Origin of the sequence: Caulobacter sp. KR2-114 (assembly GCF_049446115.1) — a bacterium.
Classification (GTDB): Bacteria; Pseudomonadota; Alphaproteobacteria; order Caulobacterales; family Caulobacteraceae; genus Acaudatibacter.
In genome coordinates this window covers 53843-279033 of record NZ_JBMSEC010000005.1, presented here as the reverse complement: position 1 = coordinate 279033, position 225191 = coordinate 53843, and the positions used below count along the sequence as shown (strand labels likewise).

The window sequence follows — 225191 nt, the reverse complement described above, 5'->3', positions numbered from 1 at the left end:
GCCTTCTGATGGCCGCTTAGTCCTTACCGCAATACCTTGGTCCAAAAGCCGCTCGCCAATTTCGACGGCGCGCGCGGGCGAGCACTCCAAGAAGCGAAAGTGAGTGGGCGAGGTTAAGACCTTGGCATCCGGGAGAGAAGCCACGCAGCACTCAAGAGTGCGCGCTGAAAGCTGCATTTCCCTACGTGTAGTATCCGCCCATGCCCCGTCGCTCAAGGCGGCTTCGACGAGCAAAACATCCAAGGTCGACAATGGCCACTTGGTTATCTGCCGCGCTACATTGCCGGCAAATCTCCTATTGCGGGTCCAAAGGCCGCCCGCGCGGACGCCGCCGATGCCATAGAACTTGGTCGGGGAACGAAGGACTGCGACATTGAAAAGCTCGGTGCCTATCAAACTGTAGAGCGCGGGTTCCTCGCAGAAGTCGACGTATGACTCGTCGACAACAAGCGTACAATTTGATGAGTCCCGCGCGATCGCTTCCAGCTCTTCGCGCGTGAGCGCTAAGCCAGTCGGGTTGCACGGGTTTGAGATTACGAGAAATTCAGCGACCCTAGATAGTCGGCGGATCTGCTCACCTCGGTCGATAGCAACCCCTTCTGGGACACGGTGATAGGAGAAGGCGTCATGGATATCGGTGTAATCCACCGACGGCCTGCTTGTCACCGAGGCCGGTAGCACGCGCGATAACGCCCAAAGCAATTCCGTGATCCCGCGTGATGCAGTAATTTCGTCGGCCTCGACGCCCAAGTGCCGCGCGTATGTGGTGGTGAAGCCATCCACTGCGGCGAATGGATGCTTTAGCAAATCGGCTGGATTGGCCTCTCGAAGGTAAGCTCGAACTGCTGGGGGCGGACCATTGAGGTTCACACACGTGCTAAGGTCCAGCACTCCTGGAGCTAGGCTCCTGACGTCGCCGCCTTGCCGCACTTGGTGCAGGGTCATTGGACGCCAGCCAAGGGCGTCCCCCAGCTCCGCGTTGGTTCAACTCGTAGGGTACGGCACTCAACCTTGTTGCCGAGATAGCTCGCAATCTTATCGCGGGCCGTGCGAGCAGCAGCTTCGCCACCTCCCCCAGGCTCAAATAGCAGGCCAACGACCGTTCCGGTATGCCCGACGACAAACCCAAGCGGGCTCAACTCGTCTCGAACGCGGTAAAGTGCGTCAAAGATCTGATTTGGATTGTCCATCTGGTTTAGACGGGCCGACATCGTCGCCAGCTCAGCCCATTCGCCGGCACTGCGAGAGACTTTCTGGTCCAAGCACGCGGCTAGAATCTTTGTGTGTTGAGCGGAACTGCGCCTGGAGAGAACCACGCTCGACGTGTCCATACTTTCCGGCGGTAACACTGCTAGCACCGTGAACACTGGGATATCGGCCAGCCGGCCTAGGAGCTGGCCTGAGCGGTGGTTCACCGCGCAGACACCAGCGTACATGACGCCATCCGATGACTCTATCCCGGCTGCTATCGAGGCCAGGTCGAGTTCGGTAAAACTGCGGCCCAACGCGGTGTATGTTGCAGCGGCGGCGGCGACGATATCCGCAGTGCTTGATGCCATACCCTTCCCGATGGGAAGCGTGCGTTTCACAAGGGCTCGAGGCTCAAGCCCAACTACTCCGTGCTGCTCCAGCACGCGGTACACGGCCCGCCGCAGCTTTGGATATTCCGCCAACGCGCCTGGGCTTTCCACGCCTTCGCCCAGCCAAATGGTTACCTCAGAGTAGGCGTTGACGGGCAAGGTGACGTGGAATGGGCATCCGTCGGACGTGAAGCCCTGAACGAACTCGCCGCAAGTGCCTGGGCACCGAGCGACTCCATAGGCGGCGTAGCTTGTGGGCAACGACTTCACGAACTCCCTCAAGGTTGCACCGCTGCCGGCACCGTCCCCCGTAGCGAGCCGCAGCGATTAAATGTATTTTGGCCCAAACTCAAGTCTAGACGTTTCGGACTTGATCTGAGCAATCTGCCGCCGAGCGGCGCCGTACTGCCGCACGAGGGGTGAGGGTGATGCAGCGCCTGGATGTCGGATCAATCGTAAACGCAATCTCGGATCGCGACGTCCGCGGCATCCTTGAGCAGGAAGGGCTGCGTCAGGAGCGCACTATCTCCATGCTGGCCTCGGAGAATATGCTGCCGCTTGATGGCTTATTGGCTCAAGCATCGCCGATTGCGAATAAGACCGTCGAGGGCTTTCCCGGGCACCGCTATCACGCAGGAGCAGCCTGGGTAGACGCGCTTGAGCGACTGTGTATCGACAGGGGCAAGGAGCTCTTTGCGGCAGGCTACGCGAACGTGCAGCCTCACTCGGGTAGCCAGGCAAACCAAGTGGTTTTCAATGCACTGCTTGACCCGGGTGACCGGCTGCTCTCAATGCGCCTGTCGGATGGCGGGCACTTGAGCCACGGCGCTGCCATCAATCAAAGCGGCAAGCTGTACGATGTTAGTAGCTACGGCGTCGACCGTGAGACTGGCCTGATAGACTACGACGAATTTCAAAGGATTGCGCGAGAGCGGCGTCCGAAGCTCATAGTCGCGGGCGGATCTGCGTATCCTCGCATAATCGACTTTAAGGCGATGGCCGCGATTGCAGCCGAGACCGGCGCCCTGCTGCTGGTCGATATGGCCCACTTTGCCGGACAGGTGGCGGCAGGGCGCTACCCGAACCCGGTGCCGCTAGCCGACGTGGTGTCGACAACGACCTACAAGAGTCTGAGAGGACCGCGCGGCGGCATGATCCTGTCGCGCTCGAAGCGAGTCGGACGACTAGTGGATCGCTCGCTGTTTCCTGGCTTTCAGGGAACGCCGGCGATGCACCAGGTGGCAGCCAAAGCAATCTGCTTGGGCGAAGCGCGCCAACCAGCCTTCGGGGACTATATCGAACGTGCCCTTAGACTCGCAGCGATCTGCTGTTCTCGCCTTCAGGCTGATGGCTTCCGCCTCCTCACGGGGGGGACGGACACGACCATGGTCATGGTGGACTTGAGCAGGGAGCACTTCACGGGGCGAGCGGCGGCGGAGGCGCTGGAACGGTGCGGGATCATCGCAAACCAGAACGCGATCCCGGGTGACTTCAGGCCGCCGTTCGAAGGGTCCGGCCTACGGCTGTCGACCACAGCGATGGCGGCGAGGGGGTTCGATGCAGCAACCGCGGCGCCGGTTTTCGATGTGGTTTGCGGGGTGCTGGACAGCCTACGTCGCGACCGACCGATTGATGTGGCCGACGCTCTTCGGCGTATCGCTCGCTTGTGCGACGAGCACCCCGCTTACGCCGTCAACCGGCAACTGGAGGTCGCTTAGTGCGCCGTATGAACGACATCCCGGTTCAGGCAATCACGTTCGATCTTTGGGACACCATCATCCGCAACGATAGCGACGAACCGCATCGAGCGTTGAGGGGCCTTCAGCCTAAGCGACCAACGCGAATTGAAGCAATCTCTAGGGCCCTCGGCGGCGGCGATGGGGCCGACTTCGAGACGGTGGCGGCTGCCTTTGATGTGGTGAACGAGCAATTCACTCAAGCTTGGTTGAACGAGCACGTAACTTGGACAATGGCGGACCGCCTGGAGCGAATCCTAGAGCTTCTGCGCCGTAGCATGTCTGCGTCTAGCCAGGCTGAATTGGTGTCAAAGCTGGAGGGCGTGGAAGTTCACGTCCCAAGCGAGCCTATCGACGGAATCGCTGCCGTGTTGGAGGCTCTCGCTGCCAAGGTGCCACTCATAGTCATCTCGGATACTGGCATGACCCCGGGATGGGGCTTGAGAGCAATACTTGAGCATTGGGATTTGGCCCGTCACTTCTCGGGGTTTGTATTTTCGGACGAGATCGGGCGATGCAAGCCCAATCGAGCGGTATTCGAGGCGGCGGCCGCGATGGCGGGCCAAGACCTCAACGCGATGGTCCATATCGGAGATCGAGATCGAAATGATGTGAAGGGAGCGCAAGCCGTAGGGATGCGGGCGGTTCTCTTTACAGCGGTCCGTGACGCCGACAAAAGCAGCACGTCTGCAGATGCAGTCTGTGAAAGCGCGGAAGACCTAGCGCGACTGTTCGAGAAGATTGTGACCTCCGCGTGAGCGTAGCAATGGTCGAGAACGGGAAGCATAAGCCCGTGTACTCAACGCTCAGCGCGGCAAGTGTCGTAACGCAAATGGAGCGGGAATACGAATTGCACGGCCCTCTGGAGGCTACGCTTCTTCATAGGGGGTTTAGCGATACCTACCTTGTGTCAGCGAAGGCTGCGCGATACGTCGCGCGCGTTTCCCGGGCGAGGCGGCGCGATCTCCACGACGTCGGTTGGGAGGTAGAGCTGGTCGGTCAGCTGAAAGACGCCGGCGTGCCGGTGTGCGGGGTCTTGCCGACTAAGGCTGGGCGATGCGCTTCGCTGGTCGAGGCCGCCGAGGGAAATCGCCCGCTCGTGGTGTTTGAATGGCTCGGCGGCCTAGCCCCGATGCGCAACGAGGCTGATAGCAAAGCACAGGGGCGGACCCTCGCCTCGATCCATCGCGACGCGCGTCCGCCAGATTGCACCCCGAACTCGCATCGCTCTGACTCGTTGAGCCGGGTAGTCGGAAAAGCAAAGACGGCGATTGCAGCGCTTATTGGCGACAGCGATCAGCGAGTCTTTCTACTGGAATTTGGTGCTTGGCTAGAGCGAGAACTCTCCGAAATCGAGCCAACTCTTGAACTCGGCGTTCTCCATGGGGATTGTCACGGTGCCAACGCCCGGATCGATTCTATGGGTGTGGCGCACTTTTTCGATTTCGATGACGCCCGCCTCGGGCCGCTGATCTACGACCTAGCCGTATTTCGAAGCTACTGCGGGATCGCTCCGACGCTGGAACTGAGGGGCCTTTGGGGGCCGTTCCTTGAAGGCTACGCATCGGTTCGCATGGTCCCCGACCTATGGGCACTTCCGTACTGCGTCGCCGCTCGCCAGTTCTGGCTCTTCGGCGAGTATGCCCATGGTGCCAACGAAGGTGGGCGTGCTTGGGTCGAAGAGTGGCTGCCGCGACATTTGAAGTTTCTCGCAGCGTGGAGGGCGCGCGAATTGTCTGGCCAACGGAGCTGTGACCAATGAGCGCCACGCTAGCCGATCTTTTGTCACTTGGTCTGGCGTCTTCCCCGAACGCTGTCGCGCTTAGAGCATCGGACAAAAGCTGGACCTTCACCGAGCTAGACGGCTTTGCCAATGCAATCGCGTTGCGTCTCCGAACTCAGTACCGAGTCTCTCCTGGTGACCGAGTTGTTGTGCTTACGGAGAAGTCACCAGCGATTGTAGCGACCGCTCTGGCGGCTTGGCGATTGGGCGCGATATACGCGCCCGTTGACAGCGAAAATCCGGTAGACCGCCTTGGATATATCCTCGATCGGTTGGAGCCATCGGTCGTCGTCTCCAGCGCCCGAGTGCTCGCGCGCCCGGCGCTAGCCCGCTTTCGCGGAGCAAGCCTCGCGTACGAAAATCTTCCCAATGTGGATTCCGAGCGAGTTGAGCCGCGTGTGGAGCCGCACGACCTGGCAGCGATAGTCCACACTTCGGGATCGACCGGCATGCCTAAGGGGGTGATGCTATCGCATGCCAGTATAGTGAGCTATTTTCACAACCATAATAATTATCTACGGTTCCGGTTTGGCGATTGCACGCTAAATACAGCGCCGTTTCATTTTGATTTATCTCTGAACGATGCCGTCATGCCAATCTATTTCGGCGCGGCTGCAATGGTCGTGAGCGACGTACTGCTTCAGTCTCGATTTTTTAGCCTGGTCCAAAAAAATAGTATTACACACGTACTTGCAGCGTCGTCGATGCTGCGATTGGTATCGCGAAAGATTGAAGATGTTGATAAAATTGCTGGAAGTCACTTAAGACTGCTCGCGACCGGGGCGGAAGTCTGCCCCCCTAAACTAATCAACGAATGGCTCACAAGGGTGCCGGGCCTCCGGATTCTCTACGGGTACGGGCCCACGGAGTGTAACTCGTCTAGCCTCACACATGAGGTGACAAGCCCCGACCTGGGGAGAGTCCAGCCGTATCCGATAGGCAAGCCATTTGATGGTGTGTCAGCCCATTTGTTGGACGCGCGCGGGCACGCGATCGCCGATCAGGTTGCGACGGGCGTGCTCGCTCTTGGTGGTCCGCAACTGATGTGCGGCTATTGGCGGGATCCGGAAGCTACGGCCGCTGCGTTTGTCCAACTGCCGGATGGACCCCACTACGTCACCGGTGATCTTTGCCGGCGTGACGAGGCGGGCGACTACCACTTCCAGGGGCGGTCCGATACCCAAGTGAAGATTCGTGGCCGGAGAATGGATATCAACGAAGTCCGCGATGCACTTCATCGCATCGGGATCGTTCAGCACGCTGTTGTGGGCCTGGTCGGGAATGAAGACGATCCGCGTTTGGCCGCATTGCTGCAGCTAGACGAGCCCACTGAAGCTCATATCGCGGAGGTCCGCGGTGAGCTGGCCCGCTGGGCTCCACCATACATGACCCCGACGTATCTCTTCGCTGCAAGTCGGCTTCCAGCCACAGGAAGCGGAAAGCTCAACGAAGCGGAGGCGCTTCGACACGTGCGCATGAACGTAGAAGCGGATCCTTATCGACGCGACGCGGTCATCCACATTGCGGTTTCTGGAGCGTTCAATGGCTGACTTGGATAAGTCCCGAGCGAATGTGCGGGGCCTGGCAATCGCCTACCTTGTTGTGATTTTGGATGCGATTGGCTTCGCGATCCTCATTCCGGTGCTGCCGTTTGTAATGCTCCGCTTCGGGGCCGGGCCTGCAATGGTGACCCAACTCGTTGCAGTATACGGCTTCGCCGGGTTCTTTGGAAGTCCGGTCATTGGCTTCCTTAGTGATCGAATCGGTCGCCTTCGCGTAGTCCAACTTACGCTCCTCGCAAGTGCAATCGCTTACGCCGGCATGATTATTTCTTGGTCGCTTGCCGGAGTCTTGATCTTTCGGGCGATCACCGGCGCCTTCGTCGGGCGCGAAGCTGTTCTTCGCGCGCTCGTGACCGATGACGCGCCCGCTGAAAAACATGCACAGATTCTTGGAAACCTCACTGCCGCTGCTGCTCTTGGGTCCACGCTCGGCCCTCTCCTCGGCAGTGTCCCGGCTTGGCTGCTCGGCGCGGGGGATCACCATGCAGTGCTGCTAGGCACAATTGTGCTGCTGAACGTCGTTGCGTTCGTGGGCGCTTCGCTCGTCTTCGGGCGCGCTCACGCTGTCGGCGCGACTGTCATTGACGCGGGCCCAGCGTCGAGAGCGGATCGGCATCACGCGCTGAAGAAATTGGCTAAGCCTTTGGTTGTCCAAGTTTTGCTTTCCTATGCTTGGGGGGTGGTCCTATCAACAACGGCCCTTCTAGTTCACACGAAGTTCGGTTGGGCTGAAAAGGAAACGGGCTTACTCTTAGGTTTGGCAGCGGTGGCGATTGTTGCCGCGCGAATGTTCCTAATGCCGAGGCTCAACAAATGGCTTGGGTTGAGTGGAGCGAGCGCTGCTACATCCATCATTAGCGCCATTGCCCTAGTCGGCGTCGCGCTCGCTCGCGCGCCTTGGCTTTTCCTGCTGGCATACAGCACGCTAGTCCTCGCGCTCAATGTCGCGAATATGGCTCCGACCGTTATGATCACGATGGCAGTTCCTCGTGCAGAGCGTGGGTTCGCACTTGGGATCCGCCAGTCAATCTCTGCGGTCGCAACATTTGGTGGGGCGAGCGTAAACGGCCTGCTGTTCCAGTTTGTAGCCCCTTCTGCTCCTGGTCTGGCTGCGGCTGTGGCTGCCCTTGGGGCGGCGATCGCGTTGGGGGTATTCGGCAAGCGTGCCTCCCAGACGGCCGCCGCGACGAAGGCTGCGTAGGCAATGAGGCGCGACGAGTCTCTTAGCCTGGCCAGGCAGTGGGTTGCGGAAGCGGCCCCGGAAGACTTGGCTCGACGATCGCTTACCGGTGAACTCGACGGCTCATTGCTATTTACAACCGGTACATTGGATTCGCTGCGCTTTCTTGATGTGCTCGCTTCGCTTGAGGACAGCTTGGGAGCTGAGCTGCCGGACAGTGAGCTCACGCCCGAGAATTTCGACACGATAAGCGCTATTGCGGCTTTAGCTTATCGCTACGGCGCGAAGAAATCTCAAGAAGGTTGAGCATGGATATGACGTCGAATGTCGAAGAGCAGTTGAAGAATTCTGTCGCCGATACGCTAGTGCAATTTGGTCTCAGCGACGTTAATACCATCATCGTCGCGGCAACCGATATGCAGGGGAGGCTTGTTGGGAAGCGGCTCACCAGCAGCCATTTTAAAGAAGTTGGCCACACGGGCATCAACGCGTGCGACTACCTTCTAGCCGCCGACATTGAGATGACGCCGATACCTGGGTTTTCGGGCGCATCGTGGGATCGTGGTTACGGTGACATTGTTTTACGGCCTGATCTGTCGACGCTGCGTCCTGTGCCGTGGCTGGAAAAGACTGCCATTGTTCTTTGCGACATGGTTGACGAGGACGGCGATGACCTGCCGCAATCTCCTCGGACGGTTCTCAAGTGTCAGATCAACGCTCTTGAGGCCCTGGGCTATCGAGCCTTCGCCGGATCCGAGGTGGAGTTCTATCTCTTCGACGAGGACGACGGTGGAAATCTGCCGAGGCCCGTCGGCAAGTATAGCGAAGATTACCAGTTATACCCGACCTCTAGAGACGAGCCTTTGTTGGGCCGGGCAATGCGTATCTTAAATGAAATGCGCATTCCGGTTGAAGGCTGTAAAGGTGAGTGGGGTCCGGGGCAGGTTGAAGTAAATCTAGCGTTCGCGTCAGCGCTTGAGATGGCTGACCGGCATGTGCTCTACAAATTTGCGCTCAAGGACATTGCTCGCGCGCAAGGAAAGCGAGCAAGTTTCATGGCCAAATGGGCGGAGGACGCCGCCGGGAGCGGATTTCACGTACATCTCTCCCTAGAGGCGCTGCACTCGAAAGAGTCCGTATTCGCCAAGGCTCGCGAGGGCCGAGAAATGTCAGACGTGTTCAAGCAATTCTTGGCAGGCGAATTGGCGTTGGCGGCCCAATCGACGCTGTTCTTTGCGCCGAATATAAATTCCTATAAGCGCTTTCAAGCTGGGAGCTTTGCGCCGACTTCCATCGCTTGGGGAAGGGACAACCGAACAACCGGGTTTCGGGTGGTTGGACAAGGTGGTTCTCTTCGACTTGAGTGCAGAATACCAGGTGCGGATGCAAATCCTTACTTGACCTTCGCTGCACTAATTGGCGCGGGATTGTTCGGGGTGCGCCAATGCATGACTCTTGGGCCGCCTTGCGTGGGAAATTCTTACGAGAGCGCGAGCGTGAGGGTCCCGACTAGTCTCTCAGAAGCTGTGTCGCTGTGCGAAAAATCTCAGAACATGAGAGACATATTCACGAGCGACGTAATAGATCACTACGTGCACGCAGCGAATTGGGAGATCAAGCAGGCGTCGATCGCAGTAACCGATTGGGAAAGGCGTCGATATCTTGAGCGCGTGTAACGTGGATGGCGAGGCATTTACCTCAACGTCAAATAAATTGATGAAGAAGGAGATACGATGCGGCTCGAGATTTTGAATAGACCAGCAGCGAACGGCGTCGGTGGTGTTCTAAAAACAGCAGAGTTTTCCGGACAGGCTGTAAATATTGTTGGTGGCGCCGCGGTGTTTTCCCCGAAGCGCGCAATCAACATCACGGCGGAACGCCCGCTAGGCGTGGTCAAGGGAGATTTGGCGGGCTTGAGCGCTGCTATGCGAGCGGCCTTCTTCGATTTCTCCCAACTCTACTATGAGTTGCCAGCAGATCCCTATCTGCAAGATGGAGCTTCGTTTAGGCGGCGCTGCTTTAGCACCTACACGGTTACAGCCGATGTGGAAGAGTTGTCGGTGTCGCTGGATCCTCCAAGATCATATTTTCAGAGTGCCGAGATCAATCGCTATGCGGGCGGGATCTCGCGCGAGTTCGCGCCGATACCTGAGCGTTACGCTAACAATGAGTTTTTAGTCGCGGCAATTCGAAACAGCTTCCAGCTACTACCCGTGGAGATGAGGTCGTCGCACTCTGCGTGGGAGGCGGGGGTGCATCCTACGCGAATTGTGAGTGATGAAACACAGGTCGGATATGCGGCGCCCGAAGGTATACACCAAGATGGTCATTCATTTGCGACAATTATTCTAATCGCCCGAAACAACGTAGTCGGTGGGTCGTCCATCTTCGCGGATCTAGACAAAAGAATATTTTGGGATCGGCCGCTTCTGGATCCGCTGGATACAGTGATCTGGGAAGATAAATACTGTTTTCATGACGTGTCAGCAGTAGATATGGAGGATAAGAGTTGCGGCGCGTATCGGGACGTATTGGGGATTTCGTGGAACCCAAGTAGGCGCGGATAGCGCTGCCTGGATGTCCCATGGTGCGATGCTCGGCGGCAACGCAAAGTGTCGCTGTGGCCGCCGAGCGTCGTGAAGTTTATTCGAATCGGAGATTCTGTGACGGCCCGCAAGGTCTTCATGCTTTGCCTCTGTGCAATGGGCTCGATTGCGAGCGGGATGCCTGCTCGGTGCTTGGCCGAGACCCTGGGTGATGCGATCGCCCTGGCGTACCAGACCAATCCCACCTTGCAGGCCCAGCGCGCCAGCCAGCGGGCCCTGGACGAGACCTATGTGCAGGCGCGGACGGGCTTTCGGCCGACGGCCCAGGCCCAGGCCCAGATCAGCCGCCAGGTCACCAACCAGTTCGGCTCGTTCGACAACAATGTCGCCGGGGTCAGCCTCAGCGTCGACCAGCCGCTCTATACGGGCGGGCGCGTCTCCAGCCAGGTGTCGGCGGCCGAGGCCGACGTGATGGCGGGGCGCGAGACCCTGCGCCGCAGCGAGATCCAGATCCTGCAGCAGGTGGTGGGCGCCTATGTGGACGTGCGTCGCGACCAGCAGCGGCTGGCGATCAGCCAGGAGAACGTCGCGGTCCTGCAGCGGCAGCTGGAAGAATCCAAGGCCCGCTTCGACGCCGGCGAGGTGACCCGCACCGACGTCGCCCAGACCGAGGCGCGCCTGGCCGCGGCCCAGGCGTCGCTGGCGTCGTCCCAGGCGCAGCTGGCGATCAGCCGGTCCGGCTATGCCTCGATCGTCGGCCAGAACCCCCGCCAGCTCGCGCCCGAGCCACCGATCGCCAAGCTGATCCCGCCGACGGTGGACCAGGCTTTCGACGTCGCCGAGGGCGACAATCCGCTGATGCGCCAACAGGACTATACCGAACAGGGCAGCGCCGCCCGGGTGGCCGAGGCCAAGGCGCAGACCCGGCCCAGCGTCGACCTGCGCGGCACCTTCGGCTACGGCGGCCTGGGCTTCGGCACGGCCAGCCCCTTCGCCGACTATTCGCACAATATCCAGGGCTCGGCGGTGGTGACCATGCCGCTCTTCACCGGCGGCCAGACCCAGTCGCAGATCCGCCAGGCGGCCGAGCGCAACAACGCCGACCGGATCAACATCGAGGCCGCGCGCCGCCAGGTGCTGCTGGACGTCTCCCAGGCCTGGAACCAGCTCCTGGGCTCACGCGCCAACGTGCTTTCCAACGAGGAGCAGGTGAGGGCGGCCGGGGTGGCCTACGAGGGCATCAAGCAGGAAGAATCGGTGGGCCTGCGCACCACGCTCGATGTGCTGAACCAGGAACAGGAGCTGCGGAACGCAGAGCTGTCGCTGGTCAACGCCCGGCACGACGAATACGTCGCCGGCGCGGCGGTGCTGTCGGCCATGGGTGTGCTGAACGTGCGCGTGTTCGCCGCCGACGCGGCGCCCTACGACCCCAAGGCCAACTTCGACAAGGTGCGCCACAGCTTCGGCTGGACGCCCTGGGAGCCGGCGGTGGAGGCCCTGGATCACGTGGCCGCGCCGCGGGTGATCGAGCGGCCGGCGCCGTCGGCCCTAGGGCAGGTGATTCCCAGCGCGGCCGCCCCGGCTCAGGGCGCGGCGTCGGAGGAGAAGCCGTAGACTTGAGGGTGAGCTAGATACGGCCATCAGTAAGGAGGACGGTGGGGCCTTCGCAGCGGGGCCGGGCATGGCGCATGGCTTCGGCGAGGTGGCCGCGCGGCGGTGCGCGGACGAGCTGGTGCTCAAGCCAGACCTTGAGGGCGGCCGCAAGCGGGCGCGAGGCCCCCCGCCTGATGGCCTTGCGCAGGGCCGGCCGACTGGCGGCGCACCAGCGCGTCGACGGAATGCAGCTCGGCGATCCGGCGCAGCGCCTCGGCGGCGATTGGCGAGGTGATAGCTTGGCGGAGCTCGTAGCAATTGCGCCGGTTGTGCGCCGAGCGGGAGGCCAGGCGGATATCGCCGGCCGCGGTCGGTCGCTCGAAGCCGGTATAGCCGTCGACCTCCAGCACGCCATTTCGCGACGGCAGACGCGCCGCCAGTCTCTCACCGCGCCGGTCGGGTGCGAACAAGTAGACAGCCTCCGGAGGCTCGGGCCACCCCCGGGGCGGTCGTCGCGGGCGTAGACCCAGAGCCGGCCCCTCTTAGTGCGGCCACGGCCGCGATCGAGCGTCGGGCCGTCTCCCGCTTGCGGACGTATGCGCGCATGGCATCCGCATCGCTGGCGGGCGGCGCAAACACCACCGGCCCGCCGGCTATCTCTGCCGCCACTGCGTCGTTGGGTATGGTCAACGGGCCCGCGCCGGCTGGAACGGCTCCGGATGGCCTGGGCCCATCACCGACGAGCCGGACAGCGGCTAGGCGCACGCGCTGACCATGCCGTGGCGGCCGGCCACCACGATGATGGTGCCGCCGGTTCGACCGTCCACCGCGGTCGCGTAGGGCGCGGTCTCGGCCATTGCGCCAGTGCTTGTGCGACCGCCCCCACATGGACGCGCGTTCGGATGAACCAGCGCGCCAGTCTACGCCCAGCGGCTCCACGTCGAGCGGCGCCGCCACTCCGGCGGCGCCTTGGCGGGCGCAAAGGCTAATGTCGCAGGGCGTCAGCGTCGCCGATCCTCCGCAGCCAGGCGCCGAACGGTCTCTGTATGAGCTGATGCTCACGACAGTATGCCGAGCGCGACGGGCCGCTCAGCCGCCACGCCCCGATATGGACCGACGACTAGGTTCGCAGGCCTTTGTTCTAGTAGCGTTTCGACGGCATCGACCACCTCCCGGGTTGCCCGAGACGCCGACACCGTTCACCGCGCCAGATGAGAACAAGAGTTCAACAGCCAATCGCTCACGACTCTGAATTGCGAGGGCAAGATAAAGGGCCACGGCGCCAAACGCTCTGTCGACCCGAAAAAGCGTGTCTGCACATGGGTTTAGTCGAAGCGGAGCGGCGCCGCTACTTTTGAGGTGTGGCGCCGTGAGGATGCGCAATCCCTTATGGCGTAAGGAATTGAACGGCGCCCCGTAGTGGCGCGGCGTGCAATGGCGTAGGCGCGCCCGAGCGACTCGGCGCGCCGCCGATTGCACTACGAATGGATAGTGAGGCGCCTAGCTTTTCTTGCCGCGGGTCTTGGGTTTTGACGTCGGTTCGGCGCTGCGCTTCTTGGAGCCGAGGCCGGCGGCCTTCGCCAGTTCGGATCGCCTGGCGGCGTAGGCAGGCGCCGTCGTCGGGTAGTCCTTCGGCAGGCCCCACTTAGCCTTGTACTGCTCGACGGTCATGGCCCTGGTGGTCAGGTGGCGTTTGAGGGCTTGGTAGGTCTTGCCGTCCTCGAAGGAGACGATGCCCGCGGCGGTGACGCTCCTGCGGATCTGGGCCGGGGTCAGCTTCGTCGCCTGCTCTACGGCGTCTTGTTGGCCATCAGGGTTGGCGAGGGAGGCGTGGACCTCACGGATGAAGGCCGGCAGGTCGTCCACGGCGATCCTATTGCCTTCGACGTAGGCGGCGACGATGTCAGCCGTCAGAGCAATGAGTCTTGGATCTTCGGCCATCGTGGTAGCTCCCAGGTGTCCCTGATCCTTGTCTACAGGACCGCGTTCTGAGGGAAAGGCCACGGTGTCCCTTCAGGTTGGGGCCAGACAGCGCTCAGGCGGTCAAGGGCGGCTTCGCCGTCGCTGCGCGATGTCTGGCCGCCCCCAGGGTCGGCCAGCCTCCCTGGACCGCTTGAGCGCTGCCTGGCAAGGGCTTGGCATGCGCCTTAAGGCGCAGCCTGCCAGGGGGCAGGCGCTCGCCAACGGGAGTGGAAGGGCTAGGCGCGCAGACGCACGCCCGGGCCGCCGGTCGCGTCGGCGCTGATGAAGATGATGCCACCTTCCTCAAGGACCTGTTGAACGCGGTCCAGCGTTCGCGAATGCATACTGCCCTTGTCGGTCTCGAAGCGATGGATGGTTGAAGGCGCCACGTCGGCCAATGCGGCGAGTTGCCGGACGCCCATGCCAAGTGCGGTCCGGGCGAGTTTGATCTGCATAGGCGTGATCATCGATACCTCGTATTCAGATCACCGCACTACGTCTTGACATGATCGGAGCGGTGTGCGCACTATCCCGCACACTGTCCCAATTGACCACTGACCACCAGCTTGGTCAGCGCGCAAAGGCGCGCGGAGGTGCGATTGCATGCCTGTTTCCAAACCGGGGCGAAGCCGTGGAATTGCCCGCCGGACCCTCTTCGCGTCCCTGGCGATAGCCGCAACAACTGCACCCGCCGCCCAAGGGGCGGTGCTGGCCGAGTGCGCAGCTTGGCTTGCTCTGGAACTTGAGATTGATCGCCTCGCCGTGCGGTGGGCCGCACTCGAAGCTTTCGCAGCGCGGAATTCGCAATGGTTCAGCCTCACCCCTGAACAGCGCCTTGCGCTTCCGGGCGCGGCAGAAATGGCCGCGATCGACACCACGCTCGAAAGACTGTCCTCAGAGCGCGAGCGCCAGTTGGAGGCGCTGCATCGCCTGCGGTCGCGCACCCTGCACGACGTTGCGAGCAGGCTCGCCGTAGCGGCTCGGCTCATGCAGCACGAGGAGCATCCAGCCCAGCCGTTGGTCGACAAGTCTCTCCGGGAACTGGCGAGATTGAAGTGTCCGGGGTGCGGGATGCGATATCTTCCAGCTGATCTGGCGGCCCGCTAGTTTGAGAGCGTCTTCCGCTCTTGGCGCATTTCAGCCGCGGGCAGCGAGCGATGCCAGGGTAGACGGCCGCGGGATTGCGCCCTTCCATTTCAAGGCGCATCAGAACGTGCGGGCGCGTCGCCGATTTGTGACGCGCCTAGCCGTCGCCTGCGCTGTGCGTTTCCATGCCAGCTTGGCCCCCCGTCTCCCATAACTACCGACGCGCTTTGAGCGCATTTCCATGTGCGGGATGACATGCTGCCTTCCGGCAGCGCGGCAGCCCCTGGTCATTGGGTCCACCTTCCCGAACGCTAAGAACATCAATCGACGTCGAACGTCATTTCGTTGGTCTGCGTTTCGAGCGAGGGCATAGGCCTCAACGTGTCCAGGGCGGCCGATGGGACTGCGACCGCGGACGCCTGCAGTAGGCTCTGGAGGCCTCTCCGCCGCCTTGTCTCCCACTACGCCACACGCGTTGCATCGCAATAAGTGGCACGGGATGACGTGCCGCCCTTCGGCGGCGCGGCCCGGGACTGGTTGGCTCTGATCCCGATCCCGTCGAACGAGACTACGTCAATCGACCTTGAAGGTCATTCCGGGTCACAGCGTTTCGCGCGGGGGATGGATCTTCGCGTCGCCAGAAGGGGCCGATGGCGGAGCTGGCGCTTCAGCTTTTTGGTAGACGTCCAGCCCTATTCGGCCGCGGTTGTGTGCGCTCCCGGCGTGGCGTTGAAGTCGGTCCCGTCCAGCCACATGCGATGCAGGATCACGGCTATCTTTCGGGCGACAGCGACAACCACCTTGCCCGGCCTCATGCGCTTCCTGAGGCTGGCGGACCAACGATGGAGCGCGCTTTCTTCCGACGCTCGAATGTGTGAGGCCGCCATGAAGAGCAGGCTGCGGACCATGCCGTCCCCCCATTTCGAGATGCGGCCCTTTCTCACGGTCTCGCCGGACTGGCGAACGCGTGGCGTCAGACCAAAGTGGACGGCCACGCTGCGGGACCTGACAAAGCGGCGGGGGTCGTCGACGCTTGAGCGGAAGGCCAGGGCGGTCTGCTTTCCGACGCCGGGTACGGTCATCAGGCGCCGGCAGACGGGATCGGCCTGCGCGGCTGTGTTGATCTGCCGTTCAAGCACCTTGATCTGTTCGACGATGGCGTCCCTCGCCAGAAGCAGGGGCTCGACGGCGATCCAGCGGGCGTGACTGGACTCGCCTAGCGCCCGGACTCGGGCAGCGAAGCTTTGGTTGATGTAACGCGGCAGCTTCAGGCCGAGGCTTCGCAACAGAGCGCGGATCACGGTGTCGAGGTCGACCCGCTTCACCATCAGGGTTCGGCGCGCCACCAGCAGGGCGCGCTGGTCCTGGCTCTCACGGGACCTCGTATGAACCCCTTTGTAGGCGCCGACGCGCATCAGCTCTGCAATCCCCTGGGCGTCATTGCGGTCGGTCTTATGCCGCTGTGCGGACAGGACTGAGTGGGCGTGACGTGGATCGATCTGCAGCACGGGCAGCTTGGCTTTGATGAGGCCAGCGTAGAGCCAGGAGGCCATGTCGCCGGCCTCCATGCCGATGCGGCGATACCGCCATCCGCGGCCGCGGAGGAAGGCTACAAGGGCGAGGGGCGTGGTCTCGACCTCTGCACGCGCCACGACGGCGCCGTCGGCGTCCATCACGCAGACGGCGGTAGACTTTTTGCTGACATCCATTCCGACGAAATAGGCCATGGCGATCTCTCCTCTGCTGGCGCCATGGCGAGCATTGGTGAGCTGGTCTGCGTCAGGCTTGCGGCGAAGCCGTCCCACGAGTGCGTGAAGGCGTCAGCAATGCCGCTCGTCATCCTCCCGGGTGAAAGGTCAGCCTGCCGATCCCGAAGACCCGGATGACGAGGCGGGTGGCGCGGTGCCTTTGGGATGGCGGCGTCTTGTCGACATCAGGCGGAGCCGGAAAATGGACATCGGAAAGTGGGACCGTTGAGGCGGCGGCGGCGAAGATCGGCTTGGGGCTCATGGTACCGATGTGGGCGGCAACTGCACCGGCGGGAGGGGCGCCTAAGTTGCCGCTAAGGGCGGTGAATTTCCGCGCTAGCCCGAACGTCTGCTAGTGGCGCATCCATGACTTAGGCCGAGGTCTGGCGGCCATGCCCAGACGACTATTCGGGCGGCAACTTCCGCGATCTATAGCCAAGTTTAGCTGAGAGGACGGAAGCGTGGCTGCTTCCGATGTTGCTTCCGAGCCACGATTCTTAACGAAAAACTGCTCGAAAATGCGCTTTCGGCTGCTTCCGCAATGCTTCCGGGGCCCCATCGTTGAGCTGCGGGGGGTGAGCTAAGTTATTGAAATCGCTGGCGCACCCGACACGATTCGAACGTGTGACCTTTGCCTTCGGAGGGCAACGCTCTATCCAGCTGAGCTACGGGTGCATTGAGACGCCGGCGGAGCGGGGTTTCTAGACGAAGGCGGGGCCGGGCGCAAACGGTGTTGCGGGCGGCGGTCCGCCCGGGCGCCCGGTCAGGCGATGGCCAGGTAGGCGAAGCGGGCGATGAACAGGGCGGCGAGGGCGAACAGCAGCGCGTCCTCGCGCCCGGCCTTGCCGCGCAGCAGCTTCAGCGCCGCGAAGGCGGTGATGCCGAAGGCCAGGCCGTTGGCGATCGAGAAGGTCAGCGGGATGGTGATCAGGGTCAGGAACGCCGGGATGGCGACGCCGGGGTCCTCCCAGTCCACCTGGCCCAGCGGCGCCATCATCATCGCGCCCACCAGGATCAGGGCCGGGGCGGTGGCGGCGGTGGGGATCGCCTGCACCCAGGGGGCGACGAACAGGGTGGCCAGGAACAGAAGGCCGGTGACCACCGCGGTCAGGCCGGTGCGCCCGCCCTCGGCCACGCCCGAGGCGCTCTCGATGTAGCTGACCACGGTGGAGGTGCCGGCCAGGGCGCCGACCATGGTGGCGATGGAATCGGCGGTCAGCACCCGGTTCAGCCGCGGGATCTGGCCGTCGTCGTCCACCAGGCCGGCGCGCTTGGTCACCGCCACCTGGGTGCCGACGTTGTCGAACAGGTCGACGAACAGGAACACGAACAGGATCTCCAGCAGGCCGGCGGTGAAGCCCTTGCCGCCGCCGATCCCCAGCGCGCCCTTCACGTCCAGCTGGAACGCCGTCGCGGTCATGCCCGCCAGGGAATAGGGCTGGGGCGTGAAGTGGGCGAGGCCGATGATCCAGCCGGCCGCGGTGGCGACCAGGATGCCGATCAGGATCGCGCCCTTCACCCGCCAGGCCAGCAGGGCGGCGGTGATCACCAGGGTCAGCAGGGCCAGCAGGGCCGCGGGGCTGTGCAGGTCGCCGAGGGTGACGGCGGTGGCCGGGCTGGTGGCGACGATGCCGGCGTCCTTCAGGCCGATGAAGGCGATGAACAGGCCGACGCCCGCGGCCACCGCTGCGAACAGCGGCCGCGGGATCGCCTTGACGATCAGCTGGCGCACCCCGGCGACCGTGAGCAGCAGGAACACGGCCCCTGAGATGAACACGCAGCCCAGCGCCGTCTGCCAGGGCACGCCCATCTGCTTGACCACAGTGTAGGTGAAGTAGGCGTTCAGCCCCATGCCGGGGGCCAGCGCGATCGGATAGTTGGCCAGCAGGCCCATCAGCAGGCAGCCGACGCCCGCCGCCAGGCAGGTGGCCGCCGCCACGGCGGGGCCGGGCAGGCCGGCGTCGCCGAGGATCGCCGGGTTGACCAGCACGATATAGGCCATGGTCAGGAAGGTGGTGATCCCGGCCAGCACCTCGGTGCGCACGCTGGTCCCGTGGGCGGTCAGGCCGAAGAGGCGCTCTAGCAAAGGCGATGGTCCCCCGTTGAGGCGGCGATTGACACCCGATCGGGCGCCGGCCGGCAAGAGGCGTCTCGCCCGCAGGGCGCCGGTTGCCAGCTTCGCCGTTCCGCCGCACAGCTCGGCGCCCGATCTGAGGAGAGCGCATGCGGCCCCCCGTCCTGATGCTGATCATCGCCGTCCTGGTCGCGCCCCTGGCGGCCCGGGCCCAGACGCCGGCGGCCGATCCGACGCCGCGCATCGTGGTGATGTCGGCCTTCCCGCCGGAGATGACCCAGCTGCGCGCGGCGACCACCGATGCGCGCGAGGTGCGCGTGGCGGGCGTCAGCTTCGTCACCGGCACCCTGGAGGGCCGGCCGGTGGTGCTGGTGCTCAGCGGCATGTCGATGGTCAACGCCGCCATGACCACGCAGATGGCGCTGGACCATTTCCCCGTGCGGGCGATCGTGTTCTCCGGCATCGCCGGGGGCATCGACCCCGGGCTGTCGGTGGGCGACGTGGTGGCGCCGGACGCCTGGGCGGAATACCTCGACGGCGACTTCCTGCGGGCCGGCTCGGACGGCAGGTTCGCCGCCACGCGCGGGCATGTGCCCGCCTACGGCATGCTGGCGCCGCGGCCGGTGACGGTGGTCGCTCCCGACGGGACGGCGCGGCCGATGGACTGGCTGCCGGCCGACCCGGCGCTGCTGGCCGTGGCCCGGTCGATGCCCCGGGCCGAGCTGAAGCGCTGCGCCGAGGACGCGGCCGGCGGGGCCCACTGCCTGGGCGCGCCGCCGCGGCTGGTGGTCGGCGGCCACGGCCTGTCCGGACCGGTGTTCATGGACAACGCCGACTACCGCGCCGACGCCTTCGCCACCTTCCACGCCCAGGTGCTGGACATGGAGAGCGCGGCCGTCGCGCACGTGGCTTACGCCAACGCCACCCCGTTCATCGCCTTCCGCAGCCTGTCCGACCTCGCCGGCGGCGGGGCGGAGGACCAGGTGCGGGTATTCATGCGCCTGGCCTCGGACAATTCGGCCACCGTGGTGCGCGGCTTCCTGCGGGCGCTGCCGGCGCGGTAGCGGGGGCGGCGCGGCCCCTCACCTTCCCACGCCCTGACGGGCGCGGGCCTCTTCCTCTCCCTGCAGGGAGAGGAAGAAACAACGCGGCCCCACAGGCGAATTTCCTCTCCATCGAGGGAGAGGAAGGGGCCCGATCGCGCAGCGAGCGGGAAGGTGAGGGGCCGCGCCGCCCCGTCAGTAGTCGCCGTAGTCCTGGTCGGCGGCCGACAGCAGGACGCGGATCATCAGGCGCATCACCTCCACCGTGGTGGCGTAGGCCACATAGGCCGGCGCGGTGCGCGAGCGGATGCGCAGCCAGCGGCCGAACGGGCCGGCCTCGTCCAGGCGCGGGACGTCCAGGAACTGGTCGGTATCGCGCAGGGCGCCTTCGGCGGTGATCTGGTTGGCCCAGCCGGCGATGGCGTCGGCGAAGCTCTCGAAGCGCCAGAAGCCGTATTCGGCGTCGTCGGGCTCCTCGGGACGGAACACCGCCACCTCGTCCTCGGCCAGCGTCCACAGGGCGGACTGCTGCTCCAGCAGCAGCTCCAGGGCGCGCAGGACCTCCGGTGACTGGCTCATGAGGGGCTCTTCACGGCGGCGCTCAGTCCGCCGCCGCGGTCTCGGCCCGGCCGTAGGTCATGGCCACGAACACGTCCTCCAGGTCCGGGTCCTCGGTGCGCAGGTCCTTGATGTGCACGCCGGCGGCGCGGACCGCGGACAGCACCTGTTCCACGCCCGCCTCGGCGGTCTTGAAGTCCACCGCCAGGTCGCCGCCCGGCCGCAGCTTGGCCTGGTAGGGCGCCAGGTTCGGGGCCTCCAGCAGCGGCTGCTCGGGCGTCACCACCACGGTGCGGCTGTCCAGCCGGCGCAGCAGCTGGCTGGTGGGCTCGCACGTCACCACCTGGCCGCGGTTGACGATGGCGATGGTGTCGCAGAGCTGCTCGGCCTCCTCCAGATAGTGGGTGGTCAGCACGATGGTCACGCCCTGGCGGTTCAGCTCGCTGACATAGGCCCAGAGCTGGCGGCGCAGCTCGACGTCGACCCCGGCGGTGGGCTCGTCCAGGATCAGCACCGGCGGGCGGTGCACCATGGCCTTGGCCACCATCAGGCGCCGCTTCATGCCCCCCGACAGCTGGCGCACATAGGCGCTGGCCTTGTCGGCCAGGCCCAGGGCGGCCAGCAGCTCGTCGGAGTGACGTTCTTTGGCCGGCACGCCGTAGAGACCGGCCTGCACCTCCAGCGACTCGCGCGGGGTGAAGAACGGGTCGGCGGCGATCTCCTGCGGCACCACGCCGATGGCGGCGCGGGCGTCGCGGGTCTGGGTGTCGATGTCGCGGCCCCAGATCTTCACCTGGCCGCGGGTCTTCTTGGTCAGGCCCGACAGGATGTTGATGAAGGTCGACTTGCCGGCGCCGTTCGGACCCAGCAGGCCGAAGATCGAGCCGCGGGGAATCTTCAGGTCGATGCCCTTCAGGGCGTCCATCGCCGGCGCGGTCTTGCTGGCCGGATAGGTCTTGTAGAGGCCGGTCGCCTCGATGGCGTAGTCGGGCAGGTCCATGCGGGTCCGATCTCGGAAGGGTCTCGGGTGGTCTCGGGCAGGCAAACGGCCGCGGTCGCGTCGATTGACGCCGCGCGGGCCTGTCGCATACCTAGGGCGCATGCGCGGCCGCGCCAAGGCCGCCCGTCGATCTCCTGGGGAAATACCATGGCCGATGCGCCGAAGGCCGAAGACAAGCCCGCCTCGCCGGGCGCCGCGACCACCCTTCCGGCCCCGGAAGTGATCACCGTGCGCTCCCGGCGCGTGGCCTGCGACGGCGTCGGCGGCGCGCTCGGCCATCCGCGGGTCTGGCTGGAGATGGGCGAGGCCGATTTCGTCGAGTGCCTGTACTGCGACCGCCGCTTCGTCCTGGCGCACGGTGTCGAAGGCGAGGAAAGCGAACGCCTGGCCCCCGGCGTGTACGAAGGCTCGCACGGACACTGAGGCCTCGCATCCCTTCTGGGGATGATCTGATGTCTGAGATAGATAGGGTCGCCGCCGACTTCGGCTGGCGCTTTGCCGCCCTGGACTGTCGCCTCGGCCTGCAGGTCGTCGCCCTGGACAGCGGCCGGACGCTGACGTGGAACGCCGATGCACGCTTCGCCATGGCCTCGGTGTTCAAGGTACTGGTGGCGCTGGAGCTGTTCACCCACGTCGAGGCGGGGACACTGAACGCCGCCGAGGCGTTGACGATCACGCCGGCGATGGCGACGGCCGGCCCAACGCGCCTGTCGAGTCTCACCCATCCGGTGACGCTTTCGCTCGCGGAACTGTGCCGCCAGATGCTTTCGATCAGCGACAACACCGCTGGCGACGTGCTGCTGGCCAAGGTCGGAACGGAGCGGGTGAACGCGCGGGCGAGGGCGGCCGGTTGCCGCGATACCGTCGTGCGCGGGACCTTCCAGGCGATGCTGGACGAGGTGGCCGGCGAGCTTGGCTTTGCCGACTACGCCCAGCTGGTCCTGGCCCGCGAGGGGGCGCTGGGCCCAGAGGCGTGTCGCCGCGCCGGCCTGGAGCATTGGGGCTTCGACACCTGTTCCGGGCTCGATCCGGCGCGCGCCGCGCACACCACCGCGGCCGACATGGCCGGATTGATGGTCGGCGTCTGGCGCGGCGAGGCGGCGACACCGGCGGCGTGCGCGCGGCTGCGCAACGGCATGGCCGCCCAGATGACGACGCGCGTGCGCCCGGCGCTGGCCGGCGCCCAGGCCTTCGCGTCCAAGACCGGCAGCCTGTTCGGCCGCATCCGTCACGAGGTCGGGCTGGTCGACGACGCCGACGGGCGGTCGTTCGCTTTCGCGGTCCTGACCCAGGCCGAGGTTCCGGTTGCCGGCGGCGAGCGGATCGAGGCGCAGATGGGGACGGCCCTGGCGGCGGCGCTTGCGGCGCTGGGGGCGCGACTGACGTAGAGGTTGCGACACACTTGCATTAAGTCGGATGGGCCGAGGACAGGCGGACGGAGGCGAGGCGATGGGCGAGGGCGACAGGACCGAAGCGCTGGAGGCTCTGCTGGCGCCGTTCACGCCGGACAGGCCGGGGCTGGCGTTGCTGGTGACCCGGGGCGGTCGACCGGTGTTCGAGCGCTATCTCGGCGCGGCCGACTTGGAGCACGGCTCGCCGGTCACCGCCAGGACGCCGTTCCACGTCGCCAGCGTCTCCAAGCAGTTCACGGCCCTCGCGGCGCTGCTGGAAGCGCGCGGGGGCCGGCTGGACTTGGCGGGGGACATCCGCAAACATCTGCCGGAGTTGCCCGACTACGGCGCGGTGATCACGGCCCACGACCTGATCCATCACACCAGCGGCCTGCGCGACCAGTGGGAACTGATGAGCCTGGCCGGCTCGCCCCCCGGCGGGGTGATCCTGCACAGCGCCATCCTGGACATCGCCGCCGCGCAGAGGGGGCTGAACTTCCCGCCCGGCAGCGACTTCCGCTACTGCAACACCGGCTATTCCCTACTGGCCGAGATCGTGCAGCGAACCTCCGGAAAGCGGTTCGCCCAGTATCTGGACGAGGCGGTGTTCGCGCCGCTGGGGATGACCTCGACCTGCGTCTACAGCGACGGCGTGCGGCTGCTGCCGGGCCGGGCGATCAGCTATGCGCAGGCGAAGACTGGCGAGATCCGTCATCTGCGCCTGAACTACAGCAACCACGGCGCCACCAGCGTGCAGAGCACGGCGCGCGACCTGGCGCTGTGGGCGGCGGAGCTGCTGCATCCTCGCCACTTCGACGCCGCGCTGATCGCCACCCTGGCCGCGCCGGGGCGTCTGCGTGACGGCGCGCCGCTGAACTACGGCTTCGGCCTGATGCGCCAGACCATCGGTGGACGGCCGACCATCGGTCACGGCGGCGCGGATGCCGCGTACCGGGCGCAGTTCCTGACCTATCCCGACAACGACGCCAGCGTGATCGTGCTGTCGAACGGCCAAGCCGATGTCGGCGCCATCGGCCGGGTGCTGGCCGACGCCGTGCTGCCGCCGGTTCCCGGGGCGACCACAGGCGACGCGCCGCCGCCGGCGAGTCTCGACCGGCTGGTGGGCTACTACGTCGGCGAGTGGGGGCGGGGCGTTACACTGGAGGCGCCGGACGGCCGACTGACCGGCGTGTTCGGCGACATGCGCGCCGAGGCGCGCTTCCACCCGGACGGCGCGTTCTGGTTCTTCGATCCGGAGGAGAGGTTCTCCGCCTCGCCGGATGGCGACCTGGTGGTGGCGCAGAGCGTCGGTGGCCTGCCGCTGAGGCTGCGTCGGGCCAAGCGCGTGCGCCCCGGCGACGCGGCGCTCGCGGCCTTGGCCGGGCTCTATCGCAGCGACGAGATCGACATCACCTATCGGCTGGCGCCGGACGGGGAGGGTGGCCTTGCCGTCTCGTGCCTGCGTTTTCGGTCCATGCGGATGGCGCCAGCCGACGTGGACGCCTTCGACGGACCGATGGCGCGCCTGACCCTGGTGCGCGACGGAACCGGCGCGGTGACGGGGTTCACCATCGGCACGGGCCGCATTCGCGCCCTGCCGTTCCACCGCATCGCCTGAGCGGGCCGCCGCTCACACCTCCACGATCTCGGCCCGCGCGGCGCCGTCCTCGATGATCAGCCGGGCGAATGTGCCTCTGGCGCCGTCGTCCTTGCCCTCGGGCAGGGTGAGGTGCCGGGATCGATGGTCAGGCGACCGGCGAAGTCGGTGATCTCCGCGCGATGGGTCGAGGCGCACAGGAGGACATCGAGCGGGCCGTCGAACAGATCCTCCTCGGCCTCCGCGTCGTCCGCCGACGGGACGAAGGGGTCCCTGCTGTCCGCCAGGCCGGCGGCGACGGGGTCGAACACGCAGCCGATGATCAGCCCCTGTTCCTCGAGCGTAAGGGTCAGGGTGGCGACGGCGTCGCTGGGCTCGTCGTCCTGGCCACGGACCCCGGCCACCGGAGCGATCGCCCCCAGTTCGGCGATGGCCGAGGCCTCGCCCATGTCGCCCAGGGTGATGATGCGGTCGGCGTCGGCCAGTTTCTCCAGCGCGCCCTGCGGCCAGGAAATGCCGGCGGCGGGGTGGATGTGGCAGTCGGCCAGGACGGCGATGACGGTGCGCTGAGGCATGGCTGAGGCCGTCCCTTTGCGGCGCTTGGCGGCGGATCGACGGCAACCTGCCATGCGCTGTCAGCACGGTCGACTGGCCGCGTGACCGGGCGGCCCGCAGCCCCTATCTTGGGGCCATGACCGACATCGCCGACTCTGCCGCGCCCCCCGCCGATGCGCCCGCCGCTGATATGCCTGCCGCCGACGTGCTGGACACCGCCGACCGCCCGCTGACCCAGGACGGCCCCGCCACGCGGCTCTATCTGGTGGACGGCTCGGGCTTCATCTTCCGCGCCTTCCACGCCCTGCCGCCGCTGACCCGCAAGTCGGACGGCCTGCCGGTGGGCGCGATCCAGGGCTTCTGCAACATGCTGTGGAAGCTGCTGGTGGACATGAGGTCGGGGGCGGACGCGCCGACCCACCTGGCGGTGGTGTTCGACCATTCCGAACAGACTTTCCGCAACAAGCTGTACGACAAGTACAAGGCGCACCGCCCGCCGCCGCCGGAAGACCTGGTGCCGCAGTTCCCGCTGGTGCGCGAGGCCACCCGCGCGTTCGGCGTGCCGGCGCTGGAGCTGCCCGGCTACGAGGCCGACGATATCATCGCCGCCTATGCCTGCCATGTGCGCGACCAGGGCGGCGAGGTGGTGATCGTCTCGTCCGACAAGGACCTGATGCAGCTGGTCGGCGACCGGGTGTCGATGCTCGACACCATGAAGAACCTGCGCATCGGCCGCGACCAGGTGTTCGAGAAGTTCGGCGTGCCGCCGGAAAAGGTGGTCGACGTGCAGGCCCTGTGCGGCGACAGCGTCGACAACGTCCCGGGCGCGCCCGGCATCGGCATCAAGACCGCCTCGGCCCTGATCACCGAGTACGGCGACCTCGACACGCTGCTGGCCCGCGCCGGCGAGATCAAGCAGCAGAAGCGCCGCGAGACCCTGATCGAGTTCGCCGACCAGATCCGCCTGTCGCGCCAGCTGGTGCAGCTGGACTGCGAGACGCCGCTGCCGGCGGCGCTGGACACCCTGGCGGTGGAGGCGCCCGATCCGGCGACGCTGACCGCCTTCCTGGAGGACATGGAGTTCCGCACCCTGGCCCGCCGCGTCGGCGACGGCTCGGGAACGCCGGCGCCGGGCGCCGCCGCGCCGCCCGTGTCCCTCGCCACGCCCCGGCCGCTGACCGCGCCGGTGCTGACGCCCCGCTATGGCCCGCAGCCCACCCGCGCCGAGGTGGCGCAGCCGATCGATCCCAACACCTATGTGTGCGTGCGCGACCTGGCGACGCTGGAGGCCTGGATCGCCCGCGCCTACGACACCGGCCTGGTGGCGTTCGACACCGAGACCGACGCCCTGTCGGCCTCCGACGCCAACCTGTGCGGCATCTCCCTGGCCGTGCAGCCCGGCGAGGCCTGCTACATCCCCCTGGGCCACGAGCACGAACAGGAGGGGGGGCTGGCGCTGGAGTCCACGGCGCGGCCCGAGCAGATCCCGCTGGAGGCGGCCATCGCCCGGCTGAAGCCGATGCTGGAGGACCCGTCGGTCCTGAAGGTGGGGCAGAACGCCAAGTACGACATCGGCGTGTTGGCCCGCTATGGCGTGACCGTCGCGCCGATCGACGACACCATGCTGATCTCCTATGCCCTGGAGGGCGGCGCGCACCCGCACGGCATGGACGACCTGTCGGCCCTGTGGCTGGGGCACCAGCCGATCCCGTTCAAGCAGGTCGCCGGCACGGGCAAGGCGCAGAAGAGCTTCAAGCACGTGGCCCTGGAGCCGGCCACGGCCTATGCGGCCGAGGACGCCGACGTCACCTTGCGCCTCTACCACATCCTGCGCCCGCGCCTGGCGCGCGAGGGGCTGCTGACCGTCTACGAGACGCTGGAGCGGCCGATGCCGGCGGTGCTGGCGCAGATGGAGGCCAGCGGGGTCAAGATCGACACCGAGCGGCTGCGGCTGCTGTCCAACGACTTCTCCATGCGCATGGCGGACCTGGAGGCGCAGGCCCAGACGTTGGCCGGCCGGCCGTTCAACCTGGGCAGCCCGCGGCAGATCGGCGACGTGCTGTTCGGCGAACTTGGTCTTCCGGGCGGCAAGAAGACGGCGACAGGCGTGTGGTCCACCGACGCCAGCGTGCTGGAGGACCTGGCGGCCCAGGGCCACGCCCTGCCGCGCACCCTGCTGGACTGGCGCCAGCTGTCGAAGCTGAAGGGCACCTATACCGACAACCTGGGCCAGGCCGTCAGCGCGCGGACCGGGCGGGTGCACACCTCCTACGCCCTGGCCTCCACCACCACCGGCCGGCTGTCGTCGAACGACCCCAACCTGCAGAACATCCCGATCCGCACCGAGGAGGGGCGCAAGATCCGCCGCGCCTTCATCGCCGAGCCGGGCAATGTGCTGATCAGCGCCGACTACAGCCAGATCGAGCTGCGGCTGGTGGCGCACATCGGCGACATCCCGCAGCTGAAGAAGGCCTTCCTCGAGGGGCTGGACATCCACGCCTCCACCGCCTCGGAGATGTTCGGCGTGCCGATCGAGGGCATGCCGGCCGAGACCCGCCGCCGCGCCAAGGCGATCAACTTCGGCATCATCTACGGCATCTCCGCCTTCGGCCTGGCCAACCAGCTGGGCATCGGCCGCGACGAGGCGGGCAGCTACATCAACACCTATTTCGAGCGCTTCCCGGGCATCCGCGACTACATGGATCGGATGCGCGCCCAGGTGCGCCGCGACGGCTTCGTCACCACGGTGTTCGGCCGCAAGGTCAACATCCCGATGGTGACCTCCAAGTCCGTCGGCGAGCGGCAGTTCGCCGAGCGCGCGGCGATCAACGCGCCGATCCAGGGGGCTGCGGCCGACGTCATGCGCCGGGCGATGATCCGCATGCCGGGCGCGCTGCAGGCCGCGGGCCTCAGCGCCCGGATGCTGCTGCAGGTGCACGACGAACTGGTGTTCGAGGCGCCGCAGGCCGAGGCCGATGCGGTCTGCCGCGTCGCCCGAGAGGTGATGGAGCACGCCGCCGAGCCGGTGGTGCAGTTCTCCGTCCCCCTGGTCGTCGAGGCCCGCGCCGCCGACAACTGGGACGACGCCCACTGAGCATTCTTCGATGGCCGCCGCGGCCCCTCACCTTCCCAACCGCTCCGCGGTCGGGCCCCTTCCTCTCCCTCGAGGGAGAGGAAAAGGTGTTGCGGCGTCCAGAGAGACTCCTCTCCCTGCAGGGAGAGGAAGGGGCCCGCGCCCGCCAGGGCGTGGGAAGGTGAGGGGCCGCGCAGTTCGCGCAGGCGGCCTCAATCCGTCGCGGGGTGATCCGGGGGGAGTTGCGCTATCCTGCCGCCCGAAACCCTGACCGGGGCGCGGCCGTGAAGACCTCCGTTTCCATCCAGTACCTGCGCGCCATCGCCGCCGTCGGGGTGGCGGCCTATCACGCGTGCCAGTGGCGCAGCGGCGGCTTCGAGGTCGGGCGCGCCGGGGTGGACCTGTTCTTCGTCATCTCCGGCTTCATCATGTGGCGCATCACCGCCGGGCGCGAGACGGCGCTGGCCAGCTTCGTGTGGCGGCGGTTCACGCGGGTGGCGCCCACCTACTGGGTGCTGACCCTGGCCATGGCGGGCGTGGCGCTGGCGTGGCCGAACTTCCTGCCCAACGTGCACGCCGGCTGGCGTCACGTGCTGCTGTCGATGGCCTTCATCACCCACCTGGACCCCAAGGGCCTGCCGTTCCCGGTGCTGCCCGCCGGCTGGACGCTGAACTACGAGGCGGTGTTCTACCTGCTGTTCGCCGCGGGGCTGTGGCTGCGCGAGCAATCGCGCATCCTGTTCGTCACCGCCGCGCTGACGGCGGTCGCGGTGCTGGGCCTGCTCGATCCCCCACTCTACGCCCTGGGCGCCAACGCCATGATGCTGGAGTTCGCCGCCGGGCTGTGGCTGGGCCGGCTGGCGCAGCGCGGGCTCCTGCCGGGACCGAAGGTGGGGATGCTGCTGGCCGCCGGGGGGGTGATCGCCTTCGCCGCCAGCAACACCGCCGGCGTGGCCGACAGCCTGCTGCGCCCGCTGCTCTGGGGCCTGCCGGCCGCGGCCCTGGTGCTGGGGGCCCTGGCGCTGGAGGCGGCCGGACGCACGCCGCGCCTGCCGTGGCTGAAACGGCTGGGCGATGCCTCCTATTCCATCTACCTCGGCCACGCGCCGGCGACGGCGGTGGTGGCGCATACCCTGGGAACCGACCGGCCGTGGCTGTTCATTCCGGCCGCGCTGGCGGCGTCGATCCTGGCCGGCCTGGCGGGGCGGGCGCTGCTCGAGAAGCCGCTGCTGCGGCTGTTGCGCGGAGCGGCCGGGGCCGGCGAGCTCAGGCCGGTTCCTGGATGGCAGGCGGCTCCGGGAACGGATTGAGCCGCCGTAGCCAGGCGTAGGCCGGCCGCTCGACGAGGTGGTGCGCGCCGATCGCGGCGACCAGGATCGCCGGGAACACCCCCGCCAGCGCCAGCCAGGCCATCGCCCCGTGCGGCGCGCCGAACAGCAGGCGCCAGACGTGGAAGAAGGCGATGTCCACCGGCAGGTAGACCAGCATCAGGGCGTAGGCGAGGCCCCCAAGGTAGCGCCAGGCCGGCCCGGCGATCAGCGGGCGACCCTGCCGGGCGCGCTCGGCCAGGCCCAGGGCCAGCAGGCCGAACGCCGGGAAGATGAAGGGGTCGGCCAGCCGCAGGATCGACGCCGCAGCGATCCAGGCCGCCGACAGGGGAACCATCAGCCGTGCGGCGGTCACGCTCAGGCCCCGCTCCTGGCCGAAGCGGCACAGGCCCGCGCCGAACAGGAAGGCCGGCACCGTCTGCAGCGCGCCGATCTGGGCGGTCATGTCGCTGAACAGGATGTGCCGCGCCTGGCAGAGATCGAAGGCGCAGGCGAACAGCACCACCGGCGCGGCCGCGGCCATCCATGGCCAGCGCCAGGCCCGCACGATCACCGCCGTCACCGGGAACACGATCGCGGCGAACCATTCGGCGGAGACCAGCCAGGACGGAAAGTTCCAGCTGACCGTCGGCAGAACGCCCCAGGCCTGGGTCAGGGTCAGGTTGGCGGGGATGGCGGCCGGATCGAACACCTGGGCGTCGATCGGCGTCCCCTCGCGGGCCGCGGCCAGCGCCAGCAGGCCCATGGCCGCCAGCGTCGCGACCTGCAGCGGCCAGACGCGGATCAGCTTGCGCCACAACAGCGACATCTGCCGCAGCCGCCCGTCCTCGCGCAGGCGCGTCCAGGTGTGGAAGGCGATGAAGCCGGCGGTGACGAAGAACAGCTCGGCTCCGAGATAGCCCTTGGCGACCAGGCCATGGCGGGCGCCCAGCGCCAGGCCGAGGTGCTCGCGAAACTGGTTCAGGACGATCCAGGCGACGGCGATCGCCTGCAGCGAGCGCAGGGGCCAGAGGGTGTCTGTCTGCAGCTTTTCCGGCATCTGGTCAGGCTTCACGTCCATAAGGTGTGCCATTTTCGGACACTCCAGGGCCCACGGGGCAAACGGCGGGCCAGGTCCGTCCCCGATATTGAGCATCTCTATCGCCGCAATTGGCGCAATCGATTGGACGGCCGGCGGGCGGGGCGCCTAAGGGAGGGGCCGAGTGTGCGGCAGGCCGCCGCACGCCAACCGATCAGCCCCGAGGGAACGAACATGTCGCTCGCCAACAGCAAGACCCTGGAGAACCTGAAGGAGGCCTTCGCCGGCGAAAGCCAGGCGAACCGCCGCTACCTGTACTTCGCGCAGAAGGCCGACGTGGAAGGCTACAACGACGTGGCCGCCGTGTTCCGTTCCACCGCCGAGGGCGAGACCGGCCACGCCCACGGTCACCTGGAATTCATGGAAGGCGTGGGCGACCCCGCCACCGGCCTGCCGATCGGCGAAACCTCGCTGAACCTCAAGGCCGCCATCGCCGGCGAGACGCACGAGTACACCGACATGTACCCGGGCATGGCCCGCACCGCGCGCGAGGAAGGCCACGACGAGATCGCCGACTGGTTCGAGACCCTGGCCAAGGCCGAGAAGTCCCACGCCGGCCGCTTCCAGCGCGCCCTGGAAAGCCTGGACTAACTGAGAGACACGGCCCTTTAGGCTTCCCCAAGCGTTCTGAAGGTCCGTCGGCGGGTCGCGTCTCAAGGCGCGGCCCGTCCACCTTTGCAGATCTGGATCGCCGGAGCCCGGCTGGAGCCCCCTCCACCGCTTCGCGGTCCCCCTCCCCCAAGCGGGGAGGAGAACGGTTCTCTTCCCCCTCTGGGGGAAGTACCGCCGAAGGCGGGGATGGGGGCTCCCGCGGAGAGCCGGCTGTCCGGCGCAGGACAGGCACGCCATGACCGACACGCCCCCCACCAAGACCGAAGGCCGCCGCGAGGGCAGCCTGGATGCGCCGTTCCGTCATCCGCTGGCCTGGCGCGACCCGGAATTCTACGACGCCGGCAAGATCGAGCATGAGATGGAGCGGGTGTTCGACATCTGCCACGGCTGCCGGCGGTGCTTCAATCTGTGCGACAGCTTCCCCAAGCTGTTCGACATGGTCGACGAGAGCCCGACGGGCGAGGTCGATGGGGTGCCGAAGTCGGCCTACGGCGAGGTCGTCGAGGCCTGCACCCTGTGCGACATGTGCTTCCTGACCAAGTGCCCCTATGTGCCGCCGCACGAGTGGAACGTGGACTTCCCGCACCTGATGCTGCGCCACCGCGCGGCCGAGCGGAAGAAGCACGGCGGCGACTTCGTGCGCGAGCAGCTGGGCGAGACCGACCGCAACGGCAAGCTGGCCCGGCCCGTCGCCGGCCTCGCCAACTGGGCGACCGATGTGCACAACCAGCCCATCCGGGCGCTAATGGAGGCCACGGTCGGCATCGACAAGACCGCCGAGCTGCCCAAGTATCACACGCGCACCGCCTCGGACCGGCTGAAGGCGCCGCTGGCGGCCGACCCCGCCGGCCCGGCCTTCGGCGCGCGCAAGGCGGCGATCTACGCCACCTGCTTCGTCGACTACAACGAGCCGGACACCGCCGTGGCCGCCCGCGCCGTGCTGGCCAAGCTGGGGGTGGAAACCAGGCTCGCCTATCCGCAATGCTGCGGCATGCCCCAGCTGGAGGCCGGCGACATCGCCGAGGTGGCCCGGCGCGCCGAGCATGTGACGCGCGAGCTTCTGCCGCTGGTGGACCAGGGCTACGACGTGGTGGCGCTGACCGCCAGCTGCGCCCTGATGATGAAGTTCGAGTGGCCGCTGATCCTGCCGGAGAACGCGGACGTCAAGCGCCTGGCCGCCGCCACGCGCGACATCAGCGAGTACGTGGTCGAGATCGCCAAGGCGCACGGCCTGGCCGAGGGTCTGAAGACCATCGACGGCGGCGTCACCGTGCACCACGCCTGCCACGCCCGGGCCCAGAACATGGGCGCCAAGTCGGCGGAGATGCTGCGCCTGATCCCGGGGGTGAAGATCGACGTGGTCGAGCGCTGCTCGGGGCACGGCGGCACCTTCGGGGTGATGAAGGAGACCCGGCCGATGGCGGTCAAGGTGGGCAAGCCCGCCGCCCGCCAGGTGGCCCAGAAGGGCAACGACACCCTGTGCTCCGACTGCCCGCTGGCCTGCAAGCACCTGGGCCAGCTGGTCGCCGCCGACCTGAAGGAGGGGCAGAAGCCGCCCCGCCAGGCGCACCCGATCGAGATCCTGGCCGAAGCCTACGGCCTCGTCTGAGTCTTACAGAAAGCCGGTTCCCATGCCCGCCTCCCAGCGCCGCGTCACCCCCGAGGACATCATCCCGGACGCCGAGTTCCGCACCCAGCGCAAGGACCGCCGCGCCGCCCTGCTGCCGAAGAAGAAGCTGCGCCGGGTGGACCTGGGCCCCTACTGCACCGCCTACTTCGAGACCTACGAGACGATGCTGTTCCAGATCCAGGAGATGCTCCTGATCGAGGGCGGCGGGCCGGCGCAGCTGGTGGACGAGATGGCGGCCTACAATCCGCTGATCCCGCAGGGCGGCGAGCTGGTGGCGACGGTGATGTTCGAGATCGACGATCCCCTGCGCCGGGCCAACATCCTGGCGCGGCTGGGCGGGGTGGAGGACCACTTCTTCATCCAGATCGGCGACAGCCGCAGCCAGGCGCGCCAGGAAGGCGACATCGAGCGCACCCGCGAGGACGGCAAGACCTCCTCGGTGCACTTCCTGCGCTTCCCGATCACCCCGGAACAGGCGGCGGCGTTCCGCGACCCGAAGGTCACGGTGATGCTGGGCGCCGACCACCCCCTCTACGACCACCGCGCCATCCTCAGCGACGCCACCCGCGCCGAACTGGCGGGGGATCTGGACTGATCCCCTAGATCGGATCACCAACAATCTGTCATCCCGGAATTCGCGCAGCGAATATCCGGGACCGCGGCAGGCGCCGCTGCTTGCCACAACTGAACGGTCAGCGCGTCCGGCGGTCCCGGATAAGGCGCTGGCGCGCCTTTCCGGGATGACAGTGTGGGGTGGGGGCAGAGGGACCCTTACTTCGCCTCCGCCGCGGCCTGGATCTTGTCCATGGTGCGCAGCTCGAAGTCGCTGGCGTCGTGGCGTTCGGGGAGCTGGGCCGCAGGGTCGCCCCAGGCGCAGTTGACCATGCGGCCGCGCTTCACCGCCGGACGGGCGGCGATGGCGTCGGTCCAGCGCTGTACGTTCGTGTAGCTGGCCACGTCCAGGAACTCGCCCGCGCCGTAGAGCGCGCCCTTGGCCAGGGCGCCGTACCAGGCCCACACGGCCATGTCGGCGATGGTGTAGTCGTCGCCGGCCAGATAGGGCGCCTCGGCCAGGCGGCGGTCCAGCACGTCCATCTGGCGCTTCACCTCCATGGCGAAGCGGTCGATGGCGTATTCGATCTTCATCGGCGCATAGGCGTAGAAGTGGCCGAAGCCGCCGCCCAGGTAGGGGGCGCTGCCCATCTGCCAGAACAGCCACGACAGGCATTCGGCGCGCGCCGGCCCGTCCTTGGGCAGGAAGGCGCCGAACTTCTCGGCCAGGTGCATCAGGATGGCGGCGCTCTCGAACACCCGGATCGGCTCGGGACCGCTGCGGTCCAGCAGGGCCGGGATCTTGGAGTTGGGGTTCACGGCCACGAAGCCGCTGGAGAACTGGTCGCCCTCGTTGATGCGGATCAGCCAGGCGTCGTACTCGGCGCCCGCGTGGCCGGCGGCGAGCAGCTCCTCCAGCATCACCGTGACCTTCACCCCGTTGGGCGTGGCCAGGGAATAGAGCTGCAGCGGATGCTTGCCGACCGGCAGGTCCTTGTCGTGGGTGGGGCCGGCGATCGGCCGGTTGATGTTGGCGAAGCGTCCGCCGTTCTCCTTGTTCCAGGTCCAGACCTTGGGCGGGGTGTAGGCGGGCGTGTCGGTCATCCGGAGGCTCCCAGGTTCGGCGGCGCCTCTCGCGGGCCGCTCCAGACCATTTGGCGGAGCCTGCGCCGTTTTTCCAGAGCGGTCGGTATGCAATCGCAACCATTGACGGCAAACGCCCGCGCCGGTCTGTTGCCGCATTCTGCGGAGACCCCGATGCCGACCGTCCTGCCCGCCCTGCCGACCCAGCCCGCCGACACGCCCTGGCCGACCGAGGCGTGGCCTACCGGCCCGCTGCCGCCGGGCGCCGACGCGGCCCGGATCCACGCCATGCTGGGCCATGCCTTTCAGGCCGAGCCGCCGGCCGATCTCGGCGAGACCCAGGCGGTGGTGGTGATCCACAGGGGCCGGCTGGTGACCGAGCGCTATGGCCCGCGGCATGGACCGGAGGCCACCACCTGGTCCTGGTCGATGGCCAAGAGCATCACCCACGCCCTGGTGGGCCTGGCGGTGAAGGACGGTGTGCTGGATGTCCACGCGCCGGCCCCCGTCCCCGAATGGCGGGCAGCGGGCGATCCGCGGGCGGCGATCACCCTGGATCTGCTGCTGCGGATGTCCTCGGGCCTGGCGTTCCGCGAGGAATACAAGCCCGAGCACCCCTCGGACGTGATCGAGATGCTGTGGGGCCGCGGCAAGGACGACACCGCCGCCTTCGCCGCCGGCTTTCCCCTGGCGCACCCGCCGGGGAGCCATTTCTACTATTCCAGCGGCACGACCAACATCGTCAGCCGCTGCCTGGCCGACGCCCTCGGCCGTCACGGCGGCGAGTTCCAGGCCTTCATGGAAGAACGGCTGTTCGATCCCCTGGGGATCACCAGCGCCACGCCCAAGTTCGACGCCGCGGGGACCTTCATCGGCTCGTCGTTCTGCTTCTGCACCCCGCGCGACTTCGCCCGCTTCGGCCTGCTCTACCTGCGCGACGGGGTGTGGGAGGGGCGCCGGCTGCTGCCCGAGGGCTGGGTGGACTATGCCCGGACGGCCACCTTCCAGCAGCCGGACTGCCCGGACGGGCCGTACGGCGCCCACTGGTGGCTGGACCTGGCGGGGCCCGGCAGCTTCTCGGCCAACGGCCACGACGGCCAGTTCATCATCTGCTGCCCGGACCGCGACCTGATCGTCGTGCGCAACGGCGTGACGCCCAGCGAACAGGGGCCGGTGCTCAAGGCGTGGCTCAGGGACCTGGCGGCGGCGTTCGCGGCCGAGGGCTGACCGCAAGGCGCGGAACCCCTCACCCTCCCAAGCTCAGCGCTGTGCGCAGACCTTGGGCCCCTCCCTCTCCCTATGGGAGAGGGGTCTGAAGCGCCGCCGCGGGGGTCATAAACACCTCTCCCAGAGGGAGAGGGAGGGGCCCATGGCGCAGCCATGGGAGGGTGAGGGGTTCCGTCGCCGGCAGGCCTACATCGCCGCGCGCCACTCCGGGGCGCAGAGGAAGCGGCCGGCCAGGCTGCCGTCGCGCAGGTAGATGCGGATCTCGGCGGTTTCGCCGGCGTCGCTGAGGCGCGCGCCCAGGCGCCGGGCGGCGTCCTCGGCCTTGGCGCCGCTGGTGAAGAGCTGGGCGTTGTCGACGGAGGCATGGCGCAGGGCCCAGCCGCCTTCCACGGGTTCGACGTCGATCACTTCCACCATGGCGCTCCTCACACTTACTCGCCCCCGAACAAGCCGGGCCCGAAAGCCGGCCCCGAAAAACTCGCCTCTGAACGCCCCGCCGGAATCCCTAGTTCCGATGGGTGACAGGCGTATGGCGCGGTCTGTCGAAAGCCCGACACAGTCATCACGAAGCCGTCATGACCTTTGCCGGCGGCACACGTCTTGCGCGATCGGACCCAGACCTGACCCAAAATGGCACGGGCTTCCCAGGGGTCTGGGCCCGTGTTTTAACGAAGCGTTAATCATTGGGAACGCCGCCATGCTGCTTTCGCTGTTCGCCCTGACCCTGGCCACCGCCGCGCCTGCCGCGGCCCAGTCGCATGGGGCGAACGACGCCGCCGAGGCCGCCGGCGTGGCCGTGGTGTTCCTGAACTGCGGCGTGGGCCAGACGACGCTCACCGACTGCAAGGTGGTCAACGAGGGTCCCGTGGACGCCGCCGCCGCCGCGCAGGCGGTGAAGCTGGCCGAGGCCATGGAAGTCCCCGCCGCCCTGGCCGAACACAATCCCGGCCGCATCATGCTGAAGCTGAACGTCCAACCGCAGTAGCGCCGCCGTGAGCGACGCCGGCGCCCCCCGGGACCCCTTGTCCGCGCACCGCGAACGACTGGATCGTGACGGCTTCCCCATCGTCGAAGGGGCCATCTCGCCCGACCTGATCGATGCGCTGAACGACGCCCTGGAGCGGCTCGAGCGAGACCTGGGCGCACAGCCGGCCGGCAACCGCTTCGAAGGCGCCCATACCGTGCGGCTCTACAACCTGTTGAAGTACGGCGAGCCGTTCACCCTGGTCCCGGTCCATCCGGCCGTGCTGCCGATCGTCGAGGCGGTGCTGGGCGACGGGCCGCTGATCTCCTCGCTGTCGTCGATCGCCATCGACCCCGGGGAGATCGCCCAGCCGATCCACGCCGACGACCAGGTGATCCCGCTGGAGAAGCCGCACCGGCCGATCATCTGCAACTCGATGTGGGCGCTGACCGACTTCACCGAGGCCAACGGCGCCACGCGGCTGGTCCCCGGCAGCCACCGGCGGCCGAACCCGGAATACGGCGGCGCCTACGAGACCATCGCCGCGGAGATGCCCAAGGGCTCGGTGCTGATCTGGGACGGGGCGCTGTGGCATGGCGGCGGCGCCAACCGCAGCGGCAGGCGGCGCACCGGCATCGCCATGAACTACTGCGCGGGCTTCATCCGCCAGCAGGAGAACCAGCAGCTGGGCCTCGACCCGGAGCAGGTGCGCCGCTTCGCCCCGCGGCTGCGCGAACTGGTCGGCTACGGCGTCTACCGCGGCCTGATCGGCCACGTGGAAAAGCAGAGCCCCGACCAGATCCTGACCGGCCAGGGCGACTTCCGCTCGATCTGGGACCGCTGAGGCCGCGCGGCGAAACAACCCAAACCGCTGCGCCAGCTATTGTCCTTGCGCGGCATATGCGCTTCCCCTTGCCTAGCCGCCATCAGACAAGCGGCGCGGGCGGGAGCGGAACATGCGGGGCTGGACCTATCGGCTGGCGGGGTGGCTGGCGGCGGCGATGCTGGCCGGATCGACGGCCCTGGCGGGGCCGCTGGCGCACGCCGCCATGCATCGCGGCGCGGCTTCGCGGGCGCTGTCGGCCGGTGCGGTCGCCTCGCCGGACATCTATGGCGCCCTCGCCGCACAACAGGTGCTGAAACAGGGGGGCAACGCCGTCGACGCGGCGGTGGCCACCGCCTTCGCTCTCGCGGTCACCTATCCGGAGGCCGGCAACCTCGGCGGCGGCGGCTTCATGACCGTGTACATGGACGGCAAGCCGTACTTCCTCGACTATCGCGAGACCGCCCCCGCGGCCGCCAGCGCCGGCATGTACCTGACCGCCTCGGGCGAGCCGGACCCGCGCGCCAGCCTGGTGGGCAACCTGGCCTCCGGCGTTCCGGGCACGGTCCGCGGCCTGGCCGAGGCGCACAGGCGGTTCGGCAAGCTCAGCTGGAAGCAGGATCTGACCCCCGCCATCGCCTATGCCCGCGACGGCTTCATGGTCACGCCGCAGCTGATCGGCATCATCGATGGGGCGAAGGCCGAACGCGACGGGACCAACTTCGCCGCCTGGGCGACGCAGCTGAAGGCTGGACTGAAGTTCCGCCAGCCCGACCTCGCGGCCACCCTGCAGCGCATCGCCGACCAGGGGCCGGACGGCTTCTACAAAGGCCCCACCGCCGACCGCATCGTCGCGCAGATGGCCCGCGGGCCGGTCAAGGGCCTGATCACCCACGCCGACCTGGAAGGCTACAAGGCGGCCTGGCGCGAACCGGTGCAGGGCGACTGGCATGGCTTCACCCTGATCACGGCCCCGCCGCCCAGCTCCGGGGGCATCGCCCTGCTGCAGATGCTCAACATGAAGGCCGACGCGGCGCCGCTGTTCCAGGGCCAGGCGCTCAACAGCGCGCAGTACGTCCACCTCGTGGCCGAGATCGAGAAGCGCGTGTTCGCCGACCGCGCCGTCTACCTCGGCGACCCCGACAGCGTGAAGGTCCCCGTCGCCGCCCTGACCGATCCGGCCTATGTCGCCCGCCGCGCCCGCGAGATCGACCCGGCGAAGCCCTCGGCCACCGACGCGGTGCAGCCGGGGCTGGAGAAGCCGCAGACCACCCACTTCTCGGTGGTCGACCGCTGGGGCAACGCCGTCTCCAACACCTACACCCTGAACGGCTGGTTCGGCTCCGGCGTGGTGGTGGAAGGCGCCGGCTTTCTGCTCAACGACGAGATGGACGACTTCTCGGCCAAGCCCGGCGCGCCCAACCAGTACGGGGTGATCGGCGGCTCGGCCAACGCCATCGCGCCGGGCAAGCGGCCGCTGTCGTCGATGACCCCCACCATCCTGCTGAAGGACGGGCGCGTGGCCATGGTGATCGGCACGCCCGGCGGCTCGCGCATCTTCACCTCGGTGTTCCAGGTGCTGGTCAACGCCTACGACTTCCACCTGCCGCTCAAGGCGGCCGTGGACGCGCCGCGCTACCACCACCAGCTGCTGCCGGTGAACACCATCTATGCCGAGCCCTACGGGCCCTGGCCGGCGCCGCTGGCGGCCCAGCTGAAGGCGCGCGGCTACACCCTGGTCGACCAGGACTACAACGGCGACATCGAGGCCATCGAGGTGAACGGGCGAACCCCGGTGGTCGCGCCCGACCCCCGGGCCCGCGGCGCCGGCCTGGTGGTTCCCTAGCCAGACCCGCCGCGCTCTGCGCTTGACCGGCGGCCCGGGCTGGTCCAGCACGCCCCGGATTTTGAACATTCGGGATGGGATTGATGCGCAACCTCTTCAACATCGAGGGCAAGGTGGCCGTGGTCACCGGCGGCAGCCGCGGGATCGGCGAGATGATCGCCCGCGGCTACGTCGAGAACGGGGCCAAGGTCTATGTGTCCTCGCGCAAGGCCGAGGTCTGCGACCGTGTCGCCGAGGAGCTGTCGGCCTACGGAACCTGCATCTCCCTGCCGGCCGACCTGTCGAAGATGGACGGCATAGTGGCGCTGGCCGCGGCCATCGCCGAGCGCGAGCCGAAGCTCGACATCCTGGTCAACAACGCCGGCGCCACCTGGGGCGCGCCGATCGACGAGTATCCGGAGGACGGCTGGGACAAGACCGTCGACCTGAACACCAAGTCGATCTTCTTCCTGACCCAGAAGCTGCTGCCGCAGCTGCGCGCCGCCGCCACCTGGGAGCATCCGGCGCGGGTGATCAACATCGCCTCGGTGAACGGCATCGAGCCGCCGGGCCTGGAGACCTACGCCTATTCCACCTCCAAGGCCGGCTGCATCATGCTGACCCGGCACCTGGCCAAGCGGCTGGCGGGCGACAACATCCTGGTCAACGCCATCGCCCCCGGGCCCTTCCAGAGCCACATGATGGCCGCCACCCTGGCCCGCGCCGGCGACGCCATCGCCAAGGCCAACCCGCGCGGCCGCATCGGCACGCCGGAAGACATCGCCGGCGTCGCCATCTTCCTGGCGAGCCGCGCCAGCGCCTACACCACGGGCGCCGTGGTGCCCTGCGACGGGGGTTCGGCGGAGGTCTAGGGGCCTGCGAACGCGCCGGCCTACTTCTTCCGCGGAATGAACAGCTTCGCGCCTTCGCCCACCTTGTAGACCTCGGAAAAGTTGCCCTGGTTCACCGCCACGCTCAGGCGGCCGCGACTGTCGATATAGAACAGCGGCTTGCCCTCGGGCACGTCGCTGAAGGTGTGCTCGAAGGGGAAGGCATAGGCCTTGCCGGCCAGGGTCACCGGCACGGTGTCGCCGATCGCGTAGCCGAGCTTGGCGAAGGTCTCGGCCGGCAGGTTCAGCACCAGGTTGCCGTACGGCCCGTCCAGGCCGATCACCTCGGCCTCGATGCCCTTGTCGCTCAGGGCGGCGCTGTGCAGGTCGAGCCGCACCAGCTGGCTCACCTCCAGCGCGGGCCCGGCGGTGGTCCAGTCGTCCCCGCGGGCCAGGTGGGCGGCGGTGGGCGAGAAGATGTCGCGGCCGTGGAAGGTGGACGAGCGCTTCTCGCCGATCATCCAGGCGACGTTGGTGATCTCGTGCGCGGCCTCGATGCCGTCGCGGTCGGCCACCAGGGTCAGCACCCCGTTGTCGGGAACGACGAAGTACTGGCCGACCTTGGAGCGGGCGATGATCGCCTTGCGCGTGGAGCCGACGCCCGGGTCGACCACGACGACGAACACCGCGTCCTTGGGGAAATACGGCGCCGTGCCGGCCAGGAAGCGGGCGGCCTCGGCGATGTTGTACGGCTCGACCGTGTGGGTGATATCGATGATCCGCACACCGGGCGCGACGCCGTCCATCACCGCTTTGCAGATCGCCACCGCGTCGTCCTTGGTGTCGAAGTCGGTCATGAAGCCGATCAGCTTCAGCGGCGCGCCCTGTGCACGGGCCAGCGCCGGCAGGCCGGCGGCCAGGCTGGCGGTGGTCAGGGCGGCGGCGGTCAGCAGGAACTGGCGCTTGTCCATCGGCGATCCTTCGTTGGAACCTTTGCCGGCCGATCCTTGTCGAATTCGCCGCGCCGCGCCAGCCGCCCCGGCCGCCCCCAGGCCCCGCGAAGCCGCGGCGCCCCTGCAGCGATCACCCCCGCTTGTTGTCCCGATCACCCTCTGGCGGGGGTGGCCCGGCCGCCGCACCCTGGGGACATCGAACAACGGAGCCCTGCCATGAAGAAGTATCTGATCGAACGCGACATCCCCGGGGTCGACAAGATGACCGCCGACCAGCTCAAGGGCGCCGCCGCCACCTCCAACGCCGCCCTGGCGCAGCTCGGCCCCAAGGTGCAGTGGGTGCAGTCCTTCGTGGCCGCCGACAAGACCTTCTGCCTGTACCTGGCCGAGGACGAGGCGGCGATCCACGAGCACGCGCGCCTGTCGGGCTTTCCGGCGAACAAGGTGACCGAGCTGACCGGCGGCATCGATCCGACCACGGCGGGCTGAGCCTGGAAGTGGGAGGGCGGTCGTGAGACCCTTCGGGCCCACGGAGGCGCCCCGCATGCTGGACGTGACGGTTGTGCTGCTGGACGACGGCCTGTCGTCCACGGCGATCATGCCGGTGGAGGTGTTCCACTCGGCCGGCGCGCTTTGGAATGACCTGCACGACCGCCCGGCGCAGCCGGCGTTCCGCGTGCGCACGGTGTCGGTCGATGGCGCGTCCGTGCGCAGCCCCTATGGCCTGGATATCCGGCCGCAAGGTGCGATCGCCGACGTCGAGCGCACCGACATCGTCATCATCCCGACCTCCGGCCTCGAGCTGGACCTGAAGATGGTGGAGAACAGCGCCCTGCTGCCCTGGCTGAGGCGTCACCACGCCCAGGGCGCCTATGTCGCCGGGGTGTGCATGGGGGCGGCCTACCTGGCCGAGGCCGGCCTGCTGGACGGGCGCATCGCCACCACCCACTGGGCCGTGGCCGATCGCCTGGCCGCCCGCTATCCGAAGGTGCAATGGCGGCCGGAGATGTTCGTCACCGAGGACCAGCGGCTGCTGTGCAGTGGCGGGGTGTGCGGCTCGATCGACGTCAGCCTGTACCTGGTCGAGAAGCTGTGCGGCCACGAGGTGGCGGTGCAGTGCGCCAAGGCGCTCGTGGCGCCGATGCCGCGCATCCACCAGTCCGGCTACGCCATGCTGCCGGTCGGCCAGCCGCACGACGACGACCGCATCCGCCGGGTGGAAGGGTTCCTGCGAACCCACTTCAGCGACGACATCTCCACGCGCGCCCTGGCCGACCGCGCCGGCCTGGGCGAGCGGACCTTCGTGCGCCACTTCAAGGCCGCCACCGGCCGCCAGCCCGCGGCCTATCTGCAGGCGCTGCGCATCGAGGCGGCCAAGGCGATGCTGGAGCGCGACGGCCGGCCGATCCAGTCGATCAGCGCCGAGGTCGGCTACGACGACGTGGCCTTCTTCCGCAGCCTGTTCAAGCGCTCCACCGGCATGACCCCGGCGGAATACCGCGCACACTTCGCGCCGATGAGCGTGCGAGGCCAGCCCTCGATCGAGAGCTCCCCGGAAACGGCCTGAGACCCCAGGCGGTCCGGCCCGCGCCTTGCAGCCTATGGCTGTGTGCGTTCCACGTTGGGACGAGTGCCGGAGTAGAGTATGTCGCAATGGGCGAGTGAAGTGGCGGGGTCCCCGCGGCCGATGGAGCGGCGTGTGGAGCGCCGCCTGAGAGTGTTCCTCGGCGGCAAGCTCGCGTTCGTCGAGACCGGCGTCTCCGCCGATTGCCGGATCCGCAATCTCTCGCGGTCGGGCGCGGCGGTGGACCTGCTCGAGGCGACCGCCATGCCCCGCGGGCCGGTGCTGATCATCACCAAGCATGCCCGGGCGCACATGACCGACACCGCCTGGACCTGCGGACGGCGGGCCGGCCTGCGCCTGACCCGAGCTTGGGACCTTGTGGAGCCGGGCGCCGCGCCAGCCTGGATGCGGCGTCTGTGGCTCGACCTGGCGCCGCGCTAAGCATGTTAGGCGAAAGTGCGCGCGGCTCGCCGCTCGAACACGCTATAAACTTTTGAAGATAGAGCTTTTTTCAACGGGCAGACGAGCCCATCTGACCCTGAGAGGCTCTAGGCTTCGCCCCAGCGGCCCTGGCCGGCGGCGATGTGGTAATCGCCGGTGACCGACAGCACGATCCAGTCGCCGGGCATGGCCTGCAGGCGGCCGGAGGGGGTGTCCACCTCCACCGCGCCGGGCTGATCCATGCGCCGGCCCTGAGGACCCAGCCAGGTCATCAGGATCCGCCAGCTGTTGGCGTCATGCGCAGGCGGCACGCGAAGCGCCGCGCCATGATCGAATCGGGGTGAAGCCGCCGTCCTCATTCGCCCTGAGTTGAGGTGCGTCGGTGACCAGGACCTTAACCGCCGCTGCGACCGGGCGTCGTTGCGTCGGGGCGACGGCCTAGCGGTAGAACAGGTGGGCGCCGATCTGGGTCACCATCTGGCGGTGATGCGTCCAGGCGGGGCGGACGTAGGCGGCGTGGAAGTACAGGGCGCCCGGGGCCACCTGCGGCGTCGACTGCTGCTCGGCGAGGCGGGCGACGGCCAGGGCGGTCTGCCAGCGCTTGTCGCCGCTCACCGCATAGCGGGCGGTGGAGAAGAACTGGCCGCGCTGGTTGACCACGGCGCAGAACGACTTGGGGAAGCGGCCGGACTGGCTGCGGTTGCGGATCACCTGACCGACGGCCAGCTGGCCCTTCAGCGGCTGGTTGGCCGCCTCGTGATGGATGGCCTTGGCCATGCACTCCAGCTCGGTATCCACCGGGGCGTCGCGATGCGTCATGGCGGCGCGGACCAGCAGATCGAGGGAGGTGGGGGTCGCCTGGGCCCCATCCGCGGCGGCGGTGGGCTTAAGGTCGGTCACGGACGCGTCGGGCGCCTTGAACACTGCGGTGGTGACTGCGGCGCCCGAGACCGTCTCGCTCAGGGCGGAGGTCGGAGCCAGCGCGTCGGCCAGCAGTTGGTTTGATGCGGCGATCGCCGTGACGGCGATCAGACCCGCGGCGGCGGCCCGAACGGACAGAAACAAACACGACCCCAAGGGGTGCGCCTCGCCAGCCTGTACGCGGCGGTCCACTTGGCCCGCCAGCTGGCACTCACGTCTAGTCGCCTTCTCGTTCTTCCGGACGTCCGCACCGCGACCTGGCGCGACGCCGGGAGGAGATGATGCCGGGCGTTAACTGTCGCCCACCCCTCGGTTCGACGCCGCTCCTAACCGTTGGAAAGCATCAGGGCAAGAGAAAAACCGTCACAAGCGCAATTCATGGTCACGCTTCGTCCTATGCGGGAGCATCTCTCCGCACGCCGATGGTCTATATCGGCGCGGTCCCGGTCATATGCCCTGAACACTTGTCAAACAGGTCTTCAAGGGGCCGCCTATTGTTGTGCGGGTGATTGCTAATCAGGTTTAAACGACCTGAATGTTGTTGAGAGAAGTCAAACGCCTTCCTTGAGCAAGGCTTGGGTGCTGGCGAGGTCCTGCACCACGTGACCCAGCGATTTGTAAATGGTCACCTCGTCAGCCGACTGCCGGCCGGGGATCTCGCCGGCCAGCACCTGGCCGATTTCGCCGACCACATGCTCGTCGCCGACCAGCCCGGCGGCCTTGGCGTTGAGGAATTCCGCGCCCTGAGCCAGCACGCTCTCGCGGCTGTCGGCGATGAACCGTGCGCGGACCACCAGGGCGTTGTCGATCTCGCTGGGGCCGGCGAACCCGGAGCCGACGACATTGATGTGCGCGCCGTCACGCACCCAGGCGCCCAGCAGCACCGGCTCGCGGGCGGCGGTCACCGTACAGACGATGTCGGCCGCGGCGACGGCCGCCTCGGCGCTGGCGGCGGCGGTGAAGGGAACGCCCAGTTCGGCTTGCATCCGCGCGGCGAAGGCGGCGGCGCGGTCGGCCGAGCGTCCCCAGACGGTAACGGCCTCGATCGGCCGCACCTGGCGGATGGCGCGGGCGTGCGTGGCCGCCTGTTCGCCATAGCCCAGGATCGCCAGCCGCGTGGCGTCCGGGCGGGCCAGGGCGTCCGTGGCCACGGCGCTGGCCGCGGCGGTGCGGATGGCGGTAATGGCGCCGGCGTCGGCGACGCAGGTGGGCGCCCCGCTCTCGGGGTCGAACAGGATCACCACCCCCTGGTGCGAGGGCAGGCCGCGGTCGAAATTCTCCGGATAGACGCTGATCAGCTTGGCCCCGTAGGCGGCGTCCTCGCCCAGCGCCCCCGGCATGATGCCGAACAGCCGCGTGCCGGCCAGCGGGATGATCGAGCGCAGCAACTGGCGGGTGCGGCCGGCCGACAGGGCGATCATCGCCTCCCGCACGATCGGGATGCAGACCTCATAGGTCAGCCGACGGTCCACTTCCGCATGGTCGATGAAGCGCATGCCGATCTCCTTCTGGGCGGGTGCGACCCTGCCCCGACGGGCCGGGTGCGTCCACCTTGGCGCGCCGGCGACAGTTTCCGGCCGGCTGGCGCAAGCGCGTCGGCTTTCCAAGGTCCTAGACCCTGGCCCGCGCCGGGCAAGGCGCGCCTGGAGCACCGCCATGAGCCTGATCGCCGACGCCGACCTGCACGCCCTGCTGGACGCCCTTCACGCCCGCAGCGAAGGCCAGGAGGGCGCCATCGGCGCCTATCTCGCCCGCCGCGCCGCCGCCGACGAGCTGGACTGGAAGGGCCTCGACGAGGGCGCGCACCGCTTCATGGCCGACAAGCTGGTGGCGCTGGATCGCGACAAGGCCGAGTTCTGCTACGGCCTGTGCCGGGCGATGAACGCGCGCCGGATCGTCGAGATCGGCACGTCCTTCGGCGTCTCCACCCTTTACCTGGCCGCCGCGGCGCGCGACAACGCCGCCGCGGGTGGACAGGGGCCCGCGCCCCTGGTGATCGGCACGGAGCACGAGCCGGACAAGGCCGCCGCCGCCCGGGCGAACTTCCGCGCCGCAGGGCTGGACGGGCTGATCGACCTGCGGGTCGGCGACCTTCGCGAGACGCTGAAGAGTCTCGCCGGCCCGATCGACTTCGTGCTGATGGACATCTGGACCGAGATGGCCCGCCCGGCCCTGGAGCTGGTTTCGCCGCACCTGCGCGACGGCGCCGTGATCATCGCCGACAACACCCTCGACTACCGCGAGCCCTACGGCGCCTATTTCGCCTTCATCGCCGATCCGGCCAACCGCCTGCGCACGATGACGCTGCCGTTCCAAGGGGGGCTTGAGATGACCGTGCGGTGCGGGTGAGGGCTTCGTCTTCACTTCTCCTTCCCCTCACCGTCACCCTCGGGCGTCAGTCCCGAGGGTGCATCGTGAGAACGCGTGGCGCGCTTCGGGGGGCGCGCCACGGCAGACGGTTGCCGCTCGAGCAATGCTCCGCTGCCGCTTGCGACTTTCTTGCACGTCTTCATGGATCCTCGGGACTGCCGCCTGGGGATGACGGTCAGGAGGGGAAGCGGCGTGACGACACCTACTCTTATATATGAGTTAACTCACCTAAGGGGTAGGCAAGGGGCCTGTCCGGCGCCATAGAAGCGCGACCTTTCGGCCAGGACAGCGCCCCACGCCATGCCAACCGCCAGACTCGACCTGCGCCACCGCGACGCCCTGTTCGACGCCCTGGAGACCGGCCCGTTCGACGTGGCGGTGATCGGCGGCGGCATCACCGGCGCGGGCGTGGCGCGCGACGCCGCCAAGCGCGGCCTGAGGGTGGCGCTGATCGAACAGCGCGACTTCGGCGCCGGGACCTCCAGCCGCTCGTCGAAGATGATCCACGGCGGCCTGCGCTACCTGCCCATGGGCGATCTGGCGCTCGTGCGTGAAGCGGCGTCCGAGCGCAAGGCGGTGCAGGCGATCGCCCCGCACCTGGCGCGCGAGACCCCGTTCGTGATCCCGGCCAAGACCGCCGCGGTGATCGCCAAGCTGCGCGCGGGCCTGTGGACCTTCGAGAAGCTGGGCGGCGTGCCCAAGAGCCGCAAGCACGAGGTGTGGTCGCAGAAGGACGTCGTCGCCCGGGAGCCGGCCCTGCGCGCCGACGACCTGGCCGGGGCGGTAGTCTATCCGGAGTATCTCACCGACGACGCCCGCCTGACCCTGGCCAACGTCCGCGACGCCGCCGCCCACGGCGCCCTGGTGCTGAATTACGCCCGCGCCGACGCCCTGGTGCTGGAGAACGGCCAGGCTGTCGGCATCGCGGTGACGGACGCGTTGCCGGGCGCGGCTGGCGACCCTGCCCGCAAGGCGCGCCTGACGGCCCGGGTGATCGTCAACGCCGCCGGCCCCTGGGTCGACGCCATTCGCGCCCTGGAGGACGCCGGCGCCGCACCGCGGCTGAAGCTGACCAAGGGGGTGCACCTGGTGGTCTCCCGCGAGCGGCTGCCGGTGGACCGCACCATCATCCTGCCCGCCGCCGACAAGCGCAGCGTGTTCGCCGTGCCGCGGGGCGAAACCACCTATATCGGCACCACCGACACCTTCTATCCGCAGCTCGACCTGTGGCCGGCGATCACCGCCCAGGACGCCGACTACCTGCTGGACGCCGTCGCCCTGCGCGCTGCGGGCCTGCGCCTGACCCACGCCGACATCCTCTCGGCCTGGTCGGGCGTGCGCCCGCTGGTGGCCGAGGAGGGCAAGTCCGCCTCGGAGATTTCGCGCAAGGACGAGCTGTGGACCGGCCCGGCCGGGGTGCTGGCGATCGCCGGCGGCAAGCTGACGGCCTATCGCAAGATGGCCGAGCGGGTGGTCGACCGCATCGAGGAGACCCTCGGCCGCAAGCCCAGCCCCTGCCGCACCGACTCAGATCCGCTGCCTGGCGGCGACGTGGACGTGGACCGGGCGACCGCGTCGCTGATCGACCACGGGCTGGAACCGCCGGCCGCACGGCGGCTGGTGGACCTGTACGGCTCGGAGGCGCCGGCCGTGGCGCTGCATGGCGGCGACGTGGCCGCCGAGGCGCGCCATGCGGTCGAGGCCGAGGGCGCGCTGACGCTGGAGGACTACTGGGTGCGCCGCGGCGCGAGGGCCTGGTTCGACCCGGCCCCCGAGCGGCTCGCGCAGGCCGCCGCCGCCATGGCCCCCTTGCTGGGCTGGTCGCCGCAAGAGGCCGAGCGCCAGATCGCAGCGTGTCAGGCGATCTGGGACCAGAATATGAGCGCGTTGCGATAGCCCCCTCCCCCTCGCGGGGAGGGGGTTGGGGGCGGGGGCGCCAGCGCGGTCCGTCGAGACTGGTGCGACACCCCCATCCCCGACCCTTCCCCACAAGGGGCAAGGGAGAAACAGAGAAGGACCGACCTTGACCACCACCACCGTCACCGAGGCCCTCGAAAGGGTCCTCCCCAAGGGCGTCGTCGTGACCGATCCGGCGATCCTGGACGCCCGCCGGCACGACTACTGGATGGTGAGCCACGTGCGCGACCTGGCCGGGACGCCCGCGCCGCGCCCGGCCGCGGTGGTGCGGCCGACGAGCGTCGCCGACGTGCAGGCCCTGTTGCGCTTCGCCAACGCCGAGCGCATCGCGGTGATGCCGTTCGGCCTGGGCAGCGGCGTGGTCGGGGGCACGATCGCCTCGCAACACGCCATCCTGCTGGACATGGGCGCCATGACCGCGGTGCGCTCGATCGATGCGGAGAACCTGCTGGCGAGTTTCGACGCGGGCCGGAACGGGCTGGAGGCCGAAGAGGCGGTCGCCGCGCAGGGCCTGACCATCGGCCACTGGCCGCAGTCGGTGGCGATCAGCACCGTCGGCGGCTGGGTCGCCACCCGCGCCTCGGGCCAGTTCTCCACGGCCTACGGCAACATCGAGGACATCATCCATTCGATCGAGGCGGTGCTGCCGAACGGCGACCTGGTGGTGCTGGGCAAGGGGCCGCGCGCCGCCGCCGGCCCGGACCTGCGCCACATCCTGATGGGCTCGGAAGGGACCCTGGGCGTGATCACCGGCGTCACCTTCTCGCTGCGCCGGGCGGCGGAGAAGCGGGCGCTGAGCTGCTTCGAGGCGCCGGACATGCGCGCCGGCATCGCCCTGCAGCGCGAGATCGTCCAGCGCGGCTGGCGCCCGCCGGTGATGCGCCAATACGACGAGCGCGAGAGCCGGCGCATGGATCAGCGGCTGACCCAGTGCGCGATCCTGATGGTGCACGAGGGCCCGGCCGCCCTGGTGGACGCCGAGGTCGCCGCCGTCGCCGCGCTGGCCGCCGAGGCCCACATCCCGGCCGCGCCCAGCGACGTCGTCGAGCACTGGCTGGGGCACCGCAACAACGTGCCCGGCTGGGACTCGATCCTGTCGCGCAACATCGTCGCCGATACGGTGGAAGTCTCGGCCGACTGGACGAAGATCGCCGGCGTCTACGACGACGCGGTGGCTGCGCTGAAGCAGGTTCCCGGCTGCATGGCCGCCTCGGCGCACTCCTCGCACGTCTACCGCAGCGGCCTGAATCTGTACTTCACCTTCGCCGTGCAGACCGCCGGGCCGCACGAGATGGAGGCGACGTACATGGAGTGCTGGCGGCGCATCATGCAGGCCACCCATGACAACGGCGGCAGCCTCTCGCACCACCACGGCATCGGCCGGGTGCGCCGTGGCTGGCTGGAGACCGAGCTGGGCGCCGAGGGCGCCGCCCTGCTGCGGCGGATCAAGGCCGCGGTCGACCCGAACGGAATCATGAACCCGGGCGCGCTGATCCCCGATGCCTGAGCTGCTGCTCAGCCTGGACGTCGGCACCACGTCGCTGCGCGCCGGCCTGTTCACCCCCGCCGGGGACCTGGTGGGGATGGCGGCCACGCGGCTGAGCGTGCGCGCGCCGGCGCCGGGTCTGCTGGAGCAGGACGCCGAGGCGATCTGGCGGACGGCCCGGCGCGCCGTCGACCGGGTGCTGCAGTCCGTCGGGCGCAAGCCGGCCGACCTGGCCGCCATCGGCGTCACCAGCCAGCGCACCAGCGCCGTGCTCTGGAACCGCCGCACCGGCCGCGCAGCCTCCCCCCTGGTGCTGTGGAGCGACCTGCGCGGCGTCGAGGCGGCCAAGGCCCTGCGCCAGGCCGGCTTCATGAGCGCCCCGCAGCAGGCCGCGGCCAAGCTTCAGGCCATGGTCGCCGCCAACGGCGCCCCGGCCAGCGAACTGGCCTGGGGCAACGTCGACAGCTGGCTGATCCACCGCCTCAGCGGCGGCGCCGTGCACGCCACCGACCGCAGCCAGGCCTGGCCGACGGCCTATCTCGACCTCGGCACGATGGGCTGGAACGCCGCCCTGATCGCGCACCAGGGCCTGGACGACCTGGCCTTCCCGGCCCTGGTCGACACCTGGGGGGTGATGGGCCACGCGGCCGGGCGGGTGCTGGGCGCCGAGGTCCCGATCGCCGCCGACGTCGCCGACCAGCAGAGCGCGCTGATCGCCCATGGCGGCCAGGCCAAGGTCACCTACGGCACCTCCGCCGCCCTCGATGTGGGCACCGGGCCGCAGCTGGTGTTCCAGAGCCCGCAGATCCCCCCGTTCGTGCTGTCATCCGTACACGGAGAGACCAGCTTCTGCCTGGAGGGCATGGTCTATTCCGCCGGCTCGGCGCTGGACTGGCTGCGGGCCGCTGCGCGCCTGGGCGGCCACGCCCGGTTCGAGGCGATGGCGGCCTCGGCGGCGGACACCGGCGGGGCCTGGTTCCTGCCGGCGCACCAGGGCCTGGGCGCGCCCTATGGCGACGCGTCCCGTCGCGGCGGCCTCGGCGGCCTGACCCTCGCCACCTCGCCGGCGCAGATCGCGCGGGCCGGGCTGGAGGGCCTAGCCTTCCGCGTGCGCGAGGTGCTGGACGCCGTGGGGCCAATGCTGCCGGCCGGCCCGCCCGAGACCCTGGGCGTCGACGGCGGCCTCAGCGCCAACGACACCTTCCTGCAGATCCAGGCCGACCTGCTGGGCCGGCCGATCCGCCGCCACGCCCTGCGCGAGGCCACCGCGGCCGGCGCGGCCCTGTGCGCCGCGCGCGGGGTCGGCCTGCTCGGCCCCGCCGAGGGCGGCGGCTTCACCCGCTATGACCGCAGCTTCGAGCCGGCGATCGGCGCCGACGCCTCGGCCGAACGTCTCGCCGCCTGGCAGGCCGCCGCGCACGGCCGGGCCTGAGACCCGCCTCAACCGAAACCACACGCAACCAGGAGCGTACCCCATGGATCTGCAGCTGAAGGACAGGGTGGTGTTCATCGCCGGCGCCAGCCGCGGCATCGGCCTGTCCATCGCCGAAACCCTGCTGGCCGCGGGCGCCAAGGTGGCGATGACCGCCCGCGGGGCCGGGGCGCTGGAAGCCGAGCGGGCGCGCCTGGCGGCGATCCACGGCGACGGCCGGATCTGGGCCCAGGCCGGCGACATGCGCGACACCGCGGTGATCGACGCGGCCGTGGCCGGGGCCGAGGCGGCGCTGGGGCCGGTGTGGGGCGCGGTGGCCAACGTCGGCCTGCACCCCAGCCCGCCCGGCTTCGAAGTTCCCGACGACGTCTGGGATTCCGCCATGAGCCAAAACCTGGACTCCGCCTTCCGCTTCGGCCGCGCCGTGCTGCGCGGCATGACCGCGCGCGGCGAGGGCTCGCTGGTGCTGATCAGCTCGATCGCCGGCCTGGCGGCGCTGGGCTCGCCGCTGACCTACGGGACCGCCAAGGCGGCCATGGCGCACATGGGCAAGGAGATGGCCCGCATCGCCGGCCCCGCCAACGTGCGGGTCAACACCATCGCCCCCGGCAACATCATCTTCCCCGGCGGCGACTGGGCGGAACGCACCACCGAGGGTCATCCCGACAGGACCATGTGGCTGCGCTGGATCGACCGCGAGGTGCCGCTCAAGCGCTTCGGCCGCCCCGAGGAGATCGCCGTGGCGGTGGCGTTCGCGCTCAGCCCCCTGGCCAGCTTCCTCACCGGCGCCGTGATCCCGGTGGATGGCGGGCAGACGCGTTAGTGTGTTCACGGCTTCCATCCTTGCCCCTCTTTCCCCGTCACCCCGGCCGCAGCGCAGCGGAGATCCGGGGTGACGGGGAGGGGGTGTCAGAACCCCAGCTCGCTCATCGCCACGACCCGCTTCTCACGGGCGCTGATCTCGGCGGCGACGCCCATGGCCACGGCGCGCAGGCCGTCGTCGGCGGTGACCAGCACCGGGCCCTCGCCCCGCGCCGCGGCCAGGAAGGCCTGCAGCTGGTAGAAGGTCGCGCCATGGTGGCTGCCCGCCTTCAGCGCCTTGCCGTCCACGGGAATGACGATGGTCTGCACCTGCTTGGGCTTGCCGACGCCGGTGCGCGGCGAGAACACCAGGGCCCCCTCGGGGATCTTCACCTCCAGCCGGGCGGCGTCGCCGACGGCGGCGATCTCCTCCTGGTTCTTGGCCCCCTCGGCGAACATGCACAGGTCCAGCATCGCCCGCCGGCCGTCCCGGAAGTCGACGATGGTGTAGCTGTTGTCGATGATGTCCGGCGTCTGGCCGTCGTAGCGCTCGTCCAGGTGGTTCACGTCCATCGCGCCGGAACAGTAGACCCGCTCCGGCTCCGACCCGACGATCAGCCGCATCAGGTCGAAGAAGTGGCAGCACTTCTCCACCATGGTCCCGCCGGTGTTGCGCGAGAAGCGGTTCCAGTCGCCGACCTTGCGCAAGAACGGGAAGCGGTGCTCGCGGATCGACAGCATCTGCAGGCGCCCGACGCGGCCGCCGCGCAGCTCCTCGAGGAACTTCGCCGCCGGCGGCATGAAGCGATATTCCATGCCGGTCCAGAACGGCGCCGCCCGCGCCGCCGCGGCCTCGGCCGCCCAGCGGGCGTCTTCCAGGGTCGTGCACAGCGGCTTCTCGCAGAGGATCGCCAGGCCGCTGCCCATCAGCGGCTCCAGCACCTGGCGATGGGTGAAGTTGGGGCTGGCGATGATCACCGCGTCCAGCGCCAGGCTGCCGGCGGCGACGGCTTCGGCCAGGTCGTCCACGCCCTGGAAGATCGCCGGCTCGGCCTCCTGGTCGCCGACCGCCTCCAGCGCCTTGTTGATCGACACCACCACCGGGTCGGCCAGCGCCGCCACCTCGGCGCCCGGCAGCAGGCGCAGGTTGCGGATGTGCTCGCGGGCCATCATCCCCGCGCCGATGATGCCGATCCGAACCCTGGAGACCATCTGTTGATCCTTGATAAGCACCGCGAGGGAGCCCGCGCATGACGGCGATCACCTTCTCGTCCGCCCCCCGCCCCCTGGGCAAGAGCGGATTGACCGTCTCGCCGATCGCCTGGGGCATGTGGCGCTTCCGGGGCGACGACGTCGCCGCCGCGCAACGCCGCGTCGAGGCCGCCCTGGAGGCCGGCTTCACCCTGCTGGACACCGCCGACGTCTACGGCCTGGACAACGCCGAGCCGTTCGGCGCCGCCGAGGCCCTGCTGGGCCGCGTGCTGAAGGCCTCGCCCGGCCTGCGCGAGCGCTTCGTGCTGGGCGGCAAGGCCGGCATCTGGCCGGGCGTTCCCTACGATTCCAGCCAGACCTACCTGACCGCTGCGGTCGAGGCCTCGCTGAAGCGGATGAACGTCGAGCGCATGGACCTGTTCCAGATCCACCGCCCGGACGTGCTGACCCACCCGGCGGACCTCGCCCGCACGCTGGAGCGCTTGCGCGACGCCGGCAAGATCGGTGCGGTCGGGGTGTCCAACTTCACCGCCGCCCAGACCGCGGCCCTGGCCGCGCACCTGCCGTTCCCGCTGGCGTCCACCCAGGTCGAGTTCTCCCCCGTGGCCATCGAGCCCCTGGAGGGCGGCCTGCTGGACCAGGCGATGGAGCGCGATCTTGGCGTGCTGGCCTGGTCGCCGCTCGGCGGTGGCCGGCTGGGTGACGGGGCGACGCCGGATGGCCGCGCCGGCGCCGTCGCCGCGGTGCTGGACGTCCTGGCCCGGCGCGAGGGCGTCTCCCGCGCGGTGATCGCCTACGCCTGGATCCTGGCGCATCCGGCGCGGCCGATCCCGATCGTCGGAACCCAGGACCCCGCCCGCATCGCCGAGGCCGCCCGCGCCCTGACCGTGCAGCTCAGCCGCGCCGACTGGTACGGCGTGCTCACCGCCGCCCGCGGCGCGCCGCTGCCCTAGGGTCTCACCTTAAGTCCTCACTGAAATACCGAAAGCCTCTGCCGTGACCGCCCTGCCTCCCACCGCCCTGCCGCCCTGCGAAGTCTCCTGGTTCTCCGCCCTGTGCGACGACGACTACGAGTTCCTCGGCGTGCCCGACGCGGGCCTCGCCTCCAGCTTCGAGCACTGCCGCGACATCGTCCTGGCGGCCGAGGCGGGAGGCTTCGACAACGTGCTGCTGCCCTCCGGCTACGGCCTCGGCATCGACACCCTGGCGTTCGCCGGCGGCATCGCCCCGATGCTGAAGCGCCTGCGGCTGCTGACGGCGATCCGCTGCGGCGAAATGTGGCCGCCGCAGCTGGCGCGCCAGCTGATCACCCTCGACCAGATGCTGGGCGGGCGGCTGACGGTGAACATCATCTCCAGCGACATGCCCGGAGAGACTCTGGCCAGCGGCCCGCGCTACCGCCGCACGGTCGAGCTGATGCACCTGCTCCGTACCCTGATGAACGGCCAGCCCGTGGACCATGCGGGCGAGTTCTACACGCTGAAGATCGACCCGCCGCGCATCCGCACCGTCAGCGGCAGGGCCCCTCTGTTCTACTTCGGCGGCCTGTCGGAGGACGCCCGCGAGGCGGCGGCCCAGGGGGCGGACGTCTACCTGATGTGGCCGGACAAGATCGAGGCGGTGAAGGCCATCGTGGAGGACATGCGCCGGCGGGCGACCGCCCGGGGTCGAACCCTTCGCTTCGGCTACCGCGCCCACGTGGTGGTGCGCGAGACCGAGGCCGCCGCCCGCACCGCCGCCGAGCGGCTGCTCTCGCGGCTGGACGCCGACGCCGGCGCGGCGATCCGGGCGAAGTCGCTGGACAGCGCCTCGGTGGGCGTGCGCCGCCAGGCCGAGCTGCGCGAGGCCGCCGCGGGCGATGGCTACGCCGAGGCCAACCTGTGGACCGGCATCGGCCGCGCCCGCTCCGGCGCCGGCGCCGCCATCGTCGGCGACCCCGACCAGGTGCTGGCCAAGCTCAACGCCTACCGCGCGCTGGGCATCGAGGCCTTCATCCTGTCCGGCTACCCGCACCAGGCCGAATGCGACCTGTTCGCCCGCCACGTGCTGCCAAGGCTGGACCACGGGGCGCTGGTCTAGGGGCTGGCGGGGAGGGCGGAACCCCTCACCCTCCTACGCCAGCCGCTTCGCGCCTGCCGCGGGCCCCTCCCTCTCCCTATGGGAGAGGTGGACTGGTGTGAGGCTAAGCTTCTGATCAAGCTAAAAGTCACCTCTCCCGTAGGGAGAGGAAGGGGCCCGCGCCCGTCAGGGCGTGGGAAGGTGAGGGGTTCAGGCGTCGCCGCGCGGACCCACCCGCCCCTTCAGCGTGAACGCCGCCCCGTCCCGGCCATGGTTTAGGGGCTGGCGGGGAGGTCGGAACCCCTCACCCTCCCACGCCAGCCGCTTCGCGCCTGCCGCGGGCCCCTCCCTCTCCCTATGGGAGAGGTGGACTGGTGTGGGGCTAACCTTCTGATCAGGCTAAAAATCACCTCTCCCGTAGGGAGAGGAAGGGGCCCGCGCTCGTCAGGGCGTGGGAAGGTGAGGGGTTCAGGCGTCGCCGCGCGGACCCACCCGCCCCTTCAGCGTAAACGCCGCCCCGTCCCGGCCATGGTCTAGGGGCTGGCGGGGAGGGCGGAACCCCTCACCCTCCCACGCCAGCCGCTTCGCGCCTGCCGCGGGCCCCTCCCTCTCCCTATGGGAGAGGTGGACTGGTGTGAGGCTAAGCTTCTGATCAGGCCTAAAAATCACCTCTCCCGTAGGGAGAGGAAGGGGCCCGCGCCCGTCAGGGCGTGGGAAGGTGAGGGGTTCAGGCGTCGCCGCGCGGACCCACCCGCCCCTTCAGCGTGAACGCCGCCCCGTCCCGGCCATGGTTTAGGGGCTGGCGGGGAGGTCGGAACCCCTCACCCTCCCACGCCAGCCGCTTCGCGCCTGCCGCGGGCCCCTCCCTCTCCCTATGGGAGAGGTGGACTGGTGTGAGGCTAAGCTTCTGATCAGGCCTAAAAATCACCTCTCCCGTAGGGAGAGGAAGGGGCCCGCGCCCGTCAGGGCGTGGGAAGGTGAGGGGTTCAGGCGTCGCCGCGCGGACCCACCCGCCCCTTCAGCGTGAACGCCGCCCCGTCCGGGCCGTCCTGGAACCAGGCGTCGACGCCGTAGGCCTCGGCCAGCACCGCGGGCGAGAGGGCCTCGCGCGGGGGACCGTCGGCCAGGACGGCGCCGTCCTTCAGCACCACCACCCGGTCGGCGACCCGGGCGGCGAGGCCGAGATCGTGCAGGGTGAGGATCGCGCCGCGGGTCGGGTCGTCGGCGACGAAGGCGCGCAGCAGGGCGCAGGCGTCCAGCTGGTGCCCGGGGTCCAGGCCGGCCAGGGGCTCGTCGGCGACCAGCCAGCGGGGCGCGCCGGCCAGCACCCGGGCGATCAGGGCGCGGGCGCGCTCGCCGCCCGACAGGCTGGTGACGTCGCGGCCGGCGAAGGCGGTCATCTGCGTCGCCGCCAGGGCCGCCGCGACGGCGGCGCGGTCCTCGGCGGTCAGGCCGGCGCCGCCGATGTGGGGAATGCGTCCCAGGCCGACCAGGGCCTCGACCTCCAGCGCCCAGGCGATCTCGGGGCTTTGCGGCAGGAAGCCGATCCGCCGGGCGCGCTCGCGGGGGGGCAGGTCCAGCACCGGCGCGCCGGCCAGGCGCACGCCGCCCCGCTCGGGCCGGCGCAGGCCGACCAGGGCCGCCAGCAGGGTGGACTTGCCCGCGCCGTTGGGACCGACGACGGCGGTCACCTCGCCGGGGCGCAGCGCCAGGTCGATCCCCGCCAGGATCGTCCGCCCGCCCAGGGTGACGCCGATCCCCTCGGCGACCAGGGCGTTCACGCCAGCCTCCGGCGCATGGACACCAGCATCATCAGGAAGAACGGCCCGCCCAGGGCGGCCATGGCGACGCCCAGCTTGACCTCGGCCGCCGAGGGGGTCAGCCGCACCAGGATGTCGGCCGCCAGCACCAGGGCCGCGCCGCCGAGGGCGCTGGGCAGCAGCAGGGCGGCGGGCCGCTGGCCGACCCAGGGACGCAGCAGGTGCGGCACGACCAGGCCGACGAAGCTCACCACCCCGGTCACCGCGACGCTCGCCCCGCAGGCCAGGCCGACGCCCACCGCCAGCAGCACCCGCGTGCGGCCCAGGTCGACGCCCAGCGAGCGCGCGCCGGTCTCGCCGAGGGTCAGGGCGTCCAGGGCGCGGCCGAGCGCCAGCAGCATGGCGCAGCCGGCCAGGATCGGTCCGGCGGCGATGCTCACGTCGGTCATCGAGCGGTCGGCCAGCGAGCCCATCAGCCAGTCGATGATCTCCTGGGCGGCCCAGGCGTTGGGCGCCAGGTTCAGCGCCAGGGCCACGCCGGCGCTGGCCACGGTGTTGAGGATCACCCCCGCCAGCACGAAGGTCGCCATGCCGCCGGAGGTCCCGGCCAGCGCCAGCAGCGCCGCCACCCCGGCCATCGCCCCCGCCATCCCGGCCGCGGCCATCACCCAGGGCGCGGCGGCGGTCAGGCCCAGGTAGAGGGTCATCACCGCGCCGAACGCGGCCATGGCCGAGACGCCCAGCACGCCCGGGTCGGCCAGGGGGTTGCGGGTATAGCCCTGCAGCGCCGCCCCGGAGAGGCCGAGTGCGGCGCCCACCAGCACGCCCAGCACGGTGCGCGGGATGCGCAGCTGGAAGACGATCGCCCAGCGTGGGTCGTCGGCCCCGGCGGTCCAGGCGGCGAACGGGGCCCAGACCTTGCCGGCCATCAGCGAAGCGGCGGCCAGTAGCGCGACGAGCCCCGCCAGGGCGATGGCCACGCCTAGGCTGCGGCGGCTCACGCGCGCATCTCCGCGGCCCGCCGCGCCGCCGCAAGGGCGGCCACGGTCTCTATCAGCACCGGCCCGCCGCAATAGGCCAGCCGTTCGGGGAAGGTGACGCGGGTCATGCGGCCGGCCAGGCTCCTCAGCGCCGGGTGGCTCGACACCCGGTCGGCCCAGGTGGGGGCGTTCGGGGCCGGCTGGCCGGCCAGCAGCAGCTGCGGCGGGTCGGCCAGCAGCCGCTCCAGGGACACGTTGCCCCAGCGGGACACGCCATAGCGCGCGGCGGCGTTGACCAGGCCCGCGCGGCCCATCACTTCGTCCATCAGCGTCCCCTTGCCGGCGGCCAGCCCGTTGGGCTGGAACAGCAGGGCGCTGACCGGACGCTCCCCGGGCCTCGGCGCAGCCGCGGCGATGGCCGCGTCGATCTGCCGGACCAGGGCCTCGCCCCGGTCCGGATGGCCGGCGGCGGCGGCGACCTGGCGCACCTGCTCCAGCGAGCCGGCCAAGGTGTCGGGCACGTCGAAGCGCTGGCTGCGCACGCCCATCCGCTCCAGCGCCGCCTGCACCTGGCGGTCGGCGTGCACCGAGCCCAGCACCACGTCGGGGCGCAGCACCGCCACCTCCTCGGCCGTGCCCCAGGTGGACGGCAGGGTGCGGGCGATGGCCAGGATCGAGGACCCGTCCGGGTCGCGGGAATAATGGCTCAGCGCGGCGATCTGCGCCCGGTCCGCGACCCGCACCAGGATGGCGTCGAGGCACGGGTTCAGGGAGACGACGCGGGGCAGGTGCGGGGCGGCGCCGGTCAGCGCGAGGCCGGCGGCGGCCAGGGCTATCCGCCGGGTCACGGTTCTCTTCCCCCCTTGGGGGAAATCCCGGCGAAGCTGGGGAAGGGGGCTCCAGCTTGACGCCGAAGGCCGGCGCTCCGCTGGAGCCCCCTCCACCGTTCCGCGGTCCCCCTCCCCCATGGGGGGAGGAGAGGGAGATGCGGGAGCTTCGCTCACCTCAGAACCGCGCCCGCACGCCGACGAAGGCGCCGCGGCCTTCGGAGCCGTACTGGTAGGCGGTCTCGTAGTGCTCATCGGCCAGGTTCTCGATGCGCCCGTAGACCTCCAGCTTGTCGGTCAGCGGATAGGCGGCCCGCAAGTCCATCACCGTAGAGCCGTGCAGCGCCCGTATATTGCCGACGTCGTCGAAGCTGCGGCTGGCGTAGCGGATGGCGAAGGCGGTGGTCAGCCGGAACGGCCAGACGTAGCTGATCGTGGCGTTGGCGGCGTTGCGCGGCCGCCGGGCCAGGTCCTTGCCGGTCAGCTGGTTCGTGGCGTCGGTGTGGGTGTAGTTGGCGCTGAGCGTCAGGCCGTCGGCCAACGTGGCCGAACCCTGCAGCTCCACCCCCTGCGAGAGGGCGCGGTTGATGTTGAAATAGGCCCCGAACGGGCGCGAGGCGCAGAACGGCCCGGGGGTCGTGCAGCTGGCGAAGTCGATCAGGTTGCGGCTGGAGAGCCGGAACCAGGTCGCGCTCAGCACCAGCTTGCCGCCCAGCAGCCGCTGTTCGACGCCCGCGTCGGCGCTGTTGGAGGTCTCCGGCCGCAGGGCCGGGTTCCCGAAATCGCCATACAGCTGGTAGAGCGACGGCGTCTTGAAGCCCTGGGTCCAGCTGGCGCGCAGCACCGTCGTCCCACCGTTCAGCGACCAGGCGCCGGCCACCTGGCCGGTGGTGTGGCCGCCATAGGCGCTGTGGCTGTCGTAGCGGGCGCCGCCGGTCAGGGTCAGCCCCTTGATCACCTCGCCCTGCACCTGGCCGTAGCCGCTGTCGATGGTGAAGGCGGCCGCCGTCGGGCCGGAGAAGAACGCCGGCGAGCCGGTGTAGAAGCTGGTGCGCTCGTGCTGGGCGCCGAACACCGCCACATAGCCGGGTCGGATCTGCGCCGTGCCCTGGTACTCGACCCGGGTGTCGGCCCCGTCGCCGTAGAAGGTCTGCGGCGTCGGGGCGTCGGCGGGATCGTACGACCGGCGGCGGGTGCTGGCGTACTCGAACGCCAGGCGGTTCTTCAGCCGGCCGTCGAAGGCGGCGACGTTCAGCCCCGTGTAGTCGACGAACTCGGTGACCTCTCCGTACTCGCTGTCGTCGCCGAAGCTGAAGCTCGGGGTCGAGAAGCCGTCGAAGGCGGTCTTGGCGTGGGTGTAGTAGGCCCGCAGGTCCAGCTGCACGTCCTGGGTCACGTCCAGCCTGGCGCGGCCGGAGAAGGCGCCGGCGTTGAAGCCGTCCGGCTCCTTGCCGCCCAAGGCGCTGTCGAAGGCCGAGATCCCGGCGGTGGAATAGTAGCCCCCCGCCACGCGGAAGCTGAAGGCGTCCAGCTTTCCGCCGACGCCGCCGCGATAGTACTGGGTGCTGCGCGAACCACCCTCGGCCGACAGGTCGCCGGACAGGCCCGCCGCGGGGTCGGTGGTGATCACATTGACCACCCCGCCGATCGCCTGACTGCCCCACAGGGTCGACTGCGAGCCGCGCAGGATCTCCACCCGCGCGATGTCGCCCACCAGCAGATTGGAGAAGTCGAAGCCGGCGCCTGGCGACGACGGGTCGTTCAGCTGCACCCCGTCGATCAGCACCAGGGTCTGCTCGGCCTGGGCGCCGCGCAGGCCGAGCGACGTGGTCTGGCCCGGGCCGCCGTTGCGCACCAGGCTGACCCCCGGGGTCTGCTGCAGGATGTCGGACAGGGCCACCGCCTGGCTTTGCCGCAGGGTCTCGGTATCCAGCACCGTCACCGACTGGCCGATGCGGGACAGGGGTTCGGGGTTGCGGTTGGCCACCACCACCAGGGTGTCGACGGTGGCGTCGCCGGTGTTGGGATTGCCGGCGTCCAGGGCGGCGGCGTCCGCGGCCAGGCCCGTGGCGGGCGCGGCGGTCAGGGCCAGGGCGGCGGCCCCGGCGCAATACGAGGTCAGGCAGGTCAGTGGTCTCATCGGGTTGATCCCCTCCAGTCGCAACGATCCAGGACCGTCGCGCGGGACCGCCGGACGTGCGTGGAAGGGCGCGCCGCGGCGGACCGCGCGCGGCGGCCAGCTCAGACGTCGCCGCTCGGGGATTCCCCGTTCGCTCGGCGCACCCCGGCCGGACGAAGGACGACCGCGACGGGCAGGTCTCCTGGCTCGCGGGTCAGCACCGGATTGCGTCGCCTTCCCAGGCCCGAGGGCCCAGTGGCTGTTGACGCGCGGCTCGCCGCTTACAGTTGCGGGGGCAGCCCGGGTCTCTCACCCGAGTTCCCTTTTGATCCCCTTGCGGGGAACCTGTCGCAGGCCGGGGGTTAGGCGCTCGTGCGGTGAAGGTCAATGCGGGGTGACCTCAGGGAATGCGGACAAGGCGGCCGGCCGATGGCTGCACCAACGGGCTGGCGCCTGAACCCCTCACCCTCCCAAGCTCAGCGCCGCCGCGCTGACCTCGGGCCCCTCCCTCTCCCTATTGGAGAGGTGTTTTGTTCCGTGTAATCAAAGGGGTAATCCGCGGCGTCGCCGCCGACCTTCACCTCTCCCAAAGGGAGAGGGAGGGGCCCATGGCGCAGCCATGGGAAGGTGAGGGGTTACGCGCTCTAAACGCTCAGAGCCGGTCCTGCGGCGCGGGCTGCAGGGGGGCGTCCCGGGGGGTGACGAGCTTGGCGAAGCGGGGCGACAGCCAGCGCTCCACGTCGTCGACGAACTCGTAGACCACGGGCACCAGCACCAGCGACAGGGCGGTGGAGGTGATCAGGCCGCCGATCACCGCCACGGCCATCGGCTGGCGGAATTCCGAGCCTTCGCCCAGGCTGAGCGCGGTGGGCAGCATGCCCGAGGCCATGGCCAGGGTGGTCATGATGATCGGCCGGGCCCGCTCGCGACAGGCCTCGATCAGGCTGTCGCGCTGGGAGTGGCCCTCGCGCTCGCGCTCGATGGCGTACTCCACCAGCAGGATCGAGTTCTTGGCCGCCAGGCCCATCAGCATCAGGAAGCCGATCAGCGACGGGATCGCCAGCATCGAGTGCCAGAGCAGCAGCGCCAGGAAGGCGCCGCCGATGGCGGTGGGCAGGGCCGCCAGGATCACCACCGGCTTGAAGAAGCTGCGGAACAGCAGGACCATCACCGCGTAGACCAGGCCGACGGCCGAGGCGATGGCGGCGATGAAGCCGCCGAACAGCTGGCCGATCGCCTGTTCCTGGCCCTGCGAGGCCGGGGCGATGCCCGCCGGCAGGTGCTGCAGGATCGGCAGCCGGTTGACCTTCTGCAGCACGTCGCCCAGCTGCGCGCCGCCGGAAAGGTCGGCGGTGGTGGTGATGTTGCGCTTGCGATCGAAGCGGCTGATCTGCGCCGCGCCGGCCTCGAAATAGACGTCCGCCACGGTGTCGAGCGTGGTCCAGCCGCCCGAGGCGGTCGGCAGGCGCAGGTTCTTGATGGTGGCCAGGTCGGCGCGGTCCTGCACCGGCAGGCGCACCCGGATCGGGATCCGCCGCTCGCCGTCGTTCATCTTCGGCACGTTGGAATCGGCGTCGCCGACCGTGGCCACCCGTGCGGCCGAGGCGATGGTGTTGACGCTGACCCCCAGGCGCGCCGCCTCGTCGGGCCGGGGCTTGATCACCACCTCCGGTCCGGTGGGCGGGGTGGTGAAGCGCGGCTCGGCCACACCCGGGATCGAGCGCATCTCGCGCTGCAGCTCCAGGGCGGTGGATTCCAGGCCCTCGCCGGTCTCGCTGGTGAGGATGATCGACACCCCCGCCGCGCCGAAGCCGGAGTTGTCGAAGGTGATCCGCGCATCCGGGATCTGGCGCAGGGCGGGGCGGATGCGGTCGCGGATCTGGCCGACCCGCGCGTCGCGGTGGGGCTTGAGGATGGCCGTGACCGAGCCCTTGGTGATGCCCGCCGCGCCGCCGCCGAAGCCGCCCCCGGGACCGCCGCCGCCGCCGCCCGCGCCCACGGTGGAATACACCGCCTCGGTCTCCGGCTGCTTGGCCAGCTCCTTGTCCACCGCGTCGATCACCTGGCGCATGTCGGCGATGGTCGAGCCTGGCGGGGCGTCCACCACCACGGTGTAGTAGTTGGGGTTGCCCTCCGGCTGCACGCCCTTGGGCAGGGGCGCGAACAGGGCCATTGAGGCGAAGAACAGCAGGGTGGCGATGCCCAGCGTCACCCAGCGGTGGTCCAGCGCCCAGGTCAGGGTGTTCATGTAGAACGCCGGCAGGGGCTTGCGCGGATGCGGCTCCTTGGGCGTCAGGAAATAGGCCGCCATCAGCGGCGTCAGCAGGCGCGCGACCACCAGCGAGAACAGCACGGCCACCGAGACCGTCAGGCCGAACTCGCGGAAGAACTGGCCCGGGATGCCGGGCATGAACGACACCGGGAAGAACACCGCCGCCAGGGCGAAGGTGGTGGCCACCACGGCCAGGCCGATCTGGTCGGCCCCCTCGATCGCCGCCTGGTACGGGCGCATGCCCAGCTGGGTGCGCTTCTCGATGTTCTCGATCTCGACGATGGCGTCGTCGACCAGGATGCCGATCACCAGGGTCAGGCCCAGCAGGGTCACCATGTTCAGCGAGAAGCCGAACATGTGCATGAAGGCGAACGTCGGGATCAGCGACACCGGCATGGCCACGGCGGTGACCGCGGTGGCGCGCCAGTCGCGCAGGAACAGGAACACCACCCCGGCGGCCAGCAGCATGCCTTCCAGCAGGGTCTCCACCGTCGCCGAGAAGCCGGCGCGGGTGGAATCCACGCGCGACAGGATCTTGGTGATGTGCACGTCGGGGTACTGCGGGGCGGTGGCCTTGTGGCCGAAGCTGGCCTTGGTCCCGAACTGCAGGTCGTGCAGCGCCGCGTCGACCTGGTCCTCGACCGCCACGTCGCTGGAATCCTTGGTCTTGGAGACCTGGAAGCCCACCACCGGCTTGCCGTTCAAGAGGGCGTAGCTGCGCACCTCCGACGAGCCGTCGCCCACGTCGGCCACGTCGGACAGCCGCACGAAGCGCCCGCCGGAGGCCGGGATGGTCAGGTTGCGGATGTCGCCGGCATTGGCCGGGCCGCCCAGCACCCGCAGGGTCTGCTCGCGGTCCCCAACGCTGACCCGCCCGCCGGGGGCGTCGATGCTGACGGCGTTGAGGGCGGTGTTGATCTGGTCGGCGGTGACGCCCAGGGCCGCCATGCGGTCGGGGTCGACGATGACGTTGACCTCGCGGTCCACGCCGCCCACCCGGCTGACCTGGGCGACGCCCGGACGGGCCTGCAGCACGCGGGTCAGGGTGTTGTCGATGAACCACGACAGGTCCTGCTCGCTCATGTTCGGCGCGACCACGGCGTAGGAGATGATCGGCTGGTCGTCGATCTCCAGGCGCTGGACGATGGGCGGGTCGACGTCGCGCGGCAGCTCGGCGCGGGTCTGGTCGACCTTGGAGCGCACGTCGTCGGTGGCCTTCTGCAGGTCCTGGCCCAGCTCGAACTGGATGACGGTGGTGCTCTCGCCCTGGTTCACCGACGAGGCGATGGTGACGACGTTGGAGAGACCCGACAGGGCGTTCTCGATCGGCCGGGCGACCTGGGTCTCCATTTCCGCCGGCGCGGCGCCGCTGCGGGTGACGGTGACGGAGACCGCCGGGAACTCCACGTTCGGAAAGTTCTTCACCGGCAGCTGGAAGTACGAGAACAGGCCGGCCACCACCAGGGCGATGAACAGCACCGCCACCGGCGTCGGGTTGCGGATGGCCCAGGCGGAAATCCGCAGTTCGGACGTGCCGCCTTTCTCGCTCATCGCGCGCCCGCCGCGGCGGGCTTCACATAGTCGCCGGGGGTCAGCTGGGCCGAGGCCTTGGCCACCACCTTGGTTCCGGCGGCCGGACCGGTCAGCAGCTCCACCCAGCCCTCGCCGTGCTGGCCGGTGGTGACCGGCACGCGCACGACCTTGTTGTCGGATCCGACCACCATCACCGCCGCGCCGTCGGCGTCGAAGCGGACCGCCGTTTCCGGCACCGCCAGGCTGGGATGGGTGATGCCCGAGAAGCTGGCCTTGGCGAAGCCGCCGCTGCGCACCCGCGGGTCGACCGGCAGGGCGATGCGCACCCGGCCGAGCTTGGTGTTGGTGTCCACGCGCGGGCTGACGATGCGGATGGTCCCGTGCACCACCGTGCCGTCGGCCAGGGTGACGGCGGCCGGCACGCCCGGCTGCAGCTTGCCCAGCGCCGCCTCGGCGACGTCGGCGGCCAGCTCGACCTGGCCATCCTTGGCGATGCGGAACCAGGCGGTGGTCCCGACGCCGGACAGGTCGCCCTGGCGCACGGTGCGCTCGATCACCAGGCCGGAATAGGGCGCGCGCACCACCATGTGCGCCTCGCGTTCCCTGATGGCGGCCGCGGCGGCCTCCTGGGCCGCGGCGGCGGCGCGGGCGCTCTTGGCCGAGAAGCGGCGGGCGTCGATCTGTTCCTGCGACAGCAGCCCCTCGGCGTCACTGCCGCGAACGCGGGCGGCCTCGGCGTCGGCGCGGTCGGCGGCGGCGCGCTGCTGCGCGGCCAGGGCCACCTGCTGGTCGACCTGGGCCTTGAGCAGGCTGTCGTCCATCGTCGCCATCGGCTGGCCGGCCTTGACCCAGTCGCCCTCGTCCACCAGCACCCGGGCCACGCGATAGCCGGTGACGTCGGGCTGGATGGCGGTGTCCTCGCGCGGGATCAGCACGCCCGAAGCGGTCAGGCCGCCCTCGATGGCGCGGGTCTCCACCGTCGCCAGGCTGACCGTGCGCGCCGTGGCGGCCGGGTTGACGATCGGCGGGGCCTTCTTGCCGCAGGCGGAAAGACTCAGCGCCAGGCCGGCCGCGCCGGCGATCAGGACGAGGTTCTTCGCGATTGGGGACTTCAAGGATGGCATGGCGGTGTTCAAGGCGCCCCCCCGGCGCTTGGCGCGGCGTAGGCCCATCCGCCGCCCAGGGCCTTATAGGTCTGCACAGTGCGTCGCAACGCCTGCACCTGTTCGGCGGTCAGGGCCGAGCGCGTGGAGCGCCAGGACTGCTCGGCGCTGAGCGCGGTCTGCAGGTCGTCCAGCCCCTGGGCGTAGCGGGTGCGCGCGGCGTCGTAGGCCCGGTGCGCGCGCGTCTCGCCGTCCTTCAGCACCGCCACGCGGCGATTGTCGGCCCCCAGGCGCACCAGGGCGCTCTCGGCCTCGCCGAACGCGGTCTGCACCGCCTTCTCGTAGGCGATCACCGCCTGTTGGGTGCGGGCGTCCTGGGTCTTCATGTCGGCCAGCAGCCGCGGCACGTCGAGCACCGGCTGCGAGACGCCCACGCCATAGGCCCAGAAGCTGGTGTTGGTGGTCTGCTGCTGCGGCTTCAGCGTCGCCGGCGGGATGAAGGTCACGCCCGGCGAGACGATGTGCGACAGCCCGGCCGTCGGCTGGAAGGTGAAGGTGGGGAACAGCGCCCGGTGGGCGATCTTGTCCCGCCCGGCGGCCGAGCGCACCCGCGCCTCGGCCTCGCGGATGTCGGGGCGACGCTGCAGCAGGTCGCCGGGAATGGCGTCCGGCGTGGCCGGCACGGCGCCCGGATCGGTGGTCGGGGTCACGGCGCTGACCGGATCGATCCCACGGCCCACCAGCACCAGCAGGGTGCGCTGGTTGGCGTGCAGCTCGGCTTCCAGGCTCTGGGCGTTGGAGACCGCCTGCGCCAGGTCGCCGGCCACCCGGTCGGCGTCGGAGGCCGCGCCCAGGCCGATCTTCGCCTTGCGCGTGGCGATGTCCTGCAGCTGCTGCTGGATGCGCACGGTCTCGCGCGCGTCGGCCAGCTGGATGGCCAGGCCCCGGGTCTGGAAATAGGTGTCGGCCACATTGGCGGCCAGCGCCGCGCGCGAGCCTTCGACGTTGAACCGGCTGGCGGCCAGATCGGCATTGGCCACCTTGCGCGCCAGCTGCAGGCGGCCGAACAGGTCGATCTCCCACGAGACGTTGAAGTTCAGCGTCTCGCTGATGGTCTTGCCGCCCACCGGGATCAGGTTGTTGGAGCCGCCGTCCAGGTCATAGACCTGCTTGGAATTGGCGTTCCCCTGCGCCTCGGTCTGCGGCAGCGTCTGGGCCACCAGGCTGTTGCGGGTGGAGCGGGCCTCGAGCAGCTTGGCGGTCGCGGTGCGGGCGTCCGGGCTCAGGCGGAAGGCGTCGTCTTCCAGGGCGTTCAGCTGCGGGTCGCCGAACAGCAGCCACCACTTGTCGAGGGCTTCCACGCTCAGCGGCTGCTGGCCGCGCGGGGCGTCGAATGCCGGGGGCAGGCGGGTGTCGGCGGTGCGCGCGCCGCCGGTCGAACAGGCCGAGAGCGCCGCGGCCGAGAGCGCGATCGCGGAGCCGGCGCATAGCCTCGCGAACGCCCGCCCGCGCCCTCGCGCCGGCGCGGCGAGCTGGCGAGCCTGGCTCATCCCCCGCTGCAACCTCAACTGGCTATCCCCTTGCGTCCCCGGTTGTTCCCCGTTGAACGACGCACTCCCCTCTTAGACGTATTGATCAAGGATTGCAGCACCGCCGGCGCCGCGTTGTTTCGTCACCATGCCTCACATCCTATTCGCCGATTCCGGCGGAAATGGCGAGCTTGCGCATGGATATTCCTTGGTTAGGGTGCCCGCCGGTCAACCGTTGCGTTCAGGGTCTCGCCTATGAGCAAGCTTTTCGCCGCCGCCAGCCTGGCGGCGCTTTTGATTGTCCCGTCAGTTTGCGCCGTCCCGGCCTGGGCCGCCGAGCCCGACATTTCCGCCGCGCGCCTGTCTGAGCACGTGCGGGTGATCAGTTCCGACGCCTACGAGGGCCGCGGCCCGGCCACCCCGGCCGAGGTCAAGACCGTCGACTACCTGGTGGGCCAGATGAAGGCCGAGGGGCTGCAGCCCGGCGGCGATCCCGACCCCAAGGCCCCCGGCGGGCGCCGCTGGACCCAGGACGTGCCCCTGGCCCGCTTCGAGGTCACCGGACCGATCGCGCTCAGCCTCACCGCGGGCGGCCAGACCCGGACCCTGACCCAGACCCAGGAGATCGTCGTCCAGACCCTGGTCCCCACCGCGCACGTGGCGATCAAGGACGCGCCGCTGGTGTTCGTCGGCTACGGGGTCAAGGCGCCGGAGCGCAACTGGGACGACTTCAAGGGCGTCGACCTGCACGGCAAGATCGCCGTGGTGCTGATCAACGACCCGGACTTCGAGGCCGATCTCGGCGGCCGCTTCGACGGCAGGTCGATGACCTACTACGGCCGCTGGACCTACAAGTACGAGGAGGCCGCGCGCCAGGGGGCGGTCGGCATGCTGATCGTGCACGAGGACAAGCCGGCGGCCTACGGCTGGAACACAGTCAAGAACTCCAACGCCAACGCCCAGTTCGACATCGTCCGCGACGATCCCTCCAAGGCGCACCCGCTGCTGCAGGGCTGGATCCAGCGCGACCTGGCGGTGGACCTGTTCGCCAAGTCCGGCCTCGACTTCGAGGCCCTGAAGAAGGCCGCGCAGCGCGAGGACTTCCACCCCGTCGAGCTGAAGGGCGCCCGCTTCTCGGCCGACTACGCGGTCAATTCCAGCCAGATCGTCAGCCATAACGTGCTGGGCATCCTGCCGGGGACCAAGCGCCCGGACGAGACGGTGATCTACACCGCCCACTGGGACCACCTGGGCGTCGGCACGCCGGACGCCAAGGGTGACCGCATCTACAATGGCGCCGTCGACAACGGCACCGGCGTCGCCGCGGTGCTGGAGCTCGGCCGGGCCTACGCCGCCGCCCCGCGCACCGACCGCTCGGTGCTGTTCCTGCTGGTGACGGCGGAGGAGAAGGGGCTGCTGGGTTCGGCCTACTACGCCACCCACCCGCTGTATCCGGCGGCGAAGACGGTGGCGGACCTGAACATGGACGCGCTGTCCACCGACGGGGCGGCGCGCGACTTCTCGGTGTCCGGCGACGGCAAGGTGAGCCTGCTGGACGACCTGATCGCGGTAGGCAAGGCGCACGGGCGCGCCTTCGTCCCCGACCCGACGCCGGAAGCCGGCCACTTCTACCGTTCCGACCACTTCTCGTTCGCCAAGGTGGGCGTACCGGCGATCAGCTTCCACTCCGGCGAGGATCTGGTGAACGGCGGCGTCACCGCCGGCCGCGCCTGGGCTACGGAGTACACCGCCCACCGCTATCACCAGCCGGCCGACGAATGGAGCGCCGACTGGGATCTCTCCGGACAGGTTCAGGACATCACCCTGCTATACGACCTGGGACGCGACCTCGCGACGTCGGACCGCTGGCCCGACTGGAAGCCGGGGTCGGAATTCAAGGCCCTGCGCGACGCCACCTCCGCGGAACGGAAATAGCGGCCGAGCGCACATAGCGAAGAGGATCTCATGGCGGGCGACATCCGGATCGGCATCGGCGGCTGGACCTTCGAGCCCTGGCGCGGGGTGTTCTACCCGCCGACGCTGAAGCAGAAGGACGAGCTGAACTACGCCTCGCGCCAGCTGACGGCGATCGAGATCAACGGCACCTACTATTCCAGCTTCAAGCCCGACAGCTGGAAGAAGTGGCGCGACGAGACGCCGGACGGCTTCGTCTTCACCATCAAGGGCTCGCGCTTCACCACCAACCGGCGCGAGCTGGCCGGGGCGGGGGAGTCGCTGGAGAAGTTCTTCGGCCAGGGCATCGAGCACCTGGGCGACCGGCTGGGGCCGATCTTCTGGCAGTTCGCCAACAGTAAGAAGTTCGATCCGGCTGACTTTGAGGGTTTCCTGAAGCTGCTGCCGCGGAGCCTGGGCGGGCGGCCGCTGCGCCACGCCGTCGAGGTGCGCCACGACAGCTTCTGCACCCCCGCCTTCCCGGCCCTGCTGCGCGAGCACGGCGTGGCCGTGGTCTATGCCAAGCACAACACCTATCCGGAGATCGCCGACCTGACGGCGGACTTCGCCTACGCCCGCCTGCAGACCGGCAGCGACGCGTGCGAGACCGCCTACGAGCCCCCGGCGCTCGACGCCTGGGCCAAGGTGCTGAAGACCTGGGCCGCCGGCGGGGCCCCCGCCGACCTGCCAGTGGTCGATCCCGCGCACAAGCCCGCCGAAACCCCGCGCGACGTCTTTGCCTTCATCATCCACGAGGGCAAGGTCAGGGCCCCGGCGGGCGCCATGGCGTTGATCGAGCGGGTGAAATAGGGGCCCTTGCTTCGCCCTCCCCTTCATGGGGAGGGACAGCCCGCGAAGCGGGCAGGGTGGGGAACGCCCACCGCAACAACGTACTCATCGGGGTTCGCGAGCGCCGCGGACTCCCCCACCCTGATCGCTGCGCGATCTGTCCCTCCCCGCTTCGGGGGAGGGCGGATTCCGGAGTCGACATTCGGCCGCATCGGCGCATTATGCGTACCAACGCTCCGCATTCACGACGGGGCGGATTTTGGGAAACGCAAGGGAACGCCATGGGCAAGCTCAGTGACCGGTATCCTTTCCCCGCGCCGGAAGGCTCGAACTGGAAGGTGCCGCAGGACTTCGACGTCGACTTCAACTGGGACTACGACGACGGCCGCGCGACCATGATCGGTCTCTACCGCAAGGGGGTGGAGATGCAGTGGAACGCCGAGACGCGGATCGACTGGACCCAGGAGCTGGATGAGGAGAACCCCGAACAGCTGCCCGAGGCGATGCTGCCGATCAGCGGCATGGCGCAGTACGAATCCATGTCGGCGAAGGAAAAGGCCAAGGTCCGCCGCCACTTCCAGGGCTGGCAGATCAGCCAGTTCATGCAGGGCGAACAGGGCGCGCTGATCTGCACCGCCAAGATCGTCACCCAGGTGCCGGACCTGGATTCCAAGTTCTACGCCTCGACCCAGGTGATCGACGAGGCGCGCCACGTCGAGAGCTACAAGCGCCTCCTGGAAAAGTTCGGCGTCGCCTATCCGATGACGCCGCCGCTGCAGGAGCTGATTGACCAGGTGCTGCGCGACAGCCGCTGGGACATGACCTACCTGGGCATGCAGGTGGTGATCGAGGGCCTGGCCCTGGCCGCCTTCCAGCAGATCCGCGACAACGCCCAGAACCCGCTGGCCGCCGCCGTCAACGCCTACGTCATGCAGGACGAGAGCCGGCACGTCGCCTTCGGCCGCCTGGCGCTGCGCGACTACTACCCGCAGCTGACCCAGAAGGAGCGGGACGAGCGCGAGGAGTTCCTGCTGGAGGCCTGCTACCTGATGCGCGACCGCTTCGACGCGGTGGAGGTGTGGAAGACCCTGGGCCTCGATCCGGCCAAGTGCGCCGAGCACATGTACGACAGTGGCTTCATGGAGATGTTCCGCTCGTCGCTGTTCACCCGCATCGTGCCGATCGTGAAGGACATCGGCCTGTGGGGCACGACGATCACCAGCGGCTATGAGAAGATGGGCATCATCGGCTATGCCCAGACCGATGTTCAGGCCCTGCAGGATTCGGACGAGACCATCGCCCGCGAGTTCGACGCCCGTCGGGCCTATGTCGAAAGCGTCGCCGGCCGCGCCAAGGCGCTGGAGACGGCTTAAGCATTCTCTTCCCCCGTTGGGGGAAGTCCCGGCAAAGCCGGGGAAGGGGGCTCCAGCGGAGAGCCGACGGTTCATGTCCGGCTGGAGCCCCCTCCACCCCCTCCGGGGGTCCCCCTCCCCCAATGGGGGAGGAGAATTCATATGAAGATGCGCGACCTGGAGCGGCGCACCGGGGTCGGGCGCGAGACGATCCGCTATTACATCCGCTTCGGCCTGCTGCCCGAGCCGGTGCGGCCCAAGCGCAACGTCGCCGACTACACCGACGAGCACGTACGCCGGCTGGAGGTGATCAAGCGCCTGCAGCAGGAACGCTACCTGCCGCTCAGCTTCATCAAGACCGTGCTCGATCGCCCCACCGCCGGCGAGATCGCCGCCCTGCCGGGGCTGGAGGTGCTGCTGGCCACCAGCCTGGGGGTCGAGGACGCCGGCGAGACCATTGCCCCGGACGAGGCCGCCGCCGCCGCCGGCCTGGAGCCGGACGAGCTGCAGATCCTGATCCGCGACGGCGTGGTGGTTGAGCGCGGCGCGGGCGGCCTGTCGCCGCTGGACCTGGCCATCGCCAAGGCCTGGGGCAAGGTGAAGGCGTCGGGCTACGGCCCCGAGAACGGCTTCTACGCCGACGACGCGCGAATCTACGTCGAGACCCTGGCCCCCATGGCCCGGCGCGAGATCGACCGCTTCTACGGCCGTCTCTCCGGCGCCGGCACCCTGCAGGACGCCGCCCGCCTCGGTCAGGCCGGCATCGAACAGATCAATGAGCTGATCTCGCTGATCCGCACCCGCCTGCTGCTCGACCTGGTGGCGGAGATGAACGCGCGGGCCGGGCGGTAGAGTGTCGTCGGGGGTGGAACCCCTCACCCTCCCATGGCTGCGCCATGGGCCCCTCCCTCTCCCTATGGGAGAGGTGTTTTTTGCAAGATAGCAATCTCCCTTCACCTCTCCCATAGGGAGAGGGAGGGGCCCAATCGCGGTCAGCGATTGGGAAGGTGAGGGGTTCAGGCCTCCCCTCAGAACGTCTCGCCGACCATCGCCTCGCTCTTGGCCCACAGCGCCTTGGCGCGGTCGGGGTCCAGGGCGTAGGGCTTCACGCCGTCGCGGATCTCCTGGCGGGGCTCCGGCTTGGCCACGTGGCAGTCCTCGCAGTAGTGGCCGCCCACCGCGTCCGCCGCGCCGACGAAGCCGGCCCAGCACGAGGTCGCCGCCCCCTGCGGGATGGTCTTCCAGCTGAACGCCGGCGCGCCCGCGGCGGCGTTGGCGGCATTGACCTGCGCCAGCATCGCCTCGCGCATCTCGTCGGTCATGTGCCGGCCGAGTTCGGTCATGATGCCGCCCGGATGCACCGCGGTGGCGCGCACGCCCCGGGCCTTGTGCCGCCGGTCGAACTCGACGGCGAACAGCACATTGGCGGTCTTCGAGCGGCCGTAGGCGCCGAACGGGGTGTACTCGGTGTGCTCGAAGTTCGGATCGTCCAGGTCGACATCGCTGAACCGGTGCCCGGCCGACGACAGGTTCACCAGCCGCCCGCCGTCCTTGATCAGCCCGGCGATGCGGTTCACCAGCACGAAGTGGCCCAGGTGGTTGGTGCCGAACTGGGTCTCGAAGCCGTCGGCAGTGGTCCCCTTGGGCGTGGCCATCACCCCGGCGTTGCAGATCACCACGTCGAACGGGCGCCCGTCGGCGTTCAGCCTGTCGGCGCAGGCGCGCACGCTGGCCAGCGACGCCAGGTCCAGCTGGACCAGCTCAAGCGACCCGCCGTTCTTCGCCTGGGTCCGCACCTCTGCGGTGGCGGCCTGCGCCTTGTCCAGGTCGCGGGCGGCGCCCACCACCTGCGCCCCGTGGGCGGCCAGGGCGCGGGCCGTCTCGACGCCCAGGCCGGCCGAGACGCCGGTCACCAGCACGCGCCGGCCGCTGAGGTCCACGCCGTCCAGCACCTCGTCGGTGGTGGAGGTCGCGCCGAAGGTCTTGCTCATGTCGGTCTCCCTTGAAGACGCCACAGGGACGTCAGGTGGCCCCGCGCGCGATGCGGCGGGACGGGGTCACGTGGATCGGATGACGCCCGCCTTGTCACAAAAGCGCAGGGGGACTAAACCGGAGGGCGTCTCCGTTTCATATACGGAGGCATCCTCCGTTTAGCAAGTGACGATCCTCCAATTTGCCATGGCCCAGGCGCCAAACCCTTCCGAGACGTCCCCCACCGGGACGCCCCCAGCCGGGACCGGGGGCCGCAGGCCGCGCGCCGACAGCCAGCGCAACCGCGAGCGCCTGCTGGCCGCCGCGAAGGCCGCGTTCGCCGAGGTCAGCACCGACGTCGCCCTGGAAGAGGTCGCGCGCCGCGCCGGGGTCGGTATTGGCACCCTCTACCGTCACTTTCCCAATCGCGACGCGGTGGTCGAGGCCGTCTACCGCCGCGAGGTGCAGCAGCTGGCCGACGCCGCCGCGCGCCTGGCCGCCGAGGCGCCGCCGTTCGAGGCGCTGCAGGGCTGGCTGAACGTGTTCGTCGACTACATCGCCACCAAGAAGCTGATGGCCCAGGCCCTGGCCCCTGTCGTGGGCGCCAAGCCGGAGGTCTACGCCGCCGCAGGCCCGGTGATCACCGTCGCCGTCACCGGCCTGCTGGAGCGCGCCCGCACCGCCGGCGCGATCCGCGGTGACATCACCCCCGACGACCTGATCCGGGCGCTGATCGGCTTCACCTACGGCTCGGAGGGCCCAGGCTGGAAGGCCAGCGCCCTGCGCCTGATCGACATCTTCCTGCAGGGCCTGCGCGCGCCGGCCACCGCCCGGGACTGAGCCGCCATGGGGGCCGCCCGCAGCTGGTGCGTCGGCGGCGAAGGGTGCGACAGCGTCTATCTGCGGCTGGACCGCTAGCGGCGCGCGACGCGCGCCCTCCGCCGCGCCCGCACACCACCATACCCCTCTCGTCACCCCGGGCGGAGCGCAGCGCAGACCCGGGGCCAGCCGTCCCGCCACCCTAGTCGACACCCAGCCGGCGCGGCGCAGGCGGCGGCCAGCCTCCCGCGGCTAGGTGACTCCGCTTCGCTCCGGCCAGGGTGACGGGGGGAGGGAAAGGCGCCCGCCGCTTGACGTCCCCGGCGTAACCGGCGCGCACTTGCTCGCAACAATAGGGAGGGACGCCATGACGCTCGACGACCTGATGTACCGGCCCGGCCTGATGCAGGGCCAGCGGATCCTGGTGACCGGCGGCGGCACCGGGCTCGGCCGGGAGATGGCCGAGGGGCTGATGATGCTGGGGGCCGACGTCTATATCTGCGGCCGGCGCGGCGGGGTGCTGGAGGAGACGGCCAAGGCGCTGATGGACGCCCACCCGGCCAGCGCCGGCGCGGGCAAGGTGACGCCGATCGCCTGCGACATCCGCGTGCCCGAGGCGATCGCCGAGATGATGGACACCATCTGGGCCGACGGGCCGCTCACCGGCCTGATCAACAACGCCGCCGGCAACTTCATCAGCCGGACGGAAGACCTGTCGACCCGCGGCTTCGACGCCATCGCCAACATCGTCTTCCGCGGCTCGTTCTTCGTCACCCTGGAGGCCGGCAAGCGCTGGCTGAAGCAAGGGCGCAAGGGGGCGGTGGTGTCGATCCTGACTACCTGGGTGTGGTCGGGCGGCCCGTTCACCGTGCCCTCGGCGATGTCCAAGGCCGGCCTCAATGTGATGACCCAGTCGCTGGCCGCGGAGTGGGGCAACCGCGGCGTGCGCTTCAACGCCATCGCGCCCGGACCCTTCCCCACAGAGGGCGCCTGGGCGCGGCTCAGCCCCGGCCAGCCTGCGGACGGCTCCAACCGCGAGGTCACCGGCAGCCCGCTGGGACGGATGGGAGAGATGCGCGAGCTGGCCAATCTGGCGGTCTATCTGCTGCACCCGCTGTCGGAGTACGTGAACGGCCAGACGATCGCCATCGACGGCGGCGGCTGGAACGCCGGCGGCGGCGGGTTCTCGTCCCTGCGCGCCTGGGGCGACGCCGAATGGGAGGCCGCCCGCGCCTCGATCCAGGGCGCCAACGCCCAGGACCGCGCCAGGCGCACCGTCTGAGCATGCGGGCGGCGATCATGGTTAATCCGGCCTTAAGCCGAAGCAGGCCTAGCTTGCGCCATGCGTCGCCGTCTTGTTTTCAGCCTCGCCGTCCTGGCCGGCCTGTCGGCCGTGCTCGCCGCGCCCGCGGGGGCCAAGACGGTGGTCGTCACCCAGCCCAAGCTGCGGAGCGTCCAGAGCCTGGCCCCGGCCAAGGCCGCCGCGGCGCCGGCAAGCCCGACCGCTCCGCCCCCGGGCCTGTGGATCCAGGCCGACGCCGACGCCACCCAGTGCCGAACGGCCTGCGCCCAGCAGCGCTACATGTGCGACGCCAATTCGGGCTCCGACGACTGCGCCGCCACCTGGGGCCAGTGCGTCGCCGGCTGTTCCAGCCCCAACATCTCCAGCGCGCTGAACCCGATCCCGCCGGCGAACTGAACTCGCCGTTCTCTTCCCCTCATGGGGGAAGTCCCGGCAAAGCCGGGGATGGGGGCTCCAGCGGAGAACAGCCGCTTCAGCGCCCGGCTGGAGCCCCCTCCACCACTTCGTGGTCCCCCTCCCCCAATGGGGGAGGAGACGGACCGTGCGATCCCCGAGGCCCTGAATGACCGACCAGACCCTGCCTTTCTGCTGCATCATCGGCGCCGGACCGTCCGGCATCTCCATGGCCAAGCGGCTGAAGGACCACGGCATTCCGTTCGACCTGTTCGACGCTTCCGACGACGTGGGCGGCAACTGGTACTTCAAGAACCCCAACGGCATGTCGGCCTGCTACGAGAGCCTGCACATCGACACCTCGAAGTGGCGGCTGGCCTACGAGGACTTCCCGGTCCCGGCCGACTGGCCGGACTTCCCGCACCACGCCCAGCTGCTGCAGTACCTGCGCGACTACGCGCGCCACTTCGGCCTCTATCCGCTGATCACCTTCAACACCAAGGTCGAGACCGCCGAGCGTGGCCCGGACGGGTTGTGGCGAGTGGGCCTGTCCACCGGCGAGACGCGCACCTACGACGTGCTGTTCGTCGCCAACGGCCACCACTGGGACGCGCGGATCCCCGACTATCCGGGCGAGTTCGACGGCCCGGCCTTCCACTCGCACGCCTATCGCACCCCGTTCGACCCGGTGGACATGCGCGGCAAGAACGTCGTCGTGGTCGGCATGGGCAACTCGGCGATGGACATCGCCTCGGAGCTGGCCCAGCGGCCGATCGCGAAAAACCTGTGGGTCTCGGCCCGGCGCGGGGTCTGGGTGCTGCCCAAGTACATGAACGGCAAGCCGGCCGACAAAGCCTCGATGCCGCACTGGATGCCCCGCGCGCTGGGCCAGCGCATGGCGCGCAACGTGATCAAGAAGACCCTGGGTCGGATGGAGGACTACGGCCTGCCCAAGCCCGACCACGAGCCGCTGGAGGCGCACCCTTCGGTGTCCGGCGAATTCCTGACCCGCGCCGGCTGCGGCGACATCAAGTTCAAGCCGGCGATCAAGGCGCTGGAAGGCAAGGCCGTCCGCTTCGCCGACGACAGCGTCGAGCAGGTCGACGCGATCATCTTCGCCACCGGCTACAAGATCAGCTTCCCGTTCTTCGCCGATCCGGCCCTGAAGCCGGACGCCGAGCACCGCTTCCCGCTGTTCAAGCGGATGATCAAGACCGGGGTCGACAACCTGTTCTTCCTCGGCCTCGCCCAGCCGCTGCCGACGCTGGTCAACTTCGCCGAGCAGCAATCCAAGCTCGCCGCCGCCTACCTGCTGGGCCAGTACGCCCCGCCGCCGGCCGCAGAGATGGACCAGGTGACGGCCCGGGACGAGGCCTTCTACCTCGGCGGCTACTACGCCTCGGCCCGCCACACCATCCAGGTCGACTTCAACCACTACGTCGCCGACCTGGCCAAGGAGGTGAAGAAGGGCCACGCCCGCGCCGCGAAGAGGGGGTTCCGGCGGCCGATCCCGGCGAAGGCGAGGGCGGTGGCGGAGGCGTAGCGGGGCCATTGTCGTACGACGGAACCCCTCACCCTCCCCATCGCTGCGCGATCGGGCCCCTCCCTCTCCCGATGGGAGAGGGGGTGATCGGCGTTTTCGGAGCCTTATCTTGCCGATCACCCGGATCAAGTTCACCTCTCCCACAGGGAGAGGGAGGGGCCCGCGGTCGGCGCGCAGCGGCGAGCGTGGGAAGGTGAGGGGTTACGGGTGAGGGGTCACGAGGGTGCATGACCAGGACGCCCAGGCCGTCATCGCGGCCCTGGACCTCTCGCCGCATCCCGAGGGCGGCTGGTACCGCGAGACCTGGCGGGCGCCGGCGGCGCAGGGCGAGCGGGCCGCCGCCAGCTCGATCCTGTTCCTGCTGGAGCCGGGCCAGCGCTCGCACTGGCACCGGGTGGATGCGTCGGAGCTGTGGCTGCACCACGCCGGCGGGGCGCTGATCCTCAGCCTCGCGGGCGAGGACGGCGCGATCGCCCAGACCCGCCTCGGCCCCGATTTCGCTGCGGGCGAGGCGCTGCAGGCGGTGGTGGAGGCCGGCCTGTGGCAGGCGGCCCAGGCGCTGGACCGCTGGGTGCTGGTCGCCTGCGTGGTGGCCCCGGCGTTCCACTTCGCCGGCTTCGATTTGGCGCCGCCGGACTGGACGCCGTAGGCGGCGGCGTGGCCCTCACCTTCCCAACCGCTCCGCGGCCGGCCCCTGCCTCTCCCTGCAGGGAGTGGAAATTTCCCAGTGAAATCCGGGACTTCAATTCCTCTCCCTTGAGGGAGAGGAAGGGGCCCGCGCCCGCCAGGGCGTGGGAAGGTGAGGGGCCGCGCTGGCTGCGGAGCTAGCCCGTCGGCCGTTCCCCGATGATCGACAAGCGGTGGCCGGCGCGGTCGAGCGGGTAGTAGTCCCAGATCGCCTGGTGCTGGGTGCAGCGGTTGTCCCAGAACACCAGGGTGTTGGGCGTCCAGCGCACGCGGCAGGCCAGGGCGGGCTGGGTCTCGACGTGACGGTACAGCATCTCCAGCAGCGCTCTCGAACCGGGTCAGTTCGTTGATGTGCGAGGTGAAGCCGCGGTTGACGTAGAGCTGTCGAACCTGGGCGCGGTGGGCCTCGTGGCGCGCGAGCAGCCGACCCTGCGCGAGGCCCTGGCCGTATTCGTCGGCTACATCTGGGCGCACAATCAGGCCCGCGCCGTGCCGGGCGCCGATCCCGAAGCCGGCCGGCGGCTGCAGCGCTATGTCGAGCTGGAGGCGGGCGCCGCGGGCGCCGGCCCGGCGGCGGTGGCGCGCGACCTGGCCATGGTGCTGCTGCCTTCGGGGACGGCGTCGGTCGAGCGCGTCGCCGCCCTGATGGGCGTCTCGCGCCGCACCCTTTGCCGACGACTGGCCGAAGCCGGGACCAGCTTCGAGCGGCTGCTCGACGACGCCCGCGCGGAACTGGCCGCGGCCTACGCCGCTGCCGGCCGCCTCTGGACCGAGATCGCCGGCCTGGTCGGCAATTCCAGCCTCAGCGCTCTGTCGCGGGCGCGGCGGCGGTGGGCGGCATCGTCGTCGAGCTAGACTGTCCTGCGGCGACGACTTTTTCGTTCCCAAAGGCGCGCATCCTGTGCGTCAGTCGCTGCGGGCGGAGGCCGATTCAGGTGGCGACGACGAGCGCAGGCATGGTTGCAGAGGGCCGGGCGCCGGGGCTGGACCTGCTGCGCGCCGCGGCGATCGGCTGGGTCATGCTGTACCACGCCTCGATGTTTGGCCTGGCTCCTGCTGGGATTGGCGTCGTCAAGTTCGGCTGGATGGGCGTCGACCTGTTCTTCGCTCTCAGCGGCTTCCTGATCGCCGGACAGTTGCTGCGGCCGTGGACGCGAGGCGAGCGGCCGGCCTACGCCCGGTTCGTCGTGCGCCGCCTCATGCGCACCCTGCCGGCCTACCTGGCGGTGCTGGCGTTCTACGAACTTGTACCCGCGTTGCGCGAGCGGGACGGGATGCCGGCTTTGTGGCGGTTCCTGACCTTCACCCAGAACCTCGGCCTGACCCCGGGCGCCTTTTCCCACGCCTGGTCGCTATGCGTGGAGGAGCAGTTCTATCTCGTCCTGCCTCTAGCGGTGGCCTTCCTGGCGCCCTGGGCGAGCGGCCGTAGGGTGACCGTGCTGCTGGTCGCCTTGGGGGGGCTCGGCATGGGGCTCAGGGCTTGGTCGTGGCTGCACCTGGTCGTCGATCCGCCGTTCCGGCCGGACGCCACGCCGCACGGCCTGCGCTACATGACCTGGATCTACTACCCGACCTGGACGCGGCTGGACGACCTGCTGGCGGGCGTAGCCGCCGCCGCCGTGCAGACCTTCCGCCCCGTCCTCTGGCGACGCCTCGTCTGCCAAGGCGATCGGCTGCTGCTTGCCGCCGCCGCGGTCATCGTCGCCGCCGCCCTGCTGTTCGAGGACCAGATCGGCGGCTTGGCGGCCGCAACGGCGGGCTACCCGCTGATCGCGCTCGGCATGGGGGTGCTGGTGATCGGGGCCAGCAAGCCTGGCGGCCTCGCGACCCGGCTGGGCGGGGGGCCGGTGCGCGCGCTCGCGGCGGGGGCTTACAGCCTATATCTCAGCCACAAGCTGGTTTTCCACGCGGTGACCTTGGCTGCAGAGCGTTGGCCGTGGCTGGCGCCGCTCGCCTTGCCGTTGGCGCTCGCTGCCGCCCTTGTCGTGGGCGCGGCTCTCTACTGGAGCGTGGAGCGGCCGTTCCTGCGGCTGCGCGAACGCCTGGGGGGCATGCGGGCCGGGCGGCTCGCGCCGGCTCTGGGCTAGATCCGTCCCGCGATCAGCGCGATCAGCATCGCTGCGGGGACCAGCGCCGCCTGGGCGGCCAGGGTTCCGGCCACCCGCGTGCCGGACAGCCACACCACCGTGCGGCGGAAGGCCGCCTCGCTGATGCGGCCTTCGACCACGTCGTCGGTCATCACCGACAGGTGCGGGTCGATGAACACGAACAGCAGGGGGTGGCGACGCCGCTGATCACCGAGGCGAGGCTGGCGGCGGTGACGCGATAGGCCGGCTCCAGGGCGCCGGCGTAGAGGCTGGCGAACACGGCGACGGTGGCCAGCGCCTGGACGCCCACGTTCAGCCCGATCACCGGCGCCGACAGGGCCCGCTCGCGCTTCAAATCCTTCAGGTGCGTGGCGGCGGGCAGGGTCACCGCGCCGCGGGCGTAGGCGCGGCCCTCCCGTCCCAACCCGTGCAGCAGCAGCTTCGGGATCGAGCGGTGCGCCTGGAAGTGCAGCACCGCGCGGCTGAACAGCCGCTGGAAGGTCGGCACCGCCAGCGCCCCGACCACCGTCGCCGCCGTCGCCGAGGCCAGCAGCCAGCGGAAGTCGGCCAGCAGGTGCGCCGCCCCGCCGCCGTGCAGCGCCAGCTCGATGCGCTTGGCCAGGAACGGCCCCTGGAACGAGTTCGAGGTGCGCGAGACCAGCGCCAGCACGTTGAACAGGGCGAACGACACCGCGATCCGCCGCGTGCGCACCCCGGCGATGCGCACGGCATAGGCCAGGGTCCCGATCAGGTGGATGACGAAGGTCAGGGCGCACAGCGCCGCCAGTTGCGCATCCATGATCGGCCTCCCCGCGTGGGGCGAAGCTAGCGGCTGAACCGCCGGATGCAACGCCGTTCCCCGTCACTGCGCCGGGCAGCCCCCTCCTACCCCCGGCAGAACGCCGCCAGGTCGCGCGCGGTGTCGCGGCTGATGTCGGGGCAGCAGGAGGCGAAGATCTCGGTGCCGTGGATGGTGCCCATCACCTGGCGGCCGCGGGCGGGCACGCCGGCGCGCAGCAGCAGGCGGTAGAACTCCAGCCCCTCGTCGCGCAGCGGGTCGCACTCGTTGACGCTGATCACCGTCGGCGGAAAGCCGCGCACGTCGTCCTCGCGCGCGAAGGCCGGCCAGGCCAGCGGGTTCTTGGCCTCGAAGGCCTCGATGCCATAGCCCATGGCCCCGCGATTGTTGTGCAGGTCCAGCAGCAGGCCGTTGTTCTCGCTCGACGACGGATAGCGCGCCTGCGGCCACTGGCCGGCGATGTAGGGGCATAGGGCGTAGAGGCCCTTGATCAGGCCCAGATCGCCGTCGCGCTTCAGCTTCAGCCCGGTCGCCAGGGTCAGGTTGCCGCCGCCGCTCTCGCCGGCCACGACGATGCGGTTCGGGTCGATGTTCAGCGCCGCGGCGTTGGCCTTCACCCACTTCAGGCCGGACACGCAGTCGTTCAGCCCGGCCGGGAACGGCTCGACCTGCGGCGCCGAGGAGGCGCGCAGGCAGTTGCGGAAGTCGACCATGGCCACCGCCACGCCCTGGGCGGCGATGATCTTGCCCCAGGCCCGGTACATGCCGTCGAAGGCCGACATCGTCGCCATGCCGCCGCCGTGGATGTAATAGACGCACGGCAGGGTCTCGCCGGTGTCCGGCCGGATGTACTGGATCAGAACCTCGTTGCCGTCCGGCTGCGAGGTGAAGCGCTCGGTGCGGATCGCCAGGCCGGCCGACGGGGCGACGGCCTCGGTGTCCACCGCGTCCAGCATCATCTTGCTCATCGCCGCGCGGGCGGTGGCCTCCGGCGTCGCCTCCTCGGCCAGCATCGCCGCCCGGCTGGCCACGTCGCCCGGGGTGGTCATCTCCGGCATGGCGCCGAAGATCGCCTTGATGCGGGGATCGATACGCGGATCGGCAACCATCTTCGAGGCCATGGGTCGTTTCCTGTGTCTGCTTTTGCGGCCCGAGCTATAGCGCAAATCCACCGGGCGGTAGCCAGCGGCCTCATCGCCTCGCTCCGCCCTCCTCCCGTCGTCACCCAGGGCGGCGCGCTACCGCGGTGGATAGGTCGCCTGCACCAGGGCCGTCAGGTCCCCGTAGGTGTCGGTCGGAGGCTCGGCGCCGCAGGCGGCCGCCAGGGCGAGGGCGGTCAGCGGGTTGGCCGAGGCCGGGCGGGCCGGCGCGGGGCCGCCGCTCACCCCGTGCTCTGCCTGGGCGGAATAGTCGGCGAACGCCTCGACCCGCACCGTGCGTGCGCTGCAGTCGTAGGTGTTGTGGCTGAGCCGCACGGTCGGCGACAGCCCCGAGCTGGCCGAACGCGGCAGCAGGGTGATGGTCCAGGCGCTGACGCTCGCGCCCTCGCGCCGGCTTTGGCTCCAGTCGAGATACTGTATGGCGCCGTCGTTCCGGGCGACGACGCTCAGGCGCGGCGAGGCGTCCCAGGCGGGCAGCCCGACCGGCGGCGGCGTGGGAAGGCTGATCGGCGGCAGATCGCCTCCACGGCGGCGCATCTGCGCCTCCATGGTCCGGATCGCGGCGGCGATGGTGTGCTGCCCGCCGCCGTGCGGTGACGGCGCGGCGCAGGCCTGGGCGGCGATCCAGGTCACATGCTCGGACCAGGGAAACGCGCGCTGCCCGGTGGAGTCCTCGGCAACCGGCTGGGTGCTGCCGTCGGGGGCGACCTTTTCGGCGTCGCCCACCCTGGCCATCCAGCCCCAGTCGCAGTTCACGCTCCAGTGTTCCAGCCAGCCGTAGGTCTCCCCGCCGAACGCCGGGCCATACATCAGGCTGAGGGTGGATATCTGCGCGACGGCGCCCTGGCGCGTCAGGCTGTCGGCGTCCCAATAGTCGGCGCCCGGGCCGGGCACGGCGCCCGTGGCCACGACGTAGTTCGCCGCGGATGCGCTGGGCGCCACGGCGCCAACCGACAGCGCCAAGCCCACGACCATAGCGGCCCAGGCGACTCGAAACCCCATGGATCCCCCTCACTCAGGATTGCATTCGCATCTCAATCATCCGGCGAAGGCCGCCAGGCTGTCAACGCGCCGCCCCCGCTGCCGCAGTGCCGTTCACGCGGTTGTGTTCCGGTTTTGTTCTGAATGGGCGGGCCAGGATCGCGGAACCGCGCCTCGCACGCGCTCAATCGCCGTTCAGGACCTGCCCAGCCCATTGGATACGCTGAGCCCCTGCGGCGCCGGGAACGTGCTGTGCAGCTACAAGCGGTTCTTCCTGATGTCGCCGGAAGACTGCCTTCACGCCCTGGCCGCGGCGCCCGGCCGGCGCCGTTCGGGATCGCCAGGGCGCGGCTGCTGACCCGCGGCGCTTCCGTGCGGCGCTTCGTTCGGGTCGCCCATGCTGTCACGCGTGCGCGCCGCCGGTGCTAGTAAGCCGATCGTCCAGCCGGAGACCGCCTTGTCCGCCTCGCCCCCCGCCTATGCCGCCTACGCCGCGGCCCAGCCCTATTTCGACCTGGTGCGCGGCGCGCTGGGGGACCTGGTGCACGGCGCACATTTCTTCGACGCGGTGGCCGACGACATCGCCTACGAGGTGCTCTACGACTTCCCCGGCTGGCCGCGCCTGGTTCGCGGGCGCGAGGCGTTGATGGCGCAGTTCGCCGGCTATGCCGCCAACATGACGCTCTCAGCGGCCGACCATCTGGTGGTCCACAGGGCGGAGGGCGGCGTCGTGGTGCTGGAGTACGAGGTGCACGGAACGGTCGCCGCCACCGGGGCGCGCTACGACAACCGCTTCGCCTCGATCCTGACCGTCTCGGGGCGCCGCATCGTCCGCTGGCGTGACTACATGGACTCGCTGGCGGCCTGGAACACGATCACCGGGGGCCGCTGACCGGCGCGCGTCGCCCTCAGGCCGCCGCCCCGATCCCCAACGGCGCATCCCCCGCCAGGGTGGTGCGGTGCATCACCCGCCGGTGGCCGTCGTAGCCGCCCTCGGCGAAGTGCAGGGTGCTGCGGTTGTCCCACAGCAGCAGGGTGTCCGCCGCCCAGCGGTGGCGGAACACGAACCGCGCCTCGACGATGCGCTCGAACAGGAAGCGCAGGATGGCCAGGCCTTCCTCGCGGGTCATGCCCTCGATGCCGACGGTGTAGACCGGGTTGACGAACAGGGCGCGGCGGCCGCTGACCGGATGCACCACCACCAGCGGGTGGACCTGGGTGGCCTCGGCCGCCTCGCCGGTGACGATCTGCATCGCGCGCGCCTCGGTCTCGCGGGCGAACACCCCCTGCGTTCCGTAGGCCTGGCGGGCCGAATGCACCGCGCGCAGCGGCGCCAGCATCGCCTGCATGGCCGGCGACAGGCTGTCCCACGCCCGCCGGCAATCGGCGAACAAGGTGTCGCCCCCCACCAGCGGGACCTCCTGGCCGTGCAGGATCGTGCCGGCCGGCGGCCGTGCCTGGAAGCTCCAGTCGGAGTGCCAGCCGGCGCCGAAGTTCTTCGCCGTCTCGTCCGGCTCGCGGCGCAGCTCCAGCACGTTGGGGTGGCCGGGCATCGGCCTGATGAACGGGTCCTCGCCGAATGGCCCGAACTGCAGGGTCAACGCCTCCAGTTGCTCCAGCGACAGCGGCTGGCCGGGGAACGACAGCACCGCATGCTCGGCCCAGGCGGCCCGCACCTGCGCCAGGGTGGCGGGCGGCAGCGGGCGCGACAGGTCGAGGCCGGTGACCACGGCCCCGAACCCGCCCGCCTGCGGTGTGATCACCAGGGTGTCGTCGCCGTAGGCTATGGGATTCCTCCGCTTTCGGGCGACGTTAGCATTGCACCCTTGCCTTCCCTATGGCGCGGCTGGCGCCGGGCGGCGCCATGGCTTACCTGGGCGGCGACCTGGAGTGGAGTGAGCATGCGCGCGTCGATCCTTGCCGTCGTCGCCACCGTCGCGGCCCTTGCCGGCGCGCCCCTTGCCGGCGCGCCCCTGGGCGGCGACTTCGCCGTGGCGGCGGACTACCGGCCGGTGACCTGCGCGGCGGCCGCGCCCTACCAGGGCGGCGCCCTGCATTCGCCGCCCGCGCCCCTGCCCGCCGCGGCGGGGCTGCCGCTGGCCGGCGACCTGGACGCCGCCACCGCCGCGCGGCTGCAGGCCGCCTTCGACACCGCCTTCAAGGCGACCCGGGCGCACGCCATGACCGTCGCCGTCGGGGTCCCGGGCAAGGGCCTCTGGACCGCCCGCCATGAGGCGGGGGACCAGCCCCCGGTAGGCCGCCCGGTGTTCTACTGGGCCAGCGTCGGCAAGGAGGCCACCGCGGCGGTGGTGCTGCAGCTGGCGGACGAGGGCCGGATCAAGCTCTCCGACCCGATCTCCCGCTGGGTCCCGGGCGTCCCCAACGGCCAGGCCATCACCCTGGAGATGCTGCTGGCCCACACCAGCGGCCTCTTCAGCGCCAACGAGGACCTGCAGGTTCACCGCCAGAACCGCGCCCTGAGCGCCGACGAGGAACTGGCCGTGCTCAGGCGCCATGGCGCCATGGCCTGTCCGGGCGAGCGCTGGCGCTATTCCAACTCCGGCTACGACTTGCTCGGCCGGGTGGTCGAGCAGGTGGACGGCCGCCCCCTCGCCCCGTCCATCCAGGCCCGCCTCGTCACCCCCCTCGGCCTCACCGCCCTGCGCGCCCTCGGCCCCAAGGCGTCCACCGACGACGTCCAGCCCCCGGTCTCCGACACCGCCGGCGAGCCGGCCATCGACATCACTGCGCCCGGCGCCGCCGGCCCCCTGGCCGCCAGCGCCGCCGACATGGTCCGCTTCCAGCAGGCCCTGCTGACCCGCGACCAGCTGCTGCCCGCCGCCACCCGCGCGCAGATGCTCCAGCGGCCCTATCCGATGTTCCAGCCCGGCATGTTCTACGGCCTCGGCCTGATGCTGTTCGACGTCGGCGACGGCCCCGGCCGCCTCTACTGGATCGGCCACAGCGGCGGCGCCCCCGGCGTCAAGGCGGTGAGCCTCTACGCCCCCGCGCAGAACCTGTTCATCGCCGTGGCCCTGACCGGCGACGGGTCGGCGGAGGCGACCGCGAACTTGCTGATGAAGGCGGCGGCGGGGAGATGAGCCCCGCCCCGCGCGGAGCGGAGCGCAGACCGGGGCCAGCGGCGCCGTCGCTTACGGGCGACTGATCGGCCGGGCCGGGCGCCCGTATTGCGGGGACATGATACCCATTTCCCAAAGCGCCGCCTGCGGTCCGGCCTCCTGGGGCCTCGGCTTTCGACCCGGCCGGCCGGGGACGAGCTTTCGGCCCAGCACCCGCTCGAGCCGCTCGACGAACGCCGCGCTGCCGAGCGGACGCCCCGTCGTCTCCGCCGCCCTTATCGCCTGGCTGCCGGCCACGTCCTCCCCCTCGGCGACCAAGGCCGCGAAATCCCCGAACCGCTCCAGCAGCGGCCGCACCGTCACCAGGACGTCATCCGCGCCGGCGATGTGGGCGCGAGTGCTGGACCAGGCCCAGTCCCGCGCCCGCTGGACCAGCCGCGCGCGCACCGGATTGAGCGCCACATAGCGCGCCGCCGCCGCCAGATGATCCTCGTCCATCGGCACGGACGCGAAACGACTCTGGAACAGGTGGCCCGTCCATCCCGCCCGCGCATTGATGAAGCCGGTATAGCGCCGGTGCGCCTCGCCCACCGCCAACGCCAGGCCGCGCTCATCGGCGGGCGTGAGGATCAGGTGGACGTGGTTCGGCATCAGGCAATAGGCCCAGACCTCGACCCCGCGACGCCGGCACTCCTGGCCCAGCAGCGCGCAGTAGACCGCCTCGTCGCCCGCTTCGAAGAAGATCGGCTGACGCCGATTGCCCCGCTGGGTCACATGATGCGGGATGCCATGGACGACGACGCGGGCGAGGCGGGCCATGGGGGAGGGTTAGCACGGTGGGAACGTTTAGGGAGCAGGCGGGCGGAAATAGGTATCATGTCCCCGGAACTTCCCCATGACTGCCTGAAGCGCGTGACGGGTTCGCTCCCTCAGGCTGCGCCCGCCAAGTCGGCGTCGGTCACACCCAGCGGACGCATGGCGGCGCGCAGCCCGGTCTCGCACCGACCCCGCAAGATCAGCGCCTCCGCGCCGGAATCCCTCGACCGGGCGAGCTTGACGACGTCGTCGCCCCGCTTGAGCCCAGCGTCGAGGTCGTTCGCCGACATGATCCGGTAGAGGGCCGCCATGGCGCAGTCGCTGCTGGCCTTTCCCAGCGACAGGGCGATATCGTGACCCGCGCTGCGGGGCAGCGTCAGCCTGTACTCGCGGCCGTTAAGGTCGCAGCTGCGCTCCACCCCCTTGGCCGCCTGGTACTTGCTCACCGGATCGGCCCCCCCCAGCGCGACCATCTGGCCCGCCTGGGCGACGTCGCAGTCACGCATCAGCCCCTGCACCGCTCGGTAGAAGGCGATGGCGTCGGGCTTGGCGGTCGCCGTGGGCCTCGGGGGATACGACTCCACCCGCCTGTAGAGGTTGTGGCGATTCTGGACGTAGGCGTCACGCACGCAGTCCACCAAGCCGAACGCGGCCAGCGCCACTGCGCCCCACGACGTCACCGCCTTCAGTAGCGAGAACAGTCGCTTGAGGCCGCCATGTACCCGCTGCTGGCCGAACTGCTCATAGAGATGGTTGAGGGCGACGCCCGCGACCACAGCCGCCATAACGGTGCTGATGAAGGGGCCGACCCCACTCCGAAAGAAATCCATGCCGCCTTCTCGCTGGCCAGAAATCGTTTAGAGCAACCTTGACGCTTGCTTCCCCCGCCCGCAACTCCATGGAGGGCCGAGCTGGACGGCAGGGGCGAGGCCGCCGGCGGGCCGAGGCGGGCAGCGCGCCCACAGGCCGAGTTCAGCCGAGCGCGAGGATCGTGGGCAGCCAGAGCCCTCAGGTTGTGCGCTTCCGTTCCCGCAACGAAATCATCCACCAAAATCTCTCGTGGGAATAGAATTTGACACCATGTGCGTCAGTCCTCAGGACTAGAGCCAGATTGCGGGGTGCATCATGTGGGTAATCGATCTCCTTCGACTCACTCCGACAATGTTTAAGCAATCTTGGGATTTCTATATTGATCCCTATCGCTTCCTGCACGACCGCCGTTTCCGAACGCGCCCAACGGTGGTTCAGAGTTTCGCGATGTTTTCGGCGCTCGCGACAGCAATCATCGTCGCCTCCTACTATGCGCAGTCTGGCAGCCAACTTGGACTCATGCAGGGGAGCTACGCACCTCACCTCATACTGGTAAACGGTGCCCAGACGGCCACAACCCCTCATGTCCAGCACGTCGAGTTCTTAGGGGGGCGTGAGGGTTTCGCCTTCCGAGTCGGTGTGGAGGCTCGCTCTCTCTCGGCGGTGCCATGGGATCCGCCAAGTCCTCAGCCGTGCGCCGTCACAATTTTAGGCCGCCAAACACAGGCATGGATGAATGCGCCGCGGTCGCGGCTCCACTCTGATGCGACCATAAATTCGCTGACTCAGGCACCTATCGACGAACGCGATGCCAAGCGGCTTGATTCACTCCTTCGCAGCCAGATGAACACAATCTGTGGCGGGAAAAACTACGCATATGGCGTTGCGGAGCCAGATTTCTATTTGCTGGGATACTCCCGTGATCTGGAAAAACTGTTCCGTCAACGCATGGTCATAACACCATGGACCAGAAATTTTACGTTCGAACCGATGTCGCTTCTTCTAAACTTTGGTTTGTTGTCAATCGATCTCGCCGGCGTCGATCCAACTCAACGCTCGTCCACATTATACTTGATTTTCTGGTATGGCTTCCTATTGACAGGCGGGCTTGCCGCAGCCCTCTCATTTGCAGCGAGAGGCTCGATATTAGATATGGCGCGAGATGGCGCGAATATTGCCCTAATTTCGTCAACAATTCCAACGTGTCTATCACTTATATTCTTATTGTTGCAGTTGATGGTTGGCGATACTCACTGCAGAATAGGCACGATCGGCTCCAGCAGGGCCATGATATGCTCAGGCACCTGGCTAGTTACGCTATTTAGCGAAGTCCTCGCGGGCTTGATGGCCATTTCCCTCGCTCGATTGGCTTGGTACGCGGGACAAACTGGCCTTCCGCCTCGAAAGATCGCGAGGAGAAGTGTGATGTTTATTTTACTTCTACTGACGTTGTGGAGCTCCGTCCTGCCAGTTGTCGACACTGCAATGTTCTTATACGCTGAGAACATCGAACGTTTTTTTGGTTGAGCCCGTCTCTTGCGAAGTTGCCACAAATGAAGAAAAAGCGGCGTCCCTTCGGACGCCGCCTCTCTCAACCTCACTAAGTCAGCGCTGACGCCCGGCGCTTTACGCCCCGGACGCCCCGCCTCAGCCTCAGCCCTTACGCGTCGGCTTCTTCCTTGGCCTCTTCCTTCTTCGAGAGGTCTTCGCCGGTTTCCTGGTCGACGACCTTCATGGAGAGGCGGGTCTTGCCGCGGTCGTCGAAGCCGAGGAGCTTGACCTTTACGGTCTGGCCTTCGGTGAGGACGTCGGAGACCTTGTTGACGCGCTCGTTGGCGATCTGGCTGACGTGCACCAGGCCGTCCTTGGCGCCGAAGAAGTTCACGAAGGCGCCGAAGTCGACGATCTTGACCACCTTGCCGTCGTAGATCTGGCCGATCTCCGGCTCGGAGGCGATCGACTTGATCCAGTCGATGGCGGCCTTGATCTTGGCCCCGTCGGAGGCGGCGACCTTGACCGTGCCGTCGTCCTGGATGTCGACCTTGGCGCCGGTGGTGGCGACGATCTCGCGGATCACCTTGCCGCCGGTGCCGATCACTTCGCGGATCTTGTCGACCGGGATGCTCAGGGTCTCGATCTTGGGCGCGAACTCGCCCACGTCCTCGCGGGCGCCGTCGAGGGCCTTGGCCATCTCGCCCAGGATGTGGATGCGCCCGCCCTTGGCCTGTTCCAGGGCCTGCTTCATGATCGCCTCGGTGATGCCGGGGATCTTGATGTCCATCTGCAGGCTGGTGATGCCGTCGGCGGTGCCGGCCACCTTGAAGTCCATGTCGCCCAGGTGGTCCTCGTCGCCGAGGATGTCGCTGAGCACGGCGAAGCCGTCATCTTCCAGGATCAGGCCCATGGCGATGCCGCTGACGTGCTTCTTGAGCGGCACGCCGGCGTCCATCAGGGCGAGCGAGGAACCGCAAACCGTGGCCATCGAGGACGAGCCGTTGGACTCGGTGATCTCGCTGACCAGGCGCAGGGTGTAGGGGAACTCGTCCTTCTTCGGCAGCATCGGGCGCAGGGCGCGCCAGGCCAGCTTGCCGTGGCCGATCTCGCGGCGCCCGGGGGAGCCCATGCGGCCGGTCTCGCCCACCGAATAGGGGGGGAAGTTGTAGTGCAGCAGGAAGGATTCCTTGTAGGTGCCTTCCAGGGCGTCGATGAACTGCTCGTCGTCGCCGGTGCCCAGGGTGGCGACCACCAGGGCCTGGGTTTCGCCGCGGGTGAACAGGGCCGAGCCGTGGGTGCGCGGCAGCACCGACACTTCCGAGACGATCGGGCGGACCTTGTCGACCGTGCGGCCGTCGATGCGCAGGCCGGTTTCCAGGATCGAGCGGCGGACGACGTCGGCCTCGCATTCCTTGAACACGCCCGACAGCTTGGCCGGCAGGTAGCCCTGCGGGTTGGCGTCGGACTGGGCCAGGGCGGCCATGACCTTGGCCTTGGCCGCGCCCACCGCGTCGTGGCGCGCGCCCTTGGCGGTGATGGCGTAGGCGGCGCGGATGTCGGCGCCGACCAGATCCTTGACCTTGGCCTTCAGCGCGTCGGTGTCTTCCGGCGTGAAGTCGAAGGGTTCCTTGGCCGAGTGCTCGGCCAGCTCGATGATCGCCTGGATCACCGGCTTGAAGGCGTTGGAGGCGAACACCACGCCGCCCAGCACCTGCTCTTCGGTGAGTTCCTCGATCTCGGACTCGACCATCATCACCGCGTCGTCGGTGCCGGCGACCACCAGGTCCATCCGGTTGGCTTCGTCCTTCTGCTGGTCGGCGGTCGGATTGAGCACGTATTCGCCGTCGATGAAGCCGACGCGGGCGGCGCCGATCGGGCCCATGAACGGCACGCCGGAGATGGTCAGGGCCGCGGAGGCGGCGACCATGGCGACGATGTCCGGATCATTCTCCAGATCGTGGCTGAGCACGGTGACGACAACCTGCGTCTCGTGCTTGAAGCCCTTGACGAACAGCGGGCGGATCGGACGGTCGATCAGGCGGGAGACCAGGGTCTCCTTTTCCGACGGCCGGCCTTCGCGCTTGAAGAAGCCGCCCGGGATCTTGCCGGCGGCATAGGTGCGCTCCTGGTAGTTCACCGTGAGCGGGAAGAAGTCCAGGCCCGGCTTGGGGGCCTTGTCGAACACGACCGTGGCCAGGACGGTGGTCTCGCCATAGGTGGCGAGCACGGCGCCGTCGGCCTGACGGGCGATGCGGCCGGTCTCGAGGGTCAGCTTGCGGCCGCCCCATTCGATGGACTTGCGCTTGATATCGAACATGTGAGGTTTTGCTTTCTTATCGATCCCGAAGGCCCATTCCTTCAGGGGGCGGACAGGGGCGGTCTGGCTTTTGAGGGCGGTTCCGGAGGTCCTCTCCTGCGACAGGCGGATGAGGACTGCTGTGTGAGCCCTCGGCGTGTAAGCGGGCCACATGGCCCTTTGGAGTTCCCGCCGTCCGGCCTGTCACGGCGTGGGCGGGAAACGTCGTCTAGCGGCTTAATTGCACAAAACGCGCCCTCGCGCATCCACCGACCGCACGGGGCGAGCCAGGGGACGTCGAAAAGGCGCGTTGAGGCAGGTCAGCTTGGGGTCGTCGCCTAGCGGCGCAGGCCCAGCGTGCCGATGATGGCCGTGTAGCGGCTCTCGTCGGACTTCTTCAGGTGATCCAGAAGGCTCCGGCGCTGCGACACCAGCTTGAGCAGGCCACGGCGGGAGTGGTTGTCCTTCTTGTGGGTCTTGAAGTGTTCGGTGAGGTTCGAGATGCGTTCCGACAGGATCGCGACCTGGACCTCGGCGGACCCGGTGTCGCCGGCGGAGCGGGCGTGGGTCTCGATCAGTTCGTGCTTACGCTCGGGCGTAATCGACATCGGGTTTCTCCGGCTCAGGTGAGATGAAAGACCCGCGTGGGATTGAGCCGGCCCGCGCGCATCTCGCACAAGGCGACCAGTTTTCCTCCGTGCGTGGCGGAAACGGTTCGGGAAGCGGCGAGCCGCGCCTTCAGCGTTTCGACCTGGCGGGGGAGGAGAACGACCGATCGTCCCTGCGTCAGTCGGAAGGCGTCTTCGGCGGTCAGGGCCAGGGCCGGGATGTCGTCCAGCGCGGTCTCGACCGGAAGCAGGGCCTCCAGAGCGGCGCCCCTATGGCACAAGTCTTCCAGGGATTCCAGCGTAATCGCCCGATCCACGGTGAAGGCGCCCACGCGCAGACGTCGCAGGGCGCTGACGTGGCCGCACGCGCCGAGCGCCTCGGCGAGGTCGCGGGCCAGGGCGCGGACGTAGGTCCCCTTGCCGCAGTCGATCTCGATCTCGACGTGGTTGGGGTCGGAAGCGTCCCCCTCCCGGGCGGGGATGACCCGGGCGGCGTGGATGGTCACCTTGCGCGCGGCCAGCTCCACCTCGACGCCCTCGCGGGCCAGGTCATAGGCGCGCTCGCCGTCGACCTTGATCGCCGAGAACGCCGGCGGCACCTGCTCGATCTCGCCGACGAAGCGCGGCAGCACGGCCTCGACCTGCGCCACCGTCGGGCGCACGTCCGACGTGGCGGTGACGGCGCCCTCGCGGTCGAAGCTGGCGGTGGTCGTCCCCCAGGCGATGGTGAAGCGATAGGTCTTGTCGGCGTCCATCAGGAACGGGACGGTCTTGGTCGCCTCGCCCAGCGCCAGCGGCAGGATGCCGGTGGCCAGCGGGTCCAGCGTGCCGGCGTGGCCGGCCTTCTGGGCGTTGAACGCGCGGCGCACGCGGCTGACCGCGTGGGTCGAGGTCAGGTCCAGGGGCTTGTCCAGGCAGATCCAGCCGCTGACGGCGTCGCCCTTCCTGCGGCGGGCCATCAGGAGGCGTCTTCTTCGGCGTCGCTCTCGTCGTCGACCTCATCGTCGTCGCCGGCCACGTCGGCCAGGCGGCCGCCCTCGACGTCGCGGCGGATGCGCGGGTCGTCCAGCAGCCGGTTCATCGCCGTGGCGGCGTCGAAGCTCTCGTCGTGCAGGAACTTCAGGTCCGGGGTGAACTTCAGGGCGATGGCGTGGCCCAGCCGCCCGCGCAGGAACCGCGCGGCCTTGTTCAGCCCCTCCACCACCTGCGCCGCGTTGTCGCCGCCCAGCGGCTCGACGAAGCAGATCGCGTGCTTCAGGTCGGGGCTCATGCGCACCTCCGACACGGTGACCGAGGCGCCGTTCAGGGCCTCGATCTCCTCCTCGCGCAGGATCTCCACCAGGGCGTGGCGCACCAGCTCGCCCGCGCGGAGCTGACGTTGCGAGGGACCGGCGGCGGCGGGCCGGCGGTGATCGGGCTTTGTGTGTCGGGACATGGTCTTCATCTTCAGCCCCCGGCCGGCGGATCGAACACCGGGGCGCGGGAAAGCGCGGGCTTCTAGTCCCCAGGGGCGAGATTGGCAAGCGGCGGGACCTTCCCGCCGCTCCCCCGGCGTTCCGCCCCGCAGCGCCCTCCACCTCGTCACCCCGGCCGGAGCGAAGCGGAGAGCCGGGGGCCAGCCGCGCGGGCGCTCAGAAGACGGAGCTTGGTCGCCGCCCGCGCCGCGCTCCGCTGGAGTTCGTCTCGGCGCCTGCACCGCCGGCCCCGGCTCTCCGCTGCGCTCCGGCCGGGGTGACGAGAGAGGGGGCAAGAAAGAGATAGCGGCGCCGATTTTCCCGATGACTCTTCATGAACAAACCGGCAACATTTCGCATGTCCCAGCGGTTCCCCTATCCCGCCGTGTACATGCTGGCCAGCCGGCCATTCGGCGTTCTGTACGTGGGCGTGACCAACGATCTGCCGCGGCGGGTGTTCGAGCACCAGCAGGGGGTTCTGGCCGGCTTCAGCCGCGAGCACGGCTGCGGGCTGCTGGTCTGGTACGAACCGCACGCGATGATGATCGAGGCGATCCTGCGCGAGAAACGCATCAAGCGCTGGCGCCGCGCCTGGAAGTTCCAGCTGGTGGAACAGATGAACCCCGACTGGACCAACCTCGCCCTCACCCTGAACCAATAGCGCGCCGCGGTGGCGGGGCCCGGAGTTCCTCCCCGCAGCGCCCTCCACCTCGTCACCCCGGCCGGAGCGAAGCGGAGAGCCGGGGCCAGCCGTGCCATTCCTCAGAAGACGGGGGTTGGCCGCCGCCCGCGCCGTGCTGCGCTGGAGTTCGTCTCGGCGCCTGCACCGCCGGCCCCGGCTCTCCGCTGCGCTCCGGCCGGGGTGACGAGAGAGCGGGGAGGCTCTGCGCAGCACTCCGGCCGGCAGGACGAAGGATGGGGCGCATCGGCAGGCGAGCCCCCTTGCCTTGGGCGTTGGCGGCGGGGCAGGGTTCAGGCCAAGGTTGTTTCGGGTCGGGGGAGTTTCGGGTGTTGCGTATCCAGGCGGCCGTGGGCCTGTTGCTTGCCTTTGCGTGCCTGTCGGCCGCGCGCGCCGAGAGCCCGGCTGCCGCGCCGCCGGCGGCCCCGACCCCGGCCGCCAGTGGCCCGCTCAGCGTTGAGACCTTCTACGCCAAGGCGGCGCTGCACGACGCCGAGCTGTCGCCCAGCGGCCGCTACGTGGCGGCGCTGATCCGGCGCAGCGACGGCCAGGCGGTGCTGGTGCGCGACCTGCAGAGCGGCCAGTCGAGCCTCGCCAGCGTCAGCACCGACAAGGACCTCGATTACGACTGGGTGGTTTGGAAGGGCGACGACCGGCTGGTGCTGGGGGTGACCCTGAGCAAGGTGGAGCACTGGGGTGGCAAGGCCGACGCCGACATCAGCAAGCGCAAGTACTCCCTGGCCTTGATGGCGGTGGATCGCGAGGGCGGCCACGAGGTGATGCTGTTCCGCGACGACCCCCACACCTGGGGCCGGATGAACCACCGCTATTTCATGCGCCTGCAGGACCGTCTGCGCGGCGACCCGGACCACGTCCTGGCTCTGGCCCAGGACATCAGCGGCCGCGACGCCCTGTGGAAGGCCGACATCCATACCGGCGCCGCCGAAATCGTCGAGCCCAGCGCGCCGAACATCATCGGCTGGGTCACCAACGGCGAGGGGGCGGTGATCGGCCGCTACAGCGCAGGCTGGAACGGCAACATCATCTCGGCGCGGGGGCCGGGCGGCGACAAATGGGTGGAGGTGGCCCGCATCCACCCCAAGGACGTGGACGGCGAACTGGCCGACTTCGAGATCCTGGGGCCGTCGTCCGATCCTGCGGCGATGTACGTGGCGGTGAAGCCGAAGGATCCCGGCGACGGCTCGGCGCGCGCCGTTCGGCTCTACGACTTCCACAGCCGCACCCTGGGGCCGCCGCTGATCCGGGACGCCGGCTACGACGTCACCCGCATCCTGTACAAGGGCGGTTCGCTGGAGATGGCGGCGGCCTGCTACCAGGTCGACACGCTGGTCTGCAGCTTCAAGGACCCGCACGGCCAGGCGGTGTTCAACGCCATGAGCCGCTATTTCCACGGCGAGCGGAACATCGAACCGGTCTCCTATTCCGACGACGGCCACTGGTGGCTGCTGCGCGTCAGCGGGCCCGACGATCCCGGCGAGTTCGTGCTCTACGACGACCAGAAGCACTCCGTCGCCACCCTGGGCGCGGTGCGCCCCGACCTGCCGGCCGAGCGGCTGGGGCACATGGAACGCTTCGTGTTCAAGGCCCGCGACGGGATCCAGGTGCCGGGGTACCTCACTGTCCCCCCTGGGGCCGCCGCCGCCGGCGCTAAAGCCCCCCTGCCGATGGTGCTGTTGCCGCACGGCGGGCCGGAGGCGCGCGACGACTACGACTACGACACCATCGTCCAGTTCCTGGCGACGCGGGGCTATGCGGTGCTGCAGGTGAACTTCCGCGGTTCGGCCGGCTACGGCGTCGCCTGGGCCGACGCCGGTCACCGCCAGTGGAACGGTCGCATGCAGGACGACCTGGACGACGCCGTGGCGGCAGCGATCGCCACCGGTCGCATCGACCGCGCCCGCATCTGCGCCATGGGCATCAGCTACGGCGGCTACGCGGCGCTGATGGCCGGCGCGCGCCACCCCGAGCTCTACAAGTGCGTGGTCAGCTGGGCCGGGATCTCCGACCTGATCCGCAGCCTGAAATGGGAAAAGAACGAGAGCGGCTGGGAGCAGGAACACTCGCGCTATGGCCACTGGGTGACGCTGATGGGCGACCCAGACAAGGACCATGACGCCCTGGTGAAGGCCTCGCCGGTGACCTACGCCGCCAAATATGGCCCGCCGGTGCTGCTGCTGCACGGCATGGACGATGACATCGTCGATCCCGACCAGTCGCAGGTGATGGAGAGCGCCCTGAAGAAGGCCGGCAAGGACGTGCGCCTGATCTCCACCCCGTACGAGGGCCACCCGGCCTGGAGCGACGAACACATGCGGGCGGCCCTCACCGAGATCGCGACTTTCCTGAAGGCGCACATCGCCCCGGCGTCGTAAGCCGCCACGGTCCTGGCGCGCCCGCGCTCCCCGGCAACGTTCTCCCTGGGCGGAGTGACGAGGGGGCGGGGAGGGCGCGGCCCCTACCCCACGCCCGCCCGCAGCTTCAGGTCCAGCTTCAGTCCGGCCGGCAGGGTGTCGAGCACCGGGGTGGTGGGCAGGCCGGCGGCGTTGAGCATCTCGCCGGTCCAGTGGTTGCACAGGTGGAGCAGGCTGAAGGGCGCGCGGGCGGCGAAGAAGCCGCTCTGCGGTTCGCTGGCGCCAGGGGTGACGACGGGGGCGCCGTCCGCGCCGCGCGCGAGACTGGCGTCGATGGCGCCGGCCATGGCGGCCAGGCCCTGGGGCGACAGCCGGATCGGCTTCACCCCGTCGGACCAGATCCGGTCCGGCGTGGCGGCCAGGCCGTCGAAGCGCAGCACCGCCGGATTGCCCGGCACGAACAGCGAGCGCAGCCCGTCGAGCGCCCGGGCCGGGGACGTCCCCTGGGCGATATAGAAGCTGCGGTCGCCATAGCCCACCAGCACCCAGGGCCGCCCGGTCACCGCCGCCGCCGCGCGCCCGGACAGCCGTCCGGCCAGGGCCTGGGCCGGCAGCGCGATGTCGGTATGAAAGCCGTTGTCGACCAGATATACCGTCGCCGTCTGTCCCGCGGACGGCGGTGGATACAGCCTGGGATCGCCGCGCCGCGCCGTAACCACCGTGACGAGCAGCAAGGCAAGCGTCACCGTACCCGCCACAGGGGAAAGCCGCCGGCGTCTTTGTGGGCGCTGTGATGCCAATTCCACCCCCTCGGTTCTGTCCGGCGCCGGTCAGACGCCTTGCCGGGCCTGCCTTGTGGCCTGAGGCCTGTCGACCACGGCGGCCGGTAATGGCGCAGCCCGGGTCAAGATTGGGCTATCGCCGATCTCCGAAATAATGCAAACACACCCAGTGCGGGTGCACGGTTGCCAGAGATTCCTGGCTGCGTGAGTAAGGGTGGGCATGAACGGTTCCGTCCAGCCAAGAGTAGCGTCGATCGACGAGGCGGGCGAATTTCCGTTCGCCCCGACCGACTACGTGCTGCATCTGCTGGCGGCGATCGTGCTGTTCCGGGACGCCGCCCTGGACACAGAACTGAAGCCGCTGGGCCTGACCATCAGCCGCTTTCGCACCCTGTCGGTGCTGATCCGCTGCGGCGCGTGCACCATGACCGAGCTGTCCAACTACTCGACCGTCGACCGCACCACCCTGACGCGGATCGCCGACCACCTGGTGGCCGACGGCCTGGTGCGCCGGGCGGGAGCGGCCAAGGACCGCCGCCAGGTGCTGCTCGAGCTGACCGAAGAGGGCCGCGCGCGCCACGCCCAGGCCTTTGCGGTGATCGCCGACTGCAACCAGCGCATCGCCCGGGGGGTGCCGGAAGAGAGCCTGCGCGCCGTGACCCGGCTGCTGACCGGCATCATCCGTAACCAGACCGACAATCCCGCCACCCTGGCCAGTATCCTCGATTTCGCGCGGGACTAGGCATGGACCGCGCCCTGCCGCCCGCGCCCTACGCGCCCGATTCCAGAGGGGAGTTTCCTCTGACGCCTGTTGATTTCGTGATGCATCTGACCTCGTCCATGGCGCTGATGCGCGACAGCGCCCTGGACCAGGGGCTGAGGCCGCTCGGCCTGTCGACCAGCCGCTACCGGGTGCTGGGGGTGCTGGTGCGCTTTGGCCGGACACGAATGACCGACCTGGCCAACCTGACGGCGATGGACCGCACCAGCCTGACCCGGATCGCCGACCAGATGGTGCAGGCCGGTCTGGTCGCCCGCACCTCGACCCCCAAGGACCGCCGCCAGGTGTTCCTGGAGATCACCGAGACCGGCCGCGAGGCGCACCGCGACGCGGTGGCCGTGGTGCTGGGCTACAACGCCCGCCTGCTGCGCGGCATCCCCGAGCCGGTGCAGCGCGAGGCGGCCCGCACCCTGATGACCATGGCCGCCAACCTCGCCCCCAACCCCGGCGCCCGCGACGGCATCATCCACTACGCCGACCCCGCCAACGACCGGGAGTAAGGGGGCGGGGGGGCGAACCGGCAGGCCTCGCAACCCCTCACCCTCCCGTTGCTCCGCAACGGGCCCCTCCCTCTACCCACGGGAGAAGTGACTGTAAGTTGCGGACCTGTAAGCAAAAATCACCTCTCCCATAGGGAGAGGGAGGGGGCCGCGCCCGGTCAGGGCGTGGGAAGGTGAGGGGTTACGAGGGCGCCGCGAGGGCGCTTACTTCCAGATCGCCTTGCCCGAGCCGGGCAGGCCCATGGCCGCCCACTTGTCGCTCACCGCCTGCACCACGTCGTCGGACATGCGGATCTCGGTTCCCCACTCGCGCTTGGTCTCCGGCGGCCACTTGTTGGTGGCGTCGAGGCCGATCTTGGAGCCCAGGCCGCTCTCGGGCGAGGCGAAGTCCAGGTAGTCGATCGGGGTGTTCTCGATCACGGTGATGTCCCGGGCCGGGTCCATGCGGGTCGACAGCGCCCACATCACGTCCTTCCAGTCCCGCGCGTCGATGTCGTCGTCCACGACGATCACCCACTTGGTGTACATGAACTGGCGCAGGTAGCTCCAGACGCCCATCATCACCCGCTTGGCGTGCCCAGGGTAGGCCTTCTTCATCGACACCACCGCGATGCGGTAGCTGCAGCCCTCGGGCGGCAGCCAGAAGTCGGTGATCTCCGGGAACTGCTGGCGCAGGAGGGGAATGAACACCTCGTTCAGCGCTTCGCCCAGCACCGAGGGCTCATCCGGCGGGCGGCCGGTGTGGGTGGTCAGGTAGATCGGGCGCTTGCGCATGGTGATCGCGGTGATGCGGAACACCGGGAACGGCTCGACCGAGTTGTAATAGCCGGTGTGGTCGCCGTACGGCCCCTCATCGGCGTAGTCGTCCAGCAGCACCTCGCCTTCCAGCACGATCTCCGCCTCGGCCGGGACCAGCAGCGGCTGGGTCTTCGCCTTGACCAGCTCCACCTTGGCCCCGCGCAGCAGGCCGGCGAACTGGTATTCCGACAGGGTGTCCGGCACCGGGGTCACGGCCGCCAGGATGGTGCCCGGATCGGCGCCCAGGACGGCGCAGGCCGGCAGCGGCTCGCGCTTGCCGGCGGCCTTCCAGCGGCGGTGGTGCTGCGCACCGCCGCGGTGCGCCAGCCAGCGCATGATGGTGCGGTCCTTGCCCAGCACCTGCATGCGGTAGATGCCGAGGTTGAAGTCGTCGGAGCGCTCGGCCCCGGGGCCGCGGGTCACCACCAGCGGCCAGGTGATCAGCGGCGCCGGTTCGCCCGGCCAGCAGGTCTGGATCGGCAGGGCGTTCAGGTCGATGTCGTCGCCGGTCAGCACCACCTCCTGCACGGGGGCGTTCTTCACCGTCTTGGGCCGCATGCCCATCACCGTGCGCGCCAGCGGCAGCATGTCGAGGGCGTCCTTCATCCCCCGCGGTGGCTCGGGATTGCGCAGGAAGGCCAGCAGTTCCCCCACCGAGCGCAGGTCCGCGGCGGTGGCGCGCGCCTCCTCGCCCAGGGTCACGCCCATGGCCACCCGCTTGACCGTGCCGAACAGGTTGACCAGGCACGGCATCGGCGAGGGCTGGCCATCGGCGCGCACCGGGTTCTCGAACAGCACCGCCGGCCCGCCCTCGGCCAGCAGCCGCGTGCAGATCTCGGTCATCTCCAGCACGGTCGACACCGGCGTCTTCACCCGCACCAGCTCGCCCTCGGCTTCCAGGCGGGCGATGAAGTCGCGCAGGCTGCGATAGGCCATGAGGTCTCCGGGGTCTTCGGCGGGCGGAAGCTAGGCGGTGGGGGTGGCGAAGTACAGCGCCCCTCTTTCCACGCCGCGCAAGGGTTCGCTAAACTCTCGCCATGCCCCAGATCGACCTCGACGACCTCCCGCCGCGCGTCGCCAGGCTGCTGGCCGAGCTGGCCGCCGGCGAGGAGTTGGTGCTGGCGCAGGGCGGGCTGGTGGTCGCGCGCCTGACCGTCCAGGACAGCGCCCCCACGCCCCCCGCCGACGGCCTCGCCGCCCTGCCGCCCGAGGAGCAGATGGCCGAGGTGATGAGCCAGTTCAACGCCATGATCCACGACGAGTTCTGAGCGGCGACGCGTTCCGGGCGGCGAAGGGCGGAACCCCTCACCTTCCCATGGCTGCGCCATGGGCCCCTCCCTCTCCCTGTGGGAGAGGTGATTTTCTCCGTGCCGGCAATGATTTACGTTTCCTCTCCCAGAGGGAGAGGAAGGGGCCCGATCGCGAAGCGATTGGGAAGGTGAGGGGTTTCGCCCCCTACCCCTTCGCCGCGTCCCACGCCCGAACCGCCGTCTTTGGCGCCAGCTTGCGCCAGCGGCGTTCCAGGAAGGCGTGGAGCGAGCCGGGGTGCAGGGTGTCGATGCGCGCCAGCACGGCGGGATAGTCCTTGTAGTGGGCGGTGACGTGGAAGGTGGCCGGCTCGGCCTCGATCAGCATCTCGCGCTCGTCGAACGGGACCTCCATCAGCACCAGGCTCTGGTCCTCGCGGCGCAGGCGGGTGAACAACGTCTTGCCCACCAGGAAGGCCGGCTGGCCGTAGGAGGTCCCCTCCACCGCGCCCGGGAAGCCCAGCACGATCCGGCGCATCTCGTCCACCGTCATGGGAGCCTCCTTCAGTAGGCCAGCGCGATCCCGTCCTTGCGCATCTCGGTGGCGGCGGCATAGCGGCCGGGCCAGCGCTGGATGCACTGGTAGCCGCCCAGCGTGCCGTCCGAGGGGCCGAAGGTCCAGCCCAGGTCGGCCAGGCCCTGGCGGGTGGCGGCGGGCACGCCGCTCTCCAGGTGCACCACGCCATTGCCCTTGGCGGCCTCGCCGGTGGGTTCGCTGGAGCCGTCGTGACGCCAGCGCGGGGCGTCGCCGGCGGCGGTGATGTCCAGGCCGTGGTCGACCAGCGACTGGATGATCTGCGCCTGGCCCTGGGGCTGCATGTCGCCGCCCATCACCCCGAACGCCAGCCAGGGCGCGTCGCCCACCGTGGCGAAGCCGGGGATGATGGTCTGGAACGGCCGCTTGCCCGGCGCATAGACGTTGGGGTGGCCGTCAGCCAGGTGGAACAGCTCGCCGCGGTTCTGCAGCATGAAGCCCAGGCCGTCCGGCGCGAGCCCTGAGCCCATCAGCCGGAAGTTCGACTGGATCAGCGAGACCATCATGCCGTCGGCGTCGGCGGCGCAGAGGTAGGTGGTGTCGCCCTGCGACGGCGCCTGGCCGGGATGAGCGGGGGAGAGGATCCGGTCGGGCCGGATCAGCTTCGCCCGCTCGGCGGCGTAGTCCTTGGAGATCAGCCAGTCGATCGGCAGCTCGGCGAAGTGCGGGTCGGCGAAATAGCGGGCCCGGTCCTCGAACGCCAGGCGCTTGGCCTCGATCTGGTGGTGCAGGCTGGCGGTGGACTGAAAGCCCATCGCCCCCATGTCGAAGGTCTCCAGGATGTTGAGGATCTGCAGGGTCGAGAGGCCCTGGGTATTGGGCGGCAGCGACCAGACGTCGACGCCGCGATAGTTCGTCGAGCACGGCTCGACCCACTCGCTCTGGTGCGCGGCCAGGTCCGCCGCCGACAGCCAGCCGCCGATGCGCGCGGAATAGCGGCCGATGGTCTCGGCGATCTCGCCCTCGTAATAGGTTCGCCCGCCACCCTCGGCGATCAGCCGCAGGGTGCGCGCCAGGGCCGGGTTGGCGAACATCTCGCCCTCGGCCGGGGTGCGGCCGGTCGGCGCCCAGACCTTGAGGAAGTTCTCGGTCTCCTCGATGCCGGCGTCGGGATGGGTGAAGATCTGCCGCGCGACCCGCAGGTAGAAGGCCACGGTCTGCGCCACCGGGACGCCCGCCTCGGCCAGGGCGATGGCGGGGGCGAACAGGTCGGCCCACGGCAGGCGTCCATAGCGTTCGTGCAGCACCCGCCAGGCGTCCACCGCCCCGGGAACCGAGACGCTGACCGCGCCGTGCGAGCGGATCAGGCCACCCCGCGCACGGCGGCGGTGTTCCTCCAGGCTGAGCGACGCCGGCGAACGGCCCGAGCCGTTCAGGCCGATCACCTTGCCGACCTTCGGATCCCACAGCATGCAGAAGGCGTCGCCGCCGATGCCGCAGGCGATCGGCTCGAGGAATCCCAGGGCGATGTTGGCCGCGATCGCCGCGTCCACCGCCGAGCCGCCGGCCCGCAGCATGTCCAAGGCGATCAGGGTCGCCGTCGGATGCGCCGTGGCCGCCGCCCCGCTCGTCCCCCAGGCCGTCGACCGCGACGCCCACGCCGCCCCGTCGATGCGGTCGCCGCCGCGGATATCCGGGCGAATCAGGTCGGTGCGCGCAGCCGCTTCGGCGACGCCGGGCGGGGCAGGTTCGTACAGGCGGCGGTGGCGCATGGGGAGACTCTCTGGATCGCGGGGAGGGTGGGGAGCTTGGCCCAGCTTGTCGGCCCTGTCAGCACTCCGCTGGAGCCCCCTTCCCCGGCTTCGCCGGTACTTCCCCCAAAGGGGGAAGAGAGACAGCGCCTCGGCCCGCAGGATCCGTTCTCTTCCCCCACTGGGGGAAGTACCGCCGAAGGCCGGGATGGGGGCTCCAGCGGAGAACCGCCCCTCAGTCCTCGAAGGTCCAGACGCGGGTGCGCTTGACCGCCATGTCCTCCAGCTCACGGGTGGTGGGCACCTGGTATTCGGCGAGCATCTTCAGGCCGGTCTTGGGGAAATAGGTGCGGCCGGGGTCGCCGATCAGCACCCTGGCGCCGGCGTCGCGCGCCGCGCCCAGCCAGGCCATCACCGCCTCGGCCAGGGGCTTCTCGTAGCAGATGTCGCCGGCCAGGAAGACGTCGGCCCTGGGCGGCGGCGCGTCCAGCAGGTTGCGGTCGGTGAAGGCGACGGTGACGCCGTTGGCCTCGGCGTTGTCGGCGATGGCCGCCTCGCAGAACACGTCGATGTCGGCCGCCAGGGCGCTGGCGGCGCCGGCCTTCATCGCGGCGATGGCGACGATGCCCGAGCCGGAGGCGAAGTCGACCACTGCCTGGCCGGCGACGATCGCCGGGTTGTCGAGGAGATAGCGCGCCAGCGCCTGGCCGCCGGCCCAGGCAAAGGCCCAGAACGGCGGCGGCAGGCCGATCTCGGCCAGGGCCTCCTCGGTCAGCCGCCAGATCGGGGTGATCTCGTCGGCCAGGTACAGCGACAGCTCCGGCGCGTGCGGCGGCGCCTGCAGCCGGGTGTTGTCGCGCACGAACGCGCGGCGGCCTTCCAGGGTGGACTCGATCGGGGAAATGACGGCTCTCCGGCAGCGCGCCCCGCCTTGCCCTGGCCACACGGCAACATCAAGCTTGGCCGATGACGAACGCATGGAAACGGGCCCTGGCGTGGATCGCCGCCGCGGCGGGGGCGGCGATGCTGAGCGGCTGCGCGGCCATCGCCTGGGCCGGCTGCCAGGACGATCTGCGCCCGGCCGACGCGGCGGTGATCCTCGGCAACCGGGTCTATCCCGGCCAGCGCCCCTCGCCCGCCCTGGCCGCGCGGCTCGACGAGGGCCTGGCGATCTGGCGCGCGGGCAAGGTGCGGGCGCTGATCGTCTCCGGCGGGGTCGAGGCCGGCGGCGTGCTGGGCGGCGAGGGGGACGAAGCCCGGGTGATGCGGGCCTATCTGCTGGCGCGCGGGGTTCCGGGCTCCGCGATCATCGCCGACCCGTTCGGCGACAATACCGAGCTGACCGGGCGCAACACCGCCACGATCCTGCGGGCGCATGGCTGGCGCTCGGTGATCGCCGTCAGCCAGTTCTACCACGTGCCCCGCACCCGGCTGGCGCTGCGCCGCGCCGGCGTCACCGACGTCCGCGGCGCGCACGCCCGTTATCTGACCTGGGGGGACTTCATCGCCCTGCCGCGCGAGGTGGTGGCCTATCCGGTGTACTGGCTGGGGCGGCCGGCCTGGCTGTAGTTTCCCCGGCGGGACGTAACCCCTCACCTTCCCACGCGACTTGCTCGCGCAAGCCGCGCGGGCCCCTCCCTCTCCCTATGGGAGAGGTAAAGTAAGCCGTTGCCGACAAAGAGAAAATCACCTCTCTCATAGGGAGAGGGAGGGGCCCATGGCGCAGCCATGGGAGGGTGAGGGGTTCCGCCCCACCGGCCTTACGCCGCCTTCCCCGCCGCCTGCGAGAGCACGGTCACGTAGTTCGGCGCGGTGCGCATGCGGTCCAGCACGCCCTTGGCCCGCAGCAGCCGGTGGGCGCGGGGCAGGCTCCAGCAGGGCATGTGCATGAACATGTGATGTTCGCAGTGGTAGTTGACGTAGTAGGGCGCGATCAGCATGCGCTCGACCAGGTTCGCGCTGGTGGTGCGCGCGTGGCGCAGGGGGTCCGGCTCGTCCTTGGCCACCAGGGCGTGCTCGGCGATGTTGCGGAACCGGGTGATCAGCTGGAACCAGGTGGCGCGCGGCAGCAGCCACAGGGCGAACCAGGCCCACCAGTAGCCGAGCGCGCTGGTGACCGCGATCACCGCCAGGTTCAGGGCGAACCAGCGGCGCATGCGCCAGATCTCGCCGGCGACGATCGGCAGCACGGCCTGGCCGGGCTTGCGCGCCTTCAGCTTGGCCTGCATCACGCCGAAGCGCTGCTTGACCCAGGTCTGGCCGGTGAGGTCGCGCGCCACCTTGCGCCACAGGGACTGGCGGGTGATCGGGAACGGGGCCGACAGCACCAGGTCGGGGTCCTCGGCCTGCTGGGCGAACTTGTGGTGCTGCAGGTGGTACTTGCGGTAGCGCTCGACGCCCTCGGCGCACAGCCACTCGGCCACCCCGTCGTTGACCTTCAGGTTCGGGTGCAGGCAGCCATGGGCGGCGTCGTGCATCAGGATGCCGAGGCCCAGCTGGCGGCCGCCGATGATCATCGCCGCGGGGATGATGGTCACCGGCCAGAAGACGCCCAGCACGTGCGGGGACCAGATCACCGCCGCCCAGGTCAGGCCGATCACCGCCCAGCAGTGCGCCACCAGCGCCAGCCCCTTCCACGACGAGCGGGCGGCCAGCGGGGCCCATTCCTCGTCGGTGAAGAAGTCCTTGCGATTGACGCGGGCAGCGACGGACATGGGCCGATTATCTCACAGTTTCACTGCCGCCGCACGGCGCGCGCGCTCGACGATCACATGCTCCCGCCACGTAATGTAAAGCGTCGAGGCGATCACCACGGCGGCGCCCGCCAGGGTCAGCGGCTGGGGAACCTCGGCGAAGACGAAGAAGCCCACCGCCGCGGAGAACACCAGCCGGGTGTAGTCCATCGGCGCCATGGCCGCCGCGTCGCCAGCCTGCATGCCCTTGATGTAGCAGGCCTGGTTCACCGTCGCGACCACCCCCATCAGGCACAGCAGCAGCAGGTCCTTCGGCGTGGGCCAGCGCCAGGACAGCACGGCCAGGGGGATGGCCAGCAGGAAGCCCAGGGTCGCCGACCAGTAGAGCACGGTGGACGGCGGATGGTCGCGGGTCAGGGTCTTCATGCCGGTGATGGTGAAGGCGAAGATCAGCGACGAGGCCAGCATGCACAGCTGCGGCACGCCCAGGCCGCCGTGCCCCTCCGGGCGCACCATCAGCAGCACCCCGCCGAAGCCGACCACTGCCGCGAGGATGCGGTGGATGCCGATACTCTCGCGCAGCATGAACGCCGCCAGGGGCACCAGCCACAGGGTGCGGGTGAAGCTTAGCGCGTTGGCGTCGGCCAGCGGCATCTTCTGGAAGGCATAGAACTGCATGATCATGGCGACGGTGCCGGCCGCCGAGCGGAAGATCAGGATCCCTGGCCGGCTGGTGGCGTAGGCGCGCGCCGGATTCCTCAGGATCCACGGCGCCAGCACCACCAGCCCCGCCGCCTGGCGGTAGAAGGCCTGCAGCGAGGCTGGATAGTCGGCGCCCAGGAACTTGATCAGCGACGTCATGACGGTGAAGGTCACCGCCGACAGCAGCATCCACAGCGCGCCGCGAATATTGCCGGAAAGTCCGTGCCGCGCCGGCTCCGCAGCCTCGATCGCCTGATCAGCCATGCGCGGGCTTTAGGGCGGCGTTGCAGCGCTGTCACCCCGGCGGCGCTCCGGTGGAGCCCCCTACCCCCGCTTCGCGGGTACTTCCCCCAGAGGGGGAAGAGAAACAGCGCCCAAGCCCCGCTGATTCTCTTCCCCCCTTGGGGGAAGTACGGCCGAAGGCCGGGATGGGGGCTCCAGCGGAGAACCGGCGCTACGGAACGATCACGCTCTTGCCCACCACCTGGCGGTCGGCCAGGGAGTCGAAGGCCCCGCGCCAGTCGTCCAGGGGGTATTCCTTGAACACCCGCGGGCGGATCTTGCCCTCGCTGGCCAGGCTCCAGACCGCGGCGGCGTTCTCGCGGCCCTTTTCCGGGAACTGGCGGCCGTACTCGCCGGCGCGCACCCCCATCACCGAGAAGCCCTTGATCAGCGGCATGTTCACCGACACCGTCGGGATCCGCCCGGAGGTGAAGCCGATCACCAGCAGCCGCCCGTCGAAGGCGATGCAGCGGGTGCTTTCGTCGAACACGTCGCCGCCGACCGGGTCGTAGATCACGTCCGCCCCGCGCCTGCCGGTGATCTCCTTGACCTTTTCGCGGAAGCCGCCGGTGACGTTGACCACGGCGTCGGGGGCGTACTCGTCGGCGATCACCTTCAGCTTGGCGTCCGAGGCGGAGGCGGCGATCACCCGCGCGCCCAGCACCTTGGCCAGGTCGACGCAGGCCAGGCCCACGCCGCCGGCCGCGCCGTGCACCAGCACCCACTCGCCCGGCTGCACCTGGGCCCGGCGGGTCAGCGCCACCCAGGCGGTCAGATAGGCCGCACCATAGGACGCGGCCGCTGCGAAGCTCAGCCGCTCGGGCTTGGGCCGCAGGCCGGCCGCCGGGGTCACCGCGTATTCCGAGAAGCCGCCGATGCGCGCGCCGCCCACCACCTCGTCGCCGACCTTCCACTGGTCGACGCCTTCGCCCAGCTTCACGACCACGCCGGAGATCTCCAGCCCGGGGATGAACGGCAGCGGCGGCTTGTGCTGGTATTCGCCGCGGGTCTGCAGCAGGTCGGGAAAGTTCACCGCCGCCGCCCTGACCCGCACCAGCACCTCGCCGGGGCGCGGATCGGGGGTGGGGATGTCCTTCAGTTCGCAGCCGGCATAGTCCGGCTCCAGGCGTTCGACGACCAGCGCGCGCATGCAGTCCCTCAAGCAATCGATCCGAAGTATCCGCGGGGATAGCACCCGGACCCCACGGAAGGACCAGCTTTCGCGCTCTTGCCCCTGGCCGCCTCTCCCGTCACCCCGGCCGAAGCGAAGCGTAGAGCCGGGGCCAGCGGCGCCATCGCTCAGAAGAATGTGAGAATGGGCCCATGGATCAGCGCCCGGCTGGAGCTCGTCTCGGTGGCGGCGCGGCCGGCCCCGGATCGGCGGTCGCTACGCGTCCTTGTCCGGGGTGACGAAAGATGGGGGATGCGAGGGCGCCCCCTCAGCCCTCGACGCGCGGCACGGCGTTCACCCCGGCCAGCACCAGGCGCACGACGAATTCCACGGCGCCGTCGACGTCGATCGGGCGGCGCTCCAGCATCTTGTCGCCGATCTCGCGGGCGATGGCGATGCAGGCGCTGGCCAGGTAGTCGAGGTCGACCTTGGGGGCCAGGCCGCGGTCCATCACGTCGGCGAACACGGCCCGCACCTCCTCGAACACCGCCAGCATCTCCGGGGTGTTGCGCGCATGCGGCATCTGCTGTGGCTGCAGGTCGCGATAGATCGCCTCGTCCTCGGCGATGAAGTTGAAATAGGCCCCCACGGCGGCGCGCAGGTAGGACTCGAAGTCGGTGGCCTTCAGCGCCGCGGCGTGCAGGATTGGGCGGAAGCGCCGCGCGCCGTCGTCCGCCAGGGCGTCGAACACCTCCTCCTTGGAGCGGTAGTAGTTGTAGAAGGCGCCCACCGACAGGTTGGTGCGGCGGATGATGTCGCGCACCGTGGCGGCTTCGAACCCCATCTCGACGAACACCTCGCGGGCGGCCTCGAGGATGGCCTGGCGGTTGGCGACCTTGGTCTGTTCGCGCTTGCCCGGCGATAGATCGGCGACGTCTGACATTGTGACTCGAACTGTACCCCAAACCCGGCGGATCGCCGAAGGGGATCAGTCTACAGCCCCAATGTGGGTGTAAGCGCAAGTTTCGAAGCATCCGTTTCGGGAACGCGATCCTCGATCCCCGACCGGCCGCCGCGGACGGGGCAGTGAGCGCCCGATTGGGCGCCATGTCCCCGATCGAGCCCCCCTCACACCACCGCGGCGAGCCGGCTGGCCTGGTCGATGGCGCGCTTGGCGTCCAGTTCGGCGGCCTCGAAGGCGCCGCCGGCCAGGGTGGCGGGCACGCCGGCGGCGGTGAGCTGATCGTACAGGGTGCGCAGCGGCAGCTGGCCGGCGCAGACAATCACCGTGTCGACCTCGAACAGCTGCGGCTGGCCGCCGATCAGGGTGTGCAGGCCGTCGTCGTCGATCTTCACGTACTCGACGCCGTTGATCATCCGCACGCCGCGCCGCTGCAGGGTCAGGCGGTGGGTCCAGCCGGTGGTGCGGCCCAGCCCCTTGCCCACCGCGTCGGTCTTGCGCTGCAGCAGGGTCACCTCGCGGTCGGCGCGGGCGACGGCGGGGGTGACGCCGGTGACCCCGCCGCGCGGATGGTTCTTGAAGTCTATGCCCCACTCGGCGGCGAAGACGTCGATGTCCAGGGCGGCGCTGGTCCCGGCGTGGGTGATCAGTTCGGCGACGTCGAAGCCGATGCCGCCGGCGCCCATGATCGCCACCCGCCGGCCGATCGGCTTGCGGCCCAGGATCGCGTCGACGTAGCCGACCGCCTTGGGATGGTCGATGCCGGGCAGGTCGGGGGTGCGCGGCTGGATGCCGGTGGCCACCAGCACCTCGTCGAAACCCTCGGCCGCCAGGGCGGCGGCGTCGGCCGGCCGGCCCAGGCGCAGCTCGATGCCCAGAACCTCGATGCGGCGGCGGAAGTAGCGCAGGGTCTCGTCGAACTCCTCCTTGCCGGGGATCCGCCGGGCCAGGTTGAACTGGCCGCCGATCTCCGAAGCCTGGTCGATCAGGGTCACGCGGTGGCCGCGCTCGGCGGCGACGGTGGCGTAGGCCAGCCCCGCCGGCCCGGCGCCGACCACCGCCAGCCGCTTGCGGGCCCCCGCTGCGGCCGGGGGATAGTTGAGCTCGGTCTCGTGGCAGGCGCGCGGGTTGACCAGGCAGCTGACCATGCGGCCGGTGAAGGTGTGGTCCAGGCAGGCCTGGTTGCAGGCGATGCAGGTGTTGATCTCGTCCTCGCGGCCCTCGAGGGTCTTCTTCACCAGATCCGGGTCGGCCAGCATCGGCCGGGCCATGGACACCAGGTCGGCGTCGCCGCGGGCCAGCACGTCCTCGGCCACCTGGGGCATGTTGATGCGGTTCGAGGTGATCATCGGCACGCTCAGCGCAGCGCGCAGCCGGCCGGTGACGCCGGTGAAGGCGGCGCGTGGCACCATGGTGGCGATGGTCGGCACCTGCGCCTCGTGCCAGGTGAAGTGGGTGGAGATGATGTCCGCGCCGGCGTCCTCGATGGCCTTGCCCAGGGTCACCACCTCGTCCCAGGCCATGCCGCCCTCCAGCATGTCCATGGCGGCGATGCGGAAGATGACGATGAAGCCCGGCGACACCGCCTGGCGCACCCGCCGCACCACCTCGACCGGGAAGCGCATGCGGTTCTCGAACGGCCCGCCCCAGCGGTCGGTGCGCTGGTTGGTCTTCTCCACCAGGAAGGTCGACAGCAGATACCCGGCCGAACCGATAATCTCGACGCCGTCATAGCCCGCGGCCTGCGCCAACGCCGCGCAGTTGGCGAAGTCGGCCAGCTGTTTCTCGATGCCGGCCTCGTCCAGTTCGTTGGGAACGTAGCGGCCGATGCGCGAGCGGATCGGCGAGGGGGCGACGCAGGCGGGCGTGCCGGCCAGCGGGCCGGTGTGCAGGATCTGCAGGCAGATCTTCACGTCCGGGTCGGCGTCGTGCACCGCCTGGGTGATCACCCGGTGGCCCTCGGCCGCCTGCGGCGTGTCCAGCGCCCCGCCGCCGGCCTCGGCGTTGGGCGGCACGCCGCCGGTGATGATCATGCCGACCCCGCCGCGGGCCCGCTCGGCGAAGTACGCCGCCTGGCGCGCATAGCCGCCGGGAACGTCCTCCAGGCCGGTGTGCATCGACCCCATGATCACGCGGTTCTTCAGCCGCACCCCGCCCACCGCCAGCGGCGCGAACAGCCGCGGATAGCGCTCCACACCCGACATCCTCGATCCTCCCCGGGACTCGTTATGCTTACACCGTAAGCATCTACCGCCGGGGAAGACCAGGGGGGGTGGGTGAAGGGGTGGGGAAGAGGAACCGGAGCGGAGCGCCTAGCCCGCCGCCGCTCCCGCCGCCGGCGGCGCTTCGGCCAGGGCGGCTTCCAGGGCGGCGATCAGGCGGCGGACTTCGATGGGCTTGGGGACGAAGTCGTCCATGCCGGCGGCCAAGTACTCGTTCACCTGGTGGGTCATGGCGTTGGCGGTCAGGGCGATGATCGGGGTGCGCGGGCGGCCCTGGGCGGCTTCGCGCTCGCGGATGAAGCGCACGGCGGTGGGCCCGTCCATGCGCGGCATCTGCACGTCCATCAGGATCACGTCCCAGTCGGCCGATTCCCAGGCGGCCACGGCGTCGACCCCGTCGCCGACCACTTCGACATGCACGCCGATCTGCGACAGCAGGGTCTTGAGCACCAGCTGGTTGACCGGATTGTCTTCCGCCGCCAGCACCCGCACGCCGACCGGTTCGCCGGCGCGGACGGCGCCGCCGTTGCGCGTCCCGCCGCTTCGTCCGTCCGCCCGAGACCTGGCGGCGACGCGGGACAGGGGCAGGGTGGCGACGAAGGTCGAGCCGCGGCCCTCGGCGCTGCGCACGGCGATGGACCCGCCCATCAGCTCGGCGAGCTCGCGGCAGATCGCCAGCCCCAGGCCCGTGCCGCCGAAACGGCGGGTGGTGGAGGCGTCGGCCTGGGCGAACTTCTGGAACAGGGCCGCCTGCTGCTCGGCCGACATGCCGATGCCGGTATCGGCCACGGTCAGGGTCAGGGCGCCGCGGCGGCGGCCGACGGTGACGGCCACGCGGCCGGTCTCGGTGAACTTCAGCGCGTTGGAGATCAGGTTGTTCAGCAGCTGGCCCACGCGGGTGGCGTCGCCGCGATAGGCGCCCTGGGCGGCGCGGGTGACGGTCAGGTCGAAGGCCACGCCCTTCTGCGTGGCGACAGCGGTGAAGGCGGCGTGGGCGCGCTGGGCCACGGCGGCGACGTCGAACTCGGCCTCCTCCAGGTCCAGCTTGCCGGCTTCGATCTTGGACAGGTCCAGCACGTCGTTGAGCACCGCCAGCAGCGCCTCGCCCGACTGGCGGATGACGTCCAGCCGCTCGCGCTGCGCCGGCTCCATCGGCCCGGCGGCCATGGCCTGGGCCATGCCCAGCACCCCGTTCAGCGGGGTGCGGATCTCGTGGCTCATGGTGGCCAGGAAGGCGCTCTTGGCGCGGGTGGCCGCCTCGGCCTCGTCGCGAGCCTGGATCAGCGCCTGTTCGGTCTGCTTGCGCGCGGTGACGTCCTGCATGGCGCCGATGATCCGGCGGGGCGCCCCGTCGTCGCTGCGGATCGCCTGCATTACCTCGGCGATCCAGAACTCCTCGCCGCCGTCGCGCAGCACGCGGTATTCCACGTCGTAGGGCGCCTGGCCCTGGTGGAAGCGGGCCGAGGCCTCGGCCACCAGCGGCCGGTCGCGCGGGTCGACGAAGCGCAGGGTGTCGCCGCTGAACACCGCCTCGGCTACCGACTTGGCCTCGGCCTCGTCGTGACCGAACAGCACCTTGCCGGCGGTGACGATGGTGCGGCGCTTCAGGTCGACGTCGTAGACCTGCAAGGCGGTCATCTCGGTGGCCAGCTGCAGGCGCTGCTGGGTGCGCTCCAGGCTGCGGATCGCGTCGACCTGGTCGGTGACGTCGTGCGCGGCGCTGACCACGCCGGCGACCTCGCCGGTCTCGTCCCGCCAGGGGGTCATCTCCAGCGTCATCCAGCGTTGCGAACCGTCGGCGGAGATCACCCGCACGCGCGGGTCCCACACCCGTTCGCCCGCCAGGCAGCGTTCGAAATGGTCCTTGAAATAGGCGAAGGCGTCGGGCGCCACCTCCTGCAGCGGCCGGCCGACCGCCGCCTCGGGATCCTTCACGCCCAGCGTCTCCAGCCAGCGCGGCGTGGCGGTCAGCAGGCGGAACTCGCGATCGGTCATCACCGACTCGATCGGCACCGAGGCGACGAAGGCCGCCATCACCTTGCGGGCGGCCCGCAGCTCGCGGCCGCGCGCGGCGACCGCCTCGGTGGCGCGGGCGCGCTCGCACTCGTCGGCGATGCTGTCGGCCAGGTCCTGCAGCCGGCCGGCCAGGGTCTTGTCGTACGGACGACTGGCCGGGCCGCGCACGGTCAGCACCCCGATGGTGTCGCCGTCCGACAGGCGCACCGGCGCGCCGGCCCAGAAGCGGTTGTGCGGCTGTCCGGGAGGCATCGGCAGGGCCGGGTCGGGATCGCGGTCGGCGACCCAGATCGCCTTGCCCTTGTCGATCACGGCGTGCACGCCCTTCGCCGGCAGCTTCGTGCCGACCAGGCCGCCGCCGCTGCGCCAGACGCGCTCGCCGTCGACCAGCACCACGCTGGCCTCGGCGCCTGGGAACAGGGCTTCGGCGATGCGGGTGGCGCGATGGAACGCGGGCAGCGCCGGGCTCATCCCGAACGGCGGACTGCTCGCCTCTTCCACCATGCCCGCGCCTCCCCCACGCCCTGGTGGGTTAACCTGCGAGCGCTGAAATCTAGGTTAAGGCTGGGAACGGGGGGCAAGGGACGGCGCCGCGGCCGTCAGTCGGCGTCGCCCGCCTCCGCTTCCAGCCGCGCCACCAGGGCCGCCATCCAGGCCTTGCCGTCGGCCGGCACGTCGCCAAACAGCGCGCGCTCCAGCCCCACGGCGACGGCGGTGGCCGCCTCCAGGCGGGCGTGGCCGGCAGGCGTCAGGCGCAGCTCGTGGCGGCGGCGGTCGGCGGCGCTGACCTGGCGCTCCACCAGCCCCTGCTGCTGCAGCCCGTCCAGCACCCCGACCATCTTCGGCGCATAGATGCCCAGGCGGCGGCTGAGGTCCTGCTGCGACATGCCGTGGCCCTCCAGGATGCAGACCATGGCGTCATAGGCGAGCGGCGTCAGCGCCAGGGGCGCGAGGGCCGCCTCGGCGCGGGCGAACACCATCTCGCCCAGGCGGATGGCGTGCGCGCCGAAGCTGCGGCGCAGGGCGACCCCCGGGTGCTCCTCCCGCGCGGCCGGCCCCCCGGACGGATGAGCGCCCAAAGCGGCCCCGGCGTCTTCGGCGGGCGTTGGGGCGGGCGTCGCGGCGGGCGGCTTCTGGGCGGGGGACACCGGCGTCTTGTCTCCCCGCTTGACCGGAGGGTCAATCTGGGGAATCCATTGCGAGAAATAATCGTTTCAATGAATAACGATTATCGCATCCCTGGAAAACCCCTGGAGACCCGCCATGGCGTCGATCACCGAAACAGCCCCTCCCGCCCTCGGCCGCGCCGGCGTGGCCGCCGTCCCCGCGGCGCGCTGGCTGTGGCTGGCGATCGGCGCGGCCGCGGCGCTGCTGTCCACCGGCGGCCGGTGGGACATCGCCGTGGCCGCCTGGATCGCGCCGGTGTTCCTGCTGCGCTTCGCCCGCACGAGCGCCCCCGCCGTGGCGATCGCCGCCGTGGTGGCGGTCTCGGGGGCGCAGATCGCCGGCTACATGCTGGAGACCGCCGCCCCGTTCAACGCCATGACCACCGCCCTGTGCCTGGCGCTGGGCGCGATCTTCGCTGTCCCCTACCTCCTGGACCGGCTGCTGGCCCCGCGCCTGGGCGAGGCGGGTCGCGTGCTGCTGCTGCCGGCCGCGACGGCGATGACCGAGTTCGCCGCCGCCAGCCTGCTGCCGGTGGGGGCCAGCATCGGCGTCAAGGCGATCACCCAGAGCGAGACCCTGGCCCTGGCCCAGATCGTCTCGCTGCTGGGGCCCTATGCCATCGGCTTCCTGATCGCGCTGGCGGCCAGCGTGGCCAACCAGATCTGGGAGACTCCCTCGCGCCGTGTGGCGCTGCGGCTGGGCGGCGCCCTGGCGGCGGTGATGCTGGCGGTGCTGGGCTTCGGCGAGGCGCGGCTGACCTGGGCCGCCGCCCGACCGGCCGGTGAGACCGTCAAGGTGGCCGGCGTCGTGCCGCCCATGGCGCTGCGGGCGCCGGCCTGGAGCGGCGTGTCGATGGCCAGCTATCCGCCGTCGCCGGCGACCCTGGCGGCGGTGGCCACGCCGTCGATGCGCGCCGCCGACGCCGCCGCACGGGCCGCCCTGCTGGACGGCGCCCGGGCCGCCGCGGCCGCCGGGGCGCGGGTGATCCTGTGGTCGGAGACCGCCGCGCCGGCTCTGGAGGCCGACAAGGGCCCGTTCCTGCAGCAGGTCTCCGCCCTGGCGCGGCAGGCCGGGGTCTATGTCGACGCCGCCGTGGGCGTGCCTTACGCGCGCAACGAGACCTTCCTGATCGGCCCGGACGGCGGCCAGCTGTGGCACTACCGCAAGAACCACCCCGTCCCCGGCATGGAGCCTGTGGCCCCGTTCGCCAACGCCCCGCCGGTGGCGGACACGCCGTACGGGCGGCTCAGCAACGTGATCTGCTTCGACGGCGACTTCCCGGCACTGGCCCGCGTGCCGGCCGACATCCTGCTGCTGCCGGGCTGGGACTGGCCGGAAGAGGGCTACAACCACACCATGAAGGCCGCGCGGCTGCGGGCGATCGAGAACGGCTATTCCCTGGTGCGCGTCGACTACTGGGGCCTGTCGGGCGCGTTCGATCCGTTCGGCCGGGTGCTGGCGATGCAGGACACCGTGCCGGGCAAGGCCTACGCCATGCTGGTCGACGTGCCTGTGAAGGGGGTGACGACGGCCTACGCGCGGATCGGCGATGCGTTCGCCTGGCTGTGCGCCCTGGCGGTGCTGGCCCTGGCCACCCTGGCGCTGGCCCGGCCCCGGCGCGCGGGCGACTGAGGCCGGCGCGGCCCCTCACCTTCCCAACCGCGGCGCGATCGGGCCCCCAGGGCGTGGGGAGGGGAGGGGTAGCGTCGACGTTGGGGGCTGGGCCCCACAACCCTTGCCATACGCCTTCCACGCGTCCAGGCTCCGCTGAAGCACTCGGGAGGCGAGCATGTTGAAGAAGCTGGTGGCGGAGTTCGTGGGCACGGCCTGGCTGGTGCTGGGCGGGTGCGGGGCGGCCGTGCTGGCGGCGGCGTTCCCGCAGTTGGGCATCGGCTTCGTCGGCGTGTCCTTGGCGTTCGGCCTGACGGTGCTGACCATGGCCTACGCCATCGGCCACGTGTCGGGCTGCCACCTGAACCCGGCGGTGTCGGTGGGCCTGTGGGCGGGCGGGCGGTTCCCGGCGCGCGACCTACCCGGCTACATCGTCGCCCAGGTGCTGGGCGCGGTCGCCGGGGCGGGGGTTCTGTACCTGATCGCCAGCGGCAAGGCCGACTTCAGCCTGGCCGGCGGCTTCGCCAGCAACGGCTACGCCGATCACTCGCCCGGCGGCTACAGCCTGGTCGCCTGCCTGGCGTGCGAGGTGGCGATGACCTTCGCCTTCCTGTTCGTGATCATGGGGGTGACTCACGGCGACGCGCCCAAGGGCTTCGCGCCTCTGGCCATCGGCCTGTGCCTGACCCTGATCCACCTGATCAGCATCCCGGTGACCAACACCTCGGTGAACCCGGCGCGCAGCACCGGCCCGGCGATCTTCGCCGGCGGCTGGGCGCTGCAGCAGCTGTGGCTGTTCTGGCTTGCGCCGATCGTCGGCGGCGCCCTGGGCGGCGTGGCCTACCGCTGGCTCAGCCCCGCCACTCCGGCGCCGGTGGACGTCTCGGGGACCTGAGGGGGACGCTCAATCATCTCGTCACCCCGGGCAAGGCGCGAAGCGTCCCAGACCCGGGGCCGGCGGTTCCGGTTCCCAGACGAGGTCCAGCTGGACTCTGCGCAGCCGGCCCCGGCGCTCCGCTGCGCTGCGGGCGCGCGATCCCCAATCCCTGACGAGGCGCTTCCTCGTGGCTGTGGAATCGAGGGGATTGGGTATCATGTCCCCGAGACACCGCCACCCAAGCCCCCGTGGAGCCGGCATGAACTTCACCACCTGTCTTCTGGTCATGGCCGGCGGGGCGCTGGGCACCCTGGCGCGTTACGTCGTCTCGGTGCTGGCCCTGCCGATCAGCGGGCGCATGCCCTGGGGGACGATGATGATCAACGTCTCCGGCTCGTTCCTGATCGGCCTGTTCGGCACCCTGACCCTGGCCAGCGGCCGTTTCCCGGTGTCGGAGAACCTGCGGCTGTTCGTGATGATCGGCTTCTGCGGCGGCTACACCACCTTCTCGTCGTTCAGCCTGCAGACCCTGGACCTGCTGCGCGGCGGGGCGCTGGCCCGGGCGGCGCTGAACATGGGCGCCTCGGTGGCGCTGTGCGTGGCCGCGGTGGCGGTGGGCCACGCCCTGGCGGCGCATTTCAACGGCGGCGCCCGCCAGATCGCCCAGATCGCCATCGAGGAAGAGGCCTGAGCCGGTCGGCGGCGACGATGGGGGCCGGCGACGGGGGCCGGCAAAGGGGCGGCGGCGGCGACGCCGCTCAGACCAGCTCGGCCGCCGGCTCGAACATCACCGCCGGCGAGCGGTGCAGGGTCAGGCGCACCCTCAGGCCGCCCGGGGCGTAGTCCAGCCGCGCGGCGCCGTCGCGCCCGCCGACCCCGGCGCGCAGGATGCGCGAGCCGAAGCCCTGGCGCCGCGGCGGGGCCACCGGCGGGCCGCCGGACTCCGTCCACAGGATCTCGACAGCGTCGCCGATGATCTTCCAGGACACGGTCACCTGGCCGCCCGGCCGGGCGTGGGCGCCGTGCTTGGCCGCGTTGGTGGCGAGCTCGTTGAAGATGATCGCCAGGGTCATGGCCCGCTCAGGCAGCACCAGCACCGGCTCGGCGGCGCCTTGCAGGACCACCGGCCCGGCGGCCGCCTCCAGCGAGCGCTGCATGATCTGGCGCAGGTCGGTGGCCTGCCAGGCGTTGGCGTTGAGCAGGTCGTGCGCGCGGCCCAGGGCCGAGACCCGGGCCTGGAACGCGTCGCGGAACTCCACGGGGTCAGGCGTCCACTGCAGGGTCTGGTTGGCGATCGCCTGCACCGCGGCCAGGTTGTTCTTCACCCGGTGGTTCAACTCGGCGGTCAGGAAGGCCTGCCGCTCGCGGGCCGCCATCTGCTCGCCGATGTCGCGCACCGTGCCCACGGCCGAGACCGGCACGCCGTCCCTGAACAGGATCCGGCCGGTGCTTTCCACCCAGTGCTGGGCCCCGTCCGGGGCGATCATGCGGTGCTCGACCCGGTAGTAGCCGTCGTTCTCGCCAGCCTCGGCGGCGTCCTGCGCGGTCTGCACGCGCGGACGGTCGTCCGGGTGCAGCAGGTCCATGAAGGCCTCCAGGCTGCGCGGCTCGCCGGGCAGGCCGATCAGGGCTTCGGCGCGACCGTCCCAGACCAGCCGGTCGGTGACGATGTCGTACTCCCAGGCGCCCATGTTGGCCGCCTCCAGCGCCGCCTCGGCGCGGGCGCGGTGGCGGGCGGCCTCGGTCTCGGCGGTGCGCCGGGCGGTGATGTCGGCCGACAGGTAGGCCATGCGGCGCGGGCCGCCCTCAGGGGCCGGCGCCCTGGTGTGCACCGACAGGAACCGCCGCCGCTCGCCGCGGATGGTCAGCGAGAATTCCTCGCGCTGTGGTCCTTCGCGATTGACCTTGTCGAGGGCCTGCATGCGGCTGGCGATCAGTTCCGGCGTCGCGCCGAGCTCGCGGCCGGTCTTGCCGATCAGCGCGTCGTGGCTCAGCCGGAAGTGCTCGGCCAGCTTCTGGTTGGCGGCCACGTAGCGATAGTCGTCGCCGTCCTCCTCGACCACCCCGGCGAGAAAGCCGCCGATGTCGAACAGGGTGGCGAAGGTTTCCAGGTTGTCGGCCAGCCAGCGGGCCGGGCTGTCGGCGGTCGTCATCGCGGCGGTTCCGGCAATTGCGAGCCGGACTATAGGCCCAGCCTTCCACGCGGCCTAACGCTGTAACGTCGCACGGTCCCCGGTTGTGTCCATTCACCGGCCAGTTGTTCGCGGGCTCCCGTGGGGCGCGGCGCCGGCCCGATTGACGGACCGCACAGGGCGGGGAAACTGCGGGCGATGTGCAACAAGTTCGGCTTCAACGCCCCGCTCCACCGGCTGATCGAGCTGTTCGCCGCCCTCGACATCGACTTCGAGGCCGGAGGCCTGCCGAACTTTCCGGGCCTGGAGGAGATCAAGCCCACCGACCTGGCCCCGGTGGTGCGCCAGGCGGGCGAGGGGCGGGCGGCGCTGTCGCAGATGCGCTGGGGCTTCCCGCCGGGGCGGCCGAAGGCTGGACCGGTGATCAACTATCGCGCCGAGGGCCGCACCTTCGCCAGCGGCCGCTGCCTGGTCCCGGCGACTCACTTCTTCGAGTTCACGGGGGTGAAGTACCCCAAGACCCAGTGGCGCTTCACCGCCCCGGAGGCGGACGTGTTCGCCATGGCCGGCCTGTGGCGCGACGCCGGCGAGGCGGGCGAGCGCTTCACCCTCTTGACCATCGACGCCGGCCCCGACGTCGCCCCCTATCACGACCGCCAGATCGTGCCCCTGACGCCGGACCAGTGGAAGGCCTGGCTGGACCCCGCCGCCGACGCCCAGACCCTGCTCAAGGCCGCCCCCGCCGGCAGCCTGACCGCCGTCCGAGTGGTCAAGGGCGCCCCGCCGACGACCGCGCGGCTGTTCTAGGGTCTGGGGCGGGTGACGGAGGGGGCCTGCGGACGCCGCCGGCGCCTAGCCCCGCTTCCAGAACACGCCCTTGCGGGCGACGCAGCGGGCGGGGAGATCCTTTTCGCCGGCGGCGACGTAGCCCAGGCCGGTCATCAGCTCGGCGACCAGGCGCTGGGCCGTCGGCGCGGCGGCGGCGTTCAGGCGATACTCTTCGCCCAGCCGCTCGTGCAGCAGGCCGTCGATGCCGGCCATCGCCGGCAGGCCGTCCAGGGTGTTCTCGATCGCCGCCGATCGGGCCTCGGGCGAGGACACCACCTCACGCAGGCGCGCCATCAGCGGATCGTCGTCGGCCAGCGGCTCGGGCTCGGCGTAGGGCAGGCCCAGCAGCTCGATGGCCCGCGCCAGGTGGTTGCCCTCGGCCGAGTGCAGCGCCCTGGCGCGCTTCCACACGGCGTGGCGCTCGTTCTGGCTGCGCTCACGCAGCTTGCTGCGGGTCCACCCGCCGATGAAGATCTCTTCGTTCATGCTTCCCCGATTAAGGCGCCGGGCAGGCGTTTCTCAAGAGGGCGCCGCGTCTCAGGCGAAGCTGGCCGTGCGCGGACGCTTGCCGTCGGCCCCGCGCGCCGCCTAGTTTCGCGCCCATGGCCACTTTCCAATCGGGCGGGCTCGACCTCGCCTACGACGACATCCGGCCGGCGGGGGGAGAGCAGGGGACCGTGCTGCTGGTGCACGGCTTCGCCACCAGCCGCGCGGAGAACTGGCGGCGCCTGGGCTGGTACGCGGCCTTCGAGCGCAAGGGCTGGCGGGTGATCGCCTTCGACCATCGTGGCCACGGCGAGAGCGCCAAGCCGCACGATCCGCAGGCCTACGACCGCGACGCCATGGTCAGCGACATCTTCGCCCTGATGGACCACCTGGACCTCGGCCGCGCGGACCTGCTGGGCTATTCGATGGGCGCGCACCTGTCGCTGCGCGCGGCGCTGAACGAGCCGACCCGCGTCGGCAAGCTGGTGCTGGGCGGGGTGGGCGGCAGGATGCTGAACCCCACGCCGCCCAAGCCCGGGGCGATGAGCATGGCCCAGGCCATGCTGGCGCCGGACGCCGCGGCGATCACCGAGCCGACCCTGAAGGGCTTTCGCCTGTTCGCCGAACAGCAGGGCGAGGACCTGGCCGCGCTGGCCGCCTGCAGCCAGGGCCAGAGCGAGCCGGTGGGCCCGGCCGAGCTGTTCGGCCTGCAGCCGCAGACCCTGGTGGTGGCCGGCGCCCGCGACGAGCTGGCCGGCGATCCCCAGGACCTGGCGGACGCCATCCCCGGCGCCAAGGCCGTGCTGCTGCCCGGCTGCGACCACTTCAACGCCATCCCGCACGCCCTGTTCAAGGCCGCGGTGTTCGACTTCCTGGAAGGCTACGACGAGGACGACTTCCCGCCGTTCGAATAAGGCCCTCCCCCTTGTGGCGACTAGGGGATGCACACATCGTGGGTTTGATGACTCTGGTGTGAGTGGCGTGGGTTTTGAGTGATGTGATTCAGTGTCGTTGTCTTTGGATCGGGAGTGGACGTCGATGCTGGGTATGGAGTTTTGGCTGGGGTCGTTCGGTGACGAGCGCCTGGTAAAAAGGGGGGCCATCTGCTTGAGCGGATGGTGTCTTGCCAGAGTGTCTGTCTAAGGCGTCTTGCGGCGGGGGCTCGGTGCGGGGTCGTCGGCTTCGGGCGGTTCCTGGCGAACCGTCGGGTGTCGGTGAAGGCGGTGGTAGCGGGCTGGGGCGATGCGGTGTCGCAGGTGTGCGAGGGCCGTCATGTGCTGGCGATCCAGGACACCAGCGAGATCAACTTCAGCACGGCGGCGGGTCGTCGGCGCGGTCTTGGCGAGATCGGCCGGGGCGGCGGTCGGGGTGTGCTGCTGCATGCGATGATCGGCCTGGATGCCGGGACGGGCGGGGTTCTGGGCCTGGTCGCAGGGCGGGTGTGGACGCGGCGCGGCCGGGTCAAGGTCCACCACAACAAGCGGCTGCTGAAGCACAAGGAGTCCGAGCGCTGGGTGGCCACGGCGCTTGCGGCGCGCAAGGTTCTGGCCCGGGCGGCGATGGTCACCAGCATCAGCGATCGCGAGGGCGACCTCTACGCGGCCTGGGCGCAGGCTCCTCGGGACGGCTTCCACCTGCTGGCGCGGGCGATGAAGGATCGGCCGGTGGTGGGAGGCGCCAAGCTGTCGACGGCCGCGCTCAGCCCTGCCGGCCATGCGGACGTGGAGCTTCGCGCCCGGCCCGGCCGGCCCGCGCGCAAGGCGCATCTGAGGGCCCGCTTCGGCCGTGTGACCCTGAAGAAGCCGAAGTATCTGCGCGAGAAGGGCCTTAGCCCCCAGGTGGCCCTGAGCCTGGTCGAGGTGATCGAGACCGGCGTCCCCAAGGGCGCTCAGCCGATCGTCTGGCGACTGCTCACCACCCACCCGGTCGAAGACGCCGCCATGGCCTGGCGCGTCGTCGGCTGGTACCGTGAGCGCTGGACCATCGAGCAGTTCTTCCGCACGCTCAAACTCCAGGGGCTGCAGCTGGAGGACAGCCAGCTCGAAACCGCCAACCGGCTCATCAAGTTGACCGCCATCGCCGCCCGCGCCGCCGCCATCGTCATGCAACTGGTCGAGGGCCGAGACGGCTCCACCGGCCAGAGCGCCGACATCGTCTTCTCGCCCCCCGAGATCGAGGCCCTCGAAGCCCTCGTCCCAAAGCTCGAAGGCAAGACCGCCCTCCAGAAAAACCCCCACCCCCCGCGATCCCTCGCATGGGCCGCATGGGTCATCGGCAAACTCGGCGGATGGGACGGCTACCCCAAATCAAAGCCACCCGGCCCCATCACAATGCGACACGGCCTACAGCGCTTCCTCGCCATCGCAGAGGGATGGTCCCTCAGAGATGTGTGAATCGACTAGCTTGTGGCGAGGGACAGCCCGCGAAGCGGGCAGGGTGGGGGTCACCGGCCGGTGCACAGGCCAGTCTCGTGAGCCGGTTCGCGGCCTCTCACTTCCCCACCCTGATCGCTGCGCGAACTTTCCCTCCCCATGAAGGGGAGGGTTCCTAGGCCAGATTATACGCGCCGCCCTTCTCCAGCGACGTCTTGAACGCCGGGCGCTCGTGCAGGCGTTCCACCCAGGCCTTGAGGTTGGGCAGGGTTTCCAGGCGGCCGAAGGCGCGGGCGACCTCGCCGACGAAGCTCATCTGCACGTCAGCGCCGGAGAACTCGCCCATCAGGTAGTCCTTGCCGGCCAGGGCGGCGTCGACATAGCCCAGGTGGCGGGCGATCTCGCTGTCGATGCGCGGCATCAGCGGCGCGGCCGCCTCGCCCAGGCGCATGACGTACAGCAGCATCATCAGCGGCAGCATCGCCGAGCCCTCGGCGTAGTGCAGCCATTCCAGATAGGCCTCGTGCGCGGCCGTGCCGGGCGCGGGCTGCAGGCGGCCGGCGCCGTGCCGGCGGATGATGTAGTCGATGATCGCCCCGGATTCGGCGATCTTCAGGCCGTCCTCCTCGATCACCGGCGACTTGCCCAGTGGGTGCACCGCCTCGAGCTCCGGCGGCGCCAGGTTGGTGGTGGCGTCACGCTGGTAGAACCGGATCTCGTAGGGCGCGCCCAGCTCTTCCAGCAGCCAGAGGATGCGCTGGGAGCGGGAATTGTTCAGGTGATGGACGACGAGCATGGGCGTTTTCTCCACGATGATGGCGCCAGCTTGTCGCCGCTTCCGTCGCGGATGGGAAGTATTTAATTGTGCGCAATCGAATTGGCGGGGCGAGGGCGCCGCTTGCTAGCCGCGCGGGCGCAGGCCCTCGAACACCGTGCCGACCTGCTGGTCCATCAGGGCGGTGAGGCGGTCGGCGTCGGCGCCTTCCGAGGCCGCAAGCCGGTAGTTCCAGGCGTAGAGGCCCAGCAGCAGGTCGACGATGGCGCCGATGTCGGCGTCGGGGCGGACGTCGCCGCGGCCGATGCCTTCGGCCAGCCACTGCCCCATCAGGTCGCGAAACACCTGGTTGGCGCCGAACGGCCGGGCCGTGGGCTCCATGTCCCACCGATAGGCCACGGCGATGTGCGCCAGGAACAGCTTCACCCGCCGCGTTTCGAAGGCGTAGAGCACCGCGAACAGCGAGCGGCAGCGATCGGCCGTCGAGCCGCGCATCAGCGGGATGACCCGGCCGGTCTCCTCGTAGAGCTGCTCCAGCCGGTCCTGCATGACCTGGTTGAGGATGTCCGCCTTCGAGGTGAAGGTGGTGAAGACGCTGCCCACCGACACGCCCGCGCGATTGGCGATCGCGCGGACGGTAGCGTCCTCGAAGCCGATTTCGTTGAACAGGTCACTGGCGGCGTCGAGTACGCGTCGACGCGTCGCCAGTTTCTGCGCCTCGCGCACGCCCACGACTGATAAGCCCCTCTCTCACCGCGGCCTTGACCTGACCGTCGGCGGACTGTCGACGCCGGCCGGCGGCCCCCTCACCTTCGAAGCGGTCGCGCCGGCCAGTGACTTCAGCCGGCGGCCTTGGCCCCGGCCAGGATGATGCGGACCTGGTCAGCCAGGCGGGCGCGAAGCTCGCTCAGGCCCCAGCCCTCGAACGCCGCGTGGCGGAAGTTCGCGAGGTAGGAATCCCACAGCATTTGCGAGATCAGGGCCACATCCGTGTTGCGCGACAGTTCGCCACGCTCGATCGAGGAGGTCAGCACCTCGCCGATCAGCTCGGTGATCGGCCGACGGTTCAGGCGGCCGCGCACCTGCGCGCCCAGGTCCGGAGACCAGGAAACGCTCATGGTGGCCTGCAGCAGCGGCAGGTCGGCCAGGGTGAAGCGGTAGCCGGCGTCGAACATGGCGTTCAGCGCGTCCTCGGCGTTGGCGCCGACGGCCTCGTTGCGCATCACCTCGAACAGGTTGTCGCGATCGGCGCCGATGATCTCGTTGAACAGGTCCGACTTGTCGGTGAACGAGGCGAACACCGCGCCCGTGGACATGCCGGCGGCCGCCGCGATGTCGCGGATGGTGGCGCCCTCATAGCCCTTCTCGGTGAACAGCGACTTGGCCGAGGCGAGGATCTTCTCGCGCGTGCGCTGCTTGGCCAGGGCGCGCTGGGTGGGGCGGCGGACCTGGGCGAGGCCGGAGAGGGAGCGGAGCGGGAGATGGTTCATTGGGCGGCCTCCAGCCGGGCAAGGGCGGCGACGGCCCGGAGCTCGAATTCGCCGCAGTATTCTTCAACGACCGACTTCAAGAGGTCGGCATAGCGATTGGCGAGCATCCGGCTGTCCCGGGCGGCGTCGCGGAGGTCGGCCACGAGCTGACGCATCTCGGCGAGAGCGGCGTCGTGGTCGGCGGTGTCGGTTTCCGGCGCGAGGGGCCGGACAGACGCGGGCATTCTTGGTCCTTCAGATCGTGAGGTCCCCGCCGCCGGCGCGTCCAGGCGAAGACTTGGTCGAGCGTGTTCAACGAAATCCGTTCCGCGATACGGATGTCATGTGCGTTTACACGCGATATAGGGCTCCTGCATGGCATTCCAGCGTCGCAGCGCCAAAATGACGCACTTTTGAGCGGTCGATTCAAGGACGAGTCGGAGACCCGACCCGTTTCCAGGACACGTGTTCGCTGAGCGCGCTCACCTAATCCGGGTTGGCCGCGTGCTGCCAAAACTTTCAAGCGGGGTGAGTCGCAGCCGGTGGCGAGGCGCGGCGCGCAAGCGTATGCTCCGTTCATGGACATATTCGACTATCTGTTGCCGGCGGCGCTGATCGCCGTGACCCTCACCCTGGCGGTCGGCATCTTCGCCCTGTTCAAGGGCGGCGAGTTCGGGCGCAGCTATTCCAACAAGCTCATGCGCCTGCGCGTGCTGCTGCAGTTCTGCGCGGTGATGATCATCGTGGCCGCCTGGTGGTGGCGCACGCACGTGCACGGCTGATATCCTGGCGTCCGCATTGTCGGCGAGGCGGCCATGGTCACCCTGAACCGGATCTACACCCGCACCGGCGACGCCGGCTCGACCCGGCTGGCCTCCGGCGCGCCGGTGAGCAAGGCGTCGCTGCGGGTCGCCGCCTACGGCGATGTCGACGAGACCAACGCCACCCTGGGCCTCGTGCGGCTGCACACGGAGGGGCAGGCCCCGCTGGACCCGATCCTGGCGCGCATCCAGAACGACCTGTTCGACCTGGGCGCCGATTTGGCGACGCCGCCACGTGCGGCCGACGGAGAGGGCGAGCTGCGCATCGTCGCCTCGCAGGTCGACCGGCTGGAGCGCGAGATCGACGCCCTCAACGCCGAGCTGGCGGCTCTGACCTCGTTCGTACTGCCCGGCGGGACGCCGGCGGCCGCGCACCTGCACCTGGCCCGCACCGTCTGCCGCCGCGCCGAGCGCAGCGCCGTGGCCCTGGCGGCGGTCGAGAGCGTCAACGCCGAGGCCCTGCGCTATCTCAACCGGCTGTCGGACCTGCTGTTCGTCGCCGCCCGCCATGCCAACGGCAAGGGCGCCGGCGACGTGCTGTGGACTCCCGGCGCGACACGGTAGGGGCCGAGCCGGACCGTTGGGGCTACTTCTTCGCCGCCGTCGGCTTCGTGGCGCTGACCGCGGGGGGCTGGGCCTGGGCGGCGGGCTTCAGCTCGCGGCCGGTGAGGCGCCAGATCGGCAGCGGCGTCAGGCACTGGCGGTCCTTGGAATCCCACCAGGCGCCGCGCTGGTCGCATTCCTGCTGCGGCCAGACGAAGAACACGTGGTAGACGAGCGCCACGAGGCAGGCGATCAGGAATACGCCGCCGAACAGCATCGTGGTGCGGTTGATCATCCGAAACATGGGCCGCTTTTCGCAAGGCTGCGGAGCCTTGGCTAGCGTCCTTCCGCAGCGTCCGGCGGATGATCTCGGCATGACCTTGCGCCATCGGGCCGCTTGCATTGCGCGATGAAGGCGTTATTGCCCGTCCCGCGCCTATTTCGCGCGCGCGGCGCGCCGGATGGACTCCAGCCGAATAGCCGCGTCGAACATCCATTCCAGCTCGGAACGGGCGCCCGGTTACGGGTCCCGCCGGGCGACAGCCAAGGCGGTGAAGCCGATGAAGGTCCTAGTCCCGGTCAAGCGCGTGCTTGACTACAACGTCAAGCCGAGGGTGAAGCCCGACCAGTCGGGCATGGATCTCGCCAACCTGAAGATGGCGATGAACCCCTTCTGCGAGATCGCGGTGGAAGAGGCCGTGCGGCTGAAGGAAAAGGGCGTGGCCACCGAGGTGGTCGCCGTCTCCATCGGCCCGCAGCAGGCGCAGGAAACCATCCGCACCGCCCTGGCCATGGGCGCCGACCGCGGCATCCTGGTGCAGACCGACGCCGACGTTGAGCCGCTGGAAGTGGCCAAGCTGCTCAAGGCGGTGGTCGAGGCGGAAGCGCCGCAGCTGATCGTCATGGGCAAGCAGGCCATCGACGGCGACAACAACGCCGTGGGCCAGATGCTGTCGGCCCTGCTGGACTGGCCGCAGGCCACCTTCGCTTCCAAGATCGAAGTCGCCGGCGAGACCGTGAAGGTCACCCGCGAAGTCGACGGCGGCCTGCAGACCCTGGAGCTGGACCTGCCGGCCGTGGTCACCGCCGACCTGCGCCTCAACGAGCCGCGCTATGCGTCGCTGCCGAACATCATGAAGGCCAAGAAGAAGCCGATCGACGTCAAGGCGCCGGCCGACTACGGCGTCGACACCGCCGGGCGCCTGAAGGTGCTGAAGGTGGCCGAACCGGCCAAGCGCACCGCGGGTGTGAAGGTTGAAAACGCCGCCGAGCTGGTGGCCAAGCTGAAGACCGAAGCGGGGGTGCTCTGATGGCCGTTCTCGTCGTCGCCGATCACGACAATGCGTCGCTGAAGGACAACACCCACAAGACCGTCACCGCGGCCAAGGCCATCTCGGCCGACGTCGACGTGCTGGTCGCCGGCCAGGGCGTGGACGCCGTGGCCGCCGAGGCCGCCAAGATCGAAGGCGTGCGCAAGGTGCTGGTGGCCGAGAGCGACCAGCTGGGCAAGTCGATCGCCGAGGCCGAAGGCGCCCTGGTGACCGGCCTGATGGCCAACTACGACGCCGTCCTGGTTCCGGCCACCTCCGCGGGCAAGAACTTCGCCCCGCGCGTCGCCGCCAAGCTGGACGTCGCCCCGATCTCGGAAATCGTCGACGTGGTCGACGCCAACACCTTCGTGCGCCCGATCTACGCGGGCAACGCCCTGGAGACGGTGCAGAGCGCCGACGCCAAGAAGGTGATCACCGTCCGCGCCACGGCCTTCAAGGCCGCCGGCGAAGGCGGCTCGGCCGCGATCGAGAAGATCGACGCCGGTCCCGGCGCGCCGAAGACCCGGTTCGTCTCCGAAGAGATCGTCAAGTCGACCCGCCCGGAACTGGCGGCGGCGAAGATCGTCGTCTCCGGCGGCCGCGCCATGGGCTCGGCGGAAGAGTTCCAGCGGGTGATCGAGCCCCTGGCCGACAAGCTGGGCGCCGCCGTCGGCGCCAGCCGCGCGGCCGTGGACGCCGGCTACGCGCCGAACGACTACCAGGTCGGCCAGACCGGCAAGGTGGTCGCGCCGCAGCTGTACGTCGCCGTGGGCATCTCCGGCGCCATCCAGCACCTGGCCGGCATGAAGGACTCCAAGGTGATCGTGGCGATCAACAAGGACGCCGACGCGCCGATCTTCCAGGTCGCGGACTACGGCCTGGTGGCGGACTACAAGACCGCCGTGCCGGAGTTGATGGACGCCCTGACCGCCGCCGGCAAGTAAGCCGCCCGGCGCCTCCAGGCAGAAAGACAACGGCCCGCGCTCCGACCGGAGCGCGGGCCGCTTGCTGTTCGGGCGCCGCCGGCGCGGCCCCTCACCTTCCCACGCCCTGGCGGGCGCGGGCCCCTTCCTCTCCCTGCAGGGAGAGGAAATTTCCATAGGCCCCTGCAAATCCCTATTCCTCTCCCTTGAGGGAGAGGAAGGGGCCCGACCGCGGAGCGGTTGGGAAGGTGAGGGGCCACGCCGCCCTGCGTTAAGTCGCCGTCTTCGCCGCCGGGCTGGCCGCGGCTGGAGCCGGCGCGGGCTTGGGGGCCGGGCCCGGAGCGGGCTTGGCCGCCGCGGCGGGCCTGGCCACGTGGGGCGGCTTGGCCGGGGCCGCGCTGACGGCGGGCGCGGCGGAGTCGGCCGGCGCCGGGGCGGGCGGCGGGCCGGCGTCAGTGTGCACCTCGCCGCTGCCGGTCAACTCGCTCTTCACCCGGGCGGTGTGGCCGTACAGGGTGACGTCGCCGGAGCCGGAGATCTCGATATCGGCGGAGTCCTTGGGCGACAGCGAGGCCGAGCCGGAGCCGGAGATCTCCACGTGCGCGTCCTGCGCCGCCAAGCGGCCGAGGTTGGCCTTGCCGTGGCCGCTCATCTCGACGTCGACCTGGCCGGCCTTGCCCTGGGCGTCGGCGTCGGCGCGGCCGTCCATCTCCAGCTTCAGGCTGCCGCGGTCGTAGTTGCGGATCGACAGGTGGCTGTCGCCGTCCAGGCTGAAGCTCTCCACGTCCGGCGCGGTGAGGACGATCTGCAGCCGCGGGCCGCGGTCGGGGCCGTCGTAGTCGATGGCGCCGTGCGAGACGCTGACCTGGCCCACCGCGCCGCGCGGGCCGGTGACGGTCAGCTTCGCCGGGCCGGGGGCCTGGGTGTAGGTGACGTCGGCCGGGGCGTCGATCTCCAGCCGCGTGGCGCCGTCCCAGGCGAGGTCGCGGGTGGTGGTCGGCCCGCCGACGTCGTCGTCATCGTCGGTGTCGCCATGATGGCCGTCGAGGTCGACGTGGACGTGGGGCCCCAACTTCCAGCCGCCGTTGCGGACCATGTCGGAGCCGCCGATGGCCATGGCGATCGACAGGCACAGGATGCAGACGCCTATGCCCGCCGCCGTCGTCAGAAACAGTACCCGGATCATGACTTGCCCCTATGTCTTCTCTGGCCCGGTCTTTGCCGTTTTGCTCAGGCTTGAGGGTCGATGGCCGGCCGGATCAGCCGGTAATGAAGCCGCCCGTACCAGACGAGCGCATTGGTCAGGCCGATGCACACCAGCGTCAGCAGGGCGCCCGCGCCCACGCCGCCGGAGATCATGCCCAGACCCAGGAACACCGCCGCCACCGGCCCGCCGGGCGGATGCAGGAACGGTCCGCCGACCATCACCCCGGCGCCCACCACCACCAGGGCGATGACCACCACCAGCCAGCCGATCAGCACGCCCAGCACCGCCATGAACGGTCCGAACAGGATGAACAGGTCGATCGCGCCCAGGCCCAGCACGGCGAACACCGCTTGCAGGGCGTTGGAGGCGTTGCGCTGCTGCTCCCAGCGCTTGAGCCCGGCCTCGGCGCGCAGTTCGCGGGCCAGCCGGTCCGGATCGCCCAGGGCGGCGGCCACGTCCTCCTCCTTGCGCCCGGCCGCGGCGGCCTCGGCGAAGTGGGTGTCGTAGTCGGCGACGATGTCGGCGATCACCGCCGGCGGCAGGTCGCGCAGGCCGGCGCGCAGGCGCACGATGAAGGCGTCGCGGGTCATGCGCGGTCTCCCAGGCTGGCGGCGTCTTGCGAGGGGGCGGCATCGCCCGCGGGCGGCGCTCCCAGGTTGGCGGCGTCTCCGAGGATGGCGTTGACCGCGCCGACGAACTGCACCCAGGCGTCCTTCTGGCTGGCGAAACTGCGCCGCCCGGCCTCGGTCAGCCGGTAGTACTTGCGCGACGGACCGGCGGTGGATTCGACCAGATAGGTCTCCACAAGGCCATCGTCCTGCATGCGCCGCATCAGCGGGTAGATAGTGCCCTCGCCCATGTCGATCCCCTCGGCGAGGCGACTGGCGATCTCATAGGCATAGCTGTCGGCGCGCGAGAGCAGGGCCAGGACGCAGAGCTCCAGCACCCCCTTCTTCAGCTGCACCTGAACGGCTTCAACCATGACGCCTCGCCTCGATCTGCGGCCTATGTGTCACAAGGTACCTGTCATCGCAAGGTAGCTTGCCGTACATGACAGCGAATTCATCCGCGGCCGGCGGGGAGGCGGTTCCGGACGCTCACGCTGCAACGCAGCAAAAACTTGGCGACGGGCCGCGCCCTCGTGTTAGAAAGCCGTCATAAGAACGGGCGCGCGGTCGGGGAGCGCCTGAATCAGACGCCCGAGGCGGATTTTATGACGAATATCAGGACGGTCGGCGTTATCGGCGCAGGCCAGATGGGCAGCGGCATCGCGCATGTCTGCGCGCTCGCGGGCTACGACGTGCTGCTCAACGACGCCGCGCCCGAGCGGATCAAGGACAGCCTGGCGCTGATCGACCACAACATGTCCCGCCAGGTGGCGCGCGGCGTGATCAAGGAAGACGAACGGGTCGCCGCCCTGGCCCGCATCCGCGGCGCCGATGGCCTGGCGGAGATCGGCAAGGCCGATCTCGCCATCGAGGCGGCCACCGAGAACGAAGACGTCAAGAAGCAGATCTTCCGCGCGCTGCAGCCGTTCCTGGCGGACGGCACTTTGCTGGCCTCGAACACCTCGTCGATCTCGATCACCCGCCTGGCCTCGGTCACCGACCGGCCCGAGCGGTTCATCGGCCTGCACTTCATGAACCCGGTGCCGCTGATGAAGCTGGTGGAGATCATTCGCGGCATCGCCACGGATGCGGCCACCTACGACACCGCCGTCGGCTTCGCCCGCTCGCTGGGCAAGACCACTGCCAACGCCGAGGACTTCCCGGCCTTCATCGTCAACCGCGTGTTGGTGCCGATGATCAACGAGGCGATCTACACCCTGTATGAGGGCGTGGGCACCGTGGACGCCATCGACACCGCCATGAAGCTGGGCGCCAACCATCCGATGGGCCCGCTGGAACTGGGCGACTTCATCGGCCTGGACACCGTCCTGTCGATCATGAACGTGCTGTACGAGGGCCTGGCCGACTCCAAGTACCGGCCCTGTCCGCTGCTGGTGAAGTACGTCGAGGCGGGCTGGCTGGGCCGCAAGGTCGGCCGCGGCTTCTACGACTACCGCGGCGAGCACCCGGTGCCCACGCGCTGATCTTCCACTCGCGCCGCTTCCTGCGGGCGTCCTCCGCCCGGGGCGACGGGATTTGAGGCGGAGCGAAGCGTAAATCTCCGATGCCGAAGTATCGGACTTTCGCTGATCGTGCGAAAACATCGCAGGGGGCGGAGGTTGAAGAGATTCGACTTCGCCGGTCCCGTGTGCCGATAATTTTGCACGAATCGCTTTCCTTGGGTCGCGCATGCGCACTCTGATCCTCGCGCTCCTCACCGGCGCCTATATCTGTCTGGCGGCCATCGTCGCGCTCGTGCTCTGGCGCGTGGCGGGCGACGGCGGCGCGGGCGTGGCCGGCGGCATCGCCGTGCTGGGCGTGTGCTTCGCCTTCCACGGCCTGATCGCCCGGGCGATGGAGGCCAACGGCCTGCGCGCCGAACTGGCCGCCCTTCGCGACGCCCACCTGATCCTGGCCGGCCAGATCGAGAAGATCGACGCCCGCTTCACCGAGACGGTGGAGAGCGTGCACGACGACGCCCTGCGCCGCTCCGAGGAGCTGGAGACCGAGGTGCACCACCTGGAGGACATCGTCGTGCGCATGGGCCGCCAGCTGGAAGACCAGCTGGCCCACCGCGTCGAGGAGGCGCGCGTGACCATGCCGGCGCCCGCCACCCTGGCGGCGCGCCAGACCAACGCCCTGCTGGAGACCGTGCGCGAGGCGTTGGCCGCCAACCGCGTGGACCTGTACCTGCAGCCGATCGTCTCCCTGCCGCAGCGCAAGACCGTGTTCTACGAGTCCTATTCGCGCCTGCGCGACGAGACCGGCCGGGTGATGATGCCGGCCGAATACCTGACCGTCGCCGAGCCCGGCGGCCTGGTCACCGCCATCGACAACCTGCTGCTGTTCCGCTGCGTGCAGATCGTCCGGCGGCTGGCCAAGCAGGACCGCAAGGTCGGCATCTTCTGCAACATCTCGCTGGCCAGCCTGGGCGACGAGGAATTCTTCCCGCAGTTCCTGGAGTTCATGACCGCCAACCGCGACCTGGGCGGGGCCTTGATCTTCGAACTGGGCCAGGCGGCGTTCGACAAGCGCGGCGGCGTCGAGGCGCGGCACATGGCCAAGCTGGCCGACCTCGGCTTCCGCTTCTCGATCGACAAGGTCTACGACCTGGACCTGGACTTCCAGGACATGACCCGGGCCGACGTGAAGTTCATCAAGATCGGCGCCGAGATGCTGCTGGACGAGCTGCAGGACACCGAGGACGGCGCCATGGTGTTCCGCGACATGCCCGACCTCGCCGCCTCGGACTACGCCGCCCTGGCGCGCCGCTACGGCATCGAGATCATGGCCGAGAAGGTCGAGAGCGAGCGCCAGGTGGTGGACGTGCTGGACCTCGACATCGGCTATGGCCAGGGCCACCTGTTCGGCGAGCCGCGCGCCATCCGCGACGCCGTCCTGGCCGAAGCCCCGCCGCCGGAGTTCATCCGCACCAGCCTGCTGCGCCGGGTCGGGTGATCGCAAGCATCGGAATGCGCCGCCGCTTCGGCTGACGCATCCTGGCGTTCCTGTTGCAGGAGGCGCCATTGACCAATCTCAACGCGCTCGACTGGCCACGCATCGAGGCCGAGCTCGACACCCGCGGCTGGGCCCTGACCGGGCCGCTGCTGGGCGCCGACGCCTGCCGCGCCGTGGCGGCGGCCTATGACGACGACGGCCTCTATCGCAGTCGGGTGGTGATGGCGCGGCATGGCTATGGCCGCGGCGAGTACCGCTATTTCGCCTACCCCCTGCCGCCGATGGTCCAGGCCTTGCGCGAGGGACTCTATCCGCCGCTGGCGGCGGTGGCGAACCGCTGGGCCGGAACGCTGGGCGAGGCGCGCGGCTTTCCGCCTGACCTGGCGGGCCTGACCAAACGTTGCCGCGCGGCGGGCCAGGCGCGGCCGACGCCGCTGGTGCTGCGCTATGGCCCGGGCGACTACAACTGCCTGCACCAGGACCTCTATGGCGACGAGGTCTTTCCCCTGCAGGCGGCGATCCTGCTGGACCAGCCCGGGCGCGACTTCGAGGGCGGCGAGTTCGTGATCGTCGAACAGATCCCCCGCCAGCAGTCGCGCGCCCATGTCGCGCCTCTGGCCCAGGGCGAGGGGGTGATCTTCGCCGTGCGCGAGCGGCCGGCCACGGGCGCCCGTGGACCCCACCGCCGCGCCCTGCGCCACGGCGTCAGCGAGATCCGCGCCGGGTCACGCCACACCCTGGGGATCATCTTCCACGACGCGGCTTAGCGGCGCGCGCGGCTGGGGCGGAACCCCTCACCCTCCCACGCCCGCCGCTGCGCGTCGACCGTGGGCCCCTCCCTCTCCCCATGGGAGAGGTGTTCAAGTTGCGGATCGCACTGGAAAATTCACCTCTCCCAGAGGGAGAGGAAGGGGCCCGCGCGGCTTGCGGGAGCAAGGCGCGTGGGAAGGTGAGGGGTTCCGCCCTCGCAGCAAGGGAACACCACCGTTGACCCCGCCGCCGCCGCCCGCTACCCGCGCCCGGACATGACCCGCCTGATCTCCGGCCTTTCCGACCTCGCCCAGCGCTACGACGTGATCCTCAGCGACATCTGGGGGGTGATCCACAACGGCCGCGAGCACTTCCCCGAGCCTTGCGCCGCCCTGGCGCGCTGGCGGATCGAGCGCGGGCCGGTGGTGCTGATCTCCAACGCCCCCCGTCCGGCCAGCGACGTGATCCCGCAGCTGGACGGCCTGGGCGTGCCGCGCGGGACCTTCAGCGCCATCGTCACGTCCGGCGACACCACCCGGCACATCCTGCAGACCTACGGCGAGGGCCCAGCCTGGCGCATCGGGCCGGACCGCGACGGGCCGCTGTACGAGGGCCTGCCGCTCCGGTTCGCGCCGCTGGACCAGGCCCGGCTGATCGCGCTCACCGGACCGGACGACGACGAGGTCGAAGGGCCCGAGGACTACCGCGAGCGGCTGACCCTCGCTGCGGCGCGCAAGCTGCCGATGGTCTGCGCCAATCCCGACATCGTGGTGCAGCGCGGCGACCGGCTGGTCTATTGCGGCGGCGCCCTGGCGGCGCTGTACGAAAGCCTCGGCGGCCCGGTGCGGATGGCCGGCAAGCCGCACGCGCCGATCTACGCCGCCGCCATCGCCGAGGCCGAGCGCCTGCTGGGTCACACGGTGGACCGCCGGCGCATCCTGTGCGTCGGCGACGGGGTGGTGACCGACATCCGCGGCGCCAACGACCACGGCCTGGACGTGCTGTTCATCGCCAGCGGCATCCACGGCGACGCGGCCAAGGGGCCCGACGGCGCCCTCAGCCCCGCGGGCGTCGCCGCCCTGCTGGACGCCGAGGGCGTGACAGCCAACTACGCCATGGGCGACTTGGCCTGGTAGCGGGCCGGCGTGCTAGGGCTGGGTCCAACGAGAGGGACCGCCCATGACCGACCACCGCCCCACTGATGATCGCCCCAGTGATGACCGCTATGCCCGCTACACCCGCCTGACCTTCGATCGACCGCACCCCAAGGTGCTGCGGATCACGATGGACAATGGCAGGATGAACACCGCCGACGCGGCCATGCATCGCGAACTGGCGGAGATCTGGCGCGACGTGGACGCCGATCCGACCGTGAACGCGGCGATCATCACCGGCGCCGGCAAGGTGTTCTCCGCCGGCGGCGACTTCGGCATGATCGACACCCTGACCGACAACTTCGAGGACCGGGCGCGCACGTGGCGCGAGGCGCGCGACATCGTCTACAACATCATCAACTGTTCCAAGCCGGTGGTCAGCGCCATGCGCGGGGTGTCGGTGGGCGCGGGCCTGGTGTGCGGCCTCTTGGCCGACGTCTCGATCGCGACGAAGGACTGCCGGATCATCGACGGCCATACGCGCCTCGGCGTCGCGGCGGGCGACCACGCGGCGATCGTCTGGCCGCTGCTGTGCGGCATGGCCAAGGCCAAGTTCTACCTGCTGCTGTGCGACACCCTGCTGGGCGACGAGGCCGAGCGCATCGGCCTGGTGTCGCTGGCGGTGGACGACGCCGAGCTGGATGGCAAGGCGGTGGAGCTGGCCGGCCGGCTGGCGGAGGGTGCGCAGAGCGCGATCCGCTGGACCAAGTACGCGCTGAACAACTGGCTGCGGCAGATGGGGCCGACCTTCGACGCCTCCCTGGCGCTGGAGTTCCTGGGCTTCACCGGCCCCGAGGCGAAGGAGGGCCTGGCCTCCCACCGCGAACGCCGCGCCCCGGTGTTCCCGCCGGATGCGCCGGTGTAGCGCCTGCGCCTCCCCGAAGGGCGAATGGCGGAGGGGGCGGGGACACGCTGGCGGCGCCCGCCTAAAATGTTGTCGGGGTGAATATTTCCCCAATCCAGCCGCGCTGGGCCCGGCTTCAGCAAAACCAGTTCCCACCGCCGCGGAAGCCGCACTATGTAAGGCCCTCTTGAGTGGGTGAGGGGCGCTGCGGATGGCGTTGAAAGTGCTGCACGGCTGGAAGAACCTCGCCGAGGCCGACCGTGGCGCGGCGATCGCGCATGGCAACTTCGACGGCGTGCACCGCGGGCATCAGAAGGTGATCCAGGAGGCCGCCGCCGCCGCGCGCTCGCTGGAGGCCCCGCTGGGGGTGATCAGCTTCGAGCCGCACCCGCGCCTGCACTTCCAGCCCGACGCCCCGCCGTTCCGCCTGATGACGCCGCACCAGCTGGCCCGCACCCTGGAGGGCATGGGCGTGGACCGGCTGTACCTGCTGCCGTTCGGCGCGGAGATGGCCGGCTTCACCGATCAGGACTTCGCCCGCGAGGTGCTGTTCAAGGGCCTGGGCGCGCGGCACGTGGCGGTGGGCTTCGACACCACCTTCGGCAAGGACCGCACCGGCAGCCCGGACGCCATGCGCCGCTATGGCCGCGAGTTCGGCTTCTCGGTCTCGGTGGCCGAGGCGGAAGGCGGCGCGGCGGTCGGCGAGGGGCAGAAGTTCTCGTCCACCGGCGTGCGCAATGCCCTGCGCGCGGGCGATCCGCGGCTGGCCGCAGACATCCTCGGCCGGCCGTTCGCCATCGAAGGCGTGGTGCAGAAGGGCCGCCAGCTGGGCCGTCAGCTGGGCTTTCCCACCGCCAACGTGCCGCTGGGCGACTACGTGGCCCCCCGCTTCGGCGTCTACGCCACCCGCACCCGGCTGAAGGACGGCCGCCAGCTGAACGGCGTCGCCAACATCGGCGTCAATCCCACCACGGGCGAGGTCGCGCCGCGGCTGGAGGTGTGGATGTTCGAGTTCGACGAGGACATCTACGGCGAACTGATCGAGACCGACCTGATCGAGTTCATCCGCGACGAACTGACCTTCGTCGACGCCCACGGCGACTTCGACATCCCCGCCATGGTCGAAGAGGTGCACCGCGACGCCGCCAAGGCCCGGCAGATCCTGGGCGTGGGGTAGGGGGCTTTCGCCGACGGCGGAACCCCTCACGGCGGAACCCCTCACCCTCCCGATCGCTGGCGCGATCGGGCCCCTCCCTCTCCCTCCGGGAGAGGTGTCTTTATTGCCGATCGCGCCGGGAAATTCCCCTCTCCCATGGGGAGAGGGAGGGGCCCAAGGTCGGCGCGACAGCGTCGGGCTTGGGAGGGTGAGGGGTTCCGTCGCCTGCCGTTCGCCCCGCCGACTAGCCCCCGCCGCCGCCCTCTGCTATCTGGCGCGGCATGAACCTGCTGCGGCCCTGCTCGCGAATTAACCGCCCGGCGTGACGCCGCCGGGAGCGATTCCAGCGCGCGCCGGGTCACCCGAAAGCCCTATAGTCCCGGCCAGGATGCGCCCGCCGCGGCGCCGGCCGACCCTCACCTTGCTGGAACCCAGATGCCAGACGACGTCGAAAAGCCCGCCCGCGACTATCGCGAGACCGTCTTCCTCCCCGAGACCCCGTTCCCCATGCGCGCCGGCCTGCCGCAGCTTGAGCCGCGCATCCTGGAGGGCTGGGGCGACCTGTACGGCGCGATCCGCAAGGACCGCCAGGCCCGCGGCGCGCCGCTGTACGTGCTGCACGACGGCCCCCCCTACGCCAACGGCGCGATCCACATCGGCCACGCGCTGAACAAGCTGCTCAAGGACTTCGTGGTCCGCTCGCGCTTCGCCCTCGGCTTCGACGTCGACTACGTGCCCGGCTGGGACTGCCACGGCCTGCCGATCGAGTGGAAGATCGAGGAGGAGTTCCGCGCCAAGGGCCGGCGCAAGGACGAGGTCTCCAAGGCCGAGTTCCGCGCCCGCTGTCGCGAATACGCCGCCCACTGGATCGCCGAACAGGGCCGTGAGTTCCAGCGCCTGGGGGTGCTGGGCGACTGGGAACACCGCTACGCCACCATGGACTATGCGTCCGAGGCGGCGATCGTGCGCGAGTTCCACAAGTTCATCGCCTCGGGCCAGCTGTACCGCGGCTCCAAGCCGGTGATGTGGAGCCCGGTGGAGCGCACCGCCCTGGCCGACGCCGAGGTCGAGTACCACGACCACGTCAGCCCGACGATCTGGGTGAAGTTCGAGGTGGTCGAGGGCTCCGACGCCGCCCTGGGCGCCAGCGTGGTGATCTGGACCACCACGCCCTGGACCATCCCGGCCAACCGCGCGGTCTCGTACAATCCCGACATCGCCTACGCCGTCTATCGCGTCGAGGCGATGGAGGAAGGCCTGCCGTTCGAGCCCTGGGCCAAGCCGGGCGACCGGCTGATCGTCGCCGAGAAGCTGGCCGAGGACGTGTTCGCCGCCGCCAAGATCGCCAAGTGGCTGAAGCTGGAAGCCGTCGACTGCCAGGGCATGGTGCTGTCCCACCCGCTGGCCAATCTGGATTCGGGCTACGGCTTCCAGGTGCCGATGCTGGCCGGCGACCACGTCACCGACGACGCCGGCACCGGCTTCGTGCACACCGCCCCCGGCCACGGCGCCGACGACTACCAGGTGTGGCTGGCGCACGGCCATCGCGAGATCCCCGAGACGGTGGACGAGGACGGCGCCTATTTCCCGCACGTGCCGCTGTTCGGCGGGCTGAAGGTGCTCGAGACCGAGGGCAAGAAGGCCGGCAAGTTCGGCCCGGCCAACAACGCCGTCATCGAGAAGCTGATCGAGGCCGGCGCGCTGCTGGCGCGCGGAAGGGTGGAGCATTCCTATCCGCACTCGTGGCGCTCCAAGGCGCCGGTGATCTTCCGCAACACCCCGCAGTGGTTCATCCGCATGGACACGCCCCTGGAGGACGAGGTCCATGGCGGCCGGACCCTGCGCGAGACCGCCCTGGCGGCGATCGACGCCACCGCCTTCTATCCGGAGGCCGGCCGCACCCGGATCCGCTCGATGGTCGAGGGGCGCCCCGACTGGCTGATCAGCCGCCAGCGCGCCTGGGGCTCGCCCCTGGCGATGTTCGTCGACAAGGTCACCGGCCAGCCGCTGCACGACGACCAGGTCAACGCCCGCATCGCCGGCCTGATCGAGGCCGAGGGCGCCGACGCCTGGTTCACCCGCCCCGATGGCGACTTCCTCGGCAATCACGACCCGGCCCGCTACGAGAAGATCGAGGACATCCTCGATGTCTGGTTCGACTCGGGCTCGACGCACGCCTTCACCCTGGAGAACCGCGCCAACACCCGCTGGCCGGCCGACCTCTATCTGGAAGGCTCCGACCAGCACCGCGGCTGGTTCCAGTCGTCGCTGCTGGAAAGCTGCGCCACGCGCGGCCGCGCCCCCTACGGGGCGGTGGTGACGCACGGCATGACCCTGACCGAGGCCGGCGAGAAGATGTCCAAGTCGCTCGGCAACGCCGTCGAGCCGCAGGACGTCACCCGCCAGAGCGGGGCGGAGATCCTGCGCCTGTGGGCGGCGCTGGTCGACTATTCGGAAGACCAGCGGATCGGCGCCACGGTGCTGCAGACCACCATCGACGCCTACCGCAAGCTGCGCAACACGGTGCGCTACCTGCTGGGCGCCCTGGTCGGCTTCGACGAGGCCGAGCGGCTGGAGGCGTCCCGCATGCCGCCGCTGGAGCGCTACGTGCTGCACCGGCTGTGGCAGCTCGACGCCCAGGTGCGCGCCGCCTACGAGGCCTATGACTTCACCGCGGTGATCCGCCCGCTGGCGGACTTCTGCTCCAACGACCTGTCGGCCCTGTTCTTCGATATCCGCCGCGACGCCCTCTACTGCGACCGCCCGGACTCCGAGCGGCGGCGGGCCACCCGCACTGTGATGGACCTGGTGTTCGAGCGGCTGACCATCTGGCTGGCCCCGATCATGCCCTTCACCCTGGAGGAAGCCTGGGGCGTGCGCTTCCCGGGGGCGGGCTCCAACTGCCTGCGGGTGTTCCCCGAGACGCCCGCCGACTGGCAGGACACCGCCGAGGCCGAGCGCTGGGCCCGCGTCGAGCGGGTGACCCGGGTGGTCACCGGCGCGCTGGAGGTCGAGCGCCGCGACAAGCGCATCGGCGCGGCGCTGGAGGCGGCGCCTCGGGTGCATGTCGCCGATCCCGAGCTGATCGCCGCCTTCCAGGGCCTGGACCCGGCCGAGGTGTTCCGCACTAGCCAGGCGACCCTGGTCGCCGGCGAGGGTCCGTCGGGCGCCTTCCGCCTGGACGAGGTCGCCGGGGTGGCGGTCGAGCCGCTGAAGGCCGAGGGCCGCAAGTGCGCCCGCTCCTGGCGCATCCTGCCCGAGGTCGGCTCCGACCCGCGCTACCCGGACCTGTCGCTGCGCGACGCCGACGCCGTGGCCGCCTGGGACGCGGCCCGCGCATGATGGTCCCGGTCTGGCTGAGGCCCCCTCCACCCCCTTCGGGGGTCCCCCTCCCCCAAGGGGGGAGGAGAATCGCGCTCTCTTCCCCCTCTGGGGGAAGTACGGCCGAAGGCCGGGATGGGGGCTCCCGCGGAGCACCGCGCCGATGAAGCGCACGGCCCTGATCGCCTATCTGCTGGCGGCGGCGGTGATCGTCGTCGACCAGATGGTCAAGCTGTGGGTGCTGAACGGCCTGGGGCTCGGCGACGGGCATGCGGTGCCGGTGATCGGCCCGCTGCAGCTGTCGCTGGTGCGCAACGAGGGGGTCAGCTTCGGCTTCCTGCAGGGCGCGCCCGACCTGTCGCGCTGGCTGCTGTCGGCATTCTCGCTGATCGTCTCGATCGGCCTGGCGGTCTGGGCGCTGCGCCTGGAGAAGACCTGGACCGCCGTGGCGGTGGGCTTCGTCATCGGCGGCGCGCTCGGCAACATGATCGACCGCATACGGCTGGGCTCGGTGGTCGACTTCGTCGACGTGCACCAGCTGGGCTTCTTTCCCTGGGTGTTCAACGTCGCCGACAGCGCCATCACGGTGGGCGTGATCCTGCTGCTGATCGAGAGCGTGCTGGCGCCGAAACAGGCCGCGACCTGATGGCCGTTGCCGGCCGCGCCCGTAATGGGGTATCGACACGGATGTTAGGGCCGGGGCGGCCTCTTGGGAGCGCATCACCGATGAGTTTCAACCGCGCTGTTGCGGCTATCCTGCTGATCGGCGCCGCCGGCGTTGGCCTTTCCGCCTGCACCTCGACGCAGCAGGCCCTGGGCATGACCAAGGTGACGCCGGACGAGTTCCGCGTGGTGACCAAGGCCCCGCTGGTGCTGCCGCCCGACTATTCGCTGCGCCCGCCGGCCCCCGGCGAGCCGCGCCCGCAGGAACTGCAGCCGGAAAGCGCCGCGCGCACCGCCCTGCTGGGCATGCGCGAGGGCGAGGCCCGCTCCGACGGCGAGAAGCTGCTGGCCACCCGCGCCGGGGCCGACCACGCCGACCCGCTGATCCGCTACGTGGTGGACGACGAGTTCGGCGACCTTTCGCACAAGGACAAGAGCTTCGCCGACTTCGTGATGTTCTGGCGCAAGGGCCAGCCGGCCTCGCCGACCGCCCTGCCCACCGCCGACGCCGGCGCCACCCAGCCCAGCAACGTCGACGCCGCGGCCGAAGACGCCCGCATCAAGGGCCTGGTGGGCAACCAGCCGGTGGTGATCTCCCGCGCCAAGTCCACCAAGATCAAGCTTCCGGGACTTTAGGACGGGGCTGTAGCCTCGGTCCGGCAACCCGAACCAATCTCGTCACCCCGGACAAGGGCGCCTTGGGCGCCCGCTGATCCGGGGCCGGCCCATCGGGTTCCAAGACGACAACCAGCTTGACGTCGGCCCTGCCGGCCCCGGCTCTCCGCTGCGCTTCGGCCGGGGTGACGAGGGGTTGGGCGCTCGCATGCCCTGGGTTTCCCGCGACGCTCCGGCGGGTGAGACGCGTGATGAGCCGGGATGGGCGCTTTGGCCTACGCCCCCGGCTCGCCCGCCTCGGGGCGGCGGCGGTGGCCGCGCAGCTGGCCGCGGGCGAAGTCAAAGGCGCGCACGCCGCGCCAGCCGCCCTGGGCGACGGGCAGTTCCGACACCGGTCCGGTTCCCCGGGTGGCGCTGAGCGCGCGCACGAAGGCGTCGCGCCAGGTCTTCACGTCGGTGCGGCGCACCCCCTCCATCAGCGCCTGCCAGCGGTCGATCCGCTCGGCGCGCTCCATGGTCAGGGCGCGCTTCAGCGCCTCGGCCATCTCCTCGTGGCTGAACGGATTGACGATCACCGCCTCGGTCATCTGCCGCGCGGCGCCGGCGAAGCGAGACAGCACCAGCACGCCCGGGTCGTGCGGGTCCTGGGCGGCGACATATTCCTTGGCCACCAGGTTCATGCCGTCGCGCAGCGGCGTGACCAGGCCGACCTTGGCGGCGCGATACACCCCGGCCAGCTCGTCGCGGCGATAGTTGCGGTTGATGAACCGCACCGGCGAGAAGTCCATGTCGCCGTACATCGAGTTGATCCGCCCGGTCAGGGCGTCCAGGCGCCCGCGCATGTCCTGGTAGGCTTCCACCTCGCCGCGCGAGGTCGGCGCCACCTGCAGGTACAGCACCTTGCCGCGCTGGTAGGGGTTGTCGGCCAGGAACCGCTCGAAGCCGAGCAGCCGCTCCTCAAGCCCCTTGGAGTAGTCCAGCCGCTCGACCCCGACCACCATCGAGCGGAAGGCGGCATGGGCGGCCATGCGATCGTAGGTCTGGATGGCGGTGTCGGAGGCGGCCAGCTCGGTGAAGGTCTCCACGTCCAGGCCGATGGGGAACACCTTGGCCGACAGGGTCTTGCCGAAGGCGGTCATGCGGCCGTCGCGGGTCCAGGTCCCGGCGGCCTCGCCCAGCACATAGGACTCGAACGCCCACAGCCACTCGTCGGTCTGGAAGCCCACCAGGTCGTAGTCGAACATCGCCTCCACCAGCGCCCGGTGCCGGGGCAGGGTGGTGAGCAGCTGCGGCGCGGGCCAGGGGATGTGCAGGAAGAAGCCGATCGGGTTGCCGATCCCCAGCCGGCGCAGCTCCCGCGCCAGGGGGAACAGGTGGTAGTCGTGCACCCAGATCAGATCCCCCGGCTCGATCAGAGGCGCCAGGGCCTCGGCGAAGCGGCGGTTGACCCGGTCGTAGCCCTCGCCGAACGAGCGGTCGTAGGCGGTCAGGTCGATGCGGTAGTGGAACAGCGGCCACAGCGTGCCGTTGGCGTAGCCGTTGTAGTACTCCTGATAGTCGCCTTCCTCGAGGTCGATGGTGCGCACCGTGACGTCGTCGACGCGCGAGGTCTTCACCTCGCCGGTGAAGCCCTCGGTCGTCTGCCCGCTCCAGCCGAACCAGAAGCCGGAATATTCCCGCAGCGCCGCGGCGATCGCCACGGCCAGGCCGCCCGCCGGGGCGTCGCCCCGCTTCTCGGGCGGATTCACTCGGTTCGAGACCACGATAAGCCGGCTCATCTGACAGCACTCCACGGCCGGCTGAGCAGCACGGCGCAATTGATCAAACCAACCAGCGAATAGGTCTGGGGATAGTTCCCCCAGAGCGTGCCGTCGGTCAGGCTGACGTCCTCAGATAGAAGTCCGGCGTGCGTGCGCCGCTCCAGCATCTCCTCGAACAATCCGCGGGCCTGTTCGGTCTCGCCCGTGAGGTGCAGCGCCTCGATGAACCAGAAGGTGCAGAAGTTGAACGCCGTCTCCGGCGCGCCGAAGTCGTCGGGCAGATCGTAGCGCAGCAGGTTCGAGCCGCGCCTCAAATGCTTCTCAATCGCCTTCAACGTATCGCGATTGCGCGGATCGTCCGGCTTCAGGAAGCGCAGGTCGACCAGCTGGGTCAGGCTGGCGTCCAGCTCGTCGCCGCCGAAGGTGGCCGCGAAGTGGCCGGTGGCGGTGTTCCAGGCGCCGGCCTCAATCGCCTCGCGCACCACCCGCGCCCGGTCGTTCCACAGCTTCGCCCGCGACGCCAGGCCCAGCTTCTCGGCGACGTTGCCCAGGCGGTCGCACGCGGCCCAGCACATGGCGGCCGAATAGGTGTGCACCGCCGCGCGGGTGCGCAGCTCCCACAGCCCGGCGTCGGGGGTGTTGTGCACGGCGAAGGCCCGCTCGCCGACCTTTTCCAGGTTCTCGAAGTCGACGTGATTGGCCGGCCGCAGCAGCCGCTCGTCGAAGAAGGTCTGGGTGTTGGACAGCACGATCTGGCCGTAGACGTCGTGCTGGATGTGCTCGAAGGCCTGGTTGCCGATGCGCACGGGGCCGTTGCCCTGGTAGCCGGGCAGGTGCTCGGCGATGCGCTCGGTCAGCACCTTCTCGTAGCCGACGCCCCACACCGGCTGGATGTGGCCGCCGCCGGAGATGTCGATGATGTTGCGCAGATAGCCGAGGTAGTTCTCCAGGATATCCACCGCGCCCAGCCGGTTCAGCGCCTGCACCGTGTAGTAGGCGTCGCGGATCCAGCAGTAGCGGTAGTCCCAGTTGCGCCCGCTGCCCGGGGACTCCGGCAGCGAGGTGGTCATCGCCGCGACGATCGCCCCGGTCTCCTCGTAGACGCAGAGCTTCAGCGTGATCGCCGCCCGGATCACCGCCTCCTGGTAGTCCAGCGGGATGGCCAGGGTTCGCACCCACTCGCGCCAGTACGAGGCGGTGTCGTTGAGCATGCTGGAGGCCACCGCCAGCACCTCGCCCTGGAACGGCTCGTCCGGGCCCAGGAACATGGCCACCGGCTCCTCCAGGCGGAAGGTGCGCTCCTCCAGGATGTGGCTGACGGGAGCGTTGGTGGTCAGCCGCAGGGTGACGTGCTCGCCGACGTAGCGGATGTGGTGCGAGCCGGAGGTGACTCCGGCGCGTCGCTCGCCCCAGGCGGTGGCCGGGCGCATGCGGATGGTGATCCGTGGCGCCCCGTGAATGGGCCGCAGCAGGCGGATGAAGCCGGTGGGGCGATAGAAGCGGCCGTACATGCGGAACCGCGGCGCGAAGTCGATGATCTCGAACGAGGCCCCGGCGGCGTCGGTGACCTCGGTGCGCAGGATCGGGGTGTTGCGCCAGTAGGCCTGGCGCGTGCGCGCGCCGGGACCGGCGTCGATCGACCAGTAGCCGATCCCATCCGGGTCGCCCGCCTCGCGCCCGTCCAGCAGGGACGAGAAGAACGGGTCGGAGTCGATCCGCGGCAGGCAGCTCCAGACGAAGCGGCCTTCGCGGTCGATCAGCGCGCTGGAGGCGCAGTTGCCGATGGGGGCGAGATCCAGGGTGTGGGTCATGCGCCGGCGACTGCGCCCGTCTGGCCCGCGGCGTCCATCCACGCCAGGGCGGCGGCGACGTCGGGCAGGGCGTAGAGCGCGGCCGTCGGCCGGCGCGCGCCGACGATCACCCCGTAGCCGCCCAGGGCGACCGCGGCCTCGAAGCCATGCTCGTCGGTCAGGTCGTCGCCGATGAACACCGGCAGGGCGCCCGCGAACGGGGCCTCGGTCATGAAGGCGCGCATCGCGTCGCCCTTGTCGGGCCCCGGCGCGCGCAACTCGATCACCATGTCGCCCTGCTGCACCACCAGGTCGCCGGCGATCGCCAGGCGCCGCACCACGTCCTGGCAGGCCTCGGCCGCGCCGGGGGAGCGGCGATAGTGCAGGGCCAGCGCCGGCCCCTTGTCCTCCAGCAGAAGACCGCGGTCGGCCTTGACGAAGGCCTCAAGCGCCTCGCGCGCGTCGTCCAAGGCCTCCGGCCGCGGCGCGCCGCGCACCACGCCGTCCGCCGACCGTCGCACGAGCCCGTGCGCCGCCGAAAGGGCGACGATATCGTGCTCAAGGATGCGGTCCAGGTCGTCCAGGCCCCGGCCGCTGATCACGGCCAGCCGCCCGTGCAGCGCCCGCTGCAGCCGCGCCAGCAGCCGGCGCCGGACGGCGTCGGGCTTCACCAGGCCGGGCCGCTCGACCAGCGGCGCCAGGGTGCCGTCAAGGTCGGTGAACAGGGCCACGCCCCCCGGGTCCAGGGGACCAGGCGCGGCCAGATCGGCCCGCGCGGCGGCGGACACAGCATTCACATGCATCGACAAGACTCGCACCCCTCCCGCGACGGCCGACTAACGCGCAACGTCGACATTCGATCCCTATCCTTCGAGGACGACCGCGACCGCCGGTCCGCCGTCCTGTTTCGGCGTCACCGCGATGGAATCGCCCAGTCGTTGCACACGGATGTCCACGCAGGCGTCACCGATCCTGAGCCCGCGAATCGACAGTTCATCGACCCCCTTCGGCAGGGCCGGGCGGACCAGCCGCACCTCGTAGCGGCGGCCATCGATCGACAGGCCCAGGCACGCCTGCAGCATCATGAACGCCGAGCCGGCGGCCCAGGCCTGCGGCAGGCAGGCCACCGGGTAGGCGATCGGCCGCTCGCCCGGCTCGCGCGCGAAGCCGCACATCAGTTCGGGCATGCGCATGTCGAAACTGCGGCCGACGTCGAACATGTCGCCGAGGATACGGGCCACGCCCTCGCGCTCGCCGTAGTTCGACAGGCCGGCCAGGACGATGGCGGTGTCGTGCGGCCAGACCGAGCCGTTGTGATAGGACATCGGATTGTAGCGCGCCTGCCCCTGGGCCAGGGTGCGCACGCCCCAACCGGAGTCGAACTCCGCCGAGGTCAGCCGCCGGATCACCGCCGCGGCGCGCTCGGGCGAGGGCAGGCCGACGAACAGCAGGTGCCCGGGATTGGAGGTGTGCGGCTCGCAGGGCTGGCCGTCACCGTCCAGGGCGATGGCGTAGAAGCCCTGGTCCTGCATCCAGAAGCGATCCTCGACGGCTGCGCGGATCGCCTCGGCGCGCGTGCGCCAGGCCTCGGCGCCCGGCTCGCCCAGCGCCTCGGCCAGGGTGGCCATCGCCTTCCAGGCGGCGAAGGCATAGCCCTGCACCTCCACCAGCGCCACCGGCCCCTTGGGGAAGCGGCCGTCGGCGTGGAACACGCTGTCCTCTGAGTCCTTCCAGCCCTGGTTGGCCAGGCCGGTGTCGGCGCCGCGGGCGTAGTCGATGAAGCCGTCGCCATTGGAATCGCCGTTGCGCTCCAGCCAGCCGATCGCGGCGGTGAGGGCCGGCCACAGCCGGCGGATCAGCTCGGCGTCGCCGGTGCGCTGGAAATAGGCCCCGGCCAGGGCGACGAACAGCGGCGTGGTGTCGACCCCGCCGTAGTAGTGGCCAAAGGGGATCTCCTTCAGCACCGCCATCTCGCCGCGGCGCGCCTCGTGCATGATCTTGCCGGGCTGGGAGTCGCGGAAGGCCGAGGTCTCCGTGGCCTGGTTCTCGGCCAGGAAGGTGAGCACCCCCTTGGCCAGGCCGGGGTCGAGCCACAGCAGCTGCCAGGCGGTGATGATCCCGTCGCGACCGAAGGTGGTCGAGAACCAGGGGATGCCGGCATAAGGATAGGGGCCGGTGGGCAGGTCTGTGGTCAGCACCGCCACGTCGTCGCGCGACTGCTCGATCCAGGCGCCGAACGCCCCGTCCGGACAGACGATCGCCGCGCCGCGGTTGCGCCGATGATGCACGGCGTCGCGCGCCGCCTTCAGCGCCAGGATGAAGCTCTCGCGGTTGGGAATGTCGCAGCCGAACGGACTGACCTCCAGATAGAGGTCGAAGCGCTGGTCGGGCGCCAGGGTCAGCATGAACTCCGCGCGCCGCTCGCTCATCCGCCAGGGCGGCTCGGAAAAGCCCAGCACCCCGCGCCGCTCGGCGCCGTCCAGGCCCTCATAAGCGAAGGTCACGTGCCGGCCGTTCAGCTCCACCGGCCTTCGCGTTCCGCGCTCTGCGCGCTTGAGGCCCCGCACCTCGAACATGTCGCGGAAGTCCGCGTCGTATTCGAAGGCGATCGGCAGCATCACCTCGTCCAGGCCGAAGTTGGTCAGCCGCACCCGCTCGAACATGCGGTCGTTCCACAGGCAGCGCTTGCGCTCCACGTGGATGACCCCGCGCGGCGTCGCGCGCCCGCCCATCGGCGGCAGGGCGAGGTTCGCGCCATGGAAGGTGAAGGCCGAGTTGTCACGCGTCAGGCCGAAGCTCAGGCGCGAGGGCGGCTTGCCGCCGATCAGCAGCCGCAGGCGCGACAGGATGCGGGTGTCCTCGTGGAAGAAGCCGTCCGCCGCCCCCAGCACGTCGCCTTGCGGATCCGCCACCAGGAAGCTGTCGCCGGACTTCAGCGACAGCAGTTCGCTGGGCTCGCTGGTGCGGGCCGCCTCGTCGGGATCGAGCGCCGCGGGACCGGTGTGCGCGCCGCTGGGCGACCCCTGCGAATGGCCTTCCGGCGCCCCTTCGGGCGGCTTGGCGGCGCCGCTCAGATCGTCCATCAGACGGCCTCAGGCGTAGTTGGCGAAGGACCTTTCCTCTTCCGGCGGCCGCACGACGGGCACGTCGGGATCCGCCGCGAGGTCCGGCGCGAAGGGGCATTGAGCCAGGCGGTCAGCATAGAGATCAAGATAGCCGCGCGCCATGGCCGTGGCCGAAAAGCGCCGGTCGAAGCGTCGGCGGATCTCCCGCCGGTCCAGGGTCACGGCCTTGCGGACCGCCTCAACCGCCTGGTCCAGGCTGGAGACGATGAAGCCGGTGACGCCGTCCTCGATCACCTCGGGCACCGAGCCGCAGTCGAAGCCGATCACCGGCGTGCCGCAGGCCATCGCCTCGATCATCACCAGGCCGAACGGCTCGGGCCAGTCGATGGGGAACAGCAAGGCCGAGGCGCCGCCCAGGAAGTCCGACTTCTGATCGTCGCCGATCTCGCCGATGAACTCGATCAGCGGGTGGTCCAGCAGCGGCTCGATCTCGTCGGCGAAATAGCGGGCGTCGGCCGGGTCCACCTTGGCGGCGATCTTCAGCCGCATGCCCAGCCGCTTGGCGATCTCGATCGCCCGATCGGGGCGTTTCTCAGGCGAGATGCGGCCCAGGAACGCCAGGTAGCCCTGCGGCTGCGCGCCGAACCGGTAAAGCGTCTCGGGCATGCCGTGATAGACGGTGCCCGCCCAGTTGGCGAAGGGCAGCGCCAGGCGCTGGTTGTCGGAGATCGAGACCAGCGGGAACTTCGGCCAGCGGCGGTAGACCTCGGGCAGGTCCTTCAGGTCCAGCCGTCCGTGCAGGGTGGTGATGGTGCGCGCCGCCATGTCCTCGAACAGGGGGAAGTGCGCCATGTCGGTGTGAAAGTGGATGATGTCGAAGCGGTCCTTCTGCCGGCGCACTTCGCTGAGCATGCTCAGGTGGGCGGCCAGGTCCGACTTCAGCGCGGCCGGGTCCAGGCGGATCGCCTGGTCACGCACCGCCACCAGCTCGGCGCGGGTCTGCGCCTCGGCGCTGGAGAACAGCGTCACCTCGTGGCCCAGGTCCACCAGGGCGTCGGTCAGGTGCGCCACCACCCGCTCGGTTCCGCCATACAGCCGGGGCGGAACCGCTTCGTAGAGGGGGGCGACCTGGGCGATCTTCATGTTCGATACTCCAAACAAACCAAGCCGACCGGCACGCCGACCCGGGTGAAGAGCGCCCACCCGGGGTTTGGTTCCTGGCTCTTCGGCGAAACTTTCACGCAGACGCCCCGGCGCCGGCGCTTTGGGCGCCGGGTGACTTTTCCGGAACGCCTGTTGCGCGGAAAGGTTCTGACGATTAGGCGGGGCGAAACCCGCCGGACGCTTGCTCATGACCATCGAAGATATTCTCGCCCTGTCGCCGGTGATGCCCGTGGTGACCATCGCCGATGCCGCGCACGCCGTGCCGATGGCCCGCGCGCTTCTGGCCGGAGGGCTGAAGACGATCGAGATCACCCTGCGCACCCCGGCCGCGCTGGCGGCGGTGTCGGCAATCGCCCGCGACGTGCCCGACCTCGTGATCGGCGTCGGCACCGTGCTGACCGCGCACGACCTGAAGGCCGCCGCCGAGGCCGGCGCCGCCTTCGCCATCTCCCCCGGCTCGACGCCGGAGCTGATGGACGCCGCCCGCCATGGGCCGATCCCCTACCTGCCGGCGATCGCCACCGCGGGCGAGCTGATGGCCGGCCTGGACCGGGGCTACACCGCGTTCAAGTTCTTCCCGGCGGCGGCGGCCGGCGGCGTGGCGGCGCTGAAGGCGTTCGGCGGCCCGTTCCCCGGCGTGCGCTTCTGCCCCACCGGCGGCATCAGCCTGGCCACCGCCCCGGACTACCTGGCCCTCCCCAACGTGCTGTGCGTCGGCGGCTCCTGGATCGCGCCCGAGGCGGCCATCGAAGCCGGCGACACCGCCACCATCGAACGCCTCGCCCGCGAGGCGGCCGGCCTACGGCGGGGCTGAGGGGCTTCCGTCCCTGCGGAGAGGTTCGCCCGCTTTCGGCCGGTGGCCACGGCGGGCCGCCGCGACAAGGTTCAAGCGCCAGAGGCGGCCGGGGTGAACTGCTTCCAGTGGCCCTCCGAGATCACCTCGACCGCGCCGTCCACCACCTGGATGGCGGTGTCGTCGCAGATGGCATAGGCGGGATTGGTCAGGCCGGCCGCCCAGCGTTCCGCGTCGGCCAGGGTGTTCTCCGGCAGGGCCGGGTGGTCCAGGTGCGGAAAGATCGAGAAATCGACCCAACCCAGCGCGCCGTCGCCGCCGCCGGGCGGCTGCCAGCCGACGAAGTCCTGGCCGATGCGCGGGGTCATCACCATGCTGCCGGCGCTCAGCCCGGCCCAGACCAGGTCGGGCAATGTCGGCAACAGCGCCGCCAGCCCCGACAGCCGCATCCAGTGGTTCAGGTAGAGGGCGTCGCCCCCGTTGACGAGCAGGACGTCCGCCTCCCGGACCCAGGGGATCCAGCGGTCCTCGCCGATGCTCGGCAGGGCGGTCAGCTCCAGCACGCCCAGCGACTTCCAGCCCAGCTCGCACATGGGCGTGGAGGCCTTGCCGGTGATGAACCGGTAGGCCCCGCCGGGACTGCCCTGAGGGTGCCCGTACCCCGCCGTGGGAATGCACAGGGCGTTGCACGCGGCGATCGGCCTGCCGAGCAGGCCAACCAGCGCCCTCTCGATGCTGGGGTTCTTGATACCGGCGGATGTGAGCAGCAGCTTCATGATGTCTTCCGGCAGATTGCGTCGCGCGGTTCGGTCGTGGCCGGGTCGTCAGGGACTACGGACCGGCTCCTTCGTCGTCGCCTCTGACGGCGCTGGCGACGGTCGAAAGATCGCGCCCGGCACGGAAAGCCGTCAAGCAGCTCGCCGAGCCTTGCTGTCGTGGAAGACCTCTGAACGGCGGCGTAGGCTGCGGGCATGCGCCACGTCATCACGCTCATCGCGCCGACCGAGGACGCCGACGCCGTTGCGGCGGTCATGGCGAGGCATGGCCGGGCAGCGGCCGCATCGAGAACCCGTCGGTGCGCAAGGTGCTACGCGAGGCCGATCAACAATACCGCCACGCGCGGACACTGCGATTGCGGCGCCGTGCTTGCGCCGCGCCATGACACGGTCGACTCCTTCGAGGAGAAGCTGGCGAAGGACGCGGCGCGCATGAGGTGGAAAGGCCGGTCGGAGGCGAACGTCGCCCGCGCCATCGACGACCACTGCCGGGCGTTGGCCTTGGGCCCGGCCGTGACATCGTCCAGGGATTGAGCATGCCCAACGAACAATTGGCCTGGGTCGCTGCGCTGGGGGGTCCGGCCAGGCTGGAGTTCCTCATCAACGTCCTGTGGGAAGTTACCCTCAGCGGCCGCGGGACCTACGAACCCGGAACCCGCAGAGTCTCAAATCCGGAGCGTCTCAGGGCGCTGAATGAGCTTGCCCATCGCGTCGCGAGCCAAACACGGGAGCTGGTGGCCGGCGCGCCCCGCTACCCCGATGACGTGTTTGCCGGAATAGTCCTCGAACACTGCCAGAACGCAGGCCTGGACGCGGGCGGGCTGCGGCGCCGTGCTCTTGAACCGCTTGCCTGATCTTCCATGAGGCCCCCGGAGGCCAGCCCTGCCGTCCGCCCACCAGCCTTCCTCGGCGACGGGTGATCCGTGACCCACCGACAGCCCGTTCGCATCTCAGTCCTGAGGTTGCCGGCTGCCTGCCGCGCAGGCGCTGACGCCGAAGGCGAAGTCGCCGAACCTGCCGCTGCGGGGATCGTAGGTGACGGCAAAACCCTCCGCGTCGTCGCAAAGGCTGGCGCCCAGCGCGCTGTACAGGCCGTCAACGATGATGATGGGCGGGCCGCCGGCGCTCGTCCTGCAAAAGGCGAGCGTATAGGCGTCCAGGCGACGGCTGTGCGCCCAGCCCGGCCGGCTGGCTCTCGCTTGCCAGGTCCGGGCCAGCGATCGGGCGATGCGGCGAGCCTCGGACTGGCTCAGCCTGGCGTCGCCGGTCGCGTTCGTGTCGGCGCAGTTCAGCTGACCTGGGGAAAGCGCCGGCCGCGCAGGCTCAGCGAGCGAAGCATTCGGACCGACCGCCGCGATGGCGAGCACGGCGCCCATGATTTTCACTGCGCGCATCCGATCCTCACCCACCCTGAGTGACGTTGGCATGCGCGCGGGCATTCCTGAAGCCCCGTTTCGTGGCGGCGCGCGGGGTCTTGGGGGCACGATATCTCTCCCCGGGTGCAGGGGGGCGGCGCGGGGGTGCAGCTATCATGTCCCCGAATTCCAGATTCCAGATCCCACACGTGGCGGAGCGACCCCAGGCGCCGCTCCCGGCTGCCCAGAAGCCGGTCGGCGAAAATCTCGCCCACATCCCCCTTGCGCCTGACGCATCTTCGATATATCTAACAATCCGATATATCTAGAAACAGTCAGAAAGGACTGCACTTTGGGTTTCCATCATCACCATCATCGTCACGGCCGCCGCGAGGCGTTCGGTCCGCGCGAGTTCGGCTTTCACGGCCGCGGCTTCGGCGGCCGGCATGGCCGGCGGGGCGAGCGGATCTTCGACCAGGGCGACCTGCGCTTCGTGATCCTGCGCCTGGTCGGCGAACAGCCGCGGCACGGCTACGAGATCATCAAGGCCATCGAGGAAAAGGTCGGCGGCGCCTACAGCCCCAGCCCGGGCGTGGTCTATCCGACCCTGACCCTGCTGGAGGAACTGGGCTACGTCACGGTCGAGGCGGCGGGCGGCAACAAGCGCCTGTACTCCATCACCGCCGAGGGCCAGGCCGCGCTCGAGGAGCAGAAGCCGGCCGTGGACGCCATCTTCCGCCGCATGCAGGACGTGCACGCCCGCTTCGACGGCCCGTCGCCGCGCATCGCCCGGGCGATGGAGAACCTGGGCCGCGCCATCGGCCTGCGGATGTCCTCCGGCCCCGTCGCCCCCGAGCAGCTCGACGCCCTGGTCGCCGCCATCGACGAGGCTGCCGGCAAGGTCGAGCGCGCCTGATCCCGCCAGGGCCCGGACACAAGGCCGGGCCCGACGACCCTGACGCAGGGGCGCCTTCAATTTCCCGGACGGCCCTATAGGGTGGGGCCAAGGGGCGAACAACGAACGGCCTGTCGTCGACGACGCGGAGCCGCGCCCAGCGCCCGGGAGATGACCAGCAGTGACCGAAGCCTTGCCTGAAGCCGACCTCGTCGCCGTGCGCCCCGAGGCCGACAATCCCGAGGCGAGGCTATCAAGGGGAGCGCTGGCCTGGTCGCTGTTCGAAGGCGCCCGCGACCCCTACGTGATCCTGATCACCATCTACATCTTCATGCCCTACGTGGCCGCCGCCGTGGTCGGCGATCCGGTGAGGGGGCAGGAGGTGATCAGCCGCTGGAGCCAGTACGCGGGCTGGGCGACCATGCTCACCTCGCCCTTCCTCGGGGCCTCCATCGACCAGATGGGCCGGCGCAAGACCTGGCTGGCCCTGTCGGTCGCGCTGATGGTCCCGATGATGTTCGCCCTGTGGTGGACCAAGGCCGACCACTCCGGCCTGACCGTCACCGCCACCCTGCTGCTGACCACCCTGATCGGCCTGCTGTTCTCGTACAGCGAGGTGCTGCACAACTCGCTGCTGGTGCGCGCGGCGGGCCTGGGCGGGGCGCACAAGGCGTCCAGCCTGGCGCTGGCCTCGGGCAACTTCTTCGCCCTGCTGGCCCTGGGCTTCACCGCCTGGGCCTTCGCCCTGCCGGGCAAGGTGGACTGGGCCTGGGTGCCGCACAGCCCGCTGTTCGGCCTGGATCCGGCGAAGCACGAGCCGGAGCGGATCGTCGCGCCGATCTCGGCGGTGCTGCTGGCGGTGGGAACCCTCCCGCTGCTGCTGTTCACCCCCGACGCCAAGCCCACCGGCACGCCGGTGCTGAAGGCCTTCGCCGACGGGGCCAGGTCGCTGTGGACCATGCTGCGCACCGTGCGCAACCACCGCGACGCGGCGGTCTTCCTGCTGGCGCGCATGTTCTACGTCGACGGCATGACCGCGGTGCTGATCTACGCCGGGGTTTACGCCACCGGGGTGATGCACTGGCACGCGCTGGAGATGCTGATCTACGGCATCATCCTGACGGTGCTGGCGGTGTGCGGCGGCCTGGCGGCCCGGTTCCTGGACGGCGGCCTAGGCCCCAAGCGCGCCGTGCAGCTGGAGATCTTCATGTCGCTGCTGGGCATCGTCGCCATCCTGGGGATGGGGCCCAACCGCATCTTCTTCATGCCCTACGACAGCGCCGCGCACGCGCCGCTGTGGAACGGCCCGTTCTTCCGTACCCTGCCGGAGGTGGTGTTCATCCTGATCGGCTTTTCCAACGCCGTGTTCATCACCGCCCACTACGCCTCCAGCCGCACCCTGCTGACCCGCCTGACCCCGCCCGAGCAGACCGGGGCGTTCTTCGGCGCCTACGCCGTGTCGGGCACGGCCACGGTGTGGCTGGGCTCGTTCCTGGTGAACCAGGGCACGCGCATCTTCCACAGCCAGCAGGGAGGCTTCGGCACCATCTCGATCCTGCTGGCGATCGGCTTCGTCGGCCTGCTGTTCGTGCGTGGCGACGGACGGCAGAAGGCCGCCGTATGAGCCTGGACGGCGCCGTCCCCTGGGACGACCGGGGGCTGACCCTCGGCGATGGCCTGTTCGAGACCCTGCTGGCGCGGGGCGGCCAGCTGGTCGCCTTCGAGGCGCACCTGGCGCGGCTGGTCGCCGGCTGCGGCGTGCTGGGCCTGCCCGCGCCGGAGGCCGCCGCCGCCCGGCAGGCCTGCGAGGCCGCACTGGCCGAGGCCGGTCTGGGCGCCGCGCGGGCCGCCGTGCGGCTGACGCTCACCGCCGGCTCAGGCGGGCGGGGGCTGGACCGGCCCCCGTCGCTCGCCCCGCGCCTGTTCGCCACGGCGGCCGCCGCGCCGCGGCCGGCGACGCCCGCCCGCCTGGCCATCGCCGCCACCCGGCGCAACGACGCCTCGCCCGCCGCGCGGCTGAAGACCCTGGCCTACCTCGACAACATCCTCGCCCGGCGCGAGGCCCAGGCTGCCGGCGCCGACGAGGCGGTGATGCTGAACACCCGCGGCGAGGTCGCCTGCGCGGCCGTGGCCAACCTGATCTGGCGCCGCGACGGGCGGCTGTTCACGCCGGCGCTGGGCTGCGGGGTGCTGGACGGGATCGTGCGGCGCGGGCTGCTGGCGGCCGCTCGGGACGCGGGCGAAGCGATCGCCGAGGTCGCCGTGGGTCGCGCGGCGCTGGATGCGGCGGACGCCATCGTCCTGACCAACAGCCTGGTCGGCGTTCGCCCGGTGGACGCGCTGGACGGCCGGGCGCTGCAGTCCGGCGAACTGGCCGAGACGCTCGCCCGCCTCGTGGAACCGCTGATCCAGGGGGCGTCGGCCGACCCCGACCGCCTCAGCAGTCCGAGCAGGTGACCGTGTCGGAGAGGCGGGGCCGCAGATAGTAGGTGCTGTTCAGCGGCACGGCGCTGTGGAAGATGTAGCCCACCGGCGAGGTGTAGGAATACTGCACCTCGGACATGATCACGCTGGTATTGGCCGAGATCACGCTGCTGGGCACGGTGATGGTCGCCTTCTTGGTGTAGGGCGTCAGGCCGCTGCCTTCGCTCCAGCTCACCGTGGTGGCGCCCTTGGCGTCGGCGACGACGCTGGTGACCCGCATCTTCAGGCTGCTGGTCGAGAAGGGCGACAGGATGGTCTGGCCGACCGTCCACAGGTCCGTGAAGTTCGCCGCCTGCACCGACGTGCCCTGCGCCACCAGGTCGCCGATGGTCGAGGCCGCGTGCGCCGTGCGCCGCTGCGCCAGCAGCGCCTGGGTCAGCTCGGCGACGCCGAAGTACATGGTGATCAGCACCGGGCCGATGAAGGCGAACTCGATCGCCGCCAGGCCGGCGGTGTCGCGGAGGAAGCGCCTCAGCATGGAAGGTTTGCGCATGGCCTCAAGGGGCTCCGCAGTTGCCGGTATTGCCCCAGTTCTCGTTGCGGAACGCGGAGGCGAAGGTGATGAGCTTCTGGTTGCTGCCGAGGTCGGGCAGGCCGGGCGTGAACGCCGGCGCCACCAGGGTGAAGGGATAGTAGACCCGCACCAGCACGATCGAGCAGTTGGTTCCGGCGTTGAACTGCAGCTGGGTCTGGTCGATCGCGCCGTTCTTCACCGGTGGCGTGTTGGTGATCGTGCCGAAGCTGCCGAACGTGCGAACGTCCACCGACAGGTTGTTGGTGCAGTCCGCCGACGACAGCCAGGACATGTTGTTGCAGACCAGGCTCTTGAAACCGGCGGCGGTGTTGGTGCCGCCGTTCTGGATCTGGCCGGTGCGGATCTGCCGCGCCGCGGTCACCGTCGCGGACTCGATCGTGGTCGAGGCCATGAACAGCGTGCCCAGCTGCAGGATGCCGAACAGCAGCATGAAGAAGGGCAGGGCGATGAGGGAGAATTCCACCGCCGTGGCGCCGCGCTCGGCGCGCGCAAAGCGGCGCAGCGTCGTCAGCAGCCTGAATTGTCCGGCGTTGGTCACGCGCGCAGCGCCCTCTTCGCTCACCCCATCGGGCGGCAGACTAGCGCCTTACGCCTAACCGACGCTTAAGGGGTGGGGGTGGCGGCGGCCGAATTTTGCGCCCCGGCCGCGGGCTCGCCGCCCGAGCGCTCGCACTTGCCAGCGCAGGCGTAGCTGCTGGCCTCGGCGCCGCGATAGACGGTCACCCGGTTCTGCTCGGGGGCGGAGACGATCATCTGCCGCTGCAGGATCTCGCGGCCCAGCGGATCGGTGACCACCAGGTTGGTCACCCCGTAGGCCTTGCCGGTGAGCAGCAGGTGGTGGTCGTCAAGGATCGCCACGTCCACCAGGGCCGGGTTGCCGACGATCACGTCCTTGGCCGGACGCGAGATGGTCAGGCGTTGGGCCTGGTCGATGGTGACCGACAGGGCCTGGGCCCAGGAAACGCCGGGAACGAGGGCCGCGCCGGGCAGGGCGACGGCGATCAGGGCGAGGGCGGCGAGACGGCGCATGGGCGAATCCGAAAAAATCAGGTGACCCCAGGCTCGGCCCGAATGGTCAACAAAGGCTGAACGCTCCCTCGCGTACGCGCGCGCATCGATTCAAGGTTCCTCGACCTTCCGGAGGTATTTTGGTCGCATGGTTAATCAAAGCTAATAGTAAATTCCAGTAAACCAAAGAAAAAATCCGGCCTATACTGTGATGTTTACTGGCCATTAAGCGCCGTGGACGAAAGTGTGCTCGTGTTCGGGGGCAAGCGGGCCTGAAGTGGCTTGATCCCTCAAAAGCCTGCTTGCAAATCAAGGAGATCAAGCAATGTCCAAGTTTGTCACGCGCTTCATGAAGGATGAATCGGGCGCCACGGCCATCGAATACGGCCTGATCGTCGCCCTCATCGCGGTGGTGATCATCACCGCCGTCACCACGGTCGGCACCCAGCTGAGCGCCAAGTTCACCGCGGTGGGCACGACCATCGGCGGCACCCGCTGATCCCAGCGGTCCAGCGAGACTGATGGAGGAGGCCGCGGCGCCCGCCGCGGCCTCCTTCTGCTTTTGGCCGGTTAATAGGATTTCACCACTAAACTTCACCTACCCTTAAATCGACCAGGCCATACTCGCTATGTATCGGGGCGGGGGCGCTTCGTGGAGGCTGTGCCCTTTGCTCGTCTTCTGGAGCAAACACTCATGTCGAAGTTTCTCAAGCAGTTCGTCCATGATGAATCGGGCGCGACCGCCATCGAATACGGTCTGATCGTCGCCCTGATCGCCGTGGTGATCATCACCGCCGTGACCACGGTCGGCACGCAACTGAGCGCCCAGTTCACCTCGGTGGGCAACACCATCGGCGGCACCCGCTGATCACAACGTCCTGGCGGCCGCAACGCGGCCGGCAGCGATATTCCAGGAGGCCACGGTTCACGCCGTGGCCTCTCTGCGTTCGGGCCCTGGTCCAGGCGGTCCGCGACGGCCGGCGAAACCTTTGATTCACCGCCTTTCGCGCATCCTGGCGATCCGCTTCGCGCCGCCGGCGCCCCGCCGCAACGCCCCAGGAACCGCCATGTCCGCCGACGTCCTTCGTTCCCTGATGCTCGTGGTCTTCGCCGGGCTGGTGGTGATCGCGGCGATCCGGGACCTGACAACCTACACCATCCCCAACTGGATCTCCCTGGCCCTGGCCGCGGCCTTCGCGCCGGCGGCGCTGGCGGCGGGCGAGACCTGGCCCGCCATCGGCCTGTCGCTGCTGGTGGGCGTGGGCATGCTGGCGGTCGGCATCGTCATGTTCGCCCTGCGCTGGATCGGCGGCGGGGACGCCAAGCTGATGGCGGCCGCCTCGATGTGGCTGGGGGTCCAGGGCCTGATCCCGTTCGTGCTCTACACCGGCCTCGCCGGCGGCGCCCTGGCGCTGATGCTGCTGGCCGTGCGCTCGGCGTGGCTGCGGCCGTTCGCCGCCGTCGGCCCGGGCTGGGTCGACCGCCTCGCCACGCCGGGCGGCGCGACCCCTTATGGCGTGGCCATCGCGGTGGGCGCCCTGGGGGCCTTTCCGCTTGGCGCGCTGATGAGCGGCGCCCACGCCGGGTTCTGAATCCGCCGAGGGTTTAGGTCCACGTTAACCATGGACCGCCCACTCTCGCTACGCGCCAGAAGGGTTGCGACTCGAATCGTCAAGGGATGACGCCTGAACCTCGGCGCCGCCCCCACAGCAATCCTGCGTGCGGGAGCCGCGCCAGACCGATGAACCCTGTTCGAATTGCGATCCTGGTCGTTGCGGCGATCGCCGCCGTGATGGTCGCCCTGCTGCTGCGAAACGTCAGCGCCAAACCCAAGGCGCCGCCACCGACCGTGGTGATGCAGCAGCCCAAGTTCACCACCCGCGTGCTGGTCGCCTCGCACGACCTGCCGGTGGGCGTGCGGCTGGGCTCCCAGGACATGACCTGGCAGCCCTGGCCGACGGACTCCATCAACGGCGCCTACATCACCGACGGGGTGAAGGCTGCGCCCAAGCCCGCCGGCGTCGCCGGCGCGGCGCATGACGCCCAGATCGCCGCCAAGGACGTGATCGACGGCGGCGGCGCGGCGATGCAGTCGCTGCAGGGCGCCGTGGTGCGCTCCGACATCGCCAAGGGCGAGCCGATCGTGGCGGGCAAGCTCGTGCGCGCCGGCGACGGTGGCTACATGTCCGTGGTGCTGAAGCCCGGCATGCGCGCCATGGCCGTGCCGGTCAGCGCCGAGACCGGCGCCGGCGGCTTCATCCAGCCGGGCGACCGGGTGGACGTGATGCAGTCGTTCACCGACCAGAATCACAAGGGGCCCGGCAACGGCGTCGTCGACCAGATCGTGGTCTCCAACGCGCGCGTGCTGGCGGTGGACCAGAGCACCGAGCCGCCGAAGAACGGCCGCTCCGCCGTGGCCGCCACCATCACCCTCGAAGTCCCCGCGGACGCCGCGCCGCTGATCACCGAGGCCAAGACGCGCGGCTCCATCATGCTGGCCCTGCGCTCCTACGCCGACATGGCCGGCGGCCCGGGCCACGCCAGCGTGGCCGGCGCCACCCCGGGCATGCGTCTGATCAAGGGCGGCCAGATCACGGAAGTGGCGGTGTCGCGATGAAGGTTTCGCTGATGACCCTGATGTCCGGCCTGGCCAAGGCCGCCCTGCCGCTGGCCCTGCTGGCCGCCGCGCCCGCCGTCGCCGGCCAGGCCGAGACCGCCACGGCGGCCGGCCCCGGCGCCGCCTATGCCCCCGCCAGCGTGCGGGTCGATCTCAGCGCCGGCGCGACGTCGCAGTCGCTCGCCCTGCCGGCCGGCAAGTCGGCCCTGATCGACCTGCCGGTGGACGCCCGCGACGTGCTCGTCACCCGCCCTGGCGTCGCCGACGTGCTGCTGCGCAGCCCCCGGCGCATCTCGGTGCTGGGCGTCAAGGAAGGCACCACCGACGCGATCTTCTTCGACGGCGCCGGGCGCCGCATCCTGTCGCTGGACATCCGCGTCGACATCGACGGCAGCGCCGTGGCGGCCATGATCAACAAGGTGATCCCCGGCTCGCACGTCCACGTGGATGGCATGAACGGCTCGCTGGTGCTCAGCGGCGAGGTCGCCTCCACCGGCGACGCCGACAAGGCCGTGCAGCTGGCCCGGGCCGCCGTCGACAAGCCGGAGAAGGTGATCAGCATGATCAACATCGCCGGCAAGGACCAGGTGATGCTGAAGGTGCGCATCGTCGAGATGCAGCGCAACGTCATCAAGCAGCTCGGCTTCAACCTGTCGGCCCTGTACGGCCAGACAGGCCTGGCGCAGTACGTGTTCAGCCATGCGCCCACCTACGGGGTGAACGGCTCGCTGCTCGGCGGCGCCACCGGCGGCTACCAGCTGGACACCACCAAGCAGCCCGAGTTGCAGGTGCCGTGCATGGTCGGCCTGACCGGCACCTGCATGCAGGTGGTGCACGGGCCGGGCAGCGGCATCGCCAACTGGGACACGGCCACGACCCAGACCACCTCCGGCAGCCCCGGCCTCAACCAGGCCAACGCCATGGTTCAGGCTTTCGAGCGGGTGGGCCTGGTGCGCACCCTGGCCGAGCCGAACCTGACCGCCGTGTCCGGCGAGTCCGCCAAGTTCCTGGCCGGCGGCGAATTCCCCGTGCCCACGGGCCAGGACAACACCGGCAAGGTCACCATCGACTTCAAGCCGTTCGGCGTCGGCCTGGGCTTCACCCCGGTGGTGCTCTCGGCCGGCCGCATCTCGCTGAAGATCTCAACCGAGGTGTCGGAGCTGTCCAACGAGGGTTCGTTCTCGCTGGGCGCCGGCTCCAGCACAAGCGGCGGGACGACGACCCAGAACGTGGTGGTGGTGCCGTCGCTGACGGTGCGCCGGGCCGAGACGGTGGTGGAGCTGCCGTCGGGCGGCTCGATGATGATCGCCGGCCTGCTGCAGGACAAGACCAAGCAGGACCTCGACTCCGAGCCGGGTCTGATGAACCTGCCGGTGCTGGGCGCCCTGTTCCGCTCGCGCGATTACCAGGCCGGCCAGACCGAGCTGGTGGTGATCGTCACCCCGTATCTGGTGAACCCGGCCAGCCCCGCCGACCTGGCGACGCCGGCCGACGGCCTGCAGATCGCCAACGACATCGACACCGTCCTGCTGGGGCGCATCAACAAGGCCTCGAAGCGCTCGCCGGACGCCACGGCCGGCCACAGCTACCAGGGCCCCTACGGCTACGTCGTGGAATGAGAAGGACCATGCCGATGATCAGACTCTCGCTCATTCTTCTCGCCAGCCTGTCCCTGGCCGCGTGCGCCACGGACGACGAGGCCACCAGCCACAAGGCCGAGAACGCCCTGACGCCGACCGAACGCTTCGCCATCGAGGTGCGCGAGCACCCGGAGGAGCTGAAGCTGGCGGCCCACGTCCAGGGCCTGTCGCCCAACCAGACCGCGGCGCTGAACGTGTTCATCGACCACTGGAACAGCGTCAACGGCGGCGACGTGCTGGTAAAGACCCCGTCCAACGCCGGCGACCCGCAGGCGATCTATCGGGCGACCATCGACACCAAGGACTACCTGCTGGCGCACGGCGTCTCGCCGGAGCGGGTGCGGGTGGTCAGCTACGACGGCGGCGGCGACCACGCCGCGCCGATCGTGGTGGGCTACGCCGCCTATGTCGCCAAGGGTCCCAAGTGCGGCCAGGACTGGGAAAACCTGACGGCGACCAAGGACAACCGCGAATACAACAACTTCGGCTGCGCGGTGACCGCCAACCTGGCCGCCGAGATCGCCAATCCCGCCGACCTGCTGGCGCCGCGCGCCATGGATCCGGCCGATGCCGGCCGCCGCCAGACCGTGCTCGACCACTACCGGAAGGGCGAAGCCACCTCGACCGCCAAGGACGACCAAGCCAATGGCGCTGTTTCCACTGCGGTTCACTAAGGCCAGTCATGCAGCCCAAGTCAGCTGAATCCGATCCGTTCGATCTCGAATTCGACGCCGACGACGAGTTCGCCGCGCCGAGCAACCTCGACGACGCCTGGCGCGAGACGCCGATCGAACGATCCGCGGGCGCGCCGCATCCGGATCCCTTCGCCGGCCTGAGCGGCCAGCGGGGGGGGCTCGGCCTGGGCGGCGGGGCCGCATCCGGCGCCGCACCGGCGTTTGGCGACGACGCCTGGCGCGAGCAGGATGTCGACGCGCCCCCGATCGCCGCGCCGCACCCCGACCCGTTCGCCGGCCTCGCCACGCCGCCGGAGCCGGCGGCCGATCCCTTCGCCGACCTGCCCCCGGCCACGCCCCGTGCGCGCCAGGACGTCCCGGCCGTGGAGGACGATGACGTCCTGACCGTGGCCGAGCCGGCGCCGGTCGCGCCGGCCAGCGCGCCCAGCGACTTCATCAGCGCCGCCCCCTCCGCCCTCGGCGAACCGGTGGTGCCGCGTATCACCATCCACGCCTTCTGCGAGGCGCCCGAGACCGGCGACATGATCCGCGGCGCCGCGGGCGACCGCCGCATGGAGCGCGCGTCCACCGTGGTGCGTCCCGGCGGCCTGACGGCCGCGGCCGAGTTCTACCAGAACCAGCCCACGCCCTCGCTGGTGATCGTCGAGAGCAGCGATCCGGCCAACCGCATGCTGGCCCTGCTGGACCGGCTGGCCGAGGTCTGCGACCCCGGCACCAAGGTGATCGTCATCGGCCAGGCCAACGACATCGCCCTCTACCGCGAACTGATGCGGCGCGGGGTGAGCGAGTACCTGGTGCCGCCGCTGCGCACCCTGCAGCTGATCGCCGCCGTAACCACCCTCTACGCCGACCCCAGCGCGCCCTTCGTCGGCCGCCAGATGGCGTTCTGCTCGGCCAAGGGCGGCGCGGGGGCCTCGACCCTGGCGCACAACGTGGCGCACGAGATCTCCGAGCGGATGCAGGCGGGCACGGTGATCGTCGACCTGGACCTGGCCTTCGGCACCGCCGGGCTGAACTTCAACCACGATCCGCTGCAGGGCATTCTCGACGCCCTGACCCAGCCCGACCGCCTGGACCCGGTGCTGATGGACCGGATGATGGTCAAGCACACCGACCATCTGAGCCTGTTCGCCGCGCCGGCGACGCTGGACCAGGACTATGCGATCGACGCCGAGATCTTCGAGCATGTGATCGAGAAAATCCGCGCGGCCTCGCCCTATGTGATCCTCGACCTGCCGCACGCCTGGACGGTGTGGAAGCGGCGCATGCTGCTGACCGCCGACGACCTGGTGATCGTCGCCGAACCCGACCTGGCCTCGCTGCGCAACGCCAAGAACATGCTGGACCTGGTCAAGTCCGCCCGTCCCAACGACGCCCCGCCCAAGGTGGTGCTGAACAAGGTGGGTCTGCCGGGCCGCCCGGAAATCCCGGTGAAGGACTTCGGCGAGGCCCTGGGCGTGCAGCCCGTGCTCGCCATCGGCTTCGACGCCAAGGCGTTCGGCCAGGCCGCCAACAACGGCCAGATGATCAGCGAGGTCGCCGCCAAGACCAAGGCGGCGGAATCCATCGACCAGCTCACCCGGCTGATGCTCAACCAGCGCGAGGCCCCGGCCGCGGCGCCGGCCAAGAGCTCGCTGCTGTCCTCCCTCCCGTCCCTCCTGAAGCGGAAGTAACGCGACGTGTTCGGCAAGCGCGGGCCAGATTCACCCCAGGCAAAGCAGGCGCCGCCCCCGGCGCCGGCCGGCGGCGCGACCATCGCCACGCGTCCGCAGCGCGTGGAGCCCGGCGCGGCGCCTGCGCCGGCCGGTCCCGCGCCGGCCGCCAGCAAGCCCGCGCCCAAGGCCACGCCCGGCTTCGAACAGCTCAGCGCCGCCCAGGGACAGGCTCCGGCCACTGAGATCGTCCGCGAGCAGAGCGACTACTATCACGCCACCAAGACCACGATCTTCAACGCCCTCCTGAACACCATCGACCTGGCCCAGCTGGCGCAGCTGGACGCCAAGTCGGCGGCCGAGGAGATCCGCGACATCGTCGCCGAGCTGGTGGCGATCAAGAACGTCACCATGTCGGTGGCCGAGCAGGACCACCTGGTCCAGGACATCATCAACGACGTCCTCGGCTACGGCCCGCTGGAGCCGCTGCTGGCCCGCGACGACATCGCCGACATCATGGTCAACGGCGCCAACCGGGTGTTCATCGAAGTCGGCGGCAAGGTGCAGCTGACCAACGTCCGTTTCCGCGACAACGGCCAGCTGATGAACATCTGCCAGCGGATCGTCAGCCAGGTTGGCCGCCGGGTCGACGAAAGCTCGCCGATCTGCGACGCCCGCCTGCCCGACGGCAGCCGCGTGAACGTCATCTCGGCCCCCCTGGCCCTGGACGGCCCGACCCTGACCATCCGGAAATTCCGGAAGGACAAGCTGACCATGAAGAACCTGGTCGAGTATAACTCGATCAGTCCGGAAGGCGCGCGGGTGCTGGGCGTGATCGGCGCCTCGCGCTGCAACATCGTCATCTCCGGCGGTACGGGCTCGGGCAAGACCACCCTGCTCAACACCCTGACCGCCTTCATCGACCCCACCGAACGGGTGATCACCTGCGAGGACGCGGCCGAACTGCAGCTGCAGCAGCCACACGTGGTGCGTCTTGAGACGCGACCCCCCAATCTTGAGGGAACAGGCGCCATCTCGATGCGCGACCTGGTCAAGAACTGCCTGCGGATGCGTCCCGAGCGGATCATCGTCGGCGAAGTGCGCGGCCCGGAGGCGTTCGACCTGCTGCAGGCCATGAACACCGGCCACGACGGCTCGATGGGAACGCTGCACGCCAACTCCCCGCGCGAGGCCATCAGCCGTCTGGAATCGATGATCACCATGGGCGGCTACGGCCTGCCGTCGAAGACCATCCGCGAGATGATCGTCGGCTCGGTCGACGTGATCATCCAGGCCGCGCGCCTGCGCGACGGTTCGCGGCGCATCACCCATGTCACCGAGGTGGTGGGCCTGGAAGGCGACGTGATCGTGACCCAGGACCTGTTCGTCTACGAGATCACCGGCGAGGACGAGCACGGCCGCGTGCTGGGCCGTCACCGCTCCACCGGCATCGCCCGCCCCCGGTTCTGGGACCGCGCCCGCTACTACGGCCTGGAGCGTGAGCTGGCCGAGGCGCTGGATGCGGCGGAGTAGGGCGCGATGCTGATCATTATCGGCGCGATCCTGGGCTTCATCGCGGTGGTCGGCGTCGGCTTCGCCCTGACCGCCGCGACCCCCGGCCAGGCCAAGACCACCAAGCGCGTGCAGGCGATCGCCCGCGCGCCCACCAACCGCGAGGTCCGCGCCCGCGCCGCCCGCGCCGCCGCCAACACGCCGGATGCGCGCCGCAAGGCCATCGTCAAGACCCTGAAAGACCAGGAGAAGCAGGCCAAGAAGGCCCAGCTGACCTTGTCCAACAAGCTGCTGCAGGCCGGCCTGACCATGACGCCGGGCTTCTACTACGGCATCTGCGCCGGTCTCGGCGTGACGGTGATGCTGCTCGTGGTCGTGCTGCGCCAGCCGATCTGGGCGGCGCCCGTGCTGGGCGCGGCGATCGGCGTCGGCCTGCCGCGCTGGATCGTCAACTTCCTGGCCAACGGCCGCATCAAGAAGTTCACCAGCGCCTTTTCCGACGCCATGGACATCATCGTGCGCGGCATCAAGTCGGGCCTGCCGGTGCACGACTGCCTGAAGATCATCGGCCGCGAGACCCCCCAGCCCCTGGCCGGGGAATTCCAGCGGCTGATGGAAAGCATCGGCATGGGCATGAGCTTCGATCAGGCCCTGGAGAAGATGTACGACCGCATGCCGACGCCCGAGCTGCGGTTCTTCTCCATCGTCATGAACGTGCAGCAGAAGACCGGCGGCAACCTCGCCGAGGCCCTGGGCAACCTGTCGACGGTGCTGCGGGCGCGCAAGCTGATGCGCGAGAAGATCAAGGCGCTGTCGTCGGAAGCGACCGCGTCGGCGATGATCATCGGCTGCCTGCCCCCGGGCGTGGTGGTGCTGATCTCCGTCACCCAGCCGGGCTACATGTTCCCGATGTTCCACGACCCGCGCGGCCAGCTGATGATGCTGGGCGGCGTGACCTGGATGTCGATGGGCATCTTCGTCATGCGCCGCATGATCAACTTCAAGTTCTGAGGCCCGGCCATGGACAAGGATCTCGCCGCAGTCCTCACCAATCCCGACAACCTGTTCACCGCCTTCGTGTTCGTCGTGGCCTTCGCCACCATCATCACCGTCGCCACGCCCTACATGCGCGGCGGCGGCCTGGAATCGCGGCTGAAGTCGGTGGCCAACCGGCGCGAGGAGCTGCGCCGCAAGTCGCGCGAGGCGCTGGCGGCCGCCAAGCCGGGCTCCACGCTGCGCCACACCGACGAGGGGGTCTACAAGCGGGTCGTCGACCAGCTGCAGCTGTCGCGCCTGCTGGAGGACACCGGGGTCCAGGACAAGCTTGCCCAGGCCGGCCTCAGAGGGCCCAGCGCCATCAGCCGGTTCTACTTCTTCCGCTTCGTGATGCCCTTCATCCTGGGCGCGGCGGCGACCTTCTACCTGTTCGTGATCAACGACTTCCACCTGCCGACGCTGCAGCGGCTGACGCTGTGCATGGGCTTCGTGGTGATCGGCTACTACGCGCCGAACCTGTACATCTCCAACATGGCCCAGAAGCGCCGGGACTCCATCGTCCAGGCCTTCCCCGACTCCCTCGACCTGCTGCTGATCTGTGTCGAATCGGGCATGTCCATCGAGGCGGCGATCCAGAAGGTCGGCCAGGAAGTCGGCTCGACCTCCATCGAGCTGGCGGAGGAACTGACCCTGCTCACCGCCGAGCTCAGCTACCTGCCGGAGCGGCGGCTGGCCTATGAGGGCCTGGCCAAGCGGACCAACCACCCGGGCATCAAGTCTGTGGTCACCGCCATGATCCAGGCCGAACGCTACGGCACGCCGCTGGGCGCCGCCCTGCGGGTGATGGCCAAGGAAAACCGCGAGCTGCGCCTCGCCGCCGCCGAGAAGAAGGCCGCGGCCCTGCCGGCGCAGCTGACGGTGCCGATGATCCTGTTCTTCCTGCCGGTGCTGTTCGTGGTCATCCTGGGCCCGGCCATCATCCGCATCCAGGACCAGATGGCGCACCACTAGAGCGGGACTCGTTCACACGGAAGCGTAGCCGGCGTTAACGAGGTAGTTGCTGCACTCTTTGGCGGTGAAGCGGTCGAGGAGCGCGCCAGCGCTTCGCCAGGTCTCCTCGACGGTGCGGGGCTGCGCCTTTCGCATGAGGTGTTTGAGCTTGGAGAAGACCTGCTCGATGGGGTTCAGGTCGGGGCTGTAGGGCGGCAGGAAGATGAGGTGAGCGCCGACGGCGCGGATCGCGGCGCGGGCTTTTCGGCTTTTGTGGCTGCCGAGGTTGTCCATCACCACGACGTCGCCGGGCGAGAGCGCCGGAACGAGGACCTCGCGGAGGTAGAGCAGGAAGAGCTCGCCGTTGATCGGGCCGTCGATCACGAAGGGCGCGTCGATCCGGTCGCTGCGCAGGGCCGCGACGAAGGTCAGGGTCTTCCACTTGCCGTGTGGAGCGTAGCCCTTCAGGCGCTTGCCCCGCAGGCTCCAGCCCCGCAGGGGAGCCATGTTGGTCTTGATCCAGGTTTCGTCGATGAAGACCAGACGAGAGGGATCAACGCTCTTCTGGTGCGTTCTCCAGCGGGCCCGGCGACGGGCTACGTCGGGTCGGAGCTGTTCTTCGGCGAAGGCGCTCTTTTTTTAAAAGTCAGCTCCTGCTCCCGCACGAAGATCCACACCGCCCGCGGCGTCGTCTTGATCCCGCGCTCCGCCAGCTCCGCTGTCAGACCCCGTAGCGTGAACGGCCCCGACGCGATCCGCTCCTCCAGCCACCTCGCCAGATCGCCGCTCAGCGTCCGCGGCTTGCGGCCCCCGATCGCATCCGGCTTCAGCGATCCCGTCTCACGCTCACGGCGCGCCCACTTCGATATGCACGAGGGCGCCACCTGCAGCGCCGCCGCAATCTCGCGATGCGTCTCGCCCGCAGCCCGGCGCGCCATCGCCCGCGCCCGAAGATCCATCGAGTAAGGAGCCGTCATCCCAGCTGGCCTCCCCCAGCAGCCAGGGTGAATCAGCTCTCCGCTGATTTGGGAACCCCGATTCCGCCAGAAAGGAACCCGCTCTAGCTAGGGCCGGCGCTGCGGTTCTCATATCTAAACCACGAACCACACGAACCCTGCCCCTGAAGCCCGCTCACCGGTCCTGTCGAAGCCGGGGCAAGACTCGCCTCGGGCTGGATGTTCGGTGCTCAGCTGGGGCGAAGCCCCGCCCTTCGCCCACTTCGGACCCGTTGGTGTGGTTCGTGGTTCAAGTCCAAGAGGGCATCAGCCCTTGCCCGCGTCGCGCAGTTTCCGTCGGCCGCCCAGCGCCTCCGGTCGGTTGAGGGCCTTGCGGAATTCGTCGCGCTTCTCGTGGATCGAGGCGATCACCAGGCCCATCGGCACGCCGATGTCGACCAGGGTCGCTTCGGACAGCTGCAGCGAAGCCTCCACCGTTTCCGGCACCGCGTCGGTGGCGCCCAGGTCGTACAGCCGGCGGGCGTGGCGGGCGTCGCGGGCGCGCACCACCAGGGTCAGGTCCGGGCGCAGGCCCCGGGCGGCGGCGGTGACCGCCTCGGCCACCTCCGGCGCGTCCATGGTGCAGACCAGGGCGCGGGCCTGCTCCAGCCCCAGCTTGTGCAGGAGTTCAGGGCGACTGGCGTCGCCGAAATAGACGTCGCGCCCGTCGTGGCGGGCGCCGTCCACGAGCCGCATGTCGCGCTCGACCGCCAGCCAGGGAATCTCGTGCCGATCCAGCATCTCGGCCACCAGCCGGCCGACCCGGCCGAAGCCGACGATCAGCACCCGCGCCGCGCCGTCGGGCGCCGGCGGGGCCGCAGCCTCGCTCGCCGCCGGGCGATGGGTCGCGCCCAGCCGCGCGCCCAGCGCGGTCAGCACCGGCGAGACGAACATGGTCAGGGTGGCGGCCACCAGCATCGCCGCGCCCAGGCCGGCCGGCACGACGCCCGCGCCCAGGGCCTGGTTCAGGATCACGAAGGCGAACTCGCCGCCGGCCGCCAGGGCCAGGCCCGTCTCCAGCGCGGCCGGCGTCTTAAGACCGAACAGCCGCGCCAGGCCGGTGACGGCGACCGCCTTGAGCGCGATCAGCCCGGCGGCCGCGCCCAGCACCAGGGCCGGCTGGCGGGCCAGCACGCCGAGGTCCAGGTTGATGCCCAGCGAGACGAAGAACAGGCCCAGCAGCAGGCCCTTGAACGGCTCGATGATCACCTCGACCTCGTGCCGGAACTCGGTCTCGGCCAGCAGCAGGCCGGCGACGAAGGCGCCCAGGGCCATCGACAGGCCGGAGATCGCCGAGATCAGCCCCGCGCCGATCACCACCAGCAGGCAGGCGGCCATGAACAGCTCGCTGCTCTTGGCCCGCGCCACCGACTTCAGCAGCGGTCGCAGCGCCAGCCGGCCGATCGCCACCAGGGCGGCCAGGCCGACGGCGGACGGGGCGAACGCCAGCAGCAGGTGGCGCACGTCGGTGGCCGCGCCGCTGGACGCCAGGCTCAGGGTGACCAGCATCGGCGCCACAGCCAGGTCCTGGAATAGCAGCACGGCGAAGATCGCCCGCCCGCCCTCGCCATGCTGGCGGCGCTGCTCGACCAGGGCCGGCATCACCAGGGCAGTGGACGACAGGGCCAGCGCCGCGCCCAGCACCAGCGCCGCCGGCCACGACGCGCCCAGGGCGTACGCCGCCGCCGCCGCCAGCCCCAGGCATGTCAGCACCTGGGCGCCGCCCAGGCCGAACACCAGCCGCCGCATCAGCCTCAAGCGCTCCCACGACAGCTCAAGCCCGATCATGAACAGCAGGAACACCACGCCCAGCTCGGCGATCTCGGCGATCTCGCCCGGCCTGGAGACGGTCAGGTAGGCCAGCCAGGGGACGGTCCCGGTGAAGGCGCCCAAGCCGCTGGGGCCCAGCGCCACGCCGGCCAGCATGAAGCCCAGGATCGGGCTCAGCTTCAGCCGCTTGAACAGCGGCACCACCACCCCGGCGGTGGCCAGGAACAGGACGACGTCCTTGTAGCTGTCGGTGTGAACGGGTGCGGCCATGCGCCTATATGCCGGCAAGCCTCGCGGCAGGGATAGGGCGGCGGGCGCCTATCCCCAGAATGCCGGATCGGCGGGCGCGACGCGGCCGTCCCGATAGGTCAGGCCGTCCGGCCAGTCGTGCGCCAGCAGCAATGGACCGTCCAGGTCGACGAAGTCGCACTGCTGGGCCAGCACCAGGGCCGGCGCCATGGCCAGGGAGGAGCCGCCCATGCAGCCGACCATGAGCCCGAAGCCCTCGGCGCGCGCCGCCTTCGCCAGGCGCAGGGCGCCGGTCAGGCCGCCGGCCTTGTCGAGCTTGATGTTCACCACGTCGAAGCGCCCGCGCGCCCGTGGGAGGTCGGCCGCGTGGTTGATCAACTCGTCGGCGCACAGGCGCACCGGGCAGGCGTAGCCGTCGAGGTCGGCTTCGTGGCCCACCGGGATCGGCTGTTCCAGCAGCACCACGCCCAGCCCGGCCAGGCGTGGGGCCAGGGCCTTCAGCGTCTCGACGCTCCAGGCCTGGTTCGGGTCAACGATGAAGGCGGGATCCGGGGCGCCGCGGCGGGCGGCGGCGATGGCGGCGAGCGGATCGGCGGCGTCGACCTTGATCTTCAGCACCTTGAAGCCGGCCCGCCGCCGGGCGGCGGCCTCGTAGGCCTCCGGCGGCCGGATGCCGATGGTGTAGGCGCTATCCACCGGGCCGGGCGCCGCGACCCCGGCCAGGTCGAACACCGAGCGCCCCGTCTGTTTGGCTTCCAGGTCCCACAGGGCCGCATCCAGGGCGCAGCGGGCGCCGCCGGGCGGCAGCTGCTCGAGCAGGGCCTCGCGGTCCGCGCCCGCCGCGATCGCCGGCCAGGCCGCCTCGATCTGGGCGGCCATCCCGGCCAGGGTCTCGCCGGCGTAGGTGACGCCATAGCCTTCGCCGCGGCCGCGCCGGCCGGCCGCGTCGGTCAGGGTGACCACCAGGCTCTCGGTCTCGGTCTTGGTCTCGCGGGAGATGGCGAAGGGTTCGGCCATCGCCCAACGCCGGGTCTCGATGCTGAGCGCGATCGGCGCCGGGCGGCTCATGGCGCCAGCATCCGGTCCAGCAGCGCATCGAGGCCGAAGCGCAGGGGATCGAAACAGGGAACGCCGTGCGCCGCGCCGATCTCATCCGCCGCCGCCCGCGCCGACGCCTCGTCCAGCGACGCGGTGTTCAGGCTGATCCCCACCACCCGGGCGGCGGGATTGGTCAACCGCGCGGCCTCGGCGTTGCGCGCGATCGCCTCGGCCAGGCTCACCACCGGAAAGCCGGGATAGGCATGCAGCGTGGTCCGCGTCGGGTCGTGGCACACCACCAGGGCGTCCGGCTGCGAGCCGTGCAGCAGGCCGAGGCTGACCCCGGCATAGGCGGGGTGGAACAGCGAGCCCTGGCCCTCGATGACATCCCAGTGGTCGGGCGCGGCGTCCGGCGACAGGGTCTCGGCCGCGCCGGCGACAAAGTCGGCCACCACCGCGTCGATGGCCACGCCCTGGCCGGCGATCATGATCCCGGTCTGGCCGGTGGCGCGGAAGTCGGCGTCCACGCCACGCGCGCGAAGCGCCTGGGCGATGGCCAGGGCCGCGTACTTCTTGCCCAGGGCGCAGTCCGTGCCGACCGTCAGCAGCCGCCGGCCGCTACGCCGTGCGCCGGTGGCGATCGGGAACGCCTGGTCGGCGTGACGGACGTCGTACAGCCTGCGCCCCAGGCGCGCCGCCGCCTCGCGCACCGCCGGGATGTCGCGCAGCCGGGCGTGCAGCCCGCTGATCAGGTCCAGGCCGGCCTCCAGCGCGGCCAGAAGGCTGGGTATCCAGGTCGGCGGGATGCCGCCGCCGATCGGGGCGACGCCGATCAGCAGGGCGCGGGCGCCGCGCGCCGCCGCCTGCGCCGGGGTCAGCTCGTCCACGCCCAGGTCGACGCCGCAGCCCGGCAGCCGCGCCTGGCCCACCACGTCGTCGCCCCGCCAGTCGCGAACGCCGAACGCGGTCTTGGCCAGCGGTACGGTGGTCACCTCGCCGAGGAACACCAGGAACGGACTGGGAAGGCCGACGACCGGCTGGGGCGCGAGCGGCTCGGCGGCAGGCAGGGGGGCGGCAGGCGACATGGGGCTCCGGGTCCGGGCGCGACGCGCGGGCGCGGCGTTTCTGGGCTGCAGGCACAGAGCCCGCCCGGTCGCGCGCGGACAAATCGCGAATGCTAATGCGGCCATTAGCCCGACCGCGCGGCGGCGCCGGCTGATAGCCTCATTAGAACAAGGCGATAGCCAAACCGCCGGCAGGCCCTAGGACGGCAGGCGATCCGGAGCCCGCCATGTCCAGAGCCGATTTCGCCGCGCGCATCGCCGCGGACCTCGACGCCATCGCCCGTCAGGGGCTGACAAAGCCTGAGCGACGGCTCGCCTCGCCGCAAGGGCCGGTGGTGCGGCTGGCGGACGCCGCCGGCGCCGAGCGCGAGGTGATCAATCTGTGCGCCAACGACTACCTGGGCCTGGCCGGCGATCCGCGGGTGGCGGAGGCGGCGGCGCGGGCCGCGCGCGACGCCGGCGCCGGCATGGCCTCGGTGCGCTTCATCTGCGGCACGCACGTCCTGCACAAGGCGCTGGAGCGGGCGATCGCCGACTACCTCGGATTCGACGACGCGATCCTGTTCGCCGCCGCCTTCGACGCCAACGGCGCGGTGTTCGAGCCGCTGCTGGACGAGGCCGACGCGGTGGTCTCCGCCAGCCTGAACCACGCTTCGATCATCGACGGCATCCGCCTTTGCAAGGCGCGGCGCCATCGCTACGCCGCCGGCGACCTGGCCGACCTCGACGCCCAGCTGGCGGCGGCGCGGGCGGGCGGCGCGCGCGCCGTGCTGCTGGTCACCGACGGGGTGTTCTCGATGGACGGCGAGATCGCCGACCTCGCCGCCGTCACCGCCCTGGCGGACCGCTACGGGGCGCTGGTGATGGTCGACGACTGTCACGCCACCGGCGTGCTGGGCCCGGGCGGGCGGGGCGTGGCGGCGCTGCACGGCGTCGAGGGGCGGATCGACATCCTGACCGGCACCTTCGGCAAGGCGCTGGGCGGGGCCATGGGCGGGTTCGTCGCGGCCAGCGGCCCGGTCGTCGCCCTGCTGCGCCAGCGCGCGCGCCCCTACCTGTTCTCCAACGCTCTGGCCCCGGCGGTGTGCGCCGCCGCGCTGGCGGCCATCGGCATCGCCCGTGGCGACGAGGGCGAGGTCTTGCGCGCCCAGCTGGCGGCCAATGCTGCGAGACTGCGCGACGGCCTCGCCGCGGCCGGCTTCACCCTGGCCGGCGCGGGTCATCCGATCACGCCGGTGATGCTGGGCGAGGCGCGCCTGGCGCAGGCGATGGCCGACGACCTGCTGGGCCGCGGCGTGCTCGTCACCGGCTTCTCCTACCCCGTGGTGCCCAGGGGCCAGGCGCGCATCCGCGCGCAGGTGGGCGCGCGCCACACGGGCGCGCAGATCGACGCCGCCGTCGCCGCCTTCGTCCAGGCGCGCCAGGCCCGCGGAGACCTGGCATGAGCCGGACGATGCGCGCGCTGGCCAAGTTGCAGCCCGCCGAAGGCCTGGCGATGATCGAGGCGCCGGTCCCGGTCCCCGGCCCCGAGGACGTGCTGATCCGCGTGCGGCGCACCGCGATCTGCGGCACCGACCTGCACATCTGGCGCTGGGACGACTGGGCGGCGGCGACCATCCCGACGCCGATGATCGTCGGCCACGAGTTCAGCGGCGAGATCGTCGAGATCGGCCAGGCGGTCACGCGCCCGCTCAGCCTCGGCCAGCGGGTGTCCGGCGAGGGGCACGTGATCAATCCGCACTCGGCGGCCGCGCGCGCGGGCCGCTTCCACCTCGACCCCGACACCTCCGGCGTGGGCGTGAACCGGCCGGGGGCCTTCGCCGAATACCTGCGGCTGCCGGCGTTCAACGTGGTGCCGCTGCCGGACGCGGTCAGCGACGACGTCGGCGCGCTGCTGGATCCGTTCGGCAACGCCATGCACACCGCCCAACAGTTCGAGCTGATGGGTGAGGACGTGCTGGTGACCGGGGCCGGGCCGATCGGGGTGATGGCGGCGGCCATCGCCCGCCGCTCGGGCGCCCGCTCGGTGACGATCACCGACCTCAGCGACGACCGCCTACGCCTGGCCGCGGCGGTGGCGGGGGGCGTGCGCACGGTCAACCCGTCGCGCGAGTCGCTCGCCGACGCCGCCCGGCAGGAGGGCGTGCGCGACGGCTTCGGCGTGGCGATGGAGATGTCCGGCGCGCCGGCGGCCATCGAGCAGGCGGTGGAGATGCTGGCGATGGGCGGCAAGCTGGCGCTGCTAGGCCTGCCGGCGCGGGCCATGGAGGTGGTCTGGTCGCGGGTGATCCTGAAGGCCCTGACCATCAAGGGCGTCTACGGGCGCGAGATGTTCGAGACCTGGCGCAAGATGTTCGGCCTGCTGCACGGCGGCCTCGACCTGGAGCCCCTGATCACCCACCGCTTCGCCGCCGCCGACTTCGAGGCCGGCTTCGACGCGGCTCTTTCCGGGCGCGCCGGCAAGGTGGTGCTGGCCTGGTAGGGCCGCGCGGCGCCAAAGCTTTGAGCAACGCGCGCCTCCCGCGCGTCAACCCTCGCTATTGGGGGCAAGCAATGCTTGCCCAGGCCAAGTGTTGGCCCAGCTTATGGCCCGGCTAATGGACACATTAGCTTTGCGGATTTGTCATCGGAACGTCGATCCGCACCCTTCGAGACCGATGTCGCGCCCCGGTCGGGCGTCGCAATCGAGGGGATCTCCAATGAACACGATCGGCTCGCGTGAACTCCGGACCCAGGGGCGCCGAGGCCTCATGGCGGGCGTGGCCCTGGCCTCGCTGGTCGCCGCCGCGCCCGCCGCGCGGGCGGCCGCTGCGCCGATGCCCGGCGCCCCGGCCGGGACCGGCCAGGCCCAGAGCGCCGAACAGATCGGCGAGGTGCTGGTCACGGCGCAGAAGCGCACCGAACGCCTGCTGGACGTCGCCGCGCCGGTGACCGCCGTGGGGGCGGCGGACCTGGCCCGGGACTCGGCGGTGAAGTTCGAGGACTACGCCTTCAAGGTGCCGGGCCTGAACCTGATCTCCGACCGCGCCGGCCAGACCCAGATCGTCATGCGCGGCATCACCACCGGCTCGCCGGTCAGCTCCACCGTGGCGACCTACGTCGACGACACGCCCTATGGCTCGTCCACCTCGGCCGCGCTCGGCGGCGAGCTGACGCCGGACCTCGACCCCAGCGACATCCAGCGCGTCGAGGCGCTGCGCGGACCGCAGGGCACCCTCTATGGCGCCAGCGCCCTCGGCGGCCTGGTCAAGTTCGTCACCGTCGCGCCCAACACCCGGGAAACGGCCGGCCGCATCGAGGTCGACGGCAGCGCGGTGGCCCACGGCGGCCAGGGCTACGGCGTGCGGGGCATGCTGAACATCCCGCTGGTGAGCGACACCCTGGCGGTGCGGGTCAGCGCCTACGACCGGCGCGACCCTGGCTTCATCGACGACCCGCAGCTCGGCCGGCGCGACGTCAACACCACCCGGGTGGACGGCGGTCGCGTCTCGGTGCTGTGGACCCCGACCCGCCAGCTCTCGGTCCGGCTCACCGCCGCCCTGCAGGACCTGAAGAGCGCGGCGACCTCGGACGAGGACGTCAATCTGGTGGGCGGCGCCCTGGTCCCGGTGGCCGGGCCGCTGCAGCAGATCCGCTACACGAACGAGCCCCTGAGCATCCGCTACCGGATCTACAGCGGCACGGCCAACTACGATCTCGGCTGGGCCAGCCTGACCTCGATCACCAGCTATTCGACGCTGCACGAGACGGCGCTGGTCGACGAGACCACCACCTTCGGCGCGATCGGCACGGCGATCACCGGCATCCCGAACTTCGGCACCAGCACCGGTTCCGTGCTGCGCCAGAACAAGGTCACCCAGGAGGTGCGCCTGGCCTCGCCCACCGGCCAGACGCTGGAGTGGCAGGGCGGGTTCTTCTACACGCACGAGACCAGCAACCGCGACGAGCCGACCTTCGCCTTCGACACGGTCACCGGCGCCCAGACGCTGCCGGACAACGCCTTGTTCTTCGCCAACCTGCGCTCGACGTATACGGAATACGCGGTGTTCGGCGACGTGACCTACCACTTCACGCCCAAGCTCGACCTGATGGCCGGCCTTCGCTACAGCCACAACGACCAGACCTTCGCCCTGGCGGAGGACGGCGCCTTCGTCGGCGGTCCCAGCAGCCAGGCCGGCGTTTCCGCCGACCACAGCGTCACCTTCCTGGTGACCCCGCGCTACAAGTTCGACGACAACAACATGGTCTACGCCCGCATCGCCTCGGGCTACCGGCCGGGCGGCCCCAACGCGCCGACCCCCTCGGACATCGCCGCCGGCGTGCCGCTGGCCTATCGACCCGACACCCTCACCAACTACGAGATCGGCTACAAGGCGGCGCTGCTGAACCACCGGCTGACGCTGGACCTGTCGGCCTTCTACATCGACTGGCAGGACATCCAGATCGAGACCGATTTCAACGGCATCACCAGCAACGGCAACGGCGGCAGCGCCCGCAGCGACGGCGTCGAGGCCAGCGCCACCCTGACGCCGATGCACGGCCTCACCCTGTCCGGCAACCTGGCCTATACCGACGCCCAGCTCACCGAGGACGCCCCCGGCGTGAACGGGCGCAACGGCGACGCCCTGCCCAATGTGCCCAAGTGGGCCGCCAGCCTGAACGTCGACTACGACTTCCCGATCACCGCCAGCCTGGCCGGTTTCGTCGGCGGCAGCGTGCGCTACCTCGGCGATCGCCCCTCGGGCTTCGTCACCGGCTCGCCGAGCGGCTTCGTGCGCCCGACCCTGCTGGCCTACGCCACCGTCGACCTGCGCGCGGGCGTCTCGCACGACCGGTTGTCGTTCACGCTGTGGATCAAGAACGTCGGCGACACGCGCGGCCTCAACAACGTCACCTCCCTGGCGCTCAGCGGCTATTCCAACCCGTTCACCGCTTCGGTGATCCAGCCACGCACCGTCGGCCTGTCGGTCAGCGCCGGATTCTGAGCTTGAGCGGACGGGGCGGCTGGCCGCATCGTCCGCTCGACGGCCCGCCCCCGGCCCCGTCCTCTCCGTTGAGGGACGGGCGCCTTCCAGAGAGACGCCCATGACGCTTCCCCGCCGCCGCCCGACCCGGTGGCCTGTCGCCGGCCTGGCGGCGCTCGCCTGGGGCCTGAGCCTCGGCGCCGCCCAGGCCGCGCCGGCGCCGGTGGCCGACCACCACATGCACATCTTCTCGCCGGAGGCGTCGCGGATCCTGACCATCATCTGCGACCGGGTCGGCCCCAAGAAGTGCCCGCCGGAGATCGCCAAGAGCCCGTCCACGGGCGACGACGTGGTGGCCGCCCTCGACGCCGCCGGAGTGCGGCGCGGCGTGCTGCTGTCCACGGCCTATTTCTTCGGCTCGCCGGAGCTGAAGGACCTGCATCTCGACGTCGCCCGCGAGACCCGGGCGGAGAACCAGTTCGTGGTCGGCCAGGCGCAGGCGCACTGCGAACGGCTGACCGCCTTCATCAGCGTCAATCCCCTGCTGCCCAACGCCGTGGACGAGGTGCGGCACTGGGCTCGCGCCGGTGGGGCGGCGGGGCTGAAGCTGCATCTTGGCAACTCCCACTTCGACTTCCGCGACCCCGCCCAGGTCAGGCGCCTGGCCGCGGTGTTCCGCGCCGCCCAGCAGGGGCGCCTGGCTATCGTCATCCACATGCAGACCGGCGCCGCCGACTACGGCGCCCGCGACGTGGCGATCTTTCTGCGCCAGGTGGCCTCGCAGGCGCCGACCACGCCGATCCAGATCGCCCATGCGGCCGGCGGCGGCGGGGTGGACAAGGGCGAGCTGTCGGCGCTGACCGCCTTCGCCGACGCCTTCGCGCGGCGCCCGGCCGCGCACCGCAACATCTTCTTCGACCTGGCGATGGTGCCCGACGAGATGTCCAACACCCGCAAGATCGCCGCCGCGCCGGCCGACGTCGCCGCCCTGAAGGCGCAGATGCGCCGCATCGGCCTGACCCGGTTCGTGCTGGGTTCGGACTGGACCTCCGGCCTGAACCTGGCCCCGTATTTCGAGGACGAGCGCGCCGCCCTGGCGCTGGGCGACGACGACTGGGCCGCCCTGGCGGCCCGCGCCGCGCCCTATCTGAAGACGCCCGCGGCCAGCTGTGCGGGCGGGCGCTAGATGGCCGTCGCGCCGAACCGGCGGCAGGCGCTGGGCGCCCTCTCGGCCGGAGGACTGCTGGCCGCCCCGGCCGCCCAGGCGGCGACCTCGGGTCCGGCCGTGACCGTCGCCCCCATCGACCCGGCGGCCATCGACGGCGTGGTCTCCGGCTTCATGCGGCTGTTCGAGATTCCCGGCCTGGCGGTGGCCGTCGTGCAGCCCGGCCAGGCGCCGATCGTGCGCGGCTATGGCGTGCGCGTGCTGGGCCAGGCCGCCCAGGTCGATGCCGACACCCAGTTCGCCATCGCCTCGAACAGCAAGGCCTTTCTGACCGCCTGCCTGGCCTTGCTGGTCGACGCCGGCAAGCTCGGCTGGGACGACCTGGTCGTCGACCATCTGCCGGACTTCCGCATGTCCGACCCGCGGGTCACCAGCATGATGACGGTGCGCGACCTGCTGACCCACCGCAGCGGTCTGCCGCTGGGCGCCGGCGACCTGCTGCAGTTCCCGCGCACAGACCACACGGCCGAGGACGTGCTGAAGGCCCTGCCGTACTTCAAGCCGGCGCGCGGCTTTCGCGCCGGCTACGCCTACGACAACAGCCTGTACATCGTCGCCGGCCTGCTGCTGCAGCGGGTTTCCGGCCTCGGCTGGGACGACTTCGTCCGGACGCGGATCTTCCAGCCGCTGGGCATGACGCAGGCGGTGTCCAACCCGACGATGCGCTTGTCGCCCAACCACGCCGGCCGCCATGCCCGCCTGGGGCCCCCTGTGATCGGCATGGGGCCCGTGCAGGTGATCCCCGCCGACGAAGGGGCCATCATCGGGCCGGCCGGCGGCATCGCCGTCAGCGCCGCCCAGATCGTCCCCTGGCTGCAGGTTCAGCTCGGCCGGGGCGCCCTGCCGGACGGCCGGCGACTGTGGAGCGAAGCCCAGGCCGACGAGTTGTGGAAGCCGCAGACGATCGTCTCCAGCAGCGCGGGCCCCACCGCGGAGGCGCCGCAGCGGGCGGTGATCGCCGCCTACGCCCTGGGCTGGGGCGTGGCCGACTATCGCGGGCGGCGGATGCTGTCGCACGGCGGCGGACTTGCCGGCCAGATCACCCGCACGGCCCTGCTGCCCGAGCAGGGCGTGGGCCTGGCGGTGTTCAGCAACTCCCAGGAGGAGGACGCCGTCTCGGCCCTGCGCTACGCCCTGGCCGACCGCCTGCTCGGCGCGCCGGCGTTCGACTGGGTCGGCTTCGCCCTCAACGCGCGGGACAAGGCGGAAGCGGAGGTGAGAAAGGTGCTGGCGGCGGACGGGGCCTTCGCGCCGCCGCCTGGCGGCCCGAGCCTGGCGCTGGAGCGCTACGCCGGCCGCTACCGCGACCCGTGGTATGGCGACATCGTCGTCAGCCGCCGGGGCGCGGGCCTGGCCATCGCCTTCACCCACACCCCGGTGTTCACCAGCGTGCTGGAGCCGTTCGGGCCCGACGCCTTCCGCACCCGCTTCCCGGCCACGGCCGGCGAGGATGCGGTGGTGACCTTCGCCGTACATGACGGGGCAGTAACCGGGGTGACCATGCGCCCGCTCTCGCCCCTCGCCGACTTCAGCTTCGATTTCCAGGACCTGGCCTTCGCGCCCGTGCGCGACTGACGCCCAAGGCGGGCCAGCGGAGTGCCTCATGACCCTCGTCGACATCACCGTGGGCGATCACGCCCTGATCGCCCGGCTCGAGGAGGCGCTGGCGCCGCGCACCTGCGCCGCGTTCCGGGCGATGATGCCCTATCAGGACCAGCTGATCCACGTGCGCTGGAGCGGCGAGGGATGCTGGATCCCGATGGGGCCCAAGGCCTTCGACCTGCCCTGGGAGAGCCACACCTGCTATCCGCGGCCGGGACAGTTCATCTTCTATCCGGGCGGCCTCAGCGAGACCGAGATCCTGCTGGCCTACGGCGAGGTGCGCTTCTCCAGCCGCTTCGGCCAGTTGCCGGGCAACCACTTCCTGACGGTGGTCGAGGGGATGGAACACCTGACCGACCTGGGCCACGCGACCCTCTGGCGCGGCGCCCAGCCGATACGCTTCGCGCTGCGTCACGTCCAGGCCGAGTCCGCCGCCGCGGTCGCAGGCGCCTGATGCGCAGGCGGTGGGGCGGCGGGTGGGACGCGCAGACCTCGGCGCGATTGCCGCCCTCGCATGGCTTCCGATAGGACGCTGAGATGGCCACGCCGCCCGCCGACGAACCCGACGCCCACCGGCTGGACGCCCAGCTGCTGTCGGACCTGTGGATCTTCCGCGCCGCCGCGCGGCTGGGCTCGGTGACCCGCGCCGCCGAGCAGCTCGGCGTCACCCAGGGCGCGGTGAGCCAGAGGGTGCTGCGGCTGGAAGGACGGCTGGGGGCGCCGCTGTTCCTGCGCGCCAAGGGGCGCATGGTGCTGACGGAGGCGGGCCAGAACCTGCTGGAGACCATGACCCAGGTGGCGCTGCTGCTGAACGACAGTCTCAGCCGGGTCAACCGCGTGCAGCGCAACGCCATCGTCGTCAGCTGCATCCCGTCGCTGGCCATGGAGTGGCTGGTGGGTCACCTGGAGGACTTCTATCAGGCGCATCCCGGCATCGAGGTGTTCGTCCGCGCCGAGATGGCGGCCTCGACCATCGACCGCATGGACCAGCACGGCATTGACGTGTGCATCGACTACGAGCCCGACCCGACCAGCGATCTGCACCAGCTGGCGCTGGTGCGCGAGCTGACCCTGCCGGTGTGTTCGCGCGGCTATCGCGAGGCGCGGCTGGATGGCGGCCCCGAGGCGGCGTCCGGCGTCACCCTGCTGCACGACGACGCCCCGTGGTGGGGCGCGCCGGCCGACTACGAGTGGACCACCTGGCGCGCGGGCAGCGGCCTCGACTGGCCGGGCCGTCCGGCCGGCGCACGGCACTTCAACCTGTCGCACCTGGCCTACCATGCGGCCATGACCGGCCAGGGGGTCGCCCTGGGCCGCTCGATCATGGTCAACCGGCTGATGGCGCACGGCGACCTGGTGGCGGCGGTGGACGCGCCGCCGGCGCCCGGCTCCTTCTATCGCGTGCTCACCCACCGGCCCGGCGACGCCCGCTCGCCCGTGCGCCGGTTCGGCAAGTGGTGCGGCGAGGCCATGGCCCAGACCCAGCGCGAGACGCTGGGATTGCTCGGCCGCGCGCCGTAGGGATCGGGAACCGGCCAGCCCGCGCCAGGCGTCAGGCTGGCGGCAGCGCGTGCGCCTGGGCCAGTAGGCGCTCGAACTCGTCGTCCGGCAGCAGTGAGCCCCCGGTCAGCCAGGCCACTTGCACCGCCCCCTCGGGGACCAGATCGGGCGCCCGGGCGCGGGTCAATTCGGCGGCGGCCAGCGCCGCGGCGGCCGAGGGCTCCAGCCGCAGGCCGGCCTCGCGCCAGGCCCGGGCGATCCAGCGCAGCATGGCCGCGTCGCTGACCGCGGCGACGGCGTCGATGTTGCGGCCGATGGCGTCCAGCGCCAGGGGCGAGGCGCTGGCCACGGCCAGGCCGTCGGCGAGGGTGTCGTTGCCGAGGCCGAGGTCATAGACGCTGACCGGGCGACCGCCACCGACCGCCAGGGCCGCCAGCACGCAGGCCGAGGCGACCGGCTCGACGAACACCACCCGCACGTCGGCGCCGTAGATCCGCTTCAGCCCGGCGGCTATTCCTCCCGGCGCGCCGCCCACGCCGCATGGCAGCCAGACCACCAGCGGCCGCTTCGGGCCGATCTCCAGCCGCCGTTCGCGCAGCTGGCCGGCCAGTTCCGCCGCCGCCGCCGCATAGCCGACGAACAGCCGGCGCGAGGCCTCGTCGTCGACGAAATAGGCCCCCTCGGTCTTGGCGCGCTCGCGGGCGCGCGCCACCGCCAGGCCATAGTCGCCAGCGTGCTCGACGACCTCGACGCCGATGGCGCGCAGGCGGGCCTTCTTCCAGGCCTTGGCCTCGCGCGACATGTGCACCTCGGCGCGCAGGCCGAACGCCCGCGCGGCGACGCCGACCGCGAAGCCGAGGTTGCCGGTGCTGGCCACCGCCAGCCAATGGCGCGACAGGGCCGCCACCGCCGCCGGCTCGAGCAGCCGCAACATCGGCTCGCCAGGCGCCCAGACGCCCGCGGCCCCGGCCAGCGATTCCACGTGACAGAGCACCTCGTAGACCCCGCCACGCGCCTTCACCGAGCCGGCGATCGGCAGGGCGTGATCGCCCTTCAGCCAAAGGTCCCATCCGTCCGGAGCCGGGCTCAGCGCCGAGCGCACCTGTCCGTCCCAGCCGTCCGCCGGGAACAGCCGGGCCAGCGCCGGCGCGAAGCGCGTGAAGCGGTCCTGGGCGTCCGCCGCCTCGCCGCCGTCCAGCGGCGCGCGATCGGCCTCCAGCCGCGCGGGGCCAGGCCGCCGCCACAGCGCCGGCTCGCCCCGCCGCAAGGCGCCCAGCACCGCCTCGGCCTCGCCGTCCGCCACCCCGGGTACGCCACCGTCCATGCCGTCAATGACCCCGCCTGCGCCTCCGGATGCAAGTCCGGATCGCTAATGGCGCCATCAGGAAGCGACGGGGCCGGTTGTGCGCTGGAGCCCCCATCCCGGCCTTCGGCCGTACTTCCCCCAGAGGGGGAAGAGAGCCTTCGCAGCAGCTGGGCTTCCGTTCTCTTCCCCCTCTGGGGGAAGCACCCGCGAAGCGGGGGTAGGGGGCTCCAGCCGGACTCAGGCGCTCGCGCTAATGCCTCGATTAGCTTTGCCGGGCTTGCGTTGGGCAGGCGCTTGGGGCGCAGATGGCGCATGCGCATCTACATCTCCGCCGATATCGAGGGCGTCGCCGGCGTGGTCTCGCGCGGGGCCCTGTCGCCGGGCGGCTTCGAGTACGAGCGGGCGTGCGACTGGATGACCGATACGGTGCTGGTCGCCTGCGAGACCCTGCGCGAACTCGGCGCGGACGAGGTGGTGGTCAGCGACTCGCACGGCAACGGCCAGAACATCCGCTACGCGCGGATGCCCGACTACGTCAGCCTGGTGCGCTCCTGGCCGCGGCCGCTGGGGATGATGCAGGGGGTGGAGGTCGGCGCCTACGACGGGGCGCTGCTGATCGGCTACCACGCCGGCGCCACCAGCCTGGGCGGCACCCTGGCGCACACCATGAGCGGCGAGTTCTTCCACGAGGTGCGGTTCAACGGCCAGGTGCTGTCCGAGGCCGGCATCAGCGCGGCCCTGGGCGGCCACTACGGCGTGCCCGTGCTGCTGATCGCCGGTGACGACGTGGCCGTTGCCGAGACCCGCGGCCTGCTGGGCGACATCGCCGCCGCGACGCTGAAGACCAGCTATGGCTTCCTGTCGGCCCTGACGGCGGCGCCGGGCGTAGCACATCAGCGGCTGCGCGAGGGCGTGCGCGAGGCGGTGGGCCTGATCGGCCGGGCCGCGCCGTTCGTGATCGCCGGCCCCGTCGACCTGCAGATCCGTCTTCGCACCCGCTTCGTCGCCGAATGGCTGAGCTACCTGCCCCAGGTGGAGCAACGCGACGCCTTCACCGTCGGCTACCGCGCCGCCGACGTCGTGGCCGCCTCGCGCTTCCTGCAGTTCCTCACCAACGCCCGGACAGCGGTCGGCTAGGGGCTGGGCCATCGTACGGCGGCGCGGCCAGCGACCTTCCTAATGACGGCATTAGGCTTGGCGATTTGTCTTGTCCTGGCGGGTGCGCTGACCTTGGCCGATGAGCGCCGCATCCCTGCATGACTGACCGCGCGAGGCCTGAGTTCCGATCCGCTGCCAGCGACTGGTTCGGCCAGCCGCGCGGGCTGACGATCCTGTTCCTGACCGAGACCTGGGAGAAGTTCTCCTACTACGGCATGCGCTCGCTGCTGGTCTATTACATGACCCGCCAGCTGATGCTGGGCCAGCAGCGCGCCTCGATGGTCTACGGCCTCTATACGGCGCTGGCCTATCTGACGCCGATCGTCGGCGGGGCGCTGGCCGACCGCTGGCTGGGGCGACGACGCGCGGTGATCATCGGCGGGTCGGTGATGGCCGTAGGCCACTTCATGATGGCCTTTCCGCAGCTGTTCTATCCGGCGCTGGCGACCATCGCCGCCGGCAACGGCCTGTTCCTGCCCAGCCTGCCCGGCCAGGTGGGCGCCCTCTACGATGCGGCGGATCCGCGGCGCCGCTCGGCCTACAGCGTCTACTACGTGGGCATCAACCTGGGGGCTTTCCTGGCGCCGCTGGCCTGCGGCGGCGTGGGCGAACTGGCCGGCTGGCACTGGGGCTTCGCCCTGGCCGGCGTCGGCATGCTGGCGGGACTGACGATCTATGTGGCCGGCGGGCGGTGGTTGCCGGCCCAGCCGCCCCGTCCCGTCGCGGCGGCGGTCGCCGGGCCTCGGACTGGCGCCACGGACCTGCGCACCTCGCTGGGCCTGATGCTGGCCGTGGGGCTGGCGGTGGTGGTGCTGCGCGGCGCCTACGAGCAGATCGGCAACACCGTCGCCCTGTGGACCGCCGCGCGCGTCGATCGCGGCGTCGGCGCCGGGCTGGCGATCCCGATGACCTGGTTCCAGGCCCTGAACCCGCTGCTGATCTTCGTTCTGACCCCGCCGCTGGTGAGGCACTGGCGACGTCGGGCGGCGCGGGGGCGCGAGCCGGGGTCGGCGGTGAAGATGGCGACGGGGGCGGCGATCATGGCCGGGGCCTACCTGCTGCTGGCCGCCGTCTCGCAGGCCGCGCAGGGCGGCCAGGCCAGCTGGATCTGGCTGGCCCTGTTCACCGCCGTGCTGACGGCGGGCGAGCTGTTCGTGCTGCCGGTGGGCCTGGGCCTGTTCGCGCGTCTGGCGCCCGCAGCCCTTGCGGCCACGGCCATCGCCGGCTGGTTCCTGGCCACTTTCGCCGGCAACCTGCTGGCGGGCGCCCTGGGCACGCTGTTCACCGGCCTTGGCGAGGCCCGGTTCTTCCTGGCCATGGCGGGCCTGGCGGGCGCCGCGGCGGTGATGCTGCTGGCCCTGGCCCGGCCGGTCGCGCGGGCGGAGACCGCCCTGGCCGCCTCGCCCGACCCGGACCTCAACCCCGCCCCGCCGCCCGTCCTGCGGCAAGCCGTATGACCGCCCCGCCGCCGCCTGCGCCCGACATCGCGCGGCTGATCGGCTTCTATGGCCGCGGCGCGCGTCGGCTGACCGTGTTCGAGGACGGCGGCAGGCTGTTCGCCGAAGGGCCGGGGGTCCCGCGCACGGCGTTCGATCCGCCGCACGGCGGCCTGCGCCAGGCGCGAGGCGGCCTGGTGCTCGACGCGCGCGCCCGCCCGCCCGTGCTGCGGGTCGGCGACGAGGCCCTGGCTTGGCGCGACCTCGACGCCGAGGCGGCGGCCATCCCGCCCGCCGCCGCCCCCCGCAACGCCGCCCAGGATCCGTCCACGTCCATCGCGACGCCGCCGGCCGAGCCGGGCCCCTTCCGGCCCGACGACCTGGTCGACGTCACCGTCATCGATCCGGCCCTGCGGCTCGATCTGCGCTACGCCACCGCGAACAACTTCATGGGCTTGGCCCTCTACGACCGTGCGCTGGCCTGCCTGCAGCGCCCGGCCGCGCAGGCCCTGGCCCGGGCGCACGCCGACCTGCAGGCGCAGGGGTTCGGCCTGGTGGTGCTGGACGCCTACCGCCCGTGGTCGGTCAGCCGCCTGTTCTGGCTGGCGATCGACCCGCGCTGGAGGGCCTATGTGGCGGATCCGGCGGTGGGCTCCAAGCACAACCGCGGCTGCGCCGTCGACGTCACCCTGTGCGACCTGGCCACCGGCGCCCAGGCCGACATGCCCAGCCGCTACGACGAGGCCTCGCCTCGGTCCCATGCCGACTTCATCGGCGGCGCCGCGCGCCAGCGCTGGCTGCGCGAGCGCCTGCGCGCGGCGATGCAGGCGGCGGGCTTTGGGGTCGAGCCGCTGGAGTGGTGGCACTTCGACTTCCACGCCTGGCGCGACTACCGGCTGAACGACACGCCCCTGGCCGCGCTCGACGCGGGGCGGCGGCGCGGGTGACGGCGTGGGTGACAGCGAGGGGGCGCGACATCCTGGGCCACCCGCGGGGGCTGACCATCCTGGCCGCGGCCGAAGCCTGGGAGCGGTTCTCGTTCTACGGCCTGCAGGCGCTCCTGACCCTGTACATGGTCCGCGAGCTGCTGCTGCCGGGCCACGCCGGGCGCGTGGCCGGGCTGGCGGCCCTGCGCCACGCGCTGCAGGGCGGCGCGGCGCCGATCAGTGACCAGGCGCTGGCGTCGGCGATCTTCGGCCTCTACGGCGGGGCCATCTACCTGTCGCCGATCCTCGGCGGCCTGGTGGCCGACCGCTGGCTGGGGCGGCGGCGCACGATCGTCCTGGGCGCCGTGCTGATGGCGGCCGGCCACTTCCTGATGAGCTTCGAGCCGCCGTTCCTGCTGGCCCTGGCCTGCATGGTCCTGGGGGCGGGGTGCTTCAAGGGCAACATCGCCGCCCAGGTCGGCGCCCTCTATGCGCCGGGCGACCAGCGCCGCGCCGACGCCTTCCAGATCTTCTACGCCGGCATCAACACCGGAGCGATCTTCGCGCCCCTGGTCTGCGGCACGCTGGGCGAGGACGTCGGCTGGCGCTACGGCTTCGCCGTGGCCGGGGTGGGCATGCTGGTGGGCCTGGCGATCTACCTCGCCGGCTGGCGTGACCTGCCGCCGGAAACCGCCGCCCCCGCGCCCGACGGGGCGAAGACGGCGTCCGCGCCGCTGAGCCGGCACGAGTGGAAGGTGGTGCTGCTGCTGTTCGGCCTGCTGCCGTTCCTGGCGCTGGGCCTGGTCGCCAACCAGCAGCTCGGCAACGCCTATCTGCTGTGGGCGCGCAGCCACATCGACACCCGCCTGTTCGGCCACGCCCTGCCGCTGACCTGGCTGCTGTCGCTGGAGACCCTGGCCACCCTGGCGTGCCTGGCTGGCTCGGCCCGATTCTGGACGCTGTGGGCCCGGCGACGGCGCGAGCCGGACGAGATGACCAAGGTGGTGCTGGGACAGGCGCTGATGACCGCCGCGCCGCTGGTGCTGGCGGCCGCCTCGGCCATCACGGCGACCACCGGTCGGACGGTGTCGCTGGCCTGGCCGGTGGGCTTCTCGCTGCTGAACGAGATCGGCTTCGCCAACGTGCTGCCCGTGACCCTGGCGCTGTATACCCGCCTGGCGCCCCGGCCGCTGACCGGCGCCATCGTCGGCGTCTACTATCTGCAGCTGGTGGGCGCGAACCTGCTGGCGGGGGCCCTGGGCGGGCTGCTGGACAAGCTGCCGGCCACCGCCTTCTGGGGGCTGCACGCGGGCCTGGCCGCCGTCGCCACCCTGGCGCTGCTCGCCGTGCGCCTGAGGCTGCGAGGCCTGTACGCCTGACCGCGCCGCCTTCCCATCCGGAGAAGCTGGAACGCGTTTGACTTCCCCGGGATCAGCCGGCCTATGGTTGCTTCAAATGCACGCCCGCAAAGGGCGGCCTGTCCCTGGGAGAAGATGCCGCCATGACCGTCTGGAACTACGCCAATCTCTGGGAATCCATCGCCGCGGCCATTCCGCAGCGGCCGGCGCAGATCCATGGCCAGCGGGTGATCTCCTGGGCCGACTTCGACCGCCGGGCCAACGCCCTGGCGCGCCATCTGCTGGACCGGGGCCTGGGCCGGCAGGCCAAGGTGGCGGCCTATCTCTACAACGCGCCGGAGTACCTCGAGACCTACTACGCGGCGTTCAAGGCGGGGCTGGCGCCGGTCAACACCAACTACCGCTATGTCGCCGACGAGCTGATCTATCTGTTCGACAACGCCGACGCCGAGGCGGTGGTGTTCCACGCCTCGTTCACGCCCACCGTCGAGCAGATCCGCGCGCGCCTGCCGGGGGTGAAGGCCTGGATCGCAGTGGCCGAGCCGGGCCACCCCGTCCCCGGCTTCGCCGACGACTACGACGCCATCGTCGCGCGTGACGCGGGCCGGACGGAGGCCCCCTGGGGGCGTTCGGGCGACGACCTGTTGATCCTCTACACCGGCGGCACCACCGGCATGCCCAAGGGGGTGATGTGGCGCCAGGAGGACCTGTTCTTCGTGCTGGGCGCCGGCGGCAACGTGCTGCTGGGCGTCCCGCCGCTGGCGACGATCGAGGAGGCCGGCGAGCGCGCGAAGTTGGCCGAGCCCGCCGTCACCATCGCCGCCGCACCGCTGATGCACGGCACCGCCCAGTTCACCTCGCTGGGCTCGCTGACCGCCGGGGGCGCGGTCGCCTGCCTGCCGTCGACGCGGTTCAACGCCGTCGAGTTCTGGAACGAGGCCGAGCGGCTGAAGGCCACCAGCGCCGCCATCGTCGGCATGGCCTTCGCCCAGCCGCTGCTGGAGGAGCTCGATGCCCATCCCGGCCGCTGGGACCTCTCCAGCCTGCGCCGGCTGGGGTCCTCGGGCACGGTCTGGAGCATGGAAAACAAGCAGGGGCTCTTAAAGCACCTGCCGGACTGCGCCATCTTCGACAGCCTGGGCTCGTCCGAGGCCGTGGGGCTGGGCGCGTCGTCGTCGGCCGCCGGCCAGACTGCCGAGACGGCCAAGTTCATGGTCGGGCCGAACAGCGCCGTGTTCACCGAGGACGGCCGCCGGGTCGAGCCGGGCTCGGGCGAGAAGGGCCTGGTGTGCGTCTCCGGCTTCCTGCCGGTGGGTTACTACAAGGACCCGGAGAAGACCGCCCGCACCTTCCGCGAATTCGAGGGGCGCCGCTGGTCCGTGCCCGGCGACTTCGCCACCGTCGAGACGGACGGCTCGCTGAAGCTGCTGGGCCGCGGCTCGCAGGTGATCAACACCGGCGGCGAGAAGGTCTTCCCAGAGGAGGTCGAAGAGGCGATCAAGACGTTCCCGGGCGTGAAGGACGCCGCGGTGGTCGGCGTGCCGGACGCGCGCTTCGGCGAGCGCATCTGCGCGGTGGTGGAGACCGACGGCTCGACCCCCGGCCTGCCGGAGATCTCCGAGCACGTGCGCCAGCATCTGGCCGCCTACAAGGCCCCGCGCGAACTGGTGCTGGCCCCCATCGCCCGCGCCCCCAACGGCAAGCTCGACTACAAGGGCGTCCGCGCCCGGGCGCTGCAGGCGCTGGGCCTGCCGGCCTGACGAAGGCCTGCGCGACCCCTCACCGCGCATGAACGATTTGTAAGACGCCGACGGGCCGGGCTTTGTTACAGAGAGCGATCCGCTGCAATCATCTTGCCGAGCTCTCCGCACATCATGAAAAAGCTTTTCCTCAGCGCCGCCGCCGTGGCGATCCTGGCCGGCGCCGTGGCGCACGCCGACGACGCCGGCCTTGCCCCGCAGCGCCAGGGCGCCTGGGGCTTCGACCTCGCGGGCCGTGACACCGCCGTCTCACCGGGCAAGGATTTCTACGACTACGCCAACGGGGCCTACGAGAAGGCGCTGGTGATCCCCGCGGACCGCACCCGCTATGGCGCCTTCGACGCCCTGGCGGCGCTGTCGGAGGACCGGGTCAAGGCGGTGCTGGAGACGGCGGCGGCGACCCCGAACGCCACCGGCGACCAGGCCCGGGTGGCAAACTTCTACAAGGCCTTCATGGACGAGGGGCGGATCGAGGCCCTCGGGGCCCGGCCGCTGGCCGCAGACCTGCGGGCTATCCGCGCCGCCAAGGGTCGCGAGGGCATCGCCCGGCTGATGGGCCAGGCCAACGCCAGCTTCCTGTCGAGCGTGTTCCAGGTCGGCATCGGCACCGACGCCAAGGATCCGGTGCACTATGCGGTCTACGTCGACCAGGCCGGCCTCGGCCTGCCCGACCGCGACTATTACCTGGAGCCGAAGTTCGCCGAGACCAAGGCCAAGTACGAGGCCTACGTGGCGCAGATGCTGCAGATGGCCGGCTGGCCGGACGCCAAGGGCCAGGCCAAGGCGATCGTCGCCATGGAGACCCGCATCGCCCAGGCCAGCTGGTCGAAGGCCGAGCAGCGCGACCCGGTGAAGAGCTACCACCCTATGTCGCCGGCCGAGCTGGCGGCCGCGGCGCCGGGCTTCCCGTGGCAGGCCTGGCTGGCCGGGGCCGACCTTGGCGGGGTCAAGCGGGTGATCGTCGGCGAGGACAGCGCCTTCCCGAAACTGGCCAAGGTGTTCGCCGATACGCCCGTGGAGACGCTGCGCGCCTGGCTGGCGTTCAACGCCGCCGACAACGCCGCGCCCTATCTCTCCAAGAGCTTCGTCGACGCCAACTTCGCGTTCCGCGCCAAGACCCTCGGCGGCCAGCCGCAGCAGAAGCTGCGCTGGAAGCGCGCCGTCGCCACCCTCAACGGCGACATCGGCGAGGCGGTGGGGCGGCTGTATGTGGCCGCCTATTTCCCGCCCGAGGCCAAGGCCAAGATGGAGGCCCTGGTCGGCGACCTGCGCGCGGCGATGAAGGCGCGCATCGAGCACGTCAGCTGGATGAGCGAGGCCACCCGCGCCAAGGCGCTGGAGAAGCTGTCGAAGTTCGGCGTCAAGATCGGCTACCCGAACAAGTGGCGCGACTACAGCGCGCTGACCGTCACCGCCGACGACCTCTACGGCGACGTGCGCCGCTCGGCCGCGTTCGAGTGGAACCGGCAGGTCAAGCGGCTGTACCAGCCGGTGGACAAGTCCGAGTGGGGCATGACGCCCCAGACGGTGAACGCCTACTATTCGCCGACCGAGAACGAGATCGTGTTCCCGGCCGCGATCCTGCAGCCGCCGTTCTTCGACCCGAACGCCGACATGGCGATCAACTACGGCGCCATCGGCGGGGTGATCGGCCATGAGATGACCCACGGCTTCGACGACCAGGGCCGCCAGTACGCCGGCGACGGCAGCCTGACCGACTGGTGGACGGCCGAGGACGCTGCCAAGTTCAAGGTGCAGGCCGACAAGCTGGGCGCCCAGTATTCGGCGTTCGAACCGCTGCCCGGCCTGCACGTCAACGGCGAGCTGACCATGGGCGAGAACATTGCCGACCTGGGCGGGGTGCTGCTGGCGCTCGACGCCTACCACGCCTCGCTGAAGGGCCAGCCGGCGCCGGTGGTCGACGGCCTGACCGGCGATCAGCGGGTGTTCCTGGGCTGGGCCCAGGTGTGGCGCGGCGCAGCCCGCGACGAGACCACCAAGCGCCTGCTGGTGGTCGACCCGCACTCGCCGCCCAAGGCCCGCGTGGACATCCCGTTCCGCAACGTCGACGCCTGGTACGACGCCTGGGGCGTCAAGCCCGGCGACCCCGCCTACCTGCCCCCCGAGCAGCGCGTGCGCATCTGGTAGGGGAGGGCGCCCCCACACCTCCGCCGTCACCCTCGGCCGTGTGCCGGGGGTCCATCGGGACTGAAGCCCGAGGATGACGGTTGAGAGCGTGGGAGTGCTGGCCGGAAGGCCCGCATCTGTGCTTCCCTGGCGCGAACCAAGGGAGAGGACGCGCCGATGATGAAGCTCTATTCCGGGGACCTGAGCCCCTATTCCGCCCGCGTGCGGATGCAGATCTACGCCAAGGGCCTGAGCGATATCGTCATCGAGCGGCCGGCGAGCTTCGGCACGCCGAAGTTCCGCGAGGACTTCCCGATCGGCCGCATCCCGGTGCTGGACCTGGGCGACGGCGACGTGATGCCGGAGTCCGAGGTGATCTCGGAGTACCTGGAGGAAATCCACCCGCAGCCGTCGCTGCTGGGCGCCACCCCGCGCGAGAGCGCGCACATCCGCACCCTGGCGCGGATCGGCGACATCTACATCATGAACAACATGTTCATGCTCTCGCCCCAGTCCCGCGCCAAGACGCGCAACGAGGGCATCGTCGAACTGCTGGGCGGCCAGGTGGTGCGCAACGTCAAGGCGCTGGACCGGATGATCGGCCGAGACGGGTTCGCTTGCTGCGGGCGCCTGACCCTGGCCGACTGCGCCATCGTGCCGGGCCTGTTCCTGGTGGAGAACGTGCTGCCCACGACCGGGGTCGACAACCCGATCCCCGCAGCGGGCAACGTCGCCGCCTACTGGGCCGCCATCCAGCGCAACGAACACGCCGCGCGGGTGCTGGCCGAGCTGCATCGCGGGCTGGAAGAGCGGCGCGAGTTGATCCGCTCGGGCGCGTTCGAGAAGATGATGGCGGCCTCCAAGGCGGCGATGGAAGCGGCCGAACGGGCCTGAGGCGATGGGCGCGGCTACGCAACCCCAGGATCCGCGCCTGCTGCGACGCCTGCTGCGGGCGAGGGACCGCATGGACGGCGCCTCGCACGAGGCGTGGCCGGTGGAGCGGCTGGCCAGGGTCAGCGGCGTCTCGCCGGCCCACTTCGCGCGCTCGTTCAAGGCGGCGTTCGGCGTTCCGCCGCACCGCTACCTGCTGACCCGGCGTATCGAGCGGGCGGCGCGGCTGCTGCGCGAGACCGACCTGCCGGTGACCGAGATCGCCTTCCAGACCGGCTGGAACAGCCTGGGCACCTTCGGCCGGGTGTTCCGGGACATCCTGGGCGAAAGCCCCGGGGAGTGCCGCGCCCGCGGCGCCCCGTCGCCGGCGCCCTGGCTGACCCCGCCGTGCTTCGCCGCCGCCGCCAGCCGGCCGGACCTGAAGATCGCAGTTTCGGAGAAGCGGCGGCGCGAGGCGGCCGATACCAAGGCCGCCCAGCCCGAGGCGGTCCTCGGGGCGATTGTCGAGGAAGTCCCATGAGTGAAGGCGTGAATGTCGTCGGCGTCTATGTCCGCGACCAGGATGAAGCGCTGAAGTTCTATGTCGAAAAGCTGGGGTTCAAGGTGCACACCGACGCGCGCAACGGCGACTACCGCTGGCTGACGGTGCAGCATCCGGACCAGCCGTCGTTCCAGCTGGGCCTGTTCAGGCCAGGCCCGCCGACGATGGACGAGGCGGCCGCCCAGGCGGCGCAGGAGCTGCTGGCCAAGGGCGCCATGCCGCCTCTGGTGCTGGCGGTCGCCGACTGCCGCGCCGCGCACGCCCGCATGGCCGCCGCCGGCGTGGAGTTCACCCAGGACCCGGTGGAACGCTACGGCGCCGTGGACGCCAGCTTCCGCGACCCGTCCGGCAACGGCTGGAAGATGATCGAGGGGCGGTAAGCGACTTGAGCCACTTCTAAGCTCGTCACCCCGGACAAGGGCGCGTCAGCGCCCGCCGATCCGGGGCCAGCGGCGCCTCGACCCAGAAGACGTCCAACGGATCGCTGCCGTCTCGGCGCCCGATCACCCTTCTCTGAGCGTCCGACGGGCTGGCCCCGGGTCTACGCTGCGCTCCGCCCGGGGTGACGGGAGGGGGCGTCGGCTCCAATTGCGCTCAGCCCACATCCCCCACCAGCAGGTCCTCGTAGAAGGCGCCGATCGGGCGGGTGGGGTGGGCGATCTGGATTTCCAGGATCCACAGGCCGGTGGTGGGCGGGGCGTCGAGGTCGCCCAGGTCGCCGGCCTTGTAGATCGCGTGCGGGAAGTCGCTGACCCGGTGGCCCTTGACCTCCCAGTTCAGCCGCCAGCCCAGCGCCTCGGCGCGGTCGCGGGCGAAGTCGTAGAGGGCCTGGCCGGTGAGCCCCGTCCCGCCCTTCCAGCGGTCGGCGACCTCGTGCCAGAGAGCCTTGGCCGTGTCGGCGCAGGCCGCCATCTCGGGATCGTCGCCGACCACGAAGGTCTCGCCGGCGTCGCCCTCGTGCCCATCCCAGACGACCCCCAGGTCGACGAAGAAGATGTCGTTGGCCTGCAGCACATAGTCCGGGCGGAAGTCGCCGTGAAAGGTCTCCAGCGTGCCGGCGCCGAAACGGATCACGTTGCGGTGCCACAGGCGGTCCATGCCCATGGCTGTCAGCTCTTCGAGGGCGATCTCGTCGCCGCGCCCCTCGGTGGTCCCGGGGACGATCCTGGCGGCGATGCGCCGCACGGCTTCGAAGGTCAGGTCGCGGGCGCGGACCATCTTCTGCAGCGAGAAGGCCGCGCCGACGAACTCCTGGGCGCCGATGGCCTGGGCTGGCATTGCAGGCTCCTTCCAGATTGCGCGGTGCGCGCTCGTCCCTCACAACCCGAGCATCCCGACGAAAGTCGGGACCCAGGCAAGACCCTCGGCGTGATCCGCCCTGCCAATCTGTCCGCTCAACATCGTCAGACAGCCTGCCGATGGAGGCTCTTGCCTGGGTCCCGGCTTTCGCCGGGATGAGCAGAAAAATGAGTGGAAGCAATGGGGTAGCCCCGCGCGAACCCGCGCCGCGCGGGGCCCCATATCCTAGTAGCGGTAGTGGTCCGGCTTGAACGGGCCTTCCTGCGGCACGTTGATGTAGTCGGCCTGCACCTTGGAGAGCTGGGTCAGCTTGGCGCCCAGCTTTTCCAGGTGGAGCATGGCCACCTTCTCGTCGAGGTGCTTGGGCAGGGTGTAGACCTTGGTCTCGTACCGCGGCCCGTTGGTCCACAGTTCGATCTGGGCCAGGGTCTGGTTGGTGAAGCTGGCGCTCATCACGAAGCTGGGGTGGCCGGTGGCGTTGCCAAGGTTCACCAGGCGGCCTTCCGACAGCACGATGATCTTCTTGCCGTCCGGGAACTCGACGTGGTGCACCTGCGGCTTGATCTCGTCCCACTTGAAGTTGCGCAGGCCGGAGATCTGAATTTCCGAGTCGAAGTGGCCGATGTTGCAGACGATGGCGTTGTTCTTCATCCCGCGCATGTGGTCGACGGTGATGACGTCCTTGTTGCCGGTCGCCGTGACGTAGATGTCGGCGGTCTTCAGGGTGTCCTCGATGGTCAGGACCTCATAGCCTTCCATCGCCGCCTGCAGGGCGCAGATCGGGTCGATCTCGGTGACGATCACCCGCGCGCCGCCCTGGCGCAGCGACGCCGCAGAGCCCTTGCCCACGTCGCCGTAGCCGCAGACCACGGCCACCTTGCCGGCCAGCATCACGTCGGTGCCGCGGCGGATGGCGTCCACCAGGCTCTCGCGGCAGCCGTACAGGTTGTCGAACTTGGACTTGGTGACGCTGTCGTTGACGTTGATGGCGGGGAACGGCAGCTCGCCGCGCTCGGCCATCTGGTACAGGCGGTGCACGCCGGTCGTGGTCTCTTCCGACACGCCCTTGATGGCGTCGCGGATCGCCGAATAGAAACCCGGCTTTTCCTTCAGGTAGCGCTTCATCACCGCGTACAGCGCTTCCTCTTCCTCGTTGGTCGGCTTGTCGAGGATCGAGGGGTCCTTCTCGGCCTTGGGGCCGAGCACGCACAGCAGGGTGGCGTCGCCGCCGTCGTCGAGGATCAGGTTCGGGTAGCCGCCGTCCGACCACTCGAAGATCTTGTGCGCATAGTCCCAGTACTCGACCAGGTTCTCGCCCTTGAAGGCGAACACCGGGGTGCCCTGGGCGGCGATCGCCGCGGCGGCGTGGTCCTGGGTGGAGAAGATGTTGCAGCTGGCCCAGCGCACGTCGGCGCCCAGGGCCTGCAGGGTCTCGATCAGCACGGCCGTCTGGATGGTCATGTGCAGCGAGCCGGCGATGCGGGCGCCCTTCAGCGGCTTGTCCTTGCCGAACTCGGCGCGCACGGCCATCAGGCCCGGCATCTCGGTTTCGGCGATCTCGATTTCCTTGCGCCCCCAGTCGGCCAGGGCGATGTCCTTGACGATATAGTCGGCCACGAGGGGCTCCTTGTTGATCTGGCGCGGTCTATAGACCGCCGCCCCCCAGTTCGCAACCATCGCATAAGGATATCTTTATATCTCGGGCCTGCGACTCACCGTCCCGTTGCGAGTCGGTCGCGCTGGAGCCGTCTGGCGCGTGGCCCTATGGGGAGGTGATGCAGACCACGGGCCTGACCCCCGCCGAGACCGCCGTGCTGACGCGCCGCATCACCATCCTGTCGGTGGCCACGGCCAGCGTGCTGGTGACGGTGAAGGCGGTGGTGTGGATCGCCAGCGGCTCGGTGGCGCTGCTGGCGTCGCTGGCCGACAGCGGCCTGGACCTGGTCGCCTCGCTGGTGACCTTCTTCGCCGTGCGGTACGCCGCGGCGCCGCCGGATGCCGAGCACCGCTTCGGCCATGGCAAGGCCGAGGCGTTCGCCAGCCTGCTGCAGGCGGGCCTGGTGTTCGCCTCCGCCGCCCTGATCGGCCAGGAGGCGATCCGCCACTTCCTCGAGCCCAGCCGCGTGCAGCAGACCACCTGGGCCATGGCGGCGATGGCGGCGTCGATCCTGCTGACCTTCGCCCTGATCAGCGCCCAGAGCCGGGTGCTCAAGCAGACCGCCTCGGTGGCCGTCTCGGGCGACCGGGCGCACTATTTCTCCGACCTCGCCTCGAATGTTGCCGCCCTGCTGGGCATCGGCGTGACGGCGGCCACCGGCTGGCTGGGCGCCGACGCCGCTGCCGGTCTGGTGGTGGCCGCGATCCTGCTGGCCGGCGCCATCCAGGTGTTCCGCGAGGCGTCCACCCAGCTGATGGACCGCGAGCTGCCGGACGAGGACCGGGCCCGCATCGTCGCCCTGATGACCTCCGACCCCCGGGTGCTGGACGTGCACCAGCTGCGCACTCGCGCGGCGGGGCCGTACGTCCACATCCAGATGCACGCCGACATCGATCCGGACGTCAGCCTCTCCGAGGCCCACGCCATCGTCGTCGCCGCCGAGAACCGGGTGCTCGCAGCCTTCCCCGCCGCCGACATCCTGATCCACCCGGACCCGCGCGGCCGGGCCGAACCGCACGGCGGCGCGTTCGCCGAGACGCACGCGTAGCGCTTTCGGCCCTGGCTCCGGCGGTAACTCAGGCCATGCTTCGCGCAGGCGTTGCGTGCAAAATGCCTCACGGTAAAGGCGGTGTTAACGCCGATGAGCGCGTTGTTTGCGCTGCAAATTGGCCTAGAACGCGCCTCCCATGAGTGTCGAACGCACGCTGCACCACTTTCCGCTCGACCCGGCCTCGCGCCAGGTCCGCCTCGCCCTGGGCGAGAAGCGGCTGCCGTTCGCCGACAACGTCGTGCGCTACTGGGAACAGCCCAAGGACTTCGTGGCGCTCAATCCCACCGGCGTGCCGCCGGTGCTGGTGGAGGTGCAGAACGGCCAGAGCCTGGTGATCTGCGAGGCCCGGGCGATCCTGGAGCACCTCGACGAACAGGTCCCGCAGCCGCCGATGCTGGGGCGCGACGCCGCCGAACGGGCCGAGGCGCGGCGGCTGATGCAATGGTTCGACCGCAAGTTCAACGACGAGGTCAACGGCTTCCTGCTGCACGAGAAGCTGGAGAAGCGGCTCTTGAAGCTGGGGGCGCCGGACCTCTATGCGATGCGCCAGGGCCGCGACAACCTGCGCGGCCACCTGACTTATCTGGAGAAGCTGCTGCAGAACCGCGACTGGCTGGCCGGCAAGCGACTCAGCTACGCCGACTTCGCGGCGGGGGCGAACATCTCGGTGCTGGACTATTTCGGCGACATCCCTTGGCGCGACTTCCCGGCGGTGAAGACCTGGTACATGACGCTGAAGTCCCGCCCGGCCTTCCGGCCGATCTTGGCCGACCGCTGGCCCGGGCTGGCGCCGGCGGGCCACTATGACGACCTGGACTTCTGAGGACGCGCCGCAGCGCATCCGCCAGCGGGCCGCGCGCCTGGGCTTCGATGTCTGCCGCATCGCCTCGGTGACCGAGGCCTGGGCCGCGGGCGGTCATCTGCGCGAATTCCTGGCGGCCGGGCGGCACGGCGCCATGGACTGGCTGGCCGAGACGGCCCCGCGCCGCGAGCATCCCAACGGCCTGTGGGCCGAGGCGCGCTCGGCGGTGATGCTGGGCATGAACTATGGGCCCGACAGCGATCCGCTGGCGGTGCTGCAGCGGCCGGACCGGGGGGCGATCTCGGTCTATGCCCAGGGGCGCGACTACCACGAGGTGATGAAGGGCCGGCTCAAGGAACTGGGCGGCCTGATCAAGGCCAGGCTCGGTGGCGAGGTGAAGGTGTTCGTCGACACCGCCCCGCTGATGGAGAAGCCGCTGGCCGAGCGCGCCGGCCTGGGCTGGCAGGGCAAGCACACCAACCTGGTCTCCCGCACGTTCGGCTCGTGGCTGTTCCTGGGCAGCGTGCTGACCAGCGCCGAGCTGGCGCCGGACACGCCGGAGGCCGACCACTGCGGCGCCTGCCGCGCCTGCCTCGACGCCTGCCCGACGGCGGCCTTCCCCGCGCCCTACCAGCTGGATGCCCGGCGCTGCATCTCCTACCTGACCATCGAGCATGCCGGACCGGTCGAGGCGGCCCTGCGTCCCGCGCTTGGAAACCGCATCTACGGCTGCGACGACTGCCTGGCGGTCTGCCCGTGGAACAAGTTCGCCCAGGCCGGCCGAGAGGCGAAGCTGGCGGCGCGCGAGGCGCTGCGCGCGCCGGCGCTGGCCGAGCTGGCGGCGCTGGACGAGGCGGCCTTCGCCGCGCTGTTCTCGGCCAGCCCGATCAAGCGCATCGGCCGCGCCAGGCTGGTGCGCAATGTGCTCTACGCGATCGGCAACTCGGGCGACCCGGCGCTGGCCGACGCCGCGCGGCCGCTGCTCGATGATCCCGATCCGGTGGTCCGCGACGCGGCGCAATGGGCGGTGGCGCGGCTCACGCGCGCTTGAGTCCCGCCCTCCCCTTCATGGGGAGGGACAGATCGCGAAGCGATCGGGGTGGGGAAGTGCGGTGGAGCGCGCCGGCTAGCGAGATTGGCCTGTGCACCGGCAGGTAACCCCCACCCTGCCCGCTTGCGCGGGCTGTCCCTCCCCACAAGGGTGTTCAGACCGGGGACATCGGTGACAGGTGTTCGGGGACATCCGTGACACATGTGGATGATGTCAGTCGGACTGGTTGAGGTCGATGGTTGCGATGCGGTTGGTTCGGAAGAAGACGTCGTAGAGGCCGTCGGTCTGGGTCGGCCTGACGGCGACGAGCTTTCCGTTGAAGGCCTTGGGCACGCGCCATCGGCGGCTTTTGAAGCTGATGCGGGCCTCTGGCGGGACGCGGCGGAGCTGGTCGTCTGGTCCGTGGTCGAAGGGCCGGGGCTTGGGCTGATAGGCTCTTGGGCTGACGGCGTAGCGCTCGGCGGGGACGCCCATGCCGATACCTTCGTGCGGGCGCTGGGTGTTGTAGACGCCGCGCCATTGCTCGAGGTGTCTGGCGGCGTGGTGGAGGGTCTCGAAGGGAGGGCCGGCCAGGGCCTCGGCCTTCAGGGAGCGATGGAAGCGCTCGTCCTTGCCCTGGGTCTGGGGGTGGTATGGCCTGGAGTGGCCGACGCGGATGTCCTGCTCGATGAGCCACACGCCCAGCGGGGTGTAGGGATCGCCAGGTCCGTTGCCCCAGGGCGCGCCGTTGTCCATGGTCATGCGCCAGGGCAGGCCGTAGCGCTCGAAGGCCTTGATCAGGTTGGCCTTTACGGTCGAGGTCTTCTCGTCGGCGCAAGCGGCCAGCACCAGGCAGAAGCGGGAGTGATCGTCCAGGACGGTCAGCGGATGCAGCCGGCCCGAACGCATCGGCACATGGCCCTTGAAGTCCATCTGCCACAGATCGTTGGGCGCGGGATGCTCGAAGCGGGTGAACGGCGCATGGCCGCCGCCGAAGGTCCCCAGCGCCACGCCGTGGCGCTTGAGGACCTGCGTCACCGTCGAGGGTGACGGCGCCGCCAGCCCTTGCCGCTCCAGCCGCTTGGCGATCTTGCGCCCGCCCCAGGCCGGATGCTCCGACCGCACCGCCAGAGCCGCCGCCTCCACCGCCGCGGCCGTGCGCCCAGGACTGCTCAGCGGCCGGCGCGAGCGCTCATCCAGCCCAGCCTCACCCTCCTGCCGATAGCGTGCCAGCAGCCGGTACCCCAACGTCCGGCTCACCCCGAAGCGTCGGCAAAGCTCCGACCGGTTGCACCCCTCCACCAGAGCCAACCGCACAAACTCACGCTTCTGATCCATCGCAGACACCCCCGTGAATGCCATCTCCGACCTCCCTGCGAGATCGGACATGTGTCACGGATGTCCCCGAACACCTGTCACCGATGTCCCCGGTCTGAACAAAGGGGGAGGGTGGGAACCTACTCCGCCGCCGCCAGGGCCACCGGGGCCTGGGCGCCTTCGCCCATCGGCTTGAGGCCGAGGTCGGCGAACAGGCGGGCGTCCTGGTCGAGCTCGGGGTTCTTGGTCGTCAGCAGCTTGCCGCCGACGAACATCGAGTTGGCGCCGGCCAGGAAGCACAGCGCCTGGGTCTCGCGGCTCATGTGCTCGCGCCCGGCCGACAGGCGCACCACCGACTTGGGGCAGACCAGGCGGGCGACGGCGATGGTGCGCACGAACTCCAGCCCGTCCAGCGGCTCGGAGCCGCCCAGCGGCGTGCCCTTGATCGGCATCAGATCGTTGATCGGCAGGCTGTCCGGATGCGCCGGCAGGGTGGCCAGGGCGTGCAGCAGGCCGGCCCGGTCGCGCCGGGTCTCGCCCATGCCGACGATGCCGCCGCAGCAGGTGGAGATGCCCGCGTCGCGCACCGCGGTCAGGGTGTCCAGCCGGTCCTGGTAGGTGCGGGTGCTGACCACCGAGGCGTAGTAGTCCGGCCCGGTGTCGAGGTTGTGGTTGTAGTAGTCCAGGCCCGCGTCCTTCAGCGCCACCGCCTGATCCGGCTTGAGCATGCCCAGGGTGACGCAGGTCTCCAGGCCCATCGCCTTGACCCCGGAGATCATCGCCGAGACCTTGGGCAGGTCGCGGTCCTTCAGGTCGCGCCAGGCCGCGCCCATGCAGAAGCGTTGCGCCCCGCCGTCCTTCGCCTTGGCCGCCTCGGCCAGCACCGCGTCCACGTCCATCAGCTTGGAGGCCGGCACGCCGGTGTCGAAGTGCTGCGACTGGCTGCAGTAGCCGCAGTTCTCCGGGCAGCCTCCGGTCTTCACCGACAGTAGCTGCGAGATCTGCACCTCGGTGGGATCGAACCAGCGGCGGTGAACCTCGGCGGCGCGGAACACCAGCTCGGTGAACGGCAGCGCGAACAGCGCCTCCACCTCGTCCAGGGTCCAGTCGTAGCGCGGCTGGGCGGGGTCGCGGGTCATGGGAACTCCTGATCACTGCAAGCCTGAAACGGTCCGGCGGGGTTAGCGGTTGGCCGGAGGATCGCCAAGTCATGATGCAAGACAAATCGGCGATCCGGACGTTCATGCTACAGGGGTGACCCCGCGTCGGACCAGGACTGCATGCCCAGCCAATCCCCTGCCGCCGATCCGCACGAGATCGAGCTGAAGTTCCGCGTCGACCCGGCGCGCGCCGAGGCGGTGTTCGCCGCCGTGGCGGGGGAGGACGGGCGCGTGCGCTCGCTGTCGGCCACCTATTTCGACACGCCGACCGGGGTGCTGGCCAAGGCCGGCATGGCGCTGCGCGTGCGTACGGACGGTAAGGCCTGGGTGCAGACCCTGAAGACGGCGCAGGCGAACGGCGGCGGCATGGGGCGCGGCGAATGGGAGGCGTCCACCTCGGGACCGAAGCCCGACATCGGCCTGCTCAAGGGCACGCCGGCGCAGAAGGCGCTGGGGCGCAGCCGCAAGCTGCAGCCGCTGTTCACCGTTGAGGTGGAGCGACGCCAGGCGGTGCGCCTGGTGGAGGGCGCCAGCATCGAGGTGGCGCTGGACCGCGGCCGCGTGGTCGCCGGCGAGCGCTCCGAGCCGATCCTGGAACTGGAGCTGGAGCTCAAGTCCGGCAAGGCGGCCGACCTGCTGGCGTTCGCCGCGGACGTGCGGCGGGCGCATGGCCTGGCCCTGTCGTTCACCACCAAGGCCGGGCGCGGCATGGCGCTGAAGGCCAAGGCCGGCGCGCGCGCGGTGAAGTTCCGCGCGCCGCGCATCAGCGCCGGCATGACCGCCGGAGAGGGCTTCAAGGCCGTGGCGCGCGCGGCGCTGGAACAGGCCGTGTCCAACGCCGAGCGGCTGGCCCAGGCCCCGGGCCCGGAGGTGATCCACCAGATGCGGGTGGGCGTGCGCCGGCTGCGCAGCGCCATCTCCAGCTTCCGGCCGGTGGTCGCCGACCGGCGGGTGGCGGCGCTCAAGGCGGAACTGAAGTGGCTCACCGGCGAGCTGGACCAGGCGCGCAACCTCGACGTTCTGCTGGCGGGCGCCTACCGCCGGGCGACCCGGCGCAAGGCGGACCCGACCGGCCTGGCCGACCTCGGCCGGCAGCTGCGCCTCAACCGCACCGCCGCCTACGCGCGGGCGCACGCCGCCGCCGAGAGCGAGCGCTTCCGCGCCCTGGTGATGGATATTCTGGTGTGGATCGAGGTCGGACCCTGGACCCGGCGCAAGGCGGAGGGCGCCGCCGCCCGCGACCGCTCGCTGGCCGACTTCGCCGACAAGGCCCTGGGCCGCCGGCGCAGGAAGGTGCTCAAGCGCTGCGGCGACCTGGCGGGGATGAGCCGCGAGGCGCGCCATCACCTGCGCATCGACTGCAAGAAGCTGCGCTACGCCGCCGACGCCCTGTCGGCGCTGTCCGACAAGCCGAGGCGCGTGGACGCCTTCATCAATGCCCTGAAGGCGCTGCAGGATCGGCTGGGCGAGCTCAACGACATCGCCACCGGGGAGACCCTGGCGCGGGGCCTGACCGCCTCCGCCGACATCGCCGGAACCACGGACTGGGCGGCCGGCCGCCTGATCGGCGGCGAGACCGCCCGCGAAGCCGCCCTGATCCAGGCGGCGGCGGAGGCCGCCAAGGCGTTCAAGGCGGCCAAGCCGTTCTGGGATTGAGGGGCGCGCGCGTTCGCGGAGAGGGCGGAACCCCTCACCCTCCCATGGCGGTCGCCATGGGCCCCTCCCTCTCCCTGCGGGAGAGGTGTCTTACGCCGCTGATTTCGCGCGCAATTTCACCTCTCCCATAGGGAGAGGGAGGGGCCCGCGCGGCTTGCGGAGCAAGGCGCGTGGGAAGGTGAGGGGTTCCGCGCCCTCCGCGAACCTTCCTAACGCTTCGGCAGGTTCTCGATGCGGATCTCGGGCAGGTCGTCGGCCGGTGTGAAGCCCAGCACCTGGCCGTAGAAATACAGCTCGGCCTGCTTGGCGTGGATGATGTGCTCGGCGCGGCGGAAGCCGTGGCCCTCGCCGGGATATTCCACATAGGCCACCGGCTGCTGGCGCTGGCGAAGCGCGTCCAGGATCATGTGCGCCTGGTTGGGCGGGACGATCGGGTCCTCGGCCCCCTGGAAGATGATCAGCGGCGCCTTGAAGCCTTCCAGGTGGTTGAGCGGTGAGCGCTGTTCGTACACCGCCTTGGCGGCGGGGTAGGGGCCGACGAGGTTGTCGAGGTAGCGGCTCTCGAACTTGTGGGTGTCGCGGGCCAGGGCCTCCAGGTCGGAGACGCCGTAGAAGTCGCCGCCGGCCGCGAACACGTCGCTCTGGCTGAGCGCGGCGAGCACGGTGAAACCCCCGGCGCTGCCGCCGTGGATCGCCACCCGCTTCGGATCGGCGCGGCCGGAGGCGGTGAGGAAGCGCACCGCGGCGATCACGTCCTCGACGTCGACCACGCCCCACTGGCCGTTCAGTCGCTGGCGGTAGGCGCGCCCGTAGCCGGACGAGCCGCCATAGTCGACGTCCACCAGGGCGAAGCCGCGGCTGGTCCAGAACTGGTTGGCCAGGCTGAACGACGGCGAGGCCTGGCCGGTGGGGCCGCCGTGCGCCTGGACGATCAGCGGCGGCAGCTCGCTCGCCGGGGCGGTGAAGTCGCCGTTGGTCGGGGGGTAGTAGAGCGCGTGCGCGGTGCGGCCGCCCGACGTGGGGAAGCTGATCGGCTGGGCCCGGGCGACGTATCTGGCATCCAGGCTGGCGGGGGAGGGGCGGCGGATCACCACCGTCTCGCCGCTCTCGATGTCCACGGTCGCCACCGCCGCGGTCTGGTCGCCGGAGCCGCCGACCAGGGCGACACGCCGCGCATCCAGCCGCTTCAGCCCGCCCCAGCCGCCGAACGGGACGGCGACCTCGCGCACGGCGCCGCTCGCCTCGTCGATCACCACCAGATGCTCGCGCCCGCCCTCGCCGTAGCCGGCGACGATCCGCCCGCCGTCCATCAGGGCGTAGTTGGCCTGGCCCAGCCCCCACAGCGGGCCCGCGAACTCGGCGTCCTTGGCCAGCAGCGGCCGCACCGCGCCGTCGCGCAGGACGTACAGGTTCCAGAAGCCGCTGCGGTCGGAGATGAAATAGAGCGCGCCGTCGGCGCCCCATTGCGGCTCCATCACCGACTCGCCGACGCCGCCGGCCACCACCTGCACGTTCGACAGGCCGTCCGCGCCGAGGTCGGCGACGTAGAGCCGGGTGTCGTCCCACGGCATGTTCGGGTGGTCCCAGGCCATCCAGGCCAGGCGCCGGCCGTCGACGCTCACCCGTGGGTAGGCGACGAAGTCGCTGCCGGCGAACAGCACGTCGCCGATGTCGCCGGCGACCAGCCACAGGCGCACGATCGCGTTCTTCACATTGCCCCGGTCGCTGTGGTCCTCGCGGACCGCGACCAGGGAGTCGCCGGGGGCCGCCGACGCGTCGGCAAACCGATAGCCGGCCAGCGTCAGGGCTTCGGGGGCCCCGCCCGCCAGCGGCTGCGCGTAGAGCATCTGGTCCGGGAAGTTGCTGAAATACAGCGTGTCGCCCACAACCGCGTAGGCTGCGCCGCCGTATTCATGCACCCGCGTGCGGACGTTGAAGCCCTCCGGCGTGATCTGGTCGACGCGATCGCCCTCGGCCAGGGTCATCGCCACCATCCGGCCGCCTTCCGCCGGCCGGCTCTCCAGCCAGAACAACCGCCCGTCCGCCACCCGCAGGTCGGCGACGCCGATGGCGCCCTCGGCCAGACTCTGCGCCGTCACCGGCGAGGTCCACGCCCCGTAGGGCCGGGTGATGACGTCGCCGTCCGCCATGCCGCCTGCCTCTCCTGATTGGGAAGGCAGGCTAGCGGGGAGGAGGTCAGGCCGCCAGCGGCGTCGGGCCCACGTAGCGCGACTGCGGGCGGATCAGGCGCCCGCCCGCGACCTGTTCGCGGGCGTGGGCGATCCAGCCGGACACCCGGCCGATGGCGAACACGCAGGTGAAGGCCGGCGGCGGGAAGGCCAGGGCCTCCAGCAGCAACGCCGTGTAGAACTCGACGTTGGTCTGCAGCGAGCGGTTGGGCTTGCGTTCCTTGAGGATTTGCAGCGCCGCCTGTTCCACCGCCTCGGCGAAGGCCAGACGGCCGGGCAGGGCGTTGGAACCGTCGGCCATGGCCTTGATCGCCCGCTTCAGGGCGTCGGCGCGTGGATCGCGCACGCGGTAGACGCGGTGGCCGAAGCCCATCAGCCGCTCGCCGCAGTCCAGCTCCGCCTCGATCCAGGCGCGGGCGTTATCCGGGCTGCCGATGGCGTCCAGCATGTCGATCACCGGCCCGGGCGCGCCGCCGTGCAGCGGTCCTTTCAGGGCGCTGATCCCGGCCAGCACCGCCGAGGTCAGGCCGGCGCGGGTCGAGGCGACCACGCGCGCGGCGAAGGTCGAGGCGTTGAGGCCGTGGTCGCACACCGTGACCAGGTAGGCGTCCAGCAGGGCGACCTCGGCCGCCGTCGGCGCCGTGCCGCGGGTCATGCGCAGGATGTCGGCGGCGTGCCCGAGCGCGGTGTCCGGGGCGAGCGGCGCGTGGCCGGCCTGGGCCCGGGTCACCGCGGCGGTGAACACCGCCGGCGCCGCCACCAGCCGCAGGGCCGTGGCCAGGTCGTCGCCATCGGCGAGCCGGGCGGTCAGGGCGCGCATGGCCTCCATCGGCGTGCGCGCGACGAGTTCGGCGTCCAGCGCCCTTACCTCGGAGAACACCTCGGAGCGGGCGTCGGCCAGGGGCTGGGTCAGGTCGGCCGGCAGGCCGTCGAAGAAGCCGTCGAACAACAGGTGCGTGGCCGCCTCGAAGCTGGTGTGGCCGGAAAGCTGGTCCAGCGAGCGGCCGCGGATGACCAGGCGGCCGGCGGCGCCGTCCACCTCGGAGAGTACGGTTTCGGCGGCGACCACGCCTTCCAGACCGTCAATGCCTTCAATCAATGTATTTCTCCTTGATCGGTGGTTGATGGGATGCGATCCTGACGCCTGAAGGTCAATCTTGATCAATATAATCAATCTAAAAGAGGCGTTTTGGCCGCGGCGGGCCGGGATCGAACCATGACGGACTGGCTCACGGCGGAAGAGGCGATGGCGCGGCTGGGGGTGCGGCCCCAGACGCTCTACGCCTATGTCTCGCGCGGTCGGATCCGCGCCGAGACCGACCCCAGAGACCCGCGCCGCAGCCGCTACCGCGCCGGCGACGTGGCGATGCTCTCCGGCCGCAAGGCCCGCAGCCGCAAGGTCGCCGACGTCGCCGCGGAGGCGATCGCCTGGGGCGAGCCGGTGCTGGCCAGCGCCATCACCACCGTGGTCGACGGCCGGCTGTACTACCGCGGCCGCGACGCCGTGGCCCTGGCCCAGACCGAGACGCTGGAGGCGGCGGCGCGGCTGCTGCGTGGCGGCGAGGGGGCGCCCCTCACCCGGTCCGGCCGCATCCCGCGCGCGGAGACCATGCGCGAGCGCGCCTTCCTGTTGCTGGCGGCGCGGGCCGGCGTCGACGCCCCGGCGCGCGGCCAGGCCCCGGCCGTGCTGGCCGACGAGGCGGCGAACCTGCTGGACGACCTGGCCGACGCCGTGGCGGGCGAGGCCGGGTTCGGCCCGATCCACGAGCGGCTGGGCCAGGCCTGGAGCTGCAACCGCGACCAGTGCGACCTGATCCGCCGCGCCCTGGTGCTGCTGGCCGACCACGAGCTGAACGCCTCGGCCTTCGCCGCGCGGGTGGCCGCCTCCACCGGCGCCTCCCTGGCGGCCAGCGCCCTGGCCGGGCTCGCGGCGCTGTCGGGACCGCTGCACGGCGGCATGGCCGAGCGGGTGCGCGCCCTGTCGGACGAAGCCGTGCGCCTGGGTCCGCGCGCGGCGGTCACCGCCCGCATCGCCGATGCGGCCCCGTTTCCGGGCTTCGGCCACAACCTCTATCCGGACGGGGACGTGCGCGCCGCAGCCCTGCTGGCGGTGCTGCCCGTCCCGCCGATGCTGGCGGCCCTGCGCCGCGAGGTGGAGACCGCCACGGGCCTGAAGGCCAACATCGACTTCGCCCTGGTGGCCCTGGCCGAGGCGCTGAAGCTGCCGCCGGATGCCCCTTTCGCCCTGTTCGCCGTCGCCCGCGCCGCCGGCTGGATCGCGCACGCCATGGAACAGGGGCGGGACGGCGCCCTGATCCGCCCTCGCGCGCGCTATGTAGGCCCCACGCCGGCGGAAGGCTAAGCTCGGGTCGATGACCCTGTTCCTGCGCGAACTGAAGGTGCGGCAGTACCGCTCGGTTCGCTCCATCGCCCTGCCGGTGGAGCGGCTGAGCGTGTTCCTGGGCGCCAACGGCGCGGGGAAGACCAATCTCTATCGCGCCCTGGAACTGGTGCAGGCCGCCGCGGCCGGAACCCTGGCCGCGGACCTGGCGGCCGAGGGCGGGCTGGACTCGGCGATCTGGGCGGGAACGCGCAAGCGCCATGAGGAGGCGCGCATCGCGCTGGCGGTCGATCTGGGCGCGACGCCGGGCGATGCGCCGGGGCCATCGGCCTTTGGCTACTCGGTGGAGGTCGGCTATCCGTACCCCACGGCCGCCGCCTTCGCCGCCGAGCCGCAGGTCAAGGAAGAGGCCCTGGTCCACCGCCACGGCCGGCGCGAGATCAAGCTGCTGGAGCGGCGCGGCCCGCAGCTGATCGCTCGGGACGAGGCGGGCGCGCGGGCCGAGTTCGACGCCGACCTGATGGCCTCGGAGACCGCCCTGTCGCGGCTGGAGGACCCCTCGCGCTTTCCCGACCTGCAGACGGTCAAGGCGGCGCTGCTCGACTGGCGCTTCTACCACGACCTCAGGACCGACGCGGCCTCGCCGCTGCGCCGGCCTTGCCCGGCGGTGGCCAGCCCGACCCTGGCGTCGGACGGGGCCAACCTGGCCGCGGTGTTCGCCACCCTGACGCACATCCGCCAGGACACCGCCGCCCTGGACCAGACGGTGGCCGACGCCTTCCCCGGCGCGCGCCTGATGGTCCCCGAGCCCGGTCGCGCCGCCAGCTTCGGCCTGGCCCTTCCGGACTATCCGCACCGGGTGTTCGAGGCGCACGAGCTGTCGGACGGCACCCTGCGGTTCCTGGGGCTGGCGGGCGCCCTGCTGGCCTACCGCCTGCCGGGGTTCATCGCGCTGAACGAGCCGGAGTCCAGCCTGCACCCGGACATGCTGGCGCCGCTGGGGCGGCTGATCGCCAGGGCCGCCGAGCGCACCCAGGTCTGGGTGGTCACCCACTCCGAACGCCTGGCCGCCGCCATCGCCGAGCATGGCGCGGTCACCCCCCGCACGGTGGTCAAGGCGGACGGCGCGACGACGGTCCGGGGCCTGAAGGCCTGGGGCTTCGCCGACGAGGATGAGGACGAGGACTAGGACGAAGCCTGCGACGGCGCGCCGGGCGTCCAGGGGCAGACGCCGGTGTCGCGGAACTCGCGGATCGCCGCGACCATCCGCGGCGCGTCGAACGGGTAGTCGCAGGCGACGCCGACCGCGTCGCGCGCCTGGTCCTGCCGATGCGTCGCCACCAGCAGCATGCCCAGCAACACTCTCATCGTCGGCTGAACCGACGGAGGCACGGTGTCGGTCTGGTCGGGCGGCGTGTCGATCCCGGCCTTCAGCTCATTGATCGCCGGATCCAGCTGGCGCAGCCGCAGCCAGTAGACCGCGCGGTAGTAGTGGCTGCGCGGGTCCTGCGGATAGCGATCGACCAGATCACCCGACCGGGCGGCCATCGTCGGTTCGTCGTCCGACAGCTGGCTGGCTGGGATGAACCGGGCGGTCGCGGCCTGATAGGTCGGATATTTCGCCGCCACGAGGCACAGGGCGAGGGCGCTGGCGGCCAGGCCCGCGAGGGCCAGCCCGCCGGCCGCCCGGCCGAAGCGGGGCCGCGCCTGGGTTTCCGGCCACACCGTCAGGATCAGGAAGCCCATCAGCACACCGGCCGTCGCGCCGCCGGCATGGGCGATGTAGTTCGTGCCGTCACCCTGGGTGGGGATCAGCGATGGCAGGCTCCAGCGCATGATCCGCCACTGCGCGCGGCCGCGACCGGCGTGCGCTTCGACGTGGAAACTGCAGACGAAGGCGGCGCCGAACAGGCCCATGATCGCGCCCGAAGCGCCAATGGCGACGATGTCGGGCGGCATGAGCAGCAGCGAGGCGACTTCGCCGCCCAGGCCGCACACGAAATAGACGATGGCGAACCAGGCATGGCCGATCAGCCGCTCCAGGTACCAGCCGATGAACACCAGGCTGACGCAGTTGCCGACGATATGTCCGAGCCCCGCGTGCAACAGGGGAGCGGTCAGCACCCGCCACCCCTGGTCCCGCGCCAGATCGCGGCCGTCCGCGCCTTCGGCGAGAAGGGTGGCGACGCTCATGTTGAGATGGCGGTCGATGAGGAAGGCGTGGGCCAGCTGCTGCCAGAAGATCACCGCCAGCAGGACGATGATGCCGAAAGTCAGCAGGGGGAACCCCTTGCTGACGTCGGGGGCGACCACTTCGGACACTGGCGTGGGCGGTTCGTGAGGCTTCAGCCAATGGGTCACGCGCCGCCCGGCCTGCGGCGCATCGACCGGGGCCGCCGGCTCCGGGCGCCAGCCGGACTGCGGCGCCGTGCGTCGCCCGAAGCGGGCCGTCGGTTCCATACTCACGCTCCCGTCAGGCTGCGGGGATTGCCACCTGGCGGTGTATCCGAGGGCGCTTTCGCAATGGTGAAAGCCGCGTGGCGGGGCGTTCAGCTGGCCGGTGGCGGGGTCATGCCCAGGCCCTGGCCGGGGGCGAAGGTGGCCAGGGTCAGGGTCAGGTCAGCCTCGATGCGGCGGGCGGTGGCCTCGACCTCGGCCTCCGGCGCGCGAAAGTCGAGGGTCGCCTGCAGCCCGGCGCCGACCGCGTGGGTCGTGGTGCAGGCCAGCCAGCCGGGCGTGAGGTGATCGGGACTGCAAGAGATCGCCACCGGCTCGCCCGAGGCCGTCATCCAGTCCGGGGCCACCCAGAAGCCGTCCGGATAGCGCTCGAAGGCGCCAACCCGCACCGCCTCCATCGGCGCCTCGTTGACCTCGGTCACGGCCCGCTCGCGGCGGAAGGACTCATAGGCCCCCAGGCTGGACCCCAGCGCCAGGTGGTCGAATTCCGCGGGCGAATAGATCGCCGCCCTTGTCCAGCGCCCGGCGTCCGGACAGGCCACGGCGGCCAGCCGGTCACGGCCGTTGCGGCAGGGTCCGCCGGGATCCAGGTCGAGCCGGATCGCGGTGATCCGGGCGGGGCGCTCCGGTGGGCTGCGGTCGCAGAAGTCGCGCAGCTGCAGCGGCGCCGCCAGGTCGTAGCCGCCGTCGGCGCCCTTGCCGGTGCTGAGCTTGAGCAGCGGGGAGGCGGGGACCTTCAGGCCGAGGCCGGCCAGGGTGACGTCGAACGTCCGCGCGCGGCAGGCGGCCGACGGCGGGCGGGCGTTCCACCGCTGCACCGCCCCGGGCGCGAAGACCGCCGCGATGGCCAGGACGGCCCCGACCAGCACCAGTCCCTTCCACTGCCGCGCCAGCGCGCCCACGCCCGCCCTTTCCCGAAACGTCCTGACCAGATCATGGGTCGGTTCGTGCGCGCTGCACAGGGCGGGTTGGCGATCGGCCGCCGTCGATGCATCCTGAGGTCGAGCGCCGAGGCTCCAAGGGGGAATCATGGGCAATCTGTCGCCAGTTCATTGGCTGATCATTCTCGTCGTCCTTGCGGCCGTGCTGCCGCCGATGATGCGGATCTTGAGGCGCACCGGGCACAGCGGCTGGTGGGCCTTGCTGTACTTCGTGCCGTTGGTGGGCTGGATCGGGCTTTGGGTGTTCGCCTACGCCCGCTGGCCGGCAGTGGATTCCCGGGACCAGGCGTCTACAGTCCCCTGAACGGGCGACGGCAAGCGCCAGGCCCAATCGGGAGGCGCCCATGCTCAGCGGAACCCATCGCAACAGCCTGCAGGAACAGGTGGTCTATGGCCGCCCGGCGCTGGAGGTGGTGCGCGAGCTGGCGGCCGCCTGGGACGCGCGGCGGGTGATGATCACCACCACCGCCTCGCTGGACGGGGTGGACGGCCTGGCCACCGGCCTCAAGGCTGGCCTCGGCGAGCTCTGCGTCGGCCTGTTTTCCGCGGTCGCCGCGCATTCGCCACGGACAGCGGTGATCGCCGGGGCGGCCGAGGCGCGACGGCTTGAGGCGGACCTGCTGCTGGCGATCGGCGGCGGCTCGGTGATCGACGCCACCAAGGTGATGCAGCTGGCGCTGTGGGCGGGCCTCGAGGCGCCCGAACAGCTGGACGACTATCGCGCCGGATCGGCCAAGGCGCAGGCGCTGCAGCCCGGGGTGCGCATGCTGGCCGTCCCCACCACCCTGTCGGCGGCCGAGTTCACCCCCTTCGCCGGGGTCACAGACACCGCTCGCCGCGCCAAGGAAGGCTTCGCCCACCCGCGCCTCGCGCCACGCGCCGTGGTGCTGGACCCCGAGCTGACCGTGGAGACGCCGCCGCGGCTGTGGTTCTCCACCGGCATGAAGGCGGTGGACCACGCCGTGGAGCAGCTGTGCAACCCGGTCCGCACCCCTTACGCAGACGCCCTGGCGACGGACGGGCTGAAGCGGCTGGCCGCGGGCCTGGCGGCGACGCATGCGCATCCGGCCGACCTCGACGCGCGGCTGGAGTGCCAGATCGGCATGTGGCTGGCGATGTCGGGCGCCGGGGCCGGCCGGGGCCTGGGCGCCAGCCATGCGATCGGGCACGTGCTGGGCGGAACCTACGGCGTGCCGCATGGCCTCACCTCCTGCGTCGCCCTGCCGGCGGTGCTGAAATGGAACGAGGGCGTTGCCGACCACCGCCAGGCCCTGGTCGCCGGCCTGCTGGGGCAGCCTGGCCGCAGCGCCAGCGCCGCGGTGGAAGGTCTGGCCAGGCGGCTCGGCCTGCCGACGCGGCTGTCGGAGGTCGGCGTCGGGCCGGACGCGTTCCAGGCGATCGCCGAGGCGACGCTGCATGACCGGGGCGTGCGCTCCAACCCTCGGCCGATCACCAGTGCGGAAGACGTGGTGGAGATCCTGCAGCTGGCGCGATAGGGCGGACGTTGCTCATCGGCCCGCGCGCGGCTATCACCGCGCCCTTCGATCCGATCGCCGATCGTCCCCTCTCGAGCGCCTCATGACCGACAGCCTTCCCGACCGCCTCTGCGTCGATCCCGCCAGCCCGTTCCACGACGCCGCCCTCTTGGAGCGCGGCGTGGGCATCCGCTTCAACGGCCAGGACAAGACCAACGTCGAGGAATACTGCGTCAGCGAAGGCTGGGTGCGCCTGGCCGTGGGCAAGACCCTGGACCGGCGCGGCAACCCGATGACGGTCAAGCTCAAGGGCGTGGTCGAACCCTACCTGCGCGACGCCGAAGCCTGATTTTCGCGGCCGCAGGGCCGCCACCGCAGCAGAAATATACAAAATCCGGGGTTGGAATGCCGGCCTGGCCCACCATTTAGGTGTCAAGCGCCGCCGACCCTCCCCCCCTCGGTCCCGGCGGCGACCTAGGCCCGGCCGCGTCCCCCCCACGCGCGCCGGGCCGTTTCGTGTCTGGGGTCTGCGAGATGGCCCTTACGCCCGCTCCACCGTCGTTCCGTCCACCTCCAGCGGGTGCTCCAGGCGGCTGAGCATTTCCTTCGGCGTCACCTGCCAGACCTGGCCGCGGACGTGGTCCCATTCGCGCAGCAGCTCCTCGGCGAAGAGGGAGCCGGTCTCGGCGACGTGTTCCTCGACGAGCGCCTTCAGCACGCCTTCCCAGTGCGGCGAGCGCAGGCGGCCGAACACCACCGAGCCGTCGTTGACCATGGCCGCGAAGCGGTCGTCCGGGTCGAGCACGAAGGCCATGCCGCCGGTCATGCCGGCGGCGAAGTTGAAGCCCACCGGCCCCAGCACCGCCACCGTCCCGCCGGTCATGTACTCGCAGCCGTTGGCGCCGACGCCCTCGACCACCGCCACGGCGCCGGAGTTGCGCACCGCGAAGCGCTCGCCACCGCGGCCCGCTGCGAACAGCCGGCCGGAGGTGGCGCCATAGAGCACGGTGTTCCCCAGGATCGCCTGGTCCTGCGCGGCGCGCAGGCCGGGCGCCGGGCGCACGACGATGGTCGCGCCGGACAGGCCCTTGCCGACGTAGTCGTTGGCCTCGCCGGTGAGCTCGATGCGCAGGCCCTGGACGGCGAAGGCGCCCAGGCTCTGGCCGCCGGAGCCCTTCAGCTGCACGGTCAGGTGGCCGGCGGGCAGGCCCGCCATGCCGAACTTGCGCACGATATGGCTGGAGATGCGCGCGCCGATCGCCCGGGCGGTGTTCCGCACGGTGTAGGTCAGCTGCATCTTCTCGCCGTGGTCCAGCAGCGGGGCCGCGTCGCGCACGATCTGGGCGTCCAGGGTGTCGGGCAGTTCGGTGCGGCCCTCGACGGTGCAATAGGGCTTGTTGGCCCCGGGGTCGGCGCGGACCAGCAACGGGTTCAGGTCGAGGTCGTCCAGGTGCTCGCCGCCGCGGCTGACCTGCTGCAGCAGGTCCGAGCGGCCGACGATCTCCTGCAGCGAGCGGAAGCCGAGCTGGCTCAGGATCTCGCGCACCTCCTCGGCGATGAAGCTGAACAGGCGGATCACCTTGTCCGGACTGCCGGTGAACTTGGCCCGCAGCGCCGGGTCCTGGGTGCAGACCCCCACCGGGCAGGTGTTGGAATGGCACTGGCGCACCATGATGCAGCCCATGGCGATCAGGCTGGCGGTGCCGATGCCGAACTCCTCGGCGCCCAGCATGGCGGCGATGACGATGTCGCGCCCGGTGCGCATGCCGCCGTCGGCGCGCAGCCGCACGGACGAGCGCAGGTTGTTCAGCGTCAGCACCTGGTTGGCCTCCGACAGGCCCATCTCCCAGGGCCCGCCGGCGTACTTGATCGAGGTCTGCGGGCTGGCGCCCGTGCCGCCGACGTTGCCGGCGATCAGGATCACGTCGGCCTTGGCCTTGGCCACGCCCGCGGCGATCGCGCCGATGCCGGTCATCGCCACCAGCTTCACGCACACCCGGGCGACCGGGTTGATCTGCTTCAGATCATAGATCAGCTGCGCCAGGTCCTCGATCGAGTAGATGTCGTGGTGCGGCGGCGGGCTGATCAGGGTCACGCCCGGCGTGGCGTGGCGCAGACGCGCGATCATCTCGGTGACCTTGAAGCCGGGCAGCTGCCCGCCCTCGCCGGGCTTGGCGCCCTGGGCCACCTTGATCTCGATCTCGCGGCACTGGTTCAGGTACTCGGCGGTCACGCCGAACCGGCCCGAGGCGATCTGCTTGACCGCGCTGTTGGGGTTGTCGCCGTTGGGCAGGGGCCTGTAGCGCGCCGGATCCTCGCCGCCCTCGCCGCTGACCGACTTGGCGCCGATGCGGTTCATGGCGATGTTCAGCGCGCCATGCGCTTCGGGGCCCAAGGCCCCAAGGCTCATGCCGGGGGTGACGAAGCGCTTGCGGATCTCGTTGACGCTTTCGACCTCGTCGAGGTTCACCGGCGCGCGGTCCGAGCGCCAGTCCAGCAGGTCGCGCAGCTGCACGGCCTGCGGCGTCTTGAGGGCGCCGGCATAGGCCTTGTAAGTCTCGTAGTCGTCGCGGTCGCAGGCCGACTGCAGCATGTGGATCAGCCGCGCCTCGAAGGCATGGGCTTCCCCTGAACGGCGCGACTTGTAGAAGCCGCCCACCGGCAGGACGATCGCGCCCGACTCCCACGCCCGGCGATGGTTGTCCACCGCCCGGGCCTCGATGCCGGCCAGGCCGATGCCGGAGATGCGGCTGGGCATGCCGGGGAAGAACTCCGCCGCCAGGGCCCGCGACAGGCCGATGGCCTCGAAGTTGAGCCCGCCGCGGTAGGACGAGATCACCGAGATGCCCATCTTCGACAGGATCTTCAAAAGCCCGCCCTCGATGGCGGTCTTGTAGTTCAGGCACACGTCGCGCAGCGTCAGGTCGCCAGTGAGCCCCCGCTCCAGCCGGTCCTGCAGGCTTTCCTGCGCCAGGTAGGCGTTGATCGCCGTGGCGCCGACGCCCACCAGCACCGCGAAGCCGTGGGTGTCCAGGCATTCGGCCGAGCGGACGATGATCGAGACGTAGCTGCGCAGGCCCTTGGCGACCAGGTGGGAATGCACCCCGCCGGTGGCCAGGATCATCGGCAGGGCGACCCGCTCGGGGCCGGAGGCCTCGTCGGTGAGCACGATGGCGCCGCAGCCGCGCAGGGCCGCGTCCTCGGCCTCGGCCCGCACCCGCTCCAGGGCCGCGCGCAGGGCGTCGCCGGGGCGCGCCTCATCGACGGGGATCGGGAAGGTGCAGTCGATCACCGCCAGGGTCTTCTCGCCCATGAACTCGGTCATGCGCTGGTACATGCCGGTGGTCAGGAACGGGCTTTCCAGCACGTAGACGTCGGCCTGGGCGGCGTCCTGGGCCAGGATGTTGCCGAGGTTCTTGAACCGGGTCTTCAGGCTCATCACCGCCGTTTCGCGCAGGGAGTCGATCGGCGGGTTGGTCACCTGGCTGAAGTTCTGGCGGAAGAAGTGCTGCAGCGGCCGGTAGCGGTCGGACAGCACCGCCAGCGGGGTGTCGTCCCCCATCGAGCCGACGGCTTCCTTGCCCTCCTCGATCATCGGGGCGAGGATCATCTCCAGGTCTTCCAGGGTCAGGCCGGCTGCGGCCTGGCGACGGGTCAGCTCCTCGCGGCCGAAGCGCCGCGGCTCCGGACCCGGGCCGATCTCCTTCTCCAGGTCGACCATGTTGCCCAGCCAGTCCTGGTAGGGATGCGCGGAGGCCAGGGTGTCGATGATCTCGTCCTCGCCGTAGAGCCGGCCCTCGGCCAGGTCGACGGCGATCATCCGGCCGGCGGCGATGTGCGCCTTGCGCACGATGCGGCTGTCGGCCAGGCCGAACATGCCGGCCTCCGAGCCCAGCGCCACCAGGCCGTCGTCTGTGTAGGCCACGCGCAGCGGGCGCAGGCCGTTGCGGTCCTTGCCGGCCACCACCCAGCGCCCGTCGGTGGCGCAGACCGCCGCCGGCCCGTCCCAGGGCTCCATCACCGCGTTGCAGTAGGAATAGAGGGCCCGGTGTTCGGGCTTCATCTGGTGGTCGCCCTTCGAGGCCCACGCTTCCGGGATCAGCAGCGCCTTGGCCATCGGCGCGTCGCGGCCGGCGCGGACCAGCACCTCGAAGGTGTTGTCCAGCGACATGGAGTCGGACCCCACCTGGATCACCGGCTTGATGTCCTCGCCGAACTCGCCGAACGCCTGGGCGGCCATGCGGATCTCATGGCTCTTCATCCAGTTGCGGTTGCCCTTGACGGTGTTGATCTCACCGTTGTGCGCCAGCATGCGGAACGGCTGCGCCAGGCGCCATTCCGGGAAGGTGTTGGTGGAATAGCGCTGGTGGAAGATCGCCACCGCGGCGGTGAACCGCTCGTCGTTGAGGTCGGGGTAGAACTCGTTGATGTGCTCGGCCAGGAACATGCCCTTGTAGATCAGCGAACGGGCCGACAGGGAGCAGACGTAGAAGCCGGCAAGGCCGGCGCGCTCCACCGCCTTCTCGATGCGCTTGCGGCACAGGAACAGGGCGCGCTCCAGCGCCTCGCCCTCCAGGCCAGCGGGGGGCGAGAGCATGATCTGCTCGATCTCGGGGCGGGTGGCGTTGGCCTTGTCGCCGATCACCGCGGTGTTCACCGGCACCTGGCGCCAGCCGTAGAGATAGAAGCCGAAGCGCAGGGCCTCGCTCTCGACGATCGTCCGCGCGGTCTCCTGGGCGCCCAGGTCGGTGCGCGGCAGGAACACCTGGCCGACGGCGATCGGGCCGCCGCGCAGGGTGTGCCCGGTGCGGCGCACCTGTTCGGCGAAGAAGTCCTGCGGCACGGACACCAGCACGCCGGCGCCGTCGCCGGTCTTGCCGTCAGCGTCCACCGCCCCGCGGTGCCAGACCGCCTTCAGCGCCTTGATCGCCAGTTCCACCACCTCGCGCCGCGGCTTGCCGTCGATAGCGCACACCAGGCCGACGCCGCACGCGTCGCGTTCGCTGTCGGGGTCGTAGGCGTGGGCGTCGATGAGCGTGGCGCGATTGTGAAGATAGCGCTCGGTCTCACCCTCCCCCTTGTGGGGAGGGACAGCCTGCGAAGCAGGCAGGGTGGAGAAGTCCACCGCCCCCGCGAACCCTTCGAGGCTAGCGGCTGTGGCAGGGGTTCCCCACCCCTGGCCTTCGGCCGTCCCCTCCCCATGAAGGGGAGGGAGGAAATGCTGGCTCATGGCGGTCACTCCGCGGCGGCCAAGGCCGGGGCCTTGGCGAGATAGGTGTGGATGGCGTCGGCGGCGTCGCGCCCGTCGCGGATGGCCCAGACCACCAGCGAGGCGCCGCGCACGATGTCGCCTGCGGCGAACACGCCGGGTAGGCTGGTCATCATGGTGCGGAAGTTGGCCTTCACCGTGCCCCAGCGCGAGACGTCCAGGGCCGGCTCGCCGAACAGGGTGGGGACATCCTCCGGATCGAAGCCCAGGGCCTTGATCACCAGGTCGGCGGGCAGGTCGAAATCGCCGCCTTCAACCTCCACCGGCGCCTGGCGTCCGTCGGCGTCCGGCGCGCCCAGCCGCATGCGGATGGTGCGCACGCCGGTGACCGCGGTCGCGTCGCCCAGGATGGCCCGCGGCGCGGCCAGCCATTCGAAGATCACGCCCTCTTCCTCGGCGTGGGCGACCTCGCGGGCCGAGCCCGGCATATTCTCCCGGTCGCGGCGATAGAGGCATGTGACGGAGGCCGCCCCCTGGCGGACGGCAGTGCGCACGCAGTCCATGGCGGTGTCGCCGCCGCCGACCACCACCACCCGCTTGCCCGCAGCATCCAGCGGGGCGCCGTCGAAGCCGGCGACGTCGTCGCCAAGGCCCCGGCGGTTGGAGGCGATCAGGTAGTCGAGTGCGGGAACCACGCCCGCGGAACCCGCGCCCGGACAGGCGAGGTCGCGGGCCTTGTAGACCCCGGTGGCGATCAGGATCGCGTCGTGCCGCGCGCGCAGCTCGGCCAGCGGGGCGTCGCGACCGACCTCGAAGCCCTGCACGAGCGCGATGCCGCCTTCAGCGAGACGGGCGGTTCGCCGCTGGACGACATCCTTTTCCAGCTTGAAGCCGGGGATGCCGTAGATCAGCAGCCCGCCGGCCCGGTCGTGGCGGTCGTAGACGGTGACGGCGTAGCCCATCTCGCGCAGCCGCTCGGCCGCGGCCAGGCCCGCGGGGCCGGCGCCGATGATGCCCACCGATCGGCCCTGGTCGCGGCCCGGCTTCAGCGGGGCCACCCAGCCCATCTCCCAGGCCTTGTCGGTGAGGTAGCGCTCGACGGCGCCGATGGTGACGGTGCCGTGGCCGGACTGCTCGATCACGCAGTTGCCCTCGCACAGCCGGTCCTGCGGGCAGATGCGGCCGCAGACCTCGGGCATGGAGTTGGTCGCCGCCGACAGGGCGTACGCTTCCTCCAGCCGGCCCTCGGCGGTCATCCGCAGCCAGTCGGGGATGTTGTTGTGCAGCGGGCAGTGCGTCTGACAGAAGGGCACGCCGCATTGTGAGCAGCGCGAAGCCTGCTCGGACGCCTTGGCGTCGATGAAATCGGCATAGATCTCATGGAAGTCGCCGCCCCGCGCCTGCGCCTCGCGCTTGGGCGGGCTTTGCCGCGACACCGTGGTGAACTTCAGCATGCGCTCGGTCATGGCGGTGTCTTTCGGGGTGGAGCCTTTTCGGCCTGCCGCTGGGGCAGGGGAGAACAATGAGCGCCCCATAGCGCATCTCCGGTGGCCTCGAAAGTCTTTGATCTACTAAATAGACTATATGCGACGCTGTGACGAGCGCTTGAGCGATCGGCGCCGATATGCTGCGCACATTTGGTCTATAAAATGGATTCATTGACCGTTTACCCTGTCTGGCCCAGGGAGGGGTTCAGACAAGGAGCCCCCATGCCCGACTGGTTGACCGCGATCGTCCTCGGCATCGTCGAGGGTCTGACGGAGTTCATCCCGGTGTCGTCCACCGGGCATCTGCTGCTCACCCAGACCCTGCTGGAACGCCTCGGCCTGATGCATGGCAACTGGGACGCCTTCACGGTGATGATCCAGCTGGGCGCGATCCTGGCGGTGGTGCTGCTGTACTTTCAGCGCCTGTTGCTGGTGGCGCTGCGCCTGCCCTCCGACCCCAAGTCGCGCCGCTTCGTGCTGAGCGTGCTGATCGCCTTCATCCCTGCGGGGATCATGGGTTTTCTGTTCCACCACATGATCGAAGGCTTCTTCTCGAACCCGAGGCTGATCTGCATCACCCTGATCGTCGGCGGGGTGATCCTGTGGGTGGTCGACCGCTGGCATCCGGCGCCGCGGCACACCGACGCCATGCGCTATCCGCTGCTGACCTCGCTGGGCATCGGTCTCTTCCAGTGCCTGTCGCTGGTGCCGGGCGTGTCGCGGTCGGGCTCGACCATCGTCGGCGCCACCCTGCTGGGTTGCGACCGCCGCTCGTCGGCCGAATTCAGCTTCTTCCTGGCCATCCCGATCATGATCGGCGCCTTCAGCCTCGACGCCTGGAAGCACCGCCATGACCTGACCGGCGGCCAGACCGAGCTGATCGCCATCGGCTTCGTGGTGTCCTTCCTGGTCGGCATGGTGGTGGTGCGGGTGCTGCTGGACTACGTCTCCAAGCGCGGCTTCACCTTCTTCGCCATCTGGCGGATCGTCGTCGGCGCCGCCGGCCTGGCGCTGCTGACCTGGGCGGGGAAGTAGCGGGGGCGGGCCTTCCGGCTGCGAAACCCCTCACCCTCCCAATCGCTGCGCGATCGGGCCCCTCCCTCTCCCTCTGGGAGAGGTGACCTTTCAGGGCTTCGCGGCGTCCTCTTCCTTGCCCTCTCCCGTAGGGAGAGGGAGGGGCCCGCGCCCGTCAGGGCGTGGGACGGTGAGGGGCTACGGCGCCCACGACCTCACACTGCCGGCCCGCCCTCCGCCAGCCATCGCGCGCAGTCAACGCCCAGGCGGGCGCGGGCGACACGTTCGTAGAGGTCGATGTCGTCCGCCGTCAGCACGTCGCGCCAGCGCCCGTTGGTCCCCTTGTTGATGAACGCCTCGCCGCCGCCGTCGAAGATGGCGCCGCCCAGGGGCGCGACCTGGGCCGCGTGCGCCTTCATCCAGTCGAACGAGCAGTGCTCCAGGATCGCCGGCCAGCGGTCCTGCGGGACCGCGATGTCGAGGAAGTCGGCGATGCGGCGCATCTGCCCGGCCAGGTCGGCCTTCAGGTCGTTGAAGTGCACCAGCTTGACGTTGGGCAGCACCCGCGCCGCCCACCAGGTGGTGACGTTGTCCCACAGCGACCAGAACGGATAGCCGTCGCGCTCGAGCCAGGTGAGGAAATAGCGCCGGATGTCGGGATCGGGCGGATCGATCGGCGGACCCACCCGGCCGGGCGTGTCGTTCAGCAGCTCGTACCACAGGGCGTTGCCGTGGCTGTGGTGGTTGTGCAGGCTCCACAGCACGTCGCGCCCGTCGCGGCCGATGTACAGGTATTTTGCGTCGGGCTCGAACACCAGGGCGTCCAGCGGCAGGTGGGTCTTGACCACCCGCCGGTGCGCCTGGGCTTCCAGCTGGCCGAGCTTCACCGGCTTGGGCGGCACGCGCAGGTCCAGCCACGGCGAGAGCTCGCTCATCGCCACCCCGGGATCGCCGCCGAACACCAGCTGGCCGAGGATCTGCTGGGTCCAGGTGGTGCCGGACTTGGCATAGGTGGCCACCACGATGTCGTCGCCGCGGAAGGCGAAGTCGTTCCACACCGTGGAATCCATATGGTGGTTCATCAGCTCGCGCGTCTTGCGCGGCCAGGCGATCGTCGTGTCGGTCATACAGCCCCCGGAACAAGGTCGAAGGGGCAATATACCGGCGTTCTTGGGCTACTTCACCACCGCGAAGCGGGTCCGGTCGAACACCTTGAGCACCTGCTCCAGCTCATGACCGCGCTTCATCACCAGGCCGCCCTGGGCGATCACCGCCCACGCGCCCTGGCGGCGGGCCAGGGCCGGGCGCTTCTCGATGCGGTAGAGCGGCGCCTCTGAGGCGCGGCGGAAGACGCAGAACGAGGCGGCCTCGCGCGATGCGTCGATGGCGTAGTCGCGCCAATGGCCAGCCGCCACCATCCGCCCATACACGGACAGGATCGCCGAAAGCTCCTTGCGATCGAAGAACACCACGCCGGCCGAGGAGCCTGGCGGGGGCGTGGCGGGGGTTATGGGGTCGAACGCCATACGACTCGAAGCCTAAGGCCTAGTGGCTCATTTAGGGAAGGCGCCGTCGGGGTGAAGGTTGTCGCTTTATGAAGAAAGCTTCACGGTCCGCCCCGGAATCACCTTGTTTCGACCCTTTCCGCGCCCGGTTGGGGGGCGAAAACAGCATCGTCGGTTGGTCGGAGCCCCGGTGGTCCCGGATCCTGAACAGCCCCCCCCAGCCCCCCTGGATTTCCGGGGCCCCGGCCAGCCGACTTGCCCTCCAAGACGCCCCCGCGGTCTCCCCCTCCGACCGCGGGGGTTTTGGCGTCCGGAGCCGGCCGCCGCGCCGCGCCCCTTGTGGGCGCCCGGGCGCGGGTTTATCGTTCCCGCACAGAACACGTCCCAACGCCGCCACACTTTCCAAAAGATTAAGCCGACGTCATGCGACGCCGCGAAATGACCTTATTTCGGTCGTGTCCCCGCCCGCTTGGCCCTCGATAAAGGCAGCGTCGGTTGATCGGAACACCCGGTGGTCCCGGATCCTGAACAGCCCCCCCAGCCCCCCTGGATTTCCGGGGTTCCGGCCAACCGACTGAACAACCCCCAAGAGACCCCCGTGGCCCTCCCCCCCTCCGGCCACGGGGGTTTTTGCGTTTTGGCGGTCTGACGACGTCGGCGCGGGCGGCCTTGCGCCCCTCCGTCTCGCCGTCCTTCGGACGTCGATCCACCTCCCCCGCTTCGCTGCGCTACGCATGGGAGGAGAAGGGGGCTTTCCTCCTGCCATGCTGCGCCGAAGGCGCAACGGGGGAGGTGGCGCGGCTCGCGCAGCGAGACGTGCCGGAGGGGGCGCAAGGCCCCAGCCGCGACCCTAGGGCTTGCCCTGCAGCACCGCCAGGATGCGGCCGCCCTTGGGGGCCTGGAGCAGGATCAGGGTGTGCAGGGTCTCGTCGCCCTCGGGCAGGACGAACTGGGCCGGCTTGCCCCGCCAGACGCCGAGCCGGGCGGTCTGGCGCACCACGTTGCGCACGGTGACGGTGTGGCCGCGGTTGTCGCCGTCCTTGACCTCGACCTCCTGGCTGCGCGGATCGTAGCGCACCAGCCAGACCTCCGCCGAGCCGTAGACGGCCGAGCCGGCGCCCACGGCGACCCGCTCGCCGCCGTGATAGAAACGCAGGCTGGGCTGATGGCCCGGCGGGCGCTTGGCCTGGCGGATCAGCGCTTCGACGGCGTCGGGCCTGGCGCCCGAGGCCTGGGCCGCGCCGTCGACGATCACCTGAGGGGTATAGACGTCGCGCAGGCCGAAGTGATGGTCGAAGGCGCGCTGGCGGTCGGCGAAGTCCGGCTGGGCAAAGGTGTCCTTCCAGCCCAGATAGTCCCAGTAGTCCACCGACCAGGTCAGGGCGATCACGCCGGGGCGGTCGGCCAGGCCGGCGACGAAGGCATTGGCCTTGCCGCAGGAAGCGCAGCCCTGGGCGGTGAACAGCTCCACCACCACGGGCGCCGCGCCGTGCTTGGCGGAGACGTGCCGGGATGGACTGTGTTTCGCCTGGGCCGCCATCGGCGCGGCCAGGACGGCGGCGCCCGCCAGGAACAGGAAAACGGCCCTCTGCATCGCGGGGCAATTAAGCGGACTTTGCCGGCTCGGGGGTTCACTAAACTGTGAGCGCCACCGCTCGCCGGCAAAGAAAAGGGCCCTCCCCGGAGGAAGGGCCCGATCTCGGCGCTGCCGATGGCGTCAGGCGTCGGCCTTGGCCAGGTTGCGCAGCACGTAGTTCAGCACGCCGCCGTTCTTGAAGTACTCCAGCTCGGTCGGGGTATCGATGCGGCAGCGCACCGGGAAGCGGGCGATCTTGCCGTCCGACGCGCGGTACAGCTCGACCATGATCTGCTTGCGCGGGGCGATGTCTTCCAGATCGCGGATGGTGACGATCTCGTCGCCGGTCAGGCCCAGGCGCTGCCAGCCCTCGGCGATGAACTGCAGCGGCAGCACGCCCATGCCGACCAGGTTCGAGCGGTGGATGCGCTCGAAGCTCTCGGCGATCACCGCGCGAACGCCCAGCAGCTTGGTGCCCTTGGCCGCCCAGTCGCGCGACGAGCCGGTGCCGTATTCCTTGCCGGCGAAGATCACCATCGGCCGGCCCTCGGCCTTGTAGCGCATGGCCGCGTCGTAGATCGCCATGGTCTCGCCGGAGGGGAAGTGCTTGGTCACGCCCCCTTCGATGTCCGGGGTGATCTTGTTGCGGATGCGGATGTTGGCGAAGGTGCCGCGCATCATCACTTCATGGTTCCCGCGGCGGGCGCCGTAGGAGTTGAAGTCGGCCTGGCTGACCTGATGCTGCGACAGGTACTCGCCCGCCGGGCTGGTCTTGCGGATGTTGCCGGCCGGGCTGATGTGGTCGGTGGTGATCGAGTCGCCGAAGATGCCCAGCACGCGGGCCTCGACGATGTCGGTGATCGCCTCGGGCTCCATCGTCAGCCCTTCGAAATAGGGCGGGTTCTGAACGTAGGTCGAGCCGATGTCCCAGGCGTAGGTCTGGCCGCCGGCGACCTTGATGCCCTGCCAGTTCTTGTCGCCCTTGAAGACGTCCTTGTAGCGGGTCTCGAACATCTTCTCGGTGACCACCTTGCGCTGCAGGGCGGCGATGTCCTCGTTGGTCGGCCAGATGTCCTTCAGGTAGACATCCTTGTTGCCCTTGCCCTTGCCGATCGGCTCGTTGGCCAGGTCGATGTTCATCGAGCCGGCCAGGGCGTAGGCCACCACCAGAGGCGGCGAGGCCAGGTAGTTGGCGCGCACGTCGGGGTTCACGCGGCCTTCGAAGTTGCGGTTGCCCGACAGGACGCTGACGGCCACCACGTCGCCGTCGGTCACCGCCTTGGAGATCGGCTCGGCCAGCGGGCCGGAGTTGCCGATGCAGGTGGTGCAGCCATAGCCGACCAGGTTGAAGCCCAGGGCGTCCAGCGGCTTGGTCAGGCCGGCCTTGGCCAGGTAGTCGGTGACCACCTGCGAGCCGGGGGCCAGCGAGGTCTTCACCCACGGCTGCACCTTCAGCCCCTTGGCCACCGCGTTCTTGGCCACCAGGCCGGCGGCGATCAGCACGCTGGGGTTGGAGGTGTTGGTGCACGAGGTGATGGCCGCGATCACCACGTCGCCGTTGCCGACGGTGTAGTCCTCGCCCTGCACGGGGAAGCGCAGGCCGGCCGTCGCCTCGGTCTTGGAGAACTCGCTCTCCAGCGCTTCCTTGAACTTCGCGGCGCTCTCGGTCAGCAG

General features: G+C 70.2%; 204 protein-coding genes, 1 tRNA gene, 1 pseudogene and 1 riboswitch (2 of these 207 running past the window's edge). Of the genes and pseudogenes, 115 read left to right on the top strand and 91 right to left on the bottom strand.

The annotated features are described in order from the left end of the window. Nucleotides 1–945: the 5' portion of an aminotransferase class I/II-fold pyridoxal phosphate-dependent enzyme gene (locus ACO2Q3_RS18980; RefSeq protein WP_423309422.1), read on the bottom strand. The gene continues 78 nt to the left of window position 1, outside the view; 945 of the gene's 1023 nt are visible here — the first part of the coding sequence; the start codon lies at nucleotides 943–945; its stop codon lies off the left edge, out of view. Next, nucleotides 942–1862 (bottom strand): hypothetical protein, encoded by a 921-nt coding sequence (locus ACO2Q3_RS18975; RefSeq protein WP_423309420.1) that lies wholly within the window; start codon nucleotides 1860–1862, stop codon nucleotides 942–944. Before ACO2Q3_RS18975 ends, ACO2Q3_RS18980 begins: the two co-directional genes overlap by 4 nt. A gap of 146 nt (nucleotides 1863–2008) precedes the next feature. Between ACO2Q3_RS18975 and glyA the strand changes: the two genes are divergently transcribed. The 9 genes from glyA (at nucleotide 2009) to ACO2Q3_RS18930 (ending at nucleotide 12001) form a co-directional block, all read left to right on the top strand. After that, entirely contained in the window at nucleotides 2009–3298 is a 1290-nt protein-coding gene (gene glyA / locus ACO2Q3_RS18970; RefSeq protein WP_423309418.1) for a serine hydroxymethyltransferase, read from the top strand. An 8-nt stretch (nucleotides 3299–3306) separates the two neighbouring features. Next, a complete protein-coding gene (locus ACO2Q3_RS18965) occupies nucleotides 3307–4074 on the top strand; it encodes an HAD family hydrolase (protein WP_423309729.1) in 768 nt (255 codons plus the stop codon). Between the two features lie 8 nt (nucleotides 4075–4082). Next, nucleotides 4083–5078: a phosphotransferase enzyme family protein gene (locus ACO2Q3_RS18960; RefSeq protein WP_423309416.1), complete on the top strand. Its 996-nt coding sequence runs from the start codon at nucleotides 4083–4085 to the stop codon at nucleotides 5076–5078. Then, complete coding sequence (locus ACO2Q3_RS18955) at nucleotides 5075–6649, top strand: AMP-binding protein (RefSeq protein WP_423309414.1); 1575 nt, start codon at nucleotides 5075–5077, stop codon at nucleotides 6647–6649. The genes ACO2Q3_RS18960 and ACO2Q3_RS18955 overlap by 4 nt, the downstream gene beginning before the upstream one ends. Then, nucleotides 6642–7862 carry an MFS transporter gene (locus ACO2Q3_RS18950; protein WP_423309412.1) on the top strand — a complete coding sequence of 407 codons (1221 nt, stop codon included), beginning with the start codon at nucleotides 6642–6644 and terminating at the stop codon, nucleotides 7860–7862. Before ACO2Q3_RS18955 ends, ACO2Q3_RS18950 begins: the two co-directional genes overlap by 8 nt. Before the next feature lie 3 nt (nucleotides 7863–7865). Continuing rightward, nucleotides 7866–8147, top strand: a complete 282-nt coding sequence (locus tag ACO2Q3_RS18945; RefSeq protein WP_423309410.1) for a phosphopantetheine-binding protein — start codon at nucleotides 7866–7868, stop codon at nucleotides 8145–8147. 2 nt (nucleotides 8148–8149) lie between these two features. Continuing rightward, nucleotides 8150–9517 carry a glutamine synthetase family protein gene (locus ACO2Q3_RS18940; protein WP_423309408.1) on the top strand — a complete coding sequence of 456 codons (1368 nt, stop codon included), beginning with the start codon at nucleotides 8150–8152 and terminating at the stop codon, nucleotides 9515–9517. A 57-nt stretch (nucleotides 9518–9574) separates the two neighbouring features. Next, nucleotides 9575–10408, top strand: a complete 834-nt coding sequence (locus ACO2Q3_RS18935; RefSeq protein WP_423309406.1) for a 2OG-Fe dioxygenase family protein — start codon at nucleotides 9575–9577, stop codon at nucleotides 10406–10408. Nucleotides 10409–10579: 171 nt separating this feature from the next. Next, nucleotides 10580–12001 (top strand): TolC family outer membrane protein, encoded by a 1422-nt coding sequence (locus ACO2Q3_RS18930; protein WP_423309404.1) that lies wholly within the window; start codon nucleotides 10580–10582, stop codon nucleotides 11999–12001. Nucleotides 12002–12123: 122 nt separating this feature from the next. Here the strand turns inward: ACO2Q3_RS18930 and ACO2Q3_RS18925 are convergent, their stop codons facing one another. The 4 genes from ACO2Q3_RS18925 to ACO2Q3_RS18910 all read right to left on the bottom strand — a co-directional run bounded on the left by ACO2Q3_RS18925 (nucleotide 12124) and on the right by ACO2Q3_RS18910 (nucleotide 14397). Next, nucleotides 12124–12510 (bottom strand): IS66 family transposase, encoded by a 387-nt coding sequence (locus ACO2Q3_RS18925; protein ID WP_423309727.1) that lies wholly within the window; start codon nucleotides 12508–12510, stop codon nucleotides 12124–12126. 455 nt (nucleotides 12511–12965) lie between these two features. Next, nucleotides 12966–13088: an IS66 family insertion sequence element accessory protein TnpA gene (gene tnpA, locus ACO2Q3_RS18920; protein WP_423309725.1), complete on the bottom strand. Its 123-nt coding sequence runs from the start codon at nucleotides 13086–13088 to the stop codon at nucleotides 12966–12968. A gap of 392 nt (nucleotides 13089–13480) precedes the next feature. Then, a complete protein-coding gene (locus ACO2Q3_RS18915; RefSeq protein WP_423309402.1) occupies nucleotides 13481–13921 on the bottom strand; it encodes a MucR family transcriptional regulator in 441 nt (146 codons plus the stop codon). A gap of 257 nt (nucleotides 13922–14178) precedes the next feature. Further along, nucleotides 14179–14397, bottom strand: a complete 219-nt coding sequence (locus ACO2Q3_RS18910) for a helix-turn-helix domain-containing protein (RefSeq protein WP_423309400.1) — start codon at nucleotides 14395–14397, stop codon at nucleotides 14179–14181. 148 nt (nucleotides 14398–14545) lie between these two features. Here ACO2Q3_RS18910 and ACO2Q3_RS18905 point away from each other — a divergent pair, with 148 nt between their 5' ends. Continuing rightward, nucleotides 14546–15049: a hypothetical protein gene (locus ACO2Q3_RS18905; protein ID WP_423309398.1), complete on the top strand. Its 504-nt coding sequence runs from the start codon at nucleotides 14546–14548 to the stop codon at nucleotides 15047–15049. 671 nt (nucleotides 15050–15720) lie between these two features. On the opposite strand, the gene ACO2Q3_RS18900 is transcribed toward ACO2Q3_RS18905, so the two are convergent. The 3 genes from ACO2Q3_RS18900 to ACO2Q3_RS18890 all read right to left on the bottom strand — a co-directional run bounded on the left by ACO2Q3_RS18900 (nucleotide 15721) and on the right by ACO2Q3_RS18890 (nucleotide 18862). Then, a complete protein-coding gene (locus ACO2Q3_RS18900) occupies nucleotides 15721–16755 on the bottom strand; it encodes an IS110 family transposase (protein WP_423309396.1) in 1035 nt (344 codons plus the stop codon). Nucleotides 16756–17374: 619 nt separating this feature from the next. Further along, nucleotides 17375–17451, bottom strand: a tRNA-Arg gene (locus ACO2Q3_RS18895). 88 nt (nucleotides 17452–17539) lie between these two features. Then, nucleotides 17540–18862 (bottom strand): NCS2 family permease, encoded by a 1323-nt coding sequence (locus ACO2Q3_RS18890; RefSeq protein ID WP_423309394.1) that lies wholly within the window; start codon nucleotides 18860–18862, stop codon nucleotides 17540–17542. Between the two features lie 137 nt (nucleotides 18863–18999). On the opposite strand from ACO2Q3_RS18890, the gene ACO2Q3_RS18885 reads away from it, so the two are divergent. After that, entirely contained in the window at nucleotides 19000–19914 is a 915-nt protein-coding gene (locus ACO2Q3_RS18885) for a 5'-methylthioadenosine/S-adenosylhomocysteine nucleosidase (protein ID WP_423309392.1), read from the top strand. Nucleotides 19915–20088: 174 nt separating this feature from the next. Here ACO2Q3_RS18885 and ACO2Q3_RS18880 read toward each other — a convergent pair whose 3' ends face one another. Beyond that, on the bottom strand, nucleotides 20089–20472 hold the full coding sequence (locus ACO2Q3_RS18880) for a hypothetical protein (protein ID WP_423309390.1): 384 nt from the start codon (nucleotides 20470–20472) through the stop codon (nucleotides 20089–20091). Nucleotides 20473–20494: 22 nt separating this feature from the next. Then, on the bottom strand, nucleotides 20495–21451 hold the full coding sequence (locus ACO2Q3_RS18875) for an ABC transporter ATP-binding protein (protein WP_423309388.1): 957 nt from the start codon (nucleotides 21449–21451) through the stop codon (nucleotides 20495–20497). Nucleotides 21452–21598: 147 nt separating this feature from the next. Here ACO2Q3_RS18875 and ACO2Q3_RS18870 point away from each other — a divergent pair, with 147 nt between their 5' ends. The 3 genes from ACO2Q3_RS18870 (at nucleotide 21599) to ACO2Q3_RS18860 (ending at nucleotide 24460) form a co-directional block, all read left to right on the top strand. Beyond that, a complete protein-coding gene (locus ACO2Q3_RS18870; RefSeq protein ID WP_423309386.1) occupies nucleotides 21599–21874 on the top strand; it encodes a zinc-finger domain-containing protein in 276 nt (91 codons plus the stop codon). A gap of 29 nt (nucleotides 21875–21903) precedes the next feature. Beyond that, complete coding sequence (locus ACO2Q3_RS18865; protein WP_423309384.1) at nucleotides 21904–22839, top strand: serine hydrolase; 936 nt, start codon at nucleotides 21904–21906, stop codon at nucleotides 22837–22839. A 61-nt stretch (nucleotides 22840–22900) separates the two neighbouring features. Beyond that, nucleotides 22901–24460 (top strand): serine hydrolase domain-containing protein, encoded by a 1560-nt coding sequence (locus ACO2Q3_RS18860; protein WP_423309382.1) that lies wholly within the window; start codon nucleotides 22901–22903, stop codon nucleotides 24458–24460. A gap of 56 nt (nucleotides 24461–24516) precedes the next feature. Here the strand turns inward: ACO2Q3_RS18860 and ACO2Q3_RS18855 are convergent, their stop codons facing one another. Continuing rightward, the gene (locus ACO2Q3_RS18855; RefSeq protein ID WP_423309380.1) at nucleotides 24517–25014 is read right to left on the bottom strand and encodes a metallophosphoesterase family protein; all 498 of its coding nucleotides are present in this window, start codon (nucleotides 25012–25014) and stop codon (nucleotides 24517–24519) included. Between the two features lie 125 nt (nucleotides 25015–25139). On the opposite strand from ACO2Q3_RS18855, the gene polA reads away from it, so the two are divergent. Both polA and ACO2Q3_RS18845 read left to right on the top strand, forming a co-directional pair. Continuing rightward, nucleotides 25140–28088, top strand: coding sequence for a DNA polymerase I (gene polA, locus ACO2Q3_RS18850; protein WP_423309723.1), 2949 nt, complete (start codon nucleotides 25140–25142; stop codon nucleotides 28086–28088). A gap of 263 nt (nucleotides 28089–28351) precedes the next feature. Then, a complete protein-coding gene (locus ACO2Q3_RS18845) occupies nucleotides 28352–29377 on the top strand; it encodes an acyltransferase family protein (protein WP_423309378.1) in 1026 nt (341 codons plus the stop codon). Here ACO2Q3_RS18845 and ACO2Q3_RS18840 read toward each other — a convergent pair. Then, nucleotides 29334–30467, bottom strand: a complete 1134-nt coding sequence (locus ACO2Q3_RS18840) for an acyltransferase family protein (RefSeq protein ID WP_423309376.1) — start codon at nucleotides 30465–30467, stop codon at nucleotides 29334–29336. The two genes, ACO2Q3_RS18845 and ACO2Q3_RS18840, sit on opposite strands and share 44 nt — an antisense overlap. Before the next feature lie 180 nt (nucleotides 30468–30647). Between ACO2Q3_RS18840 and ACO2Q3_RS18835 the strand changes: the two genes are divergently transcribed. The 3 genes from ACO2Q3_RS18835 (at nucleotide 30648) to ACO2Q3_RS18825 (ending at nucleotide 33310) form a co-directional block, all read left to right on the top strand. Continuing rightward, nucleotides 30648–31064 carry a rubrerythrin family protein gene (locus ACO2Q3_RS18835; RefSeq protein WP_423309374.1) on the top strand — a complete coding sequence of 139 codons (417 nt, stop codon included), beginning with the start codon at nucleotides 30648–30650 and terminating at the stop codon, nucleotides 31062–31064. Between the two features lie 256 nt (nucleotides 31065–31320). Beyond that, entirely contained in the window at nucleotides 31321–32694 is a 1374-nt protein-coding gene (locus tag ACO2Q3_RS18830) for a heterodisulfide reductase-related iron-sulfur binding cluster (RefSeq protein WP_423309372.1), read from the top strand. Between the two features lie 22 nt (nucleotides 32695–32716). Next, nucleotides 32717–33310 carry a DUF3501 family protein gene (locus ACO2Q3_RS18825; protein ID WP_423309370.1) on the top strand — a complete coding sequence of 198 codons (594 nt, stop codon included), beginning with the start codon at nucleotides 32717–32719 and terminating at the stop codon, nucleotides 33308–33310. 176 nt (nucleotides 33311–33486) lie between these two features. On the opposite strand, the gene yghU is transcribed toward ACO2Q3_RS18825, so the two are convergent. Then, the gene (gene yghU, locus ACO2Q3_RS18820) at nucleotides 33487–34371 is read right to left on the bottom strand and encodes a glutathione-dependent disulfide-bond oxidoreductase (RefSeq protein WP_423309368.1); all 885 of its coding nucleotides are present in this window, start codon (nucleotides 34369–34371) and stop codon (nucleotides 33487–33489) included. A gap of 153 nt (nucleotides 34372–34524) precedes the next feature. Between yghU and ACO2Q3_RS18815 the strand changes: the two genes are divergently transcribed. After that, complete coding sequence (locus ACO2Q3_RS18815; protein ID WP_423309366.1) at nucleotides 34525–35577, top strand: serine hydrolase domain-containing protein; 1053 nt, start codon at nucleotides 34525–34527, stop codon at nucleotides 35575–35577. A gap of 186 nt (nucleotides 35578–35763) precedes the next feature. On the opposite strand, the gene ACO2Q3_RS18810 is transcribed toward ACO2Q3_RS18815, so the two are convergent. Further along, nucleotides 35764–35991, bottom strand: coding sequence for a hypothetical protein (locus ACO2Q3_RS18810; RefSeq protein WP_423309364.1), 228 nt, complete (start codon nucleotides 35989–35991; stop codon nucleotides 35764–35766). A 283-nt stretch (nucleotides 35992–36274) separates the two neighbouring features. Between ACO2Q3_RS18810 and ACO2Q3_RS18805 the strand changes: the two genes are divergently transcribed. The 4 genes from ACO2Q3_RS18805 (at nucleotide 36275) to ACO2Q3_RS18790 (ending at nucleotide 40061) form a co-directional block, all read left to right on the top strand. Further along, entirely contained in the window at nucleotides 36275–36562 is a 288-nt protein-coding gene (locus tag ACO2Q3_RS18805; protein WP_423309362.1) for a hypothetical protein, read from the top strand. A 7-nt stretch (nucleotides 36563–36569) separates the two neighbouring features. Next, a complete protein-coding gene (locus tag ACO2Q3_RS18800; protein ID WP_423309360.1) occupies nucleotides 36570–37385 on the top strand; it encodes a phytanoyl-CoA dioxygenase family protein in 816 nt (271 codons plus the stop codon). A gap of 112 nt (nucleotides 37386–37497) precedes the next feature. Beyond that, complete coding sequence (ggt, locus tag ACO2Q3_RS18795) at nucleotides 37498–39210, top strand: gamma-glutamyltransferase (RefSeq protein ID WP_423309358.1); 1713 nt, start codon at nucleotides 37498–37500, stop codon at nucleotides 39208–39210. A gap of 83 nt (nucleotides 39211–39293) precedes the next feature. After that, on the top strand, nucleotides 39294–40061 hold the full coding sequence (locus ACO2Q3_RS18790) for an SDR family oxidoreductase (protein ID WP_423309356.1): 768 nt from the start codon (nucleotides 39294–39296) through the stop codon (nucleotides 40059–40061). 20 nt (nucleotides 40062–40081) lie between these two features. On the opposite strand, the gene ACO2Q3_RS18785 is transcribed toward ACO2Q3_RS18790, so the two are convergent. Then, nucleotides 40082–40990 carry an SAM hydrolase/SAM-dependent halogenase family protein gene (locus ACO2Q3_RS18785; RefSeq protein WP_423309354.1) on the bottom strand — a complete coding sequence of 303 codons (909 nt, stop codon included), beginning with the start codon at nucleotides 40988–40990 and terminating at the stop codon, nucleotides 40082–40084. A gap of 198 nt (nucleotides 40991–41188) precedes the next feature. On the opposite strand from ACO2Q3_RS18785, the gene ACO2Q3_RS18780 reads away from it, so the two are divergent. The 3 genes from ACO2Q3_RS18780 (at nucleotide 41189) to ACO2Q3_RS18770 (ending at nucleotide 42977) form a co-directional block, all read left to right on the top strand. Next, nucleotides 41189–41461 carry a DUF4242 domain-containing protein gene (locus ACO2Q3_RS18780; RefSeq protein ID WP_423309352.1) on the top strand — a complete coding sequence of 91 codons (273 nt, stop codon included), beginning with the start codon at nucleotides 41189–41191 and terminating at the stop codon, nucleotides 41459–41461. A 22-nt stretch (nucleotides 41462–41483) separates the two neighbouring features. Beyond that, the gene (locus ACO2Q3_RS18775) at nucleotides 41484–42539 is read left to right on the top strand and encodes a GlxA family transcriptional regulator (protein WP_423309350.1); all 1056 of its coding nucleotides are present in this window, start codon (nucleotides 41484–41486) and stop codon (nucleotides 42537–42539) included. 132 nt (nucleotides 42540–42671) lie between these two features. Continuing rightward, nucleotides 42672–42977, top strand: a complete 306-nt coding sequence (locus ACO2Q3_RS18770; RefSeq protein ID WP_423309348.1) for a hypothetical protein — start codon at nucleotides 42672–42674, stop codon at nucleotides 42975–42977. Nucleotides 42978–43084: 107 nt separating this feature from the next. On the opposite strand, the gene ACO2Q3_RS18765 is transcribed toward ACO2Q3_RS18770, so the two are convergent. From ACO2Q3_RS18765 to ACO2Q3_RS18755, 3 genes are all read right to left on the bottom strand, one after another. Further along, entirely contained in the window at nucleotides 43085–43288 is a 204-nt protein-coding gene (locus tag ACO2Q3_RS18765; RefSeq protein ID WP_423309346.1) for a hypothetical protein, read from the bottom strand. A 127-nt stretch (nucleotides 43289–43415) separates the two neighbouring features. Next, nucleotides 43416–44042, bottom strand: coding sequence for a cell wall hydrolase (locus ACO2Q3_RS18760; protein WP_423309344.1), 627 nt, complete (start codon nucleotides 44040–44042; stop codon nucleotides 43416–43418). Nucleotides 44043–44449: 407 nt separating this feature from the next. After that, nucleotides 44450–45394: an ornithine cyclodeaminase family protein gene (locus tag ACO2Q3_RS18755; RefSeq protein WP_423309342.1), complete on the bottom strand. Its 945-nt coding sequence runs from the start codon at nucleotides 45392–45394 to the stop codon at nucleotides 44450–44452. Nucleotides 45395–45554: 160 nt separating this feature from the next. On the opposite strand from ACO2Q3_RS18755, the gene ACO2Q3_RS18750 reads away from it, so the two are divergent. The 5 genes from ACO2Q3_RS18750 (at nucleotide 45555) to ACO2Q3_RS18730 (ending at nucleotide 51926) form a co-directional block, all read left to right on the top strand. After that, entirely contained in the window at nucleotides 45555–46247 is a 693-nt protein-coding gene (locus ACO2Q3_RS18750; RefSeq protein ID WP_423309340.1) for an O-methyltransferase, read from the top strand. Between the two features lie 321 nt (nucleotides 46248–46568). After that, a complete protein-coding gene (locus ACO2Q3_RS18745; RefSeq protein WP_423309338.1) occupies nucleotides 46569–48164 on the top strand; it encodes an FAD-dependent oxidoreductase in 1596 nt (531 codons plus the stop codon). Nucleotides 48165–48291: 127 nt separating this feature from the next. Continuing rightward, nucleotides 48292–49692 carry an FAD-binding oxidoreductase gene (locus tag ACO2Q3_RS18740; protein WP_423309336.1) on the top strand — a complete coding sequence of 467 codons (1401 nt, stop codon included), beginning with the start codon at nucleotides 48292–48294 and terminating at the stop codon, nucleotides 49690–49692. After that, nucleotides 49685–51103 carry an FGGY-family carbohydrate kinase gene (locus tag ACO2Q3_RS18735; RefSeq protein ID WP_423309334.1) on the top strand — a complete coding sequence of 473 codons (1419 nt, stop codon included), beginning with the start codon at nucleotides 49685–49687 and terminating at the stop codon, nucleotides 51101–51103. The genes ACO2Q3_RS18740 and ACO2Q3_RS18735 overlap by 8 nt, the downstream gene beginning before the upstream one ends. A gap of 43 nt (nucleotides 51104–51146) precedes the next feature. After that, nucleotides 51147–51926, top strand: a complete 780-nt coding sequence (locus ACO2Q3_RS18730; RefSeq protein WP_423309332.1) for an SDR family NAD(P)-dependent oxidoreductase — start codon at nucleotides 51147–51149, stop codon at nucleotides 51924–51926. Nucleotides 51927–52012: 86 nt separating this feature from the next. On the opposite strand, the gene ACO2Q3_RS18725 is transcribed toward ACO2Q3_RS18730, so the two are convergent. After that, nucleotides 52013–53116 (bottom strand): Gfo/Idh/MocA family protein, encoded by a 1104-nt coding sequence (locus ACO2Q3_RS18725; protein ID WP_423309330.1) that lies wholly within the window; start codon nucleotides 53114–53116, stop codon nucleotides 52013–52015. A gap of 38 nt (nucleotides 53117–53154) precedes the next feature. Between ACO2Q3_RS18725 and ACO2Q3_RS18720 the strand changes: the two genes are divergently transcribed. Continuing rightward, nucleotides 53155–54069 (top strand): aldo/keto reductase, encoded by a 915-nt coding sequence (locus ACO2Q3_RS18720; protein ID WP_423309328.1) that lies wholly within the window; start codon nucleotides 53155–53157, stop codon nucleotides 54067–54069. A 43-nt stretch (nucleotides 54070–54112) separates the two neighbouring features. Continuing rightward, nucleotides 54113–55195, top strand: a complete 1083-nt coding sequence (locus ACO2Q3_RS18715) for an LLM class flavin-dependent oxidoreductase (protein WP_423309326.1) — start codon at nucleotides 54113–54115, stop codon at nucleotides 55193–55195. 965 nt (nucleotides 55196–56160) lie between these two features. Here ACO2Q3_RS18715 and ACO2Q3_RS18710 read toward each other — a convergent pair. The 7 genes from ACO2Q3_RS18710 to ACO2Q3_RS18680 form a co-directional block, all read right to left on the bottom strand. Then, a complete protein-coding gene (locus ACO2Q3_RS18710) occupies nucleotides 56161–56955 on the bottom strand; it encodes an ABC transporter ATP-binding protein (protein WP_423309324.1) in 795 nt (264 codons plus the stop codon). Further along, nucleotides 56952–57935 (bottom strand): FecCD family ABC transporter permease, encoded by a 984-nt coding sequence (locus tag ACO2Q3_RS18705; RefSeq protein ID WP_423309322.1) that lies wholly within the window; start codon nucleotides 57933–57935, stop codon nucleotides 56952–56954. The genes ACO2Q3_RS18710 and ACO2Q3_RS18705 overlap by 4 nt, the downstream gene beginning before the upstream one ends. Beyond that, nucleotides 57932–58762 (bottom strand): ABC transporter substrate-binding protein, encoded by an 831-nt coding sequence (locus ACO2Q3_RS18700; protein WP_423309320.1) that lies wholly within the window; start codon nucleotides 58760–58762, stop codon nucleotides 57932–57934. The genes ACO2Q3_RS18705 and ACO2Q3_RS18700 overlap by 4 nt, the downstream gene beginning before the upstream one ends. Before the next feature lie 157 nt (nucleotides 58763–58919). Then, nucleotides 58920–60881 (bottom strand): TonB-dependent receptor plug domain-containing protein, encoded by a 1962-nt coding sequence (locus ACO2Q3_RS18695; protein ID WP_423309318.1) that lies wholly within the window; start codon nucleotides 60879–60881, stop codon nucleotides 58920–58922. A gap of 154 nt (nucleotides 60882–61035) precedes the next feature. After that, nucleotides 61036–61224: riboswitch (cobalamin riboswitch) on the bottom strand. Between the two features lie 288 nt (nucleotides 61225–61512). Continuing rightward, complete coding sequence (locus tag ACO2Q3_RS18690) at nucleotides 61513–64683, bottom strand: efflux RND transporter permease subunit (protein ID WP_423309316.1); 3171 nt, start codon at nucleotides 64681–64683, stop codon at nucleotides 61513–61515. Continuing rightward, nucleotides 64680–65789, bottom strand: a complete 1110-nt coding sequence (locus ACO2Q3_RS18685) for an efflux RND transporter periplasmic adaptor subunit (protein WP_423309314.1) — start codon at nucleotides 65787–65789, stop codon at nucleotides 64680–64682. The genes ACO2Q3_RS18690 and ACO2Q3_RS18685 overlap by 4 nt, the downstream gene beginning before the upstream one ends. 8 nt (nucleotides 65790–65797) lie before the next feature. Next, the gene (locus ACO2Q3_RS18680; RefSeq protein WP_423309312.1) at nucleotides 65798–67318 is read right to left on the bottom strand and encodes an efflux transporter outer membrane subunit; all 1521 of its coding nucleotides are present in this window, start codon (nucleotides 67316–67318) and stop codon (nucleotides 65798–65800) included. A 234-nt stretch (nucleotides 67319–67552) separates the two neighbouring features. On the opposite strand from ACO2Q3_RS18680, the gene ACO2Q3_RS18675 reads away from it, so the two are divergent. From ACO2Q3_RS18675 to ACO2Q3_RS18660, 4 genes are all read left to right on the top strand, one after another. Continuing rightward, nucleotides 67553–69232 (top strand): M28 family metallopeptidase, encoded by a 1680-nt coding sequence (locus ACO2Q3_RS18675; protein ID WP_423309310.1) that lies wholly within the window; start codon nucleotides 67553–67555, stop codon nucleotides 69230–69232. A 30-nt stretch (nucleotides 69233–69262) separates the two neighbouring features. Beyond that, nucleotides 69263–70060: a DUF72 domain-containing protein gene (locus ACO2Q3_RS18670; RefSeq protein WP_423309308.1), complete on the top strand. Its 798-nt coding sequence runs from the start codon at nucleotides 69263–69265 to the stop codon at nucleotides 70058–70060. A gap of 260 nt (nucleotides 70061–70320) precedes the next feature. Further along, nucleotides 70321–71412 (top strand): ferritin-like domain-containing protein, encoded by a 1092-nt coding sequence (locus tag ACO2Q3_RS18665; RefSeq protein ID WP_423309306.1) that lies wholly within the window; start codon nucleotides 70321–70323, stop codon nucleotides 71410–71412. A gap of 141 nt (nucleotides 71413–71553) precedes the next feature. After that, nucleotides 71554–72243: a MerR family transcriptional regulator gene (locus ACO2Q3_RS18660; protein ID WP_423309304.1), complete on the top strand. Its 690-nt coding sequence runs from the start codon at nucleotides 71554–71556 to the stop codon at nucleotides 72241–72243. A 176-nt stretch (nucleotides 72244–72419) separates the two neighbouring features. Here the strand turns inward: ACO2Q3_RS18660 and ACO2Q3_RS18655 are convergent, their stop codons facing one another. Further along, nucleotides 72420–73382 (bottom strand): SDR family NAD(P)-dependent oxidoreductase, encoded by a 963-nt coding sequence (locus ACO2Q3_RS18655; protein ID WP_423309302.1) that lies wholly within the window; start codon nucleotides 73380–73382, stop codon nucleotides 72420–72422. Nucleotides 73383–73569: 187 nt separating this feature from the next. On the opposite strand from ACO2Q3_RS18655, the gene ACO2Q3_RS18650 reads away from it, so the two are divergent. The 5 genes from ACO2Q3_RS18650 (at nucleotide 73570) to ACO2Q3_RS18630 (ending at nucleotide 78069) form a co-directional block, all read left to right on the top strand. Next, the gene (locus ACO2Q3_RS18650) at nucleotides 73570–74202 is read left to right on the top strand and encodes a TetR/AcrR family transcriptional regulator (RefSeq protein WP_423309300.1); all 633 of its coding nucleotides are present in this window, start codon (nucleotides 73570–73572) and stop codon (nucleotides 74200–74202) included. A gap of 346 nt (nucleotides 74203–74548) precedes the next feature. Beyond that, nucleotides 74549–75463, top strand: coding sequence for an SDR family oxidoreductase (locus ACO2Q3_RS18645; protein WP_423309298.1), 915 nt, complete (start codon nucleotides 74549–74551; stop codon nucleotides 75461–75463). 60 nt (nucleotides 75464–75523) lie between these two features. Next, a complete protein-coding gene (locus ACO2Q3_RS18640; protein ID WP_423309296.1) occupies nucleotides 75524–75880 on the top strand; it encodes a hypothetical protein in 357 nt (118 codons plus the stop codon). A gap of 166 nt (nucleotides 75881–76046) precedes the next feature. Beyond that, the gene (locus ACO2Q3_RS18635) at nucleotides 76047–77420 is read left to right on the top strand and encodes a flavin-containing monooxygenase (RefSeq protein ID WP_423309294.1); all 1374 of its coding nucleotides are present in this window, start codon (nucleotides 76047–76049) and stop codon (nucleotides 77418–77420) included. 223 nt (nucleotides 77421–77643) lie between these two features. Beyond that, nucleotides 77644–78069: a cupin domain-containing protein gene (locus ACO2Q3_RS18630; protein ID WP_423309292.1), complete on the top strand. Its 426-nt coding sequence runs from the start codon at nucleotides 77644–77646 to the stop codon at nucleotides 78067–78069. Nucleotides 78070–78244: 175 nt separating this feature from the next. Here ACO2Q3_RS18630 and ACO2Q3_RS18625 read toward each other — a convergent pair whose 3' ends face one another. Then, nucleotides 78245–78427 carry a TauD/TfdA dioxygenase family protein gene (locus tag ACO2Q3_RS18625; RefSeq protein WP_423309721.1) on the bottom strand — a complete coding sequence of 61 codons (183 nt, stop codon included), beginning with the start codon at nucleotides 78425–78427 and terminating at the stop codon, nucleotides 78245–78247. Between the two features lie 31 nt (nucleotides 78428–78458). On the opposite strand from ACO2Q3_RS18625, the gene ACO2Q3_RS18620 reads away from it, so the two are divergent. Next, nucleotides 78459–78962 carry a helix-turn-helix domain-containing protein gene (locus ACO2Q3_RS18620; protein ID WP_423309290.1) on the top strand — a complete coding sequence of 168 codons (504 nt, stop codon included), beginning with the start codon at nucleotides 78459–78461 and terminating at the stop codon, nucleotides 78960–78962. A gap of 101 nt (nucleotides 78963–79063) precedes the next feature. Continuing rightward, nucleotides 79064–80194 carry an acyltransferase family protein gene (locus ACO2Q3_RS18615; RefSeq protein ID WP_423309288.1) on the top strand — a complete coding sequence of 377 codons (1131 nt, stop codon included), beginning with the start codon at nucleotides 79064–79066 and terminating at the stop codon, nucleotides 80192–80194. On the opposite strand, the gene ACO2Q3_RS18610 is transcribed toward ACO2Q3_RS18615, so the two are convergent. From ACO2Q3_RS18610 to ACO2Q3_RS18595, 4 genes are all read right to left on the bottom strand, one after another. Beyond that, nucleotides 80191–80373: a lipid II flippase family protein gene (locus ACO2Q3_RS18610; protein WP_423309286.1), complete on the bottom strand. Its 183-nt coding sequence runs from the start codon at nucleotides 80371–80373 to the stop codon at nucleotides 80191–80193. The genes ACO2Q3_RS18615 and ACO2Q3_RS18610 overlap by 4 nt on opposite strands. Further along, nucleotides 80346–80993, bottom strand: a complete 648-nt coding sequence (locus ACO2Q3_RS18605; protein WP_423309284.1) for a lipid II flippase family protein — start codon at nucleotides 80991–80993, stop codon at nucleotides 80346–80348. Before ACO2Q3_RS18605 ends, ACO2Q3_RS18610 begins: the two co-directional genes overlap by 28 nt. An 86-nt stretch (nucleotides 80994–81079) precedes the next feature. After that, complete coding sequence (locus ACO2Q3_RS18600) at nucleotides 81080–82114, bottom strand: alpha/beta hydrolase (protein ID WP_423309282.1); 1035 nt, start codon at nucleotides 82112–82114, stop codon at nucleotides 81080–81082. Between the two features lie 117 nt (nucleotides 82115–82231). Further along, nucleotides 82232–83155 (bottom strand): surface-adhesin E family protein, encoded by a 924-nt coding sequence (locus ACO2Q3_RS18595; protein ID WP_423309280.1) that lies wholly within the window; start codon nucleotides 83153–83155, stop codon nucleotides 82232–82234. Nucleotides 83156–83531: 376 nt separating this feature from the next. On the opposite strand from ACO2Q3_RS18595, the gene ACO2Q3_RS18590 reads away from it, so the two are divergent. Then, nucleotides 83532–84026 (top strand): nuclear transport factor 2 family protein, encoded by a 495-nt coding sequence (locus ACO2Q3_RS18590; RefSeq protein WP_423309278.1) that lies wholly within the window; start codon nucleotides 83532–83534, stop codon nucleotides 84024–84026. Nucleotides 84027–84042: 16 nt separating this feature from the next. Here the strand turns inward: ACO2Q3_RS18590 and ACO2Q3_RS18585 are convergent, their stop codons facing one another. Next, nucleotides 84043–84897, bottom strand: coding sequence for a TauD/TfdA dioxygenase family protein (locus ACO2Q3_RS18585; RefSeq protein WP_423309276.1), 855 nt, complete (start codon nucleotides 84895–84897; stop codon nucleotides 84043–84045). 138 nt (nucleotides 84898–85035) lie between these two features. On the opposite strand from ACO2Q3_RS18585, the gene ACO2Q3_RS18580 reads away from it, so the two are divergent. Next, entirely contained in the window at nucleotides 85036–86235 is a 1200-nt protein-coding gene (locus ACO2Q3_RS18580; RefSeq protein ID WP_423309274.1) for a serine hydrolase domain-containing protein, read from the top strand. A 51-nt stretch (nucleotides 86236–86286) separates the two neighbouring features. Here the strand turns inward: ACO2Q3_RS18580 and ACO2Q3_RS18575 are convergent, their stop codons facing one another. Both ACO2Q3_RS18575 and ACO2Q3_RS18570 read right to left on the bottom strand, forming a co-directional pair. Then, nucleotides 86287–87033, bottom strand: a complete 747-nt coding sequence (locus ACO2Q3_RS18575) for a transposase (protein WP_423309272.1) — start codon at nucleotides 87031–87033, stop codon at nucleotides 86287–86289. Between the two features lie 110 nt (nucleotides 87034–87143). After that, nucleotides 87144–87860, bottom strand: coding sequence for a hypothetical protein (locus ACO2Q3_RS18570; protein WP_423309270.1), 717 nt, complete (start codon nucleotides 87858–87860; stop codon nucleotides 87144–87146). Nucleotides 87861–88155: 295 nt separating this feature from the next. On the opposite strand from ACO2Q3_RS18570, the gene ACO2Q3_RS18565 reads away from it, so the two are divergent. Continuing rightward, nucleotides 88156–89367: a hypothetical protein gene (locus ACO2Q3_RS18565; RefSeq protein WP_423309268.1), complete on the top strand. Its 1212-nt coding sequence runs from the start codon at nucleotides 88156–88158 to the stop codon at nucleotides 89365–89367. A 133-nt stretch (nucleotides 89368–89500) separates the two neighbouring features. Here ACO2Q3_RS18565 and pnp read toward each other — a convergent pair whose 3' ends face one another. The 4 genes from pnp to rbfA form a co-directional block, all read right to left on the bottom strand. Next, nucleotides 89501–91651 (bottom strand): polyribonucleotide nucleotidyltransferase, encoded by a 2151-nt coding sequence (gene pnp / locus ACO2Q3_RS18560; protein ID WP_423309266.1) that lies wholly within the window; start codon nucleotides 91649–91651, stop codon nucleotides 89501–89503. 317 nt (nucleotides 91652–91968) lie between these two features. Next, on the bottom strand, nucleotides 91969–92238 hold the full coding sequence (gene rpsO, locus ACO2Q3_RS18555; RefSeq protein WP_423309264.1) for a 30S ribosomal protein S15: 270 nt from the start codon (nucleotides 92236–92238) through the stop codon (nucleotides 91969–91971). Between the two features lie 14 nt (nucleotides 92239–92252). Next, nucleotides 92253–93197 carry a tRNA pseudouridine(55) synthase TruB gene (truB, locus tag ACO2Q3_RS18550; RefSeq protein ID WP_423309262.1) on the bottom strand — a complete coding sequence of 315 codons (945 nt, stop codon included), beginning with the start codon at nucleotides 93195–93197 and terminating at the stop codon, nucleotides 92253–92255. After that, nucleotides 93197–93673 carry a 30S ribosome-binding factor RbfA gene (rbfA, locus tag ACO2Q3_RS18545; RefSeq protein WP_423309260.1) on the bottom strand — a complete coding sequence of 159 codons (477 nt, stop codon included), beginning with the start codon at nucleotides 93671–93673 and terminating at the stop codon, nucleotides 93197–93199. The genes truB and rbfA overlap by 1 nt, the downstream gene beginning before the upstream one ends. Before the next feature lie 377 nt (nucleotides 93674–94050). On the opposite strand from rbfA, the gene ACO2Q3_RS18540 reads away from it, so the two are divergent. Both ACO2Q3_RS18540 and ACO2Q3_RS18535 read left to right on the top strand, forming a co-directional pair. Then, nucleotides 94051–94353, top strand: a complete 303-nt coding sequence (locus ACO2Q3_RS18540; RefSeq protein ID WP_423309258.1) for a GIY-YIG nuclease family protein — start codon at nucleotides 94051–94053, stop codon at nucleotides 94351–94353. Nucleotides 94354–94700: 347 nt separating this feature from the next. Further along, nucleotides 94701–96764, top strand: coding sequence for an alpha/beta hydrolase family protein (locus ACO2Q3_RS18535; protein WP_423309256.1), 2064 nt, complete (start codon nucleotides 94701–94703; stop codon nucleotides 96762–96764). 83 nt (nucleotides 96765–96847) lie between these two features. Here the strand turns inward: ACO2Q3_RS18535 and ACO2Q3_RS18530 are convergent, their stop codons facing one another. Beyond that, nucleotides 96848–97489: a DUF2459 domain-containing protein gene (locus ACO2Q3_RS18530; protein WP_423309254.1), complete on the bottom strand. Its 642-nt coding sequence runs from the start codon at nucleotides 97487–97489 to the stop codon at nucleotides 96848–96850. A 256-nt stretch (nucleotides 97490–97745) separates the two neighbouring features. Here ACO2Q3_RS18530 and ACO2Q3_RS18525 point away from each other — a divergent pair, with 256 nt between their 5' ends. Beyond that, nucleotides 97746–98267: a MarR family winged helix-turn-helix transcriptional regulator gene (locus tag ACO2Q3_RS18525; protein WP_423309252.1), complete on the top strand. Its 522-nt coding sequence runs from the start codon at nucleotides 97746–97748 to the stop codon at nucleotides 98265–98267. A gap of 80 nt (nucleotides 98268–98347) precedes the next feature. Beyond that, nucleotides 98348–98806, top strand: a complete 459-nt coding sequence (locus ACO2Q3_RS18520; RefSeq protein ID WP_423309250.1) for a MarR family winged helix-turn-helix transcriptional regulator — start codon at nucleotides 98348–98350, stop codon at nucleotides 98804–98806. A 204-nt stretch (nucleotides 98807–99010) separates the two neighbouring features. Here the strand turns inward: ACO2Q3_RS18520 and ACO2Q3_RS18515 are convergent, their stop codons facing one another. Next, nucleotides 99011–100540, bottom strand: a complete 1530-nt coding sequence (locus ACO2Q3_RS18515; RefSeq protein ID WP_423309248.1) for a UbiD family decarboxylase — start codon at nucleotides 100538–100540, stop codon at nucleotides 99011–99013. A 101-nt stretch (nucleotides 100541–100641) separates the two neighbouring features. On the opposite strand from ACO2Q3_RS18515, the gene ACO2Q3_RS18510 reads away from it, so the two are divergent. Beyond that, entirely contained in the window at nucleotides 100642–100872 is a 231-nt protein-coding gene (locus tag ACO2Q3_RS18510) for a type II toxin-antitoxin system Phd/YefM family antitoxin (RefSeq protein ID WP_423309246.1), read from the top strand. A 187-nt stretch (nucleotides 100873–101059) separates the two neighbouring features. Here ACO2Q3_RS18510 and ACO2Q3_RS18505 read toward each other — a convergent pair whose 3' ends face one another. The 3 genes from ACO2Q3_RS18505 to ACO2Q3_RS18495 all read right to left on the bottom strand — a co-directional run bounded on the left by ACO2Q3_RS18505 (nucleotide 101060) and on the right by ACO2Q3_RS18495 (nucleotide 104032). Further along, complete coding sequence (locus ACO2Q3_RS18505; protein ID WP_423309244.1) at nucleotides 101060–101404, bottom strand: MmcQ/YjbR family DNA-binding protein; 345 nt, start codon at nucleotides 101402–101404, stop codon at nucleotides 101060–101062. An 11-nt stretch (nucleotides 101405–101415) separates the two neighbouring features. After that, nucleotides 101416–103158, bottom strand: a complete 1743-nt coding sequence (locus ACO2Q3_RS18500; protein WP_423309242.1) for a gamma-glutamyltransferase family protein — start codon at nucleotides 103156–103158, stop codon at nucleotides 101416–101418. 214 nt (nucleotides 103159–103372) lie between these two features. Next, complete coding sequence (locus ACO2Q3_RS18495; RefSeq protein WP_423309719.1) at nucleotides 103373–104032, bottom strand: class I SAM-dependent methyltransferase; 660 nt, start codon at nucleotides 104030–104032, stop codon at nucleotides 103373–103375. Nucleotides 104033–104103: 71 nt separating this feature from the next. Here ACO2Q3_RS18495 and ACO2Q3_RS18490 point away from each other — a divergent pair, with 71 nt between their 5' ends. Further along, nucleotides 104104–104706 (top strand): YdcF family protein, encoded by a 603-nt coding sequence (locus ACO2Q3_RS18490; RefSeq protein WP_423309240.1) that lies wholly within the window; start codon nucleotides 104104–104106, stop codon nucleotides 104704–104706. A gap of 191 nt (nucleotides 104707–104897) precedes the next feature. Here ACO2Q3_RS18490 and ACO2Q3_RS18485 read toward each other — a convergent pair whose 3' ends face one another. From ACO2Q3_RS18485 to ACO2Q3_RS18455, 7 genes are all read right to left on the bottom strand, one after another. After that, nucleotides 104898–105851 carry a fatty acid desaturase family protein gene (locus ACO2Q3_RS18485; protein WP_423309238.1) on the bottom strand — a complete coding sequence of 318 codons (954 nt, stop codon included), beginning with the start codon at nucleotides 105849–105851 and terminating at the stop codon, nucleotides 104898–104900. A 12-nt stretch (nucleotides 105852–105863) separates the two neighbouring features. Then, the gene (locus ACO2Q3_RS18480; RefSeq protein ID WP_423309236.1) at nucleotides 105864–106796 is read right to left on the bottom strand and encodes a DMT family transporter; all 933 of its coding nucleotides are present in this window, start codon (nucleotides 106794–106796) and stop codon (nucleotides 105864–105866) included. A gap of 190 nt (nucleotides 106797–106986) precedes the next feature. Then, a complete protein-coding gene (locus ACO2Q3_RS18475; protein WP_423309234.1) occupies nucleotides 106987–107964 on the bottom strand; it encodes an NADPH:quinone oxidoreductase family protein in 978 nt (325 codons plus the stop codon). 289 nt (nucleotides 107965–108253) lie between these two features. Next, complete coding sequence (locus tag ACO2Q3_RS18470) at nucleotides 108254–108868, bottom strand: TetR/AcrR family transcriptional regulator (RefSeq protein ID WP_423309232.1); 615 nt, start codon at nucleotides 108866–108868, stop codon at nucleotides 108254–108256. A 185-nt stretch (nucleotides 108869–109053) separates the two neighbouring features. Next, nucleotides 109054–111090, bottom strand: coding sequence for an FAD-dependent oxidoreductase (locus tag ACO2Q3_RS18465; protein ID WP_423309230.1), 2037 nt, complete (start codon nucleotides 111088–111090; stop codon nucleotides 109054–109056). 108 nt (nucleotides 111091–111198) lie between these two features. Beyond that, nucleotides 111199–113628, bottom strand: a complete 2430-nt coding sequence (locus ACO2Q3_RS18460) for an ATP-binding protein (RefSeq protein ID WP_423309228.1) — start codon at nucleotides 113626–113628, stop codon at nucleotides 111199–111201. 95 nt (nucleotides 113629–113723) lie between these two features. Next, nucleotides 113724–114272, bottom strand: coding sequence for a MarR family winged helix-turn-helix transcriptional regulator (locus ACO2Q3_RS18455; protein ID WP_423309226.1), 549 nt, complete (start codon nucleotides 114270–114272; stop codon nucleotides 113724–113726). Between the two features lie 115 nt (nucleotides 114273–114387). Between ACO2Q3_RS18455 and ACO2Q3_RS18450 the strand changes: the two genes are divergently transcribed. The 3 genes from ACO2Q3_RS18450 to crcB all read left to right on the top strand — a co-directional run bounded on the left by ACO2Q3_RS18450 (nucleotide 114388) and on the right by crcB (nucleotide 117470). Then, entirely contained in the window at nucleotides 114388–115923 is a 1536-nt protein-coding gene (locus tag ACO2Q3_RS18450) for a nitrilase-related carbon-nitrogen hydrolase (protein ID WP_423309224.1), read from the top strand. A 157-nt stretch (nucleotides 115924–116080) separates the two neighbouring features. Further along, entirely contained in the window at nucleotides 116081–116797 is a 717-nt protein-coding gene (gene aqpZ, locus ACO2Q3_RS18445; RefSeq protein ID WP_423309222.1) for an aquaporin Z, read from the top strand. 241 nt (nucleotides 116798–117038) lie between these two features. Next, nucleotides 117039–117470: a fluoride efflux transporter CrcB gene (crcB, locus tag ACO2Q3_RS18440; RefSeq protein ID WP_423309220.1), complete on the top strand. Its 432-nt coding sequence runs from the start codon at nucleotides 117039–117041 to the stop codon at nucleotides 117468–117470. A 67-nt stretch (nucleotides 117471–117537) separates the two neighbouring features. On the opposite strand, the gene ACO2Q3_RS18435 is transcribed toward crcB, so the two are convergent. Next, complete coding sequence (locus tag ACO2Q3_RS18435) at nucleotides 117538–118932, bottom strand: sensor histidine kinase (RefSeq protein ID WP_423309218.1); 1395 nt, start codon at nucleotides 118930–118932, stop codon at nucleotides 117538–117540. Between the two features lie 177 nt (nucleotides 118933–119109). On the opposite strand from ACO2Q3_RS18435, the gene ACO2Q3_RS18430 reads away from it, so the two are divergent. Next, nucleotides 119110–119718: an SOS response-associated peptidase gene (locus tag ACO2Q3_RS18430; protein ID WP_423309216.1), complete on the top strand. Its 609-nt coding sequence runs from the start codon at nucleotides 119110–119112 to the stop codon at nucleotides 119716–119718. Between the two features lie 45 nt (nucleotides 119719–119763). Here the strand turns inward: ACO2Q3_RS18430 and ACO2Q3_RS18425 are convergent, their stop codons facing one another. Continuing rightward, on the bottom strand, nucleotides 119764–120225 hold the full coding sequence (locus tag ACO2Q3_RS18425; protein WP_423309214.1) for a hypothetical protein: 462 nt from the start codon (nucleotides 120223–120225) through the stop codon (nucleotides 119764–119766). Between the two features lie 116 nt (nucleotides 120226–120341). On the opposite strand from ACO2Q3_RS18425, the gene ACO2Q3_RS18420 reads away from it, so the two are divergent. Together ACO2Q3_RS18420 and ACO2Q3_RS18415 are read left to right on the top strand one after the other, a co-directional pair. After that, nucleotides 120342–121139, top strand: coding sequence for an alpha/beta fold hydrolase (locus tag ACO2Q3_RS18420; protein WP_423309212.1), 798 nt, complete (start codon nucleotides 120342–120344; stop codon nucleotides 121137–121139). Nucleotides 121140–121340: 201 nt separating this feature from the next. Then, nucleotides 121341–122618, top strand: a complete 1278-nt coding sequence (locus ACO2Q3_RS18415) for an IS4 family transposase (RefSeq protein ID WP_423309210.1) — start codon at nucleotides 121341–121343, stop codon at nucleotides 122616–122618. Nucleotides 122619–122772: 154 nt separating this feature from the next. On the opposite strand, the gene ACO2Q3_RS18410 is transcribed toward ACO2Q3_RS18415, so the two are convergent. The 4 genes from ACO2Q3_RS18410 to ACO2Q3_RS18395 all read right to left on the bottom strand — a co-directional run bounded on the left by ACO2Q3_RS18410 (nucleotide 122773) and on the right by ACO2Q3_RS18395 (nucleotide 125086). Continuing rightward, nucleotides 122773–123393, bottom strand: coding sequence for a glutathione S-transferase family protein (locus tag ACO2Q3_RS18410; protein ID WP_423309208.1), 621 nt, complete (start codon nucleotides 123391–123393; stop codon nucleotides 122773–122775). Nucleotides 123394–123498: 105 nt separating this feature from the next. Next, nucleotides 123499–124104 carry a TetR/AcrR family transcriptional regulator gene (locus ACO2Q3_RS18405; protein WP_423309206.1) on the bottom strand — a complete coding sequence of 202 codons (606 nt, stop codon included), beginning with the start codon at nucleotides 124102–124104 and terminating at the stop codon, nucleotides 123499–123501. A gap of 107 nt (nucleotides 124105–124211) precedes the next feature. After that, on the bottom strand, nucleotides 124212–124862 hold the full coding sequence (locus ACO2Q3_RS18400; protein ID WP_423309204.1) for a TetR/AcrR family transcriptional regulator: 651 nt from the start codon (nucleotides 124860–124862) through the stop codon (nucleotides 124212–124214). Continuing rightward, entirely contained in the window at nucleotides 124859–125086 is a 228-nt protein-coding gene (locus ACO2Q3_RS18395) for a hypothetical protein (RefSeq protein WP_423309202.1), read from the bottom strand. The genes ACO2Q3_RS18400 and ACO2Q3_RS18395 overlap by 4 nt, the downstream gene beginning before the upstream one ends. A gap of 333 nt (nucleotides 125087–125419) precedes the next feature. Here ACO2Q3_RS18395 and ACO2Q3_RS18390 point away from each other — a divergent pair, with 333 nt between their 5' ends. Together ACO2Q3_RS18390 and ACO2Q3_RS18385 are read left to right on the top strand one after the other, a co-directional pair. Then, a complete protein-coding gene (locus ACO2Q3_RS18390; RefSeq protein WP_423309200.1) occupies nucleotides 125420–125623 on the top strand; it encodes a twin transmembrane helix small protein in 204 nt (67 codons plus the stop codon). A 33-nt stretch (nucleotides 125624–125656) separates the two neighbouring features. Further along, nucleotides 125657–126226, top strand: a complete 570-nt coding sequence (locus ACO2Q3_RS18385; RefSeq protein WP_423309198.1) for a cob(I)yrinic acid a,c-diamide adenosyltransferase — start codon at nucleotides 125657–125659, stop codon at nucleotides 126224–126226. A 22-nt stretch (nucleotides 126227–126248) separates the two neighbouring features. On the opposite strand, the gene ACO2Q3_RS18380 is transcribed toward ACO2Q3_RS18385, so the two are convergent. Further along, nucleotides 126249–126509, bottom strand: coding sequence for a hypothetical protein (locus ACO2Q3_RS18380; protein ID WP_423309196.1), 261 nt, complete (start codon nucleotides 126507–126509; stop codon nucleotides 126249–126251). Between the two features lie 256 nt (nucleotides 126510–126765). On the opposite strand from ACO2Q3_RS18380, the gene ACO2Q3_RS18375 reads away from it, so the two are divergent. Next, entirely contained in the window at nucleotides 126766–127515 is a 750-nt protein-coding gene (locus tag ACO2Q3_RS18375) for an electron transfer flavoprotein subunit beta/FixA family protein (protein WP_423309194.1), read from the top strand. Then, nucleotides 127515–128459 carry an electron transfer flavoprotein subunit alpha/FixB family protein gene (locus tag ACO2Q3_RS18370; RefSeq protein WP_423309192.1) on the top strand — a complete coding sequence of 315 codons (945 nt, stop codon included), beginning with the start codon at nucleotides 127515–127517 and terminating at the stop codon, nucleotides 128457–128459. The genes ACO2Q3_RS18375 and ACO2Q3_RS18370 overlap by 1 nt, the downstream gene beginning before the upstream one ends. Before the next feature lie 250 nt (nucleotides 128460–128709). Here ACO2Q3_RS18370 and ACO2Q3_RS18365 read toward each other — a convergent pair whose 3' ends face one another. From ACO2Q3_RS18365 to ACO2Q3_RS18355, 3 genes are read right to left on the bottom strand one after another with little or no spacing between them, the layout of a single operon-like run. Beyond that, entirely contained in the window at nucleotides 128710–129624 is a 915-nt protein-coding gene (locus tag ACO2Q3_RS18365; RefSeq protein ID WP_423309190.1) for a GIN domain-containing protein, read from the bottom strand. A 44-nt stretch (nucleotides 129625–129668) separates the two neighbouring features. After that, complete coding sequence (locus tag ACO2Q3_RS18360; RefSeq protein ID WP_423309188.1) at nucleotides 129669–130235, bottom strand: DUF1700 domain-containing protein; 567 nt, start codon at nucleotides 130233–130235, stop codon at nucleotides 129669–129671. Further along, complete coding sequence (locus ACO2Q3_RS18355; RefSeq protein ID WP_423309186.1) at nucleotides 130232–130627, bottom strand: PadR family transcriptional regulator; 396 nt, start codon at nucleotides 130625–130627, stop codon at nucleotides 130232–130234. The genes ACO2Q3_RS18360 and ACO2Q3_RS18355 overlap by 4 nt, the downstream gene beginning before the upstream one ends. A gap of 231 nt (nucleotides 130628–130858) precedes the next feature. Between ACO2Q3_RS18355 and ACO2Q3_RS18350 the strand changes: the two genes are divergently transcribed. From ACO2Q3_RS18350 to ACO2Q3_RS18310, 9 genes are all read left to right on the top strand, one after another. Then, complete coding sequence (locus ACO2Q3_RS18350; protein WP_423309184.1) at nucleotides 130859–131737, top strand: 3-hydroxybutyryl-CoA dehydrogenase; 879 nt, start codon at nucleotides 130859–130861, stop codon at nucleotides 131735–131737. A 205-nt stretch (nucleotides 131738–131942) separates the two neighbouring features. Beyond that, complete coding sequence (locus ACO2Q3_RS18345; protein ID WP_423309182.1) at nucleotides 131943–133211, top strand: EAL domain-containing protein; 1269 nt, start codon at nucleotides 131943–131945, stop codon at nucleotides 133209–133211. A gap of 68 nt (nucleotides 133212–133279) precedes the next feature. Then, nucleotides 133280–133978: a 2OG-Fe(II) oxygenase gene (locus tag ACO2Q3_RS18340; protein ID WP_423309180.1), complete on the top strand. Its 699-nt coding sequence runs from the start codon at nucleotides 133280–133282 to the stop codon at nucleotides 133976–133978. Between the two features lie 258 nt (nucleotides 133979–134236). Then, entirely contained in the window at nucleotides 134237–135097 is an 861-nt protein-coding gene (locus ACO2Q3_RS18335; RefSeq protein WP_423309178.1) for a TIGR01459 family HAD-type hydrolase, read from the top strand. A 43-nt stretch (nucleotides 135098–135140) separates the two neighbouring features. Continuing rightward, nucleotides 135141–135980 (top strand): enoyl-CoA hydratase/isomerase family protein, encoded by an 840-nt coding sequence (locus tag ACO2Q3_RS18330; RefSeq protein WP_423309176.1) that lies wholly within the window; start codon nucleotides 135141–135143, stop codon nucleotides 135978–135980. Between the two features lie 190 nt (nucleotides 135981–136170). After that, entirely contained in the window at nucleotides 136171–137136 is a 966-nt protein-coding gene (gene ribF, locus ACO2Q3_RS18325) for a riboflavin biosynthesis protein RibF (protein ID WP_423309174.1), read from the top strand. A 414-nt stretch (nucleotides 137137–137550) separates the two neighbouring features. Beyond that, nucleotides 137551–140457 (top strand): isoleucine--tRNA ligase, encoded by a 2907-nt coding sequence (gene ileS / locus ACO2Q3_RS18320; protein ID WP_423309172.1) that lies wholly within the window; start codon nucleotides 137551–137553, stop codon nucleotides 140455–140457. Between the two features lie 142 nt (nucleotides 140458–140599). Further along, complete coding sequence (lspA, locus tag ACO2Q3_RS18315) at nucleotides 140600–141082, top strand: signal peptidase II (RefSeq protein WP_423309170.1); 483 nt, start codon at nucleotides 140600–140602, stop codon at nucleotides 141080–141082. Nucleotides 141083–141162: 80 nt separating this feature from the next. Next, nucleotides 141163–141735, top strand: a complete 573-nt coding sequence (locus ACO2Q3_RS18310; protein ID WP_423309168.1) for a DUF3035 domain-containing protein — start codon at nucleotides 141163–141165, stop codon at nucleotides 141733–141735. A 254-nt stretch (nucleotides 141736–141989) separates the two neighbouring features. Here ACO2Q3_RS18310 and ACO2Q3_RS18305 read toward each other — a convergent pair whose 3' ends face one another. The 5 genes from ACO2Q3_RS18305 to ACO2Q3_RS18285 are packed head-to-tail and all read right to left on the bottom strand — an operon-like array spanning nucleotide 141990 to nucleotide 149472. Further along, entirely contained in the window at nucleotides 141990–143492 is a 1503-nt protein-coding gene (locus ACO2Q3_RS18305) for an alpha,alpha-trehalose-phosphate synthase (UDP-forming) (RefSeq protein ID WP_423309166.1), read from the bottom strand. After that, nucleotides 143489–145285 (bottom strand): glycoside hydrolase family 15 protein, encoded by a 1797-nt coding sequence (locus ACO2Q3_RS18300; protein WP_423309164.1) that lies wholly within the window; start codon nucleotides 145283–145285, stop codon nucleotides 143489–143491. The genes ACO2Q3_RS18305 and ACO2Q3_RS18300 overlap by 4 nt, the downstream gene beginning before the upstream one ends. Continuing rightward, complete coding sequence (gene otsB / locus ACO2Q3_RS18295) at nucleotides 145282–146067, bottom strand: trehalose-phosphatase (protein WP_423309162.1); 786 nt, start codon at nucleotides 146065–146067, stop codon at nucleotides 145282–145284. Before otsB ends, ACO2Q3_RS18300 begins: the two co-directional genes overlap by 4 nt. Nucleotides 146068–146127: 60 nt before the next feature. Continuing rightward, complete coding sequence (locus ACO2Q3_RS18290) at nucleotides 146128–148347, bottom strand: glycogen debranching N-terminal domain-containing protein (RefSeq protein ID WP_423309160.1); 2220 nt, start codon at nucleotides 148345–148347, stop codon at nucleotides 146128–146130. Between the two features lie 9 nt (nucleotides 148348–148356). Then, nucleotides 148357–149472 carry a glycosyltransferase family 4 protein gene (locus ACO2Q3_RS18285; RefSeq protein ID WP_423309158.1) on the bottom strand — a complete coding sequence of 372 codons (1116 nt, stop codon included), beginning with the start codon at nucleotides 149470–149472 and terminating at the stop codon, nucleotides 148357–148359. Nucleotides 149473–149680: 208 nt separating this feature from the next. On the opposite strand from ACO2Q3_RS18285, the gene eda reads away from it, so the two are divergent. Beyond that, nucleotides 149681–150307 (top strand): bifunctional 4-hydroxy-2-oxoglutarate aldolase/2-dehydro-3-deoxy-phosphogluconate aldolase, encoded by a 627-nt coding sequence (gene eda, locus ACO2Q3_RS18280; RefSeq protein ID WP_423309156.1) that lies wholly within the window; start codon nucleotides 149681–149683, stop codon nucleotides 150305–150307. A 71-nt stretch (nucleotides 150308–150378) separates the two neighbouring features. On the opposite strand, the gene ACO2Q3_RS18275 is transcribed toward eda, so the two are convergent. After that, entirely contained in the window at nucleotides 150379–151062 is a 684-nt protein-coding gene (locus ACO2Q3_RS18275) for a Type 1 glutamine amidotransferase-like domain-containing protein (RefSeq protein ID WP_423309154.1), read from the bottom strand. Between the two features lie 195 nt (nucleotides 151063–151257). Between ACO2Q3_RS18275 and ACO2Q3_RS18270 the strand changes: the two genes are divergently transcribed. Together ACO2Q3_RS18270 and ACO2Q3_RS18265 are read left to right on the top strand one after the other, a co-directional pair. After that, nucleotides 151258–151596: a hypothetical protein gene (locus ACO2Q3_RS18270; RefSeq protein ID WP_423309152.1), complete on the top strand. Its 339-nt coding sequence runs from the start codon at nucleotides 151258–151260 to the stop codon at nucleotides 151594–151596. A gap of 2 nt (nucleotides 151597–151598) precedes the next feature. After that, on the top strand, nucleotides 151599–151916 hold the full coding sequence (locus ACO2Q3_RS18265; RefSeq protein ID WP_423309150.1) for a hypothetical protein: 318 nt from the start codon (nucleotides 151599–151601) through the stop codon (nucleotides 151914–151916). Nucleotides 151917–152012: 96 nt separating this feature from the next. Here the strand turns inward: ACO2Q3_RS18265 and ACO2Q3_RS18260 are convergent, their stop codons facing one another. Continuing rightward, nucleotides 152013–152456, bottom strand: coding sequence for a hypothetical protein (locus ACO2Q3_RS18260; RefSeq protein WP_423309148.1), 444 nt, complete (start codon nucleotides 152454–152456; stop codon nucleotides 152013–152015). A 313-nt stretch (nucleotides 152457–152769) separates the two neighbouring features. Here ACO2Q3_RS18260 and ACO2Q3_RS18255 point away from each other — a divergent pair, with 313 nt between their 5' ends. The 3 genes from ACO2Q3_RS18255 to ACO2Q3_RS18245 all read left to right on the top strand — a co-directional run bounded on the left by ACO2Q3_RS18255 (nucleotide 152770) and on the right by ACO2Q3_RS18245 (nucleotide 155769). After that, nucleotides 152770–153333 (top strand): PadR family transcriptional regulator, encoded by a 564-nt coding sequence (locus tag ACO2Q3_RS18255; RefSeq protein WP_423309146.1) that lies wholly within the window; start codon nucleotides 152770–152772, stop codon nucleotides 153331–153333. 160 nt (nucleotides 153334–153493) lie between these two features. After that, on the top strand, nucleotides 153494–154936 hold the full coding sequence (locus ACO2Q3_RS18250) for an MFS transporter (protein WP_423309144.1): 1443 nt from the start codon (nucleotides 153494–153496) through the stop codon (nucleotides 154934–154936). After that, the gene (locus ACO2Q3_RS18245; RefSeq protein ID WP_423309142.1) at nucleotides 154933–155769 is read left to right on the top strand and encodes an aminotransferase class IV; all 837 of its coding nucleotides are present in this window, start codon (nucleotides 154933–154935) and stop codon (nucleotides 155767–155769) included. The genes ACO2Q3_RS18250 and ACO2Q3_RS18245 overlap by 4 nt, the downstream gene beginning before the upstream one ends. On the opposite strand, the gene ACO2Q3_RS18240 is transcribed toward ACO2Q3_RS18245, so the two are convergent. From ACO2Q3_RS18240 to ACO2Q3_RS18230, 3 genes are all read right to left on the bottom strand, one after another. After that, the gene (locus tag ACO2Q3_RS18240; protein WP_423309140.1) at nucleotides 155750–156289 is read right to left on the bottom strand and encodes a TadE/TadG family type IV pilus assembly protein; all 540 of its coding nucleotides are present in this window, start codon (nucleotides 156287–156289) and stop codon (nucleotides 155750–155752) included. The genes ACO2Q3_RS18245 and ACO2Q3_RS18240 overlap by 20 nt on opposite strands. Nucleotides 156290–156293: 4 nt before the next feature. Beyond that, nucleotides 156294–156869: a TadE/TadG family type IV pilus assembly protein gene (locus ACO2Q3_RS18235; protein ID WP_423309138.1), complete on the bottom strand. Its 576-nt coding sequence runs from the start codon at nucleotides 156867–156869 to the stop codon at nucleotides 156294–156296. 65 nt (nucleotides 156870–156934) lie between these two features. Beyond that, nucleotides 156935–157360: a pilus assembly protein N-terminal domain-containing protein gene (locus tag ACO2Q3_RS18230; protein ID WP_423309136.1), complete on the bottom strand. Its 426-nt coding sequence runs from the start codon at nucleotides 157358–157360 to the stop codon at nucleotides 156935–156937. A gap of 304 nt (nucleotides 157361–157664) precedes the next feature. Here ACO2Q3_RS18230 and ACO2Q3_RS18225 point away from each other — a divergent pair, with 304 nt between their 5' ends. The 10 genes from ACO2Q3_RS18225 to ACO2Q3_RS18180 all read left to right on the top strand — a co-directional run bounded on the left by ACO2Q3_RS18225 (nucleotide 157665) and on the right by ACO2Q3_RS18180 (nucleotide 167462). After that, a complete protein-coding gene (locus tag ACO2Q3_RS18225) occupies nucleotides 157665–157838 on the top strand; it encodes a Flp family type IVb pilin (protein ID WP_423309134.1) in 174 nt (57 codons plus the stop codon). Nucleotides 157839–158033: 195 nt separating this feature from the next. After that, the gene (locus ACO2Q3_RS18220) at nucleotides 158034–158207 is read left to right on the top strand and encodes a Flp family type IVb pilin (protein ID WP_423309132.1); all 174 of its coding nucleotides are present in this window, start codon (nucleotides 158034–158036) and stop codon (nucleotides 158205–158207) included. Nucleotides 158208–158406: 199 nt separating this feature from the next. Next, complete coding sequence (locus tag ACO2Q3_RS18215; protein ID WP_423309130.1) at nucleotides 158407–158931, top strand: A24 family peptidase; 525 nt, start codon at nucleotides 158407–158409, stop codon at nucleotides 158929–158931. Nucleotides 158932–159080: 149 nt separating this feature from the next. Next, nucleotides 159081–159956 (top strand): Flp pilus assembly protein CpaB, encoded by an 876-nt coding sequence (gene cpaB / locus ACO2Q3_RS18210; RefSeq protein ID WP_423309128.1) that lies wholly within the window; start codon nucleotides 159081–159083, stop codon nucleotides 159954–159956. After that, on the top strand, nucleotides 159953–161575 hold the full coding sequence (locus ACO2Q3_RS18205; RefSeq protein ID WP_423309126.1) for a type II and III secretion system protein family protein: 1623 nt from the start codon (nucleotides 159953–159955) through the stop codon (nucleotides 161573–161575). The genes cpaB and ACO2Q3_RS18205 overlap by 4 nt, the downstream gene beginning before the upstream one ends. An 8-nt stretch (nucleotides 161576–161583) precedes the next feature. Beyond that, on the top strand, nucleotides 161584–162270 hold the full coding sequence (locus ACO2Q3_RS18200; protein ID WP_423309124.1) for a CpaD family pilus assembly protein: 687 nt from the start codon (nucleotides 161584–161586) through the stop codon (nucleotides 162268–162270). Nucleotides 162271–162278: 8 nt separating this feature from the next. Then, complete coding sequence (locus tag ACO2Q3_RS18195; RefSeq protein ID WP_423309122.1) at nucleotides 162279–163964, top strand: AAA family ATPase; 1686 nt, start codon at nucleotides 162279–162281, stop codon at nucleotides 163962–163964. Between the two features lie 6 nt (nucleotides 163965–163970). Further along, entirely contained in the window at nucleotides 163971–165476 is a 1506-nt protein-coding gene (locus ACO2Q3_RS18190) for a CpaF family protein (RefSeq protein WP_423309120.1), read from the top strand. A 6-nt stretch (nucleotides 165477–165482) separates the two neighbouring features. Continuing rightward, nucleotides 165483–166466 carry a type II secretion system F family protein gene (locus ACO2Q3_RS18185; RefSeq protein ID WP_423309118.1) on the top strand — a complete coding sequence of 328 codons (984 nt, stop codon included), beginning with the start codon at nucleotides 165483–165485 and terminating at the stop codon, nucleotides 166464–166466. A gap of 9 nt (nucleotides 166467–166475) precedes the next feature. Continuing rightward, complete coding sequence (locus tag ACO2Q3_RS18180) at nucleotides 166476–167462, top strand: type II secretion system F family protein (protein ID WP_423309116.1); 987 nt, start codon at nucleotides 166476–166478, stop codon at nucleotides 167460–167462. A 12-nt stretch (nucleotides 167463–167474) separates the two neighbouring features. Here the strand turns inward: ACO2Q3_RS18180 and ACO2Q3_RS18175 are convergent. From ACO2Q3_RS18175 to ACO2Q3_RS18160, 4 genes are all read right to left on the bottom strand, one after another. Continuing rightward, a protein-coding gene (locus ACO2Q3_RS18175; protein WP_423305467.1) for an IS630 family transposase occupies nucleotides 167475–168418 on the bottom strand; the annotation gives its coding sequence in 2 pieces (ribosomal slippage) (nucleotides 167475–168080 and nucleotides 168083–168418; 942 coding nt in all). A 285-nt stretch (nucleotides 168419–168703) separates the two neighbouring features. Next, entirely contained in the window at nucleotides 168704–170476 is a 1773-nt protein-coding gene (locus ACO2Q3_RS18170) for a cation:proton antiporter (RefSeq protein ID WP_423309114.1), read from the bottom strand. 48 nt (nucleotides 170477–170524) lie between these two features. Beyond that, entirely contained in the window at nucleotides 170525–171523 is a 999-nt protein-coding gene (locus ACO2Q3_RS18165; RefSeq protein WP_423309112.1) for an enolase C-terminal domain-like protein, read from the bottom strand. Beyond that, nucleotides 171520–172578 carry a DUF1611 domain-containing protein gene (locus tag ACO2Q3_RS18160; protein ID WP_423309110.1) on the bottom strand — a complete coding sequence of 353 codons (1059 nt, stop codon included), beginning with the start codon at nucleotides 172576–172578 and terminating at the stop codon, nucleotides 171520–171522. The genes ACO2Q3_RS18165 and ACO2Q3_RS18160 overlap by 4 nt, the downstream gene beginning before the upstream one ends. A 206-nt stretch (nucleotides 172579–172784) precedes the next feature. Here ACO2Q3_RS18160 and ACO2Q3_RS18155 point away from each other — a divergent pair, with 206 nt between their 5' ends. From ACO2Q3_RS18155 to ACO2Q3_RS18125, 7 genes are all read left to right on the top strand, one after another. Continuing rightward, nucleotides 172785–174002, top strand: a complete 1218-nt coding sequence (locus tag ACO2Q3_RS18155; RefSeq protein ID WP_423309108.1) for a glycine C-acetyltransferase — start codon at nucleotides 172785–172787, stop codon at nucleotides 174000–174002. A gap of 8 nt (nucleotides 174003–174010) precedes the next feature. Continuing rightward, nucleotides 174011–175039, top strand: coding sequence for an L-threonine 3-dehydrogenase (gene tdh, locus ACO2Q3_RS18150; protein ID WP_423309717.1), 1029 nt, complete (start codon nucleotides 174011–174013; stop codon nucleotides 175037–175039). A gap of 268 nt (nucleotides 175040–175307) precedes the next feature. Beyond that, nucleotides 175308–177542: a TonB-dependent receptor gene (locus ACO2Q3_RS18145; protein ID WP_423309106.1), complete on the top strand. Its 2235-nt coding sequence runs from the start codon at nucleotides 175308–175310 to the stop codon at nucleotides 177540–177542. 100 nt (nucleotides 177543–177642) lie between these two features. After that, on the top strand, nucleotides 177643–178707 hold the full coding sequence (locus ACO2Q3_RS18140; RefSeq protein WP_423309104.1) for an amidohydrolase family protein: 1065 nt from the start codon (nucleotides 177643–177645) through the stop codon (nucleotides 178705–178707). Continuing rightward, nucleotides 178708–180321, top strand: coding sequence for a serine hydrolase (locus tag ACO2Q3_RS18135; protein ID WP_423309102.1), 1614 nt, complete (start codon nucleotides 178708–178710; stop codon nucleotides 180319–180321). Between the two features lie 28 nt (nucleotides 180322–180349). Continuing rightward, on the top strand, nucleotides 180350–180802 hold the full coding sequence (locus ACO2Q3_RS18130; RefSeq protein ID WP_423309100.1) for a DUF3830 family protein: 453 nt from the start codon (nucleotides 180350–180352) through the stop codon (nucleotides 180800–180802). 83 nt (nucleotides 180803–180885) lie between these two features. After that, the gene (locus ACO2Q3_RS18125) at nucleotides 180886–181869 is read left to right on the top strand and encodes a LysR substrate-binding domain-containing protein (protein WP_423309098.1); all 984 of its coding nucleotides are present in this window, start codon (nucleotides 180886–180888) and stop codon (nucleotides 181867–181869) included. Between the two features lie 31 nt (nucleotides 181870–181900). On the opposite strand, the gene ACO2Q3_RS18120 is transcribed toward ACO2Q3_RS18125, so the two are convergent. Then, the gene (locus ACO2Q3_RS18120) at nucleotides 181901–183172 is read right to left on the bottom strand and encodes a D-serine ammonia-lyase (protein WP_423309096.1); all 1272 of its coding nucleotides are present in this window, start codon (nucleotides 183170–183172) and stop codon (nucleotides 181901–181903) included. A gap of 294 nt (nucleotides 183173–183466) precedes the next feature. Between ACO2Q3_RS18120 and ACO2Q3_RS18115 the strand changes: the two genes are divergently transcribed. The 9 genes from ACO2Q3_RS18115 (at nucleotide 183467) to ACO2Q3_RS18075 (ending at nucleotide 193731) form a co-directional block, all read left to right on the top strand. Continuing rightward, on the top strand, nucleotides 183467–184291 hold the full coding sequence (locus ACO2Q3_RS18115; protein WP_423309094.1) for a M55 family metallopeptidase: 825 nt from the start codon (nucleotides 183467–183469) through the stop codon (nucleotides 184289–184291). Between the two features lie 119 nt (nucleotides 184292–184410). Further along, nucleotides 184411–185769 carry a peptide MFS transporter gene (locus ACO2Q3_RS18110; protein ID WP_423309092.1) on the top strand — a complete coding sequence of 453 codons (1359 nt, stop codon included), beginning with the start codon at nucleotides 184411–184413 and terminating at the stop codon, nucleotides 185767–185769. Further along, the gene (locus ACO2Q3_RS18105) at nucleotides 185766–186695 is read left to right on the top strand and encodes a M15 family metallopeptidase (protein ID WP_423309089.1); all 930 of its coding nucleotides are present in this window, start codon (nucleotides 185766–185768) and stop codon (nucleotides 186693–186695) included. Before ACO2Q3_RS18110 ends, ACO2Q3_RS18105 begins: the two co-directional genes overlap by 4 nt. An 8-nt stretch (nucleotides 186696–186703) precedes the next feature. Then, nucleotides 186704–188053 (top strand): peptide MFS transporter, encoded by a 1350-nt coding sequence (locus ACO2Q3_RS18100; protein WP_423309087.1) that lies wholly within the window; start codon nucleotides 186704–186706, stop codon nucleotides 188051–188053. A 122-nt stretch (nucleotides 188054–188175) separates the two neighbouring features. Further along, nucleotides 188176–189792 carry an acyl-CoA synthetase gene (locus ACO2Q3_RS18095; RefSeq protein WP_423309085.1) on the top strand — a complete coding sequence of 539 codons (1617 nt, stop codon included), beginning with the start codon at nucleotides 188176–188178 and terminating at the stop codon, nucleotides 189790–189792. Nucleotides 189793–189906: 114 nt separating this feature from the next. Continuing rightward, nucleotides 189907–191940, top strand: coding sequence for a M13 family metallopeptidase (locus ACO2Q3_RS18090; protein ID WP_423309083.1), 2034 nt, complete (start codon nucleotides 189907–189909; stop codon nucleotides 191938–191940). A gap of 159 nt (nucleotides 191941–192099) precedes the next feature. Next, nucleotides 192100–192813 carry a glutathione S-transferase family protein gene (locus ACO2Q3_RS18085; protein WP_423309081.1) on the top strand — a complete coding sequence of 238 codons (714 nt, stop codon included), beginning with the start codon at nucleotides 192100–192102 and terminating at the stop codon, nucleotides 192811–192813. 70 nt (nucleotides 192814–192883) lie between these two features. Next, nucleotides 192884–193330 (top strand): helix-turn-helix transcriptional regulator, encoded by a 447-nt coding sequence (locus ACO2Q3_RS18080; RefSeq protein ID WP_423309079.1) that lies wholly within the window; start codon nucleotides 192884–192886, stop codon nucleotides 193328–193330. Beyond that, entirely contained in the window at nucleotides 193327–193731 is a 405-nt protein-coding gene (locus tag ACO2Q3_RS18075; RefSeq protein WP_423309077.1) for a VOC family protein, read from the top strand. Before ACO2Q3_RS18080 ends, ACO2Q3_RS18075 begins: the two co-directional genes overlap by 4 nt. 214 nt (nucleotides 193732–193945) lie before the next feature. On the opposite strand, the gene ACO2Q3_RS18070 is transcribed toward ACO2Q3_RS18075, so the two are convergent. Together ACO2Q3_RS18070 and ahcY are read right to left on the bottom strand one after the other, a co-directional pair. Beyond that, on the bottom strand, nucleotides 193946–194629 hold the full coding sequence (locus ACO2Q3_RS18070; protein ID WP_423309075.1) for a M24 family metallopeptidase: 684 nt from the start codon (nucleotides 194627–194629) through the stop codon (nucleotides 193946–193948). Between the two features lie 246 nt (nucleotides 194630–194875). After that, nucleotides 194876–196267, bottom strand: coding sequence for an adenosylhomocysteinase (gene ahcY / locus ACO2Q3_RS18065; RefSeq protein WP_423309073.1), 1392 nt, complete (start codon nucleotides 196265–196267; stop codon nucleotides 194876–194878). A 158-nt stretch (nucleotides 196268–196425) separates the two neighbouring features. On the opposite strand from ahcY, the gene ACO2Q3_RS18060 reads away from it, so the two are divergent. From ACO2Q3_RS18060 to queG, 3 genes are all read left to right on the top strand, one after another. Next, complete coding sequence (locus tag ACO2Q3_RS18060) at nucleotides 196426–197355, top strand: cation diffusion facilitator family transporter (protein WP_423309071.1); 930 nt, start codon at nucleotides 196426–196428, stop codon at nucleotides 197353–197355. Nucleotides 197356–197494: 139 nt separating this feature from the next. Beyond that, nucleotides 197495–198181 (top strand): glutathione S-transferase family protein, encoded by a 687-nt coding sequence (locus ACO2Q3_RS18055; RefSeq protein ID WP_423309069.1) that lies wholly within the window; start codon nucleotides 197495–197497, stop codon nucleotides 198179–198181. Further along, on the top strand, nucleotides 198162–199211 hold the full coding sequence (gene queG / locus ACO2Q3_RS18050) for a tRNA epoxyqueuosine(34) reductase QueG (protein ID WP_423309067.1): 1050 nt from the start codon (nucleotides 198162–198164) through the stop codon (nucleotides 199209–199211). Before ACO2Q3_RS18055 ends, queG begins: the two co-directional genes overlap by 20 nt. A gap of 154 nt (nucleotides 199212–199365) precedes the next feature. Here the strand turns inward: queG and ACO2Q3_RS18045 are convergent. Continuing rightward, nucleotides 199366–200552, bottom strand: a pseudogene (locus ACO2Q3_RS18045) (IS481 family transposase). Between the two features lie 95 nt (nucleotides 200553–200647). Continuing rightward, a complete protein-coding gene (gene bioB / locus ACO2Q3_RS18040; RefSeq protein WP_423309065.1) occupies nucleotides 200648–201646 on the bottom strand; it encodes a biotin synthase BioB in 999 nt (332 codons plus the stop codon). A 141-nt stretch (nucleotides 201647–201787) separates the two neighbouring features. Between bioB and ACO2Q3_RS18035 the strand changes: the two genes are divergently transcribed. Then, entirely contained in the window at nucleotides 201788–203323 is a 1536-nt protein-coding gene (locus ACO2Q3_RS18035; protein WP_423309063.1) for a CHAD domain-containing protein, read from the top strand. A 209-nt stretch (nucleotides 203324–203532) separates the two neighbouring features. Here ACO2Q3_RS18035 and ACO2Q3_RS18030 read toward each other — a convergent pair whose 3' ends face one another. Together ACO2Q3_RS18030 and ACO2Q3_RS18025 are read right to left on the bottom strand one after the other, a co-directional pair. Further along, the gene (locus ACO2Q3_RS18030; RefSeq protein ID WP_423309061.1) at nucleotides 203533–205473 is read right to left on the bottom strand and encodes a S9 family peptidase; all 1941 of its coding nucleotides are present in this window, start codon (nucleotides 205471–205473) and stop codon (nucleotides 203533–203535) included. Between the two features lie 46 nt (nucleotides 205474–205519). Then, a complete protein-coding gene (locus tag ACO2Q3_RS18025) occupies nucleotides 205520–206611 on the bottom strand; it encodes a citrate synthase/methylcitrate synthase (protein ID WP_423309059.1) in 1092 nt (363 codons plus the stop codon). 117 nt (nucleotides 206612–206728) lie between these two features. On the opposite strand from ACO2Q3_RS18025, the gene ACO2Q3_RS18020 reads away from it, so the two are divergent. Further along, a complete protein-coding gene (locus tag ACO2Q3_RS18020; protein ID WP_423309057.1) occupies nucleotides 206729–207874 on the top strand; it encodes a citrate synthase family protein in 1146 nt (381 codons plus the stop codon). A 10-nt stretch (nucleotides 207875–207884) separates the two neighbouring features. Beyond that, nucleotides 207885–209042 carry an AAA family ATPase gene (locus ACO2Q3_RS18015; protein ID WP_423309055.1) on the top strand — a complete coding sequence of 386 codons (1158 nt, stop codon included), beginning with the start codon at nucleotides 207885–207887 and terminating at the stop codon, nucleotides 209040–209042. Here ACO2Q3_RS18015 and ACO2Q3_RS18010 read toward each other — a convergent pair. Beyond that, entirely contained in the window at nucleotides 209039–210313 is a 1275-nt protein-coding gene (locus ACO2Q3_RS18010; protein WP_423309053.1) for a rhomboid family intramembrane serine protease, read from the bottom strand. The genes ACO2Q3_RS18015 and ACO2Q3_RS18010 overlap by 4 nt on opposite strands. A gap of 89 nt (nucleotides 210314–210402) precedes the next feature. Beyond that, a complete protein-coding gene (locus tag ACO2Q3_RS18005) occupies nucleotides 210403–211212 on the bottom strand; it encodes a hypothetical protein (RefSeq protein WP_423309051.1) in 810 nt (269 codons plus the stop codon). 127 nt (nucleotides 211213–211339) lie between these two features. On the opposite strand from ACO2Q3_RS18005, the gene ACO2Q3_RS18000 reads away from it, so the two are divergent. The 3 genes from ACO2Q3_RS18000 to ACO2Q3_RS17990 all read left to right on the top strand — a co-directional run bounded on the left by ACO2Q3_RS18000 (nucleotide 211340) and on the right by ACO2Q3_RS17990 (nucleotide 213075). Then, on the top strand, nucleotides 211340–211555 hold the full coding sequence (locus ACO2Q3_RS18000; RefSeq protein ID WP_423309049.1) for a DUF805 domain-containing protein: 216 nt from the start codon (nucleotides 211340–211342) through the stop codon (nucleotides 211553–211555). Nucleotides 211556–211595: 40 nt separating this feature from the next. Next, nucleotides 211596–212747 carry an iron-containing alcohol dehydrogenase gene (locus tag ACO2Q3_RS17995; protein ID WP_423309047.1) on the top strand — a complete coding sequence of 384 codons (1152 nt, stop codon included), beginning with the start codon at nucleotides 211596–211598 and terminating at the stop codon, nucleotides 212745–212747. Between the two features lie 82 nt (nucleotides 212748–212829). After that, a complete protein-coding gene (locus ACO2Q3_RS17990) occupies nucleotides 212830–213075 on the top strand; it encodes a DUF3297 family protein (protein WP_423309045.1) in 246 nt (81 codons plus the stop codon). A 192-nt stretch (nucleotides 213076–213267) separates the two neighbouring features. On the opposite strand, the gene gltB is transcribed toward ACO2Q3_RS17990, so the two are convergent. Then, nucleotides 213268–217836, bottom strand: coding sequence for a glutamate synthase large subunit (gene gltB, locus ACO2Q3_RS17985; protein WP_423309715.1), 4569 nt, complete (start codon nucleotides 217834–217836; stop codon nucleotides 213268–213270). A gap of 125 nt (nucleotides 217837–217961) precedes the next feature. Continuing rightward, the gene (locus tag ACO2Q3_RS17980) at nucleotides 217962–219401 is read right to left on the bottom strand and encodes an NAD(P)-dependent oxidoreductase (RefSeq protein ID WP_423309043.1); all 1440 of its coding nucleotides are present in this window, start codon (nucleotides 219399–219401) and stop codon (nucleotides 217962–217964) included. A 243-nt stretch (nucleotides 219402–219644) separates the two neighbouring features. Here ACO2Q3_RS17980 and ACO2Q3_RS17975 point away from each other — a divergent pair, with 243 nt between their 5' ends. Next, nucleotides 219645–220457, top strand: a complete 813-nt coding sequence (locus ACO2Q3_RS17975) for an undecaprenyl-diphosphate phosphatase (RefSeq protein WP_423309041.1) — start codon at nucleotides 219645–219647, stop codon at nucleotides 220455–220457. A 194-nt stretch (nucleotides 220458–220651) separates the two neighbouring features. Here the strand turns inward: ACO2Q3_RS17975 and ACO2Q3_RS17970 are convergent, their stop codons facing one another. The 4 genes from ACO2Q3_RS17970 to acnA form a co-directional block, all read right to left on the bottom strand. Then, nucleotides 220652–221563, bottom strand: a complete 912-nt coding sequence (locus ACO2Q3_RS17970; RefSeq protein WP_423309039.1) for a sulfotransferase domain-containing protein — start codon at nucleotides 221561–221563, stop codon at nucleotides 220652–220654. Nucleotides 221564–221611: 48 nt separating this feature from the next. Beyond that, the gene (locus tag ACO2Q3_RS17965) at nucleotides 221612–221962 is read right to left on the bottom strand and encodes a DUF2794 domain-containing protein (protein ID WP_423309037.1); all 351 of its coding nucleotides are present in this window, start codon (nucleotides 221960–221962) and stop codon (nucleotides 221612–221614) included. A gap of 829 nt (nucleotides 221963–222791) precedes the next feature. Next, nucleotides 222792–223535, bottom strand: coding sequence for a DUF1223 domain-containing protein (locus tag ACO2Q3_RS17960; protein ID WP_423309035.1), 744 nt, complete (start codon nucleotides 223533–223535; stop codon nucleotides 222792–222794). 123 nt (nucleotides 223536–223658) lie between these two features. After that, nucleotides 223659–225191, bottom strand: partial view of an aconitate hydratase AcnA gene (gene acnA, locus ACO2Q3_RS17955; RefSeq protein ID WP_423309033.1) — the 3' portion only. Its footprint extends 1161 nt past the window's final position; 1533 of the gene's 2694 nt are visible here — the last part of the coding sequence; its start codon lies beyond the right edge, outside the window; its stop codon occupies nucleotides 223659–223661.

Coding starts and splice junctions, on each gene's coding strand:
- ACO2Q3_RS18380 (WP_423309196.1), bottom strand. CDS start 126,509: ATGTTTCGGATGATCAACCGCACCACGATGCTGTTCGGCGGCGTATTC.
- ACO2Q3_RS18635 (WP_423309294.1), top strand. CDS start 76,047: ATGACCGACCAGACCCTGCCTTTCTGCTGCATCATCGGCGCCGGACCG.
- ACO2Q3_RS18120 (WP_423309096.1), bottom strand. CDS start 183,172: ATGGACGGTGGCGTACCCGGGGTGGCGGACGGCGAGGCCGAGGCGGTG.
- ACO2Q3_RS18415 (WP_423309210.1), top strand. CDS start 121,341: ATGGTGTCTTGCCAGAGTGTCTGTCTAAGGCGTCTTGCGGCGGGGGCT.
- ACO2Q3_RS18725 (WP_423309330.1), bottom strand. CDS start 53,116: ATGGTCTCCAGGGTTCGGATCGGCATCATCGGCGCGGGGATGATGGCC.
- ACO2Q3_RS18070 (WP_423309075.1), bottom strand. CDS start 194,629: ATGCCAGCCCAGGCCATCGGCGCCCAGGAGTTCGTCGGCGCGGCCTTC.
- otsB (WP_423309162.1), bottom strand. CDS start 146,067: ATGCATGTGAATGCTGTGTCCGCCGCCGCGCGGGCCGATCTGGCCGCG.
- ACO2Q3_RS18390 (WP_423309200.1), top strand. CDS start 125,420: ATGGACATATTCGACTATCTGTTGCCGGCGGCGCTGATCGCCGTGACC.
- ACO2Q3_RS18130 (WP_423309100.1), top strand. CDS start 180,350: ATGACCCTCGTCGACATCACCGTGGGCGATCACGCCCTGATCGCCCGG.
- ACO2Q3_RS18500 (WP_423309242.1), bottom strand. CDS start 103,158: ATGCGCCACCGCCGCCTGTACGAACCTGCCCCGCCCGGCGTCGCCGAA.
- ACO2Q3_RS18135 (WP_423309102.1), top strand. CDS start 178,708: ATGGCCGTCGCGCCGAACCGGCGGCAGGCGCTGGGCGCCCTCTCGGCC.
- ACO2Q3_RS18290 (WP_423309160.1), bottom strand. CDS start 148,347: ATGGACGATCTGAGCGGCGCCGCCAAGCCGCCCGAAGGGGCGCCGGAA.
- ACO2Q3_RS18305 (WP_423309166.1), bottom strand. CDS start 143,492: ATGAGCCGGCTTATCGTGGTCTCGAACCGAGTGAATCCGCCCGAGAAG.
- ACO2Q3_RS17960 (WP_423309035.1), bottom strand. CDS start 223,535: ATGCAGAGGGCCGTTTTCCTGTTCCTGGCGGGCGCCGCCGTCCTGGCC.
- ACO2Q3_RS18435 (WP_423309218.1), bottom strand. CDS start 118,932: ATGACGACCGCCGACAGCCCGGCCCGCTGGCTGGCCGACAACCTGGAA.
- ACO2Q3_RS18265 (WP_423309150.1), top strand. CDS start 151,599: ATGCCCAACGAACAATTGGCCTGGGTCGCTGCGCTGGGGGGTCCGGCC.
- ACO2Q3_RS18020 (WP_423309057.1), top strand. CDS start 206,729: ATGACGGACTGGCTCACGGCGGAAGAGGCGATGGCGCGGCTGGGGGTG.
- ACO2Q3_RS18855 (WP_423309380.1), bottom strand. CDS start 25,014: ATGCCTCAGCGCACCGTCATCGCCGTCCTGGCCGACTGCCACATCCAC.
- ACO2Q3_RS18650 (WP_423309300.1), top strand. CDS start 73,570: ATGGCCCAGGCGCCAAACCCTTCCGAGACGTCCCCCACCGGGACGCCC.
- ACO2Q3_RS18285 (WP_423309158.1), bottom strand. CDS start 149,472: ATGAAGATCGCCCAGGTCGCCCCCCTCTACGAAGCGGTTCCGCCCCGG.
- ACO2Q3_RS18165 (WP_423309112.1), bottom strand. CDS start 171,523: ATGAGCCGCCCGGCGCCGATCGCGCTCAGCATCGAGACCCGGCGTTGG.
- ACO2Q3_RS18645 (WP_423309298.1), top strand. CDS start 74,549: ATGACGCTCGACGACCTGATGTACCGGCCCGGCCTGATGCAGGGCCAG.
- ACO2Q3_RS18485 (WP_423309238.1), bottom strand. CDS start 105,851: ATGTCCGTCGCTGCCCGCGTCAATCGCAAGGACTTCTTCACCGACGAG.
- ACO2Q3_RS18215 (WP_423309130.1), top strand. CDS start 158,407: ATGTCCGCCGACGTCCTTCGTTCCCTGATGCTCGTGGTCTTCGCCGGG.
- ACO2Q3_RS18590 (WP_423309278.1), top strand. CDS start 83,532: ATGCTGTCACGCGTGCGCGCCGCCGGTGCTAGTAAGCCGATCGTCCAG.
- ACO2Q3_RS18605 (WP_423309284.1), bottom strand. CDS start 80,993: ATGGATGCGCAACTGGCGGCGCTGTGCGCCCTGACCTTCGTCATCCAC.
- ACO2Q3_RS18830 (WP_423309372.1), top strand. CDS start 31,321: ATGACCGACACGCCCCCCACCAAGACCGAAGGCCGCCGCGAGGGCAGC.
- ACO2Q3_RS18910 (WP_423309400.1), bottom strand. CDS start 14,397: ATGCAGATCAAACTCGCCCGGACCGCACTTGGCATGGGCGTCCGGCAA.
- ACO2Q3_RS18220 (WP_423309132.1), top strand. CDS start 158,034: ATGTCGAAGTTTCTCAAGCAGTTCGTCCATGATGAATCGGGCGCGACC.
- ACO2Q3_RS18640 (WP_423309296.1), top strand. CDS start 75,524: ATGCGTCGCCGTCTTGTTTTCAGCCTCGCCGTCCTGGCCGGCCTGTCG.
- crcB (WP_423309220.1), top strand. CDS start 117,039: ATGAACTTCACCACCTGTCTTCTGGTCATGGCCGGCGGGGCGCTGGGC.
- ACO2Q3_RS18090 (WP_423309083.1), top strand. CDS start 189,907: ATGAAAAAGCTTTTCCTCAGCGCCGCCGCCGTGGCGATCCTGGCCGGC.
- ACO2Q3_RS18145 (WP_423309106.1), top strand. CDS start 175,308: ATGGCGGGCGTGGCCCTGGCCTCGCTGGTCGCCGCCGCGCCCGCCGCG.
- ACO2Q3_RS18515 (WP_423309248.1), bottom strand. CDS start 100,540: ATGGCCTATCGCAGCCTGCGCGACTTCATCGCCCGCCTGGAAGCCGAG.
- ACO2Q3_RS18170 (WP_423309114.1), bottom strand. CDS start 170,476: ATGGCCGCACCCGTTCACACCGACAGCTACAAGGACGTCGTCCTGTTC.
- ACO2Q3_RS18230 (WP_423309136.1), bottom strand. CDS start 157,360: ATGCGCCGTCTCGCCGCCCTCGCCCTGATCGCCGTCGCCCTGCCCGGC.
- bioB (WP_423309065.1), bottom strand. CDS start 201,646: ATGACCCGCGACCCCGCCCAGCCGCGCTACGACTGGACCCTGGACGAG.
- ACO2Q3_RS18945 (WP_423309410.1), top strand. CDS start 7,866: ATGAGGCGCGACGAGTCTCTTAGCCTGGCCAGGCAGTGGGTTGCGGAA.
- tdh (WP_423309717.1), top strand. CDS start 174,011: ATGCGCGCGCTGGCCAAGTTGCAGCCCGCCGAAGGCCTGGCGATGATC.
- ACO2Q3_RS18395 (WP_423309202.1), bottom strand. CDS start 125,086: ATGCCCGCGTCTGTCCGGCCCCTCGCGCCGGAAACCGACACCGCCGAC.
- ACO2Q3_RS18460 (WP_423309228.1), bottom strand. CDS start 113,628: ATGGTGGAAGAGGCGAGCAGTCCGCCGTTCGGGATGAGCCCGGCGCTG.
- ACO2Q3_RS18105 (WP_423309089.1), top strand. CDS start 185,766: ATGACCGCCCCGCCGCCGCCTGCGCCCGACATCGCGCGGCTGATCGGC.
- ACO2Q3_RS18815 (WP_423309366.1), top strand. CDS start 34,525: ATGCCGACCGTCCTGCCCGCCCTGCCGACCCAGCCCGCCGACACGCCC.
- ACO2Q3_RS18115 (WP_423309094.1), top strand. CDS start 183,467: ATGCGCATCTACATCTCCGCCGATATCGAGGGCGTCGCCGGCGTGGTC.
- rpsO (WP_423309264.1), bottom strand. CDS start 92,238: ATGTCGATTACGCCCGAGCGTAAGCACGAACTGATCGAGACCCACGCC.
- lspA (WP_423309170.1), top strand. CDS start 140,600: ATGAAGCGCACGGCCCTGATCGCCTATCTGCTGGCGGCGGCGGTGATC.
- ACO2Q3_RS18685 (WP_423309314.1), bottom strand. CDS start 65,789: ATGCCATCCTTGAAGTCCCCAATCGCGAAGAACCTCGTCCTGATCGCC.
- ACO2Q3_RS18035 (WP_423309063.1), top strand. CDS start 201,788: ATGCCCAGCCAATCCCCTGCCGCCGATCCGCACGAGATCGAGCTGAAG.
- ACO2Q3_RS17990 (WP_423309045.1), top strand. CDS start 212,830: ATGACCGACAGCCTTCCCGACCGCCTCTGCGTCGATCCCGCCAGCCCG.
- ACO2Q3_RS18745 (WP_423309338.1), top strand. CDS start 46,569: ATGCCAACCGCCAGACTCGACCTGCGCCACCGCGACGCCCTGTTCGAC.
- ACO2Q3_RS18570 (WP_423309270.1), bottom strand. CDS start 87,860: ATGGATTTCTTTCGGAGTGGGGTCGGCCCCTTCATCAGCACCGTTATG.
- ACO2Q3_RS18310 (WP_423309168.1), top strand. CDS start 141,163: ATGAGTTTCAACCGCGCTGTTGCGGCTATCCTGCTGATCGGCGCCGCC.
- ACO2Q3_RS18875 (WP_423309388.1), bottom strand. CDS start 21,451: ATGGACCTGCCCGACTACGCCATCGAGGCGACCGGCCTCTACAAGACC.
- ACO2Q3_RS18750 (WP_423309340.1), top strand. CDS start 45,555: ATGAGCCTGATCGCCGACGCCGACCTGCACGCCCTGCTGGACGCCCTT.
- ACO2Q3_RS18465 (WP_423309230.1), bottom strand. CDS start 111,090: ATGTCGGGTGTGGAGCGCTATCCGCGGCTGTTCGCGCCGCTGGCGGTG.
- ACO2Q3_RS18860 (WP_423309382.1), top strand. CDS start 22,901: ATGGGCGAGGGCGACAGGACCGAAGCGCTGGAGGCTCTGCTGGCGCCG.
- ACO2Q3_RS18960 (WP_423309416.1), top strand. CDS start 4,083: ATGGTCGAGAACGGGAAGCATAAGCCCGTGTACTCAACGCTCAGCGCG.
- ACO2Q3_RS18180 (WP_423309116.1), top strand. CDS start 166,476: ATGGACAAGGATCTCGCCGCAGTCCTCACCAATCCCGACAACCTGTTC.
- ACO2Q3_RS18695 (WP_423309318.1), bottom strand. CDS start 60,881: ATGAGACCACTGACCTGCCTGACCTCGTATTGCGCCGGGGCCGCCGCC.
- ACO2Q3_RS18205 (WP_423309126.1), top strand. CDS start 159,953: ATGAAGGTTTCGCTGATGACCCTGATGTCCGGCCTGGCCAAGGCCGCC.
- truB (WP_423309262.1), bottom strand. CDS start 93,197: ATGGCCCGCCGCAGGAAGGGCGACGCCGTCAGCGGCTGGATCTGCCTG.
- ACO2Q3_RS18940 (WP_423309408.1), top strand. CDS start 8,150: ATGGATATGACGTCGAATGTCGAAGAGCAGTTGAAGAATTCTGTCGCC.
- ACO2Q3_RS18525 (WP_423309252.1), top strand. CDS start 97,746: ATGAACGGTTCCGTCCAGCCAAGAGTAGCGTCGATCGACGAGGCGGGC.
- ACO2Q3_RS18245 (WP_423309142.1), top strand. CDS start 154,933: ATGAGCCTGGACGGCGCCGTCCCCTGGGACGACCGGGGGCTGACCCTC.
- ACO2Q3_RS18595 (WP_423309280.1), bottom strand. CDS start 83,155: ATGGGGTTTCGAGTCGCCTGGGCCGCTATGGTCGTGGGCTTGGCGCTG.
- ACO2Q3_RS18365 (WP_423309190.1), bottom strand. CDS start 129,624: ATGATCCGGGTACTGTTTCTGACGACGGCGGCGGGCATAGGCGTCTGC.
- cpaB (WP_423309128.1), top strand. CDS start 159,081: ATGAACCCTGTTCGAATTGCGATCCTGGTCGTTGCGGCGATCGCCGCC.
- ACO2Q3_RS18300 (WP_423309164.1), bottom strand. CDS start 145,285: ATGACCCACACCCTGGATCTCGCCCCCATCGGCAACTGCGCCTCCAGC.
- ACO2Q3_RS18780 (WP_423309352.1), top strand. CDS start 41,189: ATGAAGAAGTATCTGATCGAACGCGACATCCCCGGGGTCGACAAGATG.
- ACO2Q3_RS18430 (WP_423309216.1), top strand. CDS start 119,110: ATGTGCAACAAGTTCGGCTTCAACGCCCCGCTCCACCGGCTGATCGAG.
- ggt (WP_423309358.1), top strand. CDS start 37,498: ATGCGGGGCTGGACCTATCGGCTGGCGGGGTGGCTGGCGGCGGCGATG.
- ACO2Q3_RS18095 (WP_423309085.1), top strand. CDS start 188,176: ATGACCGTCTGGAACTACGCCAATCTCTGGGAATCCATCGCCGCGGCC.
- queG (WP_423309067.1), top strand. CDS start 198,162: ATGACGACCTGGACTTCTGAGGACGCGCCGCAGCGCATCCGCCAGCGG.
- yghU (WP_423309368.1), bottom strand. CDS start 34,371: ATGACCGACACGCCCGCCTACACCCCGCCCAAGGTCTGGACCTGGAAC.
- ACO2Q3_RS18475 (WP_423309234.1), bottom strand. CDS start 107,964: ATGCGCGCGCTGGTCGTCGAACGCCTGGAGCCGGACTATGCCGGCTGC.
- ACO2Q3_RS18155 (WP_423309108.1), top strand. CDS start 172,785: ATGTCCAGAGCCGATTTCGCCGCGCGCATCGCCGCGGACCTCGACGCC.
- ACO2Q3_RS18350 (WP_423309184.1), top strand. CDS start 130,859: ATGACGAATATCAGGACGGTCGGCGTTATCGGCGCAGGCCAGATGGGC.
- ACO2Q3_RS17970 (WP_423309039.1), bottom strand. CDS start 221,563: ATGACCGACACGACGATCGCCTGGCCGCGCAAGACGCGCGAGCTGATG.
- ACO2Q3_RS18410 (WP_423309208.1), bottom strand. CDS start 123,393: ATGCTCGTCGTCCATCACCTGAACAATTCCCGCTCCCAGCGCATCCTC.
- ACO2Q3_RS18140 (WP_423309104.1), top strand. CDS start 177,643: ATGACGCTTCCCCGCCGCCGCCCGACCCGGTGGCCTGTCGCCGGCCTG.
- ACO2Q3_RS18030 (WP_423309061.1), bottom strand. CDS start 205,473: ATGGCGGACGGCGACGTCATCACCCGGCCCTACGGGGCGTGGACCTCG.
- ACO2Q3_RS18345 (WP_423309182.1), top strand. CDS start 131,943: ATGCGCACTCTGATCCTCGCGCTCCTCACCGGCGCCTATATCTGTCTG.
- ACO2Q3_RS17980 (WP_423309043.1), bottom strand. CDS start 219,401: ATGACCGAGCGCATGCTGAAGTTCACCACGGTGTCGCGGCAAAGCCCG.
- ACO2Q3_RS18110 (WP_423309092.1), top strand. CDS start 184,411: ATGACTGACCGCGCGAGGCCTGAGTTCCGATCCGCTGCCAGCGACTGG.
- ACO2Q3_RS18185 (WP_423309118.1), top strand. CDS start 165,483: ATGCTGATCATTATCGGCGCGATCCTGGGCTTCATCGCGGTGGTCGGC.
- ACO2Q3_RS18660 (WP_423309304.1), top strand. CDS start 71,554: ATGAAGATGCGCGACCTGGAGCGGCGCACCGGGGTCGGGCGCGAGACG.
- ACO2Q3_RS18075 (WP_423309077.1), top strand. CDS start 193,327: ATGAGTGAAGGCGTGAATGTCGTCGGCGTCTATGTCCGCGACCAGGAT.
- ACO2Q3_RS18000 (WP_423309049.1), top strand. CDS start 211,340: ATGGGCAATCTGTCGCCAGTTCATTGGCTGATCATTCTCGTCGTCCTT.
- ACO2Q3_RS18370 (WP_423309192.1), top strand. CDS start 127,515: ATGGCCGTTCTCGTCGTCGCCGATCACGACAATGCGTCGCTGAAGGAC.
- ACO2Q3_RS18720 (WP_423309328.1), top strand. CDS start 53,155: ATGACGGCGATCACCTTCTCGTCCGCCCCCCGCCCCCTGGGCAAGAGC.
- ribF (WP_423309174.1), top strand. CDS start 136,171: ATGGCGTTGAAAGTGCTGCACGGCTGGAAGAACCTCGCCGAGGCCGAC.
- ACO2Q3_RS18085 (WP_423309081.1), top strand. CDS start 192,100: ATGAAGCTCTATTCCGGGGACCTGAGCCCCTATTCCGCCCGCGTGCGG.
- ACO2Q3_RS18510 (WP_423309246.1), top strand. CDS start 100,642: ATGCCCCAGATCGACCTCGACGACCTCCCGCCGCGCGTCGCCAGGCTG.
- ACO2Q3_RS18425 (WP_423309214.1), bottom strand. CDS start 120,225: ATGAACGAAGAGATCTTCATCGGCGGGTGGACCCGCAGCAAGCTGCGT.
- ACO2Q3_RS17975 (WP_423309041.1), top strand. CDS start 219,645: ATGCCCGACTGGTTGACCGCGATCGTCCTCGGCATCGTCGAGGGTCTG.
- ACO2Q3_RS18840 (WP_423309376.1), bottom strand. CDS start 30,467: ATGGCACACCTTATGGACGTGAAGCCTGACCAGATGCCGGAAAAGCTG.
- ACO2Q3_RS18375 (WP_423309194.1), top strand. CDS start 126,766: ATGAAGGTCCTAGTCCCGGTCAAGCGCGTGCTTGACTACAACGTCAAG.
- ACO2Q3_RS18835 (WP_423309374.1), top strand. CDS start 30,648: ATGTCGCTCGCCAACAGCAAGACCCTGGAGAACCTGAAGGAGGCCTTC.
- ACO2Q3_RS18580 (WP_423309274.1), top strand. CDS start 85,036: ATGCGCGCGTCGATCCTTGCCGTCGTCGCCACCGTCGCGGCCCTTGCC.
- ACO2Q3_RS18385 (WP_423309198.1), top strand. CDS start 125,657: ATGGTCACCCTGAACCGGATCTACACCCGCACCGGCGACGCCGGCTCG.
- ACO2Q3_RS18935 (WP_423309406.1), top strand. CDS start 9,575: ATGCGGCTCGAGATTTTGAATAGACCAGCAGCGAACGGCGTCGGTGGT.
- ACO2Q3_RS18275 (WP_423309154.1), bottom strand. CDS start 151,062: ATGAAGCTGCTGCTCACATCCGCCGGTATCAAGAACCCCAGCATCGAG.
- ACO2Q3_RS18015 (WP_423309055.1), top strand. CDS start 207,885: ATGACCCTGTTCCTGCGCGAACTGAAGGTGCGGCAGTACCGCTCGGTT.
- ACO2Q3_RS18450 (WP_423309224.1), top strand. CDS start 114,388: ATGGCGTCGATCACCGAAACAGCCCCTCCCGCCCTCGGCCGCGCCGGC.
- ACO2Q3_RS18160 (WP_423309110.1), bottom strand. CDS start 172,578: ATGTCGCCTGCCGCCCCCCTGCCTGCCGCCGAGCCGCTCGCGCCCCAG.
- ACO2Q3_RS18195 (WP_423309122.1), top strand. CDS start 162,279: ATGCAGCCCAAGTCAGCTGAATCCGATCCGTTCGATCTCGAATTCGAC.
- ACO2Q3_RS18730 (WP_423309332.1), top strand. CDS start 51,147: ATGGATCTGCAGCTGAAGGACAGGGTGGTGTTCATCGCCGGCGCCAGC.
- ACO2Q3_RS18905 (WP_423309398.1), top strand. CDS start 14,546: ATGCCTGTTTCCAAACCGGGGCGAAGCCGTGGAATTGCCCGCCGGACC.
- ACO2Q3_RS18260 (WP_423309148.1), bottom strand. CDS start 152,456: ATGCGCGCAGTGAAAATCATGGGCGCCGTGCTCGCCATCGCGGCGGTC.
- ACO2Q3_RS18600 (WP_423309282.1), bottom strand. CDS start 82,114: ATGGCCTCGAAGATGGTTGCCGATCCGCGTATCGATCCCCGCATCAAG.
- ACO2Q3_RS18225 (WP_423309134.1), top strand. CDS start 157,665: ATGTCCAAGTTTGTCACGCGCTTCATGAAGGATGAATCGGGCGCCACG.
- ACO2Q3_RS18480 (WP_423309236.1), bottom strand. CDS start 106,796: ATGGCTGATCAGGCGATCGAGGCTGCGGAGCCGGCGCGGCACGGACTT.
- ACO2Q3_RS18565 (WP_423309268.1), top strand. CDS start 88,156: ATGTGGGTAATCGATCTCCTTCGACTCACTCCGACAATGTTTAAGCAA.
- ACO2Q3_RS18880 (WP_423309390.1), bottom strand. CDS start 20,472: ATGAGCCAGTCACCGGAGGTCCTGCGCGCCCTGGAGCTGCTGCTGGAG.
- ACO2Q3_RS18080 (WP_423309079.1), top strand. CDS start 192,884: ATGGACGGCGCCTCGCACGAGGCGTGGCCGGTGGAGCGGCTGGCCAGG.
- ACO2Q3_RS18505 (WP_423309244.1), bottom strand. CDS start 101,404: ATGACGGTGGACGAGATGCGCCGGATCGTGCTGGGCTTCCCGGGCGCG.
- ACO2Q3_RS18360 (WP_423309188.1), bottom strand. CDS start 130,235: ATGACCCGCGACGCCTTCATCGTGCGCCTGCGCGCCGGCCTGCGCGAC.
- ACO2Q3_RS18655 (WP_423309302.1), bottom strand. CDS start 73,382: ATGAGCAAGACCTTCGGCGCGACCTCCACCACCGACGAGGTGCTGGAC.
- ACO2Q3_RS18270 (WP_423309152.1), top strand. CDS start 151,258: ATGCGCCACGTCATCACGCTCATCGCGCCGACCGAGGACGCCGACGCC.
- ACO2Q3_RS18865 (WP_423309384.1), top strand. CDS start 21,904: ATGTCTGAGATAGATAGGGTCGCCGCCGACTTCGGCTGGCGCTTTGCC.
- ACO2Q3_RS18335 (WP_423309178.1), top strand. CDS start 134,237: ATGACCCGCCTGATCTCCGGCCTTTCCGACCTCGCCCAGCGCTACGAC.
- ACO2Q3_RS18490 (WP_423309240.1), top strand. CDS start 104,104: ATGACGAACGCATGGAAACGGGCCCTGGCGTGGATCGCCGCCGCGGCG.
- ACO2Q3_RS18690 (WP_423309316.1), bottom strand. CDS start 64,683: ATGAGCGAGAAAGGCGGCACGTCCGAACTGCGGATTTCCGCCTGGGCC.
- ACO2Q3_RS18060 (WP_423309071.1), top strand. CDS start 196,426: ATGCAGACCACGGGCCTGACCCCCGCCGAGACCGCCGTGCTGACGCGC.
- ACO2Q3_RS18950 (WP_423309412.1), top strand. CDS start 6,642: ATGGCTGACTTGGATAAGTCCCGAGCGAATGTGCGGGGCCTGGCAATC.
- ACO2Q3_RS18955 (WP_423309414.1), top strand. CDS start 5,075: ATGAGCGCCACGCTAGCCGATCTTTTGTCACTTGGTCTGGCGTCTTCC.
- ACO2Q3_RS18400 (WP_423309204.1), bottom strand. CDS start 124,862: ATGAACCATCTCCCGCTCCGCTCCCTCTCCGGCCTCGCCCAGGTCCGC.
- ACO2Q3_RS17995 (WP_423309047.1), top strand. CDS start 211,596: ATGCTCAGCGGAACCCATCGCAACAGCCTGCAGGAACAGGTGGTCTAT.
- ACO2Q3_RS18470 (WP_423309232.1), bottom strand. CDS start 108,868: ATGTCAGACGTCGCCGATCTATCGCCGGGCAAGCGCGAACAGACCAAG.
- ACO2Q3_RS18790 (WP_423309356.1), top strand. CDS start 39,294: ATGCGCAACCTCTTCAACATCGAGGGCAAGGTGGCCGTGGTCACCGGC.
- ACO2Q3_RS18520 (WP_423309250.1), top strand. CDS start 98,348: ATGCATCTGACCTCGTCCATGGCGCTGATGCGCGACAGCGCCCTGGAC.
- aqpZ (WP_423309222.1), top strand. CDS start 116,081: ATGTTGAAGAAGCTGGTGGCGGAGTTCGTGGGCACGGCCTGGCTGGTG.
- ACO2Q3_RS18200 (WP_423309124.1), top strand. CDS start 161,584: ATGCCGATGATCAGACTCTCGCTCATTCTTCTCGCCAGCCTGTCCCTG.
- ileS (WP_423309172.1), top strand. CDS start 137,551: ATGCCAGACGACGTCGAAAAGCCCGCCCGCGACTATCGCGAGACCGTC.
- ACO2Q3_RS18330 (WP_423309176.1), top strand. CDS start 135,141: ATGACCGACCACCGCCCCACTGATGATCGCCCCAGTGATGACCGCTAT.
- ACO2Q3_RS18540 (WP_423309258.1), top strand. CDS start 94,051: ATGTCCCAGCGGTTCCCCTATCCCGCCGTGTACATGCTGGCCAGCCGG.
- ACO2Q3_RS18805 (WP_423309362.1), top strand. CDS start 36,275: ATGCTGCTTTCGCTGTTCGCCCTGACCCTGGCCACCGCCGCGCCTGCC.
- ACO2Q3_RS18870 (WP_423309386.1), top strand. CDS start 21,599: ATGGCCGATGCGCCGAAGGCCGAAGACAAGCCCGCCTCGCCGGGCGCC.
- ACO2Q3_RS18825 (WP_423309370.1), top strand. CDS start 32,717: ATGCCCGCCTCCCAGCGCCGCGTCACCCCCGAGGACATCATCCCGGAC.
- ACO2Q3_RS18125 (WP_423309098.1), top strand. CDS start 180,886: ATGGCCACGCCGCCCGCCGACGAACCCGACGCCCACCGGCTGGACGCC.
- ACO2Q3_RS17965 (WP_423309037.1), bottom strand. CDS start 221,962: ATGGCGTTCGACCCCATAACCCCCGCCACGCCCCCGCCAGGCTCCTCG.
- ACO2Q3_RS18240 (WP_423309140.1), bottom strand. CDS start 156,289: ATGCGCAAACCTTCCATGCTGAGGCGCTTCCTCCGCGACACCGCCGGC.
- glyA (WP_423309418.1), top strand. CDS start 2,009: ATGCAGCGCCTGGATGTCGGATCAATCGTAAACGCAATCTCGGATCGC.
- ACO2Q3_RS18055 (WP_423309069.1), top strand. CDS start 197,495: ATGAGTGTCGAACGCACGCTGCACCACTTTCCGCTCGACCCGGCCTCG.
- ACO2Q3_RS18665 (WP_423309306.1), top strand. CDS start 70,321: ATGGGCAAGCTCAGTGACCGGTATCCTTTCCCCGCGCCGGAAGGCTCG.
- ACO2Q3_RS18915 (WP_423309402.1), bottom strand. CDS start 13,921: ATGGCCGAAGATCCAAGACTCATTGCTCTGACGGCTGACATCGTCGCC.
- ACO2Q3_RS18420 (WP_423309212.1), top strand. CDS start 120,342: ATGGCCACTTTCCAATCGGGCGGGCTCGACCTCGCCTACGACGACATC.
- ACO2Q3_RS18965 (WP_423309729.1), top strand. CDS start 3,307: ATGAACGACATCCCGGTTCAGGCAATCACGTTCGATCTTTGGGACACC.
- ACO2Q3_RS18615 (WP_423309288.1), top strand. CDS start 79,064: ATGGTTGCAGAGGGCCGGGCGCCGGGGCTGGACCTGCTGCGCGCCGCG.
- pnp (WP_423309266.1), bottom strand. CDS start 91,651: ATGTTCGATATCAAGCGCAAGTCCATCGAATGGGGCGGCCGCAAGCTG.
- ACO2Q3_RS18900 (WP_423309396.1), bottom strand. CDS start 16,755: ATGGCCTATTTCGTCGGAATGGATGTCAGCAAAAAGTCTACCGCCGTC.
- ACO2Q3_RS18735 (WP_423309334.1), top strand. CDS start 49,685: ATGCCTGAGCTGCTGCTCAGCCTGGACGTCGGCACCACGTCGCTGCGC.
- ACO2Q3_RS18675 (WP_423309310.1), top strand. CDS start 67,553: ATGAGCAAGCTTTTCGCCGCCGCCAGCCTGGCGGCGCTTTTGATTGTC.
- ACO2Q3_RS18885 (WP_423309392.1), top strand. CDS start 19,000: ATGCGGCCCCCCGTCCTGATGCTGATCATCGCCGTCCTGGTCGCGCCC.
- ACO2Q3_RS18355 (WP_423309186.1), bottom strand. CDS start 130,627: ATGGTTGAAGCCGTTCAGGTGCAGCTGAAGAAGGGGGTGCTGGAGCTC.
- ACO2Q3_RS18680 (WP_423309312.1), bottom strand. CDS start 67,318: ATGAGCCAGGCTCGCCAGCTCGCCGCGCCGGCGCGAGGGCGCGGGCGG.
- eda (WP_423309156.1), top strand. CDS start 149,681: ATGACCATCGAAGATATTCTCGCCCTGTCGCCGGTGATGCCCGTGGTG.
- ACO2Q3_RS18010 (WP_423309053.1), bottom strand. CDS start 210,313: ATGGAACCGACGGCCCGCTTCGGGCGACGCACGGCGCCGCAGTCCGGC.
- ACO2Q3_RS18670 (WP_423309308.1), top strand. CDS start 69,263: ATGGCGGGCGACATCCGGATCGGCATCGGCGGCTGGACCTTCGAGCCC.
- ACO2Q3_RS18755 (WP_423309342.1), bottom strand. CDS start 45,394: ATGCGCTTCATCGACCATGCGGAAGTGGACCGTCGGCTGACCTATGAG.
- ACO2Q3_RS18575 (WP_423309272.1), bottom strand. CDS start 87,033: ATGGCCCGCCTCGCCCGCGTCGTCGTCCATGGCATCCCGCATCATGTG.
- ACO2Q3_RS18785 (WP_423309354.1), bottom strand. CDS start 40,990: ATGGACAAGCGCCAGTTCCTGCTGACCGCCGCCGCCCTGACCACCGCC.
- rbfA (WP_423309260.1), bottom strand. CDS start 93,673: ATGTCCCGACACACAAAGCCCGATCACCGCCGGCCCGCCGCCGCCGGT.